Source organism: Methanosarcina sp. KYL-1 (assembly GCF_024372725.1).
Classification (GTDB): domain Archaea; phylum Halobacteriota; class Methanosarcinia; order Methanosarcinales; family Methanosarcinaceae; genus Methanosarcina.
Genome location: NZ_VOUA01000002.1, coordinates 1 through 230,686 on the forward strand (window position 1 = coordinate 1; position 230,686 = coordinate 230,686).

Below are 230,686 nucleotides of genomic sequence, written 5' to 3' on the forward strand. Positions count from 1 at the left end.
TTTGCAGGATAGATTCTATACCGAAGCACTTTCAACAATCAGTTCACCTTTTAGGTATCAATATACTATCCAATAATCTTTCTCTGGCATATTATTTTATGTAGATGGTTACTATACATATGTTAATGAAGTTGCGTTGTTGGAGTTGACGGGCTGTATCCAGCCTTTGAAAAAGCGGGGATTAGCCCTTAATGCTCCTAAAATCCCATAAGTCCTTCCATTTGAACTTAAGTACTTTTGGAAAATCTTATTTATCTTACAAACTTCCTGTCCTTTCCCGGCAATATCTTATTTGATTCTTAGCCTGAGTGGCTGGGCAGAGTTACAATATTTGCAAGCAATCTTATTATTTTGAAAAAAATCCCTGCGTTTTCTTTGGCCTGCAGGGTGCTTATCTATAGGATATTTTAAACCAATATTACGACTAAAATTACGACTAAAATTACGACTAAAATTACGACTAAAATTACGACTAAAATTACGACTAAAATTGCAACTAAAATTGCAACTAAAATTGCAACTAAAATTGCAACTAAAATTGCGAATGAAATAACGATTTTGATTTATGATGTTCTAAAAAAAGAAATGTTTGCGTTCCCATCCTGGAAAACCTGGAATCCTTGAACGGAATTCCAGAGAGGCTTTTTCTGGGAAGAGATACAAAATATTGAACTCGATGTGTGGTTGCGCTTTTGTTGGTTTTATTTTTATTTCCCTAATTCCCGGTTTTCGTTCTTTTGTGTGGAGTAGTGTTCGCTGTGGGGTTAAAGGGATGAGAACGCAAAGTATACTATGACTTCCCAGTATTTAATACTTTTCAATGTATAAGTAACACATAATGTTACTAAATAGATATATGTATCATACACCCCTCTAATTTTCCGTTATTGTTTTAATGTTATTGCACCTTTATAACATTTTTGGGTAGTAATCGCTTTTTCCACGCCGTATGCAACTGTAGCATGCTGGCCATTCAGCAGAAAAGCAACGTCTGAACTATGACGTAGAACCAAACAAATAAACAAAAATAGAAGATCTGAACATATTTTTCATCCTGTACTCTTTTTCACCCCGGAAATACCTGCTTTACGCCCGGGACAAAAACGGTATTACCGATCCATTCTGTTTGTAAGGGTTAGGATCCAGGATTTCTGGGCTGCCGTTTTTATTACTTGATGCATGTTAACCACGTCATAACGGATGACCTACACTTTTCCTGCAGGCAGTTCTTCATCAGTATTTGTCCGGGGGTCGATAGAAAAGGCCAATTTCATCTTTTCTTCTGTTATTTGAGCTACTCCCATGAGTTTAATTCGATTTTTGAAAATTGGGTAGTGGGGTCAGTTACTGAAACTTATAAGCAGAAGAATGGCTCTCAAATTCGGTCAAACATGGTGATGTGCCCTTCTTTTCTTCTTTTCAGATTGATCCCTGACCCAAGGACGAGGCCGAAAACGTAGCCGAAAATTAGAAGGAATTGAATATCACAATTTTGATTTATGACGCTCTAAAAAAAGAAATAATTGCGTTCCCACCCAAGAAAACCTGGAAGTTTCGAACGGCATTCAAGAGAGTCGTTTTTTTCTGGGAAGAGATACAAAGTACTGAGTTCGATGTGGTTGCGCGTCTGTTGGTTTTAATTATTATTTTCCCTAATTCCCTAAATTCCCTGTTTTCATTCTTTCGTGTGGAGTAGTGTTCGCTGTGGGGTTGAAGGGATGAGAACGCAATGTATACTATGACCTCCCAGTATTTAATACTTTTGAAAATATATGTAACACATAATGTTATTCTACTTCATTACAATTGTTACATCTTTTTAATATTAACTCATTATTTTAATGTTATTGCATCTCTCTAATATTGTTGTATTATTTTAATGGTATTGTAATACCATAATATCATTAAACTAACCCTGGCCCTGAAATTTTCTCTATAATGCCACAAGGGCCTGATTTATTCTCATTTCACTTTGTAAAACCGGATCTTTTCCCTGGCTGAATATTTCAGGTAACCTTGAATAATCTTCCAAAGTAACAATACAACAGGAATCAGGTAAGAAAAGCAACATTAAGAAAGAAAAATTAAAGGAAATTAAGGAGAAAATTTAAAAGCTGTTTTTCCGGAAAAAAACATTTTCCATGAAATCTTCATTATATTTTTTCCACTTAATCTTTTTCAGGTGAATATTAAATGTGTTTCTGACTCACTTTTTCACGAGTCCTGGTTTATTTCCATTACATTTCCTTCTTCATCGGTAACCGTAATCTTTCCTTCTTTCATGCTGAAGCTGGATACCATCTTCCCTGATTCGTCGTAGGCAATCCAGAAAACGGTTTCCCCGTCTTCGGACCAGAGGTATTCTATCTTTGAGACATCTTCTTCCGTATTTGTCTCGTATACGGCTTTGCACATCAATACCCCGTCAATAACTTCGGTCCCCGTTATTTTCATTGTGACCATTTCTCCTGTCTGGGGGTTTGATGCCTGCCAGGAAGATCCAACAGAGCACCAGTCTTCCGAGTTCCCCGTAGAGGTAATTTCCATCTCTATTTCCTCTTCTTCCTCTGCATCCTCGTGGTTTCCATCTTCTCCGCTTTCGCTACATCCAGAGGAGGCCGCAAAAAGGGCACATGAGATCACTATAAGTAATACAAGCCATTTTTTCAACAAACTTGCTATCCCTCCTTGTTAACTTCCAGATTTAATATCTACTCTCTTCTCCCCTATATCTTCTTTTTATTTATATATGCTGTTTTCTGGTTCTTCTGGCAGAATACTTTTTATATCTCCATGGAAGAGTCATCTTAGCTTTCATCTTAACTCTCAGGCGCTTTCACTCCCCTAATTCCCGATTCCGGCCCATGTCTTAATATCATTGAGTTGAAAGTGGCCCCGAGAAATTAAAATCACATAATAGGACGGAGTTTTTGGCAATTATTTATATATACGAAAGAAAAACTCACAATTAAAATTATATACTTATATAAAATTCTTTAATCTCCCTCCGGAGATGAAAAAGGTCCGGGGAGATTGTAATAAACAGTTGAGGAATTTTTGCATGCATGATAGGCTCATGACTCCGGAAATAAAAGCTCTCCTCATTTCCATCGGTTCCGTTTCCATAGATCCTTCCCTCGTTCCGCGGGCCCGGGGCTCCACAGCAGGCCCTGGAGCAGGTATCAGTTCCGTTTTCTTCAGGTCGGGGGAAAGAAGGGTAAGGCTAAGCATCAGAGAAGATTCCCCTCTTTCCATAGAAAAATCAGGAGACGAATCAGGAGGTGAAAGCATGGTTTCGCTCTTTTTTGAAGGGAAAGAGCTGGCCCGCGGAAGGCTTGAGCCTGCCCTTGCCCATTGTCCGGAGCAGGCTTTCATTACCCTCTGCGAAAGGTGTATCTTTGACTGTAAATACTGTCCCGTGCCCAAACTCCAGGGACATGTCAAGAGTGAAGAAGACGTCCTGAAAATCGTCGATGAAGTTTTTAAGGCAGGCCAGCTTAAAGCCATTTCCCTCACCTCGGGTGTCGAGGAAACCGTTGAAGGAGAGGTGGACCGCGTGCTCGGGCTGCTCCCGGCCCTCAAAAAGTATGGTGTTCCCATAGGGGTTTCGGTGTATCCCACCGAGGGCTGTTCCCGAAAATTCTACGAAGCCGGAGCTTCCGAAGTCAAGTATAACGTGGAAACAATGGACAGTGAAATTTTCCAGAAGGTCTGCGGGGGCCTTTTCCTTGACGAGATCCTGGAAAGGCTCAAAGAAGCTGTGGACATTTTCGGAAAAAACAGGGTCTTTAGCAATTTCATAATAGGGCTTGGAGAAACAGATGATGCCGTCCGGGAAGGAATCGAAACTCTTGCAAAAATGGGTGTAATTCCTGTCCTGCGCCCGGTAAGCCCTCATCCTTTAAGGGCTGGAGATTGTTTTGCCGAACGCCCATCGCCTGAGCGCCTTTTGAAGCTTGCAAAAATGGAGGCTGAAATCCTCAAAAAATACGGGTTGAAACCCGAACTGGCAGAAACCATGTGTCCCAGATGCACTGGCTGCGACCTTGTGCCCTCAGACCTTTGACCCTTTTTTCCTTTTCCTTTTCCCTTTCCTTTTCCTTTTCCCTTTCCTTTTCCTTTTCCTTTTTCCTTTTCCTTTTCTTTTTTGTTTATCCTCCCTGATTTTCAAGTTTTCCCAAACACCGACCATATAATTTCCACTGGAACTTTTCTCTGGTTTATTTTTTTGATATGGATATTTCTCCCCTTCCCTATCTATTTTTCTTCCTATTCTATATCTTTTTCAATGTATTCCTAAGATTACATTTCTTATGAATGTGACTTCACATTCTATTTTTATGCAGATGTGCTTTACCTTTTCTTTTCTTTTCCCTCCCTGTATCGTGGAAGTATTTATTTCCCGGAAGGTTCAAGTTCACATTTTTTTTATCCATTGCATAAGAATTCATCTACCCCTTTATTTCCCATGGAATCTACATACTAACGAAATGTTCCTTGCCGAATATATATAGGACTTATATGGGCTCCCTGATATGTATCTCAATTATTATGAACAGTCCGGGCACTGACAGAGACAGAGCAGAGAAAAAGTTTTTATCGTTTGAGGTGTTACACCCCTCCATTTCCGATGGAGTTTTTAAATGTTTCATGGGGTGTATACTATATAATATATAATATTCCCGTGAATTAAAATGTGAAAAAAAGATCCGGATAAATCCTGAATTTCCGGAGTGGATCAGGGACCTTAATTGAAAAGGTTTCGACTCAGTAAGGTTTCATTTTTTTCGAAAATTAACCGAAGTCTTGCCTTTTCTCAGGATTAATGTTTTCTGATAAAACTTTAGAATCGTTTTTTATAAAAACGGCAACCCCTTCATTTCCACTGGAATAATCATGATAAATTCTTTCCTTATATATTCTTGAAGTACTCCGGGTATATGGTTGTGCCATACAGGGTTGTATTTGCCTGTTTCCTCAGGCTTCCCCGCCCGCCTTCAGCACTTCTTCCGCGCTCATTCCGCCGTGAACGATCTTTGCGATTTTCCGGACCAGGCCTGTCGGGTCTTCTGCCTGGAAGACATTTCTGCCAATGGCAACTCCCCTTCCTCCTGCCTCAAGGGATCCCTCGATCATCTCAAGAAGTTCCCTTTCGGACCCTACTTTCGGGCCGCCTGCAATTATCACAGGCACCGGACACCCATTAACGACTTCCCTGAAGGTTTCCGGGCTTCCAGTGTAATTTGTCTTGATGATGTCGGCTCCGAGCTCGGCCCCGATCCTGGCAGCGTGCTTTACCACTTCCACATCGTATTCCGAGCGGACTTTCTTTCCTCTGGGATACATCATGGCAAGGAGAGGCATGCCCCATTCATCGCATTTCCTTGCGACCTGTCCGAGCCCCTCGAGCATTTCAAACTCGTCCTCTGCTCCGATGTTGATGTGGACCGAGACTGCATCGGCTCCTACCTTGATTGCCTCTTCCACGGTTGTGACCAGCACCTTGTGGTTCGGGTCCACTGCAAGGGAGGTTGAGGCTGAGAGGTGGATGATCAGGCCTACATCGTGCCCGTATCCCCTGTGCCCGTATTTTGGAAGGCCCATGTGGCCCAGCACAGCGTTTGCCCCGCCTTCCGCGACCTTGTTGACAGTCTCCTGGAGGTTTTCAATCCCTTTGATGGGGCCTGCCCCCACTCCGTGGTCCATGGGAATGACAATGGCGTTTCGTGTATTCCGGTCGAAAATGCGCTCCATCCTTACGGATTTACCGATTGTGCTCATGAGGTTTGATATATGGATTGGATAATATATACTTTATCTATATATTTCGGGATCCCGCGAGATTTTTCCTGATTTTTTCTTATTCTGTCAGTTCGGGGATCTTATTTCGTGTTTTCGTTCTGGTAAATCCCGGAATAACCTTCTTCTACCTCGCTGTCAAGGGTATAAAAAAGCAGCTGCATTATCCGGGCGTCTTTCTTTAACCTGAAGCCCGCCGGGTTGTAAATAACAAGCATGGATTCACTGCGCCCCCGGTATCCCGCATCCCACACTGCAGTCTCAAGGGTGGCTCCGCAGCGGATCAGGGTTGAACGCGGTTTTGCAATTGCGGCAAGGTTCCTGGGGATGTTTACTATTTCATTGAAAAGAACCTTATAAATCCCGGCTGGCAGGTGGATCCAGCCCTCTTCGTCAAATTCCAGGAGCTGGCTCTCGGGAATTTTTCTTCCGGAATTGTCAAAATCCACGGCTCCGACACCCTCAATGGTCTTTACTTCCTTCAGAGTGAGTTCGAGTCCGTTAGGCTGGATCTGGGTTTCGATGTCCACTGCATTTTCCAGTAGAGGGGGGGTCATCTTCACCAGTTTCCTAAGTTCGTTGCTGGATAGAAGCGTCATGGGGACTTTTATTTGTAAGGATGCTTTATTATCGTTTCGGACTCATTATTTCCCTTTGTTTTGTGGCTACCTTTTTATTGCTGACCGTTTTATTTGCTGAATACTCGCCGGTTTTTTTCTTTGCGGTTCATGCAATCCTTTTTTCGGTTCCAATCTCAGGTTTCGATCATTTGTCTGGAAAACATCTCCCACATCTAAAAGTTATTCCTATTTATATGATTGATTACCTGTATTCCTCGAAAAAGCTTTATTGTTATGTAAATAAATACTGTATGTTATTCTGGATAGAATTGTTTTTTTCGTTTTTATAATGGACAAAGGGGCTGCTAAAAATGACTGCCAGATCAATTGAATGCGGAATCATTTATGTATTCCTCATATGTGTTCTAATTACGGGCTCTGCCCTTGCTGAAACGGATGACCCGTGGGCTTATTCTGAGAAAATTGTCGTAACTGAGAATGCCGGTAAAGACCTTACAGGCTACCAGGTTCCGATAATTCTCGATTCTTCGAATTTCAATTTCTCCAAAGCTAAAGCCGATGGTTCAGACCTTCGTTTCTTTGTGGGAGAAAAGGAACTTGATTACTGGGTCGAGACCTGGGACCCGAAGAGCGGGGAAGCCACCGTCTGGGTCAGGGTCTCTTTCCTCCCTGCAAACGGGCAAAGGACTGTCCTCATGAAGTATGGGAACCCCGCAGCAAAATCGGTAAGCAGTGGAAAAGATACTTTTGAATTTTTCGATGATTTTACGGGCAGTAGCCTCCAGAGCCTTTTCTGGAATGCTAAATATGACGGGGAGGGATTTGTAGAGGTCAGGAACGGAATCTGCAAGCTTGTAGTTCCCAGGGTTCATCCCAATGACTTTTCCCTGATTTACACCCGGGACAGCTTTGAGATTAATTCCATGTTCGTGGCCAGGAGGATGAAGGTCACAACCGGAGAAGACGAAAGGGGCCCTTTGCTGAGGCAGGGTCTCATAGACCAGATCGACACCACCAAAAACGAGATTAAGCACGAGACCGAACTTGCCAATGAGACAAGGGTGCGCTGGGAGCTTACTTCCAGAAAGGAGAACTTCCGTACTTTTGACCTGACAAATGTCAGGGTCCCGGAAGGAGAATGGTATACATCGGGGATTGCCTGGTATGGGGATGACGACAACCGCAGTGTTGCCTGGTTCAAAAACGGAGTCCGGGACTCAAGGATGGATTACACCTCAACCGCGTATGTCACCAACCTGCCCATGCACCTTTACCTTTACGCAGCTTCCTATTCCGATGCCTCGGATAATACCGGATATATGGCCGTGGACTACGTACTGGTCCGCAAATTTGTAGGGGTCGAGCCCACAATCCGCTTTGTTTCGGCTCCTGCAGGAACAGAACCTGCCGCAGAAGAAACCGAACCAGCTGCAGAAGAGGTTACAGAGCCGAAAGTAGGGGAGGTTTCCACTCCCGAAGTTCCAGTTCCTGAAGAACCCGAGCAGGCGCCGGAAAACCTGACTGAAGAGGAAGAAACTGTCCCTGAGGTGGTGTTCCCCGAATACAGTGTGGATGTTTCTGGAATTCGGCTTTCTTCTCCTTACCAGTTCAATTTCCCCTCCCTGGTTAAAGGGCTTGAGGCCTCAGGCATCGATACGATTTTCCTTAGCGTGGACACAACAGATGTCTGGCAGTACGAACGCTTTGTAAAATCGGCACATGAAGAAGGACTTGAAGTGTACGCTGTGCTCCTTGAAGACCCGGATTGTACAGGTGCCTGGGACCTGAACACTTCCCTTGATGCCGTGGATGCTGTCCTTGACTATAATAAGAAGTCCCTGGGAGCCTTTGACGGGATTACTATCTATATGGAATCATCTGCGGACCCGGCTTCCAAAGACGGCTGTATGGATTACGTGTCCCTGTTTGAGGCTGCATCCGAAAAAGCCGGAGGAAATGTCTCCTTCTCTGCAAACCTGCCCCCACGCTATGCTGCCTCGAATATTGAAGAAATTGCCCCATTTGTCGATTTCTTCGTGGTCAGGGCGTATGACAGGGGGACTACAAACCTGAATTCCTCCTCTCTTATCGTGGACGCCGTTGTGCCACAGATGGGAGAAATCAGGGGAGCGGGCTCAAAAGGCCTTATAGAAGTTTCGGTGGGTGAGGGCTTCGAAGATAAAATGGCGATACAGAAATGTTTTGCATCCCTTGTGAAGTATTATTCAGGAGACTCCACCTTCCTTGGGGTTTCGGTTTCAGACTATAAGGCATATGCCGGCCTGCCTATGAAAGCCGAAAAAGCGGAAGAAGAGCCCGAAAAGCCTGCAATTCCCGGATTCAAGTTGTTATCCGTGCTTCTTGCAGGACTGGGAGCTTTTGCTCTTCTTCGAAAGGGTAATAAGTGAAGATGGAGGCCTGAAGGGGAAATAAGCTCTTTTGGGAACATATTTTCCCTTCTTTCCTTCTCTTCCCCTCTCTTTTTGCGGTTCCCTTTTCCTTTCTTTTGTTCTTTTTCCTTTACTTTCTTCCTTTTTCTTTTTTATCGCCCTTTTCTCTTTATTTTTTCTTGCTATCTCTTTATTTATCCTGTTGCTTGTGGATTTGTATCATATAATTATTTTTAATATATTATTTATTAAAACGAAATCTATATAATTCTTCATATATTATGTTTATGTGGAATTCTTTGGCATGCCTGACAGAATTCCATCAAGAAAGTGAGTGAAGGGGGAATATTGATAAAAGTAGTTCATGTTTTTTATTTTACGTTTGTTTTATTTTTAGTACTGGCACTGTCAGGTGCCGCAGAAGCACAGCTGGAAGAGCCTATTATCCCTGATTTCGTAGCAGAACCTATTTCAGGGCCGGCGCCTCTTTCTGTTCTTTTCTCAGATACAACGGACTATGGGATTGACTTTGATCCTGAAATCATGGACGTCTCCTTTTCCTGGGATTTCGGAGACGGCCAGACTGCAGATTCTACGATTCCGGATCTCTCTCATGTATATGAGGAAGCCGGAATTTATGATGTCACTCTCACAGTAACAGTCACCGAAGACGGGGAAACGCTTGCTGTGGAGTCCGAAACTAAAACCGAATACATAGAGGTGCTTTCGGGGACAGTTGAAGATGAGTTTCCGGTTATGAACTTCACTGCCGAGCCGCTGTCCGGAAATGTCCCTCTTACCGTGAACTTCACCGATACCTCGGATTTTGGGCCTGACTTTGACCCCGATACCGCGGAAGTCACGCGCTTCTGGGATTTCGGGGACGGGAACAGTACCAACTCGACAGAGATCACCGGGTCGTATACGTATGGGACCCCTGGGACCTATGATGTCACCCTGACCCTCTTCTACACGGAAGGCAACGAGACCCTGAACAAGTCTCTCACAAAAGAGGCTTATATCGAGGTTCTTGAAGAGGAGCCGGTTTCGGAGTACCCGAAGCTTGATTTCACTGCCTATCCCAGGTCCGGGTATGCGCCTCTCTCCGTGAACTTCACGCCTCTTGCGGATTTTGGGCCTGATTTTGATATGGGGAACGTGACTGTTGAGGGGATCTGGGACTTTGGGGACGGCTCAAATTCAACGGAAATGAATGCAACCCATATCTACGCAGATCCGGGGATTTACAATGTGACGGCAAGCATCTCAATCCTTGAAGGGGGCGAAACCATTGCCAGTGTTTCAACCACAAAGGAGCAGTATATCAGGGTATTTGACCCGGAAGCCCCTGGAATCGGTATCTTCCCCGGCTGGACCTTCATCTCGGTGCCCTATGCACTTGAGAATGCAAGCGTAGACTACATTTTTGCCGACCTGAATTATGAGTCGGTGATTTACTACGATGCGGCCGATGGGATCTGGACGGATGCAGCAGACCTGGAGCCTCTTAAAGGGTACTGGGTGAAAAGTCCCGATTTCGGGCTCATCCCGCTTGAGCGGCTGGAAAGAAAGAACTCTGACCCACAGGTTCCGGGAGCCAGCATCCCCATCTATGAAGGCTGGAACGCCATAGGGTTTACGGATTCTACAGAGACCCTTTCTGCGGAATTTACCCTTGCAGGAATCGATGCTTCCTATTTCGAAATCATCGGGCCCTGGGACCCACTTGATGCTTCTTATACTTACATAGGAAGAAACGGCCTTGAAGGTGAACTCCAGGGTAAATATGTGGGCACGGATGTGTTTATGATGGAACCCTACCAGGGCTACTGGATCCTTGCGACAGAAAATACCACACTGTATGCCGTGGGGTGGTAACCGGTTTGCCTGAACTAAATTTAGAATAATATTCTGTTCTGGGTATTCTGTTTGGGGTATTCTGTTCTGGGTATTCTGTTCTGGGTATTCTGTTTGGGGTATTCTGTTTGGGGTATTCTGTTTGGGGTATTCTGTTCTGGGTATTCAGTTCGGGGTATTCAGTTCGGGGTATTCAGTTCGGGGTATTCAGTTCGGGGTATTCAGTTCGGGGTATTCAGTTCGGGGTATTCAGTTCGGGGTATTCAGTTCGGGATATTCATTTCGGGTTTTTTCCGGGTGCAGTCCTTTGTAATGCCTTACAGGGGCTTCATTTCCGGCCCTTTTTGCCTTTTTCGGCCCTTATATTATTCAAAAATTAATATATTAAAATCTATCAAATATATATAATATCAATTATATATCTCATACTACCGCCCTTTTTGCATGCTCAAGGCGAGGCCAGTAAATCCTGCGAATTGGAAATTTGTGGGATTCACGGGGGAGAAGGCCATGTCAGGGGTAAAAGGGAACTTGCACACGTTTGAGGCCCCTCTTCGGGAGGGGATGAACCTGCAGATTCCCGGCCGCGGCCCGAGGGATGAAGCAGGAGACCCATGAACACCTCCGGTTCATGGAAGTTTGAGACGTATACATAAATTGGGGGTAAGTTATGCTGATCAAATATCGAAAGTTCGGAGTACTTGCTGTAAGCCTGCTTATACTGCTTGCATGCACAACGGGAGGTATGGCAGCCGAGTCCGAATCATCCGAAGGGGCTGAAGGCTTGCCTGCACTGCCGCTGATCTTGCAGGGTGAAATGGATGTAAACGGAGAGCCTGTTGCAACAGGTTCCGAAATACTGGCCTATTACGAAGGAAAATTAATCGCGAAAAGCACGGTTGATGAGGAAGGAGAATTCAGTCTCAACCTGAACCTCGCCCCTGAGAATTACGGGAATCTGGAAGAGGTGGAATTCTACATCAATGATAAAAAAGCAGAACTCGATATCTCTGCGGCCGATCTGGAATCAATTGAAACGGAAGGTCCCGGTTCGATTGTCGAAATAAACGTCCAGGGTTCGGTCTCCTCCTCCTCCGGGTCTTCGAATTCGGATGATGACGAAAATGAAGCCACGATAGTGAACAAGAGTGAAGAAACGTCTGAACCATCTGCAGACGGTGAAGACACGGATTATCTGGAAGAAGATTCGGAAGGAAATACCAGTGATGTAGAGGCAAAAGGAGGGGCTGAGTCCTCCGGGGACCAGCCGGTCATATGGGTGATACTTGCCATTGCCGCAATCCTTGGTGCGATCCTTATATTGAGGAAGATGCTGGTCGGGTGATTGTTCTTTTTGGGGAGTAAGGCAAGGTTCTCCATTATTTCTTTTTGCTTTTTTGTATTTCTTTTTTATTTTTTGTTTTCTTTTTCCCTGTTTTCCTCTCGCAATGGAAGTCCTGCAGTCCCCCTTCAAACAGAAGAAACATTTTTATACTGACCAAGAGTTTATACTTTTATTTACATTTGTTCTATAGGGGTTATTTTCTTTAAATTTCCTATGGGGGATTCTACATTAAAATTCTTGGTCTGGTGGGCAGTCCTAACGTTAATGGAAATACCGCAAAGCTTGTAAATGCAATTCTCGAGGGGGCCTCGGAAAAGGGCGCTGAAACGAAGGTCTATAACCTCGAGGCTCTTGACATCAAAGGCTGTGATGCCTGTCAAAGGTGCCTGGAGAGCGGCAAGTGTGTAATTGATGATGACATGAGGGCACTTTACAGGGAAATCCGGAGTTCCGATGCCGTTATTCTTGGTTCTCCTGTCTACATGTGGCAGATGACAGCCCAGACTAAACTCTTTGTGGACCGCCTTACGGCTTTTCTCAGGCCTGATTTTTCGAGTCGGCTCGACCATAAAAAAATGATCCTGGTCTTCTCTCAGGGCAGTCCCGACAGGGATGCCTTTAAGCCCTATTTCGATTACACTGCCGGGCTTCTTTACTACCTGGGCTTTGATGTTCTGGAAACAATCATTGCGGCAGGAACCGATAATGTAAAAGTGTCCTCCCGGCCCAAACTGCTGGAAAAAGCAAGGGATCTGGGACGTTTGATCTCTGTTTCCCACCTCCCTGGCCCCGAGTTCTTTAAAGCCGAATCTGGCGAGAACTTTTCAATCTGAATTTTTTATCTCCTTCTTTTGTTTTCACCCTTTTACTCTTCGAGAAGCGCTTGATTTTCAAGGTGCAGGTAAGGTTTTCATGGAAACATTTTTATTGAACTGGCTCATTTCCTTAATTCAGTTCTTATTATAATTCAGGGAGGAATATTTCAGATGAAAGTTTTAGGATTAGTCGGAAGCCCCAGAGTGGCCGGAAACACTGAAAAACTCGTGAATGCAATCCTCGCAGGTGCTGCAGAAAACGGCGCCGAGACAAATCTCTACAACCTTTCCAGCCTTGATCTCTCCCCCTGCAGGGGCTGCATGACCTGCAAGGCCGAGGGCAAGTGCGTAATCGACGACGATATGCAGGAACTCTACGAGGAAGTCCAGGCCGCAGATGCCATCGTGCTCGGCTCCCCCCTCTATATGTGGGAGATTACCGCCCAGACCAAACTCTTCGTGGACCGCCTGGTCGCCTTCATCAAACCGGACTTCTCAACCCGCCTCAACATGCCCAAGAAGTTCGTCCTTGCCTACACTCAGGGTAACCCTGACCCGAACACTTTCAAACAGTATTTTGACTACATGGAAGGCCTTTTCTCCTTCATGCAGTTCGACGTCCAGGGCAGCATCGTTGCAGCCGGAACCCGCGAAAAAGAAGATATCCTTGCACAGGAAGCTGTCCTTGCAAGGGCAAAGGAAATGGGAAAGAACCTGTAAGCCGCAAAATTTAAGAAATATTATTTTATTTCTCAAGTAGCCGTGGGAATTCCGTCTCCCACCTTTTTTTTCTTTCTTTTTCACTCTTTTTTAATTTCGTGTTTTCTGGCAGCTTTTTAAGCTATTTTCCAGGTCAGGATCTGCTTTCAATTTTACTTTTAAGAATCCAGCGCCCCTCCAGGGTCGCTTGCGCCCGGGCCGGATCGGGTTTATTGAATGGAATATGAAGTCCTGCCCCTCAAACGTCATTGAATTCTTCCGGGTACTCCACAACCCCACCTGCGCCTTCAAGTGCCCCTTCCTTCAACTCCAGCGCCATGAACGCTTCTTCCGGTGCGCCGAATGGGTCTTTTATCCCCCACTTAACCGTTGGTTCAAACCCGAACCTGGGATAATATTCGGGATGCCCGAGGACGATTACTGAATCATATCCGAGTTCCCGGCAGGCTTTCAGCCCTTCTTTTATTAGTTCTCCCCCGATTCCCTGTTTCTGGAACTCGGGCAAGACAGACACGGGGGCTAGGGAGATAGTTTCCTTTTCTTTTCCGTTTGCGGATTTGATAATTATGGGAAAAAAGAGGATGTGGCCCACGATCTTGCCTTCAGTTTCGGCGACCAGGGAGAGCCTGGGGACAAATTTCGGGTTTTTCCTGAGCTTTTCTACAAGCTTTCCTTCGGCAGGCTGCCCGAAAGCGAGGTCGTTTACTTCGCTTATGCCGGGGTAGTCGGTGGGGGTTTCGGGGCGGATTGTAAGGGGCATTCTTTTCTCCTAAAATCTCGCTCTATTATTTTTTTCGTCCGTCATCTACATATTATCATTTTTTATGATTGCTCTCTAGCTTTCTATGTTTCATCTGCAATTTACTCAAACTCTCTTACTTTTTCACGAATTAATTTTATTGTTTCTTCATACCTGTAAGATGGGTTATTCTTTGCACCGTTGTTTGAACCTGAAGGATGGGTCAGAGCGATAAAAGGAATCTTTTTTCCAGAATATGTAACGTGGTTATTGCCGTTTTTGGAGATTGTTTGTAGCAGTTTTTCACCTTTTACTCGTTCAACGGCCTCCTTTATCACATGATCAACAGCCTTTGCTCCTATACAAATTATGATTTCAGGGTCAAAAGCTTCGATTTCAGTTTTAAGATATCTGGTTGCACATTTTTTTCTTGGTTGTTTGTGAGCTCCCTCTCTTTTCCCAGGGAAGCACTTTTGGTAGTGGGTCCAGTAAAACAAACTCAGGAACTTTTCTCTGAAATCCTCAAAATATTTCATGTCCTTTTTTGCTTTCTCTGTTTCGTAATCAGCGAATAAAATAGGAAGCACCTTGTCCATGAAAAATGAATTTTCGAAACTGGTTACGTCATCGAGTTTATTTGCTTGATTCGAAGGATCTCTTGTTATTAACAAAATTTTCTGAGTATCTTTTATTTCAACAGTCTTTGGGATTGCAGTTTCATCCCTTCCACATTTCAAGCTACCGCTTCTCCAGTTAGGGCACGAGTTTATATCATTACAAATTTTGGTTAACAATTCTTGGTTCATGCTATCTTCCTGGTTATTTTTTAGGGATAACTGCCCGCAAACTGGCAGATATTCTAAATTATTTGTGTTATTCTACCTCTGTTTTGATTATGAGTTTAATATTTTTTAATGTATCTTTTCAATCGCAAAGCTATTTTTCCATATGAATTTTTGTTAACATTTGTGGTCAAGTTGCAAAAAATGAATTAAAAGTGCACTTAAAAATGGCAGCGGTTTGTTGAGAGAGTCATTCCCCTTTCAAAATTCCTTCTCCTCCTCAACAGTCCACCTGTGCTGGCATTCCTTTCACTGGAAAGCATGCTTCAGGATTTCAACCCTTTCGGATGCGGTGTATCCCTCACTTCTAGCTGTGTGTTTTTGGTAGCCGTCGGAGTGGACATACCCTGCATTTTCTTCCGGGTCACCCCAAGAAGAGGTTACAAACTCACGGCTTTCTATTCCCAGGTACTTTTTTGTAAAAAGGCGCTTGCAGGCCGGGCACCTGTGCCGGCGCAGGACAGCGGCAATTCCTCCCAGGCAGCCTAGCTGTCAGCTGGTTGATTTGTAGATCATTTATATATCCAGTGAGGTCAATTAAACCAAAAGTAGAAAAGTAGTTGACCTTCTCATGTTCCTTCTCTGGTCCTACTTCTTACTCTGTGACCCCGATAAAAAAAGGAGCTCTGACCCAATGATCCCCCTTTTAAGTGCAGGAAAAATCGCCTTTGGAAGCATTTCTCATTCAAAGATGCGCTCGGCCCTGACAGTGCTTGGAATCGTTATCGGCGTTGCCGCCGTGATCGCAAACGTGTCTCTTGGAGGAAGCTTCAACCAGTATTTTACGGATGAGGTCTCTACCATCGGGTCCAACTTTATTTATATCGAGGGGATGGAACCGAACCTGTTTTATGGAAATGAGAAGCAGATTGTAGAGAATACGCCCGGGATCGAGGAGGTTTCGGTGCTCAAGCAGCAGTCGGGGGTTGTCGGGTTCATGTCCCAGGCGAAAAACGTTCCGATCTACGGGATCTCGGAGGAATATGACGAGGTTGCAGGTACACACCTCAGGACCGGGAACTTCGTCTCGGACAACGATAAGTATGTGGCTATCGTGGGCTACGACGTGGCGCACGAAAAATTTGACCGGGACATCAGGGTCAGGAATTCCATTGACATCACTTTCCGGGTGGGGGAAGGGGAAACAATCACTAAAACTTTCAAGGTAAAGGGAATAATCGAGAACCCGGACAGTGCGCTTGTCCAGGGTTTCAACGACAACGATGCCGTAATGATCCCCGTTGACGCCATGAACGAAATGCTGGGGGAAACGGACTACGGTGGGATCTTTGCCATGGCCGAGGACCTCGCAACCATTAAAGAGACCTCGGATGAAGTGGACGAGCGCCTGGCCAGGAACTTCGGGATTTCCGAAAGGGACCTTGAGGATAAGGATTCAAGGCCCTACTTCATCATCGACCAGGCAGAAATCCTGGAGCAGACCGACATGATGGCAAAATCCCTCAGTTCTTTCCTGACAGCTGTTGCCCTGATCTCTCTCCTGGTCGGCTCCATCGGGATTATGAACATCATGCTCGTAAGCGTGACCGAACGCACCCGGGAAATCGGGATCCTCAAGTCCCTGGGCTTTACCGGCTTTGATATCCTGCTCCTCTTCATGGTTGAGGCAATCCTCCTCGGGGTCTTCGGGGGCATCATCGGAGGTGCAGTGGGCATAGCAGGGGCTTACAGTGTGGAAACCCTCCTGAACCTTCCGGTCGTTTTCCCCTTCAGCCTGATAGCAGCCGGGTTCTTTGTGGCTGTAGTCGTGGGCTTTGTGTCGGGGGTCTATCCAGCGAGGAAGGCCGCAAAAATGAAACCTGTAGACTCTCTCCGGTATGAATGAGGCCTGCAGGAAAAACTAGCTGCTTTCGGGGAGTTTTTGCGGCTTTTGAGGTTTCAAAACTCCCCTTTCTATTTTTCTCACCGAAAGAATAGCTTGAAAACTACCAGGCTTAGAAGAAATAACCCTGTACTCACCGTGATCAGAACTTTTCCCCTTTCAAAGGGTTCTTCCCTTGCCTTCACAGCCCCGTAGCCCAGCTGTCCGAGTCCCATCCCCCCGGGAAACACCAGGGGCCATGCATAGGCCCAGCTTTCCCAGTTTTCCGTGCTGTACTGGTAAAACAGGAGCAGGCCAAGTGAGGTAAGAATCCCACCGAGGGAGGCAATTGCCTCTCCCATACTCCTTTCCGTTTCCAGGGCAGAGGCAAAGAGGAACATCCCGGATACGACAAGGTAGAAGGGCAGGGTAAACTTCCCCAGATTAATCTGCAGATGAATGACCAGTGTGAATACTGCCGCAAGAATCAGAAATATGAGGGCGGCTGCAATTATACTGTGGTCTTTTCCTTTCTCAGTATCCGCTTCCATGAAATCTTTAACTGGTGGGTTGCTTCGTTCTTACGGGCTGTTATTTATATTGAAAATTATATATGATTGCTTATATTTTTATGGTTTGCCGGTCTTTGCATCTTCCGGAAGGCCGGATGGTTTGCCTGACCCAAAGAAATAATAAAAAATCCTGTACTATACATTAATAAGTAAGAATTTCAGATCGGCAAGACATCAGATCGGAGACCATCGGATCGGAGACCATCGGATAGGAGACTATCGGATCGATAAGGAATTCAGTAAATGGGGGTTTTGTGAGTGGCGCAGCAAAAAATCGAGAAGTCGGAGGAGGAGTGGAAGAACGTTCTCACTCCCGAGCAGTACTACGTCCTGAGGCAGAAAGGCACGGAAAGGCCCTTTTCCGGGGACCTGTACTATAACAAGGAAAAAGGAGTCTATACCTGTGCTGCCTGCGGGCAGGAACTTTTTTCTTCGGACACCAAGTTTGAATCAGGGACCGGCTGGCCCAGTTTCTGGGATGCGGTCTCCAGTGACCGGGTAAGGCTCAGGGAAGACAACAGCCATTTCATGCACAGGATCGAAGTCGTCTGTTCCCGCTGCGGAGGGCACCTGGGGCATGTTTTCGAGGACGGGCCGAAACCCACAGGAAAACGCTACTGTATCAATTCCGTCTCCCTGGACTTCAAGAAGAAGCCCGAAGAAGAAAAATCCGAACGGTGAAATAGGGCCCGAAAAGCCCGAAGAATGAAATCAGGAAAGCTTAAAAGGGGGCTTGAGTAAATCTGAAACCTTCAAAAATACAGGTAGAGCTGGCCGGTTTTGTCATATTTCTGTTTCTCTACCTTGCCTTTTTCAATCTGCTGTTCAGCCTGAGAGGGTATGAATCTCCCGTCTTTGCTCCGGGGACCCTTCTTTTTTCCTTTCTCGGATACTGGCTGGGCGGGTACCTTTACGACAGGTATGTGAAATGATTCCGGAACTCCTGGGCCCCCTGGGGAATTGATCTGGCTTCTAACCGGTTTCTGGAAGTGCTCCTTCTCTGGCTTTTAATCGGGTTCCTGAAAGGGCTGCTAGATATGTTTCTAAACGGGGCTCTTATATGGGGTTTCTAATAAGGTTTCCAGATGGGGTTCCATAGCATAATCCTATAAATTTCTATATAGAATCTTTCTTTATTTAGTACTTTCACAAACTTTATTATAGACCACAGCAATCTTCCGGGTAGATGTTAAAAGCGATCATTTTCGATGTTGACGGCGTCCTTGTGGACTCCATGCGTTTCCATGCCGATGCCTGGATTGAGGCCTTCGGAGAAGCAGGAATTTCTATCAAGCGGGAGGACATTTACCAGATCGAAGGCTCGAATGGCCTGGGAGTAGTCAAATTGATCTTTGGGAAGGAAGGGAAAATCCCGGGACCTGAAGATTTTGAGTTTTTTCCCCGCAGGAAGAGGGAAGTTCTGGACTTCGACGGCATAAAGCCCTTTGAAGGAATGGTCAGCTGCCTGGAAGGGTTAAAGAGACGTTTCCGGCTTGCCCTGGTTTCGGGGTCCGACCGCAAGATCATCGAAAAGATGGTGCAGCGCTTTTTCTCCGGCATCTTTGAGGTCGCCGTTGCCGGCATTGATGTGGAAAACGGAAAACCGGCTCCCGATCCTTACCTGAAAGCGGTCGAGCTTCTGGGACTGGAAAAAGAGGAGTGCCTGGTAATCGAAAATGCTCCTCTGGGAGTGGAGGCAGCAAAAGCCGCAGGGCTTTACTGCGTTGCTGTCTCAAGCACCCTGGGGCCCGAAAGGCTGCAGCATGCAGACCTTGTGCTTGAAAACCATGCTGAGCTTTTCAGGTATCTTGAAGGGTTGAGAGCAGGGGCTGAGGAAAGGACCTGAGAAAAGGATCTAAGAAAAGGATCTAAGAAAAGGATCTAAGAAAAGGATCTAAGGAAAGGATTTGAGGATTTCAGGCAGTTTCCGTTCCCACTTCTTTTTCTAGCAGTTCCCTGATTGCTTTTGGCCCGTCCAGTTCTTTTGCAAGCCTGCGGAGGCGCTCGGTTTTATTCCTGTACTTCTTGTCTTCCAGGACTTCCCGGATGCATTCCCGGATGGCTTCGGGGCGGGTGGAATAGCTGAGCCTTCTTCCGTAAGCTTCCTCCTCGACCACTGCGGCGTTGCTTTCCTGTTCGTTGTGTCCTTCGTCCGGGAAAGAGAGGATAGGGATTCCGAAACTCAAGGCTTCCATCATGGTGCTGTGCCCGCCCGGGGCAATTACCACATCCGAGCTCTTGAAGTAGGGGAAAGCATCTTTTATGAAAGGAAGGACCTGCACGTTTTCCGGCAGGTCTGTGAATTTCGACGAATCAAGATTGGGGCCTGAAATGAGGGTATAGTGGATGTCGGGGTCTAATTTTGCTGTTTCAAGCACGTTCCTGAAGATCGGCTCCCTGTACCCGAAGCCGCCTATAAGTGAGAGGACATGCGGTTTTTTGAGGGGTATTTCTTCTACTTCTTCGTACTTTTCCCTGACAAGGGGCCCGCTGTAAAAGAGCTTTTCCCGGACTTTCGGGGTGAAACTCAGGTTTTTCCTGCAGACCGTATAGGGCAGGGGGTAGTCCGGGATAATTATCCTGTCCGCCAGTTCAAAGACCTGGTTGTAGAGCTTTTTTGTCAGTTCCCCGAGAAGCCTGATGGGCACTCCCCTGTTCCTGAAGAATTCTTCCATATTTGACTGGTTAAGGATAAGGTATACTGGAATTTTGAGGGCTTTTGCTGCAAGGATTCCCAGGTAATAGCTGTCCGAAACCACCACATCAGGTTCAATGTCTCTGGTTATCTTCAGGATTTTCGGGCCGCCCAGGATCTGCGCGCTCTTGAGGGTTGCCTCAATGGACCCTTTGAAGTCCAGGGTTCCTGCCTTTCCAACCAGCTTTATTTCCGAGGGGATCTCATGGGCGGCGTAACCCACCTTTTCAACAAGTTCCTTCGAATAGCCATATGCTCCGAAGTGGACTTCATGCCCTGCACTCATTAGCTCTTTTCCCAGGGCGAGGCAGCGGCTTGTATGCCCGAGTCCTTCCCCGCACATGAAAATGATTATCTTCATCCAGCATAACTCCTTTTCTTCTGGCTTCAGGACTTCTTTCTCAAAGGTTTCCGGACTGTCATCTGTCTATTTTCCCGAACAAAAATAAAGATTTGCTCTCAGAAGAGGATTTTTCTGGCTGGCGCTTTTCAGAAAATAATTTTAATTCCTTCTTTCGGTTCTACCTGTTATAATTTCTTCTTCCGGTTCTACCTGTCATGTAGATGTTGTATTAATGGGCAGGTAACTATTCTAAATGATCGGATGACCAATCAAAATTGTTTCGGGCTGCCTGGAATAGTTATATGGATGACCATTAAAGTCATCCGGATGTAGTAACAATCCGGGCTAGAGGGTTTGAGGGTTAAAAATGTGAGGAAAAACGGACAGTACCGAAATATGCAGAAACGCAATGTGAAAAACGCAATGTGAAAAACGCAATGTGCAGTATAAGTAAATGAACTCAAAAAAGAAAAAAGAAAAGGAGATTTCGGCTTAGAAGCCGTAGTTCTCCGGAAGGAATACCTTTACTTCGCTCTGGTACTTGGTGAGGCAGTCGCTCATGAACTTGTCCATGTCGTCCGGAAGGACTTCGAGAGCTGCCTTTGCGTCTGCAAGGGCCTTTGCCTCGAACCTGGAGAGTGAGAGCTTTCCTGCAACGCCTTCTTCGACTATGTTGCAGCATTCGACTGCAGCGTTCTTTGCCCTGAGGTAGATGTTGTCTCCGTCCTTGACGATTGCCTGGCCGACCTTGTATGCGTTGTCGTATGCAAGCACGTAGGACTGGGGGTCTCTGTACCTGTCGGAGAGCATGAGGAGGTCCCTGAGAACTTTTTCGTTCTTGGTTTCAAGAGCGGTGTTCATGAGGGCGCAGTCGTATGCAAGGGACTCGGACCAGCACTGAACAGTGGTACCGCCGAATTCACCGTGGTACTCAACGGACTCGTTGGACCAGCAGTCACAGCACTGCATGATGAGGTTGCCCATTACGTCGGAGTGGGCGCAGGTGGAGGTCTTACCTTCCTGGGTCATCGGCTTGCCGGTGATTGCTTTGATGATGATGTTTTCGTATCCGCAGTCCTTTCCGGGGCCCATTGCGCCACATTCGTATGCAACGAGGGACCTGGGGGCGGAGATTGCCCTTGCGAGGATTGCGAGGGTGTGGGCGAGGTTCTTGTCGAGCAGCCCGCCGCCGATGAACATTGCGGTGTTTGCCTGGGCGCAGTCGGTGTCACCGGCTGCAACGGTGCCGGTCTTCTTTGCAATTGCGGCGATGTCGGACCAGATCATTTCCATGTCGATGGAGCCGAGGCAGCCGATTGCATAGAGCATACCTGCGATGTCGTTCCTGAGAACGGCGTAGTCGAAGACTTCTTTTCCACCCATGCTCTCAACGGAAAGCAGGTCTGCACCGGACTTGGCGCATTCTTCGAAGGCTTCGAGGAAGACGGAGTACTTGTCGCCTCTGAGCTGGAGGAAGTCCCTGTTTTCACGGATGTCACCAATGGTGTGGCGGAGTGCGCACTTTATGCCGTATTCATCGTGGTATTCTTCCATGATGGTCTTCTGGGCGTGTGCAACTTCTGCTCCCCAGGAGGGGTTGTTGGACATCTGCTGGACGTGTTCGGTTTCGAGGATAACTGCGGGGAAACCGACCTGGACCATTCTTGCCATGATGTCGGTGGTGATCCTCTCGTATTCCTTTACGAGTTTTTCCTTGGATGCACCGGCTTCAGGCCTGGGTGCGTAGTTAACTTCAGGAATTGTGTAGCCTGCACCGATCTCAAGGCCAAGGCCTGCCTTTACGGGGTGCTTGGATACTCCGAAGCTCATTTCGTCTGCGCTTGCGTATGCCATTGAAGTGTATCTTGTTGCTGCCATTTCATTCACCTCAGTGCTTGTGGAATTTCTCTCTTAATACTGCGATATCGGTGGTACCTGCAACGATTGCGTCTGCAATCTTGGGTGCGTCAGCTGCTTCTTCTCCGTACACACCAAGGGCATACTGAGACACGAAGTCCTGGTTCACTGCGCCGCCGCCGCATGCGAAAGGTACTTTGAGGCCTTTCTCAACAAGCTTGTCGTTGACTTCCTTGAAGGCATACATGGTGGTGGTCATGAGTGCGGTCCCTGTGACCATGATGGGCTTGTTTTCCTGGACTGCTGCAACGACTTCGTCTACAGGCACGTCCCTTCCGAGGTCGACCACGTCATAGCCGTTTGCCCTGAGGAGAGCAGCTACGATGTTCTTGCCGATGTCGTGGACGTCACCTTCTGCGACGTGGCAGACAATAGTTCCCTTGGTTTCAGGGGCAGTTTCGGAGTTTTCCTTACAGAATTCGATACCATCAAGCATGGCGTCAGCAGACATCATAACGTTGGGGAGGAAAATGACACCGTCGTCGTAGAGTTTGGTGACAACAGCCATTCCGACCATGAGGGCGTCATCGATAAGGGCGATCGGGTCCTTGCCTGCGTCCATTGCTGCCTGGAGCCCTTCGATCACATCATCTTCTTCACCTTCGAAGATTGCCTTTGCGATCGGGTAGACTAACTCGTCTTTCGGGTAGAGCTCTTCTGCCGCTTCTTCAGGAGTCATCTCCTTTTCCAGAGCTACGTTGTATCTGGTTAAGACATTTTTCAGACTTGCCTCTGTAAAGTCCAACATATTTTTTAACCTCCATTTTATGATTCATACGAAAGGTTCCCTTTTTCCACCTTCATCCGGCTGTGCGATTTCCGGGTGCATGGTAGAGGGGAGTTCTGGTCAGTAGCAGGTTTTGCGGGCTTTCGCACTCTTTTTGGGTTCGGCCTTTTGAGGGTTTTCACCTCTGTGGGTCACATCCCTTTGCAGTTGCCTCACATTTGCCAGTTCTCAGAACTGTTGCCTTTTTTATTTTTCTCCATGTCCGCATGCTGACATGTATTTGCAGCATCATTAGGGGAAATCATCCCATATACCATAACCGACGGGAATTTTTCCTGGCCTTTTACTGAGGTGCATTGGCTCCAAAATTTTGAATCGGCAGTGTGGATTTTTTTGCCTTTCATTTTTTGCCCAGTTTTCTCCCGGTAGATGGGCTCAAAAATTTTCGGCTTATTTTTCGGCTTATTTTTCGGGTAGCTCAAAATTTCGTGATCTCAACTTCTTTTGGCCCTCTTCCCCATCCTGATCGAAAAAAAGATTTCTTTCAGTTTTTAGCTTCTTCGCCCTTACTTCTTCGCCCTTACTTCTTTGCCCTTACTTCTTCGCCCTTACTTCTTTTCTGCTTACTTCTTTTCTGCTTACTTCTTTTCTGCTTACTTCTTTTCTGCTTACTTCTTTTCCGCTTACTCTCCTCTACGGGCACCTGGCTTTGTGCTGAAGTATTGCCTGTGTGAGTGGAATGCGGGTAATAGTCAGCTATTTGCTGTTATTCGCTGTTTCCGGGGGGAAGTATTCCCTCTTTAAAGTGAGCTGCCAGGGGATTGCTGTTTCATCTTATAAGTCTACTTTGTGATTTTTTTGGGACAATGTCATTATGGAGATTAATTCAATCAAAAATTTCAATGTTCATGTTTTCATTTTACAGTGTTACATTTTTTATTTATCTGAGTAGTTCCGGGGAGCTCTGTTCTCCTTTCACGGCTTTAGCGGTCGATTTTTCATTCAAGTGCGGGACTTTCTCTTACTTTGCAGGTTGTTTTTGTAAGACGTCCTCGCGTTTGAAATTATTCATCCAAATTCTTTTATATAAATGGGTATATCGATAACCCGCTGTCTGTGGCAATCCAATTCCCAATTACATTCCCCGGTTTTAAGTCATGCAGGGCCGGGTGATTCCCGGATTTTTTATGCGCCTCCTGGTGGCTGCTTTTCCCGGCATGGCATAAACACGTTATAATCATAAAATAAAAAAACGAGATTGAAGTGGTTTGAATGCAACCAGAGTTAATAGATGTCGTATTTCGTTCCCAAAAAAGAAGAGACCTCCTTTTACTCCTGGGAGAAAAAACCCGAACAATCGAAGAGATCAAAACCCTTCTTGATGTTTCCCCCACCTCTATCCTGCCCCAGATCAAGCGGCTTACCGACAGCAGCCTGGTCGTTCAGAGGGATGGAGTATATGAATTAACCGACTTGGGAGAACAGGTGGTAAAAAAAGTCCGGCCCCTGGTCAACGTCCTTTCTCTTCTCGAAACAAACGATTACTGGCTGGAGCACGACCTCAGCGGGATTCCGCAGTACCTTCAAGAAAGGCTCGGAGACCTGAAGGGCTGCCAGCTGTTTGAACCCGATCCCAGCCAGATTTTTGAGCCCAGTACGGACCTCCTGCACTTTTTTTCAACTTCAAGGTATATGGTGGCGCTTTCTTCTTTTTACAGGCCTGAATTCCTTCCCCTTTACTCAAGGTTGGGGAGGACGGGGGCAGAAGTTTCCATGATTTTTACGGAATCGGTGCTGGAAAAAACCCTCTACAATTATGAGAAGAAAATAAAGAAATTTGCAGGAATGGGGAATACCGAACTCTTCGCCTGTAATGACGGGGTCAGGATTGCCGAACTTATTATTTCCGATCGCGGGATGATTCTTTCCCTCTTTGCCAGGAATGGCAGGTTCTACCATGACTATGTGTTCTGTCCCGATCCGCAGGCTATCCAGTGGGGCATGGAACTCTTTGAATTCTATAAATCCGGGTCCTGGAAGATCGAAGACGCAGGAGACATGGAGCACTTTGAATGCACGTCCAGAGGCGAGCCCCTTCCCGAGTCCCTCCTGTTCAGCCTGCAGTAAGAAGCACAACAGAGCTGCCGATTTCAGGTTTTAATTCCCGGATTGTCTCTTTCCCCCTAACCCTTTATCCCCTTCCGGAGGTTTAATCGAATGAGCATGGACTTGCAGTTAATAGATACGATTTTCTTTTCGGATAAAAGGAAGAATTTGCTCCTGTTTCTGAAGGACGGGCCCAGAACTATTGAAGAAATCAAGACTGTGCTTGATGTCAGCTCAAGCCCCATTATGGCTCAGATCCGAATCCTGCTAAAGGATGGGCTGCTGGTGCAAAAAGGGGACAGCTACGAACTCTCGGTTAAAGGGAAGCTGATCGTCCCCAGGATGGAACCCCTGCTCTCGACTTTCCGGGTTTTTGATGAAAACCATGAGTACTGGGCAAGGCAGGACCTGCACACCCTCCCCGGACACCTGCTTGACAGGATAGGGGAGATCGGGAGCTGCAGGGAACTTGTGCCTGACAGGACCCACATCTTTGATTATCCCCCGGAAATAATGGGCCCCCTCTACAAATCAACTACCGTGCTGGAAGTCTCCTCAATTTTCCGCCCCGGCTATCCCGGGCTTTACCTGGACCTTGCCCGGAAAGGAATTGAAGTCTTGCTTGTCCTTGACCGCCCCATATACGAAAAGCTGGTTTCAGGCTACAGGGAAGAGGTAAATGAGTTCATTAGCATGGAAAATACAAGCCTCTTCGTCTGCGATCACAAAATCGAGCTGGCTTCCGGACTTGTTACAGACCGTTTTATTTCCCTCTCCCTGGTCTCGAAGGACGGCCGGTACTATAACCACGAGATGGTGAGCTTTGAGAGAAGCGCCTTTGCCTGGGGCCAGGAACTTTTCTCCTATTACAGAGATATTTCGGAGCAGGTAACGGAAATTTGAAATTTCCGTCTCCTTTCCCCCCGCTTAATATCTCCTTTCCCAAAGCTTAAAATAGCCTGAAAATCCTGCTTTCTGAAGCCATGAAAAAGCAAGGTTTTCCCCCGGTCCTTTACAAAAACACCGAAATCCTTATTCTCGGCTCCCTTCCCAGCGACGAGTCCATCCGAAAGCAGCAGTACTACGGAAACCCGGGAAATGATTTCTGGAGGCTGCTAGGTAGGGCTCTCGGAGAAGACCTTCAGGGCATGGAATACGAAGGAAGGCTTGAAGCCCTGAAGCGCAATTCAATCGGGCTCTGGGATGTTTTTAAAGCCGGAAGCAGGGAAGGGAGCCTGGATTCGGAGATCGGGGCTGAAGAACTAAATGACTTTTCAAAACTGAAGGAACTGGCTCCGGAGCTCAGGCTGGTCTGTTTCAACGGCAAAAAAGCGGGGAAATACGAATCCCTGCTCCTAAAAATGGGGTATGGAACAATAGTCTTGCCTTCCTCAAGCGGGGCAAACCGGAGGTTTTCAAAAAAGAGAGTCTCGGAGTGGGAAGCTGTTTTCAAACGTTGAAATCTCCACTCTCAAAGGTCGAGAATTATCCCGGATTTATCCCGGATTTATCCCGGACTTATTCTACTTTAATTGCTGCTGCCGGGCAGGCTTCTTCACAGGCCCCGCAGTCCACGCATTCATCTTCATCCACAACTGCGCAGCCTGCGTCTTCGTCAATAATGATTGCTTCCACAGGACATTCGTCCACACAGGTTCCACAGCCGGTACATTCTTCTTTGTTGACTTTTGCTGGCATATCTTTTTCGCTCCTTTGCTTTGTTAAGGATAATATGGTCCTTCTTCATTTTATTCGTCTACATTTATATATTTATGTGTCCCGTTTTGAGAATATCGGGGGTAAATTTTTTGTATGCTTCTGATCGTTTTTCTTTATCCCCTTACTGTTAAATATAATCAAAATAAACATGTCAAAAATTGTCGTACAAAATCCATTCCCAATTATTCTTAAAGCTGAGAATATCTTTCAACTTAAACGATGAACTATTATACTGAAATCTAAAGTATCTTAATCATTTTCTCCCTTTAAGCAGCAAATATATGCGATATATTTTTTATGAAATCTGTACATAATACATATTACTAATTTTTTACATAACTTAATAAAAATAAAAAGGATATCTACTCTACTGCAAATCTCTAAAAGCTTCTCATAAAAATCAAAATCATTGCCCTGGGGCATTACATGGACATAACAAAAAAAGATCAAAGCTGTAGGGGCCTGGCTAAGAGGATAATGCGCCATCCCTCAATTTACTTCTTTATTATAATATTTACTACCTTTGCAATTGGCTGCATTGAAGGAGAGCCCTCTCAAAATGTGTCTGATACTCCTCCGGATGATCAAAACAATTCCGGGGCCAACATAACTGAAAATGTAGAGAAAACGCTTGTGGGACACCAAATCGTATACTATGACATAGCCGGTGAGCCCAGGTATTACAACATATCCAAAAAAGATATTCGTAATATTGAAAAGTCCGAATCGGACGGTGAGGTCATATGGATCGTAACGGTCGGATCCGGTATGCAGTGGGAGATACACCTGAACAGTACCGGCGAGTCGATCCTTAAAGAAATACAATTATTCAGGACCTGAAGAAGGTGTTAATATAAAAACGGGAATCTGTATTTTCTTATTATTTATATTCTTATTATCCACAACCGGAAGCGCAGTCTCGGATGAATTCCATTCGAGCAGTGAAGCTATTTCCGAGGCACAGGTGAATAATGGACAGGTCCCTCTGAACAAAGAAGCCCTATTCGCAGCAAAATACGGACCTGACTGGAAAGTTTCGGTAGACAGAAGCTCAAACCTGCCGAGGAGAATGGTAGGAAGCAGTATCGAACTTACTGGAACTTCCGGGGGAGCAGAGCCTGAAGTCAGGAAATTCATTGCTGATAACAGCCAGGTCTTCGGCCTGGAGTCCGCAGAACTGGAGCTTATAAAAGAGGACCATGACCCTTCGCTATATGAAAAAGGCAGCGGTATAAGCAATCTTGTCTATCGGCAGTCGTATAAGGGGATCCCCGTATATTCCTCAAGGATTGGGGCCACTGTAAACGATGGAAAGCTCGTGGCCGTGGATTCCAGCTACTTCCCCGATATAACAGCCCCAACGGAAGCTTCAATAGATGAAATACAGGCTCTCTCTGCCGCAGGCAGAGATCTTGGTATTAATATTGCCCTTCCTGTTACACCCTTGAGTTCGGTCTCGCTGGAAGAACTTTCCGGACCGGTATTTTCCGTACCCTCCTCTGAGAAAGACGCTACCAGAGCGGAGCAAATCTCCCTTGTGATCTATCCTGTGGAATACGAAGGTGGCTATGAATACCATCTTGCCTACGAAATCGAACTGTCCCCTCTCAGGGACCCCCTGAGAGCCTGGGTTTATTTCGTGGATGCAAATGACGGGCAGATCCTGTACAGGTACGACAGGATGATTCCTCTCGATGTAAACGGGAATGTGACCGGCACAGTGTACCCCGAATGCCCTGCCGATACCCCTATAAATGTTCCTTTCCGGAACCAGACAGTATCGGTATTTAATGAAACAACTAAAGTTATCTATTCTGAAAGATTTAACGAGGCCACAGGGTATGCAGTAACTTCCAATTCTATCGACCTGGCCGGTGCGGTCAATTCCAGATTAAATTTCAGTACAAGATACGATATCGAATCCGGATATGATTATGCATATGTGGCTATTTCCGAAGACGGGAATTTGTTCGATTTTATAGAAAACTTTACCGGAAGCCAGGATTTCTGGACAGATGAGTCCGTAGACATATCAGCCTATGACGGGAAGCAGGTCTGGATCGGGTTTTATTACTTCACCGATGAATACGTTCTCGGCGAAGGTTTCTACGCAGACAACATCACAGTCTCCAGTGATAATGGGGTAGTATTTGCTGATGACCTGGAAAACAATGGTGAAAACTGGAACATTGATAAATTCAGCCTGAAAAGGATAGGGCTCAATCCGGTAACGATTACAACGGACAGGAACGGTTCCTATAACTTCACGGGTGTAGGAGAGGACATTAACATATATTCGGAGTTAAGCGGCCCTTATGTGAAGGTCATCAATGAGGACAAAACAGATGCCTTCGTGGAATTTAACCTGACCTCGCCCACATACGATTGGAACTGGGCTGATACGGATACATCCTACAAAAGAGAGGAGTCCAATGTATTCTACCATGTGAATGTCATCCACGACTATTTCACAAAGGAAAGCCCCTTTGACATACATTCCATGGACTACCAGGCAATTGCTACCGTAGAGTACGGGTCGGAAAGTGGGAATGCAGGCTCGGATGGGAGAGACATCTATCTCTTTGGAGCAGGGGGCAGGTATGAGTCCACAGCCGTCCTTAGTGATGTGATTTACCACGAGTATACACACAGCGTTGTTGGGCATGTCTACACGACAGATCTGCCGTATAGAGGTGAATCCGGAGCCCTTAATGAAGGCTGGGCAGACTATTTTGCATGCACGGTTAACAATAATTCCTTAGTAGGGGAGGGATTCTATGTTAGCAGTGGCAGTGCCCTGAGAAACATAAATAATACCAATCGATATCCTGAAGATATTATTAATGAGGTACATTATGACAGCCAGATTATATCGGGCGCCATGTGGGACCTCAGGGAGCTTCTGGGCGCTGAGCTTGCTGACGAGCTGGTCCTCAGGGGCATGAAACTCGAGCCTAAGGACTTCCAGGAATACCTTGAAGATATACTGATAGTCGATGATGACAACGCCGACCTGGGCGATGGGACTCCTCATATCAATGCTATCTACAGGGCGTTTTATGTAAACCACGGGGTAAACACGGAATTCTTCGATCTCGCCGCCCCGGAGGTTTCCGGGGAATATCCCTCCAGCGGCTCATATATCACCAGCAACACCAAGGCCATTGCTGCCAATTTAACATATGTGTTCGACATGGACCCTTCATCCGTTTACATGACGGTTAACGGGGAACCTGCCGCAGTGACAAAAACAGAAATAAACAGTGGTTATAGGGTCGAACATACCCCTTCCATACCATACGGGGACGGGGCAGTCACGGTTTGTTTAAATGCCTCGGATGCTGCAGAAAACTCTGTTTCCCACAGCTGGTCATTCGTCGTGGATACGGAATCCCCAATCTCAAATACTCCGGAGGACGTGGAATTTTCAGCAAACAGCACCGTGTACTTCACAGGCTGGAAGCTCTTTGACCGGTATCCGGGATACTATTGGGTATTACGTGATGGGGAACAGATTGTACCCCCTTCGCGGTGGTCAAATGATACGACCCTCTCAATCCCTGTGAATACCGATATCGGGCCTGGGGATTTTAACTACACCATAATATACAATGATACTGCCGGAAACTATGGGGAGCAGGACACTGTTACCATAAGCATCGATTACTTTGCGGCCCCGGCAATCAACATAATCTCCCCGGCAGACGGCTATTCAACAACCTCGAATTCAATAACGGTTTTTGGAACCGTAAACGGCACTGGGTCATTACCCTCGGTTACCGTAAATGGGGTTGATGCAGACCTTTTCCTTGAAAGTTTCAATGGCACATTCTCAAAAACCGTATTCATCTCCCCGGGAATAAACACAATATATGCAAATGCCACCGATGAACGAGGAGCCACAAACAATACTTCCATAAACATTACAAGAACCTCAGCTTCAACAGGAGGTGGCGGAGGTGGTGGAAGTAGCGAAAGCAGTGGAAGCAGCGGCGGTGGCGGAGGTGGTGGATCCCCTGAACCCCAGAGTAATGTCGAGATCAAGGAACTTGCCCAGCAGTTCGTGACAAATGGGAACCGGGTCAGGTTCGTGTTTTCGCAGGAAGTAACTCCCGTAGTTTATGTGGAATTCGATGCCAGAAAAAGTTTCGGAAAGACCACAACCATTATCGAAGCGCTGAAGGGGAAGTCCGTCCTTACTCCTGCCGGACCTGAAGGAGATGTCTACAGGTACCTGAACATATGGGTAGGAAACGGGGGTGTAGCAACCCCGGAAAATATAGGCACCCCTGTCATCGGGTTTAAGGTGGAGAAATCCTGGCTGGAAGAAAACGATATTTTAGAATCCTCTATCAAACTGTGGAGGTATAATGATGATGTGTGGAATTTACTCCTACCGGATAAAGTAGGGGAAGACGATGAATACGTCTACTTCGAGGCCGAGACCCCTGGATTCTCACCTTTTGCCATAACAGGTGTTACACAGGAAGAAACCGGGATACAGAAAAGCACTCTGGAACTGGTCCCGGTTAAAAATCCTACCGAGGCCTCAGCCGGGACCGGTGAACAGCCGACATCCGGTGAGAGCATTGAACAGCCCGAATCCGGAGAGGGAAATGCTGCGGGCCTGGATTTTAGATTTGTAGTGATGCTGCTCGCCTGTGCATCCCTGGTTGTAAGGAGGAGAAGCTGATGCTTCTCTTCCTATCATTTTATTCCTGAAAAAGTTTGTAAACTTAATAGCTGAAACTTAATAGCTGAATCCAGGGGCAAGCTTTTGTATATATTTTTTCCCTGATGGAGCCGGCATTCTTTCTTGAAGTGGCTTTCCTCTTACCTATGTGAGACATCTTTCCATCGAGACATCTTCCAATAAGCTACTCATATGTCAATGGCCCTGTCTTTTTCCATCATATCAAGGATTTCAAGCAGCTTTCTTTTGAGCCTGTTCTTTTCCCTTATCTCCCCGAGATAGGACTCCCACTCGGCTTTTTGACCCCCGGCTTCCAGAGCATTCCTGACCATCCGGAGATAGATGGAAGCAGATTCATATGCGTCTGTCTTTGTCCTGGCAATGAGTTCCTCTGCAATCATTTTCCAGATATCGATCGCAATTTCCGGATATTTCTCCTGTACGGCGCGGGCAATTCTATCTCGCCGGGTAAAATACCTGTCGTGCCTGTCTTCTCCCCTTTTCTCCCTTATTTTCAGCTCTTTGTACCGCCTGGCCACTTCATCGGGATTTTCTTCTTCGACGGCTATGTCGATCAAAAGGTCAAGGGCAGGTGCATCAATTATCCAGAATGAATCCCTGTCCGTCAGGCCTGTCTTTGGAAGGATGCCGGGCAGGCTTGAGGGCTCTTCGCCGGGTCCGGCCCTGTCTGCGGGCAGGTTTCCGCTTTCCAGGTAGGCATGGACAGCTTCCCGGACTTTTTCCCATACCCCCGCTTTTTTTGCTGCATCCCGCAGCTCTGTGTAACATTGCAGTGAAGGGTACCTGAAAAACTCTTCGGCTCGCAGGGCGGCTAAATAGGGCCAGTCCTCGTCCTTTTCCTTGATTTCAAGGAGAGCCCGGAAGAGTTCATAGGCAGTTCCCGGGTACGATTTCCTGGTTTTTTTTATTTCCCGGTAGATCCGATCTTCTGCCTTTTCCTTTTGCCCTGCGGCAAGCAGCACTTTAACCAGCTGGACGCTGCTCCAATCCTCTCCTGCTTCTGTTTCCTCTTCACAAAGGGAGATTGCTTCTTCATAATTCCCGGCTTTTTCAAGCGCACGGGCAAGCCGTTTTACAAGCTGTTCCCGGCCCCAGTCGGAGTATGAGGGAGTTTTTCCGCTGTCGCTTGCCTCCAGCCTGCCTTTAAGGATTTCGGAAAAGCGGTTCCACTCCTCGACTGGAAAATCCGAATTCCAGAAGGCTTCTTCGTCAAAAATCCCGTATTCGTCTTTTAATTCAAAGTCCAGGACCATGAGCATCCTTTCGTGGGCCGGGCTTCCGGACTCCAGGAGGGCTTTTATTACTACCCCCATGCATTCGTTGATCTTCATGCCGATATCCCCCTCTTCGTCATAAGGGGCTATTTCTTCATAGCCTTCCAGAATTTTCATCCCTATATCCGTAACCTCCACCGCATGCCCGGCTTCAAGGAGGCTTTCCATCCGGTTCCGTATATCTGAATAATCAGGGGGTGTGGATTCGTAATCCCTGTAGTCATAACTTTTGGCTTCTTCCCAGAGCTCTTCCAGTTCGGAATATATGTCCCTTACTGTCCCCTCCGTATCACCCGATGCAAGGTTCAGCATGTCCCACAGGTGCCTGGAAAGCAGGGAATCCCTATCCGATAAATTCATCAAAAGGTCAATAAGTTCCTCTTTTTCCATCTGCCCCAGGTACTCCCTCAGTTCTGCCCGGAAAACCTGATACGAATCCCGGGTCTCCCCGAGTTTCGGGGCAGGTCCCTGTCGGGCCATAATAATGAGCAGGTCCCCTTCGGCAGCAACGGGCACTTCTTCTCCCTGTTCTGCGAGTTCAAGGTATTCAAGTACAGCCGCAACCCCGTGTTTGCAGTCCCCTCCAACCGGGCAGGTGCAGGTGGAACTCAGTTTTCCATTTTCCAGGGAAACTTCCGTGAAATACGTTTTTGTCCCCTGCACCCGGGCTACCAGCCCTCCTTCCGGAGTGCTTTTTATCTCTTTTACCCTTTCTTCGTCCTGGTACTTCATTCCCTTTGCAGTGGCTTTATCTCCCGTCCAGGCCTGGAGGTCGCTCCATGTGAGTTCCCTGAAAGGATCAGGGTTTTTGCTTTCCGATGGCATAAGCTACTATTTCGGGCAGGTGATATAAAAATGGGAATTAGGGGATGTCCTTGCTTCCTTTGCAGGGCCACGGTTGAATCTTTTAAGAGGTATATGACATCTTATTCTTTTCGAGTCATCTCTTCCAGGCTGCTTCCACTTGCATTCCGGGTTAGCCTCCAGCGTTTAACGTCTCGGTTTTGGATACTGTTTTAATACCTTTAGTTACATAATCCTTTCATATTATTTGCATTTGTTATATATTCATTTATTTATGCGGTTACAGCATTTAGCTGTCAATATTTAAGGGAGGGGTTGGAATGAATTTTATATCTGTGCTGGCTTCGAAGGCTAGAAAAGATATGCGTTTGCGCATTACGCTAATTAATGGCGAAACTATAGAAGGGGATGTCATTGACATTAACGATGAGAGTGTACTTGTCATAAACAATGATGTATTGTCGGGCATTTCTTTAAAGATGGTAGGGGCATGGCAATTAGGCCCGAAAGATAAAAATAAGCCCGCCGGTCCGCTCACTCCTTATGCATCTCCCACTCACGATGAGGATGAGGAGAACAGTCTCCTTCTGCATGAAGGTCTGCACGAAGGTCTGCATGAAGACGAAGTTGAAGTTTTTCTTACCGGATTTTCCCCTTATAATGTAGTTCTTTCTGACATAGAACCAAATAAGCATGTCCCCACACTGCCAGATTTTTTCCATAAAGGGGAGCAGGATACCGATAGGAAAATGTGGGATAGTATCCTCAGCCGTTTTCTGAATGCTGAGGTAATTAACAATCAGGAAGTCATGGAATCGTTATCTGGAGAAATGATTTTTTTGGGTAACAGATATCCGGGTTCCGGGGTCTTTTACTATAATGCTGCCTGTTTTAAGTTGAAGTGCTGCAACTATCCCGATGCAGGACAATTGTTTGAGAAGGCGTTTAAGCTCGATAAAAAAAGTGAGTATCTTTATAACGCCGCTTTCGCCTATCTTCATGAAGAAAACAATCCGAAAGCCCTTGTCAGTCTCGGGATATATTTCTGCATTGAGAACCCCCTTTCAGACATAAAAATGTGGTACAAATTCTGTGATATTGTCAAAGAAACCGGGGACTACTATGTTTTCAAAAATGTCCTGCATGAGGTTTTAATCAAATTCTGCTCTCCTGATGACGAATCTGGCGATTTGTTGAAATTGTTGCTCCAGTCGGCTGTTTATGTATTTAAAGACGTAAAAGTCTTATATGAGACTATATCCAGTCTCCTTCGCTTAATTAAAAACAACGACCGGGATCTAAGCTGCGACCTGGCTGACCTCTATATGGATTTTTTTGATGAATTAACGGATGATCCCGGCTTGTGTAAGATCAATAATTCTTTTGACCGGCTGGCTCTGTTCTTGAACTGTGAAGACGGAGAATGCGGTTCAGAGTCCGGCTCCGAGTCTGGCTCCGAGTCCGGCTCCGGGTTCGGTCTCGAGCCCTTCAAGGCAACGGATGGTATGAGGTCGGATAGCGCAAATCACGAAAACCTTGAACCTCCCCTTGAAGTGCATTTTTCTCCCGCAGGTATCCGGGTTCCGGGATGGATGACTAAGGGGAGCCCTGAGTATGCAAACGGAGAGGGCTTTGAGTTTGCAAATAAAGGGTTCTTTGAATTTGCAAATAGAGGGAGCCAGGAGTGTTCGGATAAGGGGGTTCCGGAGTGTTCAATTAAGGATGAGGATGGAATCTCATTATCGGAGCAGTATTCTACAGGTTTGAAGTGCGGGTATATTTACCGGACGATTCCTCCGGGAAGGTATGGTTTCCTGAGAGACCGCGACGGGATTGAATACCATTTCAAGTACGAGGACGTTTTTGGGAATGCGGGGTACATAGATAGTGCTACCGAGGACAACCAGTTTCCGGTATTATTCAAATCCAGAATCAGTACTCTGGAAGATGCGGCTACTCCCTATACGGCTTATATTGTCTTTTCTCCGGAATTACTGGACAACATCATTGCTCTGGCCAGGCAATTTGCCCGGGAAAAGGATTACCCGCATGCAATACTCGAATTAAAAACCGTACTCGATTACGACCCTGAAAACTCCGAAGCCGGAAGTTTAAAAGAAAGATGGGAGAAGTTATACGAAGAAAAATACAAAACAAATTTTGAAAAAAACAGAATTAGTTTTGAGCCCAAAAATGAGGCTGAATGGAGGAATAAAGCTGACCTGATGCTTAAATTGGGCATGTGTGAAGAGGCTATAGATGCCTTTAATCATGCAAAGTCAGGGATGTCGAGTTCTCTATACGGGCAGGCTATTGCATACCTGAAAACGGGAAGGTATGCGGAAGCCGTTGAATGCTTCAACAGGGCCCTGGAAAAAAATCCCCTTTATTACCATGCCAGTTATGCCAGAGGGGTTGCGTACCAGCGCCAGTGGATGTATGAAAGTGCCCTGGAAGACTTCAATGAGGTGATAAGGCTCCGGCCTGACCATAAGGATGCGTGGAAACAAAAAGCGTTTGTGCTGGACCAGCTGGAACAATACGAGGAATCCATAGCTGCATACGATATGAGTCTGGCCCTGGACCCCGGGGACTGGACGACCCTTTCCAGAAAGAGTTCGGTCCTTACCAAACAGAACAGGCTATCTGAAGCAATGGAATGCGTAGAAGAAGCTCTAAGCCACGTTCCTTACCACCCTGATTCCCTTTTTGCAAAGGGGTATATCTTCCAGAAAGAAGGCAAGCTCGACTGCGCCCTGGAATGGATTGAAAAGAGCCTTGAATACAATCCCTTCAATGTAAAAGCCCTTTCCAAAAAAGCGTACATACTTGCAAAATCGGGAGACTACGATGCAGCAGTCGGTGCAATTGAAAAAGCCCTCAAATTTAACATGAATAACCCTAAAACCTGGTATTACAGGGGCGTCATTTTACAGTATTCGGGGGATTATGAAAAAGCAATTTCTTCATACCAGCGTTCTCTCGAGCTCAAACCCGGGGTAAAACGTGTAATCTCCTGTAAAGAAAGAGCAGAAAAGAAACTGGTCAAGCCGGTCCCTTCCCTGGAATTGATCCGGGAGGCAAATGAAGAAAAAGCTATTCATGTGAATTCAAAACCCGAATTAGAAAAACTGGTCTTGCAATTCAATAAAATTCATTCTCACAGCAGCTGATAAGTTACAAAAAATTGTTTATTTTATTGAGTTTCCTGCATGAGCTTATTGTTTGAAAAGATTTTGCAGCTTTCGATATTGTTACACATTAAAAAGACTGCGATATATCCCCTTGCGTACTTAAGTTCAAGGCGTAATGAATATGGAAAACTATTTGTATTAATTGTGAATCCTCACTTTGGTCATATTTAGAGGGTGCCAGCCTCGACTGCCCAATCCGCGAAAAGAAGGATGAAAAAGAATCTCAACGGGTAAAGACATATGAGTAATAACCAGACTCCGGAGCAGAAAGCCAGAAATGACATTGACAAAAAATTAAATGATTCTGGCTGGATAGTGCAGGAAAAGACTAAAATCGACTGGAGTGCTTCCAGGGGCATTGCGGTTAAGGAGTATCTGACCGATGTGGGGCCGGCTGATTACGTACTCTTTGTTGATAAAAAGCCCGTTGGAATTATTGAGGCGAAAAGGGACGAAGAAGGCCACCGGTTAACCGTTGTTGAGGACCAGTCATCCGAGTACGCCACAAGCAAGCTAAAATACCTGAACAATGACCCGCTTCCTTTTGTGTACGAGAGTACCGGAAAACTCACACGGTTCACAGACCAGCGTGACCCGAAACCCAGGTCAAGACCTGTTTTTTCTTTTCTCCGGCCCGAGACTTTTGAGGAATGGCTCAAAAAGAAACCCCTGAGGGAAAGGTTTCTTGGCATACCTGGATTGCGGACCGAAGGGCTGCGGGACTGCCAGGTAATAGCGATCTCAAATCTTGAAAAATCTTTTAAGGACAACCGCCCGAGGGCTCTGGTCCAGATGGCAACAGGTTCCGGAAAGACCTATACTGCCATAACCTTCATCTACCGATTACTAAAATTTGCGGGTGCCAGAAAGGTACTGTTCCTTGTCGATACCAAAAACCTGGGCGAGCAGGCAGAACAGGAATTCATGGCTTACGTGCCCAATGATGATAACCGCAAATTTACCGAGCTGTACAACGTGCAGCGCCTGCGTTCCAGTTATATCTCCTCGGACAGCCAGGTGTGCATTTCCACAATCCAGCGGCTTTACTCCATTCTGAAGGACGAGGAGCTGGACGAGAAAATTGAGGAAGAAAACCCTGCCGAGAGGGGCTGGCAGCCAAAAGAACCGCTTCCCGTGGTGTATAATGAGAAGGTTCCTATTGAAGAGTTTGATTTTGTGGTCATAGACGAGTGCCACCGTTCCATTTACAACCTGTGGCAGCAGGTGCTGGACTATTTCGATGCTTTTTTGATAGGCCTGACGGCCACGCCGGACAAACGCACTTTCGCGTTTTTCAATGAGAACGTGGTGAGCGAGTACAGCCACGAGGAAGCAGTGGCAGACGGCGTGAATGTGGGCTATGACGTGTACACCATCGAGACCGAGATCAGCAAAAACGGGGCAACGATAAATGCGCGGGAGTTTGTGGACAAACGGGAGAAACTTACCCGCAAAAAACGCTGGGAACAACTGGATGAACCTGTCACCTATACCTCTAAGAAACTGGACCGGGACGTGGTCAACCCCAGCCAGATCAGGCATGTGATACGGACATTTAAGGAGAAGCTGCCCGAGATCTTCCCCGGCAGGGAGGAAGTCCCAAAAACCCTGGTCTTTGCCAAGAACGACAGCCATGCAGATGATATTATCAACATACTGCGGGAAGAATTCAACGAAGGAAATGCCTTTTGCAAGAAAGTGACCTACAAAGCGGAAGAAGACCCAAAATCGGTGCTGGCAGATTTCCGCAACGCTTACAATCCCAGAATAGCGGTTACGGTGGACATGATTGCAACAGGTACGGACGTCAAGCCCCTGGAATGCCTGCTCTTCATGAGGGATGTCAAGAGCCTGAACTATTTCGAGCAGATGAAGGGCCGGGGCACACGGACCCTGGGCTTCGATGACCTGAAAAAGGTGACAACATCGGCTGTTTCTGCCAAGACGCATTTTGTAATTGTGGATGCTGTTGGCGTTACAAAGACCCTGAAGACCGACAGCCGGCCTCTGGAACGCAAGAGGAACACCTCACTGAAAGACCTGCTGGCAGCAGTAACCTTTGGCGCCCGGGACGAAGACCTTTATGTTTCCCTGGCTAACAGGCTCGCAAGGCTGAACCGGCAGATAAGCGATGACGAAAGAGCCACTTTTACAGAAAAAGCTAACGGGAAAACCATCAACCAGGCTATCAGGGACCTGCTCTATGCATATAACCCTGATATCATCGATCTCCATGCTTCTGAAATCAAACAATGCCAGCCGGAAATTCAGGAAGCCGATTCAAAGAAAAAGGCACAGGAGAATCTGATCGATGTTGCCAGGTCCACCTTTTCCGGAGAGCTGAACGAGTATATCGAAAATGTCCGCAGGGTCCATGAGCAGATAATTGATTCCGTGAACACCGACAAAGTGCTCAGAGCTGAATGGGACAAAGACGCTGTAGCAAAGGCAGACGAGCTGATTATTGACTTTAAGGCATATATGGAAGCTAACAAAGACGAACTCACAGCCCTGAGAATCTTCTACAACCAGCCCTACCAGCGCAGGGATGTCACCTTCACGATGCTAAAAGAAGTCCTGGAAAAGCTGAAACTCGAAAAGCCCCATTTCGCCCCCTTCAGGGTCTGGCAGGCTTACGAGCAGCTGGAAAAGGTAAACGGCAATTCCCCTAAAAACGAACTCACAGCCCTGGTCTCCCTTATCCGCAGAATAACCGAGATCGACCCTGTGCTGACCTCCTACGACCAGACCGTAAACCGGAACTTCCAGGAATGGGTATTCAAAAAACAGGCAGGAACCCTGAAATTCAACGACGACCAGATGAACTGGCTCCGAATGATAAAAGATTATGTGGCTAACAGCTTCCACCTGGAAATAGACGACCTTGATTACACTCCTTTTGATGCTCCTGGAGGGCGAGGCAGAATGTACCAGCTTTTCGGGGACGAGATGAATATGGTTATCAGTGAATTGAATGAGGCACTGGCTGTGTGAGTTCGGAGAAGGTTCGGAGAAAACTGTGGAGAAAAGTGGGGTGAAAAGTGGGGTGAAAAGTGGGGTGAAACTGTGATGAAAACCAGCATTTCGGGATAATTCATAGACGTTCTTTTGCTAACATTTTTCAGTACTGGTGGACGCGACCTCAAGTACGTAAGGAATGTATATTATTAATGAATTGTTATTATTAATGGGGCGGTTTATGATGGGCAGGCTGTGAGCATAGAACGCTTCTCTGTACTTTTGGAAGAGATAAATAAAGACAATGGGTGAATAATATATTGGGAGTTGAGGTGTATGGGAATAGTTGAAGAAACGGAAGTTCCAAGGCACAGGACTTTTGTGGCGGCAACGGAAATAAAAGGATCTAAGATCCTCACTGTTAAAGATGAAGAACTCGGAAAGATTAAAGAAGTCATGATTGACTCCGAACGGGGAAGAATCGCATACGTAGTATTTGCTTGTGATTGTTTTCTTGGTATGAAGTGTAAATACTTTGCCATTCCCTGGGGAGCTCTTGAAGCAAGTCGAGGAGATTATATCCTTCATGTTGATAAGGAAGCATTCAAAACGGAAGAAGGCCTGGATAAAGATGTGTGGACTTTAAATCATAACGATCTGGCTAAAGTGTATGAACAGTATAATCTTCCTCCTTACGGGGGAGTTTAAAAGCTCGTTTTCGGGTAATGATATGAAAATTGTTGTTTCCGATCCGATTTTCTTACCTAAGAATACAGGAAAGATTTGAGGTTCCCGGAAACCTTACTATTTTTGAGGATCTGCCCTTTTATAGTCCACTACTACGGGATTCCAAAACGGCTCCAGGAAGCCTTCTTGATATCTTTAATGAAGATGACATTGCAGGCTACCTCGAATACCTGATGGATGATGTCCCGAAAGTCGAACGAGCGGCAAACAAGGTTAAAAGGGTTCTTTAAAGAAGTGCCAACAATTTATGGGTAGTGGGCGTGAGTTATTGAAAACCATAAGCAAGAGAATCTCTCCTACATTTTCCTCAAATGCGGAGGATATACTCGCGTTTTCGGAAATGATCAATGACTCAAGGACACGACCCCTGAATGACACAAGTAGACAATTATTTAATCAAATGACATCTTAAAAGTACTTCAAAATTGATACTAAAAAATGATGCTATTGTGAAAGAAAAAGTTGGATGGAAAGTTGGGTGAAAAATTGAGTGAAAAGATCTTATGCTGAATTGAATGAGGCACTGGCGGCGTGAGTTCGGAGAAAAGTTCGGAGAAAAGTTCGGAGATAAGTGGGGTGAAAAGTGGGGTGAAAATAATCGGATAAAAGCAAAAAAATAAGCAGCTTGCGGTGGAAACTGGACCTAATAGAGGAGAATAGGTTGGGAGAAAAGTGGGGTGAAAAGTGGGGTGAAAATAAACGGATAAAAGTAAAAAATAAGCAGCTTGCGGTTGAAAATCTGGTATAAATGAGGAAAATATGTTGGGAGAAAAGTGGGGTGAAAATTAGTTATTTGATTTTGAAAGAGTTTTCAAGTCGTTCTTCAGCACGTTTTTCTTTGATTTGAAATAGTCCAATGACTTATCTGGTTCTTCAGTAATAACTTGCACAAGTTTATCGGCTTCAATACATTGTTGTTGCAAATTGACAATTTTGAGATATTTTTCTAACCTGCTCTCTTTGTCGGTATTAAGGTCGTTTATTGAGATTAAAGCATCAGCTGGATAAATGCTTTCTAAATTATCCTTAATTGCATCAAAACGATAATACCCGTAATCATCCACATTCAGTAATCTTTTTGTGTTTCTTGGAATATTCTTCATGGCTTTGAGTTTTTCGTAAAACTCAGGGTTTCTTTTGGGACCGGAATGGATACCTCCAAGACTATCCAGACCATAACCAAAACCTAAAATGTCCCTTGCAGATAGCACTTTCTGGTCATTAATCGATTTCCCATAACTTACATTTACAAAGTGAAACAGATGATTTTCTTCATATCCCCTTTTGGCGAGTTCTCTTTTCATTGCATTTAACATATCTAAATGAGTTGTAATCATGGTCCCATCAAAATCAACATAGTAGGCGTTGATTCCTTTGTCAAGGTAATAATTTATGAGTTCCCTGCCGAAAAGAGGAGCTTTTGCAGGTATATACCCCATAATATTTTTCTTGTTCCTTATTTCAATGCTGTCGTAGCAAAAGTCTAAATATTTTGTAAAGTCATCAAAGTTTTCAAAGTTCAAATTTCTGGCTACTTTGGGAACTGAAGGAATTGGGGTTATGTCCGAGTGTGAATATGCAAAGTTAGTCAAGATGTCAATTTCTTTCTCCGTGGGGTATCTCCAATTCTCTCCCTTATTCTTAAATTCCAATAGACAAAAGTACGGACAGCCATTAACTTTTTCTTTCTCTCTTTTTAATTGATTGTTTTTGTCGGAGGAGAATTTAGCGTCCTGGTCTTTTTTTATTAGAGATTCTCCATCAAATTTCAAAAAAAGCTCCTGTAAGTCACAAAGTTCTTTTGGAAAAGAAGTATCTTTATAGAAACTGTTTGTTGCAATCGCTTTTGTTGGTGTTTTCAGGTCTTTGTTCCCTATTTTCACATGCAAACTTCTTAAATCAGTATCATCAGCGATTGAGCACAGATGAATTTTCGTTTCTTTTGTCATCTTAACAATTCCTTGAGGATGTCTTCTTTTATCCAAAAAGAAGAGCATTTTATGCTATTATATATTTCATTACACTCGACACTCGTGAGTTCATTCAGTTTTTCTTTTTGCCATAAGAGTAAGCCTATAGTCCCATTTACTTTTATTCCATACTTTGACTTCAACTGTCGTGCTCTTTCATCAATGATACAGCGGTAACTGTCTCCTGATTGCTCTTTTTCTATGCCGGCACAGATAACACTGATCTCTCCTTCATGCAACCAGGGATAACGCTTTGAAATTTTTGATAAGCACTGCTCATCAACGTTATCTATAACCGAAAAACCTTTGCAAACCTTGAATAACCTGAAAGTTTCAGGATTTTTTTCAAGCTCTTCATATACCTGTTTTGTGACGGATAAATCATATCCGTGTTTTTTGCAGATTTCAAAAGCTTTGGGGAAGTTCGCTTCCCGAAGCAAACAGACAATTGAGGAGGCATCAAATATTTTCACGCTTTTTACCTCCTCTGCATATCAAGAAAAGTCTCTATGTTTACACCTGCAAGAGAAGCAGCTTTTTCCAAACTGACGATACCTTTTTTGTAGATAGAAATCGAGTTTTTAACCCTTGATTTCATTATTCTGTGATATTCAGTTGATTCGATGGTGTAGTCGGGATATGATGCATAGATAAAAAGAAGAATTTCGTCATTGGTGAGATTACTGATAAATTCCTTGAAGTCGGAAATTGATTCTATTTCATCCGGGGAGAAGGTATCCTGCTTCAGACCCAGTACCTTCTTACCTATCGGAGTGATCATGTAAATATTGCTCCCTTTTTTTTCGACAAGGCCCATCGACACCAGATTATCCATGCTAACCTCTGAAGCCTCACTATACGGGCCGAGGGAATGCGGAATGAATTCTGCCCTCTCATCCACTTTATCAATGTAGTTTGAGATCAGAAACATCTCTTTTTGAAAAGCAACATTTCCCTTTACAGGTTTTTCACCATTAACTTCCAATAATTCAAGTATAGCAACGCTTAAAGGAGACAGGTCCTCTGCAATATTATCCAGTGAAAACCTCAATTTGCTTCCCCCTTAACCTTTACTTTGTTCTCGTTGCCATTTGAAGCGCTGTTCCTTTTTTCACAGGATATGCTGCTATATTGTATAATATTTCGCCTTATGGCATCCTTCACAAACTCCTGGACGGAGACAAAACCCAATTTTCTATCGCTATCAATGATTCTTTCAATTTCTTCCTTCATCTCACACGGAATACTTATTTTACTGTATTTTGTAGACGTTTTCTCCTTGTTTGTGACCATATATAGAGCATATATGAAGCATATATGCCTTAAATCTTTGGTACTGTCTCCCCGAGAGACAGTAGACAATTATTTAATCAAAAATGACCTTTTAAAAGTTCATCGAGGTCAGCAATAAATGAAAAATGGTGCTACTGTGGAAGAAAGAGCCGGATGGATAGAAACTGAACTGGGTCAACTTTGTTCTAAAATAGTTGATGGCACTCATCATACACCTGAATATACGGAAAAAGGAATTCCATTTATTTCAGTCAAAGATATTCATAATGGGAAAGTAAACTTTGATAATTGCAAATATATTAGTTGCGAAACACATAATGAATTAATTAAAAGATGTTTTCCTGAACCAGATAACCTTTTAATTACAAAAAGTGGAACAATCGGAAGGATGGCAATCGTTCCAAAAAAGCCCGATTTTAGTTTATTCGTTAGCGTCGCTCTTTTAAAAAACTATAAATCGATTATTAACACAAAGTTTCTTCTTTATTCCCTTGAAAATTATCTAAACTCAATCAATATAAGTCAGGATATCAAAGGCGGATTAATTAAAAATTTTCACTTAGAGGATATAAGGGTCACAAAAGTTAATCTTGCCCCCCTCCCCGAACAACGCGCCATAGTTTCCAAAATCGAACAACTCTTCAGCGAACTGGACAACGGCATTTCCAACCTCAAAATGGCAAAGGAGCAGCTCAAGGTATATCGGCAGGCGGTGCTGAAGAAAGCATTTGAAGGAGAGCTTACGAAAAAGTGGCGGGAGCAGAAGGCGGATTTGCCGGATGCGGGGGATTTGCTGGAGCAGATCAGGAAGGAGAGAGAAGAAACTGCAAAAAAATCCAGTAAAAAAATGAAATCGATTAATTCGCTCGCAGAATCTCAATTATCAAATCTACCTAAAGGATGGGGTTGGACTAGATTAGGTAATTTGGTTGAAGAGCCTAAATATGGGACTTCTAAAAAATGTGATTATAATATAAATGGCATAGGGGTGCTTCGTATCCCTAATATCTCAGATGGCTTAATTAATGACTCTGACTTGAAATTCGCTCAATTTGATTCATCTGAGATTGAAAATTACTGTTTGAAAGCAGAGGATATTCTTACAATCCGGTCTAATGGAAGTGTTGATTTAGTTGGGAAATGTGCATTGGTTAGCGTAAAGGATGAAAAATACCTTTATGCAGGTTATTTAATTAGACTTAGACCTATTAGCTCATTAATCAATTCAAAATATCTTTTAAACTGTCTTTCTTCAATAGATTTACGTTATCAAATTGAGTCAAAAGCAAAATCAACAAGTGGGGTTAATAACATCAATTCGGGGGAATTACAATCTTTAATAATTCCGATCTGTTCCCTCCCCGAGCAACAAGCCATCGTTCAGGAAATCGAAACCCGCCTTTCAGTCTGCGATAAGATAGAGCAAGATATAAAAGAGAGTCTGGAAAAAGCCGAAGTACTGCGGCAGAGTATTCTTAAAAAAGCGTTTGAGGGGAAGTTGCTTAACAAAAAAGAGCTGGCAGAGGTTCGACGGGCAGAGGATTGGGAGCCGGGTGAGGTTTTGTTAGAGAGAGTGAAGGCTGAAAGAGCGAGAAAATAATTATCGAGTGGATCTAAACCGGAAGTAGTTTTTATGAGAGAAGATGAGATCAAAAAGGGTGTCCAGTTAATCTGTGATACATCTAAGGAGATGTACAAACTTTATGAGGATAAAAATGCCTTAATCGAGAAGCTCAATAGTCTGCATAAGGAGGATTTGGCTCCATTAGAATATGATTATAGGTTGAAATCAGGGCCGGTTATAGACCTACGTAAAGATGTGTTAAAATATCTGCTAAATGGTAATAAACTGGATGAACAAATATTTGATGAATTTATTCTTAAGCACCGTACTGGAAAGGAAGATAAGTACGTATCATATCAAAATCCATTTTCTATATTTCATCCATTCATCACTTCCTATGGACACAAACCGCTAAGGGATTTTGTAGAACGATTCGTAGATGAGATAATCGAAAGACTAAAATTAAATGGAAAAGTTTCATACAGGTATGTCGCCTTTCAGGGCGCTAAATATTCGGGAACTGATAAATTATGGTTTGCAATTTCTAATAACAAACATACTTCACAGACAGAAGTAATGCAGATTTTTGTAAAATTTCAAGATGGTATAATTAGATACAGTATTCGTCGTTACGATGGCAATGGAATAGATATAAGGGGACCGGTAGAAAAAGACCCTACCAACTTTGACTTTGAAGCATTTATTTCTTTTTTTGAAGAAAACAAAGAATTGATACTGAAAGATGAGCCTGAAGAAGAGGACTCGAATGTGCCATTCTCATATGAAAATTTTGGAGCGGAATTTGTTTCAGATAGTGCTAAACATTCAGAAATGTATGTAAACTTGCCACAGTTTCCCTGCAACATCATATTATATGGTCCACCTGGCACTGGAAAGACATATAATACAATTGACCTGGCAGTTGAAATTATCACTGGAAATAACGCAGGTCATGAAGAAAATAAAAAGGTGTTCGATGCTTTAAGAGAAGAAGGGCAGATTGAATTTATTACATTCCATCAAAACTACAGCTATGAAGACTTCATGATGGGCATTCGTCCAGATCTTGATGAAGCCTCAACCTTAAAATTCAGGCGTAAAGAGGGCATATTCTACAAGATATGTAAAAGAGCAGAGCAGAATTATTTGCAATCACGGAATAAAAAGAATGCAATTAGACCTTTTAAAGAAGTATTCTCGGAATTTCTCGAGCCACTCGAAAAAGAGGAAGTGGAAATCGAGATAAAAATGATTTCTGGTAAATCATCTTTTTGGATTACAGAAATTAATCCCAGCAATTTAAGTTTTAGAAAGCAATCTGGAGGCACCAGTCATACATTAAGCATAGATACAATTCAAGGGCTCTATGAAGGGACAAGGGAGTTTACAAGTGGTTTAAGGTCCTACTATGAACCTTTGATAAATGAACTATGGCGCAGAGGCAAACAAACTGCAGCAGAAGTTCCCTTGAAAAGATACGTGCTCATCATTGACGAAATCAACAGAGCCAATATTTCAAAAGTATTTGGTGAGCTCATCACATTGTTAGAAGAAGACAAACGTCTAGGGGCTAAAAACGAGCTTAGAATCAGCATTCCGGGTGAAGAAACCGGTTTTGGAATCCCGCCCAACGTTTATGTCATAGGGACCATGAATACTGCTGACAAATCGATAGCAATGATTGATATCGCATTACGAAGGCGTTTTGAATTCCAGGGTTATTTCCCTGATTACAGCAAGGTGGATCAGCTCAGTGGAAATATTTTGAAGCACATCAATAATGAAATATATACCCGCAAGAAGTCTGCGGATTACTTAATTGGACACGGGTATTTCATGAATGGCACAGAAGCTCCGGAAACTTCCAAAGTGCTTCAGAATAAAGTGATTCCACTGATTATGGAATACTTTTCTGGCAAGACCGAGCTTGTCGAAGAAATATTCAAAGGAAGTGGATGGTCAGTAAAATACGATACTGAAAAATATTGCTGGGAAATCGATCCTCAAATCAAACAGTAAATTTACCGGTAAATCATGAATTCTATATTTGAATACGGCAAGCAAATTGCCGTTGATGACCGTGAAGGTCTTGAATCGTATTTATGCTCTTTATGGAAAGAGTATAAAGAAATCTGGCCATCCCAGTTTGAAAATGAAAATGTAGATCCAGATTCAAAATTTCAGCCTTTCCTGAATTTTGATGGGAATAAGGCCAGAGCAAGGAATTACATCGGGTTCATTCATTTTGAAAACTCTAAAATAGAAATATATCCCAAGATTTTTAAAAACACATCTGGAATAAGCAAAGAGCTCATTCATTGTCATTTGTTTTACTGGTTCGGTTATTGTAAAAAAGTGAAGTTCCCATTTAATCAAGCATTCCTTGATCGTTTTAAAATTGATGAACTACCTGAATTGATCATATATCTATTTGCAAATCAAATACATGAAGTTGTTAGTGTTCAACCATATTCCACTTATGAAGAAGTACAGGAAGCTCTATTTACACCCAGAGGAAGAATAGATTTTGACCGCTATGCAACCAGAATGTCCTACGGTAGTTATCACTTAATTGATTGTGACTATGAGCCTTTTGTATTTGATAATTCATTAAATCGCATAATCAAATATTGTACTCGATTATTGCTTTCAAAAACCAGAATTCCTGAAACTCAAAGAATATTGAATGAAATTATTTTCGTTTTAGATGAAGTGGATGATCAGGTGTGTTCCACACAACAACTGCTAACACTCAAAATATCTCCAATATATAGCGATTACGAAGAAATAATTCAGATATGCCGCATGATATTAGAGAATCAAGTTTATTCGTACGAAGATTATGAAATGAAAAATTGGAGCTTATTATTCCCGATGGAACTTATTTTTGAAGAGTTTATAGCAGGCTATATCCAAAAACATTTTAGCGACATGTTTAAAGTAGATGTTCAAAAATCAGATATTTATCTGCAAACTGATCCTGAAGTGTTTAAAATTAAACATGACATTCTGCTCACAAATAAAGAAACTGATGAGCAGATAATTATTGATACTAAATATAAACCAAGATGGGACTTAGAAAAGAGTGATTCAAAGAAAGGAATATCCCAATCTGATATGTATCAAATGATCAGTTATGCCTACAGGAGAGGAACAGATAAAGTATTACTCATCTATCCAAATACCTCTGAAAAACTGGCAGATGATTCTGTGTTTTTGATAAATAAAGGTACTATGGATGAAACTATCAAAATCAAAGCCATAGATGTGCCTTTTTGGTCACTTGATGGTCACTCATATGTTGAAGAAAATCTAAAAGTTAAATTAATTGATATATTATCCAATAAGTTCTGAAAAATGCCTTTACCTTTATTATTGATATGTGGATTCGGAAGTTTCCAAATAAATAACTAAGTTTCCTTGAGAAAAATCAGAACTGAGAACACAAGAAATTAGAACGTGAGTATGCATGATCTCCGAGCAATTAAAGAGCATCATCCAGGACGGTGAAGGGCTTACCGTTGAATTTAAGGAGTGCAAAACTCAGATAAACCGTGATGTGTACGAGACGGTCTGTGCTTTTCTAAATCGCAATGGAGGACATATTGTTCTTGGAGTTGATGACAATGGGAATATCACAGGAATTGATGCGGATGCTCTGCCACAGATCAAAAAGGACCTTGTTACTGCCTTGAACAACCCGCAGGTAATCAATCCTCCGTTGTACATATTGCCGGAGACCGTGAAGATTGAAGGAAAAATCCTTCTCTATCTCAATATTCCTGAAAGTTCGCAGGTTCACCGTTGTAAAGGAAAGATATTTGATAGGAATGAAGACGGGGACCTGGATGTTACCAACCATCCCGATGCTGTGGCACATCTCTATATTCGAAAACAGAGCTCATTTTCAGAGAACCGCATTTATCCCTATGTAAAGCTTGAAGACCTCAGGAGTGACCTTATTCAGAGAGTGCGGAAAATGGTCCGTGCCGAAAACCCCAATCATCCATGGGCAACAATGACTGATGAGGAGCTTCTAAGCAGTGCCCGTCTGTATCAGCATGATTACCAGACCGGCAAAGAGGGTTACACTCTTGCTGCTATTCTTTTGCTGGGCAAAGACGAAGTTATCCAGAGCGTACTGCCCCATTTCAAGACTGATGCCATTCTTCGCAGAGTAAACCTTGACCGTTATGACGACAGGGACGACATCCGCACCAACCTGATCGAAAGCTATGACAGGCTGATGGCTTTTGTCGCAAAACATCTGCCAGACCCGTTCTATCTGGAAAAGGACCAGAGAATCAGCCTGAGAGATCATATTTTCAGAGAAGTTGTTGCAAATATACTCATCCACAGGGAGTACATAAACGGTTTTCCTGCAAAATTCATAATTGGAAATAATCAGGTTGTTGCAGAGAATGCGAATCGTCCACACGGGCATGGCAGAATAAATCCTTCCAATTTCACACCCTACCCTAAAAATCCGGTAATTGCTCGCTTTTTTAAAGAGATCGGAAGAGCGGATGAGTTAGGCTCAGGCGTCAGGAATCTCTACAACTACACAAGGATTTATTCCGGTGGAGCTGACCCACAACTTCTTGAAGGGGATATTTTTAAGATCATCATTCCTGTTACCCAGCAGGCTACCCAGCAGGCTACCCAGCAGGCTACCCAGCAGGCTACCCAGCAGGCTGACATGCAGGAACTACTAATTGAGTTTTGCAAGGAACCAAAATCAACCAGCGAAATTATGCAATATTTACAGTTAAAAGATAGAGAGTATTTCCGCTCCAAAATATTGAAACCGCTTTTGGATGATGGAATCATGCACAGAACCATTCCTGAAAAACCAAGCAGTCCGAATCAAAAATATTATTCCAAACCCAAGGATCCAAACCATGTCTGAAAACACCTCATCCATCGTTTCCAAAGTCTGGAGCTTCTGCAACGTCCTGAGGGACGGGGGCGTGAGCTATGGCGATTATCTGGAACAGTTGACCTACCTCATATTCCTGAAAATGGCTCAGGAGTACAGGAAGCCTCCATATAACAGGGATATTGGCATCCCGGAAGAATATACCTGGGACAGACTGAAACAGCAGCGTGGAGCGGAACTCGATACCCACTACAAAGAGCTTCTCGAAGAGCTCGGGAAAAAGCCGGGGATGCTGGGGCAGGTCTTCCTCAAGGCGCAGAACAAGATCAGTGACCCTGCCATGCTGTACAAGGTCATTGATATGATCGACAAGGAAAGCTGGGTCATGATGGGTGTGGATACCAAGGGAGAGATCTACGAAGGGCTCCTGCAGAAGAATGCAGAAGATACAAAAAGCGGAGCCGGACAGTACTTCACCCCCAGGCCGCTCATCAAAGCAATGGTCCGGTGCCTCCGGCCCGAACCCATGAAGACAATAGGCGACCCCTGCTGCGGCACGGGAGGGTTCTTTTTAGCAGCTTATGACTTCCTGACCTCACACCACCGGCTGGACCGGGAGCAGAGCCGCTTCCTGAAAAACAAAACCTTTGGCGGAAACGAGATCGTCGCAGGGACCCGCCGGCTTGCCCTGATGAACATGTTCCTGCACAACATCGGGGAAATCGACGGGGAGCCCATGATCTCCAATTCCGATGCTCTCATAGCCGACCCCGGATACCGTTACGATTACATCCTCACAAACCCGCCTTTCGGAAAGAAGAGCAGCATGACCTTCACCAACGAGGAAGGCGAGCAGGAAAAAGAAGACCTCACTTACAACCGCCAGGACTTCTGGACAACCACGAGCAACAAGCAGCTCAACTTTGTGCAGCATATCCACACTATCCTCAAAACAGGCGGGCAGGCCGCAGTGGTACTGCCGGACAACGTCCTGTTTGAAGGTGGAGCAGGAGAGACCGTCCGCAAAAAGCTTCTTGAGACCACCGACCTGCACACAATCCTGCGCCTGCCGACAGGGATCTTTTATGCGAACGGCGTAAAGGCAAACGTGCTGTTCTTTGAGGCAAAACCCGCAGCCAAAGAGCCCTGGACAAAAGAGGTGTGGATCTATGACTACCGCACCAATGTGCACCACACACTGAAGAAGAATACGATGAAGTTTTCGGACCTGGAAGATTTCATCGAATGCTACAACCCGGAAAACCGCTTCAGCCGTAAAGAGACCTGTAGTGAGGAATCTCCCGAAGGCAGGTTCCGCAGGTTCGGCTATGATGAGATTGTAGCAAGGGATAAGACAAACCTGGATATCTTCTGGCTCAAGGACAAAAGCCTCGCTGACCTGGACAACCTTCCTGACCCCGATATTCTTGCAAACGAGATCATTGAGAATATGGAGGCTTCGCTGGCAAGTTTCAAGGAGATTATGCTCACGATTAACGGGGATGGGAACGGAAACGGGAACGGGAATTGAAATTGCTTTCTGCCTGTAACAATTGTCTGCTTATGCAGACACATCCCTATTTTTTAAATGTCTCCGCCTCTTTTCAGTATTTTTTATCATTTTTTACCCTCAAACAATATACACCGCATGGAAACCGATGAATAAACTATCTTTTCGCAAAAAAAGCTGACACTTTCGTTTTTATCTGTTGCTCCAAGCGCGTAGATTAAAGGGATATAATGTTCGGCGGAATTGACGGATAATAATGCGTCTTCCCCGAGTGATTCATAATTTACCAGCTTCAGGTCGTCTCTGGCTGTAACGTACTTTTTCACATTTTCATCAAAACTGGTTGCCCATTTGTAAGGAGTTTCGGACATTCTTGCCAGCATGAGGTTATGCACGACATTTCCGGTGCAGAAGATAAGAATTCCCTCTTCTCTTAGTTTGTAGAGTTTCCTTGCCAGGTCGTAGTGCTGCTGCATGTTAAGTTTTCGATTTATGCTCAGTTCGACTACCGGGATGTCAGCATCAGGATACATCCTGGAAAGTACACACCATACTCCGTGGTCAATGCCCCATTTGCTGTCAAAATTAACCTCTTTAATCAGGTCTTTTACTTTTGTAACAAGTTCCTTTGAACCGGAGCAATCGTATTTCTGGTCATACAATTCCTGTGGGAACCCATAAAAATCGTGGATCGTTTTAAGCTTCTCGCCTGAAGTAACGCTGGTATCCTCTCTCTCATAGTGTGCGGATATGGCAAGAATTGCTTTCGGTTTCGGAATCTTTTTGGAAATATTTCCCCAGCTTCCTGTAAACTCATTGTCTTCTATGGCATTCATGGGGGAACCATGACCTATGAACAGAACCGGCATAATTTTTCCCATACTTTTGACCCCGGTTTGATTCTTTTTTCCGCTATTACAGGAATATACGCATCTGGGGTATAAAATCAAGTACAATCGATCCGGAAGTTTTGACGTTGATGCTTCGATGTCAGCAAAACAGAATCTTTAATACTTATTTTATTCTGGGCAATGGGGTTTCATACCTCTCCTATCAAAAACAAAGTATGAAGAGGAGTAAGAGGAGTAGTCTCGGGGACTTTCATCCACTCTATTTTTCCTGTATCTCTCCTTTCAGGTTTCAAGAGTATTAAGCACACGAGCTCATATTACGAGATCATATTATAATATCATGACATATAAAGACATATAATATCATAGCTGTCAGAACACGTAATGGTTGAAATCATTACAACGCAGTTAGTTAATAAATGGGAAGTGTTGATATGACTGAACGCCAGGTTGAAAGTGTGATTATCGAAATTCCGAAAGGAAGCCGGAACAAATATGAGTACGATAAAGAAAGAAAAGTGATTAAATTCGACAGGATGCTTTTTTCTTCAATGATGTATCCCTGTGATTATGGTTTTTTTCCCGACACGCTGGCACTTGACGGTGACCCTCTGGATGTCCTGGTTTTAATGTGGGAACCCACATTTCCGGGATGTGTAATAGATGTACATCCTATTGCATTATTTGCCATGGAAGATGATAAGGGAGTAGATGACAAGATACTCTGTGTTCCAAAGGGTGACCCCTTATGGAATTATATAGAAACAATCGACCAGGTCCCTCCTCATCTATTAAAAGAAATTACTCATTTCTTTGAAACTTACAAGCATTTAGAGCATAAACACGTGAAGGTTATTGGCTGGGATGGTCTCGAAGCAGCAGTCAATATAATCCAGGAAGCTAAATCCCGATATATTGAACAAAATAAAAAATAAATCTTGCCAACCGAATCAAAATTGTATGCATTTCCGGGAAATGTTATCAGTTAGGGGGGATTTCCAGGGAAAGATCCGCAGGAGATCAAGAACAAGTTCCTTTCTGGAGCATTCCTGTTTTCCAGATGCTCCAGCAACTTCAAACAACGTCTCAGGGTTTAACGGATGAGCAAGCCCAGCAGCGCCTGAAATACTACGGTGCAAATCTGCTAAAGCCCAAAAAAAGGTCTGATGCGCTCTCAATCCTGCTTTCTCAGTTCAAAAGCCCTATTACTCTCATCCTTCTATTTGCAGCGGGACTTTCGTTTTTCCTGCGTGATGCTACGGATGCCGTTGTCATTGTGGTTGTGGTTATCCTGAGCTATCGCATGTTCTCTTTCTGGCTGCCAACGTTACTGGGATTTCCACTGGCGTATTATCTTCAGCATTCAAAAAATCGCACTTTTAATTCAAAACTCTAACTTGACGTTTTCTTCATTATCAATTGGTAATTCGAATGTGAACCTGCTCCCCTTTCCAACTTCACTTTCAACCCGGATTGTCCCGCCGTGAAGTTCCACGAGTTCCTTGACGAGAGCAAGCCCGAGACCTGTCCCGCAGTACTGCCTGGCGCATGAGGAATCGATCTGGGTAAAGGGCTGGAAGAGTTTTTTCTGGTCCTCTGAAGAAATGCCTATTCCCGTATCCGTTACGGAAAAAAGAGCCTTTCTCCCGCTTCTTTTGCAGTAGACCGAGACCCTTCCTCCTTCGGGGGTAAACTTGATTGCATTGCTTACAAGATTGTATAGGATCTGGAGAAGCCGGCTTCTGTCGGCTTGAATATCTCCTAAGTCTTGCCCGGCCTTAAATTCTATTTCAAGGGATTTAACCTGGGCCAGGGGGGAAAGCGTGGCCTTCACCTCTTCGAAAACCGGACCGATGGAAAACTCGCTGAAGTGAAGTTCCATTTTTCCGACTTCTACTTTTGAGATGTCCAGAATATCGTTTATAAGTCCCAGAAGGTGTTTTCCGCTTGCAGAGATATTATTGAGGTACTTCAGCTGCTTTTCGTTGAGTTCCCCAAAAACCCTCTCGATCAGGATGTCCGAAAAACCGATAATGGAGTTAAGGGGAGTCCTCAGTTCATGGCTCATATTGGTAAGGAACTCGCTCTTTGTACGGCTGGCAGTTTCTGCTTCTATCTTGGCATTTAGCATGGCTGCTTCTGCCCGTATACGGTCAGTTATGTCCCTTCCCACGGCCTGGACGATAGTGTTATTTTGTGTCTCGAGCAGTGAAGCGCTAACATCCACGACGATGAGAGTTCCGTCCGATCTTATCATCCTGGTTTCCTGACGTTTGGAACGTATTGTCCTTATTTTCATCATTTCGGATATGATTTCTTCTCTGTCTTCGGGGGAAATCAGTTCAATTATTGATTTTTGCTTTAGTGCATCTTCACCATAACCGAATAGTTTACAGGCCATTTTGTTTGCTTCGAGTATCCGTCCGTTTAAGTCGTGGATTATTATGCCGTCATTCGAATTCTCAAAAAGGCTCCGGTACTTCATCTCGCTTCTTGCTATCTTTTCTTTTGCTCTCTTCTGCTCACTGATATCTCTCACTACGGCAAGGGAAAGGTCCTGGTATCCCTCAAGTACCTTGGCGTTGACTTCTGCATCGAAGGTTTCACCATTTGCCTTACTGTACACTGTATCGACATGAATAAACCTCTTTTTCCTGAAATCCTCCATCCCCCGAGTACCGGCATCTCTATAGTCAGGAGCCAGGAGATCTACCACATTCATGGCCTGCAGTTCTTCCCTTGTATAGCCGAACATCTCACATGCTTTTTCATTTACGTCCACTATCTGGCCTTTAACCCGATTCAGGAATATTGCGTCATTTGACTGTTCGAAAAGTGCCCTGTACCTTTCTTCATTGCGTTTCAGTTCTTCCTGGGCTTCTTTACGCTCTGTTATGTCCTGCAGTGTACCGATTAATTTTATGACTTTTCCATCTTTTATTGCCGGGCGGCCAATTGTCCTGACCCATTTATGTTCTCCGTTTGCTGAGATAAGTTCCAGTTCGAGATCGTATGATTCACCTTTTTCTATAGCATCATAAACTGCTTTTTCAAAGATCTCTTTTGAGCCTGGGGGATAAATTTTCAATTGGTCCTCAGGATTAGAAGACTTATCTTTTCCACGGATTCTTGCAACTTCAGGTGTCCAGGTAGCCACTCCGGACACTACATCAAGCTCCCATCCGCCAATTTTTGCGATCCTACCGACTTCACTCAGGAGAGCCTCACTTTCACGCAGTTTGTTTTCTGTCTGTTTACGACGTGTAATATCTCTGACAACTGCCTGGGCTATGTCATGATACCCTTCAAGGAGTCTGGCACTTATCTCCACATCTATGATGTCCCCATTTGCAGTGAGATACTTGGTATCCCCCCGTAAAGATCCCTCGATTCCCAATCTTCTCATTGCCTTATGCCCGTTCTTTCGATCCTCCGGGATCAACAGGTCGTAAACATTCATTTTCTGTAATTCTTCCTTTGAATATCCGAGCATTTTAGAGGCACTGTCGTTCACTTCCAGTATCTGCCCGTCGAGATTGTTTATAAAAACAGCATCATTTAATTGTTCTATAAGGTACCTGTATCGTTTTTCATTTCGAATGACATCTTCCTCAGCCATTTTTCTCTCGGTGACGTTAACCGAAGTCCCGTATCCGAGAAAGGTTCCATCGGGCAGGTAGCGGGAAGATCCGATGGTATTTATCCAGACTGGTTTGCCATCATCGGAGACCAATCTGTAATCTATGCTGATGGGAGTATCGGGTTGCTTAAAAGCCTGTTCAAATCCCTCTCTCACTTTCTCCACGTCTTCCGGGTGGATGTGGACAAAAAAATTATCCCAGTCCTTTCCTATGGTGCCTTCCGGGAGTCCCAGTACTTTATCCACAGGTTTGGAAATGTAGGTGTTCAGCACATTTCCTTCTTTGTCAAAAGTAGCTTTCCAGATTATTGCATCCAGAGAATTAACAACTTCTTCATATTCCTTTTCCTTTTTAAGGAGCATAGCTTCCTTATTTTTTCGTACCAGGATGTTGGCTATCATGCTCCCGGCAATCTTCAGGACATAGAGTTCTTTCTCGTTCCAGTTATGTATTTTACTTTTTGAGTCGACTCCGATGAAGCCTTTGAAAATGCCATGACGTGAAAGGAGTATCACCGCAACGGACCTGATTCCCAGATCCTGCAGCATCTTTTTCAGACACTCTTTTTCTGCCGGGATCTTATCAACATCAGGAATGTCAACAACCTTCAAATTCCTGATTTGTCCCGATACGAGCTCTTTCGCATCCCATTTTTCATAGAGTGGTATTTTAGAGATTACACTATCTGCGTGCCATTCATGTGTTTTGATGACGCAGTCTGTGTTTTCGGCAGTACTGAACAGGACTGCACGACCTGCACCTATGAAATCGGCCAGATCTTTCAGGGTCTTATTGATGTCCTCATCAATGTCTTTGAAGTTACTATTTATAAAACGATCCGATATCCGTGATATCAGTGTGTCCCTGCGTTTACTTTGTTCAAGTTCAGCCTTTTCTCTTTTTTTAGTAGTAAGGTCTTCAATAATAGCGTGGCATCCGTAAACGAATCCATTCTCGTCCTTCCGGGGAAAGGTCTTAAAACTCAGAAAAAGTTCTCTGTCCCAGGCCGATCGATAAGGCGCTTCTATCAAAGAATTCCTGCCGGTTGTAAGTGTCTCTTCAACAGTAGCAGATACGCCGCATTCAACCAGGGGTGGAAAAGTCAGTATATTAATTTGTTTTGTTAATTCAGCGGAAGGGGACCCCAGCAGGTTCAAAAGAAAATCATTTAGTGCGGTAATGTTCCCTTCCCTGTCACATGAAAGTATACCAAGGGGCAGTTCGTCTACGAGGTTCTCAAAACCTTCGTGGGGTTTTGCCGGCAGGCCCGGAGGCGCAGCATCATGGCTGTGGTACTCTTCGGTCATATTTTTCGGTTAAGTCCCCGTGATTAGAATCTGGTACATTGTAGATAGCTTTCACTAGTATTGTAATATAATTAATTATTTATAATTTATTATATTATCTTTTCTCATTTTTTAAAATCGATATTACAGGAAAACTTGGCCTGCCCTTAAAACAGAAAATTTTATAAAGACTCCCAAAATCGCAAAAAAAGATGAAAAAAGTGGACCCGCCGAGATTCGAACTCCTGCCTCAGCCTTGTGAATGTGTCTTATGATTTTGAAAAGAGGTTCATATTCTTATATATAATTATGTACAATTTTTATATGTGCAGTTATGCTGCTTAAGTTAGTGGAGGAAGTTATAAGATGGCTGAGAAAAAACCTATCATCAGAGTGTATTTCGCCAAAATCAAGGAAGCATTTTATGACCTCTCTGAAGAGGAGAAAAAAGAGTTCATGCTTAAGGACCGCAAGCAAATGGACGAGCTAGGCATGAAACTCCTGATGATGATTGACTGCCGCTGGTCTAATGAAGAGTGGGATTTTATCGGGGTCGAGGAATGGCCAGGCATAGAAGCTCTTGAAAAGCGTGCCAGATTCGAAAAAGAAGAACTGGAAGCATTCAGGTATGCTGAATCGAAGACTTATCTGGGTACCGGTACTTTTGGAATTGGCGAATATGGAAAAGAATGAAACCTGAGGAATATCACAACGCAAAGATGCAATAGTCACAGGGTTAGGGTTACTGATCATGACTCTGGCCTATTTCGTCGCTGATTTTTTTGCTTTCAAGAGTCCTGGAATCACGGCCTCATTTCCTCCATGTGAGAAGAAATCGGTCGTGTCCGCTAGTTACTGAAAATGGTGAGCACAAGAATCTATCTGCATTTGCCTCAAATGCAGGAGCTGTACTCGTTTTTTCAGAATTGATCAACTACTCAAGGACACGACCAATATTTTATCTGAGTTATATTTCCTTCTGAGTCTACTGGAAAATTAATTCCTGTTTTGAACTGAAAACGTTAGCATTAAACCGTTAAATGCCTAAAGTGGAAATTTTATCCATGATGTCTAATGTATTTGGTTTCATACATTGAACGAGTGAGTGCAATGTAATAAATTTACAGTCTGAATTTAAAATCAAAAATGTCCATTATCCCACTTCTTCTTTGTCTAAAGGCACAAAACAAACATTTCATCTGTTTTTCCCTACTTCATATGTTCCCGAACTTAAAAAATAGAGAATCTGGATTCATATGATCACATGTTGAAAAAAATACAACATTAGTGTGTATAGGCAATCTTTGCACAGATATCCTCATCTCTTGTAATATAAATAAGTGGCTAGCGACGTCTTTTTCTAAAATCGATAGCAAGAGAGAAGATTTGATCTACGAAAATTCACTGTAGAAAGCGGAATCAATATATCAAAATAATTTTTATATCATAATATATTATATAATACTGTGATACTATGAAATATAAAACGCTGTTATACATTTTATTGATAGTAAGCATTATTTTCTCTGGTTGCGTGGACATTACAGATTCTTATAAACCAGGAAATTTTGGTGCAACAGAAGAAGAAGCTGAAATGGTTAATGCAATAACTGAGAAGTACGGAGATGTGACACAGGACGGCGAACCAAGATTATTGGAAGTTATGATGACTTCTTCAATAAACAACTTTATTCCTGTTGATAAAGTACTAAAATATTCAAAAGACTCAGACAAATTATATGTATGGTTTGTTTATGATAATTTTAACAATGATGTCTTATCTATCGAATGGACTTATCTGAACGATGATTATCTAATACACACATTTGAGTCCGAGACGGGAGAAGATTTCGGAAGAGGAGCATTCATCCTCGAAAAGCCAGACAGCGGATGGCCCATTGGTAAATACGAAGTAAAAATAACGGGTGCCGGAGTTTCAGAGTCTGTTGAATTCGAGATAATTGATGGCCCTACCGAATCAATACCATTAGAAATTTTATCTAATAATGTAACTTCTACTAATTCCGATTCTGCAAATGAAGAAGAACTCATAGCTCCTCAAAGTGGTTTTGAAGTAGAAGAAACGGATTATAGCTTTGTTGGCGAATGGACCTCAAATTGGGGAGATATGAAATTCGAGAGATCCGGAGATCAAATTATAGGCGAATATACTCATGACAGTGGAAAACTGGTAGGTGTCGTAAATGGCGATGTTTTTATTGGAACATGGTCTGAAAGCCCATCATATACAGGTCCACGTGATGCAGGAGATGTAGAATTAAAGTTAAGTTCAGACGGCAATTCGTTCACTGGTAACTGGAGATATGGTTCAGAAGGTGCAACATGGAGTGGCGGATGGACGGGTCAAAGAAAATAATGGTGTATTAATCCTTCTCCAAATAGTTGGAATTAACACCACAATTCGAATAGGTTCACCATGGGAGCAAGAATTTTTGGGTACATTGCGAGAAAGTGATTTGCCTTTAAATTCTTGTCAAATCCTTTTTTGTGGATTTTTTATAATCCCTCTTATGCCTTTCAGATTCCTTGTTGATCTCTCAACAATCCGCCTGACGAGAGTTTTTTGTATAGAAACGCGTATTTACATTATTTTTTCAAAGATAATTGAGGATAGGATATATAGCAAGTAGGCTATTGGCAATAATACCAAGATCGCGTACAGGAGATGTCCAAGAGAGCTCAGACCTCTCATTATCCGGACTTCAATGCTGTTTCCCCCACGAATTACAGCACCATCATAGCCTATTATGCTGTCAAACAGCATGAAATATGTCTCATCTTTTTTCGTATCTATTCAGCTACCCACTAATCAATATCAAGAGCCGTAATTTAGGTGATTTATTATGTGCAACATACTTAAGTTTATTTTATTTACTGATGTCAATTGATGCCGTTTTCACTTTTGGTATGATCCCCTAATTTGAGTACTCCAAATAGTCAAAATCGGAATCAACCGGCTCATTTTATGGTAGCTGAATAGTTACCTTGGTTATTTAGTTTTCAAGTCGGGCTTCATTCCCGGAATTCTGGGCGTCCTGTTGATTGTTGCAGGTTTAAGCTATCTAATAGATTATTTTGCACTTTTTCTTTTTCCCGACTTCGATGTTTCAATTAGCCTGTTAGTGGGTTGAGGGGAATTGTTATTCATGTTCTGGCTTTTGTTGAAAGGTGCTAAAATACCCGAAATGGAATCCTGAAATTGATTCATTATAGCATTTGGCAAAAACCAGAGAAGACAAACGATTCAAAAGCTAGAAAAAAGCTATCATAAGACTCAGAAATATTGGAAAAACCAGAAAAATAAGATGGGCACGCTGATCCTTGTGCCTGGGGCCTCCGCCATGTGAAAGTTCCTCATGTCGGATTAGCTCTTTTTATTATTCATCAAGATTGCGAACGCAATTTTGAGCTCATTGAAGTGAAACTCTAAAAAAGGGCAGTATCCTGCCTGTTGCTTTTCTACGTATTCTGGGGAATCCGGATATATTGCCTGGGTGAGCCGGAAAACAGCCCGAAATATACACATTCTAAAATAAAAAGCTATTTATATTTTCGAAACTGTTACGCAGTTTGTTAAATTGATACCTGAATCCTGCTCAGAGATACAAACATGATCAAAAACACGTTTACTCACGAAGTGCAACCGAAAAATGAGGCTCTCATGCGGGAAGCTACCGAATATCCCGACAGCCGTTCCAATCTGTTAAAAGCTATTGGGCCGGGAATTCTGGTGGCCTGTTCCGCTATTGGAGGTTCGCACCTTGTCTGGTCAACCCGGGCAGGGGCGCAGTACGGCTGGAGCTTGATCGGGTTGATTTTGCTGGCTAATTTATTGAAGTTCCCGTTTTTTCTATATGGTCAGCGCTATACGGCTGCAACAGGTGAAAGTCTCCTGGCGGGGTATCGTCGGCAGGGTGTTGCCTATGTATATATTTTTCTTGCCATCAATATCCTGACCGGAATCATCAATACAGCCGGGGTGGCCATGCTAAGCGGTGTACTCTTTGCAGGATATGGGTTTGATGGGGGTCAGGTTCCCGTTTTCACGGTTGGCATTCTAGTGATTTGTGCTGCGGTTATTCTGCTGGGACATTACAGACTGCTGGATAAAATCTCTAAAATAGTGGTTGCCGTGCTAAGCCTGAGTACTCTGGTAGCTCTGGGCCTGGCGTTTGCTCACGGTCCGGTTGCATCTCCCGATTTTACCGGTCCCAGCGCCTGGACGTGGCAGGCTTTCCCGTTTTTGGTGATGCTGCTCGGCTGGATGCCGGCGCCGGTGGACCTGTCCGCCTGGTCAAGCCTGTGGATGTTCAGCCGTGAAGAAGAAACCGGTCACTTCGCTACGCCCCGGGAATCTTCCATTGACTTTTATCTGGGATATGTCATGGCTGTGGTCATGGCCGTGGCTTTTGTAGCGCTCGGCAAACTGATTATGTACGGTTCAGGCCAGGAGCTTGTCACCGGAGGCACCGGCTTTAGCCAGCAGCTGGTCAGTCTGTACTCGGCCAACATTGGTGAATGGTCAAAGCCCCTTATTTTGACTGCTGCCTTTTCCACCATGTTCAGCACCACCATGACCTGCATCGATGGTTATCCGCGCTCGCTGGCAGCGAGCTGTACGTTGCTCAGCGACAGCTTTGCCAGGCGCTTCAAGCAGATCTTCCAGCTCAGTATTGTGTTGTCGGTGGTTGCAGCCTGCGTAATCGTGCTGTACTTCGTCCAGAACCTGCTGCAACTGTTGAGCTTTGCCGCCATTATCAGCTTTGTCACCTCTCCGATTCTTGCCTACATCAACTACCGGGTGATGAACGGCAGCAACGTGCCGGTCGAAGAACGTCCAGGGCCTTTTCTTAAGTTGTTGAGCCTGGGAGGGTTGCTGTTTTTCCTGCTGATGACCGCCGGATTTGTCTACGTGACATTTATCCGGGTCTGAAGGCAGCCAGATGCTTCAAAGAGGTGAAAGCAAGTACGTGAGTAGAAAGAATCCGTGACTCCTACCCCAATTGTAGAATCAAATTTAATTTTAAGACACCCTCTTAGATATACAATATGGGCCCGCTGAGATTCAAACTCAGGACCTCATCCGTGCGAATGTTTCTTATGATGTCGAAAATACGTTTGTAAACTTGTATGTATAATTATATACTACATTTTATTTATATACTATATATTATATGGACAGTCATGCTGCTTAAATTAGGTTGGGAGAGTGATAAGACGGCTGAGAAAAAACCTATCATCAGAGTGTATTTCGCCAAAATCAAGGAAGCATTTTATGACCTCTCTGAAGAGGAAAAGTCTGAGTTCATGCGTAAGGATCGCGAGCAAATGGACGAGCTAGGCATGAAACTCCTGATGACGATTGACTGCCGCTGGTCTAATGAAGAGTGGGATTTTATCGGGGTCGAGGAATGGCCAGGTATAGAAGCTCTTGAAGAGCGTGCCAGATTCGAAAAAGAAGAACTGGAAGCATTCAGGTATGCCGAATCGAAGACTTATCTGGGTACCGGTACTTTTGGAATTGGTGAATATGGCAAGGAATGAAACCTGAGGAATATCACAACGCAAAGATGCAATAGTCACAGGGTTAGGGTTACTGATCATGACTCTGGCCTATTTCGTCGCTGATTTTTTTGCTTTCCAGATCCCTTGAATCACGTTTTCATTTCCTCCATGTGAGAAGAAATCATATAATACAGCAACACTATCTCTAAATAATGGAATACCAGGAATGGAATACCAGGACGAAGAGTTTGAAGCCGAAACCTTTAAAGATATTGATCTTACAGACGTATCTTTCAAAAATTCAAGGTTTATTGATTGTGATTTTGAAAACTGCAACTTATCAAATGTCGATCTGGATAACACAAAATTTCAGGATATAAGATTCAAGAGCTGCAAAATCCTGGGATTGGATTTTTCAAAATGTAATGACTTTATACTCGCTTTTGGATTTGAAGATTCTTTTCTTTCCCTGTCAGTATTTTCTAACAAGAATTTAGAAAATACGGATTTTACCAATTGCCAGATCTATGACTGTGATTTTGTGAATACTAATCTCAAAAATGCGAATTTTGAAAATTCCGATCTTAAGAACAGTCTCTTTCAAAATTCGAACCTTAGCTTTACATCATTCAAGAATGCAAAAAATTATGATATAAACCCAAATAACAATTTTCTAAAAAAGACAATATTTTCTATCCCTGAAGTTATCTCCCTTTTAAATATCTATGACATTGTACTGGAATAAACCATTGTTTTAGAGGCTTCTGGTGAAGATTTACTAAAAGAGATTACTTCAATGCTCGAATAAAATTCTTTGAAAACAATATAGTATATAAATGCCAAGGGTTAGAAATCAAAATATGTGATTAAATGGTAATTATTAGCCTCTTAACTGCATTGATTTTAACAATATTAATAGAAGAGACTGTTACTTTTCTTCTCGGGTACAGAAATAAAAACACATTCTTAGTAGTCTCTTTAGTCAACGTAATAACAAATCCAATTGCAAATTACATTGTAATGGCAAACAATATTTTCAATATCATAAAGCCCAATATTTCACTGGTAATCATTCTTGAGGTCTTGATTGTTTGCATTGAGTGGAAAATACTGGAATACGCTCTTCCAGGTCAGGAAAAACAATCCTATTTATTCCTTTCAATAATAATGAACCTCGCTTCTTTTTTAACAGGAATAATTTTATTCGGCCTGCCATAGGCATATATATCAAAATCAAGCAAAATAGCTTATGCCCTCTGATTTTACAAAAAATCTCACAGTTTACGGGTTATCTCACGCAGCAATTGATGCAAGTTGTGCTGCAGTGGCATTTTCATTATTATCTTCAAAATCAATAACTGATGAATACTTTATCCAGCTAGTCGTCATGTATAATGTTATTGCTTTCGGCTCCCAGACTTTAGTCGGCCTTCTGGTAGATAAGTATAGATGTCCAAAACTCTCAGCAATTTCCGGTTCTACTATAACAGCATCAGCAATACCTGTCTCTTTTCTATCGCCCCTGTATGCAATAATCCTTGCAGGCATCGGAAATGCCCTATTTCATGTCGGCGGCGGGACAATAAGTCTTAACCTGACAAAAAATAAGGCAGCATCACCAGGGATATTTGTAGCTCCCGGAGCATTGGGACTTTTAATAGGAACGCTTTACGGAAAAAGCGGATCCTTTACAGCCTGGCCGTTGCTGATAATAATCGCTATTCTCTGTGCCCTCATGTATTATACGAAATATCCGGAAATAAATTACAACACAGACGAGAAAATAAACACAAATTATTTTGAATCAATCATACTCTTGCTTCTAATGACAATCGTAGCAAGATCAGTAATCGGCTCAGTAGTCGTTTTGCCCTGGAAATCCGACATCTTTCTATTAGTAACACTAACCTCAGGTATAGTCCTGGGAAAAGCTTTCGGTGGAATTGTAGGAGATAAATACGGCTGGCAAAAGGTAGGAGTCATATCTCTTTTAATATCTGCTCCACTACTCGCATTTGGAGCACCAATACCGGAGGCAGCAATACTCGGAATTTTCCTCTTCAATTTTACAATGCCGATTACTCTGGTAGCAATCTCAAATACACTTCCAGGAAGACCAGGCTTCTCATTTGGCTTGACGACACTGGCATTAATAATCGGAGTTCTCCCAACATACGCAGGCGCAGGCAGTTTCCTGTCACAAAGTCCTTCAGTATTCGCGATAATCATCAGTTCAGCAATAGTCCTGTATTATGCACTATCTTTATATGGCAGAAAAATAAATGCCTAAAAAATAAACGAAAGTTGAAGGTAAAAATATGAAAAAAGCAAATCTTATCATAATATCATTGTGCCTAAGCGTATCCATTTTACCATCAGTCGTTCGTGCAGATGTGGTTTCTCCAGGGGCTACTGCTGCCTTCCTATTGATTATTATAGCACCCATAATTGGAATAATTGCCCTAATTGCCTGGCTGGTGATTAGAAAAATTAAAAAAGATTCTGATTCTGAAAGAGAGCCAGAAATCAGATCCTAATGCTACAGAAAAAATTTTTCAAGGATACTGGTTATATTCAGAGGAATAATAGTTCGAATTGTAATTATACTTCTTGTTTTAGTATCAAGAATATTTTATCTGAGTTATATTTCCTTCTGAGCCTACTGGAAAATTAATTCCTGTTTTAAAAAGATCAGGTCGTGTCCCTTGAAGCAAGAATCGAAGCATTAGAAAAAGAAGTCTATAAAACCTCTATATCCGAAAAGAAAGAAGATATAAGAAGTGGGCCCGCTGAGATTCGAACTCAGGACCTCCGCCGTGTGAAGGCGACGTCATAACCGTCTAGACCACGAGCCCATGGTGTATAAGGGAACCCCTAAGGGTTGAGCAACCATACAATATAACTTCTTACGTATAAGCTTATCGCTTGCAGGTCAAGTTCGGGTTTCCCGGGCCGGATATGCTGCCATTTCATCTCTGCTTTTCTTGATAAGTTTTTCCGGTTTTCTGGTTTCTATGGCTTTTCTGGTTTTTCCGGTTAAAGGGGAAATTCGTTTCTCAGCCGATAAAGTAAAGAAGTAATAATGTAAAAGATCATAAAAATAATTTAAAACTGGTTTACATGATCGAAATCCTGAAAATCCTCTTTGCAATGCCCTTTTTGCTTTACTCCTGCTACTCCGACCTCAAGGCCCGCAGGGTTTCAAACAGGGTCTGGAAGTACATGCTTGCCTCTGGCTCTGTCTTTATACTCTACGAGCTTTTTACCGGTGGGCTTCCCTATCTCAAGGCCCTCCTCTTTTCGGGGGTGGTCGTTTTTGTCTCAGTCTATATCCTCTTCCAGCTTGGGGCTTTCGGAGGAGGGGATGCAAAAGGGCTGATCGTGCTTTCCCTCATCTTTCCCCTCTATCCGGTTTTCCGCCTGGGAGAAGAGTTCTATCCCCTGCTCGGGCTTCCTCCAATAGGGCTTTTCACGTTCACGGTTTTTGGAAATGCCCTTCTCCTTACCGTCCTGGTCCCGCTCGGGATGTTCTGCTACAATCTCCTGCATTTCTCTCCTGAGATGCTCAAAAAACCCCTTTACATGTTCATAGGGTACAGGACCGAGGTATCTTCCCTGAAATATAAGGAACATCTGGGCCTGATGGAGAAATTCGAGCTAACCGAGGAGGGAACAATAAAGAGGAGCTTTGCCCGGACAGGGCTTGACTTCAATGCAAACCTGAAGCCCGAACTTGAAGAATACGCAAAAAAAGGGTTGATAGGAAAGGAAGTCTGGGTAACTCCAGGCCTTCCGTTCATGCTTTCAATTACTGCAGGCTTTGTTGCAGCAGTAGTTTTCGGGGATTTGCTCTTTTACATGGTAATGTACTTTATGATATACTGAAATTCATAGTGCACTGAAGTTCATAGTGCACTGAAGTTCATAGTGCACTGAAATTCATAGTGCACTGAAGTTCATAGTGCACTGAAGTTCATAGTGCACTGAAGTTCATAGTGCACTGAAGTTCATAGTGCACTGAAGTTCATAGTGCACTGAAGTTCATAGTGCACTGAAGTTCATAGTGCACTGAAATCCCTTTTTAACTTTAATTTTCCACTCATTTTACCTTTTTTGCACAACAAGGAGCCCATAAAGGATTGTTTCTGCAATTGGGGGGTTTTCCGGGGTTCCTTTTGCGATCCTTTCTTCGGGGTAGCCCAGGTTTTCGCAGGTGTAGAGTTCTGCCTCAAGGCCCAGTTCCTTCAGGACTTCTGCAACTTCGCGGGAACCGAACTTTTCGTCCGGGAGGAGGAAGATGTTCCTGCCGTTCTTCAGTTCCTGGATCAGTTCGGCTTTTGCGGGCCCGAAGTCCCGGCCATGGGCCGTGATCGCCGTGAGGTTTGTCAGGTTCACTCTCGTGCGGGCACAGGCTACCTGCATTGATGAGATCCCCGGGATCACGGTATCCTTTTCCCCGGCAAATTTCCCGAGCCCGGAGAACATGGGGTCTCCCGTGGAGAGGATGACGGCGTCTGCGGGCAGGAGGTGGAGGGACTTGTAGTCCTTGATCGTGCTTGTCTTGCAGGTGATGTATTTCTGTGCAAGTTCAATAGCCCTCTTTGCGCCGTAAACGATCGACGCATTTTGAATCGCCTCGATCCCTTCTTCCGTGAGCATGCCGGGCCCGACCCCGACTCCTACCACTATCATGGTTTTCTTCCCCTTTCGTCCTTTGCCTTTTTCGTCCTTTACCTTTTTCATCCTTTAATTTTTGCTGTCCATAAGGACTGATCCGTCCCTTTCGATGACCACTATCCTTGCGCCATTCCCTTTTTCGACCGCCATTTCGAAGGCTTCTTTAAGGCGCTCGTGCTCAGGGGCTTTTTCAAGCATCTCCACGACCGTTGCGTACCCGCTTCCTTCCAGCATTTCGGGGTTGCCCCATTTCAGGACAAGGCCGGGAAGCCCGCAGATTACGATGTCCCCCGAGGCGGATTCAAGCCCTTCCGAGATCCTGCTGCCGACCATTACCACGGTGTAGTCCGGGAAAAGCATGTGGGAATAGCGCATCCCTATGCGCCCTGTGGTCAGGACCACTTTGTCGGTGCAGCGGATCAGGTCCCCTTTCATCTCGCCCAGGTGGTCGTTCCAGGGCTCAACAAAGCCAGTGCTCCCGAGAACGGAAATCCCGCCTTCGACCCCGATCCTGCTGTTTAAGGTCTCTTTTCCGATCCTTTCACCTTCGGGAATGGAGATTGTAACCTCGGCTCCCCGCAGGCCCAGTTCTTCTACGGCTTCCTGCACCGCGGCTTTGATCTGCTCCATGGGTTTGGGGTTGATGGCAGGCTGGCCTCTTGGGACCTGAAGCCCGTCCCTTCTTACCACACCTATCCCTTTGCCTCCGAGGATGCGGACCCCGTCTGCTTCCCGGGCTTCGCCCACAAACTCGAGTCCCCGGGTGATGTCGGATTCATGGTCGTTCTGGACCTTTTTCACGACTGCACGCCCTTCGGAGGCCTCGCTGACTTCCAGGTAGGCCCTGAGCCCCACAGGAGTCGGGACGGATACGCGGTCAATTTTCTTATTGAGCGCGAGGACCGCGGCCTTTGCTGCGGCACTGGCTGTGGTCCCGGTGGTGTACCCTCGCTTCAGGACTGAGCCGTCGCTCAGGACCACAATCATCCCGGAAGCCACTTTCGTTTCAAGTTCTTCCCTGGAAAGCCCGGCGCGGGCAATCCATTCCTCCGGGATTTCGAAATTGTTAACGGGATCTATCATGGAAGAATACTCGGAGGTTTTTTATTATAAATGTATTGACGTGGAAATCGAAAATGCTGTGTTCAGTTGCAGCATAGCGGGTCCGAAAAGATGACGATAAGTCATAATTCGAAAATTGCATGTGAAAGCTCTAACTGAATACGTCAACAAGTGGTAGAAGAGCAGTAGGGTTGAGAAGAGTAGAGTTGAGAAGAGTAGAGTTGAGAAGAGTAGTAGAAAAGTGTTGGCATCATCCCAGAGGTTTTGGGGGGTTTCATTCGTTTTTCTGGAAGTTGGGGTTGTTTTTGGGGGGTTGGGGTTAGAGAATGGTGGGGGAACCATCCTATGTTGGGGGGTTGGTGTGTGAAAAATAGCCTTATGGAATGATGCCTATCCAGATGCCAGTACTCTGCCTGACACCCGCTAATACATTTCAGTTATATTATATAAATGTTTAGGATGCAGGGCTCCTGTTTCCTACAGGGAAATCTATTGACATGCTTAGGGACCAATTGTCTATATATTTCCTATGTCTTGCCCGGATGGCAGTGGTTTCTGGCCGAATCTCCAGAAAGTCCTGGTAAAAAACTTTCTGTTTTTCTGAGTTTGGGAGGGAAAAATTCGGGAAGGGAAAATCTCCAGTTTCTCCCTCCTCGGCGGACTTTACTGGATCCTTGCAAACATACGGTCCAGCTCCCCTTTCGTAAAGGAAATGACCGTTGGCCTCCCGTGGGGGCAGGAGTAAGGGTTTTCTGCCTGTTTCAACTGCTCGATAAGTTCTTCCATCTGCCTTATGTTGCAGGCTGCCCCTCCTTTGATTGCCGCCCTGCAGGCCATGGTCTTGCAGACCCTTTCCGAAACCCCCGTGTCCTTTTTGACCTTGCCTCCTGCGAGGAGGTCGGATATGACGTCATGGATAATGTCCGGGTCTTCCAGCCGCCCGAATACTTCCGGAACAAAGGTGACCACGTAGGTGTTGTCCCCGAACTCCGAGATCCCGAAACCGTATTCCTCCAGGTAGGGGATGTATTCTTCCATGAGAACCTTTTCTTTGGGGGTAAGGTCTATCGTGACCGGGGTAATGAGCTCCTGCACCCTGGACTTTTTCAGCCTCAGGACCTGCTCATAAAGGATGCGTTCGTGGGCTGCGTGCTGGTCGATAATCACAAGGTCTTCTCCCTTTTCGGCAAGAATGTACATTTTCGAGACCTGTCCTATGATCCGCAGGCCTTCGAGGGGGTCGGTGTTTGCCTTTTTCACGGGCTTTTTCTTTTGAGTCTCCCCGGTTTCCGTATCACCGGCTCCTCTATTTCCGACTCTTTCATTTCCGACTCTTTCATTTCCGACTCTTTCATTTCCTACTTCTACATCCCCTGCTCCTGCATCTCCAGCTTCTTTTTTCCCTGCCCCTTCTGCCCCTTCCTTTTCATTTTTCTTTTCTTCCCCCTGCCCGTTTTCCTTCCGGGCTTCAGGGGCTTTGCTTTCCCCCCCCATATCCAGGAGGCGCTCCGACCTTTTCAGCCTCCTTTCGGTGTCTTTTACGGGGTAGCTGTAGGTCTCACGGCTGTAAGTTTCGGGTTTTTCCCTGAAGAGTTTGCTCCCGCTGTCCGAAATCCCTGCTTTCTCCGGAAACTCCACGCCCTTTTTTTCTGCCTTTTTCTCTTCTACCCTTTTCTCTTCTACCCTTTTCTCTTCTACCCTTTTCTCTTCTACCCTTTTCTCTTCTACCCTTTTCTCTTCTGCCTGCTTTTCGGGCTCTTCTTTAGCTCCCGGAATTTGTGGCTTTTCTGCGGCAGCCGGGGCTTCAAAGGTTTTCTGGAAGGTCCTGCCCTCTTTTTCCCTGATCTCGGGGGCAAGCCCGTGTTCCGATAGGGATTTTTCCACGGCCCGGGTGACGGCATCTCCCAGTTCCTTTTCCCGGCTGAAGCGGACCTCGGCTTTTCTGGGGTGCACATTTACGTCTACCTCCTGCGGGTCGAGGGTGAGGGAGAGCACGGCCACAGGATAACGGTCTTTTGGGATTTTCGTGTAGTATCCCAGGCGGACGGCAGCGTTGACGGCTTTTGAGGTTACGGGACGGGTGTTTACGAAAAGGAAAAGCTGGTCGCTCCCCCCCCGGGTTAGTTCGGGCTTTGAGACGTAGCCCCGGAGCTCAAAGTCTTCCTCCCGGAATTCCAGGGGGAGCATGGACCTGGCAGTTTCGGGGCCGAGCAGGTTTACGACACTGTTGAAGAGGTCATCCGAACCGGAGTTCCGGAGGACCGGCTTTCCTTCGCTGAGCAGGGCAAAGGAGATCCCCGGGTTTGCCAGGGCGAGCCTGGTGACGAGGTCCGTGATATGGGCAAGTTCGGTGCGGTCGCTTTTCAGGTACTTGCGCCGGGCAGGGGTGTTGAAGAAGAGGTCTTTTACATGCACTGAGGTCCCCGGGGCTGTCCCGGCATCCGAGCTTTCCTGCACCTTACCCCCATGGATGACTATCCTGGTGCCTGCAAGTTCTTCCGGGGGCCGGGTCAGGATTTCCACCTTTGCAATGGCGGTGATGGATGCCAGGGCTTCTCCCCGGAACCCCATGGTGGTCATGGTGTCCAGGTCTTCGATTTTCGTAAGCTTGCTTGTTGCGTGTTTTTCATATGCGAGGAGGGCATCTGCCCGGCTCATCCCGCAGCCGTTGTCCCTGACCAGGATGGACTGCTTTCCCCCTTTTTCGACCTCGATCCTTATTTCCGTGGCTCCCGCATCGATTGCGTTGTCCACCAGTTCCTTTACAACGGACGAGGGGCGTTCGATCACCTCCCCGGCTGCGATCTTGTTTATGGTGTCCTTATCAAGGATCCGGATTTTGTTTCCCTGCCCTTCCATGCCTCTATCTCCTTTTTTCCAGTTTCTTCTTTTTCCCGATTCGTGGTCTTGAAGCTTAACCCAACATTTTCCCGATTCATGATCTTGAAGCTTTATCCAAGCATTTTTCCCGATTCGTGGTCTTGAAGCTTAACCCAGCATCTTTTTCAGTTCGTGAAGCTTGTTCAGGGCTTCAAGGGGTGTCATCTCGTCCACGTTCAGCCTCTTCAGGGCGACTTCCACGGGGCTTTGCCTGTTTGCCTGCGCCTGGGACCCTCCGCCTCCGCTGCCGGGGTCAAAAAGCATCATCTGGGTGTAGCGTGTGGCTGCCTTGCCTTTTTTCCTTTTCCCGTTTTCCCCTTCTTCGGCTTCTTCCAGCAGGTTTTCCCGTTCCAGTTCCTTCAGGATCTCGTTTGCCCTGTCTATCACCTTTTCCGGGACCCCGGCAAGCCTTGCCACATGGATCCCGTAACTCCGGTCCGTTGCCCCAGGCACGATTTTTCTCAGGAAGACCAGTTCGTGGCCTTCTTCTTTCACTGCGATGTGGTAGTTTTTGACCCGCTTTAACTTTTCCTCAAGGGCTGTCAACTGGTGGTAGTGCGTGGCAAAAAGGGCCCTTACCCCGACCTTTCCCCGGTTGTGCAGGTACTCAACCACGGCTTTTGCAATGCTGTACCCGTCGTAGGTGCTTGTCCCTCTCCCGATTTCGTCCAGGAGGACCAGGCTTTTGGGGCTTGCGTTGTTAAGGATGTTTGCAAGCTCCACCATCTCCACCATGAAAGTGCTCTGCCCGGATGCCAGGTCGTCAAAAGCTCCTATCCTCGTAAAGACCTGGTCCACGACCCCTATCGAGGCATGGGACGCCGGGACAAAGGAGCCGGCCTGGGCCATGATCGCAATCAGGGCTGTCTGGCGCATGTAGGTGGACTTTCCTGCCATGTTGGGGCCCGTTACCAGCAAAAACTGCTTTTCCTTGCAGTCCATTTCAGTATCGTTCGGGACAAAACCCCCGGGCACGGTGTTTTCGACCACCGGGTGCCTCCCGTCCCTTATCAGGATTTTGCAGTCTTCGGTTAGCTGGGGGCGGACGTAGTTGTTGTTTTCGGCAGCCTCCGCCAGGTTTGCGAGCACGTCCAGGGTCCCGATCCTTTCTGCGGTTTTCTGGAGCTCTTTTGAACAGGCTGCCAGGGTCCGGGTGATTTCCGTGAAAATTTCGTATTCCAGGGCCACGGCTTTTTCATTGGCTGTCAGGATCAGGCTTTCCTTTTCCTTGAGTTCCGGCGTAAAGAAACGCTCGGCGTTGGCCATGGTCTGTTTCCTGATGTAGTCATCGGGTACCTGGGCGTTGTTAGCGTTGGTAACTTCTATGTAGTAACCAAAGACCCTGTTGTACCCCACTTTCAGGGACTTGATTCCGCTCCTGTCCCTCTCTTTTTGCTGGAATGCGGCAATCCACTGCTTGCTGTTGCTTGCAATGTCCCGCAGTTCGTCCAGTTCTGCACTGTACCCCTGCTTTATCATCCCCCCTTCCCTGACTGAAACCGGGGGCTCTTCTCCAATTGCGTTTTCTATCAGGTCCACCAGGGTCTCAAGTTCGGAAAAAGCAGCAAGTTCCTCTGCGCACTCTTCCAGGAGCCCGGCTCCTGCCTTTTCCCGCAGGCAGTCCCGGATAGGGGGGACAGCAGCCAGGGACTTTTTAAGGGCGACCAGGTCCCTTGCGTTGGAATTCCCGTACACGACCCTGCCGACCAGGCGTTCGATGTCCCTTACGTCGGATAGCCAGTCCCGGAGGTCGTAGCGGAGCAGGGCGTCTCCTGCCAGTTCTTCCACCGCGTCCAGCCGGAGGTTGGCCTTTTCTACGGAGAGGAGGGGTTTTAAGAGCCACTTTTTCAGGGTCCTGCTTCCCATCGGGGTCCTTGTGCTGTTTAAGATGCGAAAAAGGGAGTTTTCGTCCCCGTCGTCCCGGACGTTCTTTGCGATTTCCAGGTTCCGCAGGGTTACCGAATCAAGGATCATGAACTCGGAGTTCGAGTAAGTCCGAAGAGTATTGATATGGGCAAGGTCCCGCATCTGGGTGGTCTTTGCATACTCCAGGGCAGCCCAGGCGGAATACACGGCAAGCTCCATGCCCTCACACCCCATTCCTTCCAGGGTTGCGACCTTGAAGTGGGTTTTTAGCTTTTCTCCGGCTTCCGCAAGTTCGGAAAGTCCGGGGGCAAACTCCTGGACGATGGTCTGCTCCCTCAGCCGGGCCAAAAGTCTGGAGTTCCCGTAAAGGGAAGGCGGGAGGATGCATTCAGCAGGGTGCATGCGGGCAATTTCGCTCAGGAGCTTTTCAAAACTGTCCGAGTCCCGGAACTGCGTGGTAAGAAACTCTCCTGTGGAGATGTCCAGGAAAGAGACCCCGAATTCCATTTCCTTTTCCTTCTCCTTTTCTTTCTCCTTTTCTTCTCCCTTTCCGGTTTTTCCTGCTTTCCCGGCTTCCCTTCCGGCCACGGCCATCAGGTAGTTGTTCGAGGCGTCCGAAAACATGGAAGAGTCGATGGCTGTCCCCGGGGTCACCACCCGGACAACGCCCCTTTTTACGACGCCTTTTGCCTGCTTCGGGTCTTCCAGTTGTTCGCAGATGGCCACTTTATACCCTTTGTTGATAAGCCTGGGCAGGTAGGTGTCAATAGCATGATAGGGGATTCCTGCAAGCGGCATCCTCTCCCCCGCCCTGTCCTTTCCCCGTGCGGTCAGGGTGATTTCAAGTTCCTTTGCAATGGTTTTTGCGTCTTCCCCGAAGGACTCGTAGAAGTCACCCATCCTGAAGAAGATGAGGGCATCGGGGTATGTCTCCTTGGCTTCGTAGTACTGGCGCATTGCAGGGGTCATCTGGTCATTCATTTTTATTCCACTGAAGCTGTTAAATTGGTTTGGTGTAATAGTGTAAAATAGAAAGCAGGGTGCAGTTAATCTGGCAAATTAGTTCGGGTCAGTTAATCTGGTAAATTAGTTCGGCTCAAATTAGCTTAAGCCTGTTGCCGCATCCCAGCAGGCTGATTGCCATTGCCGGGTCACTGCAGCTTGAATTTTATACCTTTTGAATGCTATGCCTTTATGTGAATCATGCTTCTTATATATAATTTAACAATTCGGCATTGTAAACCTATCAAAGGAGGAAACTATTCTGAGCCGGGAGAAATTGATCGAGGTTTGCCCTGTCTGCGGGAATGCGGACCTGTATTATGAGGTAGGAGGGTATGCAGGGGCGGTCTATCACTGTAAGGAATGCGGTTATGTGGGGGCCTTCGTTGTCGAAGGCAATGAGGAAATGGTTGAGAAAATCAGGGAGAAGTATAAGAGGGAAAAGGGGAAGGAACGTGAAAAGGGAAAGGAGCATGAAAATGGGAAGGAAGAGGAAGAAAAGTAAGTCAGCAAAATAATTTGCAGGTCTGCAAATATGAGATTCCTGACTTAATGGCTTTTCAAAATCTTGCAAGTAATGTTTTGCAAGTGCCCTTCCTAAAAAATTCTGCGTATTTTTTCTTTGTTACCCGATTCTTGATCGTCTATACTCTGATTATATCAAGTTAAATTCAGTATCTGATTTGAGAACCTCATTCGGAACTAATAATTTCATGGAATAATTATTTAACTGTTCCTGTCCTTTAAGGCATCATGAGCACTATTACAAGTTCCTCTATTCTATTCATCTCGGGTGGGCATCTTCTTTTATTTTTGTTATTTTTTGTACTCTGCATCTTTTTCATTTTTTACTTATTTTACAGGAAAAAGAGAAAGTGATATTTGCGAAATACATCTGTAATCTTTTTTATCTTTTTAGGACTTACGCAGTTGAGGGATGAAATCAAGCACATGCGACCTTGTAAATAGTATTGTGATTTATACAGTTAAGTGTTTTCCACTTTTGTTTTTCAGTTCAACTGCTTAAGTCCTATCTTTTTTTTCAAAGCTACAAGGTTTTTGAATTAGTTTTTAGAGAACCGGGACTCTCACCGCCTGCTGAGTGGAGGCTTTTTCCGATAAATTGCATGAAAAGATGAAAGAATAACCGAAACGTCCATGAGAGCCGGCTGTTTTATTTACATCACTATCTTTTGATAATTTTTTATATATTTTCATAAAAAATTAACACAATGTTGATACTTTTTTACATCCCTGCGTAAAAAATTAACTGGCACTCTCATAAAAGCTAAGGTTTTTAAATGAAGCATCTCTTACTTGCAATTATTCGGAAGTTAATTTCCACCATACAGCAAATCCTGAAAAACCTCAATAAATGTGATACGCATGAAACTTCGGATAGTAAGTTCTAAAGATGAAATCGAAACGTTAAAAGAAAGTGAAGAATTAATTCACCTGGCATTCAGGCCTTCCAACAAAGATTTATTCAAACTTGTTATGAGATGCCCGGATGTAAAAGCGATCCATATCCCTGCTTCATACAAGAATACCATTTCTAGCTCTGCCCAGATGTACCTCTCAATGCAGGGCATTGCCTTACTTGAAGGCGATGTATGGGGCCACAGGAAAGACATCAGTGAATATTCAGAAATTTCTCCGCGCGTCTTTGACCGCATAAAGGAACTAAAGTCAGAAGGGCTTTTTGATCAGGGAATTGTTGAAAGGGTTGTGGGAGAAACCAGGCTCAGCTCTGACTTCATAACTTTTATCATGTCTCTCTGATTTTTATAAAAAGCCTCATATTGGCCGATCAAATCCTGGTCGGCTTTCACTTTCTTTTTTCTGGTCCCGTTCTTCTTTTTTCCGGTGCTGTTCCGGGCTTCCTGAAAACAATACTATTAAGTCCGGTCTTATAACATTCAATTCTTAAAAACAGAACTTGAGTACAGAAACACAAAAGTCAGAACTCTCTGTGAGAAAACAATTAGAAAATAAAGAGTTTGGTGGGGCCGCTGAGATTCGAACTCAAGTCGCAAGACCCCCAGCCTTGCAGGATGGACCAAGCTACCCTACGGCCCCGCAGAGTAGGTTACTTTTTCAATGGCAACTTTAGCTTACTTGCCATCGTAAACTATTGTAATCAAATATGTTGTATAAATGTATATCGGTAGAAAACTCCCCTGGCAATCTTTGAGTTATTTTTTATAAACTCCTGATTCTGCCTTACTGGTCCGTAGAATCGTGTTCAGAAGGGTTACTCAGGATGCTTTTTGCCCGCAGTACCCGCTGGACGATGGTAATATGGGATATCACGGCTATCAGCGCAATAGCCCCTCCAAGCAGGCCTGCAAGGGCTCCGAAAGCCAGGATAAGCATCCTTTCCGTGCGCTCGGCAATGCCAACGGAGAGCTTCCGGCAGCCTGCGGACTCTGCACGGGCGCGGGTGTAACTTACAAGGAAAGAGCCTATCAGGGCAAAGCCTGCCCAGAGCCAGCCTTCAATCCCCAGGATGGGGGGAAGGGCGAGTTTTCCATTTACAGCCCCGGCTATGATCCCGAGGAACATCAACCCGTCGGAGTAGCGGTCGCAGACTGAGTCCAGCACCCCTCCAAAGGGTGTGATGATGCCCTTTGCTCTTGCGACTCCCCCGTCCAGCATGTCAAAGACTCCACTGAAGAGGATCAGGAGCCCTCCTTCAAAAGGCCTGCCCAGGGCAAATGCCGCCCCTGCAACCACACTTACCGCAAAACCCAGGAGGGTAAGGGTGTTTGGGGAAAGGGGGACCTTGCGGGCAAGGGGAGTTATTCTCTCTCTTACGCTGGTTTTCAGCTCATTGAGTATTTCAATCCCTTCCTTGAATCTCGAATGTCAATATGGATATTGAATCCTGAATGTCTATATGGATATTGAATTACTAATACTGAACATTGCATTTTCGGATATTTGCCTTTGCCTTCCCTGGAAGATTGGTTGTGGCCGCAAGGCCTTTAAATAATTCATGGCGGGATTCCGATAAACTTTTGAAGGGAGAATTTGTCTGAGAAGTAGATACTTAAATTCTGACATTCTTAAGTTCTGAAGTCTTGATATTCTTAAGTTCTGAAGTCTTGATATTCTTAAGTTCTGAAGTCTTGATATTCTTAAGTTCTGAAGTCTTGATATTCTAAAGTTCTGAATTCCTGATATGGAGTTAAAAAATGGATATAGTAAATGAGCACAGGGAAAAGTGCACACAATGCGGGCAGTGCCTGGAAGTATGCCCGCGCTATGAAGATCTCGGTTTAATTGAAAGCTTATACGGGTACCTTGAGGGGAAATCGGAAATCGAGCCTGATGCCCTGTTCCGCTGCCTGACCTGCGGACTGTGCGCCGGGGCCTGCCCTGAGGAACTGGGCATCAAGATGCTAATCTCTCCTGCCCGGCAGAAATGGGTGGGGGAAAAGGGGCTTTCCGACAGGCAGACAATGGTTGACCCTGATGCTGAGAATAATATCTTTAAAAAGATTGCCGAAATGGGGGAAGTCTCCTCATACAGGGACGGCCCTGGTTCTGTAGTCTATTTCCCGGGCTGTGCCGGGACTTACATCAACACAAACATGGCAAAGGCGACAGTTGCATTGCTGAATAAAGCCGGGGTCGATTATACGGTCCTGAGCGGGCTTGACTACTGCTGCGGGGCCGTATCCGCAGGGGCAGGAAACCCGGGCCCGATCCTCAGGCACGGACAGAAGAACATCGGAGAAGTCCGGAAGAGAGGGGCAAAAGTCCTGATAACGGCCTGTCCCGGCTGCTTCAAGGCTTTTAAGGACATCTATCCGAAAATGTTCGGGAACCTGGATTTCGAGGTCCTGCAGGTCTCCCAGTACCTGGAGCGCCTGATTGAAGAAGGCAAACTTGCCCCAAAAACAGCTCTCATAAACAGGGTCTTTTATCACGACCCCTGCCATCTGACGCGAGGGATGGGGGTGTACCGGGAAGCAAGAAATGTACTGGAAAAAATCCCGGGCACGGAACTTGCCAACAGGACCCCTGAAAACTCGGCCTGCTGCGGGTTCGGGGGTGGGGTCAGGGTCAACTATCCCTCCGAGTCCCTGTCCGTAGCTTCGGACCGTTACAGGGCTGCGGAAAAACTGGGCTGCGAAGTAATCATTACAAACTGCGGCGGCTGCATGCAGAACCTTGTCGAAGCCGGAAAAGATGAGAAAATCGAGGTCTTTGACCTTGCCGAATACCTTGCCAGGGCTTTCGGAATAAATGTCGAGCGGGATGACCGGAAAATGCTGGAACAGGTCAACAGGGTTTATAGGCTCTGTATTTCGGGTTATGAAAGGGTTGATTCCCCGTGAATTTTTTCCTGTAAGCTCTTTCCCTTGAACTATGTGCCCTGGATCGTAAAAGGGCGTAACAGGATGTAAAAGGACAACCTTTGTTCAGCCAGGGTTCTATATTGAATCTCTTTTACATCTCTTTTACACCTCTGGACCTTTCAGAGGATATCGGATCTCTTTTACGCCTCTTTACACCTCTGGATATTTCGGAGGTTGTCCGGTTCCCGGCCCAGGGATCCTATATATATTCTTTTTGTTTTTTTTGATTATAGAGGGTCTTTGCAGGTCATGAACCTCCTGAAAGAAGATTTTCGAAGCACTGGAAAAAATAACCCTCTCTTTTTTAAGCTTCAAAATGGAACTATGGGTGTAAAATCAAAGTCGGGAGAGCGATGTTCTGTAAGGGACTGAAAAAGGAACTGAAAAGAAATGAAATCTTCCTGATCCATATCTTCCTGCGGTTTTTAAAAAAGAATATTTTCCCCTTTTCCTGTTTTTCTTCCCCTAAAGTTCTATTTTAATAGCTTGTATTTATATTTTCTGTTTTGTCTCCCCGGTTTTTCCTCAAACGACTTTCTATAAATCCTTATTACCAAAAACTATTTATAGAACCCCTATTTTCGTCGTCTCCTTTTCAAAAAAATATTTATACCAGAAAAATGAACTCTAGTTTGGAGACATCTGTGTAATTGAGTTGAATTCCGGGAATAAAAATGGCACTTTACGAAATTCCCTCAACTCCGAAACTCGTGAACCCCATATCCGATGATCATGGTCCTCATTCATGGTGATCATGGACTCCCACCCATGGTGATCATGCGCTGATCATGAGTTGTCCTCATGTCCTCGTAGCTCCCACTAATGAGACACATGAGTTTGTAACCCTCTTGGTCATTGATAATCGTGATATTTGTGAGACGCATTAGCTTATGCTCTCTTCCATCATGGTGAATCGTGATGATCATGGGTTTTGGGAAGTCTCCTGATATTTGTTAAAAATAAAACGGAGGATGCATTATTAGCAACGAAGAATTGCTTCAGGAACTTGCAAGCGCTGTAGTCTCTTGCAAGAAGGATACGGTGCTCGCTGCCGTGGAGAAGGCAAAAGGGGTACTTGATCCCTCCGAAATCATTGAAAAAGGACTTGCAGCAGGTATGAATGAAGTGGGCGTTCTCTTCGAGAGAGGCAAACTTTTCTTACCCCACGTGATGATGGCTGCTGACGCAATGACTGCCGGAGTTGCAGCCCTGGATGACCTCATGCCTGAAGGCTCTGCCAGCTCGAAAATGGGCGTTATTGTGAACGGTACCGTGGAAGGCGATGTCCATGACATCGGGAAATCCATCGTATCCACCATGCTCCAGTCCGCTGGTTTTGAAGTATATGACATCGGCCGTGATGTCCCGATCAAGAACTTTGTCGAAAAGGCAAAGGAAGTCAACGCTAACATGATCGGGCTTTCCGCTCTTATGACCACCACCCTGCCCGGCCAGAGGGACGTTATCGAACTCCTGAAGGAAGAGGGGCTCAGGGAAAAGGTAAAGGTCATGATCGGAGGCGCTCCGGCTACCCAGGCCTGGGCTGACAAAATCGGTGCAGACTGCTATGCTGAAAACGCAAGCGAAGCTGTTACCAAAGCAAAAGAACTGCTCTTGTAAATTATTCTTTTTCGGAGGTTACAAAAATGGCAAAATGTAATGCAAATGCAGGATTCAACGCACTTAACGGTGTGGAATTAAACCTTTTTACGAATGACGAACTTAAGGCAATTCACTACGCCTCTATGGAAGTTCTGATGGACCCCGGTGTCCAGGTCTCTGACCCGGAAGCCAGGCAGATCTTCAAGGAAAATGGCTGTGAAGTTGACGAGAAGACTCAAATTGTAAAGATCCCTGAATATCTCGTAAGGAGAGCCCTTCAGCTCGCTCCCTCCAGGTTTGTCCTCTGGGGCCGCGACAAGAAGTACAACACCGTACAGGAGTCCGGCGGTAAGGTTCACTGGACCTGCTTCGGTACCGGTGTCAAGATGTGCAAGTTCCAGGACGGCAAGTACGTAACCGTTGACTCCGTGGAACAGGACATCGCAGACATCGCAAAGCTTTGTGACTGGGCAGAAAACATCGACTACTTCTCCCTCCCGGTGTCCGCAAGGGACATTGCAGGCCAGGGTGCCCAGGACGTCCACGAGACCTTTACTCCTCTTACCAACACTGCAAAACACTTCCACCACATTGACCCCGTCGGCGAAAACGTCGAATACTACTGGGACATCGCAAAAGCCTACTACGGCGGCGACGAAGAAGAAGCCAGGAAGAAGCCTATCTTCTCCATGCTCCTCTGCCCGACCAGCCCGCTCGAGCTCAGTGTCAACGCTTGCCAGGTCATCATTAAGGGTGCCCGCCTCGGTATCCCCGTAAACGTCCTGAGTATGGCAATGTCCGGTGGATCCTCTCCTGTATACCTTGCAGGAACCCTTGTGACCCACAATGCCGAAGTCCTCTCCGGTATCACCCTCGCCCAGCTCACAGTACCCGGAACCAAAGTCTGGTACGGAAGTTCCACCACCACCTTCGACCTGAAGAAGGGTACTGCGCCCGTCGGATCTCCCGAACTCGGCCTGATCAGCGCATCCGTCGCAAAGCTCGCCCAGTTCTATGGCCTCCCCGCATTCGTGGCAGGCACCTAGTCTGATGCAAAGGTCCCGGACGACCAGGCTGGACACGAGAAGACCATGACCTGCCTCCTTCCCGCCCTCGCAGGGGCAAACACCCTCTACGGCGCCGGGATGCTTGAGCTTGGTATGACCTTCTCCATGGAACAGCTCGTTATTGACAACGATATCATCAAGATGACCAAGAAGGCTCTGCAGGGAGTCCCTGTCAATGAGGAAACCCTCGCAGTCGAGTCTATCCAGAAAGTCGGCATCGGAAACAACTTCCTCGCTCTCAAACAGACCAGGCAGCTTGTGAACTACCCCTCCGACCCCATGCTCATCGACAGGCGCATGTTCGGTGACTGGGCAGCAGCCGGCGCAAAGGACCTTGCAACCGCTGCACACGAAAAGGTCGTAGACGTTCTCAAGAACCACGTAGTTAAACCAATCGATGCAGACATCCTCAAGGACATGAAGGCAGTTGTCGACAGAGCTGACAAAGCCTTCAGAGGCATGTAATTACAATATCAGGATATTCAGGAGATCTAAAAATGGCAAGCACAGAAGCAATCATTGCAAAAGCAAAAGACGCAATCACTGATTTTGACGAAGACCTCGCAGCAGAAGTCGCAGAAGAAGCTCTTGCAGCAGGAATTGACCCTGTAGAACTCATTGAGAAGGGCTTTACCGCAGGCATGCTGGAAGTAGGGGAACAGTTCGAACAGGGCACCCTTTTCCTCCCCCACGTTCTTGCAGCTGCAGAAGCAATGAACGCAGGCATTGAAGTCATCAAGCCGGAAATGGAGAAGCGCAAATCCCAGACCAAGAGCCTTGGAACCGTTGTCATCGGAACCATCGAAGGTGACATCCACTCCATCGGAAAGGACATCGTTGCCTCCATGCTCAACATCGCAGGCTTCAAAGTTGTGGACCTCGGAAGGGACGTCCCCATCGCTGCCTTTGTTGAAAAGGTAAAGGAACTCAAACCCCAGATTGTTGCATCCTCTGCCCTTATGACCACCACCATGGTCAACCAGATCCAGATCGAAGAACAGCTCAAGGAAGCAGGTGTCCGCGACCAGGTTAAGACCATGGTCGGAGGCGCCCCTGTAACCCAGGACTGGGCAGACAAGATCGGCGCAGACATCTACGGTGAAAGCGCCACCGATGCCGTTAGCAAGGTTAAAGCAGCCTTACTCTAAAACGGCACTCAACGCAGAAAATGTGTTCTTTTGAATGCATTTTCTGTGTAAATCTTTATTTTGTGCAGTTTTCGCGGAACCGCCAGCTGTGGATATAGACAATTAACTCTTGCAGGTCATACCCAACTTTACGGGAATTTCCTTAAAACGGCTGTATAAAACAACTCTTCAAAATGGCAAAAAACGGTTGTTAATACGGCTATTAAAAAACTGCAATTTAAACACGGCAATTGAAAAACAGTTGTTGAAAATGGCTTTAAGGTTAAAATGGCAACTAAACGATCGTTAAAAACGGCAACTGAATGACGATTGTTAAAAAACGGCTTTAAGGTTCAAAACGGCAACTAAAAACGATTGTTAAAAATGGCAACTAAAAACGATTGTTAAAAACGGCAATTGAAAAAACGATTGTTAAAAATTGCAGTTTGAAAAACGGAAAGCAATTCCCGGAGATATGATATCCACTGGAGAGGGTTCCCAGGCTGCATTTTCCGGCTGCGGAATATGGGCAGGTCCCTATCGCTGCCCTGAAGGGAGTTCTGCAGACGCCAGGAAAAATGGAGGGAGTTTTTGTGGATTTGAAAAGCTTAAAAAAACAGGAAAGCAAGAGAAAGATCAGTAAAGGGTATATGTGGGCCCTTTTCTGTGCTGTGTTCTGGGGTATCTGGTATCTTCCAGGGACCGTTGTGTGGGTGCTGAACCCGTTTGATGAAATGTACGGCGCTATTGCCGAAACCGGCGGAGACGGCACAGCTCTTATTGTAACTGCCGTGCTGATTACGGCCTTTAATGCACTTACTGTCATGCTAGCGCTTATGCTCTGGAACGGAGTACTTGGCAAATACGGGGAACTTGTCCGGACAATGAAAGAATTCCACCCGTGTTCCAAGTGGTTCTTCCTTGCCTCGATTTTCGGAGGCCCGATGGCAATTCTCGGTTCATTTATTGCTATGGGCTTTATCGGCGGAGCATTCGCAGCTGTTGCGGCTCTCCTTTACCCTGTGGTGGGCTCGATTCTTGCCTATTACTGGTACGGGGAAAAGATCTCCAAGAGAGCGGCAATCGGCATCGGTGTCATCATTGTAGGAGGCGTCACGATCTTCGGAGGCGGGCTTCTGACCGAGCTTTCCTCAGGCAATGTCCAGTGGATCGGATACCTTGGAGGTTTGATGGCTGCTGCCGGCTGGGGCATTGAAGGTGCAATCGCAGGAAAAGGTCTCGACATTTCCGAGCCCGATGTGGGGCTGACCCTCAGGTTCGTCGGAGAAAACATCATCTGGTGGATCATTATTGTCCCTATACTCGCAGTTTTCGGCTACCCGATGTATTCCTTTGCACTCCAGGCCTTTGAACCCATGACCCTGCTGGTCCTGATCTTCGCAGGGATTACCTTTGGTTTCTGTTATGTCTGCTGGTACAAGTCCTTCCCGCTTATCGGGGTTGGAAGAGGCCAGGGTATCGGAAACCTCTACGGGCTGTTTGCTATCATCTTCATTTTCCTCTTCTTCGGAGATGTCCCGCAGTGGACTATCCTTGTCGGAGGCACTCTCTGTGTTATTGGCAGTTTCGTTATGTTTACGGAAGATACAAGTGAACTTGAAACTCTGAGAGGTGAGTGAAGTGAGCGGAAACCGTCCTATTAAATTCAGGATTCTGGAAATCTTGCTGGATGGAAAAGAACGATGGAACTATGAGGTCGTTTCAAAGATCCAGGAAGAGTACGGCATGAGGAGCAATTTTCACAGGGACAGCATCAACTTCGACATCCTTGAACTGGCATCCGGAGGGATGCTGAAGGACGTGGAGCAGAAAGTCGACGAGGATGGGATCTACAAAAAAGGTTTCCTCCTGCACAAATACGTGATCACCGACTTCGGGAAAGCCCGCGGCTCTGATGCCTGCCTGAGATATGTGTAATCTTTAACGGAGGTTAAATCATGACACAAACAGCAGCGGCTCTGGAAGCTTACAATGCGTACTGGGCAAACTCCTTCATTCCTGCCGGGGACGTTATGTGGATGGTCCTCATCCTGGTCCTGGCGGTAATAGCCCTCTGGCAGGCAAGGACCTTCGTCTCGAAGTTCTGAACCCCTATACACAGCTTTCCATATCTGATCTTTCCATATCTAATAATTCACAAAGGTGTAAAAAATGGCAACTGAATATGCTTTGAGGATGGGAGACGGTAAACGTATCTTCCTTACCAAAGAAAAGATTGTTGAGGAAATCGAGGCAGGTATGGCTAACGCCGCCGACCTCGGCGAGATTCCTGACCTCAGCGCTGATGAACTTGACAAGCTCGTGGAAATCCTGACTATGCCCGGAAAGGCAGTCAGTGTCGAGCAGGGCATGGAAGTCCCTGTAACCCACGACATCGGTACACTCAGGCTTGACGGGGACCAGGGCAACAGCGGTGTGGGCATTCCCTCCAGCCGCCTTGTCGGCTGCATGATGCACGAGCGGGCCTTTGGCGCAGACACCATGGAACTCGGACACATCGACTACAGCTACAAGCCTGTAAAGCCGGTTGTTGCAAACGAGTGCCAGGCAATGGAAGTCTGCCAGCAGAACATGGTCATCCCTCTCTTCTACGGGGCAATGCCGAACATGGGGCTCTACTACACCCCCGACGGACCCTTTGAGAACCCGGGAGACCTTATGAAGGCCTTCAAGATCCAGGAAGCCTGGGACTCTATGGAACACGCCGCAGAGCACCTCTCCAGGGACACCGTATGGGTTATGCAGAAGCTCTTTGCCTCCGGGGCAGACGGTGTGAACTTTGACACCACCGGAGCAGCCGGGGACGCAGACATGTACGGCACCCTCCACGCAATCGAGGCTCTCAGGAAGGAATTCCCGAACATGTACATCGAAGCCGGAATGGCCGGGGAATGTGTGCTCGGTATGCACGGCAACCTGCAGTACGACGGTACAACCCTCGCAGGCCTCTGGCCGCACCAGCAGGCACCCCTGATCGCAAAGGCAGGCGCAAACGTCTTCGGTCCAGTGTGCAACACCAACACCAGCAAGACTTCCCCCTGGAACCTTGCCAGGGCTGTCACCTTCATGAAGGCAGCTGTTGAAGCCTCCACTATCCCCTGTCACGTTGACATGGGTATGGGTGTAGGCGGAATCCCGATGCTCGAGACCCCACCCATCGACGCCGTTACCAGAGCCAGCAAGGCAATGGTCGAGATTGCCGGCGTCGACGGCATATAGATCGGGGTCGGCGACCCAATGGGTATGCCGATTTCCCACATCATGGCCTCCGGTATGACCGGTATCAGGGCCGCAGGTGACCTCGTTGCAAGGATGGAATTCTCAAAGAACATGAGGATCGGAGAAGCCAAGGAGTACGTCGCAAAGAAGCTCGGAGTCGAAACCATGGACCTCTCGGACGAGCACGTCATGCGTGAACTCCGTGAAGAGCTTGACATCGGCGTCATCACCTCCGTGCCCGGCGCAGCCAAAGGCATTGCAGCAAAGATGAACATCGAGAAGCTTCTCGACGTCAAGATCAACTCCTGCGATCTCTTCAGAAGACAGACCCAGTAAGTGAGCATTCGGGCTGCTGCCCGAATTCGCTTCCTTTCCGGAAGGCAGCAGGGATAAACAGGTACGGGCCTGTCTAAAAACGGTCGGCTTAAAAACGGTTAATAAAGCCGAAGGCGGGCCCGGAAATTTCCTCCTTTGTGCTAGCGGTTTTCTCTGCTGCCTATCCTTTTTATCCCAGTGATTTTTTTCGTAATTTTGTATGATTTTGCACCAGGCAAGGTTGTTTCTCGTTGACCTTTGAATTTCATGTTTTCAAGTTTCGGATGTCTGTATCCTTTACTTCTCTCTTTTTAACTGTCTAATTGTATGATTTCCTTCATCTGTTCTTATCTATTACCCCTCTAAATAGTTGTTTTCAATTAACTTGTTCTTTCAATTCTCTTCTTTTTTTCCGTAATCGTTTTTGTGCAAAAATTATATATACTTGCAAGTACTTGTAATTATTAGTAAAGCAAGTTTGCTTGATTTGCCCAGTAAAGTGCCATTTTAAATCTCCGGAATTGTGCGGATTCCCGAAGCAATTTGCCTTTGAACCTCCATTCAATTTCTTTCCTTTTTTCTTTTTTCTTTTCTTTCTTGAGTTTACTTTTCTTTTTTCTTATTCCCTGCTCCGGGTAACATCGAAAATGGGTGCCGTTTTTTATTCCCAGCCCAAAGTTTATTACCGGATATGCATAATTAAGGTGCGAGAAACCCTACAAGAATAAAAACGTTAAGAGTCCCGGGCATACTTTCGCGGCGGGAAAGCTTTCCGAATCCTGTCTTTCCGGCTCCGGGCTGGTTTTCATATTTCCTTATTACCCTTCGTATCAGAAATTTTGGTGACTAAAAATGGCTGACATCATCCACTGGGCAGACGTCATAGCAGAAGACACGTTACAAAAGAGCAGCAAGCACCTTGTTGCCACAGGGATAACTCCCTCGGGGCACATCCATATCGGCAACATGCGAGAAGTTGTGACCGCAGACGCCGCGTTTCGGGCTCTCCTGGACAGGGGGGCGGATGCCGAGCTGATCTACATCGCCGATACCTACGACCCCCTGCGCAAGGTCTATCCTTTCCTCCCTGAAAGTTATGCGGAGCATGTGGGAAAACCCCTCTCCGAGGTCCCCTGTCCCTGCGGGGAGTGCGCAAACTACTCCGAACATTTCCTGAAGCCTTTCCTGGCTGCCTTAAAGCGCCTGGGCATCAACCCGAAGGTCTACAGGGCCGACGAGATGTATAAGGAAGGGCTGTACACCGAAGCCATCAAGACGGCGCTCCAGAAGCGCGACGAGATCGCAAAGATCCTCGAAGAGGTTTCCGGAAAGACCGTGGTTGAGGAATGGAGCCCCTTTAACCCCATCTGCAATGAGTGCGGCAGGCTCACTACCACAAAGGTGACCGGGTTTGACCTTGAGGCCGAAACCGTGAACTATGTCTGTGCCTGCGGGCATTCCGGGACAGTTCCCATGAGAGGCGGGGGCAAGCTCACCTGGCGCGTGGACTGGCCTGCCCGCTGGGGAATCCTGGGCGTGTCCATCGAGCCCTTCGGAAAAGACCATGCATCCAGGGGCGGCTCTTACGATACCGGCAAGCGGATAGTAGAAGAGGTCTACGGCAACCATGCCCCAAACCCCATTGTCTATGAATGGATCATGCTCGGAAAACAGGGGGCAATGTCCTCATCCACAGGGGTCGTGGTCTCGATTTCCGACATGCTTGAAGTGGTGCCTCCCGAGGTCTTGCGCTACCTGATCATCCGGACAAAACCCGAAAAGCACATCCAGTTCGATCCGGGGCAGCCCCTCCTGACCCTTGTGGACGAATACGAACGGCTCAGGGCAAAGTTCCGGGAAAACGACCCGACTCTCGGGGAGTTTGAAAAGAGGATCTACGAACTCTCCAGGGCTACGGGCATCTGCCAGTCCGAAATCCCTTTCAAGCAGATGGTCACAATCTTCCAGGTTGCCAGGGGCGATTTCGAACAGGTCCTGAAAATCGTGGAGCGCTCGGGCTTTTCTACGGAAAATGAAACGTGCATCAGGGAACTGGCAGACAACGTCTCGAAATGGCTCGAGCTCTATGCCCCCCCATTTGCCAAGTTCAGCGTAAAGGATAATGTGCCAGTGCAGGTCGCCACCCTTTCTGAACTCCAGAAAGCCTTCCTTGGAGCTTTTTCCGCTCTCATCGAGGCAGGCGGGAAGCTTACTGGGGAGGACTACCACATGCTTGTGTATTCCGCAAAGGAACAGGGCTCCGAGTTGAACCTCGGAATGGAAAAATTAATGGGAGCCCCTGTCTTGCAGGCAGACCCAAAAGAACTTTTCAAAGCCATCTACACCGCAATCCTCGGGCAGAGTTCGGGCCCGAAGGCCGGCTGGTTCCTCTCTTCCTTTGAAAAGGAGTTCCTGGTACAGCGCTTCAGGGAGGCTTCCGTCTATACTCCTGAAAAACGCAGCTGAGGATTAAAGTGGAAATGAGCAAGAGTGCGGAACCTTCGGGAGAAAAACCCAATGAGCATTTCCTTGCCTGGGATAAGGAGTATGCTCACCTGAAGTGGGGTGGGCCGGCTTCGGTAAAGGGGGTCCGGGCTTACCTTCCTCCCGGCTCCCGGGTCCTGGACGCAGGCTGCGGGAACGGGAGGTACCTGGGAGAACTTGCAGGGCACTACGCTGCCGTAGGAGCAGACGTCTCCTTAACCGCCCTGCGCAGTTCAAGGGTGCAGCTTTCCCGGAGCGGTAGGGCTGCAGAACACCTTGGGGCAAGCGTACACCTCCTGCCTTTCAAAGCCGGGTCCTTTGACGGCATTCTCTGCTATGGGGTGCTCCAGCACCTCTTCGGCGAAGAACGGGCAGCCACCATCCGGGAGTTCCGAAGGGTGCTCCGGGTGGGGGGCCTGGTTTTTTTCGAGGCCTTCGGCTGTGAAGACATGCGCTATGGAGGAGAACCCGCAGGCCCGGGGGAAGATCACACTTTTGTCCGGCAAAACGGGATAATCTACCACTATTTTACGGAAGAAGAAGTGAGGGCACTTTTTGAAGGCTTTGAAGTCCTCGAAATGGAAAGTGTAAAAAGAGAAAAAATATTCAGAGGGGAGACCTACCGGAGGCATATGGTCCGGGGAGTTTTCAGGCGGCTTTAACTCAGGAAAGCTTATCCCATGGAGGCTTTAACCTCCACTTTTCGATGGCCTTTACTTTACTACTTACTTTACTACTTACTTTACTACTTACTTTACTACTTATTTTACTACTTACTTTGCACTCTTCTCTACAACCTATTTTGCAATCTCTTATTCTTTCTCTCTTTTTCTCTCTTTTTCTCTAATTCCTGCACCTCTGCAGCCTGCTTAAACGAAAGCGATGCCAAAGTAGTTCAGCGCGATTACAAGGAGCGCACCGACAACGCCTCCTATTGCACAGACCAGGATTACAAGCCAGGTAATTGCGATTTCAATTCCAAGCAGGAATTTTGCGATAATGAGGATTACTATCCCGAGGACCGCATTTATTGCCAGGTTGGTGGCGGTTTTGAGAGCTTTGTAAAGCAAGTAGGCAACTACGACTGCCAGTATAAGCGTTGTTATTTCAGCAATTCCTACTACCATAGGCTATACTATGAAATCCAATTATTTAATAATTATCAATGAGTGACCTCAGTTTCATTATCTATTTTCCTTATCTGTTTTCCCGTCCCTCATTCTGACCTTATTCAGTTATGTTTGCTGTTTTTGTGGGAATATGCTGAAATTTGTCGCTAAGCGTGGTCTTAGAGTGATTCTAGAAATTTAATAAGAACTGCCTTAAGTTCTTCTTTGTCCGAGTAGGCCTTCACCTGCAGGCCGGGGTCAGGGTTTCCAAGCACCATGGCCGAAACCGTTGCTTCAGACTCGTGCAGGCAGAGTACGGGGATTTTCCGGACAAGGGCGCGGCATATCTCGTAGCCTACCCCGATGGAAGGCACCGTAACCTCCGCTACAAGGGCTTCGCTTTCGGAAAGTAGCCCCATGTCCCTGGCGTAAATCTCCCCTTCGGTCATTACCGACTCCACTTTTTCCAGTTCAGGGTCTGCCACGTGCCAGCTTACGACTTCTGCCCCGGCTTCTTCAAGGGTGTCGTACATAAAACGGTATGCTTGAAGGAGCTGCCTCCCTCCCCGGATTGAACCCGAAAGGAATATTTTAGGAGCCTGTCGGCCCGGACTCCTTTCGTTTCCCATATTTTCCTCCCGCCTTTTTTCCATCCTTTCCTCTTGCTTTTTTTCCATCCTTTCCTCCTGCTTTTTTCCAGCCCTTATCCAAATCCTTTGCCCGTCTTTTTGCTCTTTTTTCACTGCACGCCCCTGAAATAGTGTCCCGTTGTAAAGCCTTTGCCAAGCCCTTCACATTTTCTCGGGACAGGTTTTCCTTCAAGGCAGCTGTCAATTGCTTTCCTGTATGCCCGGGTTATTTTCCGGACTTCTTCAGGGCTTTCCATCCCCAGGGTTTCTATCCTGAGGCTTGAGACGCCGCTTTCCAGGAAGTCGGGGACGTACTCGAGCATGCAGAGGGCTTTTGAGTTCAGGAGGTGCGTCCTGCACCGGAAGTCCATGAGCAGGGGAAACTCGTAGTTTTTCTCGTCTACCAGTGTGAACTTTCCTGACCTGCAGGGGGCGCTGCACCGACCTTTGCTTCCTCCGAGAAGCCCTCCTGCCAGGCAGTGTTCGGACTCCATCAGTTCCAGGCGGCCGTGGACGATGCACTCTGCCGGGCCGTGGGCGGCAACGCTTTTGATTTCTTCGAGGGTCAGTTCCGGGGACAGCACAACTGTCTCAGCCCCTTCCCCGATAAAGAGCGAAAAGGCATAGCTGTTAAAAGTGTTAAGGGGACTGTCTGCGATACAGGGAACCTTTTTTGCCCTCGCAAGCCCGAATACCCCCGGGTTTGATGCAAGTACCCCGTCAGCCCCCAGTTTCCCTGCACAGGAGAGGATTTCCTCCACCCTTTCCATCTCGGAATCTTTCACAATCTTCGGGGTGATGAAATAGATCTTCCTGCCTGCAACCCGGGCTTTCAGGACTGCGCTTTCGAAAAGCGTTTCAGGCTCCTTTTCGGGTTCATGTCCCTGCCCTGTATCTTTTTCTTTTTCTTCTTTTCCTGCCCTCTCCGGGCTTCTAAAGAGCCCTTCTCCGAAGTATATCCTGTCGGCCCCTCCGGAAAGGGCAGCTTCCAGAGCTTCCGCCGAGTATACGGAAACCGAAAGCATAGGCTTTGATTTCCTTTCGTCCTCGGGTTTTTCTCTTGTTCCTTCTTCAGGGCTTTCTTCCGGTCTTTTTTCTTCTTCAGGTCCCGTTTTTATTTCGGTTTTTATCCCGGGTTTTATTTCGGGCTCTGGAAGCCGGAGTTCCGGAAGAGGCTTTCGCTTCCACCTGGAAATCCTCAGGTTTTCAAGTTCTGCGACTGCTCTTGTTCTCAGCTCATTCAGCTGCCCGACGGGGATAAAAACGTCCCCTTCAACATCCAGACTGATTTCCCGTGCCTCAAAAAGCGTTGTCCCGAGTTTGGAAAGCTGTTGTTCGATCCGGGCTGTTGAGGTAGGCTGCTTTTCTGCTTTTTCAACCAGGTATTCGGACTCTACGGCTGCGGAGTTTGAATCTTCGTCCTTTATCTCGAGTTTTACAGGGTGCCCGGGGGAGGCAGAGGCGCTGATGGAGACCTGGATTTTCGGCCTCAGATCCCCTGATTCGCTTTCCTTTTTCAGGGATTCCATGAGCATTTTGTCGTGGGTCCTGTACACCAGGCTTCCGGTGGGTGCCCTCGAATCGAAGGGGATTTCCACAAGTTCCCCCCTGTTCGCATGATAAGTTGGGCCGCGTTCGGTGTACATGGCTTGCACGATCTTTCCCTTGTCTTCGGGCCGGGTCTCGGCGTTTTCTATCATTATGCCGTCTCCAGGCCGGAGGGCGCCTGAAAGCTTTATGCGGACACGCTTTGTGCGCCTGTCGTATCCTGCAACCGTCCCCACAGGAATCCCGCGGTTGTGTGGGTTTTCCCGGCTCATGAGCTCTCCCCTGGGGTTTTTGAAAAAGTAGCCTGTCGTAAAGCCCCGGTTGAAAAGCTGGGCCAGGGTTTCTTTCTCTTCATCGGAAATGAAAAATCCTGCCGGGTTTTCAAGGTACCTTTCAATCAGGCGGCGGTAGGTCCGGACAACCCCTGCCACGTACTCGGGCCTTTTCATCCTGCCCTCTATTTTGAAGGAATCGATTCCTGCTTCGATAAGGGCCCCGAGGCCTGAAGAGGTGTTGAGGTCTTTCGGGCTTAAGAGGTAGCTGCCTTCGGTTTTGACCTGCTTCCCGTCACAAAGAAGCCTGTATCTTTTCCTGCACGGCTGGGCGCAGTAGCCCCGGTTTCCGCTCCTGCCCCCTATCAGGCTGCTAAGGAGGCACTGGCCCGAATATGAAATGCAAAGAGCCCCGTGGACGAAGGTTTCCAGTTCAGCCCCGGTTTTTTCTTTTATGCTTTTGATGTCTTCAAGGGAACATTCCCGCGAGAGCACGACCCTTCCGATTCCAACCTCTTTTACAAAGGCGATGCCTGCACTGTTGTGCAAAGTCATCTGGGTGCTCGCGTGCAGGGGGAGGTCGGGCAGGTTTTTTCCCGCAAGAGACACGAGCCCCGGGTCCTGTATAATAATCGCATCGGTCCCCATTTCCCTCAGACGGGAAAGCAGCTTTAAGGCGCTTTCCATTTCCTCGTCCTTGAGCAGGGTGTTTACCGTAACGTATACCTTCACTCCTCTCAGGTGGGCGTAGTCAATGGCTTCTTCAAGTTCTTTTTCAGAAAAGTTGGATGCATACCCCCGGGCACTGAAAGCCCTGGCTCCCAGGTACACGGCATCCGCCCCGTTCTCCACGGCTGCCTTCAGGGCTTCCATGCTGCCGGCCGGGGCAAGCAGTTCCGGTTTTGCAGGCTTCATCAGATTGGATTACAGAGCCTGCTCTTTATTAAGCTTTGGCATCCGCAGCTCCGGGCGGAAGCTGAAAGACATCTGTAAAAATAGGAATAAAACCGGGCAGGAAGTGCTCCAGTCTGCAGGGTTTTGTTTCCCTGCAAAAATAACAAACGACTGTGAATGGACTGAAACGTTTCCTGGCCGGCCGGGTAAGGACGTTGAAGGTTTTATTCTTTCGGCCCGATTACCCAGGTCACACTTCTGTCGGTTTTCTTGTCTTTTGTGGTTTCACAGAGCATCTTTCCTTCGTGCATGTGGCATTCGCAGGAATAGCTGACCTTGTCCATCTTCCCCATATATTTGAAATGAAGCTTGCAGTACCCCTCGGAACACCCTATCCCGTACTTTATCCAGCCTTCAATGTCCGCTCCGCCTTCGCAACTTCCGTCACATGCGATGAGTTCAAAGGCCTCTTCTTCGTAAGAGCCGACTTTTTCAGGAGCTGTTTGGCCTTTTTTGTATTTCCCTTTCTCAATTTTCTGGGCTTGGAGGACCAGATCCTCGGCAGTATTGTTCAGGATCTTCAGCTGCAAACCCTCAAAGTACTCCATGGTTTCCTTTTCTGACATCTTCGATACCCCGATAATAAATCCATATAAGAATCCAGACTAATAGATTGTTTCTAATAAATAAAAAAGTATCTGAAAAAATATGAAATGTTTTTATAAAAAATAAGTAAAAATGTTATTTTTATAAAAGTTAAGCATGACGTTTATTCTTAGTTATGGTATTTAATTCTTAATTTGATATAATTATTATAATAATCTCGTGAAAAAATAAATAAGATGTAACATAAAGTAAAAGGTCCCACTGCTCAGTCCGTGCAGATGCAGGGCTTTTGCCTGCAGGTGGGGCAGACACCAGGGTACTTTTCCAGGAACGCTGCTTCGAGGTCCACGCCGTAGAGGTTTGCAAGAGCCCCTACCCAGGCAAAGCAGTCGGCAAGTTCTTCTTTTATATTTTCCGGCTCTTCCCTGCGGATTGCCTCGGCAAGCTCCCCTATTTCTTCAACAAGCCAGAGCATGGTGGCAGTGCCTCCTCTCCTCCGGTCGTTGTGGGCGTAGAGTTCGTACATTAATTTCTGGAATTCTGCAATCTCCACTGCTGATATCCCCTTTACTGCCGATCTCCCTTTTCAGAGCCTGACGGGGATCTCTTTTTCCCGGAGGTATTCTTTTACGTCCTTTATGGTATATTCCCTGAAGTGGAAGATGCTGGCTGCAAGGGCGGCGTCGGCCTTTCCTTCGGAGAAGCCTTCGTAGATGTGCTGGGGGTTTCCTACACCACCCGAGGCGATAATGGGGACATCAAGTTCTTCGGAGAGTTTCCGGGTGATGGGCAGGTCATATCCCTCGTAGGTCCCGTCCCGGTCCATGCTTGTGAGCAGGATTTCTCCTGACCCCAGTTCCTCGGCCTTTCTGGCCCACTGGACGGCATCGATCCCGGTGCCTTCCCTGCCTCCGTAGATTACCACTTCATACCAGGCAGGAGTCCCGTCTTCAAGTTCAAGGACGGTCTTGTCGGGGTTGTTTTCCACGTCCGTATTTCTGCGGCAGTCAATGGCAGTGACTATGCATTGGGCCCCGAAGATGTCGGAAGCCTCTTTGATGAAACCGGGGTTCTTGACCGCGGAGGTGTTGACAGACACTTTATCTGCCCCGGCCCTGAGGATCTGCCGGATGGCATCAATGGACCCTATCCCTCCTCCTACGGTGAGGGGAATGAAGACTTCGTCTGCAGTCCGTTCAATCACATCGATCATGGTTTCCCTGCCGTGGGCGGATGCTGTGATATCCAGGAAAACAAGTTCATCCGCGCCTTCTTCGTTATAGCGCTTTGCAAGTTCCACAGGGTCTCCGGCCTCTTTCAGGCCCACGAATTCCACACCCTTAACAACCGAACCGCCGGCCTTGTCAAGGGTCACGTCAAGGCATGGTATGATTCTTTTGGTGAGCATCTAAAGGGATAATGAATTTAACTTTTATTAAAAGCTTATTGAAATTTGAGCCCCTCCCTTGAAGAACGAATTTTAAGAAACAGAATTTGAAGAAACAGAATTTGAAGAAACAGAGTTTGAAGTAGCAGATTTCTGCCGTGAATTCAGGTGCCGCAGATTCTGAAATCTAAACTGAAAATGGAAGCGGAAAATCAGTTTTCGTTCTTTAATGGAAGTTTTCAGGGATTTATCCGAAAATGCTCATTACTCTGGCTCCTTCGAGGCGAGACATTTCTATTTCGGAGTCCTCAAGCACTTTTTTTCTGATTTTTATGGGGGCTTCCGTCCTGAGGGCAATGGCTATGCAGTCACTCGGCCTTGCGTCAAACTGCATGAGGTTGTGTCCTTTTCTTACCAGGAGGCGGGCATAATATACTTTGTCGATTTTGTCGTCAATCATTACCCCTTCGATTTTTATTTCGAGGCGGTCGAAGATATTGATCAAAAGGTCATGGGCCATGGGGCGGGGGGGGGAAATATTTTTAAGTACATTCCCGATTGAGAGTGCTTCCAGATGCCCTATGTATATTGGAAGCATGCTGCCACTTTCGTTTTCCAGGAGCACTACAGGAGTAGGATCAGTGAGGGCATCAATGATATAGACATCTTTTACGCGAATTTCTTCAAAATCCTCGTACATGTCCATAGCTAGTAGTATATTTCGATTGTATTAATACTTATTTAATTCTTTTTGATATTTATTAAAATAATTATGATTTTTCCGATATTATTTCTTACTTTTTGCGAATGCTTGATTATTTATGCTGAAAAATTATTATGCTTGTTATTCTAGTTGCACATTTGAACCGTGCTGCATCATATTTAAGATATTTGATTTCTGCCGCATTTATCGCCACGGCAACTATATTCGCTTTTTCTCTTTTCCCGGAGATCCCTATTTTTTAAACTTTCACCGCGGTTTAAATCCGTATTCTCCTATCAAAGGCACAAAAACGACTCCGCCCCTGTTTTCTTTTTTGATTTTTCCTTTTTTGTCTTTTTTTACCAGGATAAGTTCCTGGAAGTAGTCCCCAACGGGGATTATCATGATCCCCCCGGGTTTCAACTGCTCAACCAGGGGTTCGGGGATTTCGGGGGCTGCACAGGTCACCACGATCCTATCATAGGGGGCATACTTCGAATAGCCTATTGACCCGTCTTCAAGCAGCACGGTAATGTTTTTGTAGCCGGTTTTTCTCAGGTTATCTTTTGCGAAGCAGACCAGGGACTCAATACGCTCCACTGTATATACATGTCCGCTTTTTCCTATCAGTTCTGCCATGACTGCGGCGTTGTACCCTGACCCTGCTCCTATCTCCAGGACTTTCAGCCCTTCCGAAAGTTCAAGGAGTTCGCACATGATTGCAACCATATGGGGGGCGGAGATGGTCTGCCCGCAGCCGATGTCCAGAGGCGTGTCCGCATAGGCTGCACTGCGCGCATATTCAGGGACAAAGCTGTGCCTGGGGACCCGTAGCATGGCCTGGCGGACTTTTTTGCCCACTCCCAGAGTTTCAAGCCCCTGCACAAGCCTCAGACGCCTATTTATGAATTCGATCTCTTCTTCTTCCTTTTCGGTGCTTTCCTCACCACGGTCCTCTTCGGGTATCACGCCTATCTGCCCTTTCTCCTTTCTTCCTGGCAAAAATGCGTTTTACGTATTTGGCAAGCACAACGTCGCCTTTCCTGGACCTGAAAAGTCCGTCTCTTACTTTGATTTTATTGATGATGAGCGGGATATTTCCGACCTTTTCTTCTTCTCCTACCGTGAACTCGTAGTCTCCGGGAACGCGCTTTTCCAGGACTTCGGTTTTTTCGGTCCCGGACTGTGCGGAAAACTTCACCACTACTTCATCGATGGCCCTGCCCCAGATTGTACTGATTTCGGTTGCAATGGCTGACTGGACCCTTTTTTCTCCCGCTTCGATGGAAGTGATAATGACGGGACATACCATGCCTGTTTCCTCGTCATCCACAATTATATCGTCGTCCACATAAAGGACAATCTCGGGGTCGAGTTCGGTTTTGCAGGTGACTGAAAGGTCTCTCCTGCTGACGATGACTTTCACATTGACCGGTTTTGGTACTTCTATTTTTGCAGCATGTACCTGCCCGCAGACCTGGCAGCGGACCACCGGGCTCTGGCCCATTTTCAAAACCTCATGCGGGACTTCTGTTTTCGGGGAACATGAGGGGCATTCAACTTCTATTTCTCTTATCATAATCTAATCAGTACATGCATTCAAAATACTAAATACTTAACTTCTCCGGTGGTGTTTTTCCGGAAGTTTAGCTGTCCTGCCCCAGTTTGAACCCTTTTTCCTGGCTTGAAACCCCTATGAAAGGTTTTGGGGCTGCCAGGTTCATGGGATGTTTTTGCCTTACCTTTCTTTTTTTTGCAAAGGTGATCTCATCAAGGGGCCTTGCCCAGATAGTGTCGAGTTCCTCTGCCCGGGCCGAAGGCACGCACCTGACTCCTACCTGCAGGGAAGTTATGACATAAGGGTTGTCAGTGCTGGCTTTTCCTGCGTCCAGGACGATTTCTTCGTCTAAGGAAAGGACTTCTCCGGCATCAATATTTACCCAGCGGCTGAAGGGGCGCTCGATCCTATTTACATAGACCCTTACGCTCACATTCTCATGTGTTTCCAAATGCGGGGCAACGTATACGAGCCCACATTCCAGGCAGTGGACGAGGGGGCTTTTTCCCAGTTTAATGATTTCGTGAGGGACTTTTTCCCCGGGGGAACATGAGGGGCATTCGATTCTGGTATCCTGCGTCATGGCAAATCAATACCTGGATCTTATTTATTTATATTTATACGTTCCGTAAAGCTTTTTAAATAATACTAGGAATAATACTTCCTCTTTCCGATTGATTCTCCTGTTATCAAAAGTTTTATTATAAGGAAGTGCATAGTTTAACATCTCATTATTGAGACGCATCTCAAAATTAAGGTAAAGGCGCATCTCTAAATTAAGGTAAAAAAGGGTGCCGACAGTGCCGGACATCGAATACCTGAAGAAACTTGCCCTCATGGGGGCAGTGAATAAAACCATCAAGATCTCTTCGAGTGAGTTTCAAAAGCATACGGGGGCCAGCTCCAAAACCGCAGCAAGAAAATTAAAACAGCTGGAGGAGGAGCGGCTGATCGAAAGGACGATTGTCCCCGGTGGCCAGTTGATAAAAATGACAGAAAAAGGGCTTGAAATCCTCAAAAATGAGTATGCCGAATACAGTCAGATCTTTTCCCCCGAACCCGAGACCTTCGAGCTTGAGGGGGTTGTGCTTACGGGCCTGGGTGAAGGGCAGTACTATATAAATATTCCGGGTTACAGGAAGCAGTTTGAAGAAATGCTGAATTTTGTGCCTTTCCCGGGCACCCTGAACTTGCAGCTTACTGAGAACAGTTCTGCACTTAGGGGAAGGTTAAGGGAAATGCCTGCCGTCCGCATCCACGGATTCAGTGACGGAGAACGCACTTACGGGGGAGGGAAATGCTATCCCGTAAGAGTCGGCGGCATAGAGGCTGCGGTAGTGGTCCCCGAGAGGACGCACTATCCGGAAGATTTGATTGAAATAATAGCTCCGATAAAGCTCAGGGACGCCCTGGGTTTAAAAGACGGAGACCGGACTGCAATACAGGTGCAAAAAAAGGATATGGAGGGCCAGGAATGAGCGAAACTGCGATTTACGACTGCCTGCGTTACGAGAACGAAAATATCAACAGAGCTCTTGAGGCCTTAAAGGCCGGAAAAATGATCCAGATCTATGATTCGGATTCCAGAGAAGGGGAAACCGATCTGGTGATCCCTGCAAAGGCGGTCAGCTACAGGGACGTTCAGTGGATGCGAAAAGACGCCGGAGGCCTGATCTGTGTGGCCGTGGACCCTGTTGCATCAAGGCAGCTCGGGCTGCCCTTTATGGCAGAACTTGTCCGGGAAGCCGGCAAAGCCAGCGAAGCCCTCAGGGAAGTCGTGGAAAAGACAGGAGACCTCCAGTACGATTCCCATTCTTCTTTTTCCATCTGGGTAAACCACAGGGAAACCAGGACAGGGATCCCTGACAATGAACGGGCTCTTACCATCCGGAAAATAGGGGAAATTGCAGAGAAGTCCCTTTCAGGGACAGGAGTACGTTTCGGGGACGAGTTCCGCACTCCCGGACATGTGGCGCTCCTCAGGGCTGCCGACGGGCTTCTGGACGAACGCAGGGGCCAGACCGAACTTTCCGTTGCCCTTGCCAGGATGGCCGGGGTCACGCCGGTGATGGTTGTCTGCGAAATGCTGGATGATGAAAACGGAAAAGCCCTTTCCAAAACAGATGCAAGGGAATACGGCGAAGAACGCGGACTTGTCTTCCTTGAAGGGCAGGAAATAGTGGACGCCTACATGCTGTGGGCAGGCTCGGAGTGCTGAAGTTCCCCACCCTTCCACTTTCTCTTTTCTTTTCCTTCTCTTCACTTCTGTCAGGCTTATTTCCTTTTTTAGTCTGTTCACCCTTTCTTTTTCCTCGATCCTTCTATTTACAAGCGGTAAGCGTATCATGATATAAGGTGAAAAGTAGTATATTATAAGGATAAATATAAGGGTAAATTCTGGCTGAAGGGTAAATTGGAGCTGCTTGGGGCTTCTTTCCGTTTCTCCGTTCGGTATCCCGGCTCCGGGCAGCTTTGAACCCAGGAGGTCCCGGTCTATGCTGAGCAGGTTCAAAAAAATCCAGCAGGTTCTTCTCTATGTGCTCTTCCTGAACCTTGCCGTAGCCTTTGCCAAAATCGCCTACGGGACTTTTACCAGCACCCTGAGCATGACCGCGGACGGCTATCATTCCCTTTTTGACGGAATTTCCAACATTGTGGGGATGGTAGGGATCTTTATTGCTTCCAGGCCACCGGACAGGGAACACCCTTACGGGCACCAGAAATACGAAACCTTTGCCGCGATTTTCATAGCGCTTCTCCTTATCTTCGTAGGCTTTGAGATTTTTCAAAGTGCGCTCGAAAGGTTTCTTGTCCGGAACGTGCCCGAAGTCACTTCCCTGAGCTTTCTTGTGATGCTCGGGACCATGGGCATCAACTACCTTGTCACGCGCTACGAGTTGAGACAGGGCATATCCCTCAAAAGCCAGGTCCTGATTGCAGATTCAATGCATACGAGAAGTGATATCTACGTCTCCCTCTCGGTCATAATAAGCCTGGCCGCCTCAAAGCTCGGTTTTCCCCTCCTGGACCCTGTTGTGGCTCTCCTGATCTCTCTTGTGATTCTCAGGGCCGGATACCGGATAATAAGGCAGAGTTCCGAAACCCTCCTTGATATGTCCAGGCTAGACGAGGACGAGGTCTGCGAGCTGGTGCTGGGGGTGGAAGGGGTGCTGGGCTGCCACAAGGTCCGGACCAGGGGAAGTATAGGGGATATCCGGATTGACATGCACCTGCTCCTCCGGCCTGACATGCCGATTGAAGAGGCCCATCTCATTTCCCACAACGTCAGCAAACTCCTGAAAGCTGAGTACGAGGGGGTTTCCGAGGTTATTGTCCATATCGAGCCTGCCACTCCTCTACCCCAAGAATCAAATAGCAAAAAAACGAGTTAAGATGCATGGCTGGAAACGTTTTCGGGCAGATGTTTCGAATCACCACCTGGGGCGAGTCCCACGGGAGGGCTGTCGGAGTCGTGGTAGACGGTTTGCCGGCAGGCCTTCCATTCTCCGAAGCTGACATCCAGAAGGAGCTTGACCGGAGGCGCCCGGGGCAGAGCGAGGTCTCCACCCCGAGGCAGGAAAAAGACAGCGTTGAGGTCCTCTCAGGGGTTTTTGAGGGCATGAGCACAGGCACTCCCATTTCCATGCTGGTCTGGAATGCGGACGCCCGCTCCACGGCCTACGACGCTATTAAAAACACCCCCCGCCCCGGGCATGCAGATTTTTCCTACATGGCCCGTTACGGGGTCCGGGACCACAGGGGAGGAGGCAGGTCTTCGGCCCGCGAGACCATAGGCAGGGTCGCAGGCGGGGCTCTTGCCAAACTTCTGCTTTCCCGTTTCGGGGTCCGGGTTGTCGGGCACGTACAGGAGCTCGGCGGGGTCCGGGCAAAGCCCCTTTCCTTTGAAGAAATCCTCCAGAATGTGGAAAAAACACCCGTGCGCTGTGCCGACCCGGAAGCTGCGGAAAAAATGCTTGAAAAAGTTGCGAGCCTGCGGCAGGAAGGCGACAGTGTGGGAGGCATAGTCGAAGTCATTGCAAGAGGCGTGCCGGCAGGCCTCGGAGAACCGGTCTTCGACCGCCTGGACGCTGACCTTGCAAAGGCACTTATGAGCATCCCTGCAGTAAAGGGCTTTGAGCTCGGAGCCGGGTTTGAGGCTGCCCGCCTGCGGGGAAGCGAGATGAATGACCCCTTCTGTATGGAAGAAGGTCATGTAACCTGCATGAGCAACAATGCCGGCGGGGTCCTCGGGGGAATTTCCTCGGGCCTGGACATAGTCTGCAGGGCAGCCGTAAAGCCCACCCCTTCCATAGGAAAGCCCCAGCGGACAGTTGACCTTTCATCCGGGGAGGATACCGAGATCGAAATCAAAGGACGGCATGACCCTACCATTCCCCCTCGAATGGTGCCTGTGGCCGAAGCCATGGTTGCCCTGGTGCTCGCCGACCACATGCTCAGGAGCGGTTTTATCAATCCCCGGACCCTGCTGGAATAATGGGTTGTGGTGGCTGTATAATCCCTTCCTTTTTTCCATATTCTTTTTAAGCCACTTTTTCCAATCTTTTTCTGCTGCTTTTTTCAGCTTTTTTTCTTACTTTTTTCAGCTTTCATTTTCATCCGCCTTTTCTTCAATATTTTTTCCGGGAATTTGAAATGAAAGAATATTAATAGGATTTCTTACTCTGTATATTTTACGAGCAGTAAAATATTTCTAATGATTTTTTACGGGTGTCCGCCCGAAATGGCAGAATATTAATATGACTTTATTAATATGACCTCTCAGGTATACTTCAAACTCTGAATTTAGTACGAGTGATTACGATCTACAGTTACAGTTTTCGAAAATTACGATTACCACTACCTTATGATTACCATGACAAAAGCACCAAGGCTTATTGCATGGGAACTGACTGCAGGCTGCAACCTGAACTGCGTGCACTGCAGGGGAGCTTCCACCTCCTCGGTTCCCAGGGGCGAACTAACAACCGAAGAAGCGAAACATTTCATCGATGAGGTTGCAGAACTTGGAAAGCCCATTCTTATCCTGAGTGGAGGCGAGCCTCTCACCAGGCCGGATGTCTTTGAAATTGCCCGTTACGGTACGGATTCAGGCTTCAGGGTGGTGCTTGCCACAAACGGCACTCTCCTTACCCCGGAAGTTGTGGAGAAACTCAGGGAGGCCGGGGTCCAGAGGCTCAGCATCAGCCTTGACGGGGCTACGGAAAAGACCCATGACGAGTTCAGGGGCATGCCCGGGGCTTTTGAAAGGACGCTTGCAGGCATAGAAATCCTGAGAAAAGCGGATTTTCCCTTCCAGATCAACACGACCATCTCAAAGCGCAACCTTGAGGAAATCCCCCGGACCTTTGAGCTGGCAAAGGAACTGGGGGCTGTGGCATATCACGTCTTTTTCCTGGTGCCAACCGGCCGGGGAACCGAGTCGGATGAGGTTTCCCCCGCGGATTACGAGCGGGTCCTGCACTGGTTCTATGATATGCAGAAAGAATCGGAAATCCAGCTGAAAGCCACCTGCGCCCCCCACTATTTCAGGATCATGCGCCAGAGGGCAAAGAAAGAGGGAATCGAGATATCGGTTAAGACCCACGGGTACGAGGCTATGACAAAGGGCTGCCTGGGTGGCACTGGCTTTTGTTTCGTGTCTAGCGTGGGAGAGGTCTATCCCTGCGGTTACCTGCCTGTGCTTGCCGGAAACATCAGGGAACAGCCTTTCCGGGAGGTCTGGGAAGATTCCGAGGTCTTCAGGAAACTCAGGGACCCTGAAGAGCTTAAGGGAAAGTGCGGGATATGTGAATACAAAAAGGTCTGTGCGGGCTGCAGGGCAAGGGCGTATGCAGCTACTGGCGACTATCTTGAAGAAGAGCCTTACTGCATCTACAGGCCGAAGAAAAATGTAAGTGATCAGGATGATTGAACTTGATAAAGGCAAAGGTCCGCTCTTGAATGCGGAATCGGGTTTTACTTCTCATATGCAGCCCTCTGACGGGGAAGACCCTGTCCCCGAACTTGACGAAACCGACAAGAAACTCCTTAACCTGATCCAGCAGGAAGTGCCACTTGAAGTCGAGCCTTTCGAAAAACTCGGGGAAATGCTTGGCCTTTCCGAAACCGAGGTTCTCGAGAGGCTGCAGGAACTCAACAGGAAAGGGGCAATGAGGCGGATAGGGCCCGTCCTCAGTACCAAAAATATGGGAGGAGTGGGCACTCTCGTGGCCCTTAAAGTCCCCGTGGCCCGGATTGAGGAAGTTGCAAATCTCATTAATGAGTACCCCGAGGTCTCCCATAACTACCTCAGGAGCGCTGCAAAGTACAACCTCTGGTTTACGCTTTCGGCACAGAGCAGGGAAAGGCTCGAAGAGATTATTGCGGAAATCCGGGACAAAACCGGCTGTCCTCTGCTCGACCTGCCCACGAAACGCCTTTTTAAGATCAGGGTAAAGTTCGATATCAGATGAAAATTCGATATCAGGTGAAAAAAAATGGATGAAACGGATGTAGAACTGTTAAAGCTCGTCCAGGACGGAATCCCTCTTACCCATTCCCCTTTCAGGGGCTTTGCAGCCAGGCTCGGGATCAGTGAACAGGAAGTTGTGGACAGGCTCAAAAAGCTCCAGAAGGCCGGGAAGATCCGGCGTTTCGCAGCTTCCATCGGGCACAGGGCAATAGGGATCACTGCCAATGCCATGTGCGTCTGGAACGTTCCCGACGAGCGGATCGAAGAGGTCGGGCAGATTATGGCGGAATTTCCTGAAGTTACCCACTGCTACGAACGCCCCCGCTACCCTGACTGGCCTTACAATTTGTTCACCATGGTCCATTCCTACACTCCCGAGGACTGTGAAAAGGTGGCTGCCCGGATTTCCGAGGCTGCCCGGATAAATGATTACACGCTGTTTTTCAGTGAGAGGGAATTTAAGAAAACCGGGGTCAGGCTTTAAAAGGCCTGGCTTTCAGGGTTATTCTGGCTTAATGGTGCTTTACTGATACTTTAGCAATGCTTTACCGATGCTTACTGTTTATTCCGTAAATTATATCCGTACAGTTCGAGGTGCTTCTAAGATGGTCGGGACAAACACTTTTCTTCCCCTTATGCTTGACCTCTCGGGCCGGAAGGTCGTTATCTTCGGAGGCGGTCTTGTTGGCGAGCGAAAAGCCGAGCTTTTTTCCAGCTGCGCAGACACCATGGTCGTGAGCCTGGACTTTTCCGAAAAATTACAGGAATTTGAGGCCTCCGGGAAACTCCGGCTGGTCCGGCTGGACCTTTCGGAAGCAGAGGATTCCGTACTCAGGGGACTTATTTCGGGGGCCTTTCTGGTAATCCCTGCAACCAGCAGCTCCTCGCTTAACCGGAAAATCACCGCTATCGCCGGGGAAAGCGATATTTTGATTAATCAGGTGGACACTTTAGGTAGTGTTGTCGTCCCGTCAGTCATAAAAAGAGGGGACCTTGTAATCGGGATATCCACCCTGGGGAGGAGCCCGGCAGTCTCGAAATATACCCGAAGGCGGATAGAAAAAACCGTTACTCAGGATTATTCCGATATGATTTGCCTCCAGGACGAACTCAGGAACTACCTCAAGCAGCATGTAGGGGACCAGAGAAAGAGGAAAGCAATCCTCTGGGAAGTCCTTGAAAATGAAACTGTCTGGAGCGGGTTTTCGGAGTCGTATGATAAAGCGGCTGAATATGCGTATGCAGTGGTTTCGGATTATCTCAAAAGTCATCCCGATGAAGCCCATCCCGGCAAAGATGTTCAGGATATGGAATAATCCTTAAGTGCAAACCCAAATCTGGATAATTTCGGACTCTATACTGACTGATCTATCTCGAACTTTATACTGACTGATCTATCTTGAACTCAATACTGACCAATCTATCTCAAACTCTACTGACCGATCTATCTCAAACTCTACTGACCAATCTCAATAAGTTCTAATAGCAAATCCAGGCCTGAAAAGCGTTCTTTTGCATGGGGTCCTTTGCATGGAGTCTTTTGCATGGAGTCTTTTGCGATGCAGGTTCATTCCCTGGCATGAAAAACAGGCTGGTGATTTCTGGACAAAGTTTAATTTGCCTGGACAAAATTTAATTTGCAAATCCCTATATTCATCTATTCGGAGGCTCTCTGTGACAGAAATCTCAAGTATGGTTATATCCCATAAAAAAGCAAAGGTTGAGGAAATGGAGTCCGCATGGCACGGGGACCTTGACGGTTTGCTCCATAACCTGTACAACCACGAATATGTGTATGAGTGCGTCGTCTTAAAAACCTGCAACAGGGTTGAAATCTATGCGGTTTCTCCCAAAGGCAGCAGTGTGCTTTTCTCTTTTGCAAAGGAAATGGGGGCTTCCACCCATATCGTTGAATTCTACGGGCATGACGAGTCTCTCGAACACCTGCTCAGGCTCTCCGGGGGCCTCGAGTCCATGATTGTGGGCGAGGACCAGATCCTGGGCCAGATTAAGGAACTCTATGCCCATGCCAAGAAGCTGGGCACAACCGGAAAGGTCCTAGATACGGCTTTTGACAAGGCTATCCAAGTTGGAAAAAGGATCAGGAACGAGACCAGGATCAACAAAGGTTCGGTTTCCATTGGCTCTGCAGCCGTGGACCTCGCAGAGGACATCTTCGGGGGGCTCGGAGGGAAAATCGTGCTTGTGATAGGGGCAGGGGAAATAGGGGTCCTGGTCGCAAAAGCCCTGGCCGAAAAGGACATTGAAGGCATTTACATCGCGAACCGCACTTTCAAGAAAGCTGAAGAAATCGCCTACGAACTGGGCGGGCACGCAGTCAAGCTCGATGATGTAAGAACTTACCTCAAGGATGCTGATGTGGTAATCAGCGGCACGGGAGCTCCCCACTACATCCTTACCCGGGAAATGGTCGAAGAGGCCATCCAGGGCAGGGGCCGCAAACTCCTGCTTATAGATATCGCAAATCCCAGGGACATCGAGGAGTCCGTAGTGGAACTTGAGGATGTCGAGCTCTGCAATATCGATAACCTAAGGGTCATCAGCGAAAAGACCCTGAAGATGAGAAAAGAAGAAGCCAAAAAGGCCGAAGCCATTATCCAGGAAGAAATCAGGCTCCTGAACCTCCAGTACAAGCGCCAGAAAGCCGACCGCCTGATCTCCGAGCTTTACCGGCAGGTTTATGATGTTCGGGTAAGGGAGAGGGAAAAAGCTGTCAACAGGCTCTGTGCCTATCACACCATAGGGGATATCGAAACCCAGGTCCTTGACGACCTTACCCATTCCATAGTCAATAAAATCCTGGCTGAACCCACCAAGGTTCTCAGGCAGGCTGCAGAACTCGGAAACGAAGAGTTCCTTGATATTGTTTCCAGGGTATTCTGCCTGGAGAAAGACAAACCAAGGTTTGAGGCCACAAAACCCGGCTGCAGGAAAGATTAAAAAAGCAGTTCCAAATTACAGGAGTGATCACATGTTTCCAGATATCAGGTTGAGACGGTTGAGAAAAGGAAAGATCAGGGACCTTGTGAGAGAGACCACCCTCTCCGTGGACGACCTGGTCCAGCCAATCTTTGTGAATGAGAACATTGACTCCCCGGTTGAAATTTCGTCCATGCCGGGGGTTTACAGCTTTCCCCTCTCAGGGGTTGCAAAAGAGGCAAAAGAGATTGCAGCACTCGGAATCCCTGCCGTAATCCTCTTCGGGGTGCCGGCCCACAAGGACGCCGAGGGGAGTTCCTCCTGCGGTGAAAACGACGTGGTCCAGGAAGCCGTCCGGAGGATCAAGGCCGAACTGGGAGACGAACTCGTTGTGATTACGGACATCTGCATGTGCGAGTATACGGACCACGGGCACTGCGGGATCGTAGACTTCGAAAAAGAAGAGGTCTTAAACGACCCGACTCTCGAAGTCCTGGGGAAAATCGCGGTCAGCCATGCAAATGCAGGGGCTGACATGGTGGCTCCGTCCGGGATGATGGACGGGATGGTAGGAGCAATCAGGCAGGCCCTGGACTTCAACGGGTTTGAGAATGTCCCGATTATGTCCTATGCCGCAAAGTTCCACTCCTCCTTCTACGGGCCTTTCAGGGAAGCTGCCGAATCCGGATACTCCTTCGGGGACCGCTCCAGCTACCAGATGGACCCTGCAAACAGCAACGAGGCAATCCGGGAAACGTCTCTCGATATTGCCGAAGGCGCAGACATTGTCATGGTAAAGCCGGCTCTCCCCTACCTGGACATCATCTACAGGGTAAAGACCGAGTTCGGGATGCCCACAGCTGCATACAACGTGAGCGGGGAGTACGCCATGCTCAAGGCAGCGGGAGCAAAAGGCTGGCTTGATGAGAAAAAGACCATGTACGAATCCCTCCTCTCCATCAAGAGGGCGGGTGCGGACATCATCATAACCTACTTTGCAAAAGACGTTGCCCGCATGTTGAAGTAAGCGCTCTGTATGGCGCTTTTAAGGCGTGATGTTTCGGGGTTTATCCGTTTTTCCGGATCTATCCCGTTTTTACCTTTCCTTTCTTAATTCTGTTTTACACCCGCTGTTATTTATGCCGGGTTCCGGCAATAACTGCTTAATAGGGGAAAGCGCTGTTATACTGATAAGAATACAGGAATTTACATAAATTTACGCAAAAATCCTCAAATGATTATAAGTCGATTACAGGTTGATTACAAATCGATTCTTTTTCAGTCCTATCCGGTGAGATTTCCATGACACTTGAAAAATCCAGACAAATGTATGAGAAGGCAAAGACCCTGATCCCGGGCGGGGTCAGCAGTCCCGTACGCGCAATCAAGCCCTATCCTTTCTACACGTCCTCGGCTGACGGCTCGAAGATAAAGGACCTTGACGGGAACGAGTACATAGACTACTGCTTGGCCTACGGTCCCGAGATCCTTGGGCACAACCATCCCGTAATAAAGGATGCTATCAGGGCCCAGCTCGACAAAGGCTGGCTCTACGGCACTCCTACTGAACTTGAGGTTACCCTTGCAGAAAAGGTTGCCAGCTACTACCCGAGCATTGACATGCTCCGTTTTGTCTCCACGGGCACGGAAGCCACCATGAGTGCACTTCGCCTGGCCCGCGGCTTTACAGGGAAGAAAAAATTCGTCAAGATCGAAGGTGGTTTCCACGGAGCCCACGACGCGGTGCTTGTTAAAGCCGGTTCAGGGGCCACCACCCTGGGAGAGCCGGATTCTCTGGGCATCCCTGCCGACTTCACTAAATACACGCTGCAGGCCCCCTACAACGACATCGAGGCCATGGCCGAACTTGTGGAATCTAACAGGGACGACCTTGCTGCAGTAATCATCGAGCCCGTTCTGGGGAATGTTGGCCCCGTGCTCCCGAAGCCCGGCTACCTGGAGGAGCTCAGGAAACTTACCCGGGAAAACGATGTGCTCCTTATTTTTGATGAAGTCATAACCGGCTTCAGGCTTGCCATGGGCGGGGCCCAGGAATACTTCGGGGTCGTGCCCGACATGACAACTCTAGGAAAGATCGTGGGTGGAGGGCTGCCCATAGGGGTCTTTGGAGGGCGCAAGGAAATCATGGAAATGATCGCACCTTCCGGGCCTGTCTACCAGGCCGGGACTTTCAGCGGAAGCCCCTGTTCCGTGGCTGCGGGCATTGCCATGCTTGACTACCTGAAGCAGGAAAACGTCCATGAAAAACTGAACACAACCGGGGACTATCTCAGAAATGCGCTTTCCGAGATCGTTTCGGACGAAGGCCTTGATTACACGGTCTGCGGAATTGCTTCCATGTTCAAGATTTTCTTCGGGGCTGAACCTTACAATTACCAGGACGTCCTGAAATGCGACAAGGAAGGCTACCTGGCTTTCTTCCACAGAATGCTCGCAAGCGGGATTTTCCTGCCCCCCTCCCAGTTTGAGACCAACTTTGTCTCGGCAGCCCACAGTGAAGAAGACATTGAAAGGACCCTTGAGGCCTATAAGGAAAACCTTTGAGTTTTAAACTTCTTAGTTTTTAACCTCTGAGTTTGCTAATCGCTATACCTGACTCTGAACCACCTGTGAAAACGTTTGAGGATCCATCATGATAATAGGCACCCGGGGCAGCCAGCTTGCGCTTGCCCAGACGGAAAATGTTGCCAGACTCCTGAAAGAGCGCGGGGTCGAGACCAGCCAGAAGATCATAAAAACCAGCGGAGACCGGTTTACGGACCGCCCCCTGCACGCCGTTTCCGGGGTCGGGGCTTTTGTCCGCGAGCTTGACGACGTGATGCTTGCAGAGGAAATCGATATCGCAGTCCACTCCATGAAGGACATGCCCACGGTCCGCCCCTCCGAGCTTCCCACGGTCGCCGTGCTGGAGAGGGATACTCCCTTTGACATCCTGCTCACATATGACGGGACAACTCTGGACGAGCTGCCCGAACAATCAATTATCGGCACCAGTTCCCTCCGGAGGGCTGCCCAGATCCGGCGCTACAGGCCTGACCTGGTTGTACAGGAGCTCAGGGGCAATATCGACACAAGGCTCAGGAAGCTTAAGGAAGGGCAGTACGACGGCATCCTGCTCGCAAAGGCAGGGCTCGAACGCATGGGCTGGGAGCTTGAAGGAGAAATCCTTTCCCCTGACTTTTTCTGCCCTTCTCCTAACCAGGGCACGGTTGCAGTGGTCACCCGGGCAGGTACGGATGCGGAAGCCGCGGTTTCCGGGCTCGACCATACACAGTCGAGGATCGTAACCGAAATCGAGAGGATCCTGATTTCCGAGCTCGGGGGAGGCTGTACAACTCCTATTGGCTCTTATGCCGAATTTTCTCAGGACGGAAACGAACTCCATGTGCGGGCCGAGGTCCTTTCCCTGGACGGGAGGGAAGCTATCAGGGTCGATGAGTTCATCCCGATGCTGGGTTGTATTGAAAAGGCTGCGGAACTCGGGCACAGGCTCGTGGAAATGGGCGGCAGGGAACTTGCCGATGAGGCTCTCCGGCAGCTTTCCGGAGAATCGTGCGCTTCAGGGGATTCATACGACTATTGATACAGCCTGCCTGAAGGCAGGAAACGGGGTTATGCATGTATACTCTCACAGGACTTGAACTGAAAAATCCAACTCTCCTTGCAGCTGGCGTGCTTGGTACCACAGGGGCTTCCCTGTGCCGGGTTGCGCGGGAAGGCGGGGCTGGCGCCGTCGTGACCAAGTCAATCGGCCCTGTTCCCAAGACCGGGCACCCTAACCCTAGCATGGTCCGGCTTGACTGCGGTTTTTTAAACGCTATGGGGCTTCCTAATCCGTCATATCCCGCTTTTCTCCAGGAACTGGAGCTTGCCAAAAAAGATGCCGGGGTCCCGGTAATTGCAAGCATTTTCGGAGGGAACCCGGGGGAGTTTGCGGAAGTTGCCGAAGGGCTCCTCCCGGAAAAGCCCGATGCCTTCGAACTCAACGTTAGCTGCCCTCATGCGGAAGGGTACGGGGCTGCCGTGGGTTCAAACCCCTGCCTGGTAGAAGCGGTCACTGCAGCCGTAAAAGATGTGGTAGATGTCCCTGTCTGGGTCAAGCTGACCCCAAATGTCTCTGACATTACGGCCATAGGAAATGCTGCAGAAGCCGGGGGTGCGGATGCGGTTGTGGCGATAAACACCGTAAAGGGAATGGCAATTGACATCGAGTCAGGATACCCTGTCCTCGGGAACCGGTCAGGCGGGCTTTCCGGAAAGGCGGTCAAGCCCGTTGCCGTCAAATGCGTATACGACCTCTACACTGCCCTCGAGATCCCCGTAATCGGGGTAGGAGGCGTGTCCTCCTGGGAAGATGCGGTGGAGATGATGATGGCAGGAGCCGCGGCTGTCCAGGTGGGATCTGCCGTGTACGACCGGATGGATGTGTTTTCCGAAATAGGTGCAGGGATTGAGGCTTTCCTGCAGAGGAAAGGCTATTCGGATGTAAAGAAAATTATAGGGCTTGCCCACGAGATGGTCTGATGCTTCCTCTTAATGTTATGACGCTTCCTCTTAATGTTAGCATAGAACGCATAGTCGAAGAGTCCCCTCTGGTCAGGACTTTTTTCTTCAGCCACAGCTTTGAGAACATGGAACCCGGCCAGTTCGTAATGGTCTGGATACGGGGTGTTGACGAAGTCCCCATGGGCCTTTCCAGGAAAAATTCGATCACGGTCCAGAAGGTAGGGGAGGCAACCTCAAAACTCTTTGAGCTGAAGGAAGGGGATTCTTTCGGGCTTCGGGGTCCTTTCGGAAAGGGCTTTTCTTTGCCTGCGGCAGGGGAAAAGGTCCTGGTCATTGCCGGTGGGGTCGGAGCAGCCCCCCTTTCTCCCTACGCGGAGGCAGCCGGGGATGCCGGGGCAGACGTGCAAACAGTTCTCGGGGCCCGGAGCGCCGGAGATTTGCTTTTTGAAGATCGCTTTTCAGCCGTCGGAGCGCTTGATGTGAGCACCGATGACGGGTCGAAGGGGACAAAAGGATTCGTAACCGATGTCCTGAGAAAGCTTGATGTTTCGGCTTTTGACAGGATTGCTGTCTGCGGCCCGGAGATTATGATGGTTTCCGTCTTCAGGCTCCTGCAGGAAAAAGATGTGCTTGAAAAGGCTGAGTTCAGCCTTCACCGCTATTTCAAATGCGGTATCGGTGTCTGCGGGGCCTGCTGCATTGACCCCTCGGGGCTCAGGGTCTGCAAGGACGGCCCCGTGTTTTCCGGAGTGCAGCTCCTGGGTTCGGAGTTAGGGAAATACGCACGGGACGCCAGCGGGCGAAGAGTTAAAATTTAAGTTCCCATATATGTTTTAAAAAAATGAAACAGAATGCAGGGAATAAGAGCCCGGAAAAAGAAAAAATAGGAAGGTATGGGATATGATAGGCAGGTTCAGGTCAGGAGATGAGGTTTTCTATGGAGAAATCGACGATAATCGCGTGTATCCAAAAAACGGGGTTCCGGGAGGCACTTTTGAGCTCTCGGAACTTCGGGTCCTTCCTCCTGCCTGCCCTTCCAAGATCGTCTGCGTCGGCCTGAACTATCGGGACCATGCAGAAGAGCTCTCCATGGAAGTCCCAAAAAACCCTATTCTTTTTTTAAAACCTCCTTCCGCGGTTATCGGGCAGGGGGACAAGATCATCTATCCGGCCTGCAGTTCAAGGGTTGACTATGAGGCCGAACTTGCAGTCGTGATAGGGAAACGCTGCAAAAACATCGCGGCCTCCAGGGCCATGGACGTTATTGCGGGTTATACCTGCTTTAATGACGTGACTGCCCGTGACCTCCAGCAAAAGGACGGCCAGTGGACCCGGGCAAAAAGTTTCGATACTTTTGCAGCCTTCGGGCCTTATCTTGCCTCTACTGAAGAGCTGGATGTTTCGGATGCGAAAGTCTCCTGCAGGGTGAATGGGGAGATCCGGCAGGCGTCCAGTACTTCAAACCTTATTTTTGATATTCCTCATCTTATCGAATTCATTACCGAGATCATGACCCTTGAAGTGGGAGACGTGATCGCCACCGGGACGCCTCCCGGGGTTGGAGAACTTCACCGGGGCGATTCGGTGGAAGTGGAGATACAGGGGATCGGAACACTGAGAAACGAGGTTGTCTGATGCTGCTTGAACAGATTGGAATGGAACTTGACCTTGCAGAGCGCCACCTGATAGTGCTCAAAAAGGTGATCGAAGAAGGCCCGATCGGAATTTTGAAACTCGCCGAAGTTACAGGGATGCAGAACCACAAGGTGCGCTATTCCCTCCGGGTCCTTGAACAGGCAAACCTTATAAAGCCCTCTGCACAGGGTGCAGTGCCCGGAGATGCGGTCCCGAAGTTCCTGCGCGAGTTCGAGGAAGAACTTGAAAGAATCAATGAAAAAATCTCCCGGATCCGGGAAATCGAAGCTTCCATCCCTAAATAAAGATCCCGCGGATTGAGAGCCCCTTCGTGAGGGGTCTTCCTGCTTTTCGGTTTTCGCTCTTTCCGCTTTACTCCGCTAGTTTTTCTTTTTTCAGCTTACTCTGATAGTTTTTCTTCTTTCAGCTTTACTAGGTTTGCTTTTTTGACTCAATTTACTCTGTCAACTTTCGCTCTGCCAGCTTTTTTTCTTTCAGCTTTCACTCTGCCAGTTTCTCTTCTTTCAGCTTTGCGCTGCCATCTTTCATCCTTCCGGTTTTTTCAGGTGAGTTTTCCGGGTTTCGGTGACTTTTTATAATTCCTATTTCCATGTTTTACCGAACTTACCGGTTTGTCCAAGTCCGGCAGTTGTTCCCTCTCACTTGACTTCTCAGCTTTATCGAATCCAAATTCATTTTTTGTGATCTGGAGAATCTTCTATGACCTTAAGTCCTGAAGACCTTAAAACAATTGAAAAATACGCCCTTCAAAATGCTGTAAAATACGGGAAAGCCCCCCAGCCCAAAGCTGTGATGGGCAAGGTAATGGGGGAGTGCCCCCACCTGAGGCCCGACCCCAATGCCGTATCCTCGGCCCTTGAAGCTATCGTTTCCGAAATCGAAAAAGGGGACCCTGAAGCCTGGGAGTCCCGGCTTTCGGAAATAGCTCCCGAGCTTATAGAAGCCCTGAGCGTGAAGAAGGAGCCCGATAAAGGCTTGAAACCCCTGGAAGGGGCAGAACCCGGAAAAGTTGTCATGCGTTTTGCCCCGAACCCCAACGGGCCCGGGACCCTGGGGAGTGCCCGCGGGATGGTCGTCAATTCCGAGTACGTGAAGATCTATAATGGCAAATTCATCCTGCGCTTTGACGACACCGACCCCGACATAAAGCGCCCCATGCTGGAAGCCTATGATTGGTACGTGGACGACTTCAAATGGCTCGGGGTTGTGCCTGACCAGGTTGTCTATGCTTCCGACCGCTTCCCGGTCTATTACGATTACGCGAAAAAGCTCATCGAGATGGGTAAAGCCTACGTCTGCTTCTGCAAGGGAGAAGATTTCAAGAGGTTCAAGGATGCCAAACAGCCCTGCCCGCACAGGGACACAAGCCCGGAAGAAAACCTCATGCACTGGGAAAAGATGCTTGCCGGGGAATATGAGGACCAGCAAGCCGTGCTCAGGATCAAGACCGATATCGAGCACAAGGACCCGGCACTGAGGGACTGGGGCGCTTTCAGGATAAGGAAGATGTCCCACCCCCGCCCGGAAATCGGGGACCGGTACATTGTCTGGCCCCTCCTGGACTTTGCAGGAGCCATTGAAGACCACGAACTCGGCATGACCCATATCATCCGGGGCAAGGACCTGATGGACAGCGAAAAGCGCCAGGGTTACATCTACAAATACTTCGGCTGGACCTACCCCAAAACCACTCACTGGGGCAGGGTCAAGATCCATGAGTTCGGGAAGTTCAGCACCAGCACCCTCAGAAAAGATATCGAGTCCGGGATATACTCAGGCTGGGACGATCCCCGCCTGCCCACCATCCGTGCAATCCGCCGCCGCGGGATCCGGGCCGAAGCCCTCAAAAAGTTCATGATTGAAATGGGGGTCGGGACCACTGACGTAAGCATCAGTATGGAGTCTTTATATGCCGAAAACCGCAAAATAGTGGACCCGGTTGCAAACCGCTACTTCTTTGTCTGGGACCCGGTGGAACTGGAAATCGAAGGTGCAGAGCCAACCGTTGCAAAGCTCCCCCTCCACCCCACGGACCACGCCCGTGGAGTTCGGGAAATTGCAGTCGGAAATAAAGTCCTTGTCTGTAAGGAAGACGTTGAAAAACTGGAAGTTGGCTCCGTCCTCCGCTTAAAAGACCTCTGCAACGTCGAGATAACGTCCCTTTCCCCGCTGCAGGCAAAGCATTCCGAAACCTCCCTTGAAGCCCTCAAGAAAGCAAAGGGCAAGATCATCCACTGGGCACCCGTAGACGGCATCCCCGTAAAAGTGCGCGGCCCCGAAGGTGACATCGAAGGAATCGGAGAACGCGGGATTGCAGCCGAGCTTGATAAAATAGTCCAGTTTGAGCGTTTCGGCTTCTGCAAGATCGACGCCGTGAGCGGGGAAGAAGTCGTGGCTTACTTCGCCCACAAATAATTACGTTGTCTGCAAAACAAGAATGTTAAAAATTGGTGTCGGGATTTTGAATAGGTTTGTTCAAACCCCAGACACCTTTGATTTCCAAAACCTCCAGCTCTCTAGATGTTGTTTTTATATTTTTCAGCCGTATTGATTATTTCTCATTCCTGAATTCTTCTGGCTGACCTTTCTGCTGACTCTTCTTGCTTATTTTTCTTGTTTATTCTTCTTGCTTACTCTCCTTCCTCCATCCAGGGTGCATTTCCGTTCTTAGGTGGGATCGGTCCTGTAGGCCCGTCCGGTCCAGTATTCCCTGGATTTCCGTTGCCTCAGGTTGATTTTGCTTCAATATTCGGCTTCGGATGGTCTCCTCCTTTGTACTGTTTGTACCCAACTTTTCCTTTCTCATCGTTTCCTTTGTTTCCAGCTGCCTTTGCTTCAATATTCGGCTTCGGGTGGTCTCCTCCTTTGTACTGTTTATCTCCCACTTTTCCTTTCTCATCGTTTCCTTTGTTTCCAGCTGCCTTTGCTTCAATATTCGGCTTCGGGTGGTCTCCTCCTTTGTACTGTTTGTACCCAACTTTTCCTTTCTCATCGTTTCCTTTGTTTCCTTTGTCCTTTTCTTCCATCAAATTCGCTGCTGCTGCCGCACTGACGCTCATCAGCATGGCAAAGACAACTAAAATGCACATTACCTGTTTTCTGGTTACTTTCATCTCCCCGTCACTCCAATTATATATTTATTATGTATACCGTCAAAGAGTTTCCACTCTTTCAGTGAAGGTCGGAAAAAACAACAACTCCCATATATCTTTTATATCGAATTTTTTCTAAATTTTTATATTAGTGTATTTATATACACGATTCCTACTACAAATGACTCATTTTTATGCCTTTTGAATTTATGTTTCTGAAAAATCATACTAATTTCTTTATTGTTCACAATGTTAAATGTGATTTTTTTCTAATTCATAATAAAAGAAATTGGGGCTTTTTATTCATATTGGGTAGGCAATTTGGATTTATTTTAAAAAAATATCTGTAAATAGCTTAATTAGCGCTTAAAATTGAAATAAATTGATTAATTTTCTTTTAAATTAATAATAAGCTTTTTTCTGGTAATGGCTTTCTGCCAATGAAATGTTACTTTCTTTTCCTACTTAGTTCATATAATGTCCAGAAGATTCACGCTGTTAACGTGTGGCAGTGTGCGGGGATACTTTTCTTTTCCTTTTTCTTTCTTCTGCCGCGTTCCTAATTTTGCTTTTTCAGCATCATGAGGCCGGATTCTTATTTAATCATGGGTTAAATCTTTTCTTCTATCCTTCTATTCTTTTCTTCTGATGTTTTTCTCTTAACGGTTTCTGGTTTGCAAATTTCAGTTCCCAGCCACACTTCAAGTGCCGTGACCGATATGTGCATCATTCAGAACCAGTATACTTCAATCTAATAGTTGGTTAAATTTATGTCAGGGTAGTTCGCAGGACTGAGTAGAGGGCTCGTTATCGAATCTTCTGGCTACGAAATATGCCATGAAGGTAAGGAGAGAACTCTATATTAGGAATAGCCGGACCGTTTTGCCCGGCTATAAAGCTTCGACTTCTGTGGAATCAACCCTATGAGAGAGAAGAGATTAATAGAGTATTTTGCTCGTGGGTGATCTGATCGAAAGCTTCCTTCTTATTTTGATATTTTTTCTAAATATTTCAATTTTGACTATTTTTTCCAAAATATTTCAATTGTATGAGTATCTCAATTGTCACAATTTGTCCCTTTATTTTTTCTTTCTCAGGAGATACGCTGCTCCTGCAGCAAGCACCGCAATCCCCAGCCCAGGTCCGGGAGCTCCGTTAGTTTCCCCTGCAGCCTCTTCCTCAGTAGCTTCCTCTTCTTCCCCTTCAGGTTCGGTCTCTGTTTCTGCCTCTTCAGCTTCTTCTTCAGTTGTTCCTTCTTCTACTCCTCCCTCTTCGGGGGTCTCCGTATCAAGCTCTTCCTCTCCCCTTGAGGCCAGGCCTTCCTCATAGGCTGTCGGGTCAAGCCTGCTTTCGAGGGCAGTAATAGCTGCAGGGACTTTAGGGTAAAGCGGGGATTGATCGTTTCCTCCTCCTTTCACTTCATATGGGGAATCACATAGGCCATTGCTGTTTTCATCCGTACAGGTTTCGCTGTAACCGGTGTCTTCAAGGTCGGCCCAGAAGTTCCCGGCGATATACGGGCCCCCGACAATGTTCTTTTTTGTTGTAAGGGCAATACTCCAGAAATTCTCCTGGTTTTCGGCATTTTCTTCGACGTTTTCAACGTTCTTGAAATAATTGTCATAGATCTGGTTGCCTGTGCTTTCTGCCAGGGAGACCCCATACCCGTAGTTATAGGCGATGACATTTGTCTGTATGGTATTTTTCCCGGAAGCCTCAAGCCTGATCCCAATTTCGTTCAGGGACAGGACGTTATTACTCATGACATTCCTGCTCGAATTTTCCAGGTGAATCCCGTATTCGGAACCCGAAATTTCGTTGTTGTTTATATAGCAGTTGTCCGCCCCTTTCAGGTAAACTCCGGCTTTTTCAGAGCCTTCTATGCCAAACCCGCTGAAGGTCACCCTATCTGCCCCGATTTCCACAGCATTTTCGGCCAGGTCAGCTGCCCTGATTATGGTGTCACCGGGTTTTCTTGAGTCGGACCAGATTTTCAGTTCCCTGTCAACTTTGAGGTTTACTTCGTATGTGCCAGGGTTCACTAAAATCGTATCCCTGGGATTTGCGGCGTTTACTGCCTCTTGGATTCCAGTGTAGTCCCCTTTCCCCTCAGGGTCTACAACCAGGGTTTCGGCAGATGCCGTAGAACATGCGCCAACGACTGCCAGAATGGCTACAATCGCTATCATAAAGGCAAATAATGAGCTTATTTTGTTCTTTCTTTTCATTTTCAGTTCCCCCATTCTCCCTGTTTTTATTCCCCCCGGGCGTTTCATCCTGCTCTTTACATTGAAAAAGCCTAAAGCATCCGATTATCCGATTGGTTTGCTTCCGGAGGGAATTCTATTGTAATTATCAGGAAGGTAATTTTATCCCGAAACCGATTATATTTTTGGAAACAGAGATTCTGAACAATTTTCCTTCGAAAGCGTAAGAATTAATTTTTTATATCTTCCTATAATTAGCCTTAAATATCAGTTACAAAACCTGAATTACTGCAAAATCTCAATCACCTTTGCGATTGTCTCGAAAGGAGGCTTAATATGGATGAAAAAATTGCGCCCCATCTTGAAGAGCTAACCAGGGCGCTTGGAGACCTTGAAAAGAGTGGCATAAGGGCAGAGTTTGAAAAACTGCTCGCTTTTCGTGTACCGCCCGAAGTTGCAAAAGAGAGCATACTCCGCAAGTTCGGGGGAAAACAGCGGGTGCTGAAGGTAAAGGATCTTTCGGCTAACCTTAAGGGTTTTGAAATCACGGGCAGGGTCCTGGACATCGGGGAAAAGGCGATCCGCCCTCAGGAGGGGGCTCCTCAGGACAGGCCTTCCAGGCTCTACACCGGGGTCCTTGCAGACGAAACCGGGTCAGTTATGTTTTCTTCCTGGAAGGTACTGCACTGCTCGGTCGGAGACGCCATCAATGTCAGGAATGCCTATACACGCCTCTGGCAGAACAGGGTCAAGCTCTCCATAGGGGAGCAGTCTACAGTGTCGAAAGTCCCGGATTCCGGTCTCCCCCCCATTTCCGAAATTTCTAAGAGCCCAACAAAGAAACTGCTTGAGGTAGGGGCTGCGGATTTCTCGGTTGGCACAATAGCCTGTGTGCTCCAGCTCTCCCACAGGGAGGTAATGGTCCGGGGAAAACAGTCCAGAGTGATTTCCGGCGTGCTTGCAGACGAGACCGGCAGGCTGCCTTTTACGGCATGGACTGAGCTTCCGGGAGTAGACATAGGAAGTATTGTCCGGATCGAGGAGGCCCAGGTCCGGATGTTCCGGGGAATGCCTTCGGTCAATATCCTGAGCGGCACGAAGGTTTCTCCCGTCGGGGGAGAAGAGGCAAAAAAGCTTGCTTTTACTTTCGATTCCGTGAGAAAGGATCCCTCTCCCCTGAAAATTGAAGACATAGCGGCCAGGGACGGCATGTTTGACATTGCAGCTGCCGGGAACGTGGTCTCGGTCCGGCCGGGTTCCGGGATCATCTCCCGCTGTCCGGAATGCGGAAGGGCTGTCCAGAAGGGGAGTTGCCGGGTGCACGGAAAGGTGGAAGGAATCAGGGACATGCGGATCAAGGCCGTACTTGACGACGGGACCGGGACGATGTCTGTGATGTTCTCCAGGGAGCTTGCGGAAATTATCTACGGAAAGACCCTGGAAGAAGCTGAAGAGCTCATGTTCTCGGACATCTCCAAAGACGCAGTTTACGAAGACCTGAGAAGAATCCTTACAGGCCGCTACCTTGCAGTCCGGGGGAATTCTTCATTGAACGAATACGGCATCTCTTTTGTGGCGGAAAGTGCCTGGGTACCCGAAGATGACCTAGCAGTCCGGGTCGTTGAACTACTGCACAGGCTCGGTTCCGATGAAACGGACGGGCAGGTACGGGAAATTGCAGGTTCCGAGGGAGGTGAGGGCTTTGCTTAAGCGGGAAGTTGCAAAAAGGGTCTTTGCAAGGGAGTTTGAGGCCTGCAGGGAGCTTGAAAAGCCTTCCCCGGATGCGGCAGAAAAGGCTGCTTCTAAGGATTCCAAAACCCCAAACCTGCTTATCAGCCCCCTTGGCCTTATCTTCAACCGCGTCTTTGTGGTAGGTGTCATCACGGAACTTGACAGCGTAGGGACACAAAACGAGATGTGGAAAGCCCGGATTGTTGACCCGACGGGGGCTTTTACGGTCTATGCAGGGCAGTACCAGCCCGAAGCTTCCATTTTCTTTTCTACGGTGGAGGTCCCGTCTTTCATTGCCCTTACGGGAAAAGCCCGCATCTACGAACCCGAACCCGGTTCGGTCTTTGTCTCGGTCAGGGCTGAAGAAGCGAATGTCGTGGATGAGGAGATCCGTAACAGGTGGGTTGTCGATACCGCAGAGCAGACTGTTGAGAGGCTTGAGGCCTTCTACGATGCTCTCTCAAGCGGGTACCACGGGGAAGAATTACAAAAGTATCTGCTTGAAAGAGGTGTCTCCTCCGAGCTTGCTGAGGGGATTTCCATTGTCCTTGAGCGGGAACGTGCCCCCGGGGAATTTGCTAAATTGCTTCGTATTTCCGTAAAAGAAGGCCTCAAGGCACTGAATTTCGATGCAGGGGATTCTGCCGGGGCCGAAGTGGACCAGAAAGAGTTCGTACTGGAACTGCTGCGGGAGATGAATGCTTTCAAGGGAGTCGACTATGCGGCTTTTGTTGATGCCGCAGTTTCGAGGGGCATTCCGGAAGAAGTCGTGGAAGAGGTGGTGCGTTCGCTGCTTTCCAGTGGGCAGTGTTACGAGCCGAGGATAGGGATCATCCGGCTGGTCGGTTAACCATGCAGGGATAAATAAACGCGTGTACGTATCAAAAAAATGGATCAGGCTGAGCCCCGAAAAAGGGTGATAATGCTTAAGTGTGATTAAGTTGATTGGTATTCTTTGTTGAAGTCTTATTATCTCACATTTACTTTATTTATCTGGAGAAAATTAACATGAAAGTATTGGTCAGTGACTCACTTTCCTCCGAAGGTCTGGAAATTCTTAAGGAGCATTTCACGGTTGACGTTTCGACCGGGCTTTCCGAGGACGAACTGGTGGAAAAGATCAGGGATTTCGACGCCCTTGTAATACGCAGCGGTACCCAGGTCACCCAGAGGGTTATCGAGGCAGCCGACAACCTGAAGATTGTAGGAAGGGCCGGGGTCGGAGTCGACAACGTCGATGTGGACGCAGCGACAAAGAAAGGGATCATTGTGGCCAATGCCCCCGAAGGCAACATGATTTCGGCGGCAGAACACACCATTGCCATGATAATGTCCATGTCCAGGAACATCCCCCAGGCCAACGCCTCCCTGAAAGCCAGGGAATGGAAGCGCAACAAGTTCATGGGTGTTGAGGTCAAGGGCAAGACCCTGGGAATCATAGGGCTTGGAAGGATCGGGTCCGAGGTCGCAAAGAGGGCCGCAGGGCTGGAAATGAACCTTATGGGGTATGACCCCTTCATTTCCGAGAAGCGGGCTGCAGAGCTAGGAGTCAAGCTCGGTACTGTAAACGAAATTGCCAAAGAGGCTGACTACATTACAGTGCATACTCCCCTTATCAAAGAGACCCGTAACATTCTTGATGATGAGCAGTTTGCCCTTATGAAGCCCGGGGTCAGGATCATTAACTGTGCCCGCGGCGGAATCATCAGCGAAGAAGCCCTGACAAGAGCTCTGGAAAGCGGAAAGGTCGGAGGGGCTGCCCTTGACGTCTTTGTCGAAGAACCGCCTTTTGACAACCCTCTCCTGAAATTCGACAACGTCATCGTAACTCCTCACCTCGGTGCCTCCACACAGGAAGCCCAGGTCAACGTGGCAATCGACATTGCAAACGAGGTCGTCTCGGTCCTTACGGGCGGGCCTGCCAAGAACGCAGTCAACATCCCCTCGGTAAAGCCCGAAGCCATGGCAGTCCTTGCCCCCTACATCCGGCTTGCGGAGATTATGGGTAAGATTGCAGGGCAGCTTGTAGACGAAAATTATGAAAAGGTTGAAATCGGGTACAACGGGGAGATCTCCGGAAAGGACACCCGTCCCCTTACCGTCTCTGCCCTGAAAGGCCTGCTGGAAATGGCCCTCGGTGCCGGGGTAAACTACGTCAACGCCCCTGCCCTCGCCAAGTCCAGGAAGGTCGCAGTCGTTGAAAGCAAGTCCGAGTCCTCGGAGGAGTATTCTTCTACCATCAGCATCAGGCTTTTCGGAGGAGAAAACACTAAACTGGTTGCCGGAACCGTTGTTGGGGACGAGCCCAAGATCGTTGCCGTGGACGAAGACCGTGTGGACATCTTCCCGGCAGGGCGCATGATCTTTGCCAAGCACATCAACAGGCCTAATGTTATCGGCCCCTGCTGCATGACTCTGGGCAAGAACAACATCAACATCTCCGGCATGCAGGTAGGAAGGTCGGAAGTCGGAGGCGTCACCCTGATGGCCCTTAACGTTGACTCCGACGTGCCCGATGCCATCCTCGAAGAGCTCAGGCAGGTGCCCGGAATCCTCAATGCCAAACTTGTCGTGCTCTGAGCCTTTTCCGGTTGAATTATCGAAAAGCAGGTTTTCAAGTAACCTGCTTATCTAATTTGCAGAAATAGTTTACAGTAAGAAGTGCTCTGGTAAACGTTTTGTTCCCCCGCGGCTTCAGGGCTGTGGGGTGCCGTGTCCGGGGTACTTTTTTCCCTCTGCTCCTCTTCCTGAGTGGAGCTCAGGGGACCCGTCAATAGGCTCTCAGATCGTTATCTTTGAGATGTTATCTTTGAAATCGTTATCTCTAGATCGTCATCTCTAGATCGTTATCTCTAGATTATTATCTCTTAGATCATTATCTTTCAGATGTTATCTTTGAGATCGTTATATTTCCTTAATATTCTCTTTCCCGGTTTAGTTGTTTTATGAGGGTAGTGGATGGAAGAATTCAAACGTGTAGTTTCGGCTCCTTTTAAGAAAAACCTTGCAGCTTCCCTTTCGGAAAAGGATTTTGAGTTTTCCCTGGCTTTCGACCTGAAATGGTTCTCCCCGAAGGCCGCTTCGATGGTAAAGGACAGGGCCCTTGAGGCAGGCCTGCTTTCTCTCAAAAACGGGGTTCTTGTTCCCGGGTTTGATGTGGAAACTGTCCGGCTTCCCCACGCGTTCAAACCTGCGGAGTCTTTTTTGGGGGACCTGGAACGCCGGAAAAGTTCCGGTGGCCCCTCGAGAAAGAGCCCTTCGGAAGAGATCTCCTTTGAACAGGTCCTGGAATTCATTTCCGCAGATACGGGGGTTAATAAACAGACCCTGGCCTCGGAAATCAATTCCATGCAGGACCGGCTTTCTTACCTTGTGGATATCAGGGTCGTAGCTCTTATCGTAGCCCGGATGTTCGGGTGTGATATCGATGCAATTTTCGAAAAGGTCGCAGGGGCGGTGCTTGGCTTTTCAGATTACGCATAATCTTTATGTACTAGAAATGTTATTCAGATCATACCAATTCCGACTAATCGCTTGATCTTTAATTTGCCGTTCCGGGCTTTCGGGCCTCCGGGCGGTAGTTACAGCAATGTTCGAACGCGGTACATTCAGTTCGCGTAAGTGGGATTTGCTAGAATCTTGCGGAGGAACATACATTGGGTAAAAAATCACTGGTAAAACTTACACGAAAAACAAATCCAAGAATCGTTTCCCTGATTCTTACCCTGAAAGAGAGGGCAAATGGCGACAGCGCCCCCATCTGGAAGGACATCGCGAAACGCCTTGAAACGCCGACCAGGAATTATGCGGCCGTGAATCTGAGCAAGATCAACAGGCATACCGCCGAAAATGATGTCCTGCTTATCCCCGGAAAAGTTCTGGGTGCGGGCCTTCTGGACCACCCGGTGACTGTTGCGGCTGTAAACTTCAGCGAGTCTGCAGTAGACAAAATCACTGAAGCCGGTGGCGTGTGCCTGAGTATCGAAGAGATCATGGAATCAAATCCGAAAGGGTCCGGTATCCGGATTTTCCTCTGAGGTGTAGAAGATGACGGTTATCGATGCAAATGGGCTTATTCTGGGGCGTCTTGCAAGCGTGGTTGCTAAACAGCTGCTTTCCGGTGACGAAAATATCTTTATCGTGAATGCCGAAAAAGCCGTGATTTCAGGCTCAAGAGCAGCAACCCTCAAAGAGTACCGGGAAACCCGGGTGAGGGGTGCAACAGAGTTTGGGCCTTACTTCCCAAAGCGTCCGGAACGTATCCTGAAGAGGACGGTCCGTGGTATGCTGCCCTACAAGCGGGCAAGAGGCAAGGATGCAATGTCAAGGCTCAAAGTTTATGTGGGTATTCCCGCAGAGCTTAAGGGTGCCGATATGATCACCCTTGATGACGCCGACATGAGGCACCTGAGTTCCAACCGTTACGTGGAACTTGGCGAAGTAAGTCAAAAGCTAGGTTCAAAGTTCTAATGGGTGAGTCTTCATGGTCAAAGTAGTCAATTCATCTGGAAAGCACAAGACCGCAACTGCACGTGCAACAGTCAAGAAAGGATCCGGTAGGGTCAGGATCAACAAAATTCCTCTCGAGCTCTACGCTCCTGAGCTTGTAAAGCTTAAAATTTCCGAACCCCTCATTATTGCAGGGGATGAGATTGTTTCCGGGCTTGACATCAATGTGGATGTCCGCGGAGGCGGAATCGTCGGGCAGGCTAATGCGGTTCGGACCGCAGTTGCAAGAGGTATCGTGGAATGGACCAACGATACTGCCCTCAGGGATAACTATGCAACCTACGACCGCAGTTTACTTGTAAGCGATTCCAGGCAGAAAGAATCCAAGAACTTTGGTGGGCCTGGAGCAAGAGCTAAATACCAGAAGTCTTACAGGTAAGGACAACCATGATCCCAGTCCGATGTTTCTCGTGTGGAAAGGTAATCTCTAACTATTGGGATGAGTACAAGAAGCGCGTCGACGATGGCGAAGATCGGGCGGTAGTGCTGGATGATCTCGGGATCACCCGCTACTGCTGCCGCAGGATGTTCTTAAGCCATGTTGAACTTGTTGACGTGCTTTCCCCGTACCAGTAAGGGACCGTAGGGTAGCCTGGCCCATCCTTCGGCGTTCGGGACGCCGGAACCTGAGTTCAAATCTCAGCGGTCCCATTCCCTATTTTTTAGGGTGCTGGTTTTACGGCCTGTACTGAAACATCGAATTTATCATGCTTCTTGATTATCAGAATTCATCGGAGCGTTTTTAAGTCTCAGGGTGATCAGTTGGGCAAGGAAAAGTATACCCGGTTTGAGCGTGCACGAATTATCGGTGCAAGGTCATTGCAGATTGCGATGGGAGCTCCTGTCCTGGTCGAAGATGACGGGCGGCTGGATCCTCTTGGCGTCGCAATTGAAGAGTTGAAAGCCGGAGTTATTCCTATCACAGTTAAACGGAAAGTCAATTGAAAACGTCATGGGATACATTTTCAGATGCTGAATATGTTTTATTGTTGATTCTATATTATGAGGTGACTTTATGGAGGAAATTGAGCAAACAGGGCAGGAGGAAACCGAAGCACAGCCTGTTCCTGAAGAGGAAGTCTTGGCTGAAGCAGAACCTGCACCTGAAAAGGAAGCAGCAAAAACCGAGGCCGTGCCTGTAGAAGCGCCCGCAGAGGAGGCAGCTTCTTCCCGGGAAGAATCTACTTCCCTTGTGTCCATTGATGAATACCTGGCTGCAGGTGTTCACATAGGGACTCAGCAGAAGACCCAGGATATGATGCGTTTCGTATACAGGGTCAGGACCGACGGTTTATACGTGCTTGACATCCAGTCAACAGACCAGAGAATCAAGGTTGCATCAAGGCTGCTGTCCCAGTATGACCCTTCCAGGATCCTCGTAGTGTCTTCAAGGCAGTACGGGCAGCACCCTGCAAGGATGTTCTCCAGGGCACTCGGCACAAGGGCAATGCTTGGAAGGTTCATCCCCGGTTCTCTTACAAACCCGCAGATCTATGGTTTCTTTGAACCTGACGTAGTGATCGTAACCGACCCGGCAGGAGATGCCCAGGTCCTGAAAGAGGCTTCAAGCATCGGAGTGCCCGTTGTAGCGCTCTGTGATACCAACAACTTGACCTCCAACGTGGACCTTGTGATCCCCACGAACAACAAAGGCAGAAAAGCTCTGTCCCTTATCTACTGGTTGCTCGCAAGGGAAATCTCCAAATTTAACAATACCCCCTTCAATTACGAGATGGGCGATTTCGAAACCCCGCTCTGATCCCGGAATACCCGTCCTGCACTGCAAGGGTTTTATTAAAAGACCCATATCTTAAGTATGGGTGATCAGTAATGAGACAGCCAGCAGTTGCAGGGCAGTTCTATCCCCTGCGTCCTGAATATCTGGAGAAAGAACTGAAAAGGTGTTTCGAAGGTCTGGAGGTCCGGGAACGAAGTGTCCTCGGGGCTGTTTGCCCGCATGCCGGGTACGTTTATTCCGGGAAGGTGGCTGCGCATGCCTATGCAGCCCTCCCTAAAGCCGATACCTATGTCCTGTTTGGCCCCAACCATACGGGGTACGGCTCTCCCGTTTCTGTGTCAAGGGACACGTGGGAGACTCCTCTCGGGACCATTGAGGCTGATGTTGACCTCGCCGAAGGGTTCCTTGGGAGCATTGCCGACGTTGACGAACTGGGGCACAGGTACGAGCATTCTATAGAAGTTCAGCTTCCTTTCCTTCAGTACCGTTTCGGACAGGATTTCAGGATCCTCCCCATTTGTATGGGCATGCAGGACGAAGAGACTGCATTTGAGGTGGGAAACCTCGCTGCAGACCTTGTTTCCGATAGCGGAAAAAAAGTGGTCTTTATCGCATCCAGTGATTTTACACACTACCAGCCCGCAGAACTTGCAAGGGAAACGGACCTGGATGTTATAGGTGCCGTCCTGGACCTGGACGTGTCCTTAATGTACGACCGCCTCCGCCGCAGGAATGCTTCCGTATGCGGTTACGGGCCCATCGCTGCAATGCTTACCGCATCCAAAAAACTCGGAGGAACCCACGCCACTCTGCTCAAATATGCTAACAGCGGAGATGTTTCCGGGGATACGGACGCAGTTGTCGGGTACGCTGCAATCATCGTGGAATAATGGGATTTCGCAAGTGAGCGATATTTCGCAGGTAATTTAGTGGGTAAATAATATTTCGCGGATAAATGATATTTCGATCGTTTTTGATTATAGGAAAATGAAGGGGTATATCGATCCGGGATAAGTTTTTTGCGGATTTTGCTTTTATTTTATAAATTTACGTTCACCAATTCATAAATTTACGTTCACCAATTCATAAATTTACATTTACCATTTCGTAAATTTACATTCACTCATTCATTAGAATCGCATTCAATGGAACTTGGAGAATTTAAGAGGAGATTAATATGGTTTCATGTTCTGCACCCGGGAAAATCTACCTTTTCGGAGAGCATGCGGTTGTTTACGGAGAACCCGCTATAGCGTGTGCGGTCGAGCTCAGGACCCGGGTCCGGGCAGAATTTGGCGATTCCATTCTTATCCAGTCCCAGATAGGCAAAACAGGGATTGATTTTGAAAAACACCCTTATGTTTCCGCTGTCATTGAGAAGATGAGGGAACTTGTTCCCATAGAAGGCGTTTTTTTAACCGTTGACTCCGAAATCCCGGTGGGTTCAGGGCTCGGGTCATCCGCAGCCGTGACAATTGCAAGCATAGGGGCTCTCAATGAACTTTTCGGCTGCGGCCTTTCCCTTGAAGAGATTGCAAAACTCGGGCACGAAATCGAGATCGGGGTCCAGGGCGCTGCAAGCCCTACGGATACCTACGTTTCCACTTTTGGTGGGCTTGTCCTCATTCCGGAAAGGAGAAAGCTGAAAACACCAGACTGCGGAATCGTTATAGGTGATACCGGCGTTTTTTCTTCCACAAAGGAACTTGTTGCCAGTGTCCGGAGGCTTCGTGAGACTTATCCCGAATTAATCGGACCTCTCATGTCCTCCATCGGCCGCATCTCCGGGCTTGGGGAGGCTCTGGTCCTTGCAGGGGACTATCCTTCTATCGGCAGGCTGATGAATGTGAACCAGGGCTTGCTAGATGCCCTTGGGGTAAACTGCCTTGAACTTTCACAGCTCATTTACTCTGCCCGGACAGCAGGGGCTTTCGGGGCAAAAATTACGGGAGCCGGAGGTGGGGGTTGCATGGTCGCTCTTGCAGCCGCTGATTCCTGCACACAGGTCGCCGAGGCCATCGAAAATGCTGGCGGCAGGGTTATTATTACAAGGCCTACGGAGCAGGGCCTGAAGGTGGACTGATCTGAGGGGAATGGTGGTAGTAGTAGTTTAAGGGGTTCTCAGGGCGGGAATCTTTAATGGCTTTCTTAATGTTCCTCTAAACAACTCCGTAGCTCCCTAAATAGCTCCCCGGTTGACTCCGTAGCTCCTGAATATCTCTCCAATACCTCTCCAATACTCTCCAGTAGCACTCTAAATACTCCTTGAATGGCTCAGGGCTCTCTATTGGAAGCACCTGGTTTTTCTATAGGGGCCAGTTCCGGGAGTTCATTCCGGAAATTTATTCATGATTATTCTTTCAGAATTGGAATTGCAATCGATTTAAAAAAAGACAAGTGATAAGGCATGAACACATCAACCGAAACGGTTATCCTGAAACTGGGCGGCAGCGTCATTACCGACAAGGGCGCGGATGAAGGTGTAGTAAGGGAAGCAGATCTCCTTCGGATTGCCCGGGAAGTTTCGGGGTACCGGGGAAAAATGATCGTTGTCCATGGGGCCGGTTCCTTCGGGCATACCTACGCCAAAAAATACGGGCTTGACCGGCAGTTTGACCCTGAAGGGGCTATTGTTACTCACGAGTCCGTAAAAAAACTTGCAGCCACTGTGGTAAACTCCCTGAACCGTTTCGGGGTAAGGGCTATAGCAGTACATCCCATGGGCTGTACGGTTTGTAAAAACGGGCGGATTGAGAGCATGTACCTTGACAACATAAAACTCATGCTCGAGAAGGGCTTTGTCCCGGTGCTGCACGGGGACGTTGTAATGGACACTGAGCTTGGGGCCTGCATTCTCTCGGGAGACCAGATCGTGCCCTACCTTGCAAAGAAACTGGGCGTCACCAGGCTGGGACTGGGCTCGGCTGAGGACGGAGTTCTGGATAAGGATGGAAAGCCTGTGCCGGAGATAACGCCTGGAAACTTTGAGGAGTTCAGGGGCTGCATCGGGGCTTCGGGCAACACCGACGTTACTGGTGGCATGCTCGGGAAGGTCCGGGAACTTCTCGATCTTAGCAAAACGTCATGTATTACTTCATATATATTCAATGCAGGAAAAGCGGATAATGTACATCGGTTCTTAAGTGGGGAACCCATAGGGACCAGGATCAGTCCGGACAAAGGGAATTAAGCATGATCAATACCACCTCAAAGCGAAAGATCGAACACCTTAAACTGTGCGCTGAAAGCCACGTGGAGGCCCGGAACGTCAGTGCGGGCTTTGAGGACGTGACCCTGATCCACAGGGCGCTTCCCGAGCTCAACATGGATGAGCTTGACCTCTCGGTGGAGTTCCTGGGAAAACGCCTTCAAGCTCCCTTTTTGATCGCGTCAATTACCGGCGGGCACCCGGACACCGTCCCCGTAAATGCTGCCCTTGCGGCTGCAGCCGAGGAGCTGGGGGTCGGGATAGGGGTCGGCAGCCAGAGGGCTGCAATCGATGACCCTGTACAGGAAGCGTCTTTCAGAGTTGTCCGGGACGAGGCCCCACACGCCTTTGTTTACGGGAATGTGGGTGCGGCCCAGATCCGGGAGTACGGTGTCGAAGGGGTGGAAAAGCTTATTGAAATGATCGATGCCGACGCCATTGCCATTCATCTTAACTTTTTACAGGAAGCCATCCAGCCCGAAGGGGACAGGGATGCCTCAGGCTGCCTGGATATGATTGCCGAGATCTGTCCTCTTCTGGACGTTCCCGTGATCGTCAAGGAAACAGGGGCAGGGATCTCCCGGGAAGATGCCCTCCTCCTCCAGAAAGCCGGGGTTTCGGCCATTGATGTGGGAGGTGCGGGAGGCACGAGCTGGGCCGGAGTTGAGGTCTACAGGGCCCGGGAACGCGAGGACTCACTTTCGGAGCACCTGGGTGAACTTTTCTGGGACTTCGGGATCCCCACCGTTGCCAGCATAATCGAGTCCAGGGTTTCCCTCCCGACCATAGCAACAGGAGGGGTCAGGACAGGACTGGACATCGCAAAATCCATTGCTCTCGGAGCCAGTGCGGCAAGTTCGGCCCTTCCTTTTGTCGGGCCTGCCCTTGAGGGCAAAACAGCCGTTGCCGGAGTCCTTTCCCGCATGCTGGCCGAGTTCAGGGCTGCAATGTTCCTCTGCGGGTGTGGCTCCATCCGGGACCTGCACAATGCGCCCGTGGTTATAACTGGCTGGACCCTGGAGTATTTGACCCAGCGCGGTTTCAATGTAAAAGACTATGCCGTGCCGCAGGATATTGTATAAACACTTCTGGGAAACATTTGAAGAATAAACATTTCAGGAATATAATTCCTGTTTACCTTTCCATATCATCTTATATTATTACCTTATAATAAGGTCCTGTAATAAGCTTGTAACAGGCTTCAAAGAAGAATCTTATATATATCAAAAGTGGGTTCCTGTTATATGGAACCAGGGAAAAGATAATTAGCTTATTATCCCTTAGAGGTTAGGGTACAGATAATCAGTCTTTATTATGCTCATTTGAGGTCTCGAAGCATTTCAAATGTCATTTGAGGTCTTGAAATCACTCTCATACCAGTTCGGTTAGACTATCGGAAATCGGTCTAATATCGGTTCCAGTTAGCTCAGGAATCGTTTTCGTAGAACCGGTTGAATAGAAAATTGAATGAATAAAGGAACCATTGGAATAAGGAATTGTTTCAGTAAGGAATTGTTTCAGTAAGGAATTGTTCCATTAAGGAATTGTTCCATTAAGGAATTGTTTCAATAAGGAATTGTTGAATAGAATTAGTCAATTGAATGAAAGACCATTGGAATAAGGAATTATTTCCTGGCCTGACAAGTTGAATTTAAGGAATTTATTTCCTTAGAAGTTTGCTGGATAGAGAATCAGTCCATAGTAGATTGATGGATAAGGAATTACATTAAATCAAAGATCGGTTTAAAGTCAGTTGAAAACAGAAACCTGACCCGTAATTCAGCCAGTACGTTAAAATCGGACCCTTGGTGGAATCATTCCAGGCAGAGAAGGTAAGAGCCGGGATAGATGGCTCGGAAATAGTGCCGGAGTTGCCGGAATCCGGTAAGGAACCCGGATGAAGGATGGGAATCTGAGTAGAGGACAGGATGGAAGTTTTCCCGAAAACTCCCGAAAGGTACTGAAATATTTGTATAATGAAACAAATATATATTATAAGTGATGTAGTCCGTCTCAGGACTATTAACTGAAAATATAAGTGCCGGGGAAGTTTTTTTGCAGGCTCGAGTCTGCAGAGGCTGATTTTGAGGCTGATTCTATATTCACATCTAATATATATTCAGATATATATCCACATTCATGGTCATTGCTTCATGGTCTTTCCCGGAATCGTTTTCTGAGATTCCGGGCTCACTCTCATAAGTATTTAAAGGAATTCCCATTGAGGAACCAGAATCAAAATAAGAATCAAGGAATTAAATAGAGGTTTTAGGACATGACTGAAATAGGAATTGTTGCAGTCGGCGGTTACAACGAAATGGGCCGCAACATGACTGCCGTAATTATTGGTGAAGATATTATCATTCTGGATATGGGGCTTCGGCTTGACAGGGTCCAGATTCATGAGGATGTTGAAATCGATAAGATGCACTCCCTCGAACTTATCGAGATGGGTGCGATCCCTGATGACACCATCATGAAGGAGATCAACGGGACAGTCCGGGCAATCGTCTGTACCCACGGGCACCTTGACCACGTAGGTGCAATCTCAAAGCTTGCCCACAGGTATAACGCTCCGATTCTGGCCACCCCGTACACAACGGCCATCATCAAGCAGCAGATCGAAGCTGAGCGCAAGTTTGAGGTCTGCAACAGGGTGATCCCTCTCAACGCAGGCGGGACTTACCAGGTCACGGAAGATGTTTCAATCGAGTTCATTCGCGTCCAGCACAGCATCATAGACTGTGTTGTTGCAGCTATCCACACCCCTGCAGGTGCGGTCCTCTATGCCTGTGACTTTAAGCTGGACAGGACTCCTACCATGGGCGAGGCCCCGGACTTCGAACGCCTTAAATCCCTGGGAAAAGAAGGGGTTATTGCAATGATTACGGAGAGCACGAATGCCGGGCGTTCCGGAAAGACCCCTTCGGAGCAGATTGCAAAGGACATGGTCCGGGATGTGCTGCTCGGGACCGAGGAGTCGGATGTAGGGATGATCGTTACGACTTTTGCCTCCCACATTGCCAGGCTTAAAGCGATCATTGAGGCTGCAGAAGAGATGGGCAGGGTCCCTGTGCTCATGGGCCGTTCAATGGAACGCTATGTAGGGGCTGCCAGGGACGTTGGCTACCTTGAGCTGCCGTCCAATGTGGAGGTCTACGGGCTCAGGAAGGATATTGACAGGGCTTTTAGGCGTATCATGCAGGAAGGCAAGGACAAGTACCTCCCAATCGTTACCGGGCACCAGGGAGAACCGGGTTCCATCCTTGTGCGGATTGCAAACGGGGAAACTCCTTATGCAATTGAGCCGGGAGACAGGGTTATTTTCTCTGCAAACGTGATCCCCAGCCCCATGACCCAGGCCAACCGCTATGCGCTTGAGACCAAGCTCAGGATGCGGGGCGCCAGGATTTATGACAATGTACACGTTTCCGGACATGCATACAGGGAAGACCACTGGGAGCTTCTGCGTATGGTCAATCCGGAACATGTGATCCCTGCCCACGGCGATATGGAGATGCACGGCCATTACATCGAGATGGCGGAAGATGCGGGGTATGTGCTTGGAGATACGGTACACCTTCTCCGAAACGGTGAAGTGTTATATATCGAAGAGTAATTGTATAAGGAGCAATATTCCGTATTCTTGTGATGTTTATGACGCTGATTGATGAGATCAAAAAAAGAAGTGTCCATGTGGATGCCGCCATTGCCGAAATGCTTCCCGTAACCCACCCCGAGGAGCTTTATAAGGCCTCCCGCTATCTTGTGGACGCCGGGGGAAAGCGTCTTCGCCCCGCAGTCCTTATTCTGGCAGCGGAAGCCGTCGGTTCCGACCTCAAATCTGTTTTGCCTGCAGCGGTGGCCGTGGAACTTGTACATAACTTCACTCTGATCCATGACGACATCATGGACAAGGATGACGTCCGCCGGGGGATGCCTGCAGTCCATGTGAAGTGGGGTGAAGCAGGTGCAATCCTTGCCGGAGATACCCTTTACTCCAAGGCTTTTGAGATCCTCTCCAGAATCGATAACGAACCCGAGAGAATTTTGAAATGCATGGACGTCCTTTCGAAGACCTGTACCGAGATCTGCGAAGGCCAGTGGCTCGATATGGACTTTGAAAGACGGGACACTGTGAAGGATTCCGAATACCTGGAGATGGTTGAAAAGAAGACCTCTGTCCTCTACGCAGCCGCTGCCAAGATCGGGGCTCTCCTGGGCGGGGCTTCTGATGAAGTTGCTGAGGCTTTGTCCGAGTACGGGCGCCTGATCGGAATTGGTTTCCAGATGTACGACGATGTCCTGGACATGATCACACCCCAGGAAGTGCTCGGGAAAGTAAGGGGTAGCGACCTTATGGAAGGGAAATATACCCTTATCGTAATCGATGCTTTCAAAAAAGGTGTGAAACTTGACATCTTCGGAAAGGGTGAAGCTACCCTGGAAGAAACCGAAGCCGCCTTACAGATACTTACCGAATGCGGGTCCATCGATTATGTGAAGGGCCTTGCAATTTCCTACATCGAACAGGGAAAGGCAAAACTGGATGTCCTGGCAGACTGTCCTGAAAAAGATCTCCTCCTCCAGATTGCCGACTACATGATTTCAAGGAACCATTGATTGCCTCTATTTGAGGCATTTCTTTTTTCTTTGCCAGCAGAGTTGCGCCAGCAGAGTTGCGGCTCTGCAGTACGCGGTCCGTTTCGGCCGAGTTTCGCATCGGCAGCACGAAGTCCGTTTCGCTTCGCTCAAGCGGACTTATTATTTTGTTTCAAGAGGGTTAAAATTTGGATCTGACTTTCCGCAGATGTTCTCAAAAAAATAACATTTTTCCTGCTATCGTTTATGGATAATTTCTCAACAATCTACAATAATTATCTCAACTGAATCTCCGGGGAGCGGGTTTTAGAAGCCTTCAATAAAGTTAAAGGTCGAAAAGTGTAGGACATTTCAAAAACAAACGTTTGAATAACCTAGGACTTACGCAGTTGAATTGAAAACCACGAGCGGAAAAGACTTAACTGTATAAACCCAAATAATGTTGACGAGTCCTCATGTGCCTGATTTTACATTTCAAGTGCGTAAGTCCTATAACCAAAGAAATTTTCAGAAAAAACGATAGCGGAAAAAATTATGAAAATCGAAGAGACATCTGCGGAAAGTAGGTTGGATTTGAGCGTTCGGATAAATTCTGACTTAAATCTCCAGTCAGTTTTCGAATTTAAGGCTTGAAGTGGGGATTTACGCTTGAAATGGAGACTTGCAGTAGTATTTGCTGTAATTTCCTAATTTTTTTGGAAATTTTCAGGATTTTGGGCACTGATTTTTTCTTTTTGTGCAAGTTTTTTCCGGGTTGGTGCCTGTTTATCCGCTGCGCTCAGAGGAAGCCGATTTTTTAAAAAAAGAGAGGTTGTGGCAGGATGAAAATCCTGCCTGTTTTTTTGAATTTCTGAATTTCCAGGTTCAGATTTTGTTTGCGTTTCTGGATGCAAGGGTGCTCTGGGCGGCTACGAGTCTTGCGATTGGGACTCTGTAGGGAGAGCAGCTTACATAGTTGAGGCCGATACTGTGGGCGAAGAGGATTGACTTCGGTTCGCCGCCGTGTTCTCCGCAGATTCCCATCTTGAGGTCGGGTTTGGCGGAGCGGCCTTTTTGGATTCCGATTTTCATGATCTCGCCTACGCCTTCCTGGTCCAGGACTGCGAAGGGGTCGTGTTCAAGGATACCTGCCTTCTGGTAGATGGGTACGAACTTGGATACGTCGTCCCGGCTGAACCCGAAGGTGGTCTGGGTCAGGTCGTTTGTCCCGAAGGAGAAGAAGTCGGCTTCCTGGGCAATTTTGTCCGCGATGATTGCAGCTCTCGGCAGTTCGATCATTGTCCCTACCTTGTAGTCGATCTTTGTGCCTTTTTCTGCCATTACCGCTTCTGCCATCTTGCAGACTTCCTCCCTGGTGAGGGAGAGTTCCTTTACGAGGCCCACGAGTGGGATCATGATCTCAGGGGCGATTTCCATTCCCTCAGCTGCAAGTTCGCAGGCAGCTTCCATGATTGCCCGCACCTGCATGTCGTAGATTTCCGGGTAGGTAATCCCGAGCCTGCAGCCCCTGTGCCCGAGCATGGGGTTGAGCTCCTTAAGTGAGACCACCCGCTGGATGACCTTCTTTACCTCATCGATCTTCCCGCAGTCCCCTGATGCTTCAAGTTCCCTGAGTTTCTCGTCAAGTTCTTCCTTGTCCGGAAGGAACTCGTGGAGAGGCGGGTCAAGCAGCCTGATGGTAACAGGAAGGCCTTCCATTGAGCGGAAAATTCCGAGGAAGTCTTCTTTCTGCATGGGGAGCAGTCTCTTAAGGGCTTTCTTCCGGGCCTTTTCGTCTTCGGCCATGATCATTTCCCTGACTGCAGGAATCCTGTCTTCTCCGAAGAACATGTGCTCGGTCCTGCAAAGCCCGATCCCTTCTGCGCCAAGTTCGCGGGCAAGGCTTGCATCGGCCGGGTTGTCGGCGTTTGTCCTGACTCCCAGGGTCCGGATTTCATCGGCCCAGGTGAGAAGGTTCTTCAGGTCGTCGCTGATCTCGGCGTCAATCAGTTCCACGGAGCCGAGGACCACGCCTCCCGTGCTCCCGTCAATGGTGAGGTAGTCATGCTCTTTAATCGTGTAACCGTTTACCATGAAGAGGGCATGTTTTGAATCAATTGAGATTTCTCCACAGCCTACCACACAGGGTTTGCCCATGCCTCTCCCGACTACGGCAGCGTGAGATGTCATTCCGCCGCGGACGGTCAGGACACCCTGGGCAGCAGCCATTCCGCCGATGTCTTCAGGGGAAGTTTCGGTCCTGACAAGGATGGTTTTTTCGCCCCTCTCAGCCATTTCTTCGGCAGCTTCGGCAGTAAACACGACTTTCCCGACAGCTGCTCCCGGAGATGCCGGAAGCCCGCGAGCGATTACTTCGAGTTTGGCTTCAGGGTCAATCCTCGGGTGAAGGAGCAGGTCGATGTGTTCGGCCTGGACCCTTGTGACTGCGGTTTCCCTGTCAATCAGCCCTTCTTCGACCATGTCCGTTGCGATTTTCACGGCTGCGGCAGCTGTGCGCTTTCCGGTCCTGGTCTGCAGCATGTAGAGTTTTCCTTCCTGGATTGTAAACTCAATATCCTGCATGTCCTTGAAGTGGGCTTCGAGTCTCTGGCAGATGTCTACGAGCTGGGTGTAGGCTTCGGGAATCTTTTCCCCAAGAGTATTAATAAAGTCCGGGGTCCGGATCCCGGCAACCACGTCTTCGCCCTGGGCATTGATGAGGTATTCTCCGAAGAACTTCTTTTCTCCGGTAGACGGGTTCCTTGTGAAAGCCACTCCGGTCCCGGAGGTGTTTCCCATGTTTCCGTAAACCATGCTCTGGACATTTACGGCCGTACCCCAGCTGTCATCAATGGAGTTGAGCTTCCTGTAGGTGATGGCCCTTGGGTTATTCCATGAGTCAAAAACAGCGTCAATTGCCATCTGAAGCTGGACTTTCGGGTCCTGGGGGAACTCAAACCCTTTCTCGAGCTTGATAAGTTCCTTGAACCTTTCAGCCAGCTCTTTTAAGGCCTGTGCGTCCAGTTCTGTGTCGGATTTTATTTTCAGTTCCTTTTTCTTGTCCTCGATCAATGAGTCGAATTTCCGGAATTCTACACCGAGCACCACGTCCCCGAACATGGCGATAAACCTTCGGTAGCAGTCATAAGCGAACCGTTCATCGTTAACCTTATTGGTAAGTCCGATGACGGATTCATCCGTGAGCCCAAGGTTCAGGACAGTGTCCATCATCCCCGGCATGGACACCCTGGCTCCGGAACGGACCGAGACCAGCAAGGGGTCTTCAGGATCTCCCAGCTTTTTGCCGATTATGTTTTCCAGCTTCTCGATTGACTCGTCGACCTGTTTTAACACTTCTTCCGGGTACTTTTCCTGTTTAAGGTAAAGTACACAGACTTCGGTTGTTATTGTAAAGCCAGGCGGCACGGGAACACCAAGATTTGCCATTTCGGCAAGGTTTGCGCCCTTTCCTCCAAGCAGGTCTTTCATACTACTTTTGCCATCAGTTACATCCTTTCCAAAAAAATATACGAATTTGGACAATGAATCTCCTCCCTGGAACGAGATCATTAATCGGAGTTAATATCTGGATAATACCAAACCTTTGGTTTGGTTGTTGCCAACAATGTCTATTTCATATATAAGCTTGTGGTTTCCCCTCCTGTATATTTTAACACATGGCTTACAAAATTATATACAATTTATAACGGAAGTGAAACTAATAAAATCTCTATTTTATGGACATTCCCGGCCCCTATCCGAAATGCGTATCTATAGTTATTTATGTAAAGAATTTCGCTTTATATCATAACCATATATTCTATACCCAGAGCGTTATTCCCTGCCCCGAGCCTCTGTCCTGAAGCCCCAGCAGGGTTCCTTTCCCCAGAACAGGAAAATAATTTAACTGTTCACTGATTATTAATCATTAGAATCGTGGGTTTTGAAATGAATTCTTCTCCGATAAGATTAGGTGATTTTTTTGAAAGTGAAAATATCAATACTACTCCAAAAAATACCACCTCAAGAAATACCACCTCAAAAAATACCACCTCAAGAAATACCACCTCAAGAAATACCACCTCAAGAAATACCACCTCAAGAAATACCACCTCAAGAAATACCACCTCAAGAAATACCACCTCAAGAAATACCACCTCAAGAAATATCACTCCAAAAAATACCACTCCAGAAAATATCACTCCAGAAAATATCACTCCAGAAAATATCACTCCAAAAAAAGATTGTATTTTTTCTACCAGATATCGGGGTAGTAAACAAAAGATTCTGGATTGGATCTGGGATGAAATAAAAGATTTAGACTTCCATACATTTTTAGATGCTATGGGGGGAACCGGTTCTGTTGCTTACAAAGCCAAAAAAGAAGGGAAAAAAGTAACTTACAATGATAAATTAAAATTTAACTTCTTCACCGGATTTGCACTTATCGAAAATGACAGTGTAATATTAAATGAATCCGATGTTAGTTTTTTGCTGGAAAAACACGATACTCTGAGATACCCAACTTTTGTTCAGGACACTTTCAATGAAACATATTTTACGGATGAAGAAAATGCCTGGATTGATATGGTTATTTCCAATATCAATCTGCTGGGAAATAAATATAAAAAAGCTATTGCAATGCATTGCTTATTTCAAGCCTGTATTATTAAGAGGCCTTATAATTTATTCCACCGGAAAAACCTGTATCTCAGACTTAATGATGTGAAGAGAAGTTTTGGAAACAAGGTTACCTGGGACAAGCCCTTCAATGAACATTTCTCTAAATTTGTTAAAGAGGTAAATAATTGCATTTTTTCTAATGGAGAAAAATGTAACGCTCTGAATTATGATGTTTTTGACATCCCCGGAAGCTATGACCTTGTATACATTGACACCCCTTATCTTCCAGAAAAAGGTGAAATTATAGATTACAGAGATGCATATCATTTTTTAGAAGGATTAGCTGGATATGAATGCTGGCCAGGTATGGTTGATGCTGAGAGAAAACACAAACCTCTGATAAGAGAATATTGTGTCTGGAATGATGTAAAGAAAATTAATATTGCGTTTGATAAACTATTTGATAAATTCAAGGACAGCATTATAGTCGTATCTTATAGAAGTGATGGAATTCCTTCGGAAGAACAGCTGGTTCAGTTGTTAAAGAAGTACAAAAAAAATGTAAGGGAAGTAAAAGCTACAGATTTTAAATATGTTTTGAGCAAAAAAGAGTCTAAAGAGCTATTATTTATTGCCTATTAATTCTTCAAAGCAAACTTATACTCACGATTTAACTGTTGCCTGGCAGTCAATAATCGTTCGTATCATAGATAGTATCACAGGTAGTATTCAGGTTAACCTGGATCACAGTTTAATCTGGATCGCAGTTTTAAGGAGTATCATTTCTTCCAAATCAAGTATATACGGTACACTTGGGCTGAATTGGAGCAAATTCTTTTTATTATTTTTTCTATTGAAGAGGGTCCCTCTATCGAATGTGCCGGTAAAACTTACTCATATATATACTAATGTATATCTTCGCAATAATCTTTTTACTTTTGGATGTGTTGGGACATTGCTTTTTTAAAAAATATAGACATTTTTGGATTTTTTGTTTGTAAGGGCCTGTTAATCCTCATTTTTTTCAGTTCTTTCAAATATAGGTCTTGCGATATGTTTATATATGATTAATGTGAACTATATATGCTTTTCAGTCTACGTTATTTATACTTATTGAGGCTGGCAGTTAGATTCGCTTGTGGCATGGGATATATGGTTCCCGTGCCTTGAAATATATTTGTGGCTAATATGAAACGACTCGGTACCGTGCTGCACAGGTCAGGTAGCAAAAACCTGATTATCAGAGGGGATGAGATTAAATCCGACAATGCCTCAGGTAACCCTCCAAGGTTTAACTCGGTTGTTGTGGACAAGGCTCTGAAACGGATTGGGACGATTATCAGTGTCTTTGGACCAGTGAATCATCCATATTTTTTAGTGAAGGGCTTCAAGCAGATTCCTGATTCTGAATTTCGGGATCTGGTCAATGAAAGGGTCTATGTTCGGTGAGATATCTGATATTCGATCCCGGTTTATTTTATTTGTCCGGATCAAACCTTAAACAGTATATTTACTTTTCGCTGGATATGGTTGTAGATCTCTTGTCCCATTTTTTTATACAACTCCTGTCATTTAATGCGGCGCAGGATCGGAGTTACAGACACTCAGAAAACATATGGTCATGTTAACTTATAAGGTGATATGAAATGGTAGAAGTCGAAAGAGTTCGCTATTCGGACACTCTTGAAAGAGAAAAAATACGTGCCATGATCAAAGCTCGCAAGGAGAAACAAAAGGAGCAAAGTTTTGAGAAAGAAAAGGCCGTGTGTCCGGAATGCGGAAGCAGGAACCTGGTGCACGACTACGAGCGGGCTGAACTCGTGTGCGGGGACTGCGGACTTGTCGTCGATGCCGACTTTGTTGATGAAGGGCCCGAATGGCGAGCTTTCGATCACGATCAGCGCATGAAGCGTTCCCGTGTGGGAGCGCCCATGACCTATACAATCCACGACAAAGGGCTTTCCACGATGATTGACTGGAGAAACAGAGACTCCTACGGAAAGTCCATCTCCTCCAAAAACCGTGCTCAGTTATATCGTTTAAGAAAATGGCAGAGGAGAATCCGTGTAAGCAACGCAACGGAAAGAAACCTTGCGTTCGCCCTGTCCGAACTGGACCGGATGGCTTCGGCTCTGGGTCTTCCCAGGACTGTCAGGGAAACCGCAGCCGTCGTCTACAGGAAAGCTGTGGACAAAAACCTGATCCGTGGGCGGAGCATTGAAGGCGTGGCAGCAGCAGCACTTTATGCCGCCTGCCGCCAGTGCAGTGTCCCGAGGACCCTTGATGAGATCGAAGAAGTGTCAAGGGTGAGCCGGAAGGAAATCGGAAGGACTTACAGGTTCATTTCCAGAGAACTTGCCTTAAAGCTCATGCCGACTTCCCCGATCGACTATGTCCCGAGGTTCTGCTCAGGCCTGAACCTCAAAGGAGAAGTCCAGTCCAAGAGCGTCGAAATCCTCAGGCAGGCTTCCGAAAAAGAGCTCACAAGCGGAAGGGGCCCCACAGGCGTTGCCGCCGCTGCGATTTATATCGCTTCCATTCTCTGCGGTGAGCGGAGGACCCAGCGGGAAGTCGCAGATGTTGCAGGGGTCACGGAAGTTACCATCCGGAACAGGTATAAAGAGCTTGCAGAAGAACTGGATATCGAGATTATCCTCTAAAGGGTTTTCTTCATTATCCATTTTTTAATTCTTTATTGTATCATCCCCTTTAGCTGTGCGGATTGGTACAACCGCCGGGACATGTAAGGTTACAGCCGCAAGTTTATTGCTCAGCCCTCTTCTTCATACATCTTTTCAGTAACTGCTTCATTTTTAAAAAAAAAATATATATTTATAAAAAATTTTTAGATCAATGATGCTGGCAATTGAAATATCCAAAGCTCTTATCCTGGGTTTCACTGTCGGGCTGACCGGAGCCCTTGTCCCGGGCCCCATGCTTTTTGCAACTATAGAGACTTCCCTCAAAAAAGGGTGGCTTGCCGGCCCGGAAGTGGTCATCGGGCACATGCTTATCGAGCTTGTGCTCTGCGTGCTTATCCTCTTTGGGGCAGCCTCGCTTGTCGGGAGCGGCACTATTTCTGCGGTCTCCCTTCTCGGAGGGCTTGCTCTGGTGGTCTTCGGGCTGCTTACGGTAAAGGGCGCAAAGGCAGCCTCTTCCTCAGGCATGTCTTCAAATAAGGGCGGCATGAACCTTACGTCCAGCCCGGCTGCAGCAGGCCTTATCACTTCGGTTTCAAATCCCTATTTCTGGATCTGGTGGCTCACTGCAGGCAGTGCGCTCGTACTTAGGGAATATGAACTCGGTATTATTGTTGCAGTTTCCTACGTAATCGGGCACTGGCTGGCTGACCTGAGCTGGTTCACTGCCGTATCGGGCTCTTTCAGTCGGGGGAAGTCCCTGCTGTCTCAAAAAGCGCATGAAATAATCATGTATGCCTGCGGGATCTTTTTAGTGTTTTTCGGAGTCTGGTTTGCTATCAACTATAATAACCCTGTCCTTTTTTCCTGATGAAAATATTTTTTCTTCTTCCCCTCCTCATTCTTTTTTTCCGGAGGATGTTTTTCAGGTTCAGGTGTTTCCGCTTGAGCCGCTCCGGGAAGGTTTATAATAAAAGTGCGAATAGATGTGCGAATAGATGTCAGAAGGTCGAAGTCCCATGAAACGGCAGTGCGTAAAAGTCCCCAAAAAGAAAGGAGAGCCTGTAAGGCGAGTGCTCCTTGAGCTTGATCTCCTTGACAATTCCATGAAAATCGGTTCGGATGAAACTTTTCTTTATCTCCCCCTTTTCAGGGAACCCGCACCCCATGAACTGGAGGCGCTCTCTGAGGAGGCAGAACTTTCGGATTTCGATTTTACGCCCCAGGAAAAGAAGCCCACCCCGGAAGACCTCCTGGGCTTTTCCCCGAGTTATGAGATCATCGGGGACATAGCTCTTCTTGAAGACCCCGAACTGGAGCAGGAAACCGCTTCAAGAATTGCAGACGCCCTGCTTAAGACCCAGCCGAATGTCAAGACAGTGCTGAGACCCCTGACTCCTGTTATCGGGGAATTCCGGGTAAGGGAATTTGAAGTGGTAGCAGGCGAGCCGAGGACCGAGACGGTCCACAAAGAATACGGCTGCCGCTACAAGGTTGACCTTGCGCGGGCATACTTCACCCCCCGCCTCTCCACCGAACGCTCGCGGATCCTCTCCATGGTCCGGGAAGGGGACACAATCGTTGACATGTTTGCCGGGGTCGGCCCCTACAGCGTCCTCCTTGCAAAGAGCAAAAAGCCTGCAAGGGTTATTGCAATCGATAAGAACCCGGATGCAGTCCGCTACCTGAGGGAAAACATCACTCTTAATTCCGTGAAAAATATCGAGGCAATCGAAGGCGACGCAAGGGAAGAAGCCCTGAGGTTTGCAGGCACTGCCGACCATGTTATCATGAACCTCCCCCATAACGCCTGCGAGTTCCTGGACTCTGCCGTCCTCCTCACAAAACCCGGAGGGATCATCCACTACTACGGGATTACTCCGGAAGATGACCTCTTTGAGGGTTCAATAAAACTTATCCGGGAGGCTGCTGAAAGGGTGGGCCGGGAAATTGAGGTGCTCGAGAAAAGGACTGTGAGGTCGTATGCTCCGCACCAGTATAATATATGTATTGAGGTGCGGGTGATTTAAGTCCCGCTTCCGGAACAAATCCTTTTTTTGATGTGTAAAAAAGAAAATGTTTAAACATTTAAACCCGCTTAAATCCCTGTACAAAACTCATTTCCAATTCATCTAGGAGTTCGATTCGGATGTCCACCTTTACCTATATCATAATCGCTTTATCCGTTTTGATCACTGCCCTGTTCGTATGGTTCTTCCTCAAATATTACAGAAAAACAGGGAGGTGAGCTACCGGCTTTTCTCTTTTCCTTCCAGGGGAAACAATTCCCTTTCAGGCGAAATAGTTAAATCCTTGATCGTTATTTTAAGTCTGCTTATTCTCTGACCTGTGCGCCGTCGTGGCTTAGCGGTATAGCGGCTGATTCGTAATCAGCAGGCCGAGGGTTCAAGTCCCTCCGGCGGCTTTATTCTTTTTTGGTTCAAAGCCTACTTTCAGGAACTGTGAAGAAATGGAAGTAGTCATCTATAATCATCTAAACACTAAGAGGCTGTCTGAATATTCATTTTTCAGTTGTTTAAAGGTTCGATCTTAGCCAGTCTTTTGCTCATGATATGGATCATAGCAGCATAAATAAAGGCTTGACTGGACTCTGCCAACTATTCATAATCTTTGCTCACCTGCTTAATTTCTGTGAATTTCTCTCTAAAAAAGGAACTGCTCTTGGGAAAGAAACTTGCCTTGGGAAGGGAAGTTTTTTGCCAGGATCTTCCGGGAGATCTGCCGGCCCCTCGGTCCGGTCAGGCCTTGAGCTTGTAAACTCATTTTCATGCCTCTTGCTGTCGTTTGCTGGTTCCCGGTTTTTGGGTCTGCGTTTGTCAGTAACATATTCTATTGATTTTCAGGTTTTGATAGATTTTCTATAAAAAAGATTCAGGCAACAGCATAAATAAAATAAGTAAAATTACTCGAATCTTCTTAGAGCCTATCCGAAAAGTCAGCAATAAATACTTAAAAGTCACAGATATCGGGTAGCCATCCGGTTTTGTATTGCATATTATGAAAGTTAGCAGGCAACCACTTTTTGGATAGGCTCTAAATTACATAGATATATGTTTTTCAGAGTCCAGTTTCGTAGGAATTCGCGTTCGAATCGCACATCTCGCATCAAAAAAAGACATACTTTCCGCCAAGGGGAAGGTATGTCTTTTCCCATTTGGATATACATGGTATAATGTTGGAAGTTATTGCATAATGCAGATAAACAGAAATTTGCCAGTGAGATTATTATATAATCGGGAGAGCAGCTTATGGGTCAATTGATAAGAAATTCTGCAAAAGCTTTGATAATTAAAAACGGTAAGATGCTTGCAATAAAATTGCAGGAGAATGGTGAAGTTTGGTATATCATGCCTGGCGGAGGGCAGGAAACAGAGGAACTGCTCCCTGATGCCGCTTGTCGTGAGGTTTCCGAAGAATTGGGAATCAGTGTTACTCCGAAAGAACTGGTTTTTGCTGTTGAAGGTGTTCATGGTGAGAGGTTTCATCGAGTGGATTTAGTTTTCCTGTGTGAATATGTCGCCGAGATTCCCAACACAGCCTTACACGGTGACACGAATCAAATTGGATCTGATTGGTTGGATATAAAAACGCTCAATACTCAGCCTCTGTATCCTTCAAAGCTGCGTAGGCAGATTATGAACCTTTATGAGGGAAAACCGCACAAAGTATATTTGGGAAATGAAGAAGCGGGGGATCCGGAATGTTTAGAATAGATACTTATTTTAAAGAGCTGATCGACTTAGAGCCTATCCGAAAAGTGTTGTGACCTACTGTAACTTATCATTAGCAATATGCAAAACCAGAAGGGATGCCATGATATTATAGACCTGTTGTAACTTTTCGACTTGCATTACCGACTTTTCGGATAGGCTCTTAGTACCCGCGTATTTCCTGCCTACTTGCAGCTATTGCTCCAAATAATAATGCTATAAAAATTGAATCGCGAAATGTTGAGAATGTCAAATTTTTTGTTTTTGAAAAATATACAATTGCTGTTGCAAATGTTATTATAAATATAAAGACTCCCAACATTACATTCATCTTGATTCAATATGTTAAACATATAAATTAAAGTTTTTATGAAGCTCCTTTCCTAATTACCTGGATGTTAGGCAGAACTTTTCCGGAAAGATCCTGGAAGGCCTTGTCTTGGTGGAGCCTTGAAGGTTCATTCCTTGCAGCTGCTTTTCTGGATCCGGGAGATCTGCCGGCCCCTCTGGTCGGTCAGGCCTCAAGCTTGAAAACTTCTTTTCATATATCAGGCTGTTGTTTGATGGTTCTCGGTTTTTACGGCCGGGATGCCTGTGAGATCCGGCTTGAAGCTTCCCTTTACCAGTCCTCTTAGCCCGCCTTAACTAGTCAAAATTTTTTCTACCAAGTTATTAATATATTTAAAAAGGTAGATATACTTATTCTAACGAATATTATATAAGTTCTGTATTGAACAAAGTGTATATTTTAATAATGTAAAAATGGTGATTCGTATAGCGATCGAGCAGCAATTTTATGACAACATCAATGTGCTGGAATGCATTGAGAAAGACGGAATAAAAATCGAGATTCTGGAGTATAAGAGCCTCAGGGGGCTTCGGGACGTCTGCTTTGCCGAAAATCTGTATTATCTGGAAAAAGCCGGAATGAGCCTCAAGCAGGTGAAAGTTACCCTGAGGAACAGTTCTATAACTACCGAGAGGGGAGCCCTGTACTTCCACAAGGGCCGCATCACTGCAGAGTGCGAGACCGGCAGTGTTAGCGGGCTTGCCAAGAAGCTGATTAAGAACAAATTGACCAACGAGTCTGCATTCACTCCTACATACTCGGGTACCGGGGAGGTATTCCTTGAGCCCAGTTTCAGCCACTTTATCCTGCTAGATCTGGACAACGATGCTATTATCGTTGACAAGGGGATGTTTTACTGCTGCGAAAGCGGGGTCAATGTGGAAGTTGCGGTCCAGAAGAACCTTTCCTCAGGGCTCTTCGGAGGCGAAGGATGGTTCCAGACCAAAATCAGCGGGACAGGTCTCTGCGTGCTTGCAATCCCCGTGCCTCCGGCCGAGGTCCTGAAGTACGAACTCAACAATGAAAGGATGCAGGTAGATGGGAACTTTGTGTTCCTCAGGTCGGCTTCAGTCAATTTCACGGTAGAGAGGTCTGCAAAGAACCTGGTCGGAAACCTTACCAGCGGAGAAGGTGCCCTCCAGACCTTTGAGGGCACGGGCATTGTCTGGATGGCCCCGACCCAGTTCGTATACGGAGCCCTCTCAAGTTGCTATTACCCGCCTGTCACAGCAACGAAAAGCAAAAGCAGCAGTAGCAGCGACGACTGATTCTTTTTCCGATTCTTCCGGCATTTGATCCGGAAAAAAGGTGGGGAGTTCTGGATGTAAAATTGAAGGATGTCTCCACTTCACTTCTCTTTTTTCTTCATTACTTCATCAAAATTCCCCCATGTCTGTCCATCCCAGCTCCTTCATCTTTCCGGCGTCTTTTTCCCTTACTTTTGCCACGTAAAAATACCCGCCGCAGGTGTAGTAGAGATCACATGCCTCAAGCCTTTTGACATCGATTACCTCTATATGATATAAGCTCCCGTAGTACGCGATGATCAGTTCGGCCTGGGTGGGGGCTTTGATAAACTGGATATTTCCTTCGGCATACCACTGGTCCCAGGGAGTCGATTCGTTCTCAGGTTCCCTGTATTTAAGTTCTACGAGAGGTTCTTCTCCAGCTTCTCCATTTTGTGCTTCACCTTCTGTCTCTCTTTCTGTTTCTCCTTCTGTTTCTCCTTCTGTCTCTTCTTCTGTTTCTCCTTCTGTGTCCCCAGGATAGGTAGAAAGTGCGTACTCTCGAAGATCAACCAGTGCCGCATCGATTTCCTGCAGGCCTTCGGGCATGTATTCGGAATAGTATGGGTCCACGGTTACTTTTTTTGTCAGATCCTTCTGAATCAGGCTGATTTCAAGGACTCCGGCGTCTGCGACTATCGGCTGCCCTTCCTGTCTTATGTATGATTTTTCCATCTCAAGAAAGCCGTTTTTTTCAAAAAGGTCGATGAGATCATCAAAAGAGCTTTCATTGAGCGGTTTTTCATAAGTTTTCAGGAAGTTTCCGTTCCTGTCTGATGTCGTGAAGATGACTGTAGTACGGTTTACGGTAAGTTCCTGTACCTCTATTTCCTGGTTTATGAAACCGCCGTAGGTTTTGTGGGTTATAGTGGCGTCTTCTGAAATCCCTGCTTCCTTTTCCGAACATCCAGCTCCCACAGTCAGGAGCAGTATAAGTAAAATAAGAGTTATTTTTTTCATTTCTGCCCTCCCTGCTAGCCCTTTCAAAGAAGTTTTTTATAATATCTATCGTCTTCCCATATCGTCTTTCCGTAACGTGGCTTTTTTGTTCAGGAAGCTGATTTCTTTTCCTAAGTGCTGGTTTTTTTGAATCAAAACTGGGCATCTTTAGCGCTGGAAGCTTAAGTTTTTCTGGAACCCGGCCCGGGTGGTGGGGTTGTTGCCTTTACCTTTAATTTTTAATGTGTCTCTATTTTATTTTTTCACATTTATATTTGATATCATCGATAATATTTATATCTATTAACTAATGATTATATGATCAATATATTCTTCTGAGACCAATAAATAAATGATCCTTTATGACAGCAGGGTTCAATTTACCGGAGAGGATGATATAAGATGAGGTTGCAGCTCGTCAATCTTCTTCTTTTTTCCGACAAAAGGAAGAATTTTTTATTGTTGCTGGCGGAAGGCCCTAAAAGTATTGGTGAGGCGCTTATTGAGCTTCAGGTTCCTCGAATTTCTTTTCTTCCTCAGGTCAAAAAGTTAAAAGAGGAGGGGATAATAGTTCAGGACGGGGATATGTATCGCCTGTCCCTTATTGGGGAAATTCTGGTTAATAAGGCGCGGCCTCTTGTTGATGCGGCAGGTGTTTTTGAGAGTGATGAGTTTTTCTGGAGCCAGCGGAAGCTTGATGTGGTTCCGTTTCACCTTTTAAAACGTATTGGGGAACTAAAAGGCTGCTGCCCTGTCGAACCGGGAATTACTCATGGATTTGACTCATTTCCGGATATTGTAGAAAATTTTTCCGAACCTGCAGAAGTTATGATGCTTTTTTCATATTTTCATCCCCATATACCATCTTTCCTTTTGTCCGTGGCAAAGAAGGGGGTTGAATTAAAGCTTGTCTTTCTCAGGGTGGTTTTTGAGAGGTTCGCAAAGGATTTCCACAATGAAGCGGAGCAAATCCTTAAGCAGGAAAATTCCTCTGTTTTCGTACTGGATGCATCAGCTCAGGAGACTCCTGCACTTATTGCGGTTTCTGACCACACTCTGATCCTCGGGCTTTTTAATAAGAAAGGCAGGTTTGATGGGCAGTACCTCAAAGGCTCCGAGCCCTCAGCCCTGTACTGGGGAAAAGAACTTTTTGATCATTATATGGGTGAGGCAACGGAAATCTCTTCCATGTAGTCATTTCTCTAAAAAAGTCGGAATTTCGAATTTTTGTATTTTTTCCGGTTTGTAATTCTTCTTCTTTTACTTTCTCCTTATTCTGTCTTCTTTATATATTTGACTATGTGCATCTTCTTTTGCCTTTGGCCGTAATAGTTTAATTCCACGCCGTCTCTATCATTTCTAAAACCTAAATTGACCATTTCATTAATCGTATTATCCTTATCACATCTTCCAGAAGCTTCACCGCGGTATTCACATGAAACGCAACTCAAAGGAATGGAAGGAAAAAAGGGCCGAATTCCTGAAAGGTAAGACCTGTGCCTGGTGCGGCTCTTCCAAACACTTACGTGTCCATAACCCTCAGGCAGCTTCCAGTTCTCCCTCCAGAATACGTTCTGAGATTTACGGAATCGCCTATGAGCAGTTCAGGGAGATCTACAGGCAGAAATATCAGAAATTTGAAGTCATCCTCACAGGCAAACACCGCCATAAAAGTCATCCCAACTGGCACAGGACGTCGACGGTACACAAAATCGAGCCTGACCACGCCGGCCTTGAAGAACAGTACAGAGAGGTCATGGTTGAAGATACCCAGGAGGGAAATTTCAAAAAGCTCTACAACGAATGGCTTGAAGAGAACAGGGTAAAGGAGCTGATTGAAGAAGAGATTGAAAAAGCCCAGGAAGAATACGAGTCCCTGGAAAATGCCCTTGTTCTCTGCCGGCGCTGCCATTTCGCTATCCTCAGGGGGATGGAGCTCTGCCCTGTTTGTAAGAAAAAATATAAGTCTGTGCGGTATGATACCTGTTTTGACTGCCTGCCTGAGGAGAAGAAGGGAGAGATTCTGGAAAAAAAGCGGTAATTGACAGGTTTGAGCGGGAAAGTGAAGGAAAAGAAGGCGACATGTAAGTACCCGGGGTATGCTCGAGTCTTGAGTCAGTTTTATGTAAAGTATATCCATGCAGGATATGTTAGCTGGATGGTTATAACCTGATAATTGGCTGGATGATTCTTATGAGAAACACTCTCTTTAACTTTGTTTACCTTACTGGATGATTATAACCTGATAATTTATCTCTTTTATCTCGTTTATATTCCATTGTCAATTTGTAATAAGCAGCCAGAAGCTCTTCTTTTTGGAACTGGGATTATGAGCCGAATGGGATTGAAGCATACGAGGTTGTAGAGGGTACGGAAAGTAATTATGGTAGATTCTGATATTGTAATCAAATCTTATTAAAAATAGTTTGGAAACGGTTATTTTATTAGGTTTTGTTCAAAGTAGAGCCCACCCGCTTCCACCGCAGGCTCTGCAGATTCCTATTTCAGTGTGTCCTGATCCGTTGCATAGAGGACAGATCCTCGGGGGCTGGGCAACCAGTACGTTTCCACTTCCCCCGCAGGCTTCACAGGTCTTGCCTTCAGCGTGCCCCGCTCCCTTGCAGAGGAAACATTTTTCCGGGGCATACTCCGTATCCGAGTAGGTATAGAGCATCTCATCACCTTTAGATTTACAGTCACAGGGGTGCTATTTCAGCAAAGGAAATCTTTCTATGCATATTTCTTTTGTTCTGGGATAAAAGGGCTTTCATCCTGACTAAATAGAAAAAATTATAATCTGATTGCCGGATTCCTCATTCTTTACAGGCCTTTTCGTATGCTGCAGGGCCTCAATTTGAATCCAGCAGCCACTTCCACAGTGGAATATATTTTATTCCATCTTCTTCCTTTTCGGTGTCCTTGGTGATCAAAACCAGTTCCTTCACATCTGCCCCGAAAGCCTTTGAGAAGGCCAAAATGGGTTTTATTTCTCCCGGTTCAATCCTGTCTTTATAGATCACACTCAATGCGGTAAGCTTTCCGTCATCATCCTCCATGACAAAATGGGCTCCCTCCTTTCCGTTTTCCCAATAAAATGCTTCGCATCCTCTTCTCATAAGTTCAATGTATACCAGATTTTCAGCCAGTTTGCTTTCAGACTCAAAAACCTCGGAGGCAACTGAATTCCTGAGTCCGTTGTCTATACAATATATTTTTTTATTTTTCCTTCCTCCTGTTTTTCCTGATGGGTTGAAAGCCTGGACTTCGAAGAGCAAGTTTGCCTGTCCTGAATAGTAAATATATTCTTTAAGGGTGGAAAAATCCAGCTTTAGCAGGTTTCCCAGCTGCCTGTATGAGTAGGAATCTGTGAAATCGGAAAGGAGGTGACAGACAAGTTCTTGAAGTACACTGGCATTCCTTACTTCACTCCGGAGGACGATGTCCCGATACATGATTCCGTCAAAATGCCCCTGCAAATGTTCTTTTTTGAGAATTTCTTCTTTTTCAAGCACAACTCTGGGAAAGCCTCCCTCATGCAGGTAAGTTTTCAGTAAATTCATTATCCTGTATTTGTTTTCTTTAAGGGCTTCCTCGGTGTTCAGTTTTGTTCCGGGAAGCACCTCCCTAAAAAGGAGGTATTCTGAAAAATCAAGGGGAAATACCTGGATTTTTTGGTATCTCCCATACATGAGGGCCATGAGTTTGCAGTCAAGAAGTCTGGATGGAGAAACCGAGAGTATGATCCTGTGTTCATTTATTTTTTGAAGGGCCTGAATCTCTTCTTCCCACCCCTGAAGGTTCTGGACTTCGTCAAATATAAGGCAGGTCCCTTTTTCGCTGCAGACATCTCTTCTGTACGCTTCAAGGACCTCTTGCAGGGGGTTTTCAAGAAAAACAAAAGCAGGGTTTTCAAAGTTGACAAAAAGGATTTTCTCCGGAGGTACCTTCTCCGTTTCTATTAGTCCCCGGATCAGCTGGTACAACAGGGTGGTTTTACCTGAGCGCCTGACCCCGTTTAAGACGGTAAGGTCTCCATTTTCCAGGCACTTTTTTATTTTTATAATATATTTTTCCCTCTGAATTCCACTTTCAAATCCCCTATTAGCCCACCAGGGGTTTGATTCGGTAAGGATCTCCACCAGTTCAGGCATGATTTTTTTATTATGTCACAATTGTACATAAATTTGATGTTGATGGGTTTGTATACATTTCCCGGAAGGACATTATAAATGTGCAGCAGGGTTTGTGATCCTTTTTCCAAGCCTTAAAGGTGAAACCTCCGTTCCATGGTTCTGATTCTTGAATAATATCTTCTTTCTCAGTTTATACTATAGAATAGGCTAAATTTGACCGTTATGTTAATTTTGATTAGACATTCTTTGATTGTAAACCGATTTTGATTAGATATTCTATGATTGTAACCCAATACTAAACCCAAAATATATAGGTAAAAATATCATTTTTTGTAAAGTGGTATTGATCACAAAATACAATCGTGGACATTTTCGGTCGCAGGGGTAAGGTATTTACAACACATGAACAGAAAAGTTTCCCGATTTTCCAACTCCTGTAAGTTCCAGCCTTAAACCCGGAATCAATCAAAAGTCGCTGGTCAATAGCTTTGCCAGAAAGGACTTTTTCATCTCCACGGCATTATTCGGGCAGAGTTCACGGCAGCAGTAACAGAGGATGCACTTTTCAGGGTTGATCCGGAAACTTCCGTCTTCTGCTTGTTCTACGGCATGTGGGGAGCAGTTCAGATAGCAGGCCCCACAGCGGGTGCATTTTCTCTGGTTTATTTTCGGGTGTATCGTGAAGAATTTGCCGAGATGGCGGGTCAGGACGGGAGGGGCAGTGCTGATCCCTCCATGAGAGGGTTTGAATTTCATCCTGGCTTCTTTGAACGGGGTCCCCACCACAACAGGACAGTGGTTTCCAAAACCTTTTTTGAGGGCTCCGGCGGTTGTGGGGATTTTCAGGGGATCAAAGCCTATCAGTTCCGCCGCTACGATGTCAAGGGCCACGCAGTCAGGGCTTGCAAGGATCAAGCCCGAATTTATGGGGTCCCCGTGGGAAGGGCCTTTTCCCTCCATTCCCATGACCCCGTCCATGACGGCAAACCGGGGCCTGATTACGGAGTAAATGTCAGCGACGGCCTCTCCGAAAAGTTCACGTTTTCCCAGGTAGTGTGCTTTTTTTCTATAATTGAGAGGAAGGGCTCCGAAAAAATTCTTTACCGCTCCTGTGTAGTAGGTGAGCTCATGGGTTTTTAATTTCGGGAGGGAGATTACAACATCGGCTTCAAGGACGGGCTTTGCAAGATAGAGTTCCCTGAACTGCAAGGGGTCAGGGACCTTTACTTTAGTAAAACCCGCTGTTTCAAAATTAACTACCTTTGCTCCGGCTTTTCGAGCAGCTTCTTCTATCCCTGAGGCTTTCAGGGCCTTTGCCGTGGCTCCGGGGTGGGAAATCCCTGCTCCGTCCCCTACAATCGGTTTACCTCCTGCCTCAAGCACAAATTCGCACATAGCAGCTACCACGGCCGGGTGGGTGGTGGCAGCAGCTTCCGGGGCTGTGGCTGCAAGGATGTTTGGTTTCAGAAGCACGCAGTCTCCCGGGTTGATTATGTCCTCGAGACCCCCGAGGAGATCCAGAGCTTCAGCTATTGCTTTTTTTGTATCCGAATAATCAGGGCAGCGGACTATTGAGACTTTGCTCATGCTTACTAAAAGAAATGGGCTTAATTATTGAATTTCTTTCCGGTTCCCATCCTTTTGTTCCTTTCTAAGGTGTAGTTTTTCTCTTAATTATTCCGCTTTTTCTTTTTCACCTGCCGGACCTTCCTGGCAGTTCACCTGTTTTTGAGCCCCATCAGGGTGTCTATTTCTTCGGCAATGCTTTCCAGTTCTTCCAGGATCCTCTCCGAATCCTTCCGCATTTCCTGGACTGAAGCTTTCAGGCTGCCTCCGCGCAGGTAAATCAGGCGTTTTTTCCTGTAAAGGAGGCCTGATTCATTAAGGTTTCTAAGGTGGTGGTTAACCCTTGAGGTTTTTATTTCCAGGTCCTCGGCAAGGGAGTCCGAAGAAATAATTTCCTCATTTGAGAGTTTTTCGAGCAGGTTGAAGATTATCCTTGTGGCGGTGTTTTCGGTGTCCCTTCCCGAAGAAAAGCCAAAGCTGTCGCAGAACCACTGGAGGTCTTCTTCCAGGCTTTTTATATTGGGTTTCTCAATGTTTTTCAGAGTTATCTGCTGAACCATCAAGGCTTATTTGGAAGTATCTTGTATATATATTTTCTTTATTTTTGTAGATATGATCTCGATTTTTTTAGCATCATGTTTATTTTTTCGGCAATTTTTAAATACAAGTTTTGCATTATATGCAGATAGTCGGGCACTCGGCTGCTTAATACGTTCATCAATCCGATACCTAGCTTGCAGGTGTCGGTGTACTTATTCGAAATCAGGTAGCAATATTTGGCGTTAACATAGCCACTTAAGCATTACAGGAGGAACATTAGAGTGATTATCAGACCCATAGGTGAACGTGTACTACTAAAGCACCAGAAGAAAGAAACAGTGACGAAAGGCGGGATCTATATCCCGGAGTCTGCACAGAAGGAAAAGAAGGAAGGGCTCGTTGTAGCTGTGGGGACCTTTGAGGATGGGAAGAACCTCCCCCTGAAAAAGGGCGACCGTGTGATCTACGGGGGGTACCAGGTTGACGAGATCGAAATTGATGAGGAAGAGTACATTTTTGTCGACTTCAAAGACATTCTGGCAATTGTAGTGGAAGACTGATGTTTAATATGCTGATTCCGAAGAACCTGCTGATTCCGAAGAACCTGCTGATTCTGAAGAACCTGCCAATTCCGAAGAACCCTGTGAATGAATGATAGAAAGGTATATCCAGATTTATTTCTGGAAAATGTTTGATCATAACTGCGATGAAAACTCAAGGTGATTGAAGATGACTTCAAAGCAGATCATGTTTGATGAAAGTGCGAGAAAAGCACTTTTAAACGGTGTGGACAAAGTCGCAAACACGGTCAAGATCACTCTCGGGCCAAAGGGGCGTTATGTGGTGCTGGACAAGAGTACAAAACCTGTTGTCACAAACGATGGGGTGACAATTGCAAAGGAAATTGAGCTGCACGACAAGTTCGAAAATATGGGGGCCAAGCTTGTAAAGGAAGTTGCTTCAAGGACCCAGGACAACACAGGAGACGGGACCACCACTGCGACCCTCCTTGCCCAGAGCATGATCCGCGAAGGGCTCAAAAACATCAGTTCCGGGGCAAATCCTATAGAGGTCAAGAAAGGGATTGAAATTGCAACCGAAAAGGTAGTTGAGCAGCTCAAGGGAAAGAGCGTTGAGGTAAGGGGCAAGGAAAACATAGTCCAGGTAGCTACGATTTCTGCAAACAATGACGAAGAAATCGGGAACCTTATCGCTGATGCAATGGAAAAAGTGGGTTACAATGGAGTCATTACCGTTGAAGACTCCAAAACCATGGAAACCAGTCTTGATGTAGTGGAGGGGATGCAGTTCGACCGGGGCTTTGTTTCCCCTTACATGGCTACGGACACTGAAAAGATGGTCTGTGAGTTTGACGAGCCCTACATCCTCATAACCGACAAGAAGATCGGAAGCATGAAGCAAATAGTCCCAGTACTCGAAAAGGTGGCTTCTGAAGGCCGCTCACTCCTTATCATTGCTGAGGACGTTGAAGGGGATGCCCAGGCTGCCCTTATTCTTAACATCATTCGCGGGGCTCTAAGAGTCTGTGCAGTCAAGGCTCCTGGCTTCGGAAACGAGAGAAAGGAGATGCTTGAGGACATTGCAGCCCTTGCCGGCGGGCAGGTCATCAGTGAAGAAAAGGGCATGAAACTTGAGGAGTTCGGTGACCACATGCTCGGCAGTGCCCGGAAAGTTACGGTTGATAACCAGAAGACCATAATTGTGGAAGGCAGGGGGGACAGGACCCGGATTGGGGAACGGGTCAGAGTCATAGAGTCCCAGGTAACTATTGCCGATACGGATTACAGGAAGACCGAACTTCGGAAGCGCCTGGCAAAGCTCAGTGGGGGGGTTGCCGTAATCAAGGTAGGGGCTGCAACAGAGACCGAATTAAAGGAGAAAAGAATGAGGATCGATGATGCCCTTAACGCCACAAAAGCCGCAGTTGAAGAAGGTGTGATCACCGGTGGTGGAATCAGCCTCTTCCGGGCAGCCTCAACCCTTGATGCCCTGAACCTTGAAGGGGACCGGCAGGTGGGGGTAAAGATCGTACAGAGGGCTATAGAAGAGCCTGTCCGTCAGATCGCCGCCAACGCAGGTAGGGAAGGGGCGGAGGTTGTGGCAACCATCAGGTCCGAGCCCAATGAACGCTTCGGGTACAATGCGAAGAAAGACGTCTTTGAAGACCTTTTCGAAGCAGGAGTAATTGACCCGACAAAGGTGGTCAGAAGCGGTCTCCAGAATGCAGCCTCAATCGCAGGCATGGTTCTCACCACGGAAGCCCTCGTAACAGACTTCGATGATGAAAAGGATGAAAGGGCCGCAGCAATCATTATCTGATTGCAACCTTTTTTCCTTTATCCCTTTTTTTCATTTTTCTTATCCCTTCTTCCCCATCTTTTCTGATTCTTCTCATCCCCTCTTCCCCATCTTTTCTGATTCTTCTCATCTCTTCTTCCCCATCTTTTCTGATTCTTCTCATCCCTTCTTCCCCATCTTTTCTGATTCTTTTCATCACTTCGCGCTTCTTCCCTTCCTTCACCTTTCCCTCAATCATCACAATATTTTTGTAAGATTATTCTTTATCAATACTCATATACGATCAGTACCCAATTCTCGTGCAATAGTTTGAGTTTAATTTCGTCACGGGATTTTTCTTTCAACAAAAGGTGAAAACTAGCATGCTTGAAGTCTACTGCGACTCTTCTTACAATGAAAATGAGGACTCATATATCGGCTGCACGGTGCTCCGGGACAGCAGGCAGATCCACCAGTCCACCACAAAGGTTCCGGCTGACCCCTCCAGCAACCTTGAATGCGAACTTGCAGCCCTTAATTTTGCCGTAGCCCTGGCTAAGATTTTTTCAGATGGAGAAAAGGAGCTTGTCATTTATAATGATTCCACGGAGGCTGTAAAAGCATTTCAGGCAAAAGGGCCTGAAATTGAAAAAGAGTTTTCCGAATCCGTAGCAAGGCTGAGTTTTGAATATATCCCAAGAGAAAAGGTGCGCCAGGCAACTGCTGACAGTCTCTCCAAAAAATTCCCTATCTATTTCCTGGACATACCTACCTTTGAGGTAGAGTCTTTTTCGAGAAGGGAAGATATTCTTTCCGATATTGCCCAAAAAGGAAGCAGTGTTTTTTATCTGGAAAAAGTAGAGGAAAAATCCACCAACAAAAAGACCTGCTACAGGGTGGTCATCCGCTCATTTGAAAAAATCCTGTCCGATGAGCTGCTTTACCTCATTAAAAAAGGAGGGGCCGGCACCCAGGTGAAGGCAGCAGAAGAAATAAGAAAAGACCTCGATGACCCCAAAATCCGCTCTTCCCTGGAAGCTAGGGGAGTCAGGCTTGAAAATTCCTACTTCCTGCTCACAGACGAAACCTGGGGGCTCAGAGGTACGGATTCCCGGGCCCATTCGATTCTGCCTTCCTCTGTACCCCACAGGGTTATCTGCGATGAAGTGGACAGGTCTCCTGAAAACCTTTTTCGGAGGGTTGAACGCTTCAGGTAACCTTCTTTATCGGGCTAATCCTCTGCCCACAAATTATTTTCCTGTGAATTTATAAATTTCCGGAGCTCCATATCTATAGGACCTACAGAAATCTTAACAAATTGTGAGCCTCAGACCCTCAAGATTGCCACTCAGAATTCTTACTTTCAACCCATAACCCATATCTTTACCTCACAACTCTATCTTCAACCCATAACCATACACTTTTCAACCCCATAGTCATACACTTAAAACCCTCTGAGAACCCATGAAAACTGCAGATTACAAGATACAGCTTTTGCTAACGGTATTTATCAGTTCCCTGCTCATAGGAAATCTTCTTGGCAGCAAGCTGATTAACGTATTCGGTATCGTAACGTCAGTAGGTGTTTTTGGATACCCTCCGACTTTCCTTATTACAGACATAGTGGAAGAGGTCAAGGGAAGGGAAGTCACCAGAGTCTTTGTGAATGCTGGCTTCCTGTCCCTTTGCATTGCAGTGTTTTTCGTATTTGTAAGTACGGGCTTGCCTCCGGCTTCCGTGTATCTAAATAATGAAGCATATAACAGCGTCTTTTCAAATTCCATGCGCATTATTTTGGCTAGCATGACTGCTTTTCTCATAAGCCAGTACCATGACCTCTGGGCCTTTAATTTCTGGAAGCAGAAGACCAACGGCAGACACCTCTGGCTAAGGAACAACCTCTCCACAATCGTTTCCCAGCTTATTGATTCTACCGTGTTCATGTTTATCGGTTTTTATCACCTGACTCCAGGGCTGGATGCCTTCTATGTCCTTTCTATGGTCCTGCCCCTCTGGGTCCTTAAAGTCTGTTTTGCCCTTCTTGATACGCCTTTTGTGTATCTTGGAGTCAGGTGGCTTTCCGCCGAAGGCCCGAAAAGAGCGGGCGATGCTGGCATAGAGGACGGGAGGATAAATCCGAGTAAAGGTTAAAACAAAAGTAGCGTCAAAGTAAAAGAGCGCCAAAATAAAAGTAGTGAGTGGAAATAGTTTAAGTTTCCCTGCATCCAGGAGTCGGCTCCCCAATATTTATGGGCAATCCAGTCCTATACATAATGGGGGTGCTAAAACCGTGGTAAAACATCCTGAGATTGAAGAGGGGCAGATATATTCGAAAATTCAGCCTGATTTAAAAAGGGAGTCCGGAGGAAAAGAAGGTTTGCAGGGAATCTCCGGAGATGAAAAGGGGGCCGATCCCATGCAGTTTTCAGGAACCGAATTCTGCGGCTCCTGTCTTGAGATGCCAGAAGAGCAGCGCAAAACTATGATCCTGAAAATCCAGCAGGTGGCTGAAAGGGTTCTGAGAGCCCACGGTGTAATCAGGAGGATTGAAGACCTTCTGAAAGGGGAGTGGTTCCTGAAACTCGGGAAGCCCGGATTTGAAAAGAAATTTGTGATCGCAAGGTCAGGAGAAGAGATTTTTGTGGGGCTTTACAGTTATTCGGATGATACTCCTATTCCCGACCCCAACCTTGTTTTGCTTTCACAAAACGGGTTCTGGTATCCCCAGCGAATCGAGGAACAGTTTGATGAAACGGTCTGTTCCTTTTTCACCGGGGCGTATGGGGATTACGAGTATCTGAATGTGATCCCTGAAAACCTTGAAAAGTTCCAGGTGTTCCAGAGGGATTTTGCAAGAGTTCTCATGGAACAGGGCTGGGAAGGGCCTGAGGTGGAAGTGATTGAAAAGATCATGCCAAAAAACTGATTTCATCTCAGGCATGTCCTTTTCGGATTTTTTTCTATTTTTGGGTCCATTTCTTCGTCCAAAATTTTTCCTTTTTCCATTTTCTCCACAGAATATATAAATCTTGAAAGCATACGCAAATTCAGGTATATTTATCGCTTCTACATCGATCGCTTTTACGTTAATCACTTTTCAGAAGGTCTTCTATGTTTTCGAAGAAATCCGAATGCATCTTATCAAAAAAATCCGAGGATATTCCCCCTTTCTACGTAATGGAGGTGCTGGAAAGTGCCCAGGCCCTGGAAGCTGAGGGGAGAAACATCATCCACCTGGAGATAGGGGAACCAGATTTCCCTACGGCCCCTCACATCTGCGAGGCAGCATGCACCGCAATCACCCATGGGTCTACGAAATACACACACAGCCAGGGGATCCTTCCTCTCAGGGAGGCAATAGTCGAATCCTACCGGAAGAAGTTCGGAGTCGACCTGAGCCCCGAGCAGGTGATCGTTACTTCCGGGACAAGCCCGGGCCTTCTGATGGTGTTCATGGCCCTGCTTGAGCGGAGGGACGAGGTGATTATGTCCAACCCTTACTACGCCTGCTACCCCAATTTTGTGAAATACCTTGGCGGGACCCCGGTCTATGTCTACACAAGTGAAACAAACGGTTTTGCCCTTGACCCTGAGACTGTGCGGCAGTACCTGAGCCCCTACACCAAAGCAATTCTCATCAACAGCCCCTCAAACCCAAGCGGCCATGTCATGTCCTCGGAAAGCCTGCAGGGCCTTGCCGAAATAGCGGATGAAAGAGGCATTCCCATCGTCTCCGATGAGATCTACCAGGGCCTGATCTACAGTGGGGAAGAGCACAGCATCCTGGAATACACGGACAACGCCTTCGTCCTGAATGGCTTTTCCAAACTTTATGCAATGACCGGCTGGAGGCTAGGGTATATCATCTGCCCAAGGGAATGCATCCGTGCGCTTCAGAAAATTCACCAGAACTTCTTCATCTGCGCTAATTCTTTTGTCCAGGAAGCCGGAGTAGCAGCCTTAAAAGGCCCCCAGGACCATGTGGCTGAGATGGTCCAGACCTATAATGTGCGTCGCCAGTACATGCTCAAGAGGCTAATAGGCATGGGCCTGGACGTCCGCAGTGAACCCATGGGTGCCTTCTATGTCCTTGCTGACGCCCGCAAGTTCAGCAACGACTCCCTGGAACTGAGCCGCCGCATCCTCAACGAAGCCGGAGTCGCAGTAACTCCTGGAATCGACTTCGGAAACGGGGCAGAAGGCTACCTGCGCTTCTCTTATGCCAACAGCCTTGAAAACATAAAAGAGGGTATGGACCGGCTCGAAGCCTTCTTAGAAAAAGAGTTTGAGGGTTAAAAGAAAAATAATATTTTTCACTTTTTTTCTTACTCTTTCCAATTATTTTTAATATTTTTCTCTCTTTTTGACGGTATACCTGAATTCCGGTTCGGGCATTTTTTCCAGTTCAACAAGTTTGATAGGTTCTGCTCCTGCTTCTACTTTCACTTTCCCTGGGCTTTCTTCCTCTCTGAAGGAAGAGGTTTCCCGTTTTTTCCCTTTCTCTTTCTTTTCTCTTTTCCCAACTGTCCTGAGTTTCTGTTCGTATTTTTCCAGTGAGCCGTTCCCAACTGGGAGCTTAATTTCCGGAATCTCCGGCTTCTTTTTTACGAATACGACACCTACAAATAGGATCAGGGCAGTGGCAAGGTATACGAAAATGCTCGGATGAAGCTCTTCCTTAAGTATGAAAGGCTCATCGTAGGAAACGTTCACTTCTTTTGAAACCGTCCCGTACCCGGTTTTCTTGATTTTTAACGGGTATGTCCCCTCCTCTGTATGGAAGGCCACAGGTGTGGTTCCTTTGTATTTCCCATCAAAGTAAACTCTTGCCCCGCTGGGCTTGGAAGAAATGCTGCAGACTCCCTCTTTAAGGCTGAGCTTTTTTGAGATTACTTCCGGTTCTCCGGCTCCTTTAACAAGAACGCGCTCGAAGACGTCGTTATATCCCTCCTGCTTCAGTACCACTTCATAGAATCCTGATGGTACATCGGTTAGCCGGGCGGGGGTAGTTCCCATTAATACGCCATTTATGTATATTTCTGAGCCGTTGGGGATAGTTATTATTTCGATTTTCCCTGAATCAGCCGCTTCTTTGACTGCATTTTTGAGCTCTTCATCTGTGGATGTGTTCTGCTGAATGGTTAAATTCTCCCCACTTCCCATCTGGGCGGGGATGGCTGCAGACGTATCGGCGAGCACATTTACTACTGATAGAGAAGTGAGGATCAGGAGAATGAAAATTAAGCTGGCAAGGGGTTTTTTGAAGCCTCTCAGTTTCAGATTAGATTTGCGGTTTATTAAAGATCCCTTCGTTTTGAGCAATTGATATCCGTAACTATCTTTATTTGATATTTTCAGTTAATATCCTGGTTGATATGACATCCTGATTGATATCCGATTACTCACTTCTATTAAACATATTCATAATATATTCAGGTCTACTACCCGGTTATTTTTTCTTATCTTATATATTTATATCTCCTTCTCTTTTGATCCTGTTTTCAGGATTTGAGATTCTGCAATTCATGTCCCCTATTCTGCTGCAACAGTTTCCATCTTTTCGAAATCATGAAGGCTTCTCTGGTTTATGATATCTTTTTCCGGGCAGAATACCCCCATGACCATCCAGGTCCCGTACCTGTGGTGTGTCCCCATTATAAAGTATAATTCCTTCTCTTCCAGAAGGCCAAAGAGCTGTTCAAGTATCTTCTTTTCAATCACTCCCCCATCTCTTTCGCTCCTCATTATCTTACGCACGGTTTCGTTTAGTTCCCAGTCCAGCACGATGACTTTGTGTCCCCTGCAGGCTTCCTCTCCCTCGCACCTGAAAACGTACCTTATCTCCACCGGTATTTTGCCTCTTTCCCGCTTTTCCAGGAAATCCCCCATGAGGGAAAAGTACTGCTGCCTGTCGTGGACTTCGGTACTGTTTACCTTTACCTCAACATCCAGAATTTCAGGCTTCACAACCCCAAGGCTTGCCCCTTCGATATTCAACCTCTCCACTGACGTTGCCAGCGGCAGGATCAGCTCCCTTACTTCCCTGTCCTTCAGGGGCTGTTCCAGGTTCACATAGTCAAGCACCTTCCTGCTCTCCCATCTCAGGTCGTGCTCCGGCTTTGTAACCGTGACCTCCAGTCGATCGTTCTTTCCGAAATCAACCAGCCCTTCGCCATATCTGGATTTAAGGGGATACAGTCTCCTTAGTTCTCCTTCTTTGTTGATGCCGGTAACTCCTACAACGTGTCCATGCATTTTGCTTTTTTCCGGGGTTGCTTTGACAAGGACGATAATTTCCTCTTTTTCTCTTTTCAAGGGGGGACCTCGGTTGTTTTTTAGTAAGTGGGAAGTAGATTGTTTTTCAGGATATTAACCGTTGAGGAAGCGGGATGAAAGTATTCAAGGAGACGTTATCCTGAGTTTGTTGTTCTGACTTGACTTTCAAAGAAGAGGTTAAAATCAATATCAAGATACCCAATAAGTATAGTCCCCACCAACTAATATATCCTCTTGATATCGATTTACCTAATTATCCATAAATTTCCCCAAATACAGTAAAGAAACCAATCTGGCCTGTTTTGCATTCATCTCTTCCATCATCATCTCGATTTTCTTGCCGGTTTCATGATCTATGTATTTGTAGTGATTGAGGAAGTTTTGACAGGTAAGTTTGTGTGGAAAATCCCACAATAGCTTCAATGAGGAATTACTGAACCACTTCTGCATAGCATTCTCTGATAGTGCTCCATCACATCTTCCAATGATGTTTAAAAGGAGATATTCACCGACGGTTAAGCCTTCTATTTTCTCTTTGTTGGTGTGTTTGTTTACGGTTTCAATAAAGTTTAAGCCATCAGATATGGAGAGCATGGCTGCAGTTTTTCCATACTGGAAGGATTTTAGTTTGATGTATGGTAATTCTGCAGCCTGTTCATTTAGTCCCATGATTTTTTCTGCGGTTCCAAGGTAGATTTGCTTGGTACGTTTAACCTTTTCATCAACCAGCTTTCGCTCGGAGATATACCAACATTGTTTACCATCTTTATTTTTCCTTTCTAAAAAAACCATACAGTACTAAAGGGGACTATAATTCAAAAAAAATGATGATGGCGATTGATGATGAAAATTTAAAGAAAAATTTAAATTTTTAGAAATCTTTGAAAGTCAAGTTGAAGTAGTAATAGCCGACCGCATGTTTCCGATACAACTGCAAAAAAAGGAATATAAAAAAGGCAAGATGATTTAGGAATAAAAAATAATGCCTGTAAGCCCAAAAAAGAAAATACGGCGCATAATATCGCGCCGCTTTTCTGAAACATACCTTAAAACTTCTTTTTCCGCATCCCCAGATAGATTCCTCCTGCTGCTACGAGCACGAACAAAGTGCCCACTGCATCAGCACCTGAGAACGACATGCCACCGGACTCTTTTTCGACAGTCTCCTTTGTCATCTCATAGCCTTCAACGTAGTCGCTTGCCTGCTCCGAACCCTTTGAAGGTGCTGGAGCCTGCTCAACACTGGTCCCGTAGCCTGCATCAGATACGGCAGTCTGGTTGCCGGAATTGCTGCCGGTAGAATCTACCACAGTAGCACTTCCGGTGCTGTGGCTGCTGTGGCTGCTGCTGCTCGTACTGGACTGCACAGGCTCCCTCTGTGTTGCCTCCTGCATCAGCCTCTCGTATTCTTTTGCAGTATCCGGGTCGACAACACCCGGGACAGACATAACACCCTGTATATATTCATCAAGCAGGGCATTGCCGCAGGTATGGTGACAGCAGGTGACGCCGTTTTCGACCACCGATTCCACATACTCACTCACGAGAGTTTGAATGACTTCGTCGGAAGCATCCCAGTAGCCTTTCCGGGAAACCTCCAGCAATTGTGCGGTGATGGACTGATAGTTATAGGCATTTTCCTTAAAGAACTCCTCAAGTCCGAGGTTTTGTGAATCCAGTACATAGGTCTCGTATATCTTCTGCCACGCAGAATCCGAAACCGTTTCAGGAGTTGTTACTTCCCACATCCATAGGAATTCAACAAACCTGTCCATCTCCTGGGCTCCTGCAAAGCCGCTTTCCATCATTCCCTCGATCCAGCTTGGATTGAAGTAACGGGTGGTCAGTTCCCGGGTCAGCACCGTACTTAATTTTTCCGTTACAAGATCGTTCGAGTCGATGAAATTGTTGACGTACAGATCAGGCGTCGCACCGGACACATCCCTTACTGCAAGTGCAAGTCCTCCTAGCCAGGATACGAAATCATCATTATCCACAAGACCCATGAGGTTGCTGGCATCTGATTTTACAGCTACATCAACTGTTCCCAGAATCGATTTAAACACATCTGTATTTGATTTGTCCCAAATGTCAACTCCATAGAAGTTGTCCAGATTGTCTATGAAGAGTTCAGCAAGCTTTGATTCGTCATCCCATGTTTCACTTGCTCCTATCGAATCCTCAAGCCCGGTTCCGTAAACACCTGACTGGCGGCTGACCACCCTGGATTCTGAAAGCAGCTTTGCTTCTTCCTCCGTATAGTTCTGCGCGATCAACTGTTGGTACATTGTTTCAGAATGCTGTTTCACATAGTTAGGATATGTGGAGTTTTCCGCATTTGCTGCAAGCCGTACAGCATAATCTATCATCTCCAGCTTATCAGGATACATATCCCTGTACAACCCGGATGATACGTAAAGAATGTCTATTCTTGGTCTTCCCAGCTCACTTTCAGGGATCACAGTAAAACCTTGCAGGTTAATCCTGCCATTTTTATCCCAAGCAGGTTCAACACCAAGCAGATACAAAACTTCAGCTTCTGTTATTCCTCTGTTGCGAATAAGCTCAGTCGAGAATGCAACAAAAGCTATGGTCTCCGGGTATGCCCCATCATGTTCTCCCTGATATAGCTCAATTGTCTGGTTTGCAATATTCACACCTGCCAGCCACTCGGCATATCCTGGTACAGTGCGTGAATCAAGTGAATAGAAATTGATACCTGTTGGCAGGGAATTGGGGCTTCTTATAGGATCGTTTCCACTATCCGGTTCAATATATCCACCATTCAGTGCACGGAGTATGTTTGGTATTTCCTGTTTACAATCAAGAATATTCTGATAGTATACGGCAGCCTGTTCAAGATATGTTGTCACGTTCGGATCTGTAGTTCCAAGTATCCGGTCCTGTGCATCAGTTACAGATGCGTTATTTAAGAGAACTTCTTCTAGCAAGAGGGTAGATACGTTCGCAGAGCTATTAATGGAATCAACAGTATCGATGTAATCATCTCCGAGCATTAAGCGTATCATGCCTATTGTTTGTTCCTCGGGTGGTTGTTCACCAAGGACATGCATGCCATATGGCATACTGGCCGTTTCGAGTGATTCCAGATAAGGTTCAAGGGAATCTTCGAGGAACGTATCAAATTCGGTTTCGGTCATATTGCTCAATGATTCCGTGTCCGTTCCGAGGGCGTCGACTATATTAAGCTCAGTGTATTCCTGAACTATGAGATTCCTGTATTGTGCCTTTATAATTTCATCAATGCTTACATCGTTGTACTGTTTGATGTAATCTGACAGGTTTTCGTAACCACCATATAATCTGGCTTCAATAATCGGCGAGGTCAAATGGTCCAAAATAAGTGCACTTCCACGTCTTTTTGCCTGTATTCCCTCACCTACATCGTCCATTATGTATGGATAGATTATCGGTACTTCTCCTGCCATCACTGCAGGCCAGTCATATCTGGACAATGCCACGTCTTTACCTGGTAGCCATTCCTGCGTACCGTGTGTTCCTAAATGCATTATGGCATCAGCTTCATACTCGTGCTGGAGCCACAGGTAATAGGCAAGGTACTGGTGATGCGGGGGAAGTGATGCGTTATGATATAAAGCATCTGCATCCTGGTCCCATCCTCTGGTCGGTTGCGGGCCGAGTATAATACTACCAAACTCGATGCGCGGGATAACGAAGTAGTTTCCGGATTCATTATTATATACCATTATCTCGCCGGGAGCCGGACCCCACTGGTCAATAATATCTTCCTGATTCTCTTCCGGAAGAGCACTGAACCATTTCATGTATTCCTCAACAGGCCACAGCACTACTTTCCCGGTGGCAACCATATTTTCAAGTTCCCCGGGTGCCCAGGTACCAATATTCCTTCCCTGAAGGATCATCAGATCCACAAGTTCGGTCTCGTTTGGAATTGGCTCTGTCCCGGTATCATATCCGGAAGCATTCATAGCTTCTACAAGATTGCAGAGACTCTCAGGCACATCCAGATACATTGCATTAAAGTTGTTTTTACCTCCGCCGTGGTTGTAATAAAGGATGGCAACCTTCTTTTCGGAATTAGGGGTTTCTCCAAGCCGCGCGTGATTGATACTGCGGGAAACCAGCCACTCAACATGATCTTCGAGAGGGTCAACATTGTATGTTACACCATCATCGTTTCTATTCTTCCAGCTGAGGATAATTGGTTCAAATATGCCTTCAAACTCCTGCAGAACTATATTACGGGCAATATCATCCGAGGATAAACCGATACCGGTGTTTTCCCAGTCTTCTTTTGAACCCTGATAGGTAGCACCGTTCGTATCATAAAAACAATTGATTCCGTGCAGTACAGGTACATTCATCATATTGAAATAATCAATTACCATCTCGGAGGTGATGTCTTTATTGGCCTGCCCAAGGGAATAGCCTCTCAGTGAAATAACAGCATCTACAACAGGAGTTCCGTTTGGCATGAAATACTCCAGTGAACTCATATCTTGGACATTGAATGAGGCAAACATTGCATTACATCCCCTTGATTCTATCTCACTGATAAGGGCATCTTCAACTTTAGAGGTGAGTGAGTCCGAAGGAACCTGATAATCCAGTATTCCTACGGTAATGTTATCAGGGTTGTATTTGCCGGTTGAAGCGTACCACTCCAGATACTCTTCAGTTGTCTGGTATATTTCAGGTGCGTCGGGATGATAAAAACCATATACGGACCTTGGCACCGGATCAAGTATTTCCAGCGGTGCGTCTTTGTAGGTGGCAGCAAGGAATATTGTGAGACGGCGCATGTTCTCCTCGCCTTTATACACCCAGTACTCTTCAATAGTTTCAAACTCCGTCGAAGATGTATTGACATTGCCAAAACCTTCTATTAAACTGGTATGTAGAGTTAGTACGGTAGCATTATTTTGTTCCATAGCCTCCGTCGAAAGGTACGTTGCAGATGATATCCAGTCGGAACTTAGCATTTCAAGCATGATGATGTATTCTGTGACCAGACTTGCTGGCATCTCATCTACTGAAGTGACTACATTGACCCGAACATATTTGCTTATCAGAGGATCATCATTTACCAGGAGTAAACCTGCTTTTACCCCGCTGGCACCTGTGATATATGTAATATTAATTCTATCTTCAGGTGGCTCTGGCAGATCATAGGAATTGGTAGAATTACCAAGTAAATAGTGATCCATGTAAAGTACCATGTTAGCAATATTCGAATCTCCGCCATACACCCAGTACTTTGTGAGATTATTGTCCGGTGTGTTTATAACGGACGAATTTGATAAATTATATCCGCAAACGACTGCACTTGCGTTTAGATTTAAATTCAAAAGAGTGCTGTCATTTAGTGAAGCAAGGAATACAACGCTTGCATTTGACAGATCAGGAACGTGTTCATGATCATAGATCTGGAGGTTAACCGAACTATTTGTTTTTGCATTTACAAGGAACTGATAATTTTCATCGGTTCCAAGAACAAAAGTCAGCTCATTAGAATTTGCGGATACAACAGTTGTTAATGAAACTAACAACAACAGGCTTAAGATTAATGTTGGTATGTGTTTATGTTGCATGTTATCTCCTCAATAATATGCAGGACATCCACCACTTTGCTTGCTGGCTGCTCGGGGATGCTGCCTTCAACTCATATTACCAAAAAATCCATCGTTTGATCATTCGCTTTCCTCGAAAATACCGAAAGCTCTCACTAATCCCATAGAATAAAGAGAACTTCCGGCAGGGGTTTTTTGTAAATAGAATTTAATTTCAATGCGAGGAACTAAAGTAAAGGTGTTTTAAATCAGATATAGTTGATTTAAATTTTGAAAAAAATTAATCCGAGGCAGATGTCTCGTTACCTTCAGCACTTTCAGGCACGTAGATAACCCTGCCGTCAGCCAGTTTATAAGCTGTCCCGAGAGCTTCTCCCGTCCCTCCTCCGATGTTATCGGTCATGTTCAGGACTTCAATGGGCCGCCCTTCTTCCTTGATAATGATTTTCATATCCTGAGCTCCCGGATTTTTCACGATTGTAATATCTTCATTGGGGTTCAGGAGTTCCGGGAGCTGGTAGGACATTACCAGGGCCACGAGCAGGGCCACGGAAAAGACCATTGCCACGTCGAAAAGGTTGGCAACCCCGGTAAGGGGGTTTTGCTCTTCAGGGTCTGCAAGGAGGCCCGTCCGGTGGTAGCGTCTTGATTTTCGTCTCATCCTTACTCTCCGGCTTTTTCTTCGATTGTGTCAAGGATGTAATCGATATCTGACATGTCTTCCCAGTACCAGCGCCTCCTGACCTGGGTCAGGACATAGCCGATGATTCCGGCAAACAGGCCGACGACCGTGGTGGCAAAAGCGATCATCAGGTTGTTTGCAAGTGTGGCAATGTCTCCGCTTGAAAGCCCGATAAGGGCCGGACCGAGAGGGATGAGGGTTCCCATGAGCCCGAGCATGGGGGAAATAGTTGCAACGATCTTCGTGTGCTCAAGGCGTTTGGCCATTCTGATTTCATAGTCCTCGGCAAGCCTTTCGATAGCCGGGAAGTTCAGGTCGTTAAGGTACTTCGAAGCTTCTTTTGAAAAGGAAGTTACCATATAGTTCTGTTTTATGTTCTCCAGAATCCCGGAAGCCTCCGAAAAGTTTGAATTCCGACACGCTTTCCTGAGACCTTTGCAATGTACTTCCAGACCGGCCCTGTCCCTGTGCCGCTTTGCGTACTCCGAGAGAAATTCCCCGATAAGAATCAGGGAGGAGAGCACAAGGAGCATCAGAACCAGGATTACCGGATAGAGCAGGGCTGAGGAAAAGGTATACATCATCTCAAAGAGAGGGCCCGTGCTCATTGTTCAGACCTCACATGCCCGAGGAAAAACCCTCCAAGAATAATGAGCCCCAGTATCAGGAGGGGAACCACTCCGGAACTGCCTCCGTCCAGAGCCGTAAGGTGCAGCTGTTTCGTTTTCATGTAGGCAGGGATAAGCAAAGCACCGAGGAGGTAATAGATCCCGATGAGCATCATGACGGTCCCCAGGGTCTCGGGGGTCTTGCCCATCTTCCTAAATAGGAGAGAAGAGCCTACAACCGCCACAAAAAAAGCAGTCCCTACAAGAAGTCCGATCTTCAGCCCTCCAATGTCGAGGGTAGAAGCCAGTAGCATGCAGGAGACTGCAAGAGCCGCAAGGCAGACAGGGCAGGGCATTGAGATAAAGAGGAAGGTGTGCCTTGAAACATCCCTACCGGAGTTCCATTTTTTCTGGGTGTAAATCCCGGCCCCAATAAGAAGCAGGGACACTAAGACATGAATTCCCATACCCATAGAAGAAATTTTTTCAAAACTATCCATGTTTATCCGGTCAACAACAGTTCCGAAAACCAGGGCCAAAAAGAAGTAACTGCTTCCGACTGCAAGGATTTCTCTCGTTTTGAGGTTTGAAAATCCGCAACCTAATCCAGTTTTAAGCCCGAAGATAAGGATACCTATTAAAATCCCAATAACAGTTAATGCCGCAGAGTCCATGTTATCTTCTGAGCATTTAGGATGGAATTAAATAAAAACTGGTTTTTGGCTAACGATCGTTAGTATTTATGCTAACGACACGTCAGATGACAGTGATTTTTCAGATTATTAACAGTTCACATCCTCCTACAAACCAGACATAAAGGAGAGAGGGAAGATTTTAAAAATTGTAATTAAAGAGGGGAAAAGAAGAATAAGACCCAATGAAAAAAAATAACAAGCGACTTGATGTTAAAAATAAATCAAGTTTTAACATAAATTATGCCACAATTAACCCCGTTAACATCCAGGCCATTGGGAGAGAAATGAGGGAACTAAAAACAAAATACAAGTAAATTTGATAAAATATGAAATTAAAAAGTGAATGAAAAGATGAAAAATAAATATTACTTGTGTTTAATTAAAGCAATAATTATAAGTAATGGAGGTAAAATAGGGACTCATTATGGTAGTAAGTTCCGTAAGAGATACAGGCATGAATGGAGGTGGTGAGAAGCTCTTCAAAGCGATCTCAAGCGACACCCGACTTTCCATTCTGGAACGCCTGAGTGAAGGGGACACACATATATCAGCCCTGGCGAGGGAACTCGGGATTTCCGTACCCGTGGCTGCCAGGCATGTGAAAGTCCTGGAAGAGGCTGAACTTGTGGAGAGGAAAAAATTAGGGAACCTGCACATGATCGGCATCAAGTTGAGCAACATCTATTCTTTTATGGACCACTTTGCAGAAAACCGGAAACTTGAGGTTGAACAGGGCACCACTCTCCTTGAAGCCCTGAAAAGCGTTGCCGCCGTTGAGGTAAGGAAAATGGGAGACCGGGTAAAGGTCGTCTCCACGGACGGGGAAGAAGGTTTTTACGTTTATGAAGTTGATGGGAAGTTCTCGGACAGGACCGTGGACGAATACGTTTTTTGCGAAGATGTGGTGGTGGAGTGGAAAAAACTGATCCCGATAACCAAAAAAAGGCTTTTTGTGAATATAAAGAGGTGAAGAGAGGTGAAGAGAAGAGAGGCTCCTGGCCTTTCAGGAACCTGTTTCCCAAAAAGAAATACGGAAAATGGGGTTATTCTAAATGGGTTTTATTCTTTAACTTTGCCAGGACTCCAAGGTGGTCCTCATGGTAGGGGGCCAGGTCCCTGGCAGTCAGGATCTCAAACTCCGGTTCAAACGCCTGCTCGAGCTTTTTGACTTCTTCTTTGAAGACCTGTTTCGGGTTTGCTACCGTATCGATGCTCCGGGCCTTGATGGCAAGCATGAGATACCCGTCTTTTTTCAAAAAACGTGCCGCATTCCTTGCAGCTATTTCCGCCTGGTTGGGCTGGGCAACGTCCTGGAAAATCACATCGACAGGCTCGACAAGGTGAGCGTAACTATCGGGTTTCCCGGCATCGGCAAGGATAGGGTGGATATTTTTCCTCCGGGCTGCAAGCCCTATGAGGTCCCGCATACTTCTTGCGGAAAACTCAACGGCATACACGGCCCCTTCGGAGACAAGGTCCGATACATGGCTGACCGTTGTGCCTGAGGCCGCCCCCAGGTAAAGGACTTTTGAGCTGCTTTTCAGAGGGATGTCGAACTTCTTGAGAACCATGGCGCCCAGCTTGCTCCGGCGCGGGTCCCATGCCCTGTACTCAACCCCTTCTACCGGGATTAACTTTTCCCCGTAGACTGTCCTGCCAGGGTCCAGGTTCCTTGTGGCAAGCTGTTTTTTGTCTTTTATGATTTCGAAAACCCCTTCCGAAAGCGTCCTGATTTCGGGCATTTACTTCCTCCTCTTTTTCTTTGCACCGGGTTTTGCCCCGCTTTCCGGCTTCTTTTGCGGGGGGCGTGAGTTTGACGCCCTGATCTGCCGGACCTTTTCTTCCAGTTTCTCTGCAAGGGCAGGGTCTTTTTTCCCGGAATAAAGGTCAAGGCGAGCAGCCAGGGAAAGTTTTGCGGCAAGGGCCCGTGCGATCTTGCCCCGCAGCCACCAGGGAGCGGTGTTGATCAGGGGGTGGCTGAAGATGACTCCGTGCTTCGGGGAAGGAGCCCTGGACCGGAGATGTTTGAAAAGGGCTTTACTGGCCCCGATTACCTGAATAGTGCTGGAGGGGAAAAGAGCAAGCTTTTCCAGGCTTCCGGCGATGCTTATGAGCCTTGCCCCGAGCATCGGGCCTGCGACCAGGTTAAGGTTGGGAGCAATGCGTTCCATGCTGCTCTCAATGTAGGTTTCGATCTGTCTCCGCCGTTCGTAGAGGCTGCACACGCTCTCTGCAAACCCCCTGAGCAGGGCTTCATCTTCAGCCTCGAGGTTTGCGCCCATGGAGTCCAGGGCCTTTGCATAAAGGGGGTTGTCAGGACCCACATTTTCCCGGGAACCGTATTTTGCAACAAAAAAGGCAAGGGCTTCTCCTCCAAGCCCGCTTTCCGGGAAGTAGCCCCCGTACCATTCGGAAAGCCTTTCCGAGAGGGAGTTTGCGGTCTCGTTGATATCATCAAGAGCTTCTACGGCCTGGATGATTCGCTGGTCAGGAGTAAGGGAAGCTGAAACCTGGATCTTTACAGCTTCCAGGGCAACTTCATGTAAAAGGGAATCGTATTCGGCCGGAAATTCGATAAACCCGCACCCAAGCGCGGCAGCTCTCAGGTCAAAACCTGCCGGGGGGGGGTCCTGCCTGCTCTCCCGAAGAGTAAGGGAACGTTGTGCAAGCTCCCTGACATCCTTTGAAAGAAGATCGGCTGAAAGGACTTTTCCGTCCTCCCCGATTTCAAGAATTCCGAACCAGGCATTGAGTTTCAATCCGGGCCTCCGGAGATGTCTGCGCCCCTGTTCCTTGCCTTTGTGAGCAGCACTTCTCCGCCCAGGGACTCGTCAAGCATCCGCTGGACCTCTTTCTGGAGTTTTTCTCCTTCTGCCTTGCTTCCTGCAATCCCGTAGAGCACGGGCCCGAAGGAACTGACCCCTGCGCCACTTGCCCCGTTGTCCCTCATGTAAGCCATGATATCAAGTACGGGCCTGGGCTGGAGTTCGACCTCCCTCCGTTTGAAACCTACTGCCTGGATGTGGTTTACCGCTTTTCCGAAATTGTCCATGTCGTTTTCTACAATAGCCGGAAGCATCTGCATGAGAATCACATGAGCAACTTCCTGGACTTCGGCAAGGGGGATGGGACAGACCTTTTTGAAGATGTCCACTTCTTCCGCATCGTGAGCCCCCTTGATGTCAGGGATTGCAAGGACGATAGGCCAGTCCGGGAAGTCCTGCCTTAAAAGCACAGGGCCCGGGGGCACATGGCTGGCTGCCGAAGGGGAAAATGCACCTTTATCCTTGAATTTGTGCCCCCCGTCCAGGATGAAACCTCCCTTTTCAAAGGCAGCAACCCCGATCCCGGAGGTCCCACCCCTCCCGACAGCAACTGCGAGTTCCCGGATGCTTTTCCCAAGCCCGTAAACTTCATTTACGGCAGCTGCTGCCGAAAGTGCGGCTTGAGTCCCCGAACCGAGCCCCACGTGGTCAGGAATATCCTTTTCAATAGTGATCCTGATCCCCTGCCCTTCCGGGAGCATGGATTTAGCCGCTTTTCGCATCCTGTCTGCCAGAACGGAATCCCCAACAACTTCGACAGCATCAGCTTTCACTGCCGAAAGTTCCATTCCCGGGGATTCAAGGGTGATTCCCACCCCTCCATCGACCCTGCCGATCTCCGCATTGAGATCAATAAGGGTAAGATGCAATCTGGATGGAGACACTATCTTAATCATAGCCATCTGTATCCTCTTAACTTATTCATAAAGCTTGGGAGCGACCCTTCAGGTGCCCCTTAACTTTTTCCTTTATGATTAAATATGTGAAATATAAAGTTCTCCGGTTAATTATAAATTTAATGATTGGAAAAATCAGAGAATATATTTTTATACTGATTTGAGCGTCTCCCCGGAAATCCAGCATGGGGTCGAGAAACACCGGCTCTATGCAGACCCTGCATTTCCTGCACCTGCTGTAAATAATTCCTGCAAGCCCGTGCAGGAAGCCGCAAACCATACCTGTGTCCGCAGGGTCGGGCAAACCGAAAACCATGTAGGCATCCAGGTGCCGGATATTTATCCCCCTCAGCAGGTCAGAAAAGAAGCGGAATAAAGGCTGCCGGAGAATTCGGAAAGCTCTCAGGCCCCAGTAAAACTTTTCCTTGAATTCCCCATATTTTTTTTCCTTTTTAGCTTCTTTTTTCTCCTTTTTGGCTTCTTTTTTCTCCTTTTTAATTTCTTTTATGACCCCTTTTTTGTTTCCAAATTCTTTTATTACTTCTTTTTCCCCAAATTCACCCTTCTCTCTCTTTTTAGTCTCCCTTTCTGCTCCCCTTTCCTCTCCACTTTCAGCTCCCCTTTCAGCTCCCTTTTCTCTTTCCCTCTTATCTTCCCTTTCAATGTCCCTCTCAACGCCCCTTTCCGCTTCCCGTTCGGCTTCCCTATCCTCTTTTCTTCCTTCTTTCCCTTTCTCTTCTTTTTTTACCCCAGATTCAGGCCAGCCTTCTTTTTCCTCTGGCTCCCCGAATGAGAAAGTATGGGAAAAAAGAAGCCACTTTACATTGAATTTGCCTATAAACTCATGCTGTGCTTCCCTGCTACTTGCCTTCAGGTCCAGAGTCAACCCTATTTTCGTGAGCAGCATAAACAAAATTAAAAGAAGAAAGAAAAAAACAAGGTATACGAGCAGCATATTCAATTATTAAATTGATCAGGGAAAAACGGGACAGCCCTGCCTGTCCTCATAAATCAAACCTTCCAGTTCCGGGCCTTTTCCCCAGAGTTTCCAGTTATGTCTCCGGCCCTCTATTCTTCAGAGTATCCGGTTCAGTATCCGGGTATTTTCTTCAGCGAATTACAAGACTTTCTTTTTTCTGGAACTCAAGAATCAGGCGGCTGGATCAGGCGGCTGGATCAGGCGGCTGGATCAGGCGGCTGGATCAGGCGGCTTTTACTCCGGGCCTGCCGCCGAATCGGTCCCGCACTCCATGCTTTCCTCAGCAGTCCCTTTACCTTCCATTGCCTCTTTACCTTCCATTTTTCCTGAGGTATTCTCTTCCTTTTTGTGCTTGCTCATTACAGCCTTGAGCTTCTCAGCCATTTCAGGAATGACTTCAGGAATGACTTCTAGAAGTTTTCCTACATCGCTTTTTTCAGAAATCCGGAAGATCTTTGTTTCCTCAGCCGAAATCACAATGAAGGCAACTGGTTCGATTTTGGCCCCGGCCCCGCCGCCTCCGCCGTACCCGGACTCATTGTCTTTTTTGCCTTCCCCACCCCCGGCTCCAAAGCCCATGGAAATTCTCGAGATTGGAATGATCGTCTTTCCTGAAGCGGCAATAGGGTCTCCAACGACAGTTTTTGTGGTCGCGATTTTCTCAAGTTCACCTGCAATTTCTCTTATGGTTTCTTCCACACCCATTGATTTCATCTCCTCTGATGTTTGCCTTATCTTCCCTTTATGGTTTTATTCTTTAATCAATACCCTATTATTCTTTATCCATACCCCATTAATTTTTTAATCAGTACACTATTGAGTGGTTTGTCCATACCCTATTTGTCTGTACCATATTATACCTTCGTAATCCTATATTCCATTTTTCGAATATTCCCGGAAAACCCGGGAATTTACATTTACAGGCATATAGAGATTCAGAAGTGAAAGACCCTTTAAAGGGAGCATGAAGTCCTTTAAAGAGAGCATGAAGTCCTTTGAAGAGGCCAGAACACAGCCCTGTTGGTCATTTAAAGCTACTCTGGAGGATTTTCCGAAAAGAAGCTGCCTGAAGCCCTGACTTCGGACTCCTTATTATCCGGTTCCCGGGAACCGGAATCCACTTCAGCGGTTTTTGCAAAAAAACTTTCAACAAGACGCCCGACCTCTCCGGGAGTCACATCGAGAAACTCCTTTCTTTCTTCTTCCGGGAAGTACCCGAAAACTGAAAACTTTCCAAGCTTACGCATCTGGGAACCCTGGTAGCGGGCGTCCAGCAGGATCCTTACCCCGAAATCCTGCGGAGAGCGGACCACCCTGCCCATGGCCTGCCTGACTTTCCTGATGGTTGGAGCCTGGACTGCAAACTCCCAGCCTTCCCCACAGCCAAAAACAGTATCATACGCCGACTCCACGGCTTTTAGCCGGTCGTTTAACGCAGGGTAACCCACCCCGACCACGACCACGGTCCGGCCCCTCTTATCCCTGAAGTCTACCCCTTCGCTCAGGGTGCCCCAGAGGTAGGTGATGAGCACGGATTTTCCACACTGTTCCCCTATTTTGAAAAATTCCTGCCTGACCTCCTGGGCCGAGACCCCTACCTCATCCAGGAAAACAGGAATAGAAAGCTCAGGTTCGACAAGCCGGGAATAGCGAAGCGCCTCGGCATAGCTCTGGAAGTAAATAATCACGTTGCCCGGGGATGCGGCAATTGCAGCCAGGAGGGAGTCCCTTAAACTCTCAAGGGTCTCAGGGCTGTCCCGGTTTTTGGCAAAAAGGGGTGGGATGGAAACTGCAAGGCTCAACCTCCTGTCAGGAGGAAAAGTGGTACCGTAGGCGATTTCCTCCACTTCCCTGTTGATCCCCAGGGTGGCTTTTATCATCTCAAAGGGACGGAGCGTAGCTGACATGAGGACAGCCGAAAAAACGGAATCCAGAAGGGGCTGGGTCACGTTTTTCGGGATGCATGTAAAAAGCTCGAGCCTCCCGTAGACCCTGTCGTTTTTCGGGTCCTTTCTCACGTTCAGGACCGGATAGTAATTCTGCCTGTCAGAGAGCACCAGGTAAGAGGACAGAAAATCGGCAACGTAGCGTATCTGGGAGCGCTTCGGGATGGGAAGAAGCCCGTTTTTGTAGTTTTCGGCATAGATTTCTTCCAGCCGGCCCCCGAATTCCCCGATCTCCCGGAGCCTTGTCAGCACACTTTCTTCGTCCTCAAACCTTTCTTTCTTTGCTTCCCGCAAAAAACGGGCCTTCAGGACATCAAAACGCTCGTAAGGGTCGCTGATCTGGAGGTCCTGCCAGTGCTTCCCGAGCCTGCCCCGGTCTCCGAACTTCAGCTTCGAGTCGTAAGTTTCCTTCAGGGCGGCCAGGAGGCAGGAGAAGAGCCTTTTTGCATTGAGCCGCTCCGCATAGTCCTGGTCAAGGGGGATGCCTCCTCCGAACCCCCCTCCAAATCCTCCTTTGCCTCCTGCCCCCGCCCCGAATACCGGTGAGTTGTCGGCTTCCGGGACCTCCCCGACTTCCGTAAGGGCTTTTTCGATAGAGATTTCCGAAAGCGTAATAGAAGAATGGGAACGGGCCGAAGCCTCGATGTTATGCGCTTCGTCAAAGATAAGGATAATGTCATCTGGGTCCCGCTCAAGCCATTTCAGGAGGGTCGTAAAGATTTCGGCATTAAGCACGTGATGGAAATTGCAGATCAGGAGCTCGGTATTTTTAAGCTCTTTTTTAAGAAGCTCATACCCGCACATGTCCCGGGCTTCCGCGAACTCCACAACTTCTTCAGGGCTCCGGACATCCGAAAAGAGCCAGGAGGAAAACTCACTTCCCTCGAACTTCAGGACCTCATAGAGTTTCTGGCAGGAATTATTCCGCAGGCCCCGGGCTTTCTGGCGGGCTTCTTCAAGTTCCTTTTCAAGCTCGGTCCGAAGGGAGTAAAGGGCAGGGTCCTTTGTCCGTTTATATTTCTCATAGGCTTCTTTGAGCTCTTTTTCCTTTGAGGCAGCCTCCCTTTCGAGCTCCAGGAGGTCGTAAGTGTTTTCCCCTTTGAGCCTGCACTCCTCATAGTCGAGGTCTTCGGGGCACATGGAGGTCTTGCCCTTAAAAACGATTGTCTTGACGCTGTTGTCTCTGTTGATGTCCCTGGCCTCATGGATAAACTGGACCATCTGCTGGTGGACATTGGTAACTATGACCACGACCTTGCCGAGCTTTCTCCCCACATGCAGGGCCGGGGCCAGGGAGCTCAGGGTCTTTCCGGTCCCGCAGGCCCCTTCAAAGAGCACGATTTTCTTCTGCAGGAGGGACTCATGTATTTTCTCCATGGCTTCCGCCTGGTTAGGGTAACAGCTTTTTTTCGTAAAATATCTCATGTATCCGTTCTTCTGCATCATGAGGCGTTCCTCGGGACCCGGCGGGTCCGCAACACAATATCTGCCTGCCCCGCCTTTTTAAAGATTGAATCAAAGTTTTTGCTTAACGTTTACCGTTTTATGTACCTGAAAGCTGGTTAAATAGCTTATGCATACACGGAGTGAAAGTTTTCCGGAAAACTGGAGAGAAGGAAAACGAAAAGGAAAACGAAAAGGAAAACGAAAAGGAAAACGAAAAGAAGAAAGCAAAAGAGAGAACTTTCCCGCATTATTCTAACCTGGAAAAACAAAGGATCCCTTTCCTCAACTGCCAGAGGATAAAAGGATTTCCATTTACTCCCTTAAAGTAGAAGGTCGCTTCCACTGGAAAATGATATTGTTAACTGTTATTTTTCTCATTTACCATAAACTTTCATAATATCCTTTATGTTAGTGACTACCCCAACTGTATGTATGAGATATAAGTATAGTTGTTGCAAATTGGATAGCAACAAGCATAGATTGCTGAGCGCCAATCATAGACAGCATAAGGCCGACAAAACTATATGCTGACTAACTATTGTAGTAGCTTTCAATTCCTATTAAAAGAAATAGAAGCCATAACAAGTGAAAAAACTCAGAGGAATTTTCAGGTGGACGAAAGGAGCCAGATGCTGGCAAACGAAAACATAGGCAAACTCCTTCTCAAACTCTCGGTACCGGCAACCTTCGGGATGCTGGTGCAGGCATTTTATAACCTTGTGGACACAGTGTTTGTTGGCAGAGCCTACGGAATAGAAAGTGTCCAGGCCATAGGAGGAATTGCCGTTGCCTTTCCCATCCAGATGATCGGAATGGCCGTTAGCCTGGCCATAGGGATAGGAGGGGCGTCCCTCATCTCCCGGCGCCTGGGAGAAAGAGAGCCGGAAAAAGCCGATAAAACCTTTGCAAACCTGATACTCCTTTCCCTGCTTTCGAGCTTCCTGATTACGGGGTTCGGAGTCTTCTACATAGTGCCGCTCCTGAAAATTTTCGGGGCTACGGATACTATCCTCCCCTATTCCCTCGAATACCTGGAAATAATCCTTTACGGCACGGTCCTGTTCTCCCTTGCAATGGTGACAAACAGCGTGGCCCGTTCCGAAGGGAACGCAAAAGTTGCCATGAACTCCATGATGATCGGCGGGGGGCTCAATATCGTGCTTGACCCCATCTTCATTTTCACCTTCGGGATGGGAATCCGGGGAGCAGCCATTGCGACAGTACTCGCACAGGCGATAGGGGTACTGTACATTGCCCGATACTTCCTGAGCGGGAAAAGCACACTCAAGTTCCGCCTCCCAGACCTCAGGCCGGATAGGAGAATCATCGAGGAAGTCCTGGCTATCGGGATGTCACCCTTTGCCAGGAACGTCTCAAGCAGCTTCATGGTAATAATCCTGAACAACCTGCTTGCCTTCTACGGGGGGGACATAGCGATTGCCGTGTTCGGGATTATCAACCGCCTCCTGATGTTCACCTTCATGCCCATGTTCGGGATCATCCAGGGCCTGCAGCCGATAGTCGGCTTCAACTACGGAGCAAGGAACTTCGAGCGGGTGAGAGAGTCCGTTAAGCTTGCCATCCTTATCACCACAGGCATGTCTGTTGCAGGTTTCCTGATACTCTACCTGTTCCCGGAACAGCTTTTCGGGATTTTCAGCGGAGACCTCCAGTTGATAGCGGAAGGAAAGAGTGCTGTAAGAATCATAGTGCTTGCAACCCCGCTTGTAGGGTTCCAGGTAGTGGGAGGGGCCCTTTACCAGGCTCTGGGCAAGGCAAAACCTTCCCTTTTCCTCTCCCTATGCAGGCAGGTGCTTTTCCTGATCCCCCTGGTGCTGGTGCTCCCGAGATATCTGGAACTTCCGGGGGTCTGGGCAGCCTTCCCGGTTGCCGATACCCTGGCTTTTGCAGTAACCCTGATAATGGTTATCCGGGAGTTCAAGCTGCTAGCTGAAGCCCGGGACATGACAGTAATTAATGAGCAAACAGCAGTTAATTGACCAGGCTACGGTTGATTAATCAAACTACAGTTAACTGGCCCTCCCCTGTTCACCTGACTTATCAGGGTTAATTGGTCAATCCCCGGATTATCACTGGATTATCACTGGATTATCACTGGATTATCACTGGTTTTATCCAGGGTACACTGCCTTCCCAGGTATTCCGTCCCCCACCTGCAGAGGGCTTCAAGGACAGGGATAACGGTTTTTCCAAATTCCGTAAGGGAATATTCAACTTTGGGAGGAATTTCAGGATAAACTTTCCTTAAGACCAACCCGTCTTTTTCTAGTTCTCGCAGCTGCTTCGTGAGCATTTTGGGAGAAATTCCGTGCATATTCTGCTGCAAGCCTGAAAAACGTAAGGTATCTTCCCGGAGCTGCCAGAGGATCAGGGGTTTCCATTTGCCGCCTATCACGTCAAGGGTTGCTTCCACTGGGCAATGGTACTTTTTATTGTTATCATTAGAATTATTAGTATGATTCTCACTTTCCATAAGCTCTCATTGTATCCTTTTTGTTAGTGAGTACCCGGATTGTGTGTATGATATATAAGTATAGTTGCTGCAAATTAAATAGCAGAAAGCGTAGATTGCCAGGCGGCAGTCATGAGAAAATAATAAAGATAGTTGAGAAACGGAGAGAATCAAAATGAAAGTCATAGCAATCGTAGGAAGCCCGAGAAAGAACGGAAACACGAACACCCTTGTCCAGCAGGTCCTTGAAGGTGCGGCTGAAGCCGGAGCCGAGACAAAGACCTTCATCCTGAACGATATGAACTACAAAGGCTGCCAGGGCTGCAACTACTGTAAAGCCCATGACAAATGCAAGCTTGAAGACGACCTTGCGGAAGTTTTCGAGGAACTCAAAGCAGCCGATGCGATTGTCTTCGGGTCTCCCGTTTACTTTGCCCAGTTTACAGGGCAGATGCGGCTCTTCCTGGACCGCTGCTACTCCCTTGTAAACCCTGACTATTCCTCACGCATCCCGGCCGGAAAGAAAGCCGTGATCGTTGGAGCCCAGGGCATGCCTGACCCTGCAGCTTACGCCGGAGTTTTCGGGGAATTCGGAGGAGAAATTTCCCGCTTCCTGGGTATGGAGGTAAAGGACACACTCATAGCAGCCGGATGTGCAGCACCCGGAGACGTCAAAGTCAATGCCGATCTGATGGAAAAGGCAAAGAATACAGGCCTGAACCTGTTCAAGTAATGGAAAAAAAATGATATGAAGGAATGAGAGGAAGTCTCCACGGGAGTACTTCCCATTTCCATTCTATTCAATGTAATTCAATTTAGTTTAATTTAATTCAACTCAATTCAATTAAATTAAATAAATTAAATTCCACCGTTTTACATTTCCGCCGTTCCACCATTCTACCACTCCACCACTCCACTATTCAATTCCACTTCCTGGTCTGAAAAGAGAAATGAGGCAAGAATATGGACACCCTTGAAGCAATCCATACCCGCCGAAGTATACGGAAATACACTGACAGGCCCGTGCCTTGGGAACTTGTTAAAGAACTGCTAAGGGCTGCCATGTGCGCACCCTCTGCGGTCAACGCCCAGCCCTGGGTATTCGTGGTAATCGACGACCGCAAACTGCTCGACGAAATCCCCACATATAGCCCTTATGCCGGCATGTGCAGGGAAGCTCCCCTTGCAATTATGGTCTGCGGGGACACGACTCAGGAAAAAGCTCCCGGCTTCTGGGTGCAGGACTGTTCGGCAGCAACCCAGAACCTCCTGCTTGCAGCCCATGCAGTGGGGCTCGGGGCGGTCTGGACCGGGATCTATCCGATGGAAGACAGAGTTGAAGGCTTCCGGAAAGCATTCGGACTGCCGGAGCATGTAATCCCCCTGGGGCTGGTGCCTATCGGGTATCCTGCCCAGAGCCCGGTGCTGCAGGATCGGTACAGGGTGGAGAAGGTCCACTGCAACGCATACAGGAAAAGGGAAGAATGACTCCCTGAGCTCTCCAAACTCAGGGTTTGTGCGGTGCCTGGATGGAGGCTGAAAAACGGGTGATTCAGAAACAGATCAAGAAACAGACAGCTCGGGCTATGGCACTTTCTTGCCGCCTAGCCGCCTGAATGCCGCTTGCATGCAGCTCACAATTGCTTAATCGCTCACAGAAAAAATAAAAGGCTGCCTGAAAAAGGAATATCAGCCTGAAAAGGAATATCAGATACAAGTACCCTATACTATGCTAGCCACACTACTCTACTATACTAACCACAAATACTACCCCCAATAATCTATTACAACTAACACTAACTACTCTATTATACTAACCACAATAATCTATTACACTAACACTAGCCACACTATTTTACTACAATATTTACTATCCATCTCTTGACACTAACCACACATTTTACTACAACTATTTACCACACTATTATGGGGGACCAGTTCATGGCAGAGAAAATCAAAATCGATAACAACGTATTTGTCTATCCGATGCCCGTTACCCTTCTGGGGGCAAACGTGGAAGGAAAAGCTAATTTCATGGCACTTGGATGGGTCAGCCGGGTGAATGCAAACCCTCCCATGCTTGCAGTAGGTGTGCACAAAACCCATTACACACCCGAAGGCATCAGAGAAAACGGGAGCTTCAGCGTCAATTTTCCCGGTGCCGAAATGATTGTAGAAACCGATTACTGCGGGCTCGTATCCGGGGAAAAGGTTGACAAGTCCGGCCTGTTTGAAGTCTTCTACGGGGAGCTCGAAACCGCACCCATGATCATGGAGTGCACCCTGAACCTCGAATGCAAGCTTGTAGAAATCCTGGAGTTCCCGACAAACTATCTCTTTGTGGGGGAAATCATTGCCGCTTATTCCGAAGAGCAATACCTTACGCAGGAGAAACCCGACATCAAGAAGATGGACCCCTTGCTTCTTACCATGCCCGATAACAGCTACTGGACCGTGGGGGACTATGCAGGAGCAGCCTGGAAAATAGGGAAGAGCTTGAAGGGAAGCGAATGAGAGAAAGTCAACCATTTTCTTTTAGAGAGATAAGAGCGTGTCTTAATATTAAATTTGATTCTACAACAGGGACAGACTTACGGCATTTGAACTGAAAACGTTAGCATTAAACCGTTAGATGCCTAAAGTGGAAATTCTAGCTATGATGTCTAATGTATTTGATTTCATACATTGAATGAGTGATTACAATGTAATAAATTTTCAGTCTGAATTTAAAATCAAAAATGCCCATTATCCAAATGCAGAAATGGTTTGAATTTTAAGACAACCTCTAAGAGAAGAAGAAGAAGAGTAAATCAGGTAAAGAGGATAGGGAAGAGAAGAAAAGTGGATCAAAGAACGAACTGGAGGAGTGAATAAAATGAAAGTCGTAGCATTCAACGGGAGCCCTAGAAAGGATGGAAACACTGCAGCCCTTATAAAGCACGTCTTATCCGAGCTTGAAAAGGAAGGAATCGAAACCGAAATCGTGCAGGTAGGAGGAAAAAGCATACACGGATGCACGGCCTGTGCGAAGTGCTTTGAAAACAAGGATCAGAAATGCGTCATTGAAAAAGACATCGTTAACGACTGCATCGCAAAAATGGCTGAAGCCGACGGCATAATCCTGGCCACCCCCACCTATTTTGCAGACCTGACCCCGGAAATTAAAGCCCTGATCGACCGGGCCGGGTTCGTTGCCAAGGCGAACGATGAACTTTTCAGGCGCAAGGTAGGAGCAGCCGTCGTTGCCGTTCGGAGGGCCGGCTCAATCCATGCCTTTGACTCCATAAACCATTTCTTCACCATCTCCCAGATGATAATCCCGGGGTCCAGCTACTGGAACATGGGGATAGGGCTTGCAGAAGGAGACGTGGAGAAGGACGAAGAAGGTGTCTGGACAATGGAGACCCTGGGCCAGAACATGGCGTGGCTGTTGAAGAAGATCAATGCATGAAATTTCAGTTCTCAAGAGTTAGATGATCCCTGAATGACCGGTTGATATTATTCGGCGAATCTTAAAAAATGGAATCTCTTTTCCTTTTTTTCGCACCATATGCGACTGCATCTTACATGCCAGCCAGGAAAGGAAACTGTAAGAGAGATATTTCCCTTGACCCCGAAAATCTTTTTTTTCGCTTGTATTAGCTTGTATTAACTACACTTCATAGACCTTAAAGGTCATTGGTATGCCCATCACAACCTCAAATCTTCCTTAAATTTTCAGTTCCACTTCAGCTTTTAATTATATATCCGGAAAAAGCCAGCCTTCTCCCTCGGGCGGTGAGAACCAGGGAATATGAGATCTAACCGAAAAAAGCCCTGTTAGGGTAAAAGCTGAATCAACATCCTTGAAATGATTTTTTACTCAATAGTCCTTTCTACAATAGTCCTTTCTACAATGCTCTTTTATACCCTCAGGAGAATTTGTATTGGGGGATATAATGAAAATTCTTTACATTTACGCACAGCAGGAACCGAAGTCCTTTAACGCTGCCCTTAAAGATACTGCCCTTGCTGCCCTTAAGGAAAAGGGTCACGAAGTCAAACTCTCAGACCTTTACGCAATGAACTTCAATCCCGTGCTCACTGAGGGGGATTTCACGGACCGGAAAAAGCCGGATATTTTCAAGCCTTTCTTCGAAGCCATCCAGGCTTCCAAGACCGGGGCTTTTGCCCCCGACATCCTGGCCGAGATGGAGAAAGTAAAATGGGCCGACCTTTTGATTTTCCAGTTCCCCATCTACTTCACGTCCATGCCCGCCATCCTGAAAGGCTGGATCGACCGGGTCCTGGCTCCGGGTTTTAGCTTCAACCCGATTACAAAAAACACCTATGAAACAGGGCTCCTGAAAGGAAAATCAGCAATGATTGTTACCACAACCGGGACTCCACAGGAATTGTACGTAGAAGGAGGAGTGCACGGGGACCTGAACAGGCACCTGGAATCCGTTACCCACTGCGTGTTTGAGTTCATGGGGATGAAAGTGCTGCCTTCTCACATCATCTATGAAGTGAGCAGCTTTTCAAAGGAAAAAGGAGCAGAAGAACTCGAAAAGTACAGGAAGAAGCTGATGGATCTGTAAATTAACCGTTATTCATAACGGAAAACGCATTTGAACAGGGAAAAGTTTTCCGGAGCAGATGACAGAGAGATCAGGAACATTGAGGAGCGTTGAGGTGAATAAAAGGGCATTAAAAAGTGTTTAAAATCGCTTAGAAGTATTTAATACTTCTATTTTCATACTCTCCTTAGCCGGAGAACTTAGTTAAATTTTTTATCTTTTTTTATAAATTGTGTGCTCTTTAATTTTTATAAAAACCTTTATTAACCGTTATGTATGTTCAGACATAACAGTGAAATTCAATATTGAAGAGGTACCTGGATGAAAAAAGTCTGTTCATTTATTTTAATCTTGCTCCTTATCTCGGTTTTGTCCGGCTCAGGCTGTGCAGACAAAAGCTCTTCCGAGCCTGTTTCGGAAAACACGGCAAAGGCGTTTGAAGGGAGGGAGCTTACGGTTTGCGCCGGAGCAGGGCTTATGAAGCCGATGAACGAACTGGTCCAGGAGTTTGAAAACGAAACCGGAGCTGAGATTCAGGTCCACTACGGCGGAAGTGCCGAACTCTTCGGGATCCTGGCTTCACAGGAATGCGACGTTTTCATCCCCGGGGCTTACTACTATACGGAACAGGCCATGGGCAAACACTACGTTTTCAATGAAAGTGTGGAAAACCTGACACTGCACGTCCCTGTGATTGCAGTGCCTGCGGGCAACCCCGGAAACATCGGGAGGCTTGAAGACCTGGCAAAACCCGGAGTTGAGCTTGCCCTTGGAGACCCTAAGGGACCTGCGATAGGAAAGGTCTCGGAAACCCTCTGTTCAAAGGCAGGAATCCTGCCCGAAGTTGAGAACAACACAATCGTCCGGACCGCGACGGTAAACCAGCTCCTGATCTATATCATTTCGGGGGAAGTTGATGCAACCATTATCTGGGAGGACATGGCAAGCTGGGGAGAAGCCCGGGGAAAACTCGAACTGGTCCCGATCCCTGAAGGGCAGAATTCCATAAAGACCATCCCGACAGCGGTTTCGATGTACGCAAAAGACCCCGAACTCGCAGAAGCCTTTAACGAATATATTGCCTCAGAAGGAGCAGAGGATTCCTGGGAAAAATGGGGCTTTGAGCCATGCAGCCCGTAAAATACGTGCAGGTAAAAACCTCCTTTGTGGAACACTCCTGGTTCAGGAGCGCCACAATAGGCATTGCCTGCTTCTTTACATTTTTACTATTCATGGCGGTAGGGACCCTGCTGCTCGTCCTTAAGCCCTCGGAACTCCTTTCAGCCCTGCTTTCGGAAGAGATGATCTACTCAATGAAGCTGTCCATGCTGACCTCTTCGGTTTCAACCCTCACGGTCCTGGGCTGCTCGGTCCCGACAGCCTATGCCCTTTCTCGTTTTGATTTTCCGGGAAAAAGCCTGATAAAAGCCGTACTCGGGCTTCCCATGGCGTTTCCCGAGCTCGTGATGGGGCTTGCACTCCTGCTCCTTTTCGGGCACGGCTTTCTCGGGCCTGTCCTTGAAGCCCTGGGGATTAAGGTGATTTTCAGCAAGCTGGGGATAGTGGTCGCCCAGTTCTTCGTCGCCTTTCCTTATGCTGTCAGGATCATCTACTCCACTTTTGAAGACATCAACCCCAGGTACGAACAGGTCTCAAGGAGTTTCGGGTACGGGGAATTCGAGACCTTCAGGAACGTAACCCTGCCCATGGCCCGGAGCGGGCTCTTTGCCTCGACCGTGATTACCTTTGCCCGCTGTATAGGGGCATTCGGAGCTGTGCTCATCCTTGCGGGAGGCTCGTACATGCACACCGAAGTCCTGCCCGTAACCCTCTACCTGAACATCTCCTACGGGAACCTTGAGATGGCAATCACAAGCGGGGTCCTGCTTATGGTAATCGCGTTCCTTGCAATCCTCATATTCGAACGTTTCGAAGGAGGGAAGCTGTGAGTTTCCTTGAAGTCCGGGACCTCTGCCTTGACCTGGGAGAATTCGAACTCAGCGGCATAGGCATGAGGGCCGAAAAAGGAGATTACCTGGCACTGATTGGCCCCTCAGGCAGCGGGAAATCCCTCCTCCTTGAAACCGTAATAGGCTTTTACGGGCTCGAAAAAGGCAGGATTTTCCTTGAAGGCAGGGACATTACGGACCTTCCCCCCGACAAAAGGCAGATCAGTATCGTGTACCAGGACCACGTGCTCTTCCCCCACATGGACGTTTTCGAAAACATCGCATACGCCCTCCGGAAAAAGCTGAAAGACAAAACCCTGATCGAAGCCGAAGTCAGGCAGATTGCAGGGGTCCTGGGCATAGGCGAGCTCCTGCACAGGAAACCCTCCACCCTCAGCGGGGGAGAAAAGCAAAGGGCAGCCCTTGCAAGGAGCCTTGTGGTCAGGCCCAAACTGCTCCTCTTAGACGAGCCCTTCAGCGCCCTTGACGCAAGGACCAGGGAAAAACTCCGGGACATGCTGAGAAAAGCCATAAGCGAGTACAGCACCACCGTGCTCCACGTAACCCACGATTTCGAGGACATCTGGGCCCTAGCAAACCGGGTAGTCGTCATAAGAAAAGGGGAAGTAATGCAGGAAGGAGACCCTGAATCCGTTTTCAGGAAGCCGTCTCCCGATTTTGTAGCCGAATTTCTCGGCACCAACGTGCTGAAAGGAAAGGTAAAGGCACTAGAAGGAAAACTAACCGTACTTGAAAGCGAAGGCCTGGAGATCTATTCTGCAGACCCGGGAAAGCCCGGCGAAGAAATCACAGTATCCGTCCGTCCCGAGGAGATCATCCTGGCCAGGGGGGCAGTGGAAAGTTCGGCCCGGAACACCCTGAAGGGCAGGGTTGCGGGGATTTTCAAAAAGGAACACCTTGTCGTGGTTGAACTGAGGACAGGAAACACGGAACTCAAAGCCGTGATAACACCCACTTCCTGCGAACTTCTGGACCTCGAGCCCGGAAGTGAGATCTATGCCGTGTTCAAAGCCGCAAATGCCAGGATAATCCGGGAACCCGAAGGGAGCAGGGGCAACTGCGTGGGCAACTTAGACGGAAACTTAGACAGAAACTTAGACAGAAACTTAGACGGAAACTTAGGCTGCAACTGCGAAGCAAAGGCGGCTGCGGAACAGGGGTAAATGTGGGAAATCAAAACTTAAAATGGAGAATAAGCAGGAAAAAATTCAGGAGACCGAGGATGATAGGCCTTTTTGAGCTGTACTTTTACGAAGACTGTCCCTACCAGGACGAAAGCGCGGAACTGCTCCACCTTGAAGGCAAAGGCACCCTGAAGGTTCTTTCCAGGGAAGCGGGGACCTGTGCCTGCGCCGGAGATCTGGCCGCATATTACGAAAAAACGGGCCTGAAAGTCCCGAGCTACCTCGAAGACGGCAGGACTTTCGGGCCCGGAGATATTGTTTTCGAAGCCGAAGGGGACCTCAAACTCCTGTTCAAGTTCTGGAGAGTCTCCCAGACTTTCCTTTCCCTCATGTGCGCCATTGCCACGAAAACCGCCTCTTTCGTAAGCGCAGGCAAAAAGGCAAACCCGGACGTTATCATTGCCACAAGCAGGAAGACCCACCCCGGCTCCCGCACTTTTGAGCTGAAAGCCGTCCGGGTAGGCGGAGGAGACATCCACAGGAACTCCCTGAGCGACTCCATCCAGCTGAGCCAGAACCACCTGCAAGTTGCCGGAGCCCTGGGGAAACTCCGGGCCCTGAAGAAAATAGAAATCGAGCCCCGGTCAAGGGAAGAAGCCTTCAAGTATGCCGAGATGGCGGACATCATGCTCCTTGACCACCTCTCCCCGGAAGAACTGCGGGAACTCGGGCCCGAGCTTAAGAAACTCAACCCGAAACTTGAACTTGCAGTGGGAGGAATCGAGGCAAAAAGGATTCCAGAATACGCCTCCCTTGTGGACATCATTGTTACAAGCGCCCCGTATTATGCAACTCCCCTGGACTTTACAACGAAGATCGAAAGGCTGTAAGATAAAAAAGAATCGACATTGTACATATAGCTGATAACAGGTAAAAGACAGCTGATATAGTAAGATTTAAAGGTGGACGCATGCCAGAAATCAAAAACCCGAAGGAAACCGGAGAAAAAGAAGAAAACGGAGTCCTTCCCGCCCTGGTAAGGGAACTAAAAAAAGACCTGGGCCCGGCCCTTGAAGAAATCGAAGTAAAGGACGTCAGGATAGGCCTTGCCTACACAGGGGTCCTGCTTTCCGAAAACTACGGAGGCGTTGCCTGCACTCCCCTCTACGAATTTTCCGGCTGCCCTGCCCTGGGTTTTGCAGAGACCCTGAAAGGCAGGACTGCAGACCAGGTGCTTGGACTTGCCCTCTCGAAAAACTCTCTTGAAGTTGCAGTAGGAATTGCAGCCGCAAACGCCCTTTCCAACATGCTTCGTGACCTGGAACCTGAAAAGTTCCGGCGCTCGGACCTGGACATCCTCGACCTCATAAAGCCCGGGGACAGGGTTGCAATGATTGGCTATTTCGGCCCGCTGGTCCCGAAGATCCTGAAAATAACCGAAAAACTCACGGTCCTTGAAAAACGCGAGATAGAAGCCCCGAAAACCCGGACCCTGCCCTCGGAAAAAGCCGAAGAAGTCCTGCCCGCCTCCGATGTCATCATCCTCAGCGCCAGCACCCTTGTCAACGGGACCATCGACGAACTCCTGGCCCTCAGGGGCGAAGCAAGGGAAGTCGTCCTCCTCGGCCCAAGCACCCCCCTCTACCCGGCTCCCTTCTTCGAACGCGGGGTTACGGCAGTAATGGGGACCCGGATCCTGGACCCCTGGACAATGCTCACCGTGGTCAGCGAAGCTGGAGGAACAAAGAAGTTGCACCAGTACTGCGGGGAAAAGGTTGCTTTCAGGAAAAAGTAACAGGTTAGCTTTTTATGGGCTCAGAATGGAACCTCGAGAAGGTTTATACATATTGATTCTTAGTCCCCGCGCTCTCACCGGCCGACGAAGGAGGCCGGCCTTTTCCAAAAAGAAATTGAAAAAGATATCCCAAAAAAAATTGAAAACGAAAAGCGGCAGAAAAAACGAACAAAAAGGGTTCGAAGATTGACCCATCATCCACATTATAAAGGACTACATTTCGATGGCTGTGTTTCATTTAAAATAGATTTTTCCCGCAGTTGTTTCATTTAAAATAGATTTTTCCCGCAGTTGTTTCATTTAAAATAGATTTTTCCCGCAGTTGTTTCATTTAAAATAGATTTTTCCCGCAGTTATATGATACTCTGCTTATTTTCATTCTTTGATATTTTTCAGGAAAAGGCCGGTTGCTTGCGCAACCGGTGAGAAGGTGGGGCCCTATCTGCAAAAAGATAACGGTAGATTTGGAAGCTGAAAAGTAAAAAGAAGGGCAAACCCTGCCCTTCCTTTTTTCAGCAGTTTGATTTTAGTTTTCCTTTACCTGAGCACTCACTTAAAGAGCACGCAGTTAAAGGACTGCAAAGAACTGTTCCCTCTATTGAGGGGACTGCCCGTTATTTCCTTGCTTTAATCTTCTCAAAGAGCTGCTTCAGGGTGTCCTCGTTGCTCTTCGTAAACTCGAAGGGAGAGTCCGTGAAGGGCTCGAAGTGCACGGCTACGTCGTCTAACCTGTAGAAGGTCCCGTCGCATTCCATGGCGTCGATGACTCCGGGGAGCACGACGTCGGATGCTACGGTGGTCGGGCAGGGAGCGATGTCCAGGCAGACCAGGGGGATTTCGGCAAGGTAGGAGGCGCAGTCGGCGGGGATGTGGCAGACCAGGTCGGCACACATCACAAGAGCTGCATCCACGTCCTTTTCCCGCAGGAGGTCTACGGTTGTGAACTCCCCGGGGTTGTAGCGCGGGTGGCCCCGCATGAAGTCAAGCCCGAAGGGGTAGCCGTACATGTAGGAGGCCACCTGGTTGAAGCCTGCAACGTTGCAGTGGCCGCGGAGAGCGCCAAGGGTGAACTTGGCGTAATTGTTCAGCTCCTTTACCAGGTTCATGGCAATTTCGGCGTTCCTGTGCTTTCCTATGGAGGAGGAAAGGCCAAGGCCCACGGAGATGGCGCCGAAGTTGCAGTTTTTCATCATATCGAGCATCTCTTCCATCACCGGGATGGGGACCCCTGTGACCTCTTCTACCGACGGGTGAGGGGTTTTTCCGTGGAGCAGGGTCAGGAGGGCACTGGCCAGTTCGTAGTCGGAGTTGGGTTTGAGCTGGATGTGCAGGTCCGAAGCCTCTGCCGTGGGAGTCTTTCGCGGGTCGATGGTGATGACGGTCCGGTCGAAACGCCCGCGTTTGGTCCAGTAGCCTCTCGGGAAGACTCCGTAACGAGACATCTGACGCGGCATGGACTCAAGAGGGTTGGTCCCCCAGTAGACCACAAGGTCGCCCCTGTTTTTCTTCTGCCCTTCCGTTGCGCCGACTTTTCCGGATTCCTGGATGCCCATGGCTGTAGGGCCGTGGCAGATTGTTGCGTTAGAGTCAACAACCGCACCCAGGTATTCCCCGATCTTGAGCCCGATTTCGTGGGCTTCACAGGAGGTCTCACTGCCCATAAAGAGGAGGGGGCGCTTTGCAGAAATGAGGATATCCGCAGCTTTTTCAAGGGCTTCGTCCCAGGCTGCAGGGGTCAGTTTTCCCCCGGTTTTCATAAGGGGCTCTCTGAGCCTGTGGGAACTTACAACTTCCTTGAACTTGGCGTTTCCCATCTTACATGCATTTTTAGCTTCGATCTTTCCGTCTCCGAACTCGACCTGGATATCGTCGCAGGCTGCCCCGCAGACCGGACAGACTATGTTTTTGTAAATCATACTCACTGCCCTCCGACATAAACTTTCAGCACTACATCTTCGGCGCTCAGGACCTCTTCTTCCGTGGGCTCGATGCTGACCGGTGCGCCCTTGTAGAGGGGAGAGCCCGTCGAAAGGGTATCAGGGTCGATGATAACATTGGACCAGATAGCCCTTGGCATGAACACGTGCCCCGGCCGGACAGAATCCGTACATTTCGTATAGACCGAGACCGAATGCCGCCTATCCCGGCTTGTGACCTTCACTTTTTCAGGGGAGCAGAGGGACACGAAATCCACAGGAGAAATCCAGCATACTGCACATTCCCTGAGGTATTCGTCCGTGAGCTTGTCCCCCCCCTTGGCAAGCCTGCCTTCATCAATCGTACTTCCGGTAATGAGTAATACTTCCATGCCTCTCACCTCAGAGCTCCGAGTTTGCATCCGCAGCCGCGTAGAGCACTCCTTTTGCCCGCTTGCTGATCGCATAGTCCCCGGTAAACTTCTTGAATATTCCAGGTAACTCAACCTCACCATGGGTGAAGCCGTCTACCATATCCGTATATTCGAAACCCGGGGAGAAGCGTTCGATAACCCCCCCGACAACTATGGTGCCGGCTGCCATTTCGGCCCCAACGCCGCGAAGAGCTCTCCCCTTCACAACGATGAGCCCGCCGTTCTGGCGGATCCCGCAGAAGCCCTCAACATTGCCTTCCACAAGGATTTCACCGCCGTCCATGCCGCCTCCGAGCTGGTGCCGCGCCGAGCCTTCGATCACAATGCGCCCGCCTTTCATGCCGTGCCACTTGCCCCGGTACGCGCAGCCAACGTGGTCTCCGGCATTTCCTTTAATGTGAAGGAGCCCGCCGAGCAGTTCCATGCCCGCCCAGGAATCGGCATCTCCGTATACGAGAATCTCGCCTCCTTTCATCCCGGAACCTACATGCATACCTGCGGAACCCTCAATTTCGATTTTTCCCGCACTCATGCCTTCCCCGATCCTTTTGACCCTTATTGCGTCGCCTTTTATGCGGATCAGGGTTTCAGCCGCAGAACTGCCTCCACTGCCTTTCACTTCGAAAAAGTCGGAAAGAGGGCAGGTCTTCGGGCCCTGCCAGACGGACAGGTTTCCGATTTCTTCGGCATTTTTGCCTGCAAAGGAGTCAGGAGTTATGACGTCTGCCTCCAGTTTAATGTCGATCTCTCTCTTAAGAATAAGAATTACTTCTGACATTGCTTCTGACACTAATTCTGACATTACTTCTGACATTACTTCACCTCTCACCGTTAACCTGTATGGGAGTCGGGTTTTCCAGATACTTCTCTGGAGTAGGGTAGTTGGCAAAGCCCAGAGTGTAGTACCTGAACCATTCCTTCACGTCAGCCAGCATCTCCTTTTCCCGTTCATCTTCCACGTGCACCTCGGAGTAGTAAGTCCGCTTTTCGGGCACTGACACAATCTCTCCCTTAACAGCCACGATTTCTCCGCCTTTCACGGTATATTCTGCCTTCCTGAAGGCCCTGAGGAGAGCCTCGTAGTTGTTAGGGTCAAGCTGCTGCGGGTTTATGTTGTATACCGTAACGTCCCCGTCCGCACCCACACCAAGGGAGCCTTTCCTGTGGACCATTCCGATTGTCCGGGCAGGGTTGGCCCTTGTAAGGATCGCAAGGTCGTAGAGGGAAAGTTCCCGGTTTACGCCGCCAAGCTCGGTCCTGTCGTTGGCCCACTTGTGGCACTCGCTGAAGGTCTGCTTCCTTGAGGCTTCGGACATGAGCCAGGTCATGACCTCCGGATATTTCGTAAACGGCCCACCGTTGGGGCTGTCCGTGGTCATGATGGTCTTCCAGGGGTCGTTGATCAGCAGGAGGCATTCAAGCCCCATTGCCCACTGCAGGCTGTGCACGGGATTGGACTTGAAATAGGTAAAGGGCAGGACACCTGATCCGCACTCCATCTCAACGTCGGTGTTTGACCATTTGTTTCCGGTAAGGGTGTAAAGGTCGTGGATTGCAGGCCCGTCCCCGGTCATGACCGTAGCTTCCCCGAAAGGTGTGCAGCCGCTGTCGATTACTACATGGTCCCTGTTGTTGATGTAGTCTGCAATGTCCTTTACCCCGGACTCGCAGTCAGCCCAGGTGGTGCCTGCAAAACTGTTGAACATCAAGTGGGTAAGGTATACGGAACGGTCCCTTGAAGGGTCCATCTTAGTCTCGGCCCATTCAACGTCCATATTTTGCGTTGTCTTTACCCCGTCCGGGATTTTTAAGGAATCCTTCGTAATTGCATAGCAGCCGGGGTGCCCCAGGTTGTTTGCGTGCAGGTGGACGGGCATGGGCATGCCCAGGCGTTCGTTGATCTCGGTAAGGCCCTTGATGACTTCCCTGGGAGTGATTTCGAAATGGATGTTGGCCTCATCAAGGGAGCTTACGTTTTTGCCCCAGCCCCAGTTCTCGACTCCTGCAGGGTTTACGCACTTGATCCCGTAGGTCTTGTGGGTCTTCATCATCCAGGCCACGTAAGCTGCAGCCCTTTCAATGTCCCCGTCCCTTAAGTAGCGCATCAAAAACCAGTTGTTCCCGAGCACAAGGTACCCTCCCATATCGAGCATGGGAGTAGCACGCATCTCCTCATGGGTGTGGCGGGCTTCAAGGGGAGGGACTGCAGCTTCAAAGACCGTTGTGTAGCCCATGGCCGCATAATCATACCCCTGCTTGTAGACCGATGGGACAGTGTAGCCTGAGCCGGAATGGGTGATTGAGGTCTTCTGGAGATTGGCCTTATAGTGGTCTTCAGGGCGCATCGACCGCCCGGCATTGACCTTTGCCCCGGCCACGTGGGAGTGGGAGTCAACCCCTCCGGCCATGACCGTCATGCCTGAGACGTCAATAACCTTTGCATCCATCATTTCGGCTGCAGAAAGTTCCGGAACAACTTTTCCGTCCCTGATAAAGACGTCCATTACATCCCCGTTGATCTCGTTTAAGGGGTCAAAGACGTACCCGTTTTTGATTGCAATAGTTCCTGCCATTTACTCAACCTCCCTTTTCACAAGCCTGATCGCGTCCACAGGGCAGATCAGGGCACAGGTTCCGTCTCCCCCGCAGCGTTCCTGGTTTACGACCGAAATTTTCCCGTTCCTGACCTCAAGAAGAGCTTTTTCATCCATGTTGTTCAGGTGCCCGGCTGCAAGTTCACGGTTCTCAAGAGCGTTTACCGGGCAGACAATCACACAGTTTCCGCAGCCCAGGCAAGCAGCTTCATCAGTTTCAAGGCAGGTGCGGAGCAGGGCTTCGGGAACAGAGGCTTCAAGCAACTTTTTCTCAAGGGGCCCCTTTTTCTCCATTTCCGGAAGGATTGCGGTTTTCCTGACATCAATGGCGTCCACAGGGCAGGCAACCGCACAGGCCCCGCAATAGATGCAGGCGTCAGGCCGGTGGGTGATCTTTTCGACTCTTTCCCCGGCTTTCCACTTTTTGTTGAAAAGGGCATTTGCAGGACAGACATCAATGCAGGTGTGGCAGGTCTGGCAGACATCCTCAGCCCGGGTCCAGGTCCCTGCAAAGGGCTTTTCCACGGAAATAGCGTTTACGGGACATACTGCCGCACACCAGCCGCAGTGGACGCAGCACTCCGAATCAATATGGGTCTTTCCGACCAGCTTCAGGCTTCCATCCGTTGAAATCTCCCGGGTTACCTCAATGCAGCCCCTGGGACAGATATCCTCACAAAGCCCGCAGTGGACGCAGCTTTCATTTACTGACGTTATTCTCATGGCCCTGGAGATATAGGACATGTCAGCGAGGTTTTTTCCTTCCTGCTTCAATTCAAGAGCGCCTGTGGGACAGACTTTCGCACAAATTCCACAGACCAGGCAGGCTTCACTCTCCTTCATTTCCAGGAAATCAGCATCCAGGAGCCCTCTTGCTACAGCACCCACGGCCCCTACAGCAAGAGTACCTTTGGGGCATGCCTGTACGCAGGTCCCGCAGCCAATGCATTTTTCAGGCTTATAGACCAGCTGCCGGTCTTTTTTTTCGGAAAAGACAGACAATCGCATATCATTTTGCATTTTGCTCACCTCTCAGCGTTATTCTGTGCATCCGCCGCACAGCAGCTCATTATCATGTTGAATGAACGTTTCACCGCAATTTTTACAGCACTGTATCCGCTTTTTCTTCCTGACCGGGACTTCAATGTCCACAAGTTTCCAGGAATACACCTTTTCTCCTGCTTCCAGCAGCACGGGCACAACCTCTTCATGGGGAAGCTTTTCAGTGTTCAGGTACCAGGCGTGGAGTATGGGATAGTCCTTTGTCTTCTCAGTATCGAGGATGATCCGGACACCTTTTATGCCGTGCACTCCTTCAGGCGCCTGTTTGTTTACCGTGACCGCCATCTTCCCCAGGTTATTGATCTTCAACCCGTTGTTTCCGATGGTGGCTCCGGCAAGGATCTGGAAGGGATCAGGCATGCAGCTTTTCGTTTCGCAGGTCACGTATATGCGTTCCCCGTCCCGGACATCAAGCACCCTTCTTGCAATATTGAGCATCTGGATGCCGATTAATGCCCCGGAGGTAAGGAAACCGTGAAATGGGACAACCTTTTCAATCTGGGAAAGCAGCTCAGGGTCCTTTATCTGCTTGAGAATTGTTTCCATAAGGCACCTCTGTGGATCTGAAGTTTCATATTATGTGTGTGCAATATTCGGTTTCACCGGTTATGTTTCAAAAAACATAATGCCGGACAATACGGCAGGCCGGACATGTTAAGACCAGACAACCGGAGATAATTCAGAGGATTTTACATTATGTAGAATTGAACATAACGCAGAAGAATACACTGTACTTATAAGTTAACTTTTTGATAGGAACTGGCCGATTTTCTCGATATCGGACAGATAACCCCCGTCCCGGGAAAGACTCCCCGGAGGGAGGAGAGAAAACCGACAGAATGTGACCTGTTTTTCACTGATAGGGCAGGCAGAACATACCCATCATGATGAAAGCAGGACTGATATGTTTGAAAATATATAACCAGGTATTTTATAAAATTATCGATGGAGAATAGAAATTCTGGAAAAAAAGAGGTTTTTGAATCATTCTCCTGCAAACTCCACGACAGCCGTTCTTTTCGCAAGGACATTCCGGCCTTCCGTGTCAATGATAACTAAAGTAATTTCAGACCCTGCCTTGAAGCCGTAGTTGTCCGTAGTGTTCCCAACCCCGTTTACGTTGACCTTAACACTTGAATCTTCAGTACCGATCGCACTATCCCGCCCGCAGAGGACCAGTTTTTCCCCTGCGGTCCAGTATCCGTCTTTAAGCGTGGCCCTATTCCGGGCCAAGTATTCGTCGGGATTTTTCTTTTCCGAGCTCAGGTCGGTATAAAATACAGAGGTATCCCCTTTCAGGACCTTACCCCCGTCTCCTACAATACCCTGGTAGGAATTTCCATACCCCTGGATTTTAAGAGAAGTAGTTTTCAGAGCCAACGGGCTGCCCCCTTCATGTACGAGTACGATAAGATTTTCATCAAACCGTGCCCTTTCGGCATCAGAGCCGTAGCGAAGCCCACCCTCACAGGACTCAATGTTGATATTTATCACAGGGAGCTGAAAATTCACGTAGCTTCCTGAGCTACTAAGGAAGCTGGAAAAAGCTGCACCCGTAATTACGAATAAAACAAGCAAAAGAAGAATGGAACCGATAAGAGGAACAGAAGCGTCTGATTCGGATTCTCCGGAAAATAGGGACTTACCCCTGAAGGACTTACACCAGATTTGTCTGCAGGCACTCATTATGACAAAATATGGACAAACTTGAATAAATAAATTATGATTTGCCAAAAAATGTGGAAAAATTATGAACATGAGATGAAAATGAAGTTAAGAAAGAAAATAAGCATAAGAGAATGAAAATGAAGTTAAGAATGAAAAACTTCATTTCCTCTTTTTCTTTCCTTTTTCCGTGTACTGCTTTTCGAGTTCAAAGACTTCCCGAACCTGCTCCAGTTCTCTCTTATTTCTGGAATAATGCACAAGTACCAGCACAGACCCGGAAAGCAGGGCTATAATTGCGGAAAAGAAATATATCGGGGCAGTCTCGGGATAATATTTTACCTGGATGGTCTCTTCACGTTCTCCCATCTCCGAAGAGATCCACATAAGGGTCTGCCTGCCCTGTTCATCGAAGCTTATATCCGAAGGGGACGGGCGCGGGATCCCAAAGACCCTGTTGCCCGTGGAATAGCCTTCCGGGAGGACCACCCTTATGAACTCGGAGTCAGGTTTCATGACTAAGAAGTTCTGGGTCCCGGGCACCTCAAGCGTGTATGCGATAAAGCCTGTGACGGGTTCTTCAAATTCCAGGTTTATGACCTTAATTCCCCGGCGGACTTCCTGGATCAGGGAGTAATTGATATCCGATACCTCGGTCCTGTTGGAAAGCTCCATTAAAGTCTCGGGACTTGCTTCCGTTTCGTTTGCAGGTTCCACAAGGGGTACAAAGCTCTCGATGGGCTTTTTCTCGGAGTTTCCGCCTAAAGTCTCGGTAGGGAAAATTTCTATTTTGCTACTGTTTATGACAATATGGACAACCTGTACCTCCGTTTTATCACCCAGGATGTAATATGTGGTTGTATTTGCAGGCACTTCATTGTCCCATTCATTCAGAAAAACTTCAAATTCATAGGTAGAGATATTGCCGGGCTCATCAATGATAATTTCCTCTTTTTTTTCCATGCAGCCCGATATGAAGACCACTAGCAGGGCAAGGAGCATAAATACAGCTTTTGTTTTCATTTTCACGGACAACTTCTCCCATCAGCTTAAAGCGATCTTTTTGTACTTGCATGTTAAGCTATGCTTGCATGTTACGCCAGCAGCAATTTCCCTGTTCCTCAGGAATGCGGGAACTTTGCAGGACCTGGCATAATGTCAGTCTTTATCCTATACTCACCCTTCTTAATAAATAAAACGGGTAGCAATCCCTAAAATGACAGAAAAGGCGTCTTCCTGAAGTTCCCCTCCATGAAAATTAATTAAGAGAGTTAAACGTCCGGGACAATTAAATTAAGAGGATTAATATGGAGCCAGGCATCAAAACTCAGACCCGGGCTCTCCGGAAGAATTCCTGAACCTTTCAACCATGGGCCAGTCAATTTTTTTTATATACTTTGCCTGAAGTTTCGAAACATAAAGGATATTGCTTCCGACAAGGATTTTAAGGTCTGAAGGCTTTGGGGAAGCATCCCCGAGGGGCATCAGTACCGGGCCTTCCGGGGAAGTCGCGAGCCTGAAATCCTGCCCGCTCTTCCGGATATAAGCCCTGACCTTTTCATCAATTGCAAATCCCGGAATCATTTACAAACACCGCTGCTGGAATTGTCCGGGAAATATAAATAATTGCAGGTTGTGGAACGAGGGGGATAAGTATCAGAATTATTACACATGATAGAGCGGATGCAGCCTGCCCGCAGAGGTTCTCCGGGCAGTTTTAAATTCCATGAAAACAATCTAGAAACAGATAGCATGATGATGAAAGACAAGGGAAAACTGGTAATCTGGCCTGCATACATAGACCTGACAAGGTCCAGGAGCAACGGCAGGATAATCTCCAAGAAAAGTTCCGTAAAGGAGCCGCATCTTAAAGAAATAACAGAGGCAGCCAGGCAGCTCGGCCTGAACCCTGAAGTGGAACCTGACAAAGCCTATCCCAAGTCCTGGTGGGAGGTTAGCGGGAGAGTGCTCGTGGACGACAAAGGCCCGAAGTCCGTAATCGCAAAACAGATAGCGCTGGCCATAAAGAAAATGCGCGAAAAATAAGATTTTTTCCGGACCCAAAATACAGGAGCTCCCCGGAAGATTCTCTTTTTCCACTACCCAAAAATATCCGGGTTTAATTCGCATTTTGCTCTTTTGAGAAACTTCCCGGCGGCAAAGAAGATGGATAGTTGTATGAGAATACTGAATATGAGAATAAAGTGATATTAGACAATATATAAGAAATATTATAACTATTATAATATATTATAAATGCTAGCATGACTATATAGATATAGAGAACTAAAAAGAGAGAACTTAAAAACAAGCTTTATATTTGATGGGGTAAAAATGCAAGTTATGCCCGAAGAAAACAAAAAAATACTTCCTGTAATAAACCAGCCGGTAAAAGTAAAACCAAATGTCCAGAGTCCATACAAAGAGATCAATATTAGTTGCGGTTGTGGGTCAGCTTCCTGTGATAACTGTCCAGGGGCTCTCGGGATCGAACCGGGCTCTCCGAAAGATATAGTATACCGGAATGTTTTTGTTTACCTGACAATCGTGATCATTGTACTCCTGGTAACTTACGCAGTAAAACAAATTTTAACTTCAATGCTAATTTAAATTCGATTTTTCAACCTTTTATAGGGGTAGCGCATTTCTTTTCCGCAGCAGTTGCAGGAAACAACAATGTACCCCTCTTTCAGCCTGTACCGCGCATTGCTTCCGGGCACCAGAAAAGAGTAACAGTGCTTGCAGATTCTGCGCTTGATTTCCCTGGGAATGCTCATCCTGTTCCTCATGGAAATATTCCGGATAAGCTGCACGTAGCGGTCACTCCGCTCAGGGTGTTCTGCAAATTCCTTTTTTGCAAGTTCAAAGAGGCGCCACATGCGCTGGGATGCGACGACCTGTATCAGATTTTTTTGTTGCTTTCTGGCCACTCTAGACATGAAAAATCGGTCCTGCTGTTTTTAATTTACCCGGGATTAGTTCAAAGTAAGGATATTCTACAAGAAAACCTGACTCAGGGATCAAGAATGATCACATCAATACCGGGGTTCTTGCCGTGCACAAGGGTTTTAAACTTTTCGGGGTCCGCGTCTATTCCCCCGGCATTCCCGTAGTGCATGGGAATTACAACTTTCGGGGAGATGGCAACAGCTGCCCGGGCAGCTTCCTCCTCGTCCATGGTATACGTTCCCCCTATGGGAAGCAGGGCAACATCAGCCTTTATTTTTCCCATCTCTGGGAAGAAATCACAGTCTCCGGCGTGATAGATCCTGAGCCCTTCAAGTTCCACGATGTATCCCACTCCAAGACCCCGCGGATGGTACGGTTTATCAAGGTTATAGGCTGGCACCACCTCAATCCTGACCCCTTTGATCTCAAGCCCGTCGGCCAGGACATCCCCTTCGGCAACCCTCCGGGCGTCCCCCCGGAATTCCAGAGGACAACTTTCCGGGACCAGGGTCGTGGAATCGGACCTTCGGACCTTCCGGATATCCCCCGGGCTGCAGTGGTCGAAATGTTCGTGGGTTATGAGGAGGATGTCAGCCAGGTCGTCAAACTCAGGCTCAGCCTGCAACCGGTAGGGATCAATATAGATTTTCTTGCCTTCACCTTCCAGCAAAAAGCCAGCATGTCCGAGCCACTGTATGTTAACGCCATTTATTGTCACGGATTTCATTCAATAAAACCTCCGATGAATAAGAAAGGTTCAGGAGTCTATGATATAGAATAAAGTTCAGGAGTCTATGACATAGGATCAGATTTCAGGATTTATCACAAAACCGCCTTTGACCAGCCAGTTATATATCAGTTTCTGCAGATGGCAGACCACAGGCAGCCTTATTACTACTGCTTCCCTCTTGTCCCCTACCTTATGGACGGCAATGGACTCTTTTCCGTCCGAGATCATGAAAAGGTCTTCACTGTACTGCATCCCGTCAATAATCAGATTTCGAACAAAGTCCCCAAATTCTTTTCCCGTTTCCTTAAAGTCGAAAGGCATGTCCCTGAACTTATCCAGTTCATCCACAATAAGAATGAGCCGGCATCTCTTTTCAAGTATTTTCAGCTCGGCTTCGAATTCCCTCAGGAATTCGGGATTTGTGGAAAAAACAATCAGTTCTTCCCTGACATTGCTGAGGAGTTCAAGGACCCGGTTCCGGATACCCCATTCGCTCTGGATACACCAGACCGGAGAAGACTTTGGCATTTCATAGCTTAATTCATTAAGCTGGTCCAGGGCATCTATGGCGCAGTTGATCATCTCGTCTTTGATCCGCCCGATAACGTGTTTCGGGTCAACGGCCCGAAAATATGCAGGAGACCCCTGCCGGACTTCCACATAACCTTTCCTGGACAGGGTTTTCAGGATCTCATAGACTTTAGCCCTGGGCACACCTGTCAACTCATGGACTTCCCTTGCAGTGGCCTCTTTCAGGCTGACAAGTCCCGCATATGCCTTGGCCTCGTTTTCCGTGAGGCCCAGCCTCTCAAGGTTGCTAATTAGCTGTGGATTTACACATGAAAACATTTGTTACCCCTAAAGTAACAATAGACTTAAATCTTTTCTTTCTATTATACCCTCAGGCCCTTGGTAAAAGAATTTATTAAAAAATAGAGGGAACAATAATAAAGCAGTTGCGTGGATAGACCTTGCGACCGGACCGGAAAGATCAACAGGAAACCGGAGATCTCCCCCTGGGCTCCTGCACTACTTGCGTTTTATACTTCAAGAAAAATCTGAGGGGAATCCGCCATTAAAGATATTTTTGAAAAACTAGGTATTTTTATTCAGAACAACCGCCTGACCATACTTCTGGTCTTTTTCCTTTTCATCTTCATAGCTATGCAGGGCGCACAGAAGATCGAGATGGCGTCCGGCACAGAGACTTTTGTCGGGAAAGACTCGCGGATGTACCAGGATTTTGACCACCTTTTCCTGAACATCTTCCAGACACAATCAATTGTGGTGATGGTAGAGGGAAATGACGTTAAAACATCGGACCTTATGAAGGCCGTGGACAGGCTCGAACACCAGCTACAGTCCACTGAAGGCGTTATCGAAACCACAAGTCCGGCTTCCATTGTCAAAGGCATAAATTACCAGATGACAGGCAGGTATACGGTCCCTGATACTGACGAGGAAGTAAAGGCGATAATTGACGCAAACCCTGAAGCCTTCGAGATGCTTACCCCTGACGATACGCACATGCTCATCTCAGTGGTAATGGCCGGCTCGACCACTGAAGCCAAACAGGAAGAGATCCTGTACGCAACCGAAGAAGCGATTGCATTTTCGGAATTTCCCCCTTCATACAGCATCATAGTAACAGGCGACCCGGCTTTCAGTATCTCTATGAACCATGAGATGAATTCAAGCATGGGGCCTCTTCTTGGAATTTCCGCCTTCTTCATGCTTATCGTGCTAAACCTTGTCTTCAGGCACGTCCGCTGGAAACTGCTGCCTTTGCCCGTTGTCCTTCTGGGGATCATATACACCTTCGGAGCCATGGGTTACCTTGGAATTCCCCTCTCCATGGTCTCCATGGCTGCGTTCCCGGTGCTGATAGGGCTTGGGATCGATTATGCCATCCAGTTCCATAACAGAATGGAAGAAGAACTGCAGGAAAACAAAAACAGGACCCATGCTGTTGTAGCAACCGTTAAAAATACAGGCCCAGCAGTCCTTGTCGCCCTGGGCATGACTGCTCTTGGGTTCGTGTCCCTTTTTACGTCCTCCGTACCCATGATAAGGGATTTTGGAAAACTCCTCATGATCGGGATAGTCATGTGCTACATCGCTGCCATATTTGTAGGCATCGTCACCATATCCCTCTTTGACCGGGCCTCGGAAAAGAACCTGGTAGGAAAGATGAAGAGCAGGATAAGGCCTGACAGGGGAAAGGACGGGAAAGCTGCAGAAAAGCACGTTGAAGGGCATGCGAAAACCCAGAAACTTGAGGAATTCCTGAAGAGGCTTACAGACTTCACAATAAAATATGATGTTGTTGTGCTCGGGATTGCAGCCCTCCTATGTCTCGGAGGCATTTATGCCGACCAGTCCGTGGGCATCCAGACGGACGTTACGACTTTTGTTCCCCAGGACATGCCTGCACTTATAGACCTGCAGCACATGGGCGACATCATGGGGGGAACCGACCAGCTGAACCTCATCATAAAGGTCAAGGACACTGCCGATCCGGAAGTCCTGCAGTGGATTGACGAGTTCAGCGAACATGAGGTGAACGGCAGAGGGCATATATACAGCGCATCAAGCATCGTCCCGCTTGTAAAAGAGTTAAACGGAGGGATAATCCCTGACAGTGCCCAGGAAATCGAAGCAATCTACGAACAGATCCCGGACTACAAAAAAGACCGCTACATGTACGGGAAAAACATGCTTCTCCTGAACTTTGACATAGGAAATGCCGTCTCCGACATAAAAGTAACCGGGATCAAAGAGCTGACCAACATCGTAAGAGAGGACATCGGGTGGATGCCGGCGCCTCCGGGCACATCTGTCACGATTACCGGAAACAACGTGGTCTTCATAGAAGTCATAACCGCACTTACCAGCGGCAGGGTGCAGATGACCTTCCTCGGGCTTGCCCTTGTGCTGGCCGGGCTCTTTGTGATTTACAGGGACTGGCTAAAAGCCCTGACCCCGGTCATTCCCATGTTTATCGTGATAGGCTGGTCCGGAGGGGTGATGGACTACCTGAACCTGGACTACAACCCCATGACCGCAACCCTTGGAGCCCTGATCCTGGGGGTAGGGTCCGAGTACGCAATTCTCATGATGGAACGCTACTTCGAGGAAAAAGAAGCAGGTGCAAGTCCTCTTGAAGCTATCCATAAGGCAAGCACGAAGATAGGTACGGCGATCATTGCCTCGGGAGCCACAACGGTGTTCGGGTTCATGGCCCTTATTGCGTCCCCGTTTGCGATGATAAGCGACTTCGGGATCGTAACGGTCATCGATGTCCTGCTAGCCCTTATAGCTACCTTTATAGTATTCCCGCCCCTGATCGTCGTCTTAGATACCTGGCGGGATAAAAAAAGAGGCGCGCAAACGGCACAGAAACAAGCAGGAAAACAAGTTCAAGGGGCGGATATCTGATGAAAGAGCCCAAAAATGAAACAGTACAGAAGATCGTAAAAACATTCATTGCAATTTCAGTTATTCTATCAGTTCTCTTAACAACCGCGGCCCCAGCTCTTGGAAACGATGATAATGATGATGAAGTGAACTTTATCATCCCTGACTACGGGTACACCGTGGACTACTACCGGAGCTACGGAGAGCCAGCCTTTCAGGCATGTGTTGTAGGAGATCCCGAGTTTAGCCGGGGTGAAACCGCAGACATCCAGGTAAAAATAGTGAACGAGGGATACATAGAAGGTTTCAAGCGGCTGAGTGTGAACCAGAGCAACATCGAAGAATCCGCTGAGGAATTGCTTGCAGTGGCAGAGCTGGAAGAAGAAGAAGAATGCACAACAGCAAAAGATCTCGAAGCCACCCTTGTCTCGGAAACGGAGTACATTGAAGTCGAGCCCACAACCAGCTTAAGGGGCGTGGAAGAGCTTGAAACCGGACACACTGCAACCCTCCGCTTCACGATAAGAGTCGATGGGGACACACCTGCCGGAAACTACGAACTCTTGCTGCCCGTAAGCTACGAGTACCAGGCAAACGTCCGGACCGCAACAGCCGCAGTAATAAATCTGGGGCTTACGAATACTGAATTCACAAGAGAATACAAGACAAAAGACACAATACTCCGCCTGCCAATTTCGATTGAAAGCAAGCCGAAATTCGAAGTAACGGAAGTTTCCGGAAGCCTGAAACAGGGGGAAACCGGAGTCATTGGGGTGACCTATACAAATATAAGGGAAACAACAGCAGAAGATGCTATGGCCCGGATAGTTGTCATGAGCCCCCTGGCCACGGAGAAGTCCATAATCAGGCTTGGGGACATCGGGCCAGGGGAGAGCAGGACTGCTACATTCGAAATTTCAGCAGACAAGGACGCAGTTGTAAAAAATTACGGCATTGATAGTGAAATAAGGTACATTGATGAAGACGGAGAAACCTCCTTTTCAGAAAACCTGAAAGTGAATGTGCCTCTTGAAGCATCCGAGAAAAAAATCAGCATAACAAGCATAGCAATCATACTGATAATCCTTATCGCTCTTTACCAGATCGTAAACATGCACCGGAACAGAAGAAAATACAATGACGAGAATGCATCAGGTGACGATAATGAATAAAAAAGGAATTTTTACTGCAGCCACTGCCCTTCTGATCCTGGGCCTTGCAGCCCTGCCCGTACAGGCAGCCTTACCAGAGAATTTCGACATCAGTGACAATTACTACACGGTCTACGGAGGCCCGGACATCAGCGCCACCCTGCTGGGAGACAACGAGTATTCCAGAGGGGACACAGTGACCCTCAGCATCACGATGATGAACAAAGGTGCAATTTCCGGATTTAAGTCCGAAAACGACGTTGACATCGGAGATTACAAAGACGAGATGCTCCAGCAGGCCGAAATGCAGTACGAAGCCCAGGCCGTAACAGCAATTGGCATCCTTGCAACCCTCAAATCCGATGATCCGAACATCAAGGTTAAATCCGGGTCCCAGGAAGCAGGTACCCTCAAACAGGGAAAGGACAGTTCAAGCCCCACAAAGTTTACCATTGAGATCAATAAAAATGCCCCTGCCGGCACTTACCCCTTAACCCTTGAACTTTCGTACAAATACCAGAACAATGTGCAGGTAGGCGGAGACGATTTTGACAGCACTACCGGCCTGGTAACAAACCATGAGGTAGGGATCTGGTATGAAAACAAGACCCAGACCCAGACCATAGAAGTAGAGGTCAAGAAAGAGCCCTACTTCGAAGTCACCGAGGTTAAGGGCGAACTCTACCCGGATACCGGCGGCATGCTTTACGTCACCTATAAAAACATAGGAGAAGACCCCGCAAAAGACGCCACTGTGAGGGTCAGTGCAGGCGACCCCTTCAGTACCACTGATGACCAGGCCTACCTGGGCACCCTGAACCCGGGAGAAAGTGCGGTTGCCGTTTTTGACATGGACGTGGACGAGGACGCAACTCCCAAGCCCTACTCCTTGAACAGCGAAATCCTCTACGAGGACACCGACGGACATGACCAGATCTCAGACAGTGTCAAGATCAACACAGAAGTCCTGCCCGCAGAAAAAAGCCTCCCCGGATACCAGCTTGGAAGCGGCATTGCATTCATGGCCCTTGCAGCCTGCTTTGTCCTGTTCAGGAAAAAGCAGCAGAATTGAAAAGAACGGCTTAAAAAAATCCATGATTCCCGGCAGGGAAACCCTTCGGTTTGAGAACCCCCTCAAACCGGAGAGGCCCCAACTTTTTTCATAGAAAACATTTCAATTATTTGAAATACTTTAATTTTTACATCGAAAATACTTCAATTGGAGGTTTTCCATCAATGTGCCTCAAGAATTTCCGGGAGGCCAAAATATTATAAAAAAATTAATAAGTGCTGAAAAAAGGTATTCAATCGAAAGAATCAGCTTCTTTTGAACCGGCTTTTAAGGTTTCTTTTTCACCTGCAGCTTTTGCGACCATTACCTCGGTAGACTTGATAACCGCATAAATCCGGTCTCCGGGCTTTATATCGAGCTTTTCAACAGCCTCTTCCGTGACCACGGAGGTAAGGAATGAAGGTTCAATCTCAATCGTGATCTTGGAAACCAGCCCGCTTTTTTCCACTTCAAGTACCCTGCCGGGAAGCCTGTTCCTGGCGGAAAGCTTGAAGCCCACATTTTCCCAGGAAGTTTCGTCTCCTACGGCTTCATTGATGAGCTTTTTGCTTGTTTCGTATTCGGCCAGAAGTTTCCTTCCGAAGTCGGTAAGGAAAGTCCCCTGGTCCTTTCCCCCGCGCACCGTGACAACTGCAGGCTCGCCGAGGGCTTCATTCATTTTTTTCAGCATCATCCAGGCATGTTTGTAAGAAATTCCAAGTTTCATGCAGGCCTGCCTTAGAGAGTGAGTCTCATCTATGGCTTTAAATAAATCGGCCCTTCCGGCACCCATAACGGTTTTTCCTTCTTCGGTAAACCAGAGCTTTGTCTTAGCTTTCACAGACCTTCACCTTTACCGGAGCACGTGGACAGAAGATGCCTTGAACTGCACGTATACAGGCACCCCCGGGGCAAGAAACATTTCCTCTGCCGACTGCCGGGTTATGAGGGCATTGAGGCTGGCCCCGCAGTCCACCTTCACCCTTACAAGGGCGCCCAGCGCCCGGACTTCAGTCACAGTGCCCTGAAACGAGTTTCTGATGCTGGATTGTGCGGAGGTCTTACTTAAAACTATGTTTTCCGGCCTCATGCAGGCATACACCAGGTCTCCTAAAGAAGCGTCTGAGGCAGCTTCAAGCAGCATTTCTCCGGCCTCAATGCGTACACCCCCTCCTCCCGCAGAAACGACCCTGCCTTTCAGGACATTTTCAAAGCCAACGAAATTGGCAACCCTGTCGTCCGCAGGCTTTTCAAAAATCTCTTCCGGGGTCCCCACCTGGACGAGTTCCCCGTCCATTATCACCGCAATCCGGTCTGCCATGATCCGGGCTTCGGTCTGGTCGTGGGTAATATGAAGCACAGTCAATTTCTTTTTTTTATGGATGGAAGAAAGCATTTCCCGGGCGCTGTCCTGCGTTCTTGGGTCAAGTGCGCTTAAGGGTTCGTCAAGGAGCAGGATCCCGGGATCGGCCACAAGCGCTCGTGCAAGTGCAACCCTCTGCTGTTCCCCTCCGGAAAGTGTGGCAGGGTGACGGTCCATCAGGTGGGAAATATTCAGGTCTTTAGCAATTTCCGGGATCTTTTCAGGAGCTTTTATTTTCTTCATCCGCATCCCGAACTCGATATTCTTTTTAACGCTCATGTGCGGGAAGAGGGAATAGTCCTGGTAGACAAAGGCAAGGCCGTGCTTTTCTGGAGGGAGGCATGTTACGTCTTTTCCGTCAATCAGGATTTTGCCGGAATCGGGGACGTGAAAACCTGCAATAAGCTCAAGAAGGAGGGTTTTTCCGGCCCCGGTAGGCCCGAGGATCACAAAATACTCCCCGTCTCTGACCTCAAGGTCCAGGGAATTCAGGGAAAAATTTTTCCATTTCCGGGAAAGGGCTTTAATCTCTATCATAAATGCTCCAGCCAGCGGAAAGAATCCTGACCACTATGAATATGGAAAGCGTGATAAGTATAAGGAGGACAGCAATCGGCCTTGATGCCGAAAGCCCGTATGAAAGGAAACGGTCATAGATCAGTGTGGGCCCTATCATCGGGTAGTAGGCGATCATCACAACGGCTCCGAACTCACTGATAGCCCTTGCCCAGGTCATGACAGCCCCCACAAGGAGGTGCCTTGCCGAAAGCGGGAGGGTTACAAAGAAAAAGGCTTTCCATAGAGGGGCACCCAGGGAGCGTGCGGCATTCTCAAGTCTCGGGTTAACACTTTTGAAGCCTTCCCTTGCAGAATTGGCAAGGTACGGCACGGATACGAAGAGCATGGCAACCACGATTCCCGGAAGGGCATCCCGGAACTGAACATAGGGTTCAAGCGGACCGCCGATAAGCCCACGGGACCCGAAAACCGTAAGCAGGGCAATTCCTGCAACCGTATGAGGGACCACAACCGGCACATCGATGATGCTCTCAACCAGCCTTTTCCCAGGGAAATCAAACCTTGCAAGGATGTAGCCTGCAGGAGCCCCGATGAATAGGGCTACAAGGGTGGCTAGAAAGCCTGCATAAAGAGAAAGAAAAATTGAGCCCATGACTGAGCTGTTTTTTGCAGCTTTCACCAGCCCGGGGAAGTCGTCGAACACCTGCCCGAATATCATGTTTGCAAGGGTCACAAAAATAAAAGAGAAAAGGAAGAGCAATAAAAGGGAAAATACAAAAGTAAGAGGCTCGATTTTTCTCTTTCTTCGGATCACGGTCTTCATATGATACCCTTTTACTTCCGTTTTTGTTATAAAGTAGTTCCCTGGGGCTCCGGTTTCAGGAGATATACCTTAATGCCAGGGGTGTGAAACCGGATTTTAAACCCAGGGAATTACGGTTCGCTGTTATTTGCAATTTTTCGCTGTTATTTGCAATTTTTCGCTGTTATTTGCAATTTAATCCTTACTGCACAAGACCCTGCAGTTCTTCCGGCATTGACTCCTTCCCATCCGCAAAAGCAGGAACTATCGGAGGCTGCCCATTTTCGATGAAGATCTGCTGTCCGGGTTCTTCAAGGAGAAGTTTTACGAACTCAACGGCAAGTTCGGGGTTTTCAGCGTTTTTGGGAATCGTTATCCCGTACACGATAGGAGTACCGGTAACAACTTCTCCGTTTGCCATCTCCACCTGGACCAGCTTGTAATTGTCGGCATATTCAATGGAGCCCAGGTCAATTTCAGCAGGAAGTTCCACGAACTCAAAACCGTGCTGCACAGCAACACTGCGGTAGATGTAGAAGTAATCGATTTCTCCCATCTCAAGAGCAGAAGAAAGTTCGACTTCCATGCTCCGGAGCATGATCTTATCTGTATCCGGGGCAAGGGCTTCGGATGCAGGGACATGAACCATAAAAGTTCCGTTTTCTTCCGTGGCGGTCATGCCTGTAAGATCCAGGATCAGGTCATCGTATATCTGGCTGTCCCCGTAATAGGATTCTGCGAGCTGGGTTACCATCTGGGTCCGGTACCCGCAGGGGTCATCGTTCGGGTTGGAAAAACCGTAGCGAACCCCCGGACGCCTGAGGATTTCGTACCAGTTGTCTGCGTTGACCTCGTCGCTGTACATACTTTCATTCGTGTAAGCAATAACGATCTGGTTCCTTGCAAAAGCCGCATACCAGTCCGCATACTCCGGCATCATCATGGCCGGGATCAGGTTGTAGTCCGCAGACGCCAGGACATCAGCGTTTTTCCCGAGTTCGGTAATTTTCCGTACACTCTGTGCACTGCCTGCAGCTTCCCTCTGGACATCCACACCCGGGTTCCGGGCTTCAAACTCCTGTTCAAGTTCCTCAAAGGGCACGCTCAAACTTCCTGCATGGAAAACCTTCAGGACAGCCGCTTCACCTGCAGGAACTCCTTCAGACCCGTTTTCAACTGTTCCGCCATTCTCTTCTTCTGTCTGGTTGTCAACACACCCAAGCCCTGCAAATGTAATTGCCAGGACTGCGAAAACCGCTATTACCTTAAAAACTCGGGTTTTATCTTTCATAGATATGTGGTTTTGAACATAACAATTATAAAGCTTTTGAGCAAAATTGCCGTTTTATTCCATCCAGGAAGGGCATCAGATAGAAAAAATCACATCAAAAGCCCTATAAGAGCGTTTTCCCCCAGAAAAATTGGGGAATATTCCCTCTAAAAAAACCGGGAAGCAAAAACAATTGAAAACTCAAATTCACTTGAGTGTGAGATGAAAAAGCAGCCCCCATACCCCGGAGGAATAAATAAATAGTAGAATAGAAGTAAAAAATTACTTACCTGTGTGCAAATATAAAGACAAAATAAAAAAAGTAACCTTATGTTTAGTAACTTTATATTAATAGTTTTATTCAGAAAACTCTTTATAAAACATACAAATATACAAATCATATAATATTTTTGAAGGTGTCCTTATGGATGGTTATAATATTTTCTTGGCACTGCTTGCAGTCTATTTAGCCGGACTTGTAGGCATTGGCTGGTATTTCAATAAAAAACAGAAATCAGTTACCGACTTCTGGCTTGCGGGGCGCAGGATAGGCCCTTCAGCCCTGGGTTTTTCAGCTGCTGCGTCCTGGCTCACAGCCGGTGGAATTCTTGCGGTTATCGGGTTTTACATGCTCCTTGGAATGGGCTCGATATGGGGATTCGTCGCTCCTAATATCCTTGCCCTCCTGATCATTGCGGTGCTTGTGGGAAAAATCAAAAACCTGCCCGCAATTACCCAGCCCGAACTTCTGGAACAGCGCTATGGTAGTGCAGTCAGATGGCCGATTGCCCTGATTATCACTGTCGTAATGATTCTTTTTGCAGTAGCCGACGTAACAGGGCTTTCTCTGGTGCTGCAGGTCTTTTACGGCCTTGACCCTCTGTACGCTGCAGCCATTGTTGCTATTGCGGTCTCCCTGTATGTAACCCTTGGGGGGCTGTCGGCGGTCGTCTGGACAGATGTAATCCAGTTCGCCTTCCTTGCCATCTTCACAGTGGCCATGGCTTTTGCCGCAGTGGGAACGGTAACCAGCGGAGGACTCGACACTCCTGCAATAAGCAGCTCCGAACTTTTCGGAAACGTACCTGACGGCTGGTGGAATCCCCTATCAATCGGTCTTCCCCTTGTTCTGATCTATATCCTGGCCATTATCCCCGGCTGGATCACCGAGCAGGACCCCTGGCAGAAGGTCTGGGCTGCCCGGGACGCAAAATCCGCTCGCCTCGGAATGATCATCGGGTCCCTTATGATAATTGTGGTTTTCGGGGCCTGTGCCGTGATTGCAATAGCCCTCAACTCCATATATCCTGAAATAGCGGCAATGGGCTTCCCTGCAGGAATGGCCCTGGCCGAACCCGCACTCCTGACCTTTGTAAACGAACGTTTCGTCTCCTCCCCCCTGCTCATAGCCCTCAGTGCAATCGGGCTTGCCGCAGCTTCCATGTCCTGTGCGGATACCTTTGCAACCTCCGGAGCTTCCTGTATCTCAAGGGACATTTTCCAGAGGTACATAAAACCCGATGCCACGATGAAAGAGATGCTGGTGGTAAACCGTATCAGTGTGCTCATCATTGTGCTTGCGGCAACAGCAGGCTCATTTGTCATCCCCAATATTATCGATGCCATTCACATTGCAACCTTCATCGCCAGCGCATCCTACTTCTTCCCCCTAATGGGCGGCCTGTACTGGAAACGGGCTACTAAGGAAGGAGCGTTTGCAGGAATGGCAGTGGGATTCGTAGTCCAGGTTGCCCTGGTGGCCCTTGACCTTATAAAGACCCCACCCCTGGCACCCTACTACCTTGAAACCATCCACCCGGTCCTCATGAGCCACGGGGTTATCGTGGGAATGGCCCTGAGTGCAATTGCTTTCTTCGGGGTCTCCCTGATGACAAAACCCTCAAGCAGGATCAACCTTGCACCCTTCTTCGAAGAGGAAGCCGAAGATCTGGCCCGCTACGAAGCCAGGGACATAAATGAAATGGACCCTGCATACAGCTCCTTCCTCAGGAATGTCGATGAGAAGGTTACCGGAGAACGTGCCCACCTCCAGCTTAACCTTCGGGCATCCAGTACCCTTAGCTGGCACGAGCTGGTTGAAAAACTGAAATCCAGCTCTCCTGCCTGGGTCACCCCCACAGGGATGGATTCCGTGTACAGGCTGACCCATGGGGACATGCTAGCCTGCGTCTCGGTCACGCGGGGAAGCGAAGACAAAGACATCTGGCTCAAAGCCGAACCCAGGCTCGAGACCGTGGGCAGGCAGAAAAAAGAACTGTTCACAGCCTATGAAGAGTTAAAGAGCGTACTGGGCCAGAAAGGAGTCTCTCTGGAGTTCCATACTATCGCCTGAAAAAGGAGCCTCCATGGCTCCTTCTATAATTGCTTATTTTTAAAAAAGGAAACTTCCGGACTCAAAAACCATTAAGGTGCGGGTCCGGCATTTCTACAATTTTCCGGATTTCCCCGGAACAGGGGCTTATTCTCAGGGTTTCAGGGCATTTTCCAGGATATTTTTTCCCAGCCGGACGTCTTCTAATGAGAATACTTCCAGATTGTAGACACCCCGGTAGCCGGAAAGCAGTTTAAGCGCTGAGAAGTCCACGCAACCCTTCCCGGGAGCCATGTGCTCGTCCCCGTCATACTTTTCCGTCCACTGCCCGCCGTTGTCGTGCAGATGGAGGTGGACAATGTGTTCACGGATAAGACGCACAAAACGTTTCAGTTTTTCAGGGTCGCCTCCGCAGGTGAGGTTGGCGTGCCCGATGTCAAAAGTAACTTTCAGGTTTCCGGAATTTACGGCTTCAACGGCCCTGCAAAGTTCTTCAGCCTCACAGCAGAGGTTAAGAGGGTCCGTACCTTCTTTATTCTCCAGGCCCAGCATGACCCCATAGTCCTCAGCAGTGCTGGCGAGCAAGCCAAGGTTTTCAACCATTGAAGAAAATGAATTTTCCCGGTCCTGCCCGACCCTTCCGGGATGCATTACGACAACCCTGGCACCTATCCGGTTTGCAAGGGTGATGGACTCTTCCATGAGGGCAAACTCCCTTCTTCCCATCTTTGCGGTGTCCAGCCGGAGGACTGGAGGATATTTCGGGTCCGCTGCAAAATAGGGAGCATGAATTGTACTTTCAAACTCATATACGGAGATTTCATCAAGGATTCTGTCCAGTTTGTCCTTTTCCAGTACCAAACCGTCGTAAACTCCCAGCTTAGGGATATACAGTTCTATTGAATCCACATTCCCCTTCAGTTCTTCAAGGGGACCGGCAAAGGATGAGGCTCCGATAATCACGCACTAAGAAGGGAAAGTAAATATAATAATTCTTTTGCCAGAACAGGAAGAGAATAAATTTTGAAAAATTATCCTTGCGGCATCAGTCGGGATGTAAAAGGCTGGAAAGAAAAATGAGCTCATCAGCCGTGTTCCAGTGAAAAAGTCTGCCTGAATTTCCCTCTCATATAAAATTTCATACCTGCCAACATATTTTTATATAAATAAGTGTTATCGCGTTAACTTTGGAAGATAAATTATAAAGCAGTTAGGGAGAAAATATATAGTTCCGCGGAGAAAATAAGACACCATAAATATAAACATAGTAGTATATTAAAGCGGGTTTTCGCCAAATATATCAACTGTCATAAAATATAAAAAAATATTGAAATTCGTACTATATGATCAGATAAAAATATTAAATATGGAAATAAAATAGCATATGGAACTATAAAAATAAAAAATGGCAGAAAATATTTATAAATTAGTGAAAAAAACTTGGTCAGAAAAGATCGCAATCTTTATATGATATTGAAAAGAGTATAATTTGCTTTTTTATATATATTTAATTTAAGAGAGGATTTCTCTGTTAACCATTCATATAAAAATATATGTATAATATATAATCATATAATAATATTTTAAATGCAACCTTATTTCGAAAGGTTTAAGAATGATCCTCTCTAATCCAAAAATTAACGCTAGTCATCATCATTTTTCTTTGCAATGATATGGCAAATGATTCCAGAAAAATGTACAGCGTATTTTCGAATCCAACTTATTAACATGTTAATAAAATAAAGGAGGAAAATGAATGGAACCACTCATAAGCATGGGAGTTCTGGCCCTTATTGGTGTAGCTGCAACCATTGCAGGTGCCTCAGAAGACCTTGAATCCGATGTAGGGTCCCAGAGTAACCCTAACTCGCAGGTTCAATTAGCTCCCCAAATGATGTTTCCGCACAGAATTTATAACAAAGCTGTTTCTGGTGAACCACCATCAAACGCATTAATGAGTGCGGTTGGTGCAACCGGCGCTGTTGTATTAATGGATGAATTCAGTCTCTCCCCCCTCTTTGCACTGGTATTCGGTGCCCTCATTGCAGCAATGGTCCACGGAACCTTTGCCGTGACTTCTACAATGGGCAGGGCCGCCAGTCAGAGACGTTTTAAGCAGCCGGTATACCTGGACATGATCCGGAGCCACACCCCCGTAATCATGGGATATGCGTTTATAACGACTTTCTGTATCCTGGTAGTGTCGTTCCTCATGGACTCTGTCCTGAGCCACCCCTTCCCCCTGCCCCTGCTGGCCTTTATCTGGGGTATTACGGTAGGTGCAATCGGCTCGTCAACAGGGGACGTCCACTACGGTGCAGAGCGTGAATTCCAGCAGTTCGAATTCGGTTCCGGGTTGAACGCTTCAAACTCAGGAAACATTGTCAGGTTTGCAGAATCCGGGCTCAGGAACGGGTACGACAACTCCTGGTTCTGTGCTAAGTTCGGCGGACCGGTCACAGGGATTGCCTTTGGTATGACTGTTTTCCTGGGCAACTGGATAACAACTGTCTTTGATCCTGCAAGAGGGGTAGCAGAAGGCTGGCTCTCAGTAGTTGCAGGAGTAATTATTGTCCTTATCTTAATTTTCTGGAACAGAAAGATCGAAGTCGCCGCACGCAATGCGTTCGGACCGTACAAGCAAGACAAAACTGAAGAGGAGGCAGCAGCATGATTGACATCATGGCAAACATCGTCTGGATGGCCCTGATTGTGATCGGCGGCGTCCTGATTTCCTGGAGCGTTCACTTCGTGCCTGTGGGCGGTGCGCCTGCAGCTATGGCCCAGGCAACCGGTATCGGAACCGGGACTGTGCAGCTCGCTGCCGGAGCAGGCCTTACCGGGCTTGTAAGTGCCGGGTACGTGATGAATGTGGTGGACAACCTTCCCCTTATCCTGGCCTCTGGTGCAGTGGGTGCAATGATCATGATTGCAGTCACCATGATAGTCGGGACCTGGGTATACGTTTACGGTGTAGGTTGCGTACCTTCTTCCGCAAAGGTTAAGGTCGACCCCCTCACCCACGACCGCCAGGACCTCTACGTGTCCCAGGGTACTGAAGGACACGGGCTTCCGACCGTCTGCTTCGTCAGCGGTGTTATCGGTGGTGCCCTTGGTGGCATCGGTGGAGCCCTCATTTACTACGCTCTCCTGAAAGTAGGTATGGCAGTCACGGAAGTTAATGCAAACCTGGTCGGACTCGTAGGCATTTTCGCTGTCGGGATTTTCTTCGTGAACGCTGTGATTCCTTCCTACAACATTGGAGGTACCATCGAAGGATTCCACGACCCCAAGTGGAAAAAGTGGCCGAAAGCGGTTATTTCTTCCTTTGTCGCAACGATTTTCTGTGCAATTGTGGCAGTAATCGCAATTTCACAAATGGGAGGTCTCTAAAATGTCTGCAGGTGGAGCAGGAGGAGAAGCCAAAGGCGGCTATCCCCCAAACACAATAATAGGCATCGGTGCAGCTGGAGGCCTTTTAGGGATTTACCTTGCTCACTTCCTCTCAGGTATAAACCCGGCTTTTTCCTTCTTAGGAGGCATCGGGGCAATCTGCGCCATAGTATGGGGTGCTGATGCGGTACGCCGTGTGGCAAGCTACGGGCTTGGTACAGGGGTTCCGTCCATCGGTATGATCGCCCTTGGTATGGGTATTGTCGCTGCGCTTTTCGGACTTTCAGTCGGTGGAATCGCAGGCCCGATCGTATCCTTCATTGCAGCAGCAGTTATCGGTGCTATAATCGGGGTACTTGCAAACAAGGTAATCGGCATGGGAATTCCGATCATGGAACGGGCCATGGTGGAAATCGCAGGTGCAGGAACCCTTGCAATCATCGGGCTTAGCACCGTCATTGCAGGTAGCTTCGAATACGGAGCCGTAATCGAGAATGTAGTCTCAACCGGGTTTATCGCAATGATCTTTATCATCGGCGGTATGGGAATCCTTCACCCCTTCAACGCAAACCTCGGGCCTGACGAAAAGCAAGACAGAACCCTGTCAGTAGCTGTTGAAAAGGCATCCCTTGCAATGATCATTTCAGGCATTGCATCCTCAATCAACGAAGGAATGGGAGCAGCCATTGTGACAGTTCTCGTGGGACTCGCCATCTGGTACATGGCCTTCAACAAGTACTACGGATTCGTCAAGAGAGACGCCCACGCGGTGGTTGGAACCGGTCTGCTTCCAAGTGCGGAGGAATTAGAATGAGCATGATTCGCATAGCCCCCGAAGTACACCTGGTCCTTGACCCTGACACTGCCCTTGTGGCAGAGGAGAGGGAAGACTCAATTGCATATTCCATGGAACCGGTCTTTGAGAGGCTGGACAAACTTGAAGGAATTGCAGAAGACCTCGTGAACTCCCTCGCCCCCAGCAAACAGCTGATGAACTCCTGGCCCGGGCGTGAGAACACCTCCTACCTGGCCGGAATATATGGAAACTCCTTCTACGGAGTAGTTGTAGGGCTTGCCTTCAGCGGACTGCTGGCACTGATCATATACATATACAGTCTGATGCGAGGAGTGGTGTAAAATGGTAAATAAGAGAGAGCCAGCACCGGGATGGCCGATCCTGAAAGGTGAATACGAAGTCGGCGATGTCAAGAGCTGTGTTGCAGTAATTACCTGCGCATCACACCTTGCAGGCAAACCGGTTCTCGATGCCGGAGCAGCAATTACCGGGTCCTGCAAGACCGAAAACCTCGGTATTGAAAAGGTCGTTGCCCACGTAATTTCAAACCCTAACATCAGGTACCTGATCGTTACAGGAGCAGAAGTTAAAGGGCACATCACAGGACAGGCAATGCTCAGCCTGCATGCAAACGGTGTGAAAGACAACAGGATCGCAGGAGCAATCGGTGCCATTCCCTATGTTGAAAACCTGAATCCTGAAGCAGTTGCCCGCTTCCAGGCACAGATCCAGACCGTCAACCTCCTTGACACCGAAGACATGGGTGCCATCACCGCCAAGGTGAGGGAACTTGTGTCAAAAGACCCCGGTGCTTTTGACGCCGAACCTCTGATCTTAGAGATCAGTGAAGAAGGCGAGGAAGAAGAAGAGGGCGGTGTTGTCAGGCCGGTTTCCGGAGAAATTGCAGTAATCCGCAGCCGCTTGAAGGGCATTGAAGCCCGGATGCTTGACATAGGAAACCTGAACAAGTTCCACTCGGGGATCCACGCCGGTAAGGTTGAAGGTGCCATGATCGGACTGACTATAACCATATCCCTGCTTGGGTTATTACTGCTTGGGAGGTAATGAATATGGCCGAAGAAGGAAAAGGAGTCCCAATGGTGCTTAACCCCCAGATGGGTGGAATCGACGCTACCGTTGAAAGCATCCGGTACAGAGCACAGCTGATTGCGAGGAACCAGAAACTGGACTCAGGAGTTATGGCTACCGGGTTCGTTGGCTTTGCACTGGGTTTCCTCTTTTCACTGGTGATGGTAATCATAATCCCGTTAATCATCTGGGGTCTCTAAGCTTGAGAGGTGAATATTATGGATGGAAAAGCACCAGCAGCGTTTGTAGATCCAGCTGAATTTAGCGAAGTAGTGAAAAGGCTCGACAAGATCGATGAAAAGGTCGAGTTCGTCAACAGTGAAGTTGCGCAGAGAATCGGAAAAAAGGTCGGGAGAGACATTGGTATCCTTTACGGCGCAGTTTTCGGACTGCTGCTCTTCCTGATCTATGTCTCGGTATCATCAATGTTCTTATAAGTGAGGGATCAAAATGTTCAAGTTTGACAGGAAACAGGAAGTTTATGAAGTAGGTGGAGTTAAGTTCGGCGGTCAGCCGGGTGAATACCCAACCGTGTTAGTTAGTACCATGTTCTACGCCAGGCACAAAATCGTGACTGATGAGGACAAGGGTCTCTTCGACAGAGCTGCAGCAGAAACACTCTGGAACACCCAGGTAGAACTGAGCGATGCCACAGGAAACCCCTACGTAAACCAGATTGTAGGAGAAACCCCTGAAGCTATCAAGAGATACATCGACTGGTTCGTGGAAATCGACAACAAGACCCCCTTCCTGATTGACTCCTCCGCCGGAGAAGTGCGTGCAGCCGCTGCCCAGTACTGTACCGAAATCGGAGTTGCAAAGAGGGCAATCCACAACTCAATCAACGCAAGTATCGAACAGAGTGAAATCGACATCCTCACGGAGAGCGATGTGGAAGCTGCAATCGTTCTTGCCTTCAACGCAACCGACCCAACCGTCAAAGGAAAGCTCGATATCCTTGAAGTCGGTGGTTCCGGGCAGACCAAGGGTATGCTCCAGGTCGCCAAGGAATGTGGAATCAAGATCCCCCTGATCGACGTTGCCGCAATGCCTCTCGGTGCAGGCTCCGGTGCAACAATCCGCTCAGTCCCCACTATTAAGGGCAAACTCGGCCTGCCTGTAGGCGGTGGATACCACAACATGGCATCTGCATGGGACTGGCTCCGGAAGTTCAAGAAGACCCAGCCTGACCCGAAGTCTATCTACATGCCGGCAGACATCGGAACCAACCTGGTAGCCCAGATCGCAGGTTCTGACTTCCTGCTCTACGGCCCGATCGAAAACGTCGAGAAGGTATTCCCGGCTGTCGCAATGGTCGACATCATGCTCGGGGAAACCGCAAAGGAACTCGGCATCGAGATCGCCGTTGAGAACCACCCGGTCAACCAGCTGACATAAGTTTAAAAGAAAAAGTATCGTACCGGATTTTAAGATCCGGAAAGCAAAGTGGAAATCTTCCCTTTGCTTTTTTTCTGTTTTTGCTTTTTTGTACGTTCTCTTTTCCTAGAGGATTTCATTATTCAGCCTTTCCTCTGCCTGACGATGCCTCAGACCTGAAGTACATAACTTCGGCCTGAATCCCGGAAGAATCGGTAAATTTATTGACTAATTGAACTGATAGTACTTACCAGAAAAAGTTCTCAAAAAATAATACGAAATAGAAAGATTTAATATTCCGTGGCACTTTAACAATATTATATAGATATAAATAAAAAATTTTAGAGCATGGAAAATATATTTTTATTTACCCTGAACCTCTGAAGTTTCGACATTAATTGAAAAATAGTCCCGACATTATACGGACTGATCATTAGACTGCAGCGAAAAGTCAAAACACTTCATTTTGCTGGGTGGTAATATGCTGATTCGGAAAAATATATCCCTGGATGATAAGTACCTTAAAAAGTTACAGCCCCTTCTGGACGCAAATGACGGGAATCTGAGTGCAGCAATCAGGGATACTATTGCGATCGCAGATGCCGCACTTACATATCATAATAGCATTGATGAAGCAGTTAAATTTTTAAAAGAATCATCTTCAAGGGAAGAAATAAGTAACACAATCAAGACCGGAGAAAGTATCGTTATAAATAAAACCATGCTTGAATGGCTTTTCAGGTACACAAAAGGCAGGCTTACGGATGAGGAGCTTGTTAATGAGCTCATCAACCCGTTCGAAGTTCACGATATGAAGGAACTGGAAGAATACCTGAATAAAGTTGCCAGAAGTTACCAGTGGACCATCCGTACTTCAATAAAATGTGAAGAGATCCACAACCCGGAATCAGCCCTCGTCATTTTTTCCAACGCCACCATAAACAGCAGGGAATTCTTTGCCCAGCTTGTAGCACATTTCCTGGCAAAATGGAAGCATCTTGATGTCGAACATATCTTCAGAAGAGCAAATTCAACCCAGATCTCATTCAAAAGGAACCTCTCAGTTTCCCCTAGCGAGACCATGCCCGGCATCCGGAAACATTTCGGGTACCTTGATATCGTTTGCCGGGAACTTGATGACAACACCGAATTCTGGACCCAGCTCATGTATACCTATAATGTTGAAAGGTATAACCTGGTGACCCTCCACAGGAGCCAGTTCGAGACATTTGCTACCGGAGATGCCCCGAACCCGACAAAGATCCTGGAGCGCCTGTGCAAGCAGTCCGTAAGCGAGATGTCGCTCCCGGATTTGCTGGTCGCCTTCAGGAGAATGTATCTGGCAACCCAGCTCGTCAAGAACATCGAAATCTGCCTTGAACCCGGGAAAGAATCAGTGACCATTTTCCATGACTTTAAGAATGACAGGGTCGTTTCCAACCTGGTGGAGTACTTTTCAAACATATTCAGGGAAAAAGGCATCCCATTCACGACCTCCTCCTACTCCAGCATGATCATATTCAGGTTTTATGAAGGCCCCGAACCCACCGGAAGTTCAGGCTTTTATGAAATAGCAGAACCCAACGGATCAGGATTCCTGGAGAAAGACTGAACCGGGAAGAGGAAACTGAAAGAGGGTACTGGAAAGATTAAAAAAGGAAAAGGAAAAACCCACTGAAAAGCAGGAAGTTTTTCTTAAACTTTTAACAGCCCTCTTTCTGGAAACTATTTTACGAAACTACTTTACGAAACTACTTTACGAAACTGTTTCACGGGGTTTAACCTTTTGCAACCCCAAGGGGAATAACCCTTGCAACCTTACGGGCAATTCCAAGCTCATGCACAACGTTTACCACTTCACTGCTGGGCTTGTACACATCCGGAGCTTCTTCTGCAATAACGGAGGGGTGCGTTGCCCTGACCGTAATTCCGCGCGCTTCAAGACTTTCTTTTATGCCTTCTCCGTGGAACTCCTTCTTGGCATGGGCGCGGCTCATAACCCTGCCTGCCCCGTGACATGCGCTTCCGAAAGAGATGTCCATGGCTTCTTTTGTGCCGCACAGGATAAAGGAAGGGGTCCCCATGCTGCCCGGGATCAAAACCGGCTGACCGACGTCCCTGTAAGCGGCCGGGACTTCGGAGTGCCCAGGGGGAAACGCTCTTGTAGCTCCTTTCCTGTGCACATAGACCTCCTTTTTCTTGCCTTCAATCATGTGTTCCTCGAGCTTTGCAACGTTATGGGCAACGTCATAGAGGAGGTCCATCCCCATATCATCGGCATCCATGCCAAAGACATTTTCAAAGGTCTCTCTAGTCCAGTGGGTGATCACCTGCCGGTTAGCCCAGGCGTAGTTTGCAGCACAGAGCATTGCCTTGAAATATTCCTGGGCTTCCTTTGACTGCGCGGGGGCACAGGCAAGCTGCTTATCCGGGATCTGGATCCCATATTTCTTTACGGCCTGGGAAAGTTCCCGAAGGTGGTCCGTACAGATCTGGTGCCCTGCGCCCCTTGAACCGCAGTGGACCATAACCGTAACCTGCCCTTCTTCAAGCCCGAAAGCCGAAGCCACTTCCCTGTCGTAGATCTCATCAACATACTGGACCTCCAGGAAATGGTTCCCGCTTCCCAGGGTCCCAAACTGGGGCTTGCCCCGTTTCCTTGCCTTTGTGCTCACATAAGAAGTGTCAGCCCCGTCCACGTACCCGTTTGCCTCGCAGTGCTCAGTGTCTCCCTCAACGCCATACCCTGCTTCTACGGCCCATTGTGCCCCGTGCAGGAAGGCATCATCCAGTTCCCTGTCAGAAGCCCGGATGCGGCTTTTAGAGCCAACTCCTGAGGGCACGTTATTGAAGAGCTCTTCGGTAAGCTCCTTTATGCGTGGGACCACATCCTCCTTCTGAAGGTTCGTACGGATAAGCCTGACACCACAGTTGATATCAAAACCCACCCCTCCGGGGCTTATAATCCCTTCTTCCCGGTCAAAAGCCGCAACCCCCCCGATAGCAAAACCATAGCCCAGGTGGGCATCCGGCATTGCCATTGAATACTTCTGGATACCCGGAAGAGTTGCCACATTTGCAATCTGGTCAATGGTTTCGGGCTCGATTCCGCCCAGTAACGATTCAGAAACAAAAAGGCGTCCAGGAACCCTCATTCCCGGGGTGTGTCCGATAGGGATTTCCCAGCTGTTGTCGGAAAGCTTCCGGACAGCGACGCGAGCGCTCGTAAGCGTACTTTTCGCACCAGTCCCCTCACTTTCTGTCACATTCTCCTCACTATCTGTCATGATGATGCTCCACTGCTCCTCTATTTATTATCGTTTATCATGCTGTACTTCTGGAATTCCCCACTTTCCGGAACTCCCTTTTTGTCCTTATTTCCCGCAGGATCCAAAACTCTGACCCATAAATATGATTTGAGATATAATGATATTTGGAATACAATTAAAGATATAATTTGAGATTGGATAATATTAAGGAAGATATTAAAGAATCTGTGCAGCTTGAAAGAAAAGTTAACATTCCACACTTAACACGCCACACTTAACAGACTTCACTTAACACATTTCACCTAACAGACCTCAATTAACAGACCTCATCTGACAGGCTGCAAACCGGATTAGGACTTTTCCAGTCCGCCGGGCCTTAAATATCCACAACGACCTGGGCAGCCCAGCCTTCCGGCGTCTCCTCAAGTTCGAGCTGGTTGTAGGTTACCGCCTTGATATCGGTTTCAAAAGGATGAGTCCCATATTCGAATTTCTCTCCAAAAGCCCGGGCTTTCAGGAAGTACTCTCCGTCTTTTTCCAGGATTTCCTCGACCCGGAATTCCCTGAAGACAATTTCATCCACTTCAAAGAGGTACAGCAGTTCGGAAAGCCAGTCCACGAGAAGGTCTTCAAGGTCCGGGGACTCAAGGGAAACCTCCCTTTCTGTGTTGCCCGAAACCTTTCCGGTGTCAATCATCACGTTGAACATGGCAAGAGCAGCATTTTCAAAAGCTTCCTCCACGGTTTTCCCGTAGGCCCGGAACTTTGCATCCGCGGTGTGCTCAAGGTACTCGTACTGTTTCTGTTGAGGCGGCATAGTCCAGTAATAGGTCTGGTGTTACATTAATTTATCCGGGACAGGAGCCGTTTTAATCTCTTCCGGAAAAAAACAATAACATGCAGAGGCCCCAAAAAACATGAGGAAGAGACCTCGGCTTATTGCCATTCTGGATTTTACAGCCTGTTCCAGATATAGAAGATGCGCTGGAGTGCCGTGATGTGGCTGGTCACCGCAATCAGGACCACAGCCCAGCCGAGAATGGAAAAGCCTGCAATTGAAGAGGAATAGGCAAAGTTTGCAAAGGCTGCAAGGATGATGACCACCAGGCGGTCAGCCCTGCCCATGATCCCTCCGTAGTACCTGCCGAGGTTAAGGGCCTGAGCCTGGGTCCCGAGGTAGCTTGTCAGCAGCACACCTACAATTGCCGCAACCCCGATCTGCCAGGGTACGTAGCCTGCAAAAAAGATACTGCAGATGATGAAAACGTCCGAGTAGCGGTCGATCACGTGGTCCAGGAAATCTCCCCTGGGGCTTGCTTTGTTGGACTTCCGCGCAACCACGCCGTCGAGAGCGTCAAGAAGAGAATTCAGCACCACAAAGACACCTGCCAGCAGGGTGAATTCCTGAACTGCAGAAGAATAATAAAAACTGAGTCCCGCAAGAAATGCACAGACGAGGGAAGCTATGGAAACCGCATCAGGAGAAACAGAGTTTCGGATAAGAAAGTCTGCCAGCGGTTCAATAACTTTTGAGGCGAGGGGTCTCAGGGCATCAAACGTCATGTTACTCGAAAATCTATTTTATCGTTTATATTCGTAATGGAAAGCTGCTACGAAAAATAAGCATCCGTTCCCATTTTCCATGCAGAAAGTGGTCTGTACCTGGATCTGTTTTTTTCCAGTTCTTCTATAGCTCTTCTATCTTTCTATAACTCTTCGGTGTTACTTACAGGCCATTCCGCTTTATTTACAGCCTTTGTGTTTACCTGTCTTTTTATATTTATACTTAAGGCTGTACGAAGCTAGATCTCCAGTTATCAAAAACTTTCCGAATTTAGCTCACTTTTTGGCCCAATTCATTTTTTTGCAAGCTCGTAGAGATATTTTACCTTACATGAATGTTCAAGCTGCGTGGTTACAACATAAGCTTCACCAAGGACCCTTCCGACAGCAAAGGTCCCGTGCCCGTGGACCACAAGCCCCCTGTGCCCGGAAAGGCCCTCAGCCGTATTTGCCGCAAGCTCCTTGCTCCCGATTCCTCCTTTGACCACCGGGATCTCGCCCAGGAAATACTGCCCCTCACTATCCACAGGCCCGATAACCCCGCCGGCCCCTGCCAGCAGGGACTCGACCACAGCATACGGGCAGTGGGCATGGATTATGGCAAGGGCAGGGGTCCGCCTGTAAATTTCACGGTGCACCACAGTTTCCGAAGAAGCGATCAGGTCCAGAGAAGAAGTCTCTTCTACCCCCACCTCAACCACACTGTCTTCCGTTATCTCGTCAAGGGCAGCCCCGCTCCTGGTAATGACCATCCGGTCTCCCGCCCGGACGCTGATATTCCCGAAATGAGACTCCACAAGCCCGTGTTCCACAAGCTTGCGCCCGTATTTTGCAATTTCCTGCCACATCTTGACCAAGATATAGAGGAAGAGTGCCATAAGGTTTATGCGCCGCAACCTTAAGAGGAGCGGAAACAGGAAGAAAAGAAGATAGAAAAAGAGGAGAGGCGGCAAAAACAGGACATACGGACCGAAAATGAAAACAACCCGGCTGACAGCCGGGCAGGAAATCTGCCATAAAGTTTATCTGTGAGTATTGTATTTAGATAAGTCTGCAATCGTATTTAGATACGTCTGCAATCAACCCCTTCACGCCTCGTTGGCTCAGCCCGGTAGAGCGAGTGACTTGTAATCACTAGGTCGCGTGTTCAAATCACGCACGGGGCTTCGTACTAAAAAGTGTTCAGAGCCTATTTCCATGGAGAGCGTTTGATGGGAATAGGCATATATAATATAAGTGTTCGGAAACGGCTGGAGTCACTAAACGATTCCGAAGTTTCTGATATAAACAAGAAGTTTATTTTTGATTTTGTTGATTACTGTTTTTCCGAAGGATTGAGCAAACATCGAGTTCTGAAGTACATTTCGATCCTGAAGAGTATTGCCATACAAATACAGCTTGATTTTGACAAGGTTGAAAAGAAAGATCTCTACGTTTTTATTTCAGACCTTGAAAAATCCGATAAAAGCGAATGGGTTAAACACGACTATAAAATATCCCTGAAAAAATTCTACAGATGGCAACGTCAAGAAGAAAGTCCCGAGCTTACGAAATGGATAAAAACGACCCTGAAAAAAAAGGATCAGAAATTGCCAGAAGAGATGCTTACAGAGTCAGAAGTCCTGAAACTAATCGAGAACGCTGAGAGTGCAAGGGACAGGGCCATTGTCGCCCTTCTGTGGGACATAGGAGCTCGAATTGGTGAAATAGGCACCCTAACTATCAGACATCTTTCATTCGACCAATACGGGGCAATTGTGAACGTCAAGGGAAAGACGGGGTATAGGCGAGTCAGGGCAGTATGGAGTGTAGAGTATTTGAAAGCCTGGCTGGAAGTACATCCTGAGAAATATAACCTGGAAGCGCCTTTGTGGGTAACCCTTGACAGTGAGGAAGGTTCATTAAGGTCTTTGAGATACGATGCCATCAGAATGAAATTAAAGCGTCTAGCCAAGAAATCAGGGATTAACAAAAAGATACACCCTCATCTTTTCCGTCATTCCCGATGTACCTATATGGCCAACTACCTGACAGAGGCCCAGATGAACGCATACTTCGGATGGATACAAGGTTCAAATATGCCCAGCGTGTACGTCCATCTGTCGGGACGGGATGTTGATGACGCGATTCTGAAGGCTAATGGGATTATTGGGAAAGGTCCTCAGGTTGATGAAATCCAGAAGAGAGCTGAAAGCCCAAAGCTTGATCTGTCTTCAATAATCGAATCAAAGGTCAGTAAACTAGTTGAAGCAAAAATTGCTGAACTTCTTGGAAGCTGATTGAAAACCATCCGCAAACGGTGTCTCAATATTATTACGCTTGGCTGAGATACAAGGACGTGCTCCTGCTACGGTTGGAAGCGCACATTATCTTAACAAAGTAAATCATGTGAAAGATCAATACCAACAGGTTGTAGGGAAGTTCCTGATATAATTCAAGCTTTATTTTTATAAAAATTTCAAAAATAATCGTGTTAATAGTGTCAACTATCTTTTTTTCAAAGATGGACGATGCAGGGCAGTACAACTATTCTACGCCCTTTTCAAAACGTTATCTCAACTATTCAATTTTGAAATTATAGGCTAGCAGCCAGTGTGGCAAAACTTTATAATGTTTGAAGTCCTGAATTATATTTAGCAAGTAATTGTAATGGAAGTTAATTGAAATTTGTGAAAAATGCCGCACGAAAATGTACGGTGAATTAACTTCTAATTAAAAAACGGTGTTCGTAATGCAACTAAAAAACGAATCTGAATCATTTGCAAGCAGTACCGATCTTGAAACCAGATGGGAAGAGCTCTTTGTTCCTGAAGGTTATTCCCTCAGCGAGGGGGGAGTATTCAAAGATAAGTATTCACCAGCTGGAAAAGTAGGTCAAGAGGTTATCTGTTACACGCCAGTAATAGTTTCAGGCATAGGGAAGGATATTGATAATGGTGAAATCTGGTACGAAATCACCTTTAGAGACGCATTTGGGGATGTGAGGACAGAAAAAGCGCAAATGGAAGATCTCATAAAGAGATCGAAAGTTTGCAAGTTCGCAAATAAAGGACTTAATCTGGTAGATCGAAAGGCAGCGGATATCTGCGAGTATTTTAACAAATTCATTGACGAATCTGCAAAAAAACTCCCACGCAAAATATACGTGCAGACCAATGGGTGGAAAAATGGCAGGGAGAACTTTGTGTTGGGTAACATGTGTTACACAGGATCTGAAATCACGGAAGTCATACAGATCAACCAGGAGGAAACACGGGGGCTGGTTAAAAAAGGTAGTCTTGAGCAATGGGTACGTGGCGTAGAAGATGTTATTTGCGAGCCTATCACACGGTTTAAGTGTTACTGTGCGGTCACATCAGTCCTTCTTAGACCACTCGACGTGCAGTCATTCTTCGTGGACCATACAGGTGAGACAAGCACAGGGAAAACTTTTGGTGTCAGGGTTGCGGTCAGTATGTACGGCGATCCAGATGAGTTAACGCTATCCGCAGACTCCACCAACACGTATATGGAAAATGTTGCAAGCATCTTCACGGATCTTCCCCTATTCGCCGATGAAACAAGCATACAAACTGACGAAAACCTGAAGACTTTGATATATATTATCGCAAACGAAGTTGGAAAAGGTCGTGGGAAAAAGGAAGGTGGAATTCAAAGCCTGAACAGGTGGAAAACGATGGTGTTTACTACCGGAGAAAAGCCCATTGTTGATTATGACGGTTTCGGTGGTCAACAAGTCCGTGTTATCGAAATTCAGAAAGACATGCCATACATGCAAGAACAGATCATGCAAGCTGACGATACAATAAAAGATAACCACGGGCATGTGATGGACCTGTTCATGAAAAAAGTCTTTGAGCATCGAGAAGACCTTCAAGCCAAATTCAGGGAATACAGGGACAAATTCACGAACAGTAATTCGAATACAGCAAACCGTGTGGGAAGTACATTTGCCGCAATCGCTCTTGCAGGGGAACTGCTGGAAGAAGTGCTTGAAGAGATTGGATTAGAAACTCGGGATCATCTGGCATTGACAATGGAATTCTTCAACGAAACCGTGAAGGAAAAGCCTGTCGAACCCCGTGAATTAAAGGCTCTCAGATTTTTAAATGATTGGATAGAAGAAAACAGGAGTAATTTCGTAAGGGATGAGGATACAGGAAGAAGACCATTCAAGATATGCGGGTATCAACAGGAGGGTTGCATCGATATCATACCTGGTGTAGCAAAGGGAGTACTGAAAAATAACAGTTTCGACCAATCTGCAATCCGAAAAAAATGGGTTGAGCAAGGTGTTATGATAACGGATAAAGGTCGTCAAGATTACAACGCTACACATTGCGGTGAAAATGGCGAAACATTCAGAAACAGGTATTGGAGAATACATTTAGCTAAAATGCAGGAAATGCTGGAGAAAGGGACAGAGTAATTTTGTATCATACGTACCAAAATAGATTAATATAAAATTAAAAAAATTATAATTTTTATTTTATGTTATTTTTGTTGGTACAAATGGTACATGTTATGATAATGTTAATGCGCAGACAGGGGTAGGATACATGGTTTCAACATCTTTTATACCCACTGCCCGCTTTTAAAAACTGATCGCAGCCATTAAAAATTGATATCACGAACTTTCAACATTTCATTAAAAAATGGTATTAACAATGACTTCAACGTCGGTTAGGTAAAGACGATACGTAAAACTCTGGAATTGGTGAAAAATACCTAATTCACTGCCGTAGCACAGGATGGATAAAGGAATGCCCCTAACATCCATTCTATCATTCCGTGTAGTAAAAAGGGATCAATAAAACTTATTTTTGGAAAAAATAAAGCTTATTGAACCTTAAAATATCAAATAAACACTCAAAGCGTACCTAAATGGAGAAGGAAGTTATTTAAGCAGCCATCAGACAAAATTACCTATATTCGATATGACGGCTGCCCGCCTTACAAGACCTCCTAATCCTGAAAAATTTCTTTTTTGAGTGAAATGATCTGGTCTACGGAATTTATGAAAAGGATTATCAAGATTAAAAGGGGGGGTGCCTACTTTATGAATTTTCAGCCTTATGGAAATGAACAAATCGGAATATGTTGGCTTCGGCATACTTAAGGAGTGCCCAGATAACGCAATCTCGTCCTATTAGCTCACTGCGGGGGATCTTCAAGGATTGTTAAAAATGTCTAGTGGTGTGTGCATCTCGTTCTTAAATCGATTCTCTAAGCAGCAGAACCCCTTTAATCATTTGAAGGATTAAATAACTTAGGAAAAACTGAGTTAATATTGAGCCCTCGAATTTCCTGCAGGCAAGCTAGTGTCGCGTCAGTCCTCAAGGATTAAATGATTCTGAGTGGTTGTAATCGATTTTATATGACATTTTACTGCTGACGCGACACTAGCACTTCTTTTAAAATGCCCTTTCCAGTCTGCTTATTTAATCAAAATCAAAGATAGACCTGTTTTGTGGTGGTTCAATTTTTGGAGGGTATAAAAGAGAAATAATCATCCATGCATTAGGGTGAAATGAGTGAGTACCCATTAAGAAATAGAGGTCCCTACTTTTCATCCAGTCGAAGAACCTCATTCGAATTTTTTGAATATTCTCAGGATGATCTTCGCCCCATCTACTAACTAAGTTTCTATACAGTTGTCCAGCTTCAGTATCGAGACATTTGCATTTATGATTTTTCTCATCTTCTCCAAAACATTTGAATTTATAGAACATGTCAT

The 230,686-nt window shown here is 47.2% G+C and carries 201 protein-coding genes, 5 tRNA genes and 4 pseudogenes (1 of these 210 cut by a window edge); 127 read left to right on the top strand and 83 right to left on the bottom strand.

Annotated features, from left to right (window positions below; all coding sequences use genetic code 11):
- Positions 1-2,214: 2,214 nt before the first annotated feature.
- Positions 2,215-2,670, bottom strand: a complete 456-nt coding sequence (locus FTO70_RS02020) for a hypothetical protein (RefSeq protein ID WP_255334037.1) — start codon at positions 2,668-2,670, stop codon at positions 2,215-2,217.
- Positions 2,671-3,061: 391 nt separating this feature from the next.
- Here FTO70_RS02020 and FTO70_RS02025 point away from each other — a divergent pair, with 391 nt between their 5' ends.
- Positions 3,062-4,066: a radical SAM protein gene (locus FTO70_RS02025; RefSeq protein ID WP_255334038.1), complete on the top strand. Its 1,005-nt coding sequence runs from the start codon at positions 3,062-3,064 to the stop codon at positions 4,064-4,066.
- A gap of 911 nt (positions 4,067-4,977) precedes the next feature.
- Here FTO70_RS02025 and FTO70_RS02030 read toward each other — a convergent pair.
- The gene (locus tag FTO70_RS02030; RefSeq protein ID WP_255334039.1) at positions 4,978-5,781 is read right to left on the bottom strand and encodes a 2-amino-3,7-dideoxy-D-threo-hept-6-ulosonate synthase; all 804 of its coding nucleotides are present in this window, start codon (positions 5,779-5,781) and stop codon (positions 4,978-4,980) included.
- 101 nt (positions 5,782-5,882) lie between these two features.
- The gene (locus FTO70_RS02035; protein ID WP_255334040.1) at positions 5,883-6,398 is read right to left on the bottom strand and encodes a deoxyuridine 5'-triphosphate nucleotidohydrolase; all 516 of its coding nucleotides are present in this window, start codon (positions 6,396-6,398) and stop codon (positions 5,883-5,885) included.
- Between the two features lie 332 nt (positions 6,399-6,730).
- On the opposite strand from FTO70_RS02035, the gene FTO70_RS02040 reads away from it, so the two are divergent.
- The 5 genes from FTO70_RS02040 to FTO70_RS02060 all read left to right on the top strand — a co-directional run bounded on the left by FTO70_RS02040 (position 6,731) and on the right by FTO70_RS02060 (position 13,507).
- A complete protein-coding gene (locus FTO70_RS02040) occupies positions 6,731-8,788 on the top strand; it encodes a DUF2341 domain-containing protein (protein ID WP_255334041.1) in 2,058 nt (685 codons plus the stop codon).
- A gap of 330 nt (positions 8,789-9,118) precedes the next feature.
- The gene (locus tag FTO70_RS02045) at positions 9,119-10,648 is read left to right on the top strand and encodes a PKD domain-containing protein (protein ID WP_255334042.1); all 1,530 of its coding nucleotides are present in this window, start codon (positions 9,119-9,121) and stop codon (positions 10,646-10,648) included.
- A gap of 649 nt (positions 10,649-11,297) precedes the next feature.
- Positions 11,298-11,972 (top strand): hypothetical protein, encoded by a 675-nt coding sequence (locus FTO70_RS02050; RefSeq protein ID WP_255334043.1) that lies wholly within the window; start codon positions 11,298-11,300, stop codon positions 11,970-11,972.
- Positions 11,973-12,205: 233 nt separating this feature from the next.
- The gene (locus FTO70_RS02055) at positions 12,206-12,805 is read left to right on the top strand and encodes a flavodoxin family protein (protein WP_369694322.1); all 600 of its coding nucleotides are present in this window, start codon (positions 12,206-12,208) and stop codon (positions 12,803-12,805) included.
- A gap of 153 nt (positions 12,806-12,958) precedes the next feature.
- Positions 12,959-13,507 carry a flavodoxin family protein gene (locus FTO70_RS02060; RefSeq protein ID WP_255334044.1) on the top strand — a complete coding sequence of 183 codons (549 nt, stop codon included), beginning with the start codon at positions 12,959-12,961 and terminating at the stop codon, positions 13,505-13,507.
- A 238-nt stretch (positions 13,508-13,745) separates the two neighbouring features.
- Here FTO70_RS02060 and FTO70_RS02065 read toward each other — a convergent pair whose 3' ends face one another.
- Positions 13,746-14,267, bottom strand: a complete 522-nt coding sequence (locus FTO70_RS02065) for a GNAT family N-acetyltransferase (RefSeq protein ID WP_255334045.1) — start codon at positions 14,265-14,267, stop codon at positions 13,746-13,748.
- Between the two features lie 101 nt (positions 14,268-14,368).
- Positions 14,369-15,052, bottom strand: coding sequence for a uracil-DNA glycosylase family protein (locus FTO70_RS02070; RefSeq protein WP_255334046.1), 684 nt, complete (start codon positions 15,050-15,052; stop codon positions 14,369-14,371).
- Positions 15,053-15,409: 357 nt separating this feature from the next.
- On the opposite strand from FTO70_RS02070, the gene FTO70_RS02075 reads away from it, so the two are divergent.
- Together FTO70_RS02075 and FTO70_RS02080 are read left to right on the top strand one after the other, a co-directional pair.
- The gene (locus tag FTO70_RS02075) at positions 15,410-15,577 is read left to right on the top strand and encodes a hypothetical protein (protein ID WP_255334047.1); all 168 of its coding nucleotides are present in this window, start codon (positions 15,410-15,412) and stop codon (positions 15,575-15,577) included.
- A 145-nt stretch (positions 15,578-15,722) separates the two neighbouring features.
- On the top strand, positions 15,723-16,934 hold the full coding sequence (locus tag FTO70_RS02080) for an ABC transporter permease (RefSeq protein ID WP_255334048.1): 1,212 nt from the start codon (positions 15,723-15,725) through the stop codon (positions 16,932-16,934).
- A 77-nt stretch (positions 16,935-17,011) separates the two neighbouring features.
- Here the strand turns inward: FTO70_RS02080 and FTO70_RS02085 are convergent, their stop codons facing one another.
- The gene (locus FTO70_RS02085) at positions 17,012-17,461 is read right to left on the bottom strand and encodes a hypothetical protein (RefSeq protein WP_255334049.1); all 450 of its coding nucleotides are present in this window, start codon (positions 17,459-17,461) and stop codon (positions 17,012-17,014) included.
- Positions 17,462-17,740: 279 nt separating this feature from the next.
- Here FTO70_RS02085 and msrB point away from each other — a divergent pair, with 279 nt between their 5' ends.
- Positions 17,741-18,163: a peptide-methionine (R)-S-oxide reductase MsrB gene (gene msrB / locus FTO70_RS02090; RefSeq protein WP_255334050.1), complete on the top strand. Its 423-nt coding sequence runs from the start codon at positions 17,741-17,743 to the stop codon at positions 18,161-18,163.
- A gap of 505 nt (positions 18,164-18,668) precedes the next feature.
- Complete coding sequence (locus FTO70_RS02095) at positions 18,669-19,328, top strand: HAD family phosphatase (protein WP_255334051.1); 660 nt, start codon at positions 18,669-18,671, stop codon at positions 19,326-19,328.
- A gap of 70 nt (positions 19,329-19,398) precedes the next feature.
- Here FTO70_RS02095 and FTO70_RS02100 read toward each other — a convergent pair whose 3' ends face one another.
- The 4 genes from FTO70_RS02100 to FTO70_RS02115 form a co-directional block, all read right to left on the bottom strand.
- Positions 19,399-20,538, bottom strand: a complete 1,140-nt coding sequence (locus tag FTO70_RS02100) for a UDP-N-acetylglucosamine--N-acetylmuramyl-(pentapeptide) pyrophosphoryl-undecaprenol N-acetylglucosamine transferase (protein ID WP_255334052.1) — start codon at positions 20,536-20,538, stop codon at positions 19,399-19,401.
- Between the two features lie 474 nt (positions 20,539-21,012).
- Positions 21,013-22,398 (bottom strand): methanol--corrinoid protein co-methyltransferase MtaB, encoded by a 1,386-nt coding sequence (gene mtaB, locus FTO70_RS02105; RefSeq protein ID WP_255334053.1) that lies wholly within the window; start codon positions 22,396-22,398, stop codon positions 21,013-21,015.
- 10 nt (positions 22,399-22,408) lie between these two features.
- Complete coding sequence (gene mtaC / locus FTO70_RS02110) at positions 22,409-23,185, bottom strand: methanol--corrinoid protein MtaC (protein ID WP_255334054.1); 777 nt, start codon at positions 23,183-23,185, stop codon at positions 22,409-22,411.
- A gap of 191 nt (positions 23,186-23,376) precedes the next feature.
- Complete coding sequence (locus FTO70_RS02115; RefSeq protein WP_255334055.1) at positions 23,377-23,646, bottom strand: hypothetical protein; 270 nt, start codon at positions 23,644-23,646, stop codon at positions 23,377-23,379.
- Positions 23,647-24,436: 790 nt separating this feature from the next.
- Between FTO70_RS02115 and FTO70_RS02120 the strand changes: the two genes are divergently transcribed.
- The 3 genes from FTO70_RS02120 to FTO70_RS02130 all read left to right on the top strand — a co-directional run bounded on the left by FTO70_RS02120 (position 24,437) and on the right by FTO70_RS02130 (position 26,730).
- Complete coding sequence (locus FTO70_RS02120) at positions 24,437-25,291, top strand: winged helix-turn-helix domain-containing protein (RefSeq protein ID WP_255334056.1); 855 nt, start codon at positions 24,437-24,439, stop codon at positions 25,289-25,291.
- 90 nt (positions 25,292-25,381) lie between these two features.
- A complete protein-coding gene (locus tag FTO70_RS02125; protein WP_255334057.1) occupies positions 25,382-26,173 on the top strand; it encodes a winged helix-turn-helix domain-containing protein in 792 nt (263 codons plus the stop codon).
- A gap of 80 nt (positions 26,174-26,253) precedes the next feature.
- Complete coding sequence (locus tag FTO70_RS02130) at positions 26,254-26,730, top strand: DNA-deoxyinosine glycosylase (RefSeq protein WP_255334058.1); 477 nt, start codon at positions 26,254-26,256, stop codon at positions 26,728-26,730.
- 58 nt (positions 26,731-26,788) lie between these two features.
- On the opposite strand, the gene FTO70_RS02135 is transcribed toward FTO70_RS02130, so the two are convergent.
- Complete coding sequence (locus tag FTO70_RS02135) at positions 26,789-26,968, bottom strand: 4Fe-4S binding protein (RefSeq protein WP_255334059.1); 180 nt, start codon at positions 26,966-26,968, stop codon at positions 26,789-26,791.
- A gap of 447 nt (positions 26,969-27,415) precedes the next feature.
- Here FTO70_RS02135 and FTO70_RS02140 point away from each other — a divergent pair, with 447 nt between their 5' ends.
- Positions 27,416-27,829 carry a hypothetical protein gene (locus tag FTO70_RS02140; protein WP_255334060.1) on the top strand — a complete coding sequence of 138 codons (414 nt, stop codon included), beginning with the start codon at positions 27,416-27,418 and terminating at the stop codon, positions 27,827-27,829.
- Between the two features lie 124 nt (positions 27,830-27,953).
- A complete protein-coding gene (locus tag FTO70_RS02145) occupies positions 27,954-31,682 on the top strand; it encodes a PGF-pre-PGF domain-containing protein (RefSeq protein WP_255334061.1) in 3,729 nt (1,242 codons plus the stop codon).
- Between the two features lie 188 nt (positions 31,683-31,870).
- Here the strand turns inward: FTO70_RS02145 and FTO70_RS02150 are convergent, their stop codons facing one another.
- Entirely contained in the window at positions 31,871-33,802 is a 1,932-nt protein-coding gene (locus tag FTO70_RS02150) for an SWIM zinc finger family protein (protein ID WP_255334062.1), read from the bottom strand.
- 299 nt (positions 33,803-34,101) lie between these two features.
- On the opposite strand from FTO70_RS02150, the gene FTO70_RS02155 reads away from it, so the two are divergent.
- From FTO70_RS02155 to FTO70_RS02165, 3 genes are all read left to right on the top strand, one after another.
- Positions 34,102-36,954, top strand: coding sequence for a tetratricopeptide repeat protein (locus tag FTO70_RS02155; RefSeq protein WP_255334063.1), 2,853 nt, complete (start codon positions 34,102-34,104; stop codon positions 36,952-36,954).
- A 261-nt stretch (positions 36,955-37,215) separates the two neighbouring features.
- Positions 37,216-39,969, top strand: coding sequence for a DEAD/DEAH box helicase family protein (locus FTO70_RS02160; RefSeq protein WP_255334064.1), 2,754 nt, complete (start codon positions 37,216-37,218; stop codon positions 39,967-39,969).
- Positions 39,970-40,269: 300 nt separating this feature from the next.
- The gene (locus FTO70_RS02165; RefSeq protein WP_255334065.1) at positions 40,270-40,641 is read left to right on the top strand and encodes a PRC-barrel domain-containing protein; all 372 of its coding nucleotides are present in this window, start codon (positions 40,270-40,272) and stop codon (positions 40,639-40,641) included.
- Positions 40,642-41,465: 824 nt separating this feature from the next.
- Here the strand turns inward: FTO70_RS02165 and FTO70_RS02170 are convergent.
- Genes FTO70_RS02170 through FTO70_RS02185 form a run of 4 tightly spaced genes read right to left on the bottom strand, consistent with a single transcriptional unit; the run spans position 41,466 to position 43,883 of the window.
- On the bottom strand, positions 41,466-42,629 hold the full coding sequence (locus tag FTO70_RS02170; RefSeq protein ID WP_255334066.1) for a hypothetical protein: 1,164 nt from the start codon (positions 42,627-42,629) through the stop codon (positions 41,466-41,468).
- On the bottom strand, positions 42,626-43,123 hold the full coding sequence (locus FTO70_RS02175) for a hypothetical protein (protein WP_255334067.1): 498 nt from the start codon (positions 43,121-43,123) through the stop codon (positions 42,626-42,628). The genes FTO70_RS02170 and FTO70_RS02175 overlap by 4 nt, the downstream gene beginning before the upstream one ends.
- Positions 43,124-43,128: 5 nt before the next feature.
- Entirely contained in the window at positions 43,129-43,701 is a 573-nt protein-coding gene (locus FTO70_RS02180) for a UPF0175 family protein (RefSeq protein WP_255334068.1), read from the bottom strand.
- Positions 43,698-43,883, bottom strand: a complete 186-nt coding sequence (locus tag FTO70_RS02185) for a hypothetical protein (RefSeq protein WP_255334069.1) — start codon at positions 43,881-43,883, stop codon at positions 43,698-43,700. Before FTO70_RS02185 ends, FTO70_RS02180 begins: the two co-directional genes overlap by 4 nt.
- A 178-nt stretch (positions 43,884-44,061) precedes the next feature.
- On the opposite strand from FTO70_RS02185, the gene FTO70_RS02190 reads away from it, so the two are divergent.
- The 5 genes from FTO70_RS02190 (at position 44,062) to FTO70_RS02210 (ending at position 51,917) form a co-directional block, all read left to right on the top strand.
- Positions 44,062-45,543 (top strand): restriction endonuclease subunit S, encoded by a 1,482-nt coding sequence (locus tag FTO70_RS02190; RefSeq protein ID WP_255334070.1) that lies wholly within the window; start codon positions 44,062-44,064, stop codon positions 45,541-45,543.
- Positions 45,544-45,576: 33 nt separating this feature from the next.
- Positions 45,577-47,526, top strand: coding sequence for an McrB family protein (locus FTO70_RS02195; protein WP_255334071.1), 1,950 nt, complete (start codon positions 45,577-45,579; stop codon positions 47,524-47,526).
- A gap of 15 nt (positions 47,527-47,541) precedes the next feature.
- On the top strand, positions 47,542-48,861 hold the full coding sequence (locus tag FTO70_RS02200) for an McrC family protein (protein WP_255334072.1): 1,320 nt from the start codon (positions 47,542-47,544) through the stop codon (positions 48,859-48,861).
- 115 nt (positions 48,862-48,976) lie between these two features.
- Positions 48,977-50,416 (top strand): RNA-binding domain-containing protein, encoded by a 1,440-nt coding sequence (locus FTO70_RS02205; protein WP_255334073.1) that lies wholly within the window; start codon positions 48,977-48,979, stop codon positions 50,414-50,416.
- Entirely contained in the window at positions 50,409-51,917 is a 1,509-nt protein-coding gene (locus FTO70_RS02210) for a class I SAM-dependent DNA methyltransferase (RefSeq protein WP_255334074.1), read from the top strand. Before FTO70_RS02205 ends, FTO70_RS02210 begins: the two co-directional genes overlap by 8 nt.
- 86 nt (positions 51,918-52,003) lie before the next feature.
- Here FTO70_RS02210 and ygiD read toward each other — a convergent pair whose 3' ends face one another.
- The gene (ygiD, locus tag FTO70_RS02215; RefSeq protein WP_255334075.1) at positions 52,004-52,777 is read right to left on the bottom strand and encodes a 4,5-DOPA dioxygenase extradiol; all 774 of its coding nucleotides are present in this window, start codon (positions 52,775-52,777) and stop codon (positions 52,004-52,006) included.
- 404 nt (positions 52,778-53,181) lie between these two features.
- Here ygiD and FTO70_RS02220 point away from each other — a divergent pair, with 404 nt between their 5' ends.
- Together FTO70_RS02220 and FTO70_RS02225 are read left to right on the top strand one after the other, a co-directional pair.
- Positions 53,182-53,682 (top strand): inorganic diphosphatase, encoded by a 501-nt coding sequence (locus tag FTO70_RS02220; protein WP_369694323.1) that lies wholly within the window; start codon positions 53,182-53,184, stop codon positions 53,680-53,682.
- Positions 53,683-53,792: 110 nt separating this feature from the next.
- On the top strand, positions 53,793-54,143 hold the full coding sequence (locus FTO70_RS02225; protein ID WP_255334312.1) for a cation-transporting P-type ATPase: 351 nt from the start codon (positions 53,793-53,795) through the stop codon (positions 54,141-54,143).
- Here FTO70_RS02225 and FTO70_RS02230 read toward each other — a convergent pair.
- Complete coding sequence (locus FTO70_RS02230) at positions 54,132-57,695, bottom strand: PAS domain S-box protein (RefSeq protein WP_255334077.1); 3,564 nt, start codon at positions 57,693-57,695, stop codon at positions 54,132-54,134. The genes FTO70_RS02225 and FTO70_RS02230 overlap by 12 nt on opposite strands.
- Positions 57,696-58,040: 345 nt before the next feature.
- On the opposite strand from FTO70_RS02230, the gene FTO70_RS02235 reads away from it, so the two are divergent.
- A complete protein-coding gene (locus tag FTO70_RS02235) occupies positions 58,041-58,367 on the top strand; it encodes a hypothetical protein (protein ID WP_255334078.1) in 327 nt (108 codons plus the stop codon).
- Between the two features lie 841 nt (positions 58,368-59,208).
- A complete protein-coding gene (locus FTO70_RS02240; protein ID WP_255334079.1) occupies positions 59,209-60,051 on the top strand; it encodes a hypothetical protein in 843 nt (280 codons plus the stop codon).
- Positions 60,052-60,276: 225 nt separating this feature from the next.
- Here FTO70_RS02240 and FTO70_RS02245 read toward each other — a convergent pair whose 3' ends face one another.
- Complete coding sequence (locus FTO70_RS02245; protein WP_255334080.1) at positions 60,277-60,459, bottom strand: hypothetical protein; 183 nt, start codon at positions 60,457-60,459, stop codon at positions 60,277-60,279.
- Positions 60,460-60,667: 208 nt separating this feature from the next.
- On the opposite strand from FTO70_RS02245, the gene FTO70_RS02250 reads away from it, so the two are divergent.
- The 7 genes from FTO70_RS02250 to FTO70_RS02280 all read left to right on the top strand — a co-directional run bounded on the left by FTO70_RS02250 (position 60,668) and on the right by FTO70_RS02280 (position 65,737).
- On the top strand, positions 60,668-60,826 hold the full coding sequence (locus tag FTO70_RS02250) for a DUF4386 family protein (protein WP_255334313.1): 159 nt from the start codon (positions 60,668-60,670) through the stop codon (positions 60,824-60,826).
- Positions 60,827-61,305: 479 nt separating this feature from the next.
- Entirely contained in the window at positions 61,306-62,628 is a 1,323-nt protein-coding gene (locus FTO70_RS02255; protein ID WP_255334081.1) for an NRAMP family divalent metal transporter, read from the top strand.
- A gap of 251 nt (positions 62,629-62,879) precedes the next feature.
- Positions 62,880-63,239: a hypothetical protein gene (locus FTO70_RS02260; protein ID WP_255334082.1), complete on the top strand. Its 360-nt coding sequence runs from the start codon at positions 62,880-62,882 to the stop codon at positions 63,237-63,239.
- A gap of 187 nt (positions 63,240-63,426) precedes the next feature.
- Complete coding sequence (locus tag FTO70_RS02265; protein WP_255334083.1) at positions 63,427-63,945, top strand: pentapeptide repeat-containing protein; 519 nt, start codon at positions 63,427-63,429, stop codon at positions 63,943-63,945.
- Positions 63,946-64,070: 125 nt separating this feature from the next.
- Complete coding sequence (locus FTO70_RS02270) at positions 64,071-64,418, top strand: hypothetical protein (protein WP_255334084.1); 348 nt, start codon at positions 64,071-64,073, stop codon at positions 64,416-64,418.
- A gap of 31 nt (positions 64,419-64,449) precedes the next feature.
- Entirely contained in the window at positions 64,450-65,490 is a 1,041-nt protein-coding gene (locus FTO70_RS02275; RefSeq protein ID WP_255334085.1) for a hypothetical protein, read from the top strand.
- Between the two features lie 28 nt (positions 65,491-65,518).
- Positions 65,519-65,737, top strand: coding sequence for a DUF3149 domain-containing protein (locus tag FTO70_RS02280; RefSeq protein WP_255334086.1), 219 nt, complete (start codon positions 65,519-65,521; stop codon positions 65,735-65,737).
- A 244-nt stretch (positions 65,738-65,981) separates the two neighbouring features.
- On the opposite strand, the gene FTO70_RS02285 is transcribed toward FTO70_RS02280, so the two are convergent.
- Positions 65,982-66,055 (bottom strand) — tRNA-Val (locus FTO70_RS02285).
- 265 nt (positions 66,056-66,320) lie between these two features.
- On the opposite strand from FTO70_RS02285, the gene FTO70_RS02290 reads away from it, so the two are divergent.
- Positions 66,321-67,085, top strand: a complete 765-nt coding sequence (locus tag FTO70_RS02290; protein ID WP_255334087.1) for an A24 family peptidase C-terminal domain-containing protein — start codon at positions 66,321-66,323, stop codon at positions 67,083-67,085.
- A gap of 219 nt (positions 67,086-67,304) precedes the next feature.
- On the opposite strand, the gene FTO70_RS02295 is transcribed toward FTO70_RS02290, so the two are convergent.
- The 4 genes from FTO70_RS02295 to mutS all read right to left on the bottom strand — a co-directional run bounded on the left by FTO70_RS02295 (position 67,305) and on the right by mutS (position 74,666).
- Complete coding sequence (locus FTO70_RS02295; protein WP_255334088.1) at positions 67,305-67,892, bottom strand: cobalt-precorrin-7 (C(5))-methyltransferase; 588 nt, start codon at positions 67,890-67,892, stop codon at positions 67,305-67,307.
- A gap of 54 nt (positions 67,893-67,946) precedes the next feature.
- Positions 67,947-68,960 (bottom strand): cobalt-precorrin-5B (C(1))-methyltransferase, encoded by a 1,014-nt coding sequence (locus FTO70_RS02300; protein WP_255334089.1) that lies wholly within the window; start codon positions 68,958-68,960, stop codon positions 67,947-67,949.
- Positions 68,961-69,602: 642 nt separating this feature from the next.
- A complete protein-coding gene (gene mutL / locus FTO70_RS02305) occupies positions 69,603-71,798 on the bottom strand; it encodes a DNA mismatch repair endonuclease MutL (protein ID WP_255334090.1) in 2,196 nt (731 codons plus the stop codon).
- Positions 71,799-71,927: 129 nt separating this feature from the next.
- Positions 71,928-74,666, bottom strand: coding sequence for a DNA mismatch repair protein MutS (gene mutS, locus FTO70_RS02310; RefSeq protein ID WP_255334091.1), 2,739 nt, complete (start codon positions 74,664-74,666; stop codon positions 71,928-71,930).
- Between the two features lie 298 nt (positions 74,667-74,964).
- On the opposite strand from mutS, the gene FTO70_RS02315 reads away from it, so the two are divergent.
- Positions 74,965-75,192 (top strand): hypothetical protein, encoded by a 228-nt coding sequence (locus FTO70_RS02315; protein WP_255334092.1) that lies wholly within the window; start codon positions 74,965-74,967, stop codon positions 75,190-75,192.
- An 881-nt stretch (positions 75,193-76,073) separates the two neighbouring features.
- A complete protein-coding gene (locus tag FTO70_RS02320; RefSeq protein ID WP_255334093.1) occupies positions 76,074-76,469 on the top strand; it encodes a DUF1699 family protein in 396 nt (131 codons plus the stop codon).
- A gap of 219 nt (positions 76,470-76,688) precedes the next feature.
- On the opposite strand, the gene FTO70_RS02325 is transcribed toward FTO70_RS02320, so the two are convergent.
- Positions 76,689-76,766 (bottom strand) — tRNA-Pro (locus FTO70_RS02325).
- 144 nt (positions 76,767-76,910) lie between these two features.
- Positions 76,911-77,492: a CDP-alcohol phosphatidyltransferase family protein gene (locus FTO70_RS02330; RefSeq protein ID WP_255334314.1), complete on the bottom strand. Its 582-nt coding sequence runs from the start codon at positions 77,490-77,492 to the stop codon at positions 76,911-76,913.
- Positions 77,493-77,884: 392 nt separating this feature from the next.
- Between FTO70_RS02330 and FTO70_RS02335 the strand changes: the two genes are divergently transcribed.
- From FTO70_RS02335 to FTO70_RS02380, 10 genes and pseudogenes are all read left to right on the top strand, one after another.
- Positions 77,885-79,033: a (Fe-S)-binding protein gene (locus tag FTO70_RS02335; protein WP_255334094.1), complete on the top strand. Its 1,149-nt coding sequence runs from the start codon at positions 77,885-77,887 to the stop codon at positions 79,031-79,033.
- A gap of 996 nt (positions 79,034-80,029) precedes the next feature.
- The gene (gene mtbC / locus FTO70_RS02340; protein WP_255334315.1) at positions 80,030-80,674 is read left to right on the top strand and encodes a dimethylamine corrinoid protein MtbC; all 645 of its coding nucleotides are present in this window, start codon (positions 80,030-80,032) and stop codon (positions 80,672-80,674) included.
- Between the two features lie 26 nt (positions 80,675-80,700).
- Positions 80,701-82,188, top strand: a pseudogene (gene mttB / locus FTO70_RS02345) ([trimethylamine--corrinoid protein] Co-methyltransferase).
- Positions 82,189-82,220: 32 nt separating this feature from the next.
- Positions 82,221-82,871 carry a methyltransferase cognate corrinoid protein gene (locus FTO70_RS02350; protein ID WP_255334095.1) on the top strand — a complete coding sequence of 217 codons (651 nt, stop codon included), beginning with the start codon at positions 82,221-82,223 and terminating at the stop codon, positions 82,869-82,871.
- A gap of 557 nt (positions 82,872-83,428) precedes the next feature.
- Complete coding sequence (locus FTO70_RS02355; protein WP_255334096.1) at positions 83,429-84,490, top strand: DMT family transporter; 1,062 nt, start codon at positions 83,429-83,431, stop codon at positions 84,488-84,490.
- Position 84,491: 1 nt separating this feature from the next.
- The gene (locus tag FTO70_RS02360; RefSeq protein ID WP_255334097.1) at positions 84,492-84,788 is read left to right on the top strand and encodes a hypothetical protein; all 297 of its coding nucleotides are present in this window, start codon (positions 84,492-84,494) and stop codon (positions 84,786-84,788) included.
- Positions 84,789-84,808: 20 nt separating this feature from the next.
- Positions 84,809-84,958, top strand: a complete 150-nt coding sequence (locus FTO70_RS02365) for a hypothetical protein (protein ID WP_255334098.1) — start codon at positions 84,809-84,811, stop codon at positions 84,956-84,958.
- Between the two features lie 64 nt (positions 84,959-85,022).
- Positions 85,023-86,426 (top strand): annotated as a pseudogene (gene mtbB / locus FTO70_RS02370) ([dimethylamine--corrinoid protein] Co-methyltransferase).
- 831 nt (positions 86,427-87,257) lie between these two features.
- Positions 87,258-88,871: a lysine--tRNA ligase gene (lysS, locus tag FTO70_RS02375; protein WP_255334099.1), complete on the top strand. Its 1,614-nt coding sequence runs from the start codon at positions 87,258-87,260 to the stop codon at positions 88,869-88,871.
- Between the two features lie 14 nt (positions 88,872-88,885).
- On the top strand, positions 88,886-89,551 hold the full coding sequence (locus FTO70_RS02380) for a bifunctional 2-polyprenyl-6-hydroxyphenol methylase/3-demethylubiquinol 3-O-methyltransferase UbiG (RefSeq protein WP_255334100.1): 666 nt from the start codon (positions 88,886-88,888) through the stop codon (positions 89,549-89,551).
- A 207-nt stretch (positions 89,552-89,758) separates the two neighbouring features.
- Here the strand turns inward: FTO70_RS02380 and FTO70_RS02385 are convergent, their stop codons facing one another.
- The 10 genes from FTO70_RS02385 to FTO70_RS02430 all read right to left on the bottom strand — a co-directional run bounded on the left by FTO70_RS02385 (position 89,759) and on the right by FTO70_RS02430 (position 98,178).
- Positions 89,759-90,016, bottom strand: a complete 258-nt coding sequence (locus tag FTO70_RS02385; RefSeq protein ID WP_255334101.1) for a pro-sigmaK processing inhibitor BofA family protein — start codon at positions 90,014-90,016, stop codon at positions 89,759-89,761.
- 161 nt (positions 90,017-90,177) lie between these two features.
- Positions 90,178-90,627 carry a nucleoside 2-deoxyribosyltransferase gene (locus FTO70_RS02390; protein ID WP_255334316.1) on the bottom strand — a complete coding sequence of 150 codons (450 nt, stop codon included), beginning with the start codon at positions 90,625-90,627 and terminating at the stop codon, positions 90,178-90,180.
- 110 nt (positions 90,628-90,737) lie between these two features.
- Positions 90,738-93,362: a DUF3656 domain-containing protein gene (locus tag FTO70_RS02395; protein WP_255334102.1), complete on the bottom strand. Its 2,625-nt coding sequence runs from the start codon at positions 93,360-93,362 to the stop codon at positions 90,738-90,740.
- Positions 93,363-93,565: 203 nt separating this feature from the next.
- Positions 93,566-93,967: a hypothetical protein gene (locus FTO70_RS02400; RefSeq protein ID WP_255334103.1), complete on the bottom strand. Its 402-nt coding sequence runs from the start codon at positions 93,965-93,967 to the stop codon at positions 93,566-93,568.
- 245 nt (positions 93,968-94,212) lie between these two features.
- Positions 94,213-94,500, bottom strand: a complete 288-nt coding sequence (locus tag FTO70_RS02405) for a MazG nucleotide pyrophosphohydrolase domain-containing protein (RefSeq protein ID WP_255334104.1) — start codon at positions 94,498-94,500, stop codon at positions 94,213-94,215.
- Positions 94,501-94,533: 33 nt separating this feature from the next.
- Positions 94,534-95,355 (bottom strand): imidazole glycerol phosphate synthase subunit HisF, encoded by an 822-nt coding sequence (gene hisF / locus FTO70_RS02410; RefSeq protein WP_255334105.1) that lies wholly within the window; start codon positions 95,353-95,355, stop codon positions 94,534-94,536.
- A 226-nt stretch (positions 95,356-95,581) separates the two neighbouring features.
- Complete coding sequence (locus FTO70_RS02415) at positions 95,582-96,040, bottom strand: bifunctional nuclease family protein (RefSeq protein ID WP_255334106.1); 459 nt, start codon at positions 96,038-96,040, stop codon at positions 95,582-95,584.
- Positions 96,041-96,304: 264 nt separating this feature from the next.
- Positions 96,305-97,006, bottom strand: a complete 702-nt coding sequence (locus FTO70_RS02420; RefSeq protein WP_255334107.1) for a protein-L-isoaspartate O-methyltransferase — start codon at positions 97,004-97,006, stop codon at positions 96,305-96,307.
- A complete protein-coding gene (locus FTO70_RS02425; RefSeq protein WP_255334108.1) occupies positions 96,981-97,616 on the bottom strand; it encodes an HVO_0476 family zinc finger protein in 636 nt (211 codons plus the stop codon). Before FTO70_RS02425 ends, FTO70_RS02420 begins: the two co-directional genes overlap by 26 nt.
- Before the next feature lie 67 nt (positions 97,617-97,683).
- Positions 97,684-98,178, bottom strand: a complete 495-nt coding sequence (locus tag FTO70_RS02430; RefSeq protein ID WP_255334109.1) for an HVO_0476 family zinc finger protein — start codon at positions 98,176-98,178, stop codon at positions 97,684-97,686.
- 217 nt (positions 98,179-98,395) lie between these two features.
- Between FTO70_RS02430 and FTO70_RS02435 the strand changes: the two genes are divergently transcribed.
- From FTO70_RS02435 to FTO70_RS02515, 17 genes are all read left to right on the top strand, one after another.
- Complete coding sequence (locus FTO70_RS02435) at positions 98,396-99,073, top strand: winged helix-turn-helix domain-containing protein/riboflavin kinase (protein WP_255334110.1); 678 nt, start codon at positions 98,396-98,398, stop codon at positions 99,071-99,073.
- On the top strand, positions 99,070-99,813 hold the full coding sequence (gene ribB, locus FTO70_RS02440; RefSeq protein WP_255334111.1) for a 3,4-dihydroxy-2-butanone-4-phosphate synthase: 744 nt from the start codon (positions 99,070-99,072) through the stop codon (positions 99,811-99,813). Before FTO70_RS02435 ends, ribB begins: the two co-directional genes overlap by 4 nt.
- A 277-nt stretch (positions 99,814-100,090) precedes the next feature.
- A complete protein-coding gene (locus FTO70_RS02445) occupies positions 100,091-100,987 on the top strand; it encodes a cation diffusion facilitator family transporter (RefSeq protein WP_255334112.1) in 897 nt (298 codons plus the stop codon).
- A 5-nt stretch (positions 100,988-100,992) separates the two neighbouring features.
- Positions 100,993-102,090, top strand: coding sequence for a chorismate synthase (gene aroC, locus FTO70_RS02450; RefSeq protein WP_255334113.1), 1,098 nt, complete (start codon positions 100,993-100,995; stop codon positions 102,088-102,090).
- A 369-nt stretch (positions 102,091-102,459) separates the two neighbouring features.
- The gene (gene ahbD / locus FTO70_RS02455; RefSeq protein ID WP_255334114.1) at positions 102,460-103,527 is read left to right on the top strand and encodes a heme b synthase; all 1,068 of its coding nucleotides are present in this window, start codon (positions 102,460-102,462) and stop codon (positions 103,525-103,527) included.
- Positions 103,520-104,068, top strand: coding sequence for a siroheme decarboxylase subunit alpha (gene ahbA, locus FTO70_RS02460; RefSeq protein ID WP_255334317.1), 549 nt, complete (start codon positions 103,520-103,522; stop codon positions 104,066-104,068). Before ahbD ends, ahbA begins: the two co-directional genes overlap by 8 nt.
- Positions 104,069-104,092: 24 nt before the next feature.
- Positions 104,093-104,551, top strand: a complete 459-nt coding sequence (ahbB, locus tag FTO70_RS02465) for a siroheme decarboxylase subunit beta (protein WP_255334115.1) — start codon at positions 104,093-104,095, stop codon at positions 104,549-104,551.
- A 121-nt stretch (positions 104,552-104,672) separates the two neighbouring features.
- On the top strand, positions 104,673-105,383 hold the full coding sequence (locus FTO70_RS02470) for a bifunctional precorrin-2 dehydrogenase/sirohydrochlorin ferrochelatase (protein WP_255334116.1): 711 nt from the start codon (positions 104,673-104,675) through the stop codon (positions 105,381-105,383).
- Positions 105,384-105,741: 358 nt separating this feature from the next.
- Entirely contained in the window at positions 105,742-107,028 is a 1,287-nt protein-coding gene (gene hemA, locus FTO70_RS02475; RefSeq protein ID WP_255334117.1) for a glutamyl-tRNA reductase, read from the top strand.
- 31 nt (positions 107,029-107,059) lie between these two features.
- Positions 107,060-108,034 carry a porphobilinogen synthase gene (gene hemB / locus FTO70_RS02480; protein ID WP_255334118.1) on the top strand — a complete coding sequence of 325 codons (975 nt, stop codon included), beginning with the start codon at positions 107,060-107,062 and terminating at the stop codon, positions 108,032-108,034.
- 275 nt (positions 108,035-108,309) lie between these two features.
- The gene (gene hemL / locus FTO70_RS02485; RefSeq protein WP_255334119.1) at positions 108,310-109,572 is read left to right on the top strand and encodes a glutamate-1-semialdehyde 2,1-aminomutase; all 1,263 of its coding nucleotides are present in this window, start codon (positions 108,310-108,312) and stop codon (positions 109,570-109,572) included.
- Between the two features lie 88 nt (positions 109,573-109,660).
- Positions 109,661-110,611 carry a hydroxymethylbilane synthase gene (gene hemC, locus FTO70_RS02490; protein WP_255334120.1) on the top strand — a complete coding sequence of 317 codons (951 nt, stop codon included), beginning with the start codon at positions 109,661-109,663 and terminating at the stop codon, positions 110,609-110,611.
- A 35-nt stretch (positions 110,612-110,646) separates the two neighbouring features.
- Positions 110,647-111,552 carry a dihydroorotate dehydrogenase gene (locus tag FTO70_RS02495; RefSeq protein WP_255334121.1) on the top strand — a complete coding sequence of 302 codons (906 nt, stop codon included), beginning with the start codon at positions 110,647-110,649 and terminating at the stop codon, positions 111,550-111,552.
- A 17-nt stretch (positions 111,553-111,569) separates the two neighbouring features.
- Entirely contained in the window at positions 111,570-112,352 is a 783-nt protein-coding gene (locus FTO70_RS02500; protein ID WP_255334318.1) for a dihydroorotate dehydrogenase electron transfer subunit, read from the top strand.
- 82 nt (positions 112,353-112,434) lie between these two features.
- Positions 112,435-113,169, top strand: coding sequence for a fumarylacetoacetate hydrolase family protein (locus FTO70_RS02505; RefSeq protein ID WP_255334122.1), 735 nt, complete (start codon positions 112,435-112,437; stop codon positions 113,167-113,169).
- The gene (locus FTO70_RS02510; RefSeq protein ID WP_255334123.1) at positions 113,169-113,474 is read left to right on the top strand and encodes a hypothetical protein; all 306 of its coding nucleotides are present in this window, start codon (positions 113,169-113,171) and stop codon (positions 113,472-113,474) included. The genes FTO70_RS02505 and FTO70_RS02510 overlap by 1 nt, the downstream gene beginning before the upstream one ends.
- Before the next feature lie 415 nt (positions 113,475-113,889).
- On the top strand, positions 113,890-115,605 hold the full coding sequence (locus tag FTO70_RS02515; protein WP_255334124.1) for a glutamate--tRNA ligase: 1,716 nt from the start codon (positions 113,890-113,892) through the stop codon (positions 115,603-115,605).
- Positions 115,606-115,916: 311 nt separating this feature from the next.
- Here the strand turns inward: FTO70_RS02515 and FTO70_RS02520 are convergent, their stop codons facing one another.
- Both FTO70_RS02520 and FTO70_RS02525 read right to left on the bottom strand, forming a co-directional pair.
- Entirely contained in the window at positions 115,917-116,303 is a 387-nt protein-coding gene (locus tag FTO70_RS02520; protein ID WP_255334125.1) for a hypothetical protein, read from the bottom strand.
- A 1,058-nt stretch (positions 116,304-117,361) separates the two neighbouring features.
- Positions 117,362-118,510, bottom strand: coding sequence for a nitrous oxide reductase family maturation protein NosD (locus FTO70_RS02525; protein WP_255334126.1), 1,149 nt, complete (start codon positions 118,508-118,510; stop codon positions 117,362-117,364).
- A 315-nt stretch (positions 118,511-118,825) separates the two neighbouring features.
- Here FTO70_RS02525 and FTO70_RS02530 point away from each other — a divergent pair, with 315 nt between their 5' ends.
- The 17 genes from FTO70_RS02530 (at position 118,826) to FTO70_RS02610 (ending at position 134,298) form a co-directional block, all read left to right on the top strand.
- Positions 118,826-120,199 (top strand): Single-stranded DNA binding protein, encoded by a 1,374-nt coding sequence (locus FTO70_RS02530; RefSeq protein ID WP_255334127.1) that lies wholly within the window; start codon positions 118,826-118,828, stop codon positions 120,197-120,199.
- Complete coding sequence (locus tag FTO70_RS02535; protein ID WP_255334319.1) at positions 120,183-121,070, top strand: DNA-binding protein; 888 nt, start codon at positions 120,183-120,185, stop codon at positions 121,068-121,070. The genes FTO70_RS02530 and FTO70_RS02535 overlap by 17 nt, the downstream gene beginning before the upstream one ends.
- A 158-nt stretch (positions 121,071-121,228) precedes the next feature.
- On the top strand, positions 121,229-122,800 hold the full coding sequence (gene serA / locus FTO70_RS02540) for a phosphoglycerate dehydrogenase (protein WP_255334128.1): 1,572 nt from the start codon (positions 121,229-121,231) through the stop codon (positions 122,798-122,800).
- Between the two features lie 378 nt (positions 122,801-123,178).
- The gene (locus tag FTO70_RS02545; RefSeq protein ID WP_255334129.1) at positions 123,179-123,703 is read left to right on the top strand and encodes a DUF2240 family protein; all 525 of its coding nucleotides are present in this window, start codon (positions 123,179-123,181) and stop codon (positions 123,701-123,703) included.
- 173 nt (positions 123,704-123,876) lie between these two features.
- Positions 123,877-124,257 carry a 50S ribosomal protein L18e gene (locus FTO70_RS02550; protein WP_255334130.1) on the top strand — a complete coding sequence of 127 codons (381 nt, stop codon included), beginning with the start codon at positions 123,877-123,879 and terminating at the stop codon, positions 124,255-124,257.
- Between the two features lie 10 nt (positions 124,258-124,267).
- Complete coding sequence (locus FTO70_RS02555; protein ID WP_255334131.1) at positions 124,268-124,690, top strand: 50S ribosomal protein L13; 423 nt, start codon at positions 124,268-124,270, stop codon at positions 124,688-124,690.
- Positions 124,691-124,703: 13 nt separating this feature from the next.
- Positions 124,704-125,108, top strand: coding sequence for a 30S ribosomal protein S9 (locus FTO70_RS02560; protein ID WP_255334132.1), 405 nt, complete (start codon positions 124,704-124,706; stop codon positions 125,106-125,108).
- Positions 125,109-125,116: 8 nt separating this feature from the next.
- Entirely contained in the window at positions 125,117-125,305 is a 189-nt protein-coding gene (locus tag FTO70_RS02565; RefSeq protein WP_255334133.1) for a DNA-directed RNA polymerase subunit N, read from the top strand.
- Positions 125,306-125,380: transfer RNA gene (locus FTO70_RS02570), tRNA-Pro, on the top strand.
- A 111-nt stretch (positions 125,381-125,491) separates the two neighbouring features.
- Positions 125,492-125,674 carry a DNA-directed RNA polymerase subunit K gene (locus FTO70_RS02575; protein ID WP_255334134.1) on the top strand — a complete coding sequence of 61 codons (183 nt, stop codon included), beginning with the start codon at positions 125,492-125,494 and terminating at the stop codon, positions 125,672-125,674.
- A 70-nt stretch (positions 125,675-125,744) separates the two neighbouring features.
- Positions 125,745-126,488: a 30S ribosomal protein S2 gene (rpsB, locus tag FTO70_RS02580; RefSeq protein ID WP_255334135.1), complete on the top strand. Its 744-nt coding sequence runs from the start codon at positions 125,745-125,747 to the stop codon at positions 126,486-126,488.
- 71 nt (positions 126,489-126,559) lie between these two features.
- Positions 126,560-127,357 carry an MEMO1 family protein gene (locus FTO70_RS02585; protein WP_255334136.1) on the top strand — a complete coding sequence of 266 codons (798 nt, stop codon included), beginning with the start codon at positions 126,560-126,562 and terminating at the stop codon, positions 127,355-127,357.
- Positions 127,358-127,644: 287 nt separating this feature from the next.
- Positions 127,645-128,550 carry a mevalonate kinase gene (locus tag FTO70_RS02590; protein ID WP_255334137.1) on the top strand — a complete coding sequence of 302 codons (906 nt, stop codon included), beginning with the start codon at positions 127,645-127,647 and terminating at the stop codon, positions 128,548-128,550.
- 324 nt (positions 128,551-128,874) lie between these two features.
- Entirely contained in the window at positions 128,875-129,657 is a 783-nt protein-coding gene (locus FTO70_RS02595; protein WP_255334138.1) for an isopentenyl phosphate kinase, read from the top strand.
- A 2-nt stretch (positions 129,658-129,659) separates the two neighbouring features.
- Entirely contained in the window at positions 129,660-130,757 is a 1,098-nt protein-coding gene (fni, locus tag FTO70_RS02600; protein ID WP_255334139.1) for a type 2 isopentenyl-diphosphate Delta-isomerase, read from the top strand.
- Between the two features lie 1,193 nt (positions 130,758-131,950).
- Positions 131,951-133,294, top strand: a complete 1,344-nt coding sequence (locus tag FTO70_RS02605) for an RNase J family beta-CASP ribonuclease (protein ID WP_255334140.1) — start codon at positions 131,951-131,953, stop codon at positions 133,292-133,294.
- A 38-nt stretch (positions 133,295-133,332) separates the two neighbouring features.
- Positions 133,333-134,298: a polyprenyl synthetase family protein gene (locus FTO70_RS02610; protein ID WP_255334141.1), complete on the top strand. Its 966-nt coding sequence runs from the start codon at positions 133,333-133,335 to the stop codon at positions 134,296-134,298.
- Between the two features lie 843 nt (positions 134,299-135,141).
- Here the strand turns inward: FTO70_RS02610 and ppdK are convergent.
- Positions 135,142-137,799 (bottom strand): pyruvate, phosphate dikinase, encoded by a 2,658-nt coding sequence (gene ppdK / locus FTO70_RS02615; RefSeq protein ID WP_255334142.1) that lies wholly within the window; start codon positions 137,797-137,799, stop codon positions 135,142-135,144.
- 393 nt (positions 137,800-138,192) lie between these two features.
- On the opposite strand from ppdK, the gene FTO70_RS02620 reads away from it, so the two are divergent.
- The 6 genes from FTO70_RS02620 (at position 138,193) to FTO70_RS02645 (ending at position 143,943) form a co-directional block, all read left to right on the top strand.
- A complete protein-coding gene (locus FTO70_RS02620; RefSeq protein ID WP_255334143.1) occupies positions 138,193-139,521 on the top strand; it encodes a DNA adenine methylase in 1,329 nt (442 codons plus the stop codon).
- A gap of 546 nt (positions 139,522-140,067) precedes the next feature.
- Positions 140,068-140,328, top strand: coding sequence for a Gar1/Naf1 family protein (locus FTO70_RS02625; RefSeq protein ID WP_255334144.1), 261 nt, complete (start codon positions 140,068-140,070; stop codon positions 140,326-140,328).
- A gap of 197 nt (positions 140,329-140,525) precedes the next feature.
- Complete coding sequence (locus FTO70_RS02630; RefSeq protein WP_255334145.1) at positions 140,526-141,539, top strand: transcription initiation factor IIB; 1,014 nt, start codon at positions 140,526-140,528, stop codon at positions 141,537-141,539.
- A gap of 196 nt (positions 141,540-141,735) precedes the next feature.
- Positions 141,736-142,389: a LysE family transporter gene (locus tag FTO70_RS02635; RefSeq protein WP_255334146.1), complete on the top strand. Its 654-nt coding sequence runs from the start codon at positions 141,736-141,738 to the stop codon at positions 142,387-142,389.
- Positions 142,390-142,537: 148 nt separating this feature from the next.
- Positions 142,538-143,548, top strand: coding sequence for a class I SAM-dependent methyltransferase family protein (locus tag FTO70_RS02640; RefSeq protein WP_255334320.1), 1,011 nt, complete (start codon positions 142,538-142,540; stop codon positions 143,546-143,548).
- Between the two features lie 323 nt (positions 143,549-143,871).
- Positions 143,872-143,943 (top strand) — tRNA-Thr (locus FTO70_RS02645).
- 103 nt (positions 143,944-144,046) lie between these two features.
- Here FTO70_RS02645 and FTO70_RS02650 read toward each other — a convergent pair.
- Positions 144,047-144,163, bottom strand: a pseudogene (locus FTO70_RS02650) (IS5/IS1182 family transposase); the annotation flags it as partial.
- 624 nt (positions 144,164-144,787) lie between these two features.
- Between FTO70_RS02650 and FTO70_RS02655 the strand changes: the two are divergent.
- Positions 144,788-145,252 (top strand): NUDIX domain-containing protein, encoded by a 465-nt coding sequence (locus FTO70_RS02655; protein WP_255334147.1) that lies wholly within the window; start codon positions 144,788-144,790, stop codon positions 145,250-145,252.
- Positions 145,253-145,412: 160 nt separating this feature from the next.
- On the opposite strand, the gene FTO70_RS02660 is transcribed toward FTO70_RS02655, so the two are convergent.
- Complete coding sequence (locus FTO70_RS02660) at positions 145,413-145,580, bottom strand: hypothetical protein (protein WP_255334148.1); 168 nt, start codon at positions 145,578-145,580, stop codon at positions 145,413-145,415.
- 431 nt (positions 145,581-146,011) lie between these two features.
- Between FTO70_RS02660 and FTO70_RS02665 the strand changes: the two genes are divergently transcribed.
- The gene (locus tag FTO70_RS02665) at positions 146,012-146,866 is read left to right on the top strand and encodes an AIM24 family protein (protein WP_255334149.1); all 855 of its coding nucleotides are present in this window, start codon (positions 146,012-146,014) and stop codon (positions 146,864-146,866) included.
- Between the two features lie 108 nt (positions 146,867-146,974).
- Here the strand turns inward: FTO70_RS02665 and FTO70_RS02670 are convergent, their stop codons facing one another.
- Positions 146,975-147,844 (bottom strand): hypothetical protein, encoded by an 870-nt coding sequence (locus FTO70_RS02670; RefSeq protein ID WP_255334150.1) that lies wholly within the window; start codon positions 147,842-147,844, stop codon positions 146,975-146,977.
- 381 nt (positions 147,845-148,225) lie between these two features.
- On the opposite strand from FTO70_RS02670, the gene FTO70_RS02675 reads away from it, so the two are divergent.
- Positions 148,226-149,017 (top strand): winged helix-turn-helix domain-containing protein, encoded by a 792-nt coding sequence (locus FTO70_RS02675; protein ID WP_255334151.1) that lies wholly within the window; start codon positions 148,226-148,228, stop codon positions 149,015-149,017.
- Between the two features lie 241 nt (positions 149,018-149,258).
- Positions 149,259-149,864, top strand: a complete 606-nt coding sequence (locus FTO70_RS02680) for a hypothetical protein (RefSeq protein WP_255334152.1) — start codon at positions 149,259-149,261, stop codon at positions 149,862-149,864.
- Positions 149,865-150,278: 414 nt separating this feature from the next.
- On the opposite strand, the gene FTO70_RS02685 is transcribed toward FTO70_RS02680, so the two are convergent.
- From FTO70_RS02685 to FTO70_RS02700, 4 genes are all read right to left on the bottom strand, one after another.
- Positions 150,279-150,497, bottom strand: a complete 219-nt coding sequence (locus FTO70_RS02685; protein ID WP_255334153.1) for a transcriptional regulator — start codon at positions 150,495-150,497, stop codon at positions 150,279-150,281.
- A gap of 175 nt (positions 150,498-150,672) precedes the next feature.
- Entirely contained in the window at positions 150,673-151,974 is a 1,302-nt protein-coding gene (locus FTO70_RS02690; RefSeq protein WP_255334154.1) for an ATP-binding protein, read from the bottom strand.
- Between the two features lie 447 nt (positions 151,975-152,421).
- Positions 152,422-153,543 (bottom strand): DUF362 domain-containing protein, encoded by a 1,122-nt coding sequence (locus FTO70_RS02695; RefSeq protein WP_255334155.1) that lies wholly within the window; start codon positions 153,541-153,543, stop codon positions 152,422-152,424.
- A 131-nt stretch (positions 153,544-153,674) separates the two neighbouring features.
- Positions 153,675-154,082, bottom strand: coding sequence for an ArsR family transcriptional regulator (locus FTO70_RS02700; RefSeq protein ID WP_255334156.1), 408 nt, complete (start codon positions 154,080-154,082; stop codon positions 153,675-153,677).
- A gap of 261 nt (positions 154,083-154,343) precedes the next feature.
- On the opposite strand from FTO70_RS02700, the gene groES reads away from it, so the two are divergent.
- Positions 154,344-154,622, top strand: a complete 279-nt coding sequence (gene groES, locus FTO70_RS02705) for a co-chaperone GroES (protein WP_255334157.1) — start codon at positions 154,344-154,346, stop codon at positions 154,620-154,622.
- Between the two features lie 169 nt (positions 154,623-154,791).
- Positions 154,792-156,402 (top strand): chaperonin GroEL, encoded by a 1,611-nt coding sequence (groL, locus tag FTO70_RS02710; RefSeq protein WP_255334158.1) that lies wholly within the window; start codon positions 154,792-154,794, stop codon positions 156,400-156,402.
- Here the strand turns inward: groL and FTO70_RS02715 are convergent.
- Positions 156,395-156,619, bottom strand: coding sequence for a hypothetical protein (locus FTO70_RS02715; RefSeq protein ID WP_255334159.1), 225 nt, complete (start codon positions 156,617-156,619; stop codon positions 156,395-156,397). The genes groL and FTO70_RS02715 overlap by 8 nt on opposite strands.
- A 124-nt stretch (positions 156,620-156,743) precedes the next feature.
- Here FTO70_RS02715 and FTO70_RS02720 point away from each other — a divergent pair, with 124 nt between their 5' ends.
- The 4 genes from FTO70_RS02720 to FTO70_RS02735 all read left to right on the top strand — a co-directional run bounded on the left by FTO70_RS02720 (position 156,744) and on the right by FTO70_RS02735 (position 160,656).
- Entirely contained in the window at positions 156,744-157,577 is an 834-nt protein-coding gene (locus FTO70_RS02720; RefSeq protein WP_255334160.1) for a ribonuclease H family protein, read from the top strand.
- Between the two features lie 247 nt (positions 157,578-157,824).
- Positions 157,825-158,511 (top strand): queuosine precursor transporter, encoded by a 687-nt coding sequence (locus tag FTO70_RS02725; protein WP_255334161.1) that lies wholly within the window; start codon positions 157,825-157,827, stop codon positions 158,509-158,511.
- 139 nt (positions 158,512-158,650) lie between these two features.
- A complete protein-coding gene (locus FTO70_RS02730; RefSeq protein WP_255334162.1) occupies positions 158,651-159,286 on the top strand; it encodes a hypothetical protein in 636 nt (211 codons plus the stop codon).
- Positions 159,287-159,471: 185 nt separating this feature from the next.
- Entirely contained in the window at positions 159,472-160,656 is a 1,185-nt protein-coding gene (locus tag FTO70_RS02735; RefSeq protein WP_255334163.1) for a pyridoxal phosphate-dependent aminotransferase, read from the top strand.
- Positions 160,657-160,704: 48 nt separating this feature from the next.
- Here FTO70_RS02735 and FTO70_RS02740 read toward each other — a convergent pair whose 3' ends face one another.
- The 7 genes and pseudogenes from FTO70_RS02740 to FTO70_RS02770 form a co-directional block, all read right to left on the bottom strand.
- A complete protein-coding gene (locus tag FTO70_RS02740) occupies positions 160,705-161,559 on the bottom strand; it encodes a PEGA domain-containing protein (RefSeq protein WP_255334164.1) in 855 nt (284 codons plus the stop codon).
- Positions 161,560-161,892: 333 nt separating this feature from the next.
- Entirely contained in the window at positions 161,893-162,675 is a 783-nt protein-coding gene (locus tag FTO70_RS02745; RefSeq protein WP_255334165.1) for a hypothetical protein, read from the bottom strand.
- A gap of 288 nt (positions 162,676-162,963) precedes the next feature.
- Positions 162,964-163,428, bottom strand: a pseudogene (locus FTO70_RS02750) (IS1634 family transposase); the annotation flags it as partial.
- 254 nt (positions 163,429-163,682) lie between these two features.
- On the bottom strand, positions 163,683-168,230 hold the full coding sequence (locus FTO70_RS02755) for a cobaltochelatase subunit CobN (RefSeq protein WP_255334166.1): 4,548 nt from the start codon (positions 168,228-168,230) through the stop codon (positions 163,683-163,685).
- A 259-nt stretch (positions 168,231-168,489) separates the two neighbouring features.
- The gene (locus tag FTO70_RS02760; RefSeq protein WP_255334167.1) at positions 168,490-168,870 is read right to left on the bottom strand and encodes a DUF2149 domain-containing protein; all 381 of its coding nucleotides are present in this window, start codon (positions 168,868-168,870) and stop codon (positions 168,490-168,492) included.
- A 2-nt stretch (positions 168,871-168,872) separates the two neighbouring features.
- Positions 168,873-169,499: a MotA/TolQ/ExbB proton channel family protein gene (locus FTO70_RS02765; protein ID WP_255334168.1), complete on the bottom strand. Its 627-nt coding sequence runs from the start codon at positions 169,497-169,499 to the stop codon at positions 168,873-168,875.
- The gene (locus FTO70_RS02770) at positions 169,496-170,173 is read right to left on the bottom strand and encodes a DUF2162 domain-containing protein (RefSeq protein ID WP_255334169.1); all 678 of its coding nucleotides are present in this window, start codon (positions 170,171-170,173) and stop codon (positions 169,496-169,498) included. Before FTO70_RS02770 ends, FTO70_RS02765 begins: the two co-directional genes overlap by 4 nt.
- Positions 170,174-170,618: 445 nt before the next feature.
- Between FTO70_RS02770 and FTO70_RS02775 the strand changes: the two genes are divergently transcribed.
- A complete protein-coding gene (locus tag FTO70_RS02775; RefSeq protein ID WP_255334170.1) occupies positions 170,619-171,164 on the top strand; it encodes a helix-turn-helix domain-containing protein in 546 nt (181 codons plus the stop codon).
- Positions 171,165-171,237: 73 nt separating this feature from the next.
- Here FTO70_RS02775 and FTO70_RS02780 read toward each other — a convergent pair whose 3' ends face one another.
- The 6 genes from FTO70_RS02780 to FTO70_RS02805 form a co-directional block, all read right to left on the bottom strand.
- Positions 171,238-171,936 (bottom strand): fibrillarin-like rRNA/tRNA 2'-O-methyltransferase, encoded by a 699-nt coding sequence (locus tag FTO70_RS02780; RefSeq protein ID WP_255334171.1) that lies wholly within the window; start codon positions 171,934-171,936, stop codon positions 171,238-171,240.
- On the bottom strand, positions 171,937-172,953 hold the full coding sequence (locus FTO70_RS02785) for an NOP5/NOP56 family protein (protein WP_255334172.1): 1,017 nt from the start codon (positions 172,951-172,953) through the stop codon (positions 171,937-171,939).
- On the bottom strand, positions 172,950-173,915 hold the full coding sequence (locus FTO70_RS02790; RefSeq protein WP_255334321.1) for a beta-ribofuranosylaminobenzene 5'-phosphate synthase: 966 nt from the start codon (positions 173,913-173,915) through the stop codon (positions 172,950-172,952). Before FTO70_RS02790 ends, FTO70_RS02785 begins: the two co-directional genes overlap by 4 nt.
- Before the next feature lie 25 nt (positions 173,916-173,940).
- Positions 173,941-174,822 (bottom strand): DUF2953 domain-containing protein, encoded by an 882-nt coding sequence (locus FTO70_RS02795; protein ID WP_255334173.1) that lies wholly within the window; start codon positions 174,820-174,822, stop codon positions 173,941-173,943.
- A 306-nt stretch (positions 174,823-175,128) separates the two neighbouring features.
- Positions 175,129-175,608: a GerW family sporulation protein gene (locus tag FTO70_RS02800; protein WP_255334174.1), complete on the bottom strand. Its 480-nt coding sequence runs from the start codon at positions 175,606-175,608 to the stop codon at positions 175,129-175,131.
- A gap of 320 nt (positions 175,609-175,928) precedes the next feature.
- Complete coding sequence (locus FTO70_RS02805) at positions 175,929-178,286, bottom strand: ATP-dependent DNA helicase (RefSeq protein ID WP_255334175.1); 2,358 nt, start codon at positions 178,284-178,286, stop codon at positions 175,929-175,931.
- Positions 178,287-178,897: 611 nt separating this feature from the next.
- Between FTO70_RS02805 and FTO70_RS02810 the strand changes: the two genes are divergently transcribed.
- Positions 178,898-180,286: an MATE family efflux transporter gene (locus FTO70_RS02810; RefSeq protein ID WP_255334176.1), complete on the top strand. Its 1,389-nt coding sequence runs from the start codon at positions 178,898-178,900 to the stop codon at positions 180,284-180,286.
- Positions 180,287-180,387: 101 nt separating this feature from the next.
- Here the strand turns inward: FTO70_RS02810 and FTO70_RS02815 are convergent, their stop codons facing one another.
- A complete protein-coding gene (locus FTO70_RS02815) occupies positions 180,388-180,780 on the bottom strand; it encodes a helix-turn-helix domain-containing protein (protein ID WP_304364373.1) in 393 nt (130 codons plus the stop codon).
- 154 nt (positions 180,781-180,934) lie between these two features.
- On the opposite strand from FTO70_RS02815, the gene FTO70_RS02820 reads away from it, so the two are divergent.
- The 10 genes from FTO70_RS02820 to FTO70_RS02865 all read left to right on the top strand — a co-directional run bounded on the left by FTO70_RS02820 (position 180,935) and on the right by FTO70_RS02865 (position 190,207).
- Positions 180,935-181,492, top strand: coding sequence for a flavodoxin family protein (locus FTO70_RS02820; RefSeq protein ID WP_255334178.1), 558 nt, complete (start codon positions 180,935-180,937; stop codon positions 181,490-181,492).
- Positions 181,493-181,722: 230 nt separating this feature from the next.
- Positions 181,723-182,247 carry a nitroreductase family protein gene (locus FTO70_RS02825; protein ID WP_255334179.1) on the top strand — a complete coding sequence of 175 codons (525 nt, stop codon included), beginning with the start codon at positions 181,723-181,725 and terminating at the stop codon, positions 182,245-182,247.
- Between the two features lie 453 nt (positions 182,248-182,700).
- Entirely contained in the window at positions 182,701-183,273 is a 573-nt protein-coding gene (locus tag FTO70_RS02830) for a flavin reductase family protein (RefSeq protein ID WP_255334180.1), read from the top strand.
- Between the two features lie 361 nt (positions 183,274-183,634).
- Positions 183,635-184,210, top strand: coding sequence for a flavodoxin family protein (locus FTO70_RS02835; protein ID WP_255334181.1), 576 nt, complete (start codon positions 183,635-183,637; stop codon positions 184,208-184,210).
- Positions 184,211-184,685: 475 nt separating this feature from the next.
- Complete coding sequence (locus FTO70_RS02840) at positions 184,686-185,339, top strand: NAD(P)H-dependent oxidoreductase (protein ID WP_369694315.1); 654 nt, start codon at positions 184,686-184,688, stop codon at positions 185,337-185,339.
- Between the two features lie 300 nt (positions 185,340-185,639).
- Positions 185,640-186,458, top strand: a complete 819-nt coding sequence (locus FTO70_RS02845; protein ID WP_255334182.1) for a molybdate ABC transporter substrate-binding protein — start codon at positions 185,640-185,642, stop codon at positions 186,456-186,458.
- A complete protein-coding gene (locus tag FTO70_RS02850; protein WP_255334183.1) occupies positions 186,446-187,267 on the top strand; it encodes an ABC transporter permease in 822 nt (273 codons plus the stop codon). Before FTO70_RS02845 ends, FTO70_RS02850 begins: the two co-directional genes overlap by 13 nt.
- Positions 187,264-188,451 (top strand): ATP-binding cassette domain-containing protein, encoded by a 1,188-nt coding sequence (locus FTO70_RS02855; protein ID WP_255334184.1) that lies wholly within the window; start codon positions 187,264-187,266, stop codon positions 188,449-188,451. Before FTO70_RS02850 ends, FTO70_RS02855 begins: the two co-directional genes overlap by 4 nt.
- A 59-nt stretch (positions 188,452-188,510) precedes the next feature.
- Positions 188,511-189,302: a nicotinate-nucleotide pyrophosphorylase gene (locus tag FTO70_RS02860; RefSeq protein ID WP_255334185.1), complete on the top strand. Its 792-nt coding sequence runs from the start codon at positions 188,511-188,513 to the stop codon at positions 189,300-189,302.
- An 80-nt stretch (positions 189,303-189,382) separates the two neighbouring features.
- Positions 189,383-190,207: a Rossmann-like domain-containing protein gene (locus FTO70_RS02865; protein ID WP_255334186.1), complete on the top strand. Its 825-nt coding sequence runs from the start codon at positions 189,383-189,385 to the stop codon at positions 190,205-190,207.
- Between the two features lie 614 nt (positions 190,208-190,821).
- Here the strand turns inward: FTO70_RS02865 and FTO70_RS02870 are convergent.
- From FTO70_RS02870 to FTO70_RS02910, 9 genes are all read right to left on the bottom strand, one after another.
- Positions 190,822-192,123 carry a formylmethanofuran dehydrogenase subunit B gene (locus FTO70_RS02870; RefSeq protein WP_255334187.1) on the bottom strand — a complete coding sequence of 434 codons (1,302 nt, stop codon included), beginning with the start codon at positions 192,121-192,123 and terminating at the stop codon, positions 190,822-190,824.
- A 2-nt stretch (positions 192,124-192,125) separates the two neighbouring features.
- Positions 192,126-192,515, bottom strand: coding sequence for a molybdopterin dinucleotide binding domain-containing protein (locus FTO70_RS02875; protein ID WP_255334188.1), 390 nt, complete (start codon positions 192,513-192,515; stop codon positions 192,126-192,128).
- 10 nt (positions 192,516-192,525) lie between these two features.
- A complete protein-coding gene (locus tag FTO70_RS02880; RefSeq protein ID WP_369694316.1) occupies positions 192,526-193,371 on the bottom strand; it encodes a formylmethanofuran dehydrogenase subunit C in 846 nt (281 codons plus the stop codon).
- 4 nt (positions 193,372-193,375) lie between these two features.
- On the bottom strand, positions 193,376-195,130 hold the full coding sequence (locus FTO70_RS02885) for a formylmethanofuran dehydrogenase subunit A (protein ID WP_255334189.1): 1,755 nt from the start codon (positions 195,128-195,130) through the stop codon (positions 193,376-193,378).
- Positions 195,131-196,171: a 4Fe-4S binding protein gene (locus FTO70_RS02890; RefSeq protein WP_255334190.1), complete on the bottom strand. Its 1,041-nt coding sequence runs from the start codon at positions 196,169-196,171 to the stop codon at positions 195,131-195,133.
- Between the two features lie 18 nt (positions 196,172-196,189).
- Positions 196,190-196,759: an FmdE family protein gene (locus tag FTO70_RS02895; RefSeq protein WP_255334191.1), complete on the bottom strand. Its 570-nt coding sequence runs from the start codon at positions 196,757-196,759 to the stop codon at positions 196,190-196,192.
- A 438-nt stretch (positions 196,760-197,197) separates the two neighbouring features.
- Positions 197,198-197,725, bottom strand: coding sequence for a type IV pilin (locus FTO70_RS02900; RefSeq protein WP_255334192.1), 528 nt, complete (start codon positions 197,723-197,725; stop codon positions 197,198-197,200).
- 315 nt (positions 197,726-198,040) lie between these two features.
- Positions 198,041-198,901, bottom strand: a complete 861-nt coding sequence (locus tag FTO70_RS02905) for a DUF5803 family protein (RefSeq protein WP_255334324.1) — start codon at positions 198,899-198,901, stop codon at positions 198,041-198,043.
- A gap of 297 nt (positions 198,902-199,198) precedes the next feature.
- The gene (locus FTO70_RS02910; RefSeq protein WP_255334193.1) at positions 199,199-199,462 is read right to left on the bottom strand and encodes a hypothetical protein; all 264 of its coding nucleotides are present in this window, start codon (positions 199,460-199,462) and stop codon (positions 199,199-199,201) included.
- Between the two features lie 174 nt (positions 199,463-199,636).
- Here FTO70_RS02910 and FTO70_RS02915 point away from each other — a divergent pair, with 174 nt between their 5' ends.
- Positions 199,637-199,924 carry a signal recognition particle protein Srp19 gene (locus FTO70_RS02915; RefSeq protein WP_255334194.1) on the top strand — a complete coding sequence of 96 codons (288 nt, stop codon included), beginning with the start codon at positions 199,637-199,639 and terminating at the stop codon, positions 199,922-199,924.
- Between the two features lie 297 nt (positions 199,925-200,221).
- Complete coding sequence (locus tag FTO70_RS02920; RefSeq protein ID WP_255334195.1) at positions 200,222-200,488, top strand: hypothetical protein; 267 nt, start codon at positions 200,222-200,224, stop codon at positions 200,486-200,488.
- Here FTO70_RS02920 and FTO70_RS02925 read toward each other — a convergent pair.
- The 3 genes from FTO70_RS02925 to FTO70_RS02935 all read right to left on the bottom strand — a co-directional run bounded on the left by FTO70_RS02925 (position 200,485) and on the right by FTO70_RS02935 (position 202,406).
- Positions 200,485-200,817 (bottom strand): ribonuclease P protein component 4, encoded by a 333-nt coding sequence (locus FTO70_RS02925; RefSeq protein ID WP_255334196.1) that lies wholly within the window; start codon positions 200,815-200,817, stop codon positions 200,485-200,487. The two genes, FTO70_RS02920 and FTO70_RS02925, sit on opposite strands and share 4 nt — an antisense overlap.
- Before the next feature lie 74 nt (positions 200,818-200,891).
- The gene (locus tag FTO70_RS02930) at positions 200,892-201,554 is read right to left on the bottom strand and encodes an MBL fold metallo-hydrolase (protein ID WP_255334197.1); all 663 of its coding nucleotides are present in this window, start codon (positions 201,552-201,554) and stop codon (positions 200,892-200,894) included.
- A 78-nt stretch (positions 201,555-201,632) separates the two neighbouring features.
- A complete protein-coding gene (locus tag FTO70_RS02935; RefSeq protein WP_255334198.1) occupies positions 201,633-202,406 on the bottom strand; it encodes a TrmB family transcriptional regulator in 774 nt (257 codons plus the stop codon).
- 225 nt (positions 202,407-202,631) lie between these two features.
- Here FTO70_RS02935 and FTO70_RS02940 point away from each other — a divergent pair, with 225 nt between their 5' ends.
- The 3 genes from FTO70_RS02940 to FTO70_RS02950 are packed head-to-tail and all read left to right on the top strand — an operon-like array spanning position 202,632 to position 207,197.
- A complete protein-coding gene (locus tag FTO70_RS02940; RefSeq protein ID WP_255334325.1) occupies positions 202,632-204,995 on the top strand; it encodes an RND family transporter in 2,364 nt (787 codons plus the stop codon).
- Positions 204,995-206,146 (top strand): COG1361 S-layer family protein, encoded by a 1,152-nt coding sequence (locus FTO70_RS02945; protein ID WP_255334199.1) that lies wholly within the window; start codon positions 204,995-204,997, stop codon positions 206,144-206,146. The genes FTO70_RS02940 and FTO70_RS02945 overlap by 1 nt, the downstream gene beginning before the upstream one ends.
- Positions 206,139-207,197: a COG1361 S-layer family protein gene (locus FTO70_RS02950; RefSeq protein WP_255334200.1), complete on the top strand. Its 1,059-nt coding sequence runs from the start codon at positions 206,139-206,141 to the stop codon at positions 207,195-207,197. Before FTO70_RS02945 ends, FTO70_RS02950 begins: the two co-directional genes overlap by 8 nt.
- Before the next feature lie 232 nt (positions 207,198-207,429).
- On the opposite strand, the gene FTO70_RS02955 is transcribed toward FTO70_RS02950, so the two are convergent.
- The 4 genes from FTO70_RS02955 to wtpA form a co-directional block, all read right to left on the bottom strand.
- Entirely contained in the window at positions 207,430-208,017 is a 588-nt protein-coding gene (locus FTO70_RS02955) for a TOBE domain-containing protein (RefSeq protein WP_255334201.1), read from the bottom strand.
- Between the two features lie 12 nt (positions 208,018-208,029).
- Complete coding sequence (locus FTO70_RS02960; protein WP_255334202.1) at positions 208,030-209,076, bottom strand: ATP-binding cassette domain-containing protein; 1,047 nt, start codon at positions 209,074-209,076, stop codon at positions 208,030-208,032.
- The gene (locus FTO70_RS02965; RefSeq protein WP_255334203.1) at positions 209,063-209,881 is read right to left on the bottom strand and encodes an ABC transporter permease; all 819 of its coding nucleotides are present in this window, start codon (positions 209,879-209,881) and stop codon (positions 209,063-209,065) included. The genes FTO70_RS02960 and FTO70_RS02965 overlap by 14 nt, the downstream gene beginning before the upstream one ends.
- 181 nt (positions 209,882-210,062) lie before the next feature.
- Positions 210,063-211,151: a tungstate ABC transporter substrate-binding protein WtpA gene (gene wtpA, locus FTO70_RS02970; protein WP_255334204.1), complete on the bottom strand. Its 1,089-nt coding sequence runs from the start codon at positions 211,149-211,151 to the stop codon at positions 210,063-210,065.
- Positions 211,152-211,554: 403 nt separating this feature from the next.
- Here wtpA and FTO70_RS02975 point away from each other — a divergent pair, with 403 nt between their 5' ends.
- Positions 211,555-213,483: a sodium:solute symporter gene (locus FTO70_RS02975; RefSeq protein WP_255334205.1), complete on the top strand. Its 1,929-nt coding sequence runs from the start codon at positions 211,555-211,557 to the stop codon at positions 213,481-213,483.
- A gap of 132 nt (positions 213,484-213,615) precedes the next feature.
- Here the strand turns inward: FTO70_RS02975 and FTO70_RS02980 are convergent, their stop codons facing one another.
- Positions 213,616-214,425, bottom strand: coding sequence for a sugar phosphate isomerase/epimerase family protein (locus tag FTO70_RS02980; protein WP_255334206.1), 810 nt, complete (start codon positions 214,423-214,425; stop codon positions 213,616-213,618).
- 793 nt (positions 214,426-215,218) lie between these two features.
- Here FTO70_RS02980 and mtrE point away from each other — a divergent pair.
- From mtrE to FTO70_RS03025, 9 genes are all read left to right on the top strand, one after another.
- Entirely contained in the window at positions 215,219-216,136 is a 918-nt protein-coding gene (gene mtrE, locus FTO70_RS02985) for a tetrahydromethanopterin S-methyltransferase subunit E (protein WP_255334207.1), read from the top strand.
- Positions 216,133-216,855, top strand: a complete 723-nt coding sequence (mtrD, locus tag FTO70_RS02990; RefSeq protein ID WP_255334208.1) for a tetrahydromethanopterin S-methyltransferase subunit D — start codon at positions 216,133-216,135, stop codon at positions 216,853-216,855. The genes mtrE and mtrD overlap by 4 nt, the downstream gene beginning before the upstream one ends.
- Before the next feature lies 1 nt (position 216,856).
- Positions 216,857-217,669, top strand: a complete 813-nt coding sequence (mtrC, locus tag FTO70_RS02995; protein ID WP_255334209.1) for a tetrahydromethanopterin S-methyltransferase subunit MtrC — start codon at positions 216,857-216,859, stop codon at positions 217,667-217,669.
- Positions 217,666-217,992: a tetrahydromethanopterin S-methyltransferase subunit B gene (locus FTO70_RS03000; RefSeq protein WP_255334210.1), complete on the top strand. Its 327-nt coding sequence runs from the start codon at positions 217,666-217,668 to the stop codon at positions 217,990-217,992. Before mtrC ends, FTO70_RS03000 begins: the two co-directional genes overlap by 4 nt.
- Before the next feature lies 1 nt (position 217,993).
- Entirely contained in the window at positions 217,994-218,716 is a 723-nt protein-coding gene (gene mtrA, locus FTO70_RS03005; protein WP_255334211.1) for a tetrahydromethanopterin S-methyltransferase subunit A, read from the top strand.
- A complete protein-coding gene (locus FTO70_RS03010) occupies positions 218,716-218,940 on the top strand; it encodes a tetrahydromethanopterin S-methyltransferase subunit F (RefSeq protein WP_255334212.1) in 225 nt (74 codons plus the stop codon). Before mtrA ends, FTO70_RS03010 begins: the two co-directional genes overlap by 1 nt.
- Before the next feature lie 18 nt (positions 218,941-218,958).
- Positions 218,959-219,177, top strand: coding sequence for a tetrahydromethanopterin S-methyltransferase subunit MtrG (gene mtrG / locus FTO70_RS03015; RefSeq protein ID WP_255334213.1), 219 nt, complete (start codon positions 218,959-218,961; stop codon positions 219,175-219,177).
- A gap of 13 nt (positions 219,178-219,190) precedes the next feature.
- Positions 219,191-220,138, top strand: a complete 948-nt coding sequence (gene mtrH, locus FTO70_RS03020) for a tetrahydromethanopterin S-methyltransferase subunit H (RefSeq protein ID WP_255334214.1) — start codon at positions 219,191-219,193, stop codon at positions 220,136-220,138.
- 460 nt (positions 220,139-220,598) lie between these two features.
- Positions 220,599-221,729: a hypothetical protein gene (locus FTO70_RS03025; protein ID WP_255334215.1), complete on the top strand. Its 1,131-nt coding sequence runs from the start codon at positions 220,599-220,601 to the stop codon at positions 221,727-221,729.
- 166 nt (positions 221,730-221,895) lie between these two features.
- On the opposite strand, the gene FTO70_RS03030 is transcribed toward FTO70_RS03025, so the two are convergent.
- From FTO70_RS03030 to FTO70_RS03045, 4 genes are all read right to left on the bottom strand, one after another.
- The gene (locus FTO70_RS03030; protein ID WP_304364374.1) at positions 221,896-223,404 is read right to left on the bottom strand and encodes an RtcB family protein; all 1,509 of its coding nucleotides are present in this window, start codon (positions 223,402-223,404) and stop codon (positions 221,896-221,898) included.
- A gap of 358 nt (positions 223,405-223,762) precedes the next feature.
- A complete protein-coding gene (locus tag FTO70_RS03035) occupies positions 223,763-224,203 on the bottom strand; it encodes an archease (protein WP_255334216.1) in 441 nt (146 codons plus the stop codon).
- Between the two features lie 137 nt (positions 224,204-224,340).
- Positions 224,341-224,949 carry a CDP-alcohol phosphatidyltransferase family protein gene (locus FTO70_RS03040; RefSeq protein WP_255334217.1) on the bottom strand — a complete coding sequence of 203 codons (609 nt, stop codon included), beginning with the start codon at positions 224,947-224,949 and terminating at the stop codon, positions 224,341-224,343.
- 293 nt (positions 224,950-225,242) lie between these two features.
- A complete protein-coding gene (locus tag FTO70_RS03045) occupies positions 225,243-225,797 on the bottom strand; it encodes an aldolase (RefSeq protein ID WP_255334327.1) in 555 nt (184 codons plus the stop codon).
- Positions 225,798-226,041: 244 nt separating this feature from the next.
- Here FTO70_RS03045 and FTO70_RS03050 point away from each other — a divergent pair.
- The 3 genes from FTO70_RS03050 to FTO70_RS03060 all read left to right on the top strand — a co-directional run bounded on the left by FTO70_RS03050 (position 226,042) and on the right by FTO70_RS03060 (position 229,378).
- Positions 226,042-226,115 (top strand) — tRNA-Thr (locus FTO70_RS03050).
- Between the two features lie 45 nt (positions 226,116-226,160).
- A complete protein-coding gene (locus FTO70_RS03055; protein WP_255334218.1) occupies positions 226,161-227,228 on the top strand; it encodes a tyrosine-type recombinase/integrase in 1,068 nt (355 codons plus the stop codon).
- A 452-nt stretch (positions 227,229-227,680) separates the two neighbouring features.
- Positions 227,681-229,378, top strand: a complete 1,698-nt coding sequence (locus FTO70_RS03060) for a DUF927 domain-containing protein (RefSeq protein WP_255334219.1) — start codon at positions 227,681-227,683, stop codon at positions 229,376-229,378.
- 1,012 nt (positions 229,379-230,390) lie between these two features.
- On the opposite strand, the gene FTO70_RS03065 is transcribed toward FTO70_RS03060, so the two are convergent.
- Positions 230,391-230,686, bottom strand: partial view of a hypothetical protein gene (locus tag FTO70_RS03065; RefSeq protein ID WP_255334220.1) — the final stretch only. Its footprint extends 472 nt past the window's final position; only the last 296 of its 768 coding nucleotides appear in the window; its start codon lies beyond the right edge, outside the window; it ends in the stop codon at positions 230,391-230,393.

What these genes read in the sequence shown, in the direction of transcription:
- serA (WP_255334128.1), top strand. Translation starts at nt 121,229, where the DNA reads ATGAAAGTATTGGTCAGTGACTCACTTTCCTCCGAAGGTCTGGAAATT.
- FTO70_RS02065 (WP_255334045.1), bottom strand. Translation starts at nt 14,267, where the DNA reads ATGCCCCTTACAATCCGCCCCGAAACCCCCACCGACTACCCCGGCATA.
- FTO70_RS02130 (WP_255334058.1), top strand. Translation starts at nt 26,254, where the DNA reads ATGAAAAAGCAAGGTTTTCCCCCGGTCCTTTACAAAAACACCGAAATC.
- mtaC (WP_255334054.1), bottom strand. Translation starts at nt 23,185, where the DNA reads ATGTTGGACTTTACAGAGGCAAGTCTGAAAAATGTCTTAACCAGATAC.
- FTO70_RS02685 (WP_255334153.1), bottom strand. Translation starts at nt 150,497, where the DNA reads ATGCTCTATACCTACTCGGATACGGAGTATGCCCCGGAAAAATGTTTC.
- FTO70_RS02640 (WP_255334320.1), top strand. Translation starts at nt 142,538, where the DNA reads ATGAAACGGCAGTGCGTAAAAGTCCCCAAAAAGAAAGGAGAGCCTGTA.
- FTO70_RS02585 (WP_255334136.1), top strand. Translation starts at nt 126,560, where the DNA reads ATGAGACAGCCAGCAGTTGCAGGGCAGTTCTATCCCCTGCGTCCTGAA.
- FTO70_RS02795 (WP_255334173.1), bottom strand. Translation starts at nt 174,822, where the DNA reads ATGCTGCTCACGAAAATAGGGTTGACTCTGGACCTGAAGGCAAGTAGC.
- fni (WP_255334139.1), top strand. Translation starts at nt 129,660, where the DNA reads ATGATCAATACCACCTCAAAGCGAAAGATCGAACACCTTAAACTGTGC.
- FTO70_RS02910 (WP_255334193.1), bottom strand. Translation starts at nt 199,462, where the DNA reads ATGATTCCGGGATTTGCAATTGATGAAAAGGTCAGGGCTTATATCCGG.
- FTO70_RS03055 (WP_255334218.1), top strand. Translation starts at nt 226,161, where the DNA reads ATGGGAATAGGCATATATAATATAAGTGTTCGGAAACGGCTGGAGTCA.
- FTO70_RS02190 (WP_255334070.1), top strand. Translation starts at nt 44,062, where the DNA reads ATGAAAAATGGTGCTACTGTGGAAGAAAGAGCCGGATGGATAGAAACT.
- ahbA (WP_255334317.1), top strand. Translation starts at nt 103,520, where the DNA reads ATGATTGAACTTGATAAAGGCAAAGGTCCGCTCTTGAATGCGGAATCG.
- FTO70_RS02735 (WP_255334163.1), top strand. Translation starts at nt 159,472, where the DNA reads ATGTTTTCGAAGAAATCCGAATGCATCTTATCAAAAAAATCCGAGGAT.
- FTO70_RS02805 (WP_255334175.1), bottom strand. Translation starts at nt 178,286, where the DNA reads ATGATGCAGAAGAACGGATACATGAGATATTTTACGAAAAAAAGCTGT.
- lysS (WP_255334099.1), top strand. Translation starts at nt 87,258, where the DNA reads ATGGCTGACATCATCCACTGGGCAGACGTCATAGCAGAAGACACGTTA.
- FTO70_RS02425 (WP_255334108.1), bottom strand. Translation starts at nt 97,616, where the DNA reads ATGATAAGAGAAATAGAAGTTGAATGCCCCTCATGTTCCCCGAAAACA.
- mtrG (WP_255334213.1), top strand. Translation starts at nt 218,959, where the DNA reads ATGGATGGAAAAGCACCAGCAGCGTTTGTAGATCCAGCTGAATTTAGC.
- mutS (WP_255334091.1), bottom strand. Translation starts at nt 74,666, where the DNA reads ATGAATGACCAGATGACCCCTGCAATGCGCCAGTACTACGAAGCCAAG.
- FTO70_RS02395 (WP_255334102.1), bottom strand. Translation starts at nt 93,362, where the DNA reads ATGAAGCCTGCAAAACCGGAACTGCTTGCCCCGGCCGGCAGCATGGAA.
- mtrC (WP_255334209.1), top strand. Translation starts at nt 216,857, where the DNA reads ATGTCTGCAGGTGGAGCAGGAGGAGAAGCCAAAGGCGGCTATCCCCCA.
- FTO70_RS02220 (WP_369694323.1), top strand. Translation starts at nt 53,182, where the DNA reads ATGACTGAACGCCAGGTTGAAAGTGTGATTATCGAAATTCCGAAAGGA.
- FTO70_RS02875 (WP_255334188.1), bottom strand. Translation starts at nt 192,515, where the DNA reads ATGGAAGTATTACTCATTACCGGAAGTACGATTGATGAAGGCAGGCTT.
- FTO70_RS02925 (WP_255334196.1), bottom strand. Translation starts at nt 200,817, where the DNA reads ATGTCTAGAGTGGCCAGAAAGCAACAAAAAAATCTGATACAGGTCGTC.
- ahbD (WP_255334114.1), top strand. Translation starts at nt 102,460, where the DNA reads ATGATTACCATGACAAAAGCACCAAGGCTTATTGCATGGGAACTGACT.
- FTO70_RS03030 (WP_304364374.1), bottom strand. Translation starts at nt 223,404, where the DNA reads ATGACAGATAGTGAGGAGAATGTGACAGAAAGTGAGGGGACTGGTGCG.
- FTO70_RS02545 (WP_255334129.1), top strand. Translation starts at nt 123,179, where the DNA reads ATGGAAGAATTCAAACGTGTAGTTTCGGCTCCTTTTAAGAAAAACCTT.
- FTO70_RS02275 (WP_255334085.1), top strand. Translation starts at nt 64,450, where the DNA reads ATGCCCTCTGATTTTACAAAAAATCTCACAGTTTACGGGTTATCTCAC.
- FTO70_RS02400 (WP_255334103.1), bottom strand. Translation starts at nt 93,967, where the DNA reads ATGTCAGAAAAGGAAACCATGGAGTACTTTGAGGGTTTGCAGCTGAAG.
- FTO70_RS02385 (WP_255334101.1), bottom strand. Translation starts at nt 90,016, where the DNA reads ATGGTAGTAGGAATTGCTGAAATAACAACGCTTATACTGGCAGTCGTA.
- ahbB (WP_255334115.1), top strand. Translation starts at nt 104,093, where the DNA reads ATGGATGAAACGGATGTAGAACTGTTAAAGCTCGTCCAGGACGGAATC.
- FTO70_RS02205 (WP_255334073.1), top strand. Translation starts at nt 48,977, where the DNA reads ATGATCTCCGAGCAATTAAAGAGCATCATCCAGGACGGTGAAGGGCTT.
- FTO70_RS02625 (WP_255334144.1), top strand. Translation starts at nt 140,068, where the DNA reads ATGAAACGACTCGGTACCGTGCTGCACAGGTCAGGTAGCAAAAACCTG.
- FTO70_RS02025 (WP_255334038.1), top strand. Translation starts at nt 3,062, where the DNA reads ATGCATGATAGGCTCATGACTCCGGAAATAAAAGCTCTCCTCATTTCC.
- FTO70_RS03045 (WP_255334327.1), bottom strand. Translation starts at nt 225,797, where the DNA reads ATGTGGCAGGAAATTGCAAAATACGGGCGCAAGCTTGTGGAACACGGG.
- FTO70_RS02140 (WP_255334060.1), top strand. Translation starts at nt 27,416, where the DNA reads ATGGACATAACAAAAAAAGATCAAAGCTGTAGGGGCCTGGCTAAGAGG.
- FTO70_RS02445 (WP_255334112.1), top strand. Translation starts at nt 100,091, where the DNA reads ATGCTGAGCAGGTTCAAAAAAATCCAGCAGGTTCTTCTCTATGTGCTC.
- FTO70_RS02690 (WP_255334154.1), bottom strand. Translation starts at nt 151,974, where the DNA reads ATGCCTGAACTGGTGGAGATCCTTACCGAATCAAACCCCTGGTGGGCT.
- FTO70_RS02290 (WP_255334087.1), top strand. Translation starts at nt 66,321, where the DNA reads ATGATCGAAATCCTGAAAATCCTCTTTGCAATGCCCTTTTTGCTTTAC.
- FTO70_RS02100 (WP_255334052.1), bottom strand. Translation starts at nt 20,538, where the DNA reads ATGAAGATAATCATTTTCATGTGCGGGGAAGGACTCGGGCATACAAGC.
- mtrE (WP_255334207.1), top strand. Translation starts at nt 215,219, where the DNA reads ATGGAACCACTCATAAGCATGGGAGTTCTGGCCCTTATTGGTGTAGCT.
- FTO70_RS02070 (WP_255334046.1), bottom strand. Translation starts at nt 15,052, where the DNA reads ATGAACCAAGAATTGTTAACCAAAATTTGTAATGATATAAACTCGTGC.
- FTO70_RS02355 (WP_255334096.1), top strand. Translation starts at nt 83,429, where the DNA reads ATGGAGGGAGTTTTTGTGGATTTGAAAAGCTTAAAAAAACAGGAAAGC.
- FTO70_RS02905 (WP_255334324.1), bottom strand. Translation starts at nt 198,901, where the DNA reads ATGAAAACAAAAGCTGTATTTATGCTCCTTGCCCTGCTAGTGGTCTTC.
- FTO70_RS02595 (WP_255334138.1), top strand. Translation starts at nt 128,875, where the DNA reads ATGAACACATCAACCGAAACGGTTATCCTGAAACTGGGCGGCAGCGTC.
- FTO70_RS02030 (WP_255334039.1), bottom strand. Translation starts at nt 5,781, where the DNA reads ATGAGCACAATCGGTAAATCCGTAAGGATGGAGCGCATTTTCGACCGG.
- FTO70_RS02170 (WP_255334066.1), bottom strand. Translation starts at nt 42,629, where the DNA reads ATGACAAAAGAAACGAAAATTCATCTGTGCTCAATCGCTGATGATACT.
- FTO70_RS02765 (WP_255334168.1), bottom strand. Translation starts at nt 169,499, where the DNA reads ATGAGCACGGGCCCTCTCTTTGAGATGATGTATACCTTTTCCTCAGCC.
- FTO70_RS02185 (WP_255334069.1), bottom strand. Translation starts at nt 43,883, where the DNA reads ATGAAGGAAGAAATTGAAAGAATCATTGATAGCGATAGAAAATTGGGT.
- FTO70_RS02235 (WP_255334078.1), top strand. Translation starts at nt 58,041, where the DNA reads ATGGCTGAGAAAAAACCTATCATCAGAGTGTATTTCGCCAAAATCAAG.
- FTO70_RS02255 (WP_255334081.1), top strand. Translation starts at nt 61,306, where the DNA reads ATGATCAAAAACACGTTTACTCACGAAGTGCAACCGAAAAATGAGGCT.
- FTO70_RS02280 (WP_255334086.1), top strand. Translation starts at nt 65,519, where the DNA reads ATGAAAAAAGCAAATCTTATCATAATATCATTGTGCCTAAGCGTATCC.
- FTO70_RS02755 (WP_255334166.1), bottom strand. Translation starts at nt 168,230, where the DNA reads ATGCAACATAAACACATACCAACATTAATCTTAAGCCTGTTGTTGTTA.
- FTO70_RS02825 (WP_255334179.1), top strand. Translation starts at nt 181,723, where the DNA reads ATGGACACCCTTGAAGCAATCCATACCCGCCGAAGTATACGGAAATAC.
- FTO70_RS02665 (WP_255334149.1), top strand. Translation starts at nt 146,012, where the DNA reads ATGGTGATTCGTATAGCGATCGAGCAGCAATTTTATGACAACATCAAT.
- FTO70_RS02880 (WP_369694316.1), bottom strand. Translation starts at nt 193,371, where the DNA reads ATGTCAGAAGTAATGTCAGAATTAGTGTCAGAAGCAATGTCAGAAGTA.
- FTO70_RS02715 (WP_255334159.1), bottom strand. Translation starts at nt 156,619, where the DNA reads ATGATTGAGGGAAAGGTGAAGGAAGGGAAGAAGCGCGAAGTGATGAAA.
- FTO70_RS02085 (WP_255334049.1), bottom strand. Translation starts at nt 17,461, where the DNA reads ATGGAAGCGGATACTGAGAAAGGAAAAGACCACAGTATAATTGCAGCC.
- mtrA (WP_255334211.1), top strand. Translation starts at nt 217,994, where the DNA reads ATGGTAAATAAGAGAGAGCCAGCACCGGGATGGCCGATCCTGAAAGGT.
- FTO70_RS02040 (WP_255334041.1), top strand. Translation starts at nt 6,731, where the DNA reads ATGACTGCCAGATCAATTGAATGCGGAATCATTTATGTATTCCTCATA.
- FTO70_RS02720 (WP_255334160.1), top strand. Translation starts at nt 156,744, where the DNA reads ATGCTTGAAGTCTACTGCGACTCTTCTTACAATGAAAATGAGGACTCA.
- FTO70_RS02790 (WP_255334321.1), bottom strand. Translation starts at nt 173,915, where the DNA reads ATGATTAAGATAGTGTCTCCATCCAGATTGCATCTTACCCTTATTGAT.
- FTO70_RS02630 (WP_255334145.1), top strand. Translation starts at nt 140,526, where the DNA reads ATGGTAGAAGTCGAAAGAGTTCGCTATTCGGACACTCTTGAAAGAGAA.
- FTO70_RS02670 (WP_255334150.1), bottom strand. Translation starts at nt 147,844, where the DNA reads ATGAAAAAAATAACTCTTATTTTACTTATACTGCTCCTGACTGTGGGA.
- FTO70_RS02430 (WP_255334109.1), bottom strand. Translation starts at nt 98,178, where the DNA reads ATGACGCAGGATACCAGAATCGAATGCCCCTCATGTTCCCCCGGGGAA.
- FTO70_RS03010 (WP_255334212.1), top strand. Translation starts at nt 218,716, where the DNA reads ATGAATATGGCCGAAGAAGGAAAAGGAGTCCCAATGGTGCTTAACCCC.
- FTO70_RS02265 (WP_255334083.1), top strand. Translation starts at nt 63,427, where the DNA reads ATGGAATACCAGGACGAAGAGTTTGAAGCCGAAACCTTTAAAGATATT.
- FTO70_RS02350 (WP_255334095.1), top strand. Translation starts at nt 82,221, where the DNA reads ATGGCAAGCACAGAAGCAATCATTGCAAAAGCAAAAGACGCAATCACT.
- FTO70_RS02555 (WP_255334131.1), top strand. Translation starts at nt 124,268, where the DNA reads ATGACGGTTATCGATGCAAATGGGCTTATTCTGGGGCGTCTTGCAAGC.
- FTO70_RS02165 (WP_255334065.1), top strand. Translation starts at nt 40,270, where the DNA reads ATGGGAATAGTTGAAGAAACGGAAGTTCCAAGGCACAGGACTTTTGTG.
- FTO70_RS02680 (WP_255334152.1), top strand. Translation starts at nt 149,259, where the DNA reads ATGAAACGCAACTCAAAGGAATGGAAGGAAAAAAGGGCCGAATTCCTG.
- FTO70_RS02260 (WP_255334082.1), top strand. Translation starts at nt 62,880, where the DNA reads ATGCTGCTTAAATTAGGTTGGGAGAGTGATAAGACGGCTGAGAAAAAA.
- FTO70_RS02865 (WP_255334186.1), top strand. Translation starts at nt 189,383, where the DNA reads ATGCCAGAAATCAAAAACCCGAAGGAAACCGGAGAAAAAGAAGAAAAC.
- FTO70_RS02850 (WP_255334183.1), top strand. Translation starts at nt 186,446, where the DNA reads ATGCAGCCCGTAAAATACGTGCAGGTAAAAACCTCCTTTGTGGAACAC.
- FTO70_RS02695 (WP_255334155.1), bottom strand. Translation starts at nt 153,543, where the DNA reads ATGAGCAAAGTCTCAATAGTCCGCTGCCCTGATTATTCGGATACAAAA.
- FTO70_RS02510 (WP_255334123.1), top strand. Translation starts at nt 113,169, where the DNA reads ATGCTGCTTGAACAGATTGGAATGGAACTTGACCTTGCAGAGCGCCAC.
- FTO70_RS02060 (WP_255334044.1), top strand. Translation starts at nt 12,959, where the DNA reads ATGAAAGTTTTAGGATTAGTCGGAAGCCCCAGAGTGGCCGGAAACACT.
- FTO70_RS02800 (WP_255334174.1), bottom strand. Translation starts at nt 175,608, where the DNA reads ATGAAATCAATGGGTGTGGAAGAAACCATAAGAGAAATTGCAGGTGAA.
- FTO70_RS02830 (WP_255334180.1), top strand. Translation starts at nt 182,701, where the DNA reads ATGGCAGAGAAAATCAAAATCGATAACAACGTATTTGTCTATCCGATG.
- ribB (WP_255334111.1), top strand. Translation starts at nt 99,070, where the DNA reads ATGAGCGAAACTGCGATTTACGACTGCCTGCGTTACGAGAACGAAAAT.
- groL (WP_255334158.1), top strand. Translation starts at nt 154,792, where the DNA reads ATGACTTCAAAGCAGATCATGTTTGATGAAAGTGCGAGAAAAGCACTT.
- FTO70_RS02210 (WP_255334074.1), top strand. Translation starts at nt 50,409, where the DNA reads ATGTCTGAAAACACCTCATCCATCGTTTCCAAAGTCTGGAGCTTCTGC.
- FTO70_RS02245 (WP_255334080.1), bottom strand. Translation starts at nt 60,459, where the DNA reads ATGCTGTTTGACAGCATAATAGGCTATGATGGTGCTGTAATTCGTGGG.
- FTO70_RS02895 (WP_255334191.1), bottom strand. Translation starts at nt 196,759, where the DNA reads ATGGAAACAATTCTCAAGCAGATAAAGGACCCTGAGCTGCTTTCCCAG.
- FTO70_RS03025 (WP_255334215.1), top strand. Translation starts at nt 220,599, where the DNA reads ATGCTGATTCGGAAAAATATATCCCTGGATGATAAGTACCTTAAAAAG.
- FTO70_RS02845 (WP_255334182.1), top strand. Translation starts at nt 185,640, where the DNA reads ATGAAAAAAGTCTGTTCATTTATTTTAATCTTGCTCCTTATCTCGGTT.
- FTO70_RS02890 (WP_255334190.1), bottom strand. Translation starts at nt 196,171, where the DNA reads ATGCAAAATGATATGCGATTGTCTGTCTTTTCCGAAAAAAAAGACCGG.
- FTO70_RS02870 (WP_255334187.1), bottom strand. Translation starts at nt 192,123, where the DNA reads ATGATTTACAAAAACATAGTCTGTCCGGTCTGCGGGGCAGCCTGCGAC.
- FTO70_RS02390 (WP_255334316.1), bottom strand. Translation starts at nt 90,627, where the DNA reads ATGGGAAACGAAAGGAGTCCGGGCCGACAGGCTCCTAAAATATTCCTT.
- FTO70_RS02120 (WP_255334056.1), top strand. Translation starts at nt 24,437, where the DNA reads ATGCAACCAGAGTTAATAGATGTCGTATTTCGTTCCCAAAAAAGAAGA.
- FTO70_RS02495 (WP_255334121.1), top strand. Translation starts at nt 110,647, where the DNA reads ATGTATACTCTCACAGGACTTGAACTGAAAAATCCAACTCTCCTTGCA.
- FTO70_RS02915 (WP_255334194.1), top strand. Translation starts at nt 199,637, where the DNA reads ATGAAAGACAAGGGAAAACTGGTAATCTGGCCTGCATACATAGACCTG.
- FTO70_RS02590 (WP_255334137.1), top strand. Translation starts at nt 127,645, where the DNA reads ATGGTTTCATGTTCTGCACCCGGGAAAATCTACCTTTTCGGAGAGCAT.
- FTO70_RS02125 (WP_255334057.1), top strand. Translation starts at nt 25,382, where the DNA reads ATGAGCATGGACTTGCAGTTAATAGATACGATTTTCTTTTCGGATAAA.
- FTO70_RS02835 (WP_255334181.1), top strand. Translation starts at nt 183,635, where the DNA reads ATGAAAGTCGTAGCATTCAACGGGAGCCCTAGAAAGGATGGAAACACT.
- FTO70_RS02095 (WP_255334051.1), top strand. Translation starts at nt 18,669, where the DNA reads ATGTTAAAAGCGATCATTTTCGATGTTGACGGCGTCCTTGTGGACTCC.
- FTO70_RS02770 (WP_255334169.1), bottom strand. Translation starts at nt 170,173, where the DNA reads ATGGACTCTGCGGCATTAACTGTTATTGGGATTTTAATAGGTATCCTT.
- FTO70_RS02935 (WP_255334198.1), bottom strand. Translation starts at nt 202,406, where the DNA reads ATGTTTTCATGTGTAAATCCACAGCTAATTAGCAACCTTGAGAGGCTG.
- FTO70_RS02565 (WP_255334133.1), top strand. Translation starts at nt 125,117, where the DNA reads ATGATCCCAGTCCGATGTTTCTCGTGTGGAAAGGTAATCTCTAACTAT.
- FTO70_RS02530 (WP_255334127.1), top strand. Translation starts at nt 118,826, where the DNA reads ATGGATGAAAAAATTGCGCCCCATCTTGAAGAGCTAACCAGGGCGCTT.
- FTO70_RS02960 (WP_255334202.1), bottom strand. Translation starts at nt 209,076, where the DNA reads ATGATAGAGATTAAAGCCCTTTCCCGGAAATGGAAAAATTTTTCCCTG.
- FTO70_RS02200 (WP_255334072.1), top strand. Translation starts at nt 47,542, where the DNA reads ATGAATTCTATATTTGAATACGGCAAGCAAATTGCCGTTGATGACCGT.
- FTO70_RS02135 (WP_255334059.1), bottom strand. Translation starts at nt 26,968, where the DNA reads ATGCCAGCAAAAGTCAACAAAGAAGAATGTACCGGCTGTGGAACCTGT.
- FTO70_RS02380 (WP_255334100.1), top strand. Translation starts at nt 88,886, where the DNA reads ATGAGCAAGAGTGCGGAACCTTCGGGAGAAAAACCCAATGAGCATTTC.
- FTO70_RS02050 (WP_255334043.1), top strand. Translation starts at nt 11,298, where the DNA reads ATGCTGATCAAATATCGAAAGTTCGGAGTACTTGCTGTAAGCCTGCTT.
- hemB (WP_255334118.1), top strand. Translation starts at nt 107,060, where the DNA reads ATGTTTCCAGATATCAGGTTGAGACGGTTGAGAAAAGGAAAGATCAGG.
- FTO70_RS02415 (WP_255334106.1), bottom strand. Translation starts at nt 96,040, where the DNA reads ATGGACATGTACGAGGATTTTGAAGAAATTCGCGTAAAAGATGTCTAT.
- FTO70_RS02610 (WP_255334141.1), top strand. Translation starts at nt 133,333, where the DNA reads ATGACGCTGATTGATGAGATCAAAAAAAGAAGTGTCCATGTGGATGCC.
- FTO70_RS02500 (WP_255334318.1), top strand. Translation starts at nt 111,570, where the DNA reads ATGACGCTTCCTCTTAATGTTAGCATAGAACGCATAGTCGAAGAGTCC.
- hemC (WP_255334120.1), top strand. Translation starts at nt 109,661, where the DNA reads ATGATAATAGGCACCCGGGGCAGCCAGCTTGCGCTTGCCCAGACGGAA.
- FTO70_RS02365 (WP_255334098.1), top strand. Translation starts at nt 84,809, where the DNA reads ATGACACAAACAGCAGCGGCTCTGGAAGCTTACAATGCGTACTGGGCA.
- FTO70_RS02470 (WP_255334116.1), top strand. Translation starts at nt 104,673, where the DNA reads ATGGTCGGGACAAACACTTTTCTTCCCCTTATGCTTGACCTCTCGGGC.
- hisF (WP_255334105.1), bottom strand. Translation starts at nt 95,355, where the DNA reads ATGCTCACCAAAAGAATCATACCATGCCTTGACGTGACCCTTGACAAG.
- FTO70_RS02295 (WP_255334088.1), bottom strand. Translation starts at nt 67,892, where the DNA reads ATGATAGTGGTAGGAGTCGGGGTCGGGCCCGGCATGCTCACGGAAGAA.
- hemL (WP_255334119.1), top strand. Translation starts at nt 108,310, where the DNA reads ATGACACTTGAAAAATCCAGACAAATGTATGAGAAGGCAAAGACCCTG.
- FTO70_RS02780 (WP_255334171.1), bottom strand. Translation starts at nt 171,936, where the DNA reads ATGCCCGAAATCAGGACGCTTTCGGAAGGGGTTTTCGAAATCATAAAA.
- rpsB (WP_255334135.1), top strand. Translation starts at nt 125,745, where the DNA reads ATGGAGGAAATTGAGCAAACAGGGCAGGAGGAAACCGAAGCACAGCCT.
- FTO70_RS02930 (WP_255334197.1), bottom strand. Translation starts at nt 201,554, where the DNA reads ATGAAATCCGTGACAATAAATGGCGTTAACATACAGTGGCTCGGACAT.
- mtrH (WP_255334214.1), top strand. Translation starts at nt 219,191, where the DNA reads ATGTTCAAGTTTGACAGGAAACAGGAAGTTTATGAAGTAGGTGGAGTT.
- FTO70_RS02860 (WP_255334185.1), top strand. Translation starts at nt 188,511, where the DNA reads ATGATAGGCCTTTTTGAGCTGTACTTTTACGAAGACTGTCCCTACCAG.
- FTO70_RS03000 (WP_255334210.1), top strand. Translation starts at nt 217,666, where the DNA reads ATGAGCATGATTCGCATAGCCCCCGAAGTACACCTGGTCCTTGACCCT.
- FTO70_RS02300 (WP_255334089.1), bottom strand. Translation starts at nt 68,960, where the DNA reads ATGATAGATCCCGTTAACAATTTCGAAATCCCGGAGGAATGGATTGCC.
- FTO70_RS02725 (WP_255334161.1), top strand. Translation starts at nt 157,825, where the DNA reads ATGAAAACTGCAGATTACAAGATACAGCTTTTGCTAACGGTATTTATC.
- FTO70_RS02150 (WP_255334062.1), bottom strand. Translation starts at nt 33,802, where the DNA reads ATGCCATCGGAAAGCAAAAACCCTGATCCTTTCAGGGAACTCACATGG.
- FTO70_RS02515 (WP_255334124.1), top strand. Translation starts at nt 113,890, where the DNA reads ATGACCTTAAGTCCTGAAGACCTTAAAACAATTGAAAAATACGCCCTT.
- FTO70_RS02080 (WP_255334048.1), top strand. Translation starts at nt 15,723, where the DNA reads ATGATCCCCCTTTTAAGTGCAGGAAAAATCGCCTTTGGAAGCATTTCT.
- FTO70_RS02230 (WP_255334077.1), bottom strand. Translation starts at nt 57,695, where the DNA reads ATGACCGAAGAGTACCACAGCCATGATGCTGCGCCTCCGGGCCTGCCG.
- FTO70_RS02195 (WP_255334071.1), top strand. Translation starts at nt 45,577, where the DNA reads ATGAGAGAAGATGAGATCAAAAAGGGTGTCCAGTTAATCTGTGATACA.
- FTO70_RS02820 (WP_255334178.1), top strand. Translation starts at nt 180,935, where the DNA reads ATGAAAGTCATAGCAATCGTAGGAAGCCCGAGAAAGAACGGAAACACG.
- FTO70_RS02160 (WP_255334064.1), top strand. Translation starts at nt 37,216, where the DNA reads ATGAGTAATAACCAGACTCCGGAGCAGAAAGCCAGAAATGACATTGAC.
- FTO70_RS02975 (WP_255334205.1), top strand. Translation starts at nt 211,555, where the DNA reads ATGGATGGTTATAATATTTTCTTGGCACTGCTTGCAGTCTATTTAGCC.
- FTO70_RS02945 (WP_255334199.1), top strand. Translation starts at nt 204,995, where the DNA reads ATGAAAGAGCCCAAAAATGAAACAGTACAGAAGATCGTAAAAACATTC.
- mtrD (WP_255334208.1), top strand. Translation starts at nt 216,133, where the DNA reads ATGATTGACATCATGGCAAACATCGTCTGGATGGCCCTGATTGTGATC.
- FTO70_RS02760 (WP_255334167.1), bottom strand. Translation starts at nt 168,870, where the DNA reads ATGAGACGAAAATCAAGACGCTACCACCGGACGGGCCTCCTTGCAGAC.
- wtpA (WP_255334204.1), bottom strand. Translation starts at nt 211,151, where the DNA reads ATGAAAGATAAAACCCGAGTTTTTAAGGTAATAGCGGTTTTCGCAGTC.
- FTO70_RS02320 (WP_255334093.1), top strand. Translation starts at nt 76,074, where the DNA reads ATGAAACTTCGGATAGTAAGTTCTAAAGATGAAATCGAAACGTTAAAA.
- FTO70_RS03040 (WP_255334217.1), bottom strand. Translation starts at nt 224,949, where the DNA reads ATGACGTTTGATGCCCTGAGACCCCTCGCCTCAAAAGTTATTGAACCG.
- mtaB (WP_255334053.1), bottom strand. Translation starts at nt 22,398, where the DNA reads ATGGCAGCAACAAGATACACTTCAATGGCATACGCAAGCGCAGACGAA.
- FTO70_RS02965 (WP_255334203.1), bottom strand. Translation starts at nt 209,881, where the DNA reads ATGAAGACCGTGATCCGAAGAAAGAGAAAAATCGAGCCTCTTACTTTT.
- FTO70_RS02700 (WP_255334156.1), bottom strand. Translation starts at nt 154,082, where the DNA reads ATGGTTCAGCAGATAACTCTGAAAAACATTGAGAAACCCAATATAAAA.
- FTO70_RS02505 (WP_255334122.1), top strand. Translation starts at nt 112,435, where the DNA reads ATGATAGGCAGGTTCAGGTCAGGAGATGAGGTTTTCTATGGAGAAATC.
- FTO70_RS03060 (WP_255334219.1), top strand. Translation starts at nt 227,681, where the DNA reads ATGCAACTAAAAAACGAATCTGAATCATTTGCAAGCAGTACCGATCTT.
- FTO70_RS02520 (WP_255334125.1), bottom strand. Translation starts at nt 116,303, where the DNA reads ATGAAAGTAACCAGAAAACAGGTAATGTGCATTTTAGTTGTCTTTGCC.
- FTO70_RS02035 (WP_255334040.1), bottom strand. Translation starts at nt 6,398, where the DNA reads ATGACGCTTCTATCCAGCAACGAACTTAGGAAACTGGTGAAGATGACC.
- ygiD (WP_255334075.1), bottom strand. Translation starts at nt 52,777, where the DNA reads ATGGGAAAAATTATGCCGGTTCTGTTCATAGGTCATGGTTCCCCCATG.
- FTO70_RS02950 (WP_255334200.1), top strand. Translation starts at nt 206,139, where the DNA reads ATGAATAAAAAAGGAATTTTTACTGCAGCCACTGCCCTTCTGATCCTG.
- FTO70_RS02660 (WP_255334148.1), bottom strand. Translation starts at nt 145,580, where the DNA reads ATGAATGTAATGTTGGGAGTCTTTATATTTATAATAACATTTGCAACA.
- aroC (WP_255334113.1), top strand. Translation starts at nt 100,993, where the DNA reads ATGGCTGGAAACGTTTTCGGGCAGATGTTTCGAATCACCACCTGGGGC.
- FTO70_RS02655 (WP_255334147.1), top strand. Translation starts at nt 144,788, where the DNA reads ATGGGTCAATTGATAAGAAATTCTGCAAAAGCTTTGATAATTAAAAAC.
- FTO70_RS02775 (WP_255334170.1), top strand. Translation starts at nt 170,619, where the DNA reads ATGGTAGTAAGTTCCGTAAGAGATACAGGCATGAATGGAGGTGGTGAG.
- FTO70_RS03035 (WP_255334216.1), bottom strand. Translation starts at nt 224,203, where the DNA reads ATGCCGCCTCAACAGAAACAGTACGAGTACCTTGAGCACACCGCGGAT.
- FTO70_RS02920 (WP_255334195.1), top strand. Translation starts at nt 200,222, where the DNA reads ATGCCCGAAGAAAACAAAAAAATACTTCCTGTAATAAACCAGCCGGTA.
- FTO70_RS02270 (WP_255334084.1), top strand. Translation starts at nt 64,071, where the DNA reads ATGGTAATTATTAGCCTCTTAACTGCATTGATTTTAACAATATTAATA.
- FTO70_RS02815 (WP_304364373.1), bottom strand. Translation starts at nt 180,780, where the DNA reads ATGGAAAGTGAGAATCATACTAATAATTCTAATGATAACAATAAAAAG.
- FTO70_RS02635 (WP_255334146.1), top strand. Translation starts at nt 141,736, where the DNA reads ATGCTGGCAATTGAAATATCCAAAGCTCTTATCCTGGGTTTCACTGTC.
- FTO70_RS02335 (WP_255334094.1), top strand. Translation starts at nt 77,885, where the DNA reads ATGGATATAGTAAATGAGCACAGGGAAAAGTGCACACAATGCGGGCAG.
- FTO70_RS02560 (WP_255334132.1), top strand. Translation starts at nt 124,704, where the DNA reads ATGGTCAAAGTAGTCAATTCATCTGGAAAGCACAAGACCGCAACTGCA.
- mutL (WP_255334090.1), bottom strand. Translation starts at nt 71,798, where the DNA reads ATGGAAGGGCAGGGAAACAAAATCCGGATCCTTGATAAGGACACCATA.
- FTO70_RS02675 (WP_255334151.1), top strand. Translation starts at nt 148,226, where the DNA reads ATGAGGTTGCAGCTCGTCAATCTTCTTCTTTTTTCCGACAAAAGGAAG.
- FTO70_RS02525 (WP_255334126.1), bottom strand. Translation starts at nt 118,510, where the DNA reads ATGAAAAGAAAGAACAAAATAAGCTCATTATTTGCCTTTATGATAGCG.
- FTO70_RS02155 (WP_255334063.1), top strand. Translation starts at nt 34,102, where the DNA reads ATGAATTTTATATCTGTGCTGGCTTCGAAGGCTAGAAAAGATATGCGT.
- FTO70_RS02605 (WP_255334140.1), top strand. Translation starts at nt 131,951, where the DNA reads ATGACTGAAATAGGAATTGTTGCAGTCGGCGGTTACAACGAAATGGGC.
- FTO70_RS02885 (WP_255334189.1), bottom strand. Translation starts at nt 195,130, where the DNA reads ATGGCAGGAACTATTGCAATCAAAAACGGGTACGTCTTTGACCCCTTA.